Origin of the sequence: Acinetobacter sp. FDAARGOS_558 (assembly GCF_003937785.1) — a bacterium.
In the GTDB taxonomy this organism is placed as follows: Bacteria; Pseudomonadota; Gammaproteobacteria; order Pseudomonadales; family Moraxellaceae; genus Acinetobacter; species Acinetobacter baumannii.
Genome location: NZ_RKJH01000001.1, coordinates 2191520 through 2422205, shown reverse-complemented (window position 1 = coordinate 2422205; position 230686 = coordinate 2191520). Strand labels below are relative to the sequence as shown.

The following is a 230686-nucleotide window of genomic DNA, read 5'->3' as shown; positions in this document are numbered from 1 at the left end:
AGCGCTGGCTATGGTTATGGCTATAACTATGCTTATGCCTATAAGGCACAAAAAGAAGACTAATTAAAACTCTTCATAAAAACCGGATCAAATGATCCGGTTTTTTATTTGCTTTTTAAGTTTTGCCACATTAAAACTAACTAAAATATATAAAAAACCACTCGTTTTTTTTGTTAAACATTCTATGCTTAAGTCGAAGCATGCTAAGATCGAAGCAGCCTTTTAGACTCAAATGATTATTTTTGGAACCTTTTATGAGTAAAGCCTTACCCATTGCTGTCGCTGTAGTTTTAGGCGGTGCTGCACTTGTACCTGTATATTATGCAACTCAACATCCGACCACAGAAGTCGGACGTAAAGCAGACAAAAATGCTTCTCCAATTCAAAAAATCAGTTATGTTCTTGGGTATGAAGTTGCTCAACAAACTCCTCCTGAACTGGATACGAAAGCATTTGTTCAAGGGATCCATGATGCGCGCAATAAGCAGCCTAGTGCTTATACTCAAGAAGATTTAAAAGCTGCCGTTGCTGCTTATGAAAAAGAGTTACAACAAAAAATGCAGCATCAAGACAAACCTGAGCAAGCAGGTACGGCTGCTGACTCTGCAGATGCACAGTTCCTTGCAGAAAACAAAACGAAAGCTGACGTAAAAACCACTGCATCAGGTTTGCAATATATCATTACTAAAGAAGGTACTGGTAAACAGCCAACTGCTCAGTCTATTGTTAAAGTACATTATGAAGGCCGCTTAATTAATGGACAGGTTTTCGATAGTTCTTATAAGCGTGGTCAACCAGTAGAATTCCCGCTTAATCAGGTCATTCCAGGTTGGACTGAAGGTCTTCAACTCATGAAAGAAGGTGGAAAAGCGACTTTCTTCATACCATCAAATCTTGCATATGGCCCACAAGAGCTTCCTGGAATTCCAGCAAACAGTACACTGATTTTTGATGTAGAACTCATTTCAGTGAAATAATAACAATCCAGGAGAGTCGTTATACTCTCCTGTTTTTTTTTGGAAAATGACATGAAAAAAATCAGTTTGGTTATTGCAGCGTCAACGATGAGTTTATCTGTTTTTGCTGCTGCACCGATAACAAATAAAAGTCCGGCAAAAGATCAGTTTAGTTATAGTTATGGTTATTTAATGGGCCGTAATAATACTGATGCGTTAACAGATTTAAATCTTGATATTTTTTACCAAGGTTTACAAGAAGGTGCTCAAAATAAGACAGCACGCCTAACTGATGAAGAAATGGCGAAAGCAATTAATGATTATAAAAAAACATTAGAAGCTAAACAGCTAGTCGAATTTCAAAAACAAGGTCAACAAAACGCTCAGGCTGGTGCAGCTTTTCTGGCAGAAAATGCTAAAAAATCTGGTGTGATTACGACTAAATCAGGTCTGCAATATCAGGTATTAAAAGAAGGCACTGGTAAAACACCTAAAGCCACCTCTCGTGTAAAAGTAAACTATGAAGGACGTTTACTCGACGGAACTGTATTTGATAGCTCAATTGCACGTAATCATCCCGTTGATTTTCAGTTAAATCAAGTGATTGCCGGATGGACCGAAGGCTTACAAACTATGAAAGAAGGCGGTAAAACCCGTTTCTTCATTCCAGCAAAACTTGCTTATGGTGAAGTTGGTGCTGGGGATAGTATCGGTCCAAATAGTACTTTAATTTTTGATATTGAGTTGCTACAAGTTTTGCCAAAATAATTTTCGAAGATAAAAAAAGCGATCTAAATTGATCGCTTTTTTATTTTAGTGTTTTAAATCTCTCGGTCTAAAGCCTGTCAGTAATAAGCCAATTAAGTAAGCGATCACACCTATAACGCATAAACCTACTACCTCTGCAACACGAATCCATTGAGAGAGTTCACCGTTATACCAATTTAACCCGAACCAAAGCGCTGCAATCATCGCCAGGTTAGCCAAACCATATTGAAGTGCCAGTTTTTTCCAATGTGCTCCAAATCGGAAAATATTACGCTTATGCAGATAAAAATAGAGCAAACCTGCATTTACTAAAGCTGAACCAGAAGAGGCTAATGCAAGCGCCATATGCTCTGCATGCCAATTGATTAGTTTAAAAAATCCAATAAATACAACGTTTAAAATCGCATTGGCAGCAACAGACATTAAACCCACACGGACCGGTGTTTTGGTATCTTGCTGCGCATAGAAACCTGGTGCAAATACTTTAATTAACATAAAGGAAATTACACCAGCGCTCATACACTGCAATGCGAGTGCTGTCATTTGTGTATCGCGTAAATCAAACTCACCGCGTTGGAACAATGCCTGAATAATCGGTGTAGAAAGCATAAATAAAGCAATACTTGCTGGTAACCCCACCAATACAATCACTTTCGCTGCCCAATCAATCATGCTACGAAATTTCGCTTGGTCTTGTTCAGCATGACGTGCTGACAGTGAAGGCAAAATCACTGTACCAATCGCAACACCAATTAATCCTAAAGGTAGCTCAGTCATACGTTCGGCACTGTAGAGCCAAGACACTGAACCATCTTGCATGAAAGATGCCCAAATCGTATTTAGCAATAGGTTAATCTGAGTCACAGATACACCAAATAATGCTGGAAGCATTAATTTTAAAATACGTTCTACACCTTCATGTTTAAAATCAACTTTCGGTGGGATCAGTAAGTTTTTACGCCATAACTCAGGAATTTGTATAGCTAACTGTAAAATACCAGCTGCAACAACTGACCAACCTAAAGCTTTGATTGGCTCAGCCATATACGGTGTAAGCCACCAAGCCCCTGCAATCATTGCTACGTTCAGTAAAACAGGTGAAAAAGCTGGCGAGGCAAACGAGCCATAACTGTTTAAGATGCTGCTGGCAAAAGCCGTAAGCGACATAAACATTAAATATGGAATGGTCAGACGGAACATACTGACCGCTAAATCAAACTTTTCAGGGTCATTATGGAAGCCCGGCGCATACATATAGATAATTGCTGGAGCTAAAACCATAGCCACAAAAGTCAGTAAAGTCATGACTGTCAGCAAACAGCCAAATACTCGACTAATTAAGATCTGTACTTCTGCATGCGCACGACCTGTTTTATATTCGGTCAATACCGGAATAAAAGCCTGTGAAAAAGCCCCTTCGGCAAACAACCGTCGAAAGAAGTTGGGAATACGAAAAGCCACAACGAAGGTATCGAAATCTTTACCCGCACCAAACACGTTGAGCAATACGACATCTCGTACTAAGCCCAATACCCGTGACAACATCGTCATCGCACTGACAATAAAAGTCGATCGCCATAATGCCATCGTACTCACCTACAGCTATATTCGAAAGTCGCTATTGTAATGAAACTAGAAAATCTTTTCGTTGTAAAATGATGAATGAACTCAAGTTTTTTTCTGTGCTAACAACTGCCTAAAGTGCTGCCATTTAAAATAAGGTCCCGGATCGGTTTTTCGGCCCGGTGCAATGTCTGAATGCCCTGCAATATGGTTTTTAATTTCAGGATAGGCCTGACGGATAGCAGTAACAACGTCAGTTAGTACTTCATATTGTAAGTCTTCAAAAGGTAAATCATCACTTCCTTCAAGCTCAATACCAATTGAATAATCATTACATTCAACTTTGGCTAAGTAGCTTGAACGCCCTGCATGCCATGCACGATCATTAAAGTTAACAAACTGTAGGACTTCACCTGTTCGTAAAATTAACAGGTGTGTAGAGACTTGCATACCTTCAATAGTCTGAAAATAGGGATGAACGGACCAATCTAATTTATTCTGGAAAAACTGTTCAATATAGCCTCCCCCAAACTGAGAAGGCGGCAAGCTTATATTATGAACCACAATCATTTGTATTTCGGTACCAGCGGGACGCTGGTTAAAATTTGGAGAAGGTACTTGTCTCGCTCCTTTTAATTGTCCATCTATAACTTCATACGGTGTGTTTTGCTTCATTGAGATGCCAATAAATTGCCGGCCAATTGTTTTAGTTTAAAACAGTTAATTGCTTTTCAGAGTAGTCAGCATGATTGTTTATCGCGATTAATCTGATAAAACAGCTTATTTTTAAAGTCGACGGTGCTAATATATCGCAAGTTTTAGGGTCATCGACAAAATGGAAACCGTATGAGCATACCTCAGTCTTTGCTTGAACAGTCAATTCAAATCAATATTCAACAAGCATTACAAGAAGATATTGGGGACGGTGACATTACCGCCATGCTCACACCTGAAGATGAACAGGCTACCGCAACTATTATTAGCCGTGAAAATATGGTTTTAGCTGGACAGCCGTGGGTAAATGCACTCATCTCAGCGTATGACAACACTGTACAGGTGACTTGGTTAAAACAAGAAGGTGACCGTGTTGCTGCAAATGAAGCCTTTTTAAAGCTTACTGGTTCTGCACGTAGCTTACTGACTGTAGAGCGCCCTGCTTTAAACTTTATTCAAACATTATCAGCTGTGGCTACAAAAACTGCTGAATATGTTCAACATCTTGAAGGTTTAAATACAAAACTTCTCGATACACGTAAAACTTTACCGGGCTTACGTATTGCACAAAAATATGCCGTAACCGTCGGCGGCGGACAAAATCACCGCCTCGGTTTATTTGATGCATTCTTAATTAAAGAAAATCATATTATGGCAGCGGGCGGTATTGCCCAAGCGATAGCAAAAGCACATCAAATTGCGCCGGGTAAACCTGTTGAAGTCGAAGTTGAAACTTGGGATGAGCTAAACCAAGCGCTTGAAGCAGGTGCAGATATTGTCATGCTCGACAATTTTAGCCAACAACAAATGATTGATGCTGTAAAACACGTGGCGGGACGCTGTAAACTCGAAGCTTCGGGCAATATCACTATTGAAAACTTACGCGAAGTAGCAACTACTGGTGTCGACTATATTTCTATGGGCGTGTTGACTAAAGATGTCAAAGCCGTTGATTTATCAATGCGTTTTAATGCCTAAATAAAATCAGCATCATTATTAGTATTTTTTTGCGACTTGGTCATGTCTGCCGCTTGTGTTTTTTGCCATGCTGACTGAGTCGCTTGTGCCCCACTATCCCGTGGATCGGCAGCCATTAAAACAAAAGTAACTACTGCTAATAATACAATAAAACCTTGTAGCATAAATTTCCCCATCACTTTAAAAAATTAGGGTTTCAAGGTAAAAGATAAATATGACCAGGCTTAGGAGATTCTGTTACAAAAGGTAAGTCTTTGTTTTTATTATTCATCTATACGACAGCATCTTCCCACATAGTATTTTATATAAACACCCTATTCCCTTTATTTACTATCGTGATGTGGATATCTCGTTTCTCTATTCGGCCTACGCGGCAGAGTCTTACCGCTTATAATTTTTTTGCCAACAGCTCATTCTGTTACTTTGGTTTTGCCCAAAGTAACCAAAGGCATTGTCATCTGCAAAACCTGCCCATTTTCATCCTCTATCCTATTTTGTTGCAAAAATAAGATCCTTATAGATTATAGACAGGTTGCAGATGACTTTTAGCACCAGTTAATGAGGAATAAATTTCAATACCTTCATTAAGGAAAATAACCTACCAACCTAAGACTCTAAATACCCCATATATGGATCAGAAATTGAATCTTCTTGAGTTTCTATACGTCCTGCAAAACGGCGACTAAATGTCGCATCATCCGCTAATGTCACCGTAAAGTCATACCAACCACCGAATTCAGACATATCCCAAACCAGTTCTTTTTCAACACTATTGGTTTCTATCGCCCATGTCTTGTTTGGTAGATAAGCATTAGCTTTGACGTTGAGCTTGACTGTCTTATTACCATCATGACGCACTTTTAAATATAAATTCGCATCACATTCTTCTACACATACTCTAATTTCCGGTAATGCTTGAGTCTGATTAGCTTGACTCAAATTACCTTTAAACGCACGGTGAAAACCATTTGGTCCAAGTACCCATAAATCATACTGTCCATTGATAGTATTCCACACGTCATCAAGCTGTTTGCCCGCCTCAACCATATAACGGCGTGGAATTGCCGTAAGATCTAATCGGTTATAGACATGGAAAACGGCTGCCTGTTTACCCGTATTGGAGAACATCAGCTTAACCGTTTTTTGAGTGGCATCGACTTTGGCACTGGTGTGCAAAATATAAGGTAAAGCACGCGAAGGTCGAATTCCTATTTCCTGCTGAGGAAATTGTTGCTGGCTCGGAACAGAAACTTGCGGCAATAGTTCTTGAGCGACACGAATCGCATCGGCTTCGGCTTTTGTTTTCTTCCCATCTAGTTCAGCAACAGGCAAAAGATTCGGTGTTTTAAAATTAAATGCCGTTGTTAAATCACCACATACAGCACGGCGGTATGGGCTAATGTTAGGTTCTTGCACACCAAAACGTTTTTCCAAGAACTGTAAAATAGAAGTATGATCAAAGACTTGAGAATTTACCCATCCTCCACGGCTCCACGGCGAAATCACATACATTGGAACGCGTACACCTGGGCCATACACCCGTCCGTCTGTTTCGGGTTGAGATTTTGAAGTCGCTACTGCTGGATGGTTAAAGTATTCATAAGATACTTGTTGGTCCATTAAAGTGGTTTTTCCATATACAACACCGTTTATATCTTTAGAAGGTGCGCTTGGTGAAGGAACATGGTCAAAGAAACCGTCATTTTCATCGAAGTTCACCAATAAAACGGTTTGGCTCCACACTTGAGAGTTTTCAGTTAATGCATTTAATACTTCCTGAATATACCAAGCGCCTTGTACAGGACTAGATGGCCCCGGATGTTCACTGTAAGTTGCAGGTGCGACCAACCAGCTCACCTGCGGTAATTTACCTTGCGCAATATCAGCTTTAAAAGTTCCTAGAAAACCACCGTCCGGCATGGTATTGGCAATACCTTTGTAAAGTGGTTGAGGCACATCAATCTTTTCATCATATGCTGGACACATTAGTGTGTCGTTACTGACAGGTTGACCAGATTGCTCATTTGCACGGCGATATTGCTTGAAACCAGCTAAAGGGTTATCAGTAAAGTTATCCGGCATGTTTTGATAAACTTTCCATGTCACGCCAGCCTGCTGTAAACGCTCAGGATATGTCGTCCATTCATAACCTTCTGTTGATGGACCAATTCCATCAAATTCGTTGACCACACTCGCAACACCTGCGCCTGTAGGTCCATTGGTTCCCGTCCAGATAAATTTACGGTTCGGGTTAGTTCCCGCGTGCATGGCACAGTGGTAGGCATCACAAATCGTAAAAGCATTCGCTAAGGCAAATTGATATTCAACTTCTTGTTTTTTGTAGTAGCCCATCGACTGCGGTTGTTTATGCGCTACCCAATCACTCATACGCCCATTATCCCAAGCACCTTGACCATCTGACCATGAATGATTTGTACCAGTAACACGCTGAGCATTTCCTAAACGACTATCTAAGTGGTATGGCAATACTTTCTTTTTGTTGGCGTCATATTGTTCCCAAACCTTTCGGCCTTCTGTCATAGGAATGGTAAAACGGTCACCGAAGCCACGTACACCTTTTAGTGTTCCAAAATAATTATCAAATGAACGGTTTTCCTGAGTCAAAATCACAATGTGTTTAACATCTTGAATAGTTCCACTTTCAACTTTGGCGTCAATTGCTAACGCTTTTTGAATACTCAGCGGGAAACTCGCCAGAGCAGCGGTCCCAAACATTGTTTTTGTAGAATTTAAAAGAAATTCGCGACGATTCATTAGTTCTATCCTGAGTTCTTATTATGGTGCACAGTGCATTTTGCAATTACTGGTAGGCGGTGTTGTTGGCGATGAATTATCTGAGTCATTATCATCGTTACAAGCACTGAGCATGAGTGCTAAAGATGTAATTAATAAAATTGAAAGTTTTCGCATTGGTTTTTTCCAAACGGTTTAAATGCGAACTACTAATAAAGCGAAAAGGTGACAGGCAAGTGATGTTTTTATGTCGATTTGATGAAGGTATAAAAAAACGCATCCGAAGATGCGTTTTTTAGAAAACTTAAACTTACCAGCCTAAAGCTTCTTGTTGCTTTTTAATAAGCTCGGCAATTCCTTTTTCAGCCATTTCTAACATGGCATTGCTTTGAGCACGGGTAAACGGTTTGTCTTCCGCTGTACCTTGAATTTCAATAAACTCGCCTGCTTGTGTCATCACGACATTTAAGTCAGTTTGACAGTTCGAGTCTTCTTCATAGCAAAGATCAAGTAATACTTCATCTTGATACATACCTACAGAAATTGCAGCAACTAAGCCTTTAAGTGGATCTTGCTTAATTTTTTTCTGTGCAAGTAGAACATTCATCGCATCAACCAATGCTACAGCAGCACCAGTGATTGAAGCAGTACGTGTACCGCCATCAGCCTGAATGACATCACAGTCGATGGTAATGGTATTTTCACCAAGCTTTTTCAAATCAACCATCGCACGTAAGCTACGACCAATCAGGCGTTGGATTTCTTGAGTACGACCAGTTTGTTTGCCACGAGCAGCTTCACGATCACAACGTGAGTGTGTTGAGCGCGGTAACATGCCATATTCTGCTGTTACCCAGCCTTGACCTTGGCCTTTTAGAAAGCGTGGCACTGAGTTATCAATGCTTGCAGTACAAAGGACTTTGGTGTGACCAAATTCGACCAGCACAGAACCTTCAGCATAACGGGTGTAGTTTCGTGTAATTTTCACTTCACGTAATTGGTCTAATGCACGTTGGTCAATACGCATAATCCTTCCTAAATTCTCTTAAATACAAACTTGGGCATAGTATAGCAAAGGATTTTGACAGGTTGAGTTTATTCCCTACTTTCAAATGTAAGTCTGCACTTTTCAAGACTTAAAAATAAAAATAGCCCCTTTTTAGGAGCTATTTATTGGTCTATCTATTAGGCAAATTTGAATTTTGCTTTTAATTTTTCTAATGTCTGCCTCACTTTTGCAGTGGTGTGGTTTGGTAATGAGCATTTTGCTAAACGCACCCATACACTCCAGAACTGACGCATGAAATTAGCTTCATTGTAGTTAATACCGTATTCTGCACAGAGTGCCTTAATTTTCGGTGCTACTTCTTTATAGCGGTTGGCAGGCATATCTGGGAATAAATGGTGTTCGATTTGATGGCTTAAATTACCACTCATAAAATGAAGCCATTCTGTACCACTAAAATTACTTGAACCACGAATCTGACGTAAATACCACTCTGCCTTAGTTTCAGTGTCGGTATTATCCGGCTCAAACGTTTCTGCATCTTCAGTAAAGTGACCATTAAAAATTACAGCAGATGACCACAAGTTACGAATAATATTCGCAACTACATTGCCTGCAAAAACCGGTAAAAACATAGGACCAGAGATCACAGGAAAAAACACATAATCCTTTAAAACTTGGCGTGTTGCTTTTTTACGGACCTTAGCCGCATCTTCCCACACCTGTTTCCAGCTTTTGGTTTTATAAACTAATGCATCTTCAAGATGTAGATTTTGTACACCTACATACCATTCAAAGAAAAACATTAACTGTAGAGCCAGAGGAATATTAAATAGGTGACGAGGTTCCCACTTCTGTTGATCGCTTACTCGCAAAATGCCATAACCGACATCATGATCTTTACCGACAATATTGGTATAGGTGTGATGTACATAGTTGTGTGTTTCACGCCAGTCATCACCAGAGGCAATGGTATCCCAATCATAGGTATTACCATTCAGACTTGGTTCATTTAACCAGTCAAACTGACCGTGCATAACGTTATGACCAAGTTCCATGTTTTCTACAATTTTAGAAATACCCAGTAAACCTGTACCCAATAACCAGACAGGAGGAATCCAGCCACCAAACATCAACATGCCACGTGATGCGATTTCGGTATAGCGAACAAAGTTACGGACTTTGTAGATATATTTTGCATCTTGCTCACCAAGACTTTGCATAACATCTTGACGAATCTGTTCAACACGGCGGCCAAATTCTTCAATTTGCTCAGGGGTTAAATGAGCAGATTTAGAAGCCATAGAAACTTTTAATGCCATATTCATAAGGTTAATCCTCTTTAATTCTTTTTATAGATCAATCGTGACTGGGCTTAATGCCTGGCTCACGCATAGTTTAATTGGACGGTTCGGTTGGTCTTCAATTTCACCTGTTAACAGGTTTTGAGTAACTCCGCTCACTTTGGTACAACTGCATTTATTACAAACACCCATACGGCAGCCATGTTGCGGACGTAAACCTGCCTGCTCTGCACTGCTCAGTAAATTTGTTTCAGCTAAAAACTCGTGTTGCGCACGGCGGAAAATAACAGGCTGTGCTGCATGTGTACCAGTCACTTGAAGTGGTTGGAAATACTCTTGATGAAGCTGAGACTGAGCACCTTTTTGCGTATAAATTTCATTCGCCTGCTGCATCATGCTGTGGTGCCCACATATATAGGTCGCAGTCTGCGCAAAATCTGGAACCAGCTTTTGTAGTAAGCTTTCCGTTAAATGTTGTTTTTGCTCGCTGGTATTAAAAAAATGATATTGAAGCTGTGGATGCTGTTCTGCCAAAGCTTTTAATTCGGCATGAAAAATTTCTGCACGATTAAAATAAATGACATGGATTTGTTCAAGCTGCTGTTTTAAAGCTTGCTGCAAGAGTGAATAAATTGCAGTAATACCACTTCCTGAGGCAATTAAAATCGCAGGCTGCTGACCTTGATGTAAAATAAAATCACCTTGTGGCTGTGAAATCTCAACACACTCGCCTACATGTAATAGTTGAGCTGCACGAGACACCAAGCCTTGTATTTTAATACCTAAAGCGATTTCACCTTGAGTGGTTACTTCAATAATCGAATAGCTACGTTGTTGGTAAACGCCATCGATAAGTAAAGTCAGTAAAATACTTTGTCCCGCACAAACCTGTTCGAAATTAAAATTACGATTTGGTTTAAGCTTGATCAGTACCATATCGGTATGAAGCGGCTGAACAGCGGTAACTTCTGCAAGTACCCTTTTCCAAGCCCAAGTCACGTTAATTTTCTGCAAAACAAAATCAACGAAATCTTCTCGAACCCAATGTGGTTGATAGTTAAGTGTTGCGTTCATACGTTCCTCTTTTGTTTCTGGCTATTTATTTGAGTGAACACATGTTCGTATAGTGAACATATGTACACTATATTTATAAGTGTTCACTCAGTCAACACTTGTTCACTATTTTTTTTATGAAAGTTTGCTCTTTTTTGTTAGACTTTGGCTCACGGTTTAAATAGGTTTTTTTAATGTCGATACGGGATGAACGAAAACAGCAAAGTCGTCAGGCACTTCTCGATGCAGCCTTGCATCTGAGCACGTCTGGGCGTTCGTTCAGTAGTATCAGTTTGCGTGAAGTTGCACGTGAAGTGGGTTTAGTGCCAACAGCGTTCTATCGTCATTTTCAAGACATGGATGAACTCGGGAAAGAGTTGGTTGACCAAGTTGCCCTACATTTAAAAAGCGTTTTACATCAACTCGGCCAGAGTTATTTACAGCACAAGTCTGCAAAAACCCAAACCAGTATTGAGCTATTTGTACAGGCAGTGAATCATAGCCCTAAACAGTGGCAATTTATGATTGCTGAACGTTGGGGTGGTTCAGAGACGGTCCGTGCAGCCATTGCTAGAGAAATTGAATTTTTGATTGAAGATCTCACAACAGATCTGACTAAACTCGAAAATTTTAAACATATTCAAAATCCTCAAGACTTAAATGTCTTATCTACCATTTTGACCAATATGTCATTTACATGGGCAATGACGTGGCTCAACCTCGCCAAACAATATCAAGGTGAGCACCTTAAACAGCAACAAACTGCATTTATTGAAAATGCGTCTACACAAGTTCGCTTACTGTTTAGAGGTATTGCTAACTGGGAACGGTAAAACTGGCAAATGACAAAAAACAGGTTATGTGTTAATACGTAAAGAGTGAAAGAAAAAGGCGAAAATTTCGAGAAAAGTCTTTTTCTTTTTACAGGAAGTAAACTATTCGTTAGGCCAAACTGGTGTGGGAATACCTATGAATCTTGATCGTCATACACAGTTTTTGATGCGCAAAGAAAAAATTCTAAGCGTTGCAGAAAAATTGTTACTAGAAAACAATCAGGAAATTACTCTAGATGAATTAGTGGCCGAGCTAGATATTGCAAAAGGTACGCTTTATAAGCACTTTAGAAGTAAAAATGAACTTCTGCTTGAATTGATTATTCAAAATGAAAAACAAATTTTAGAAATTTCTCAAAAATATAATACTGATTTTAAAGAGTATGCACCACGATACATGCTCCACCATTTGCTCACACCGGGAAAAACGATTTTATTGCATCAACTTGAAGAAAATCTGACGATGACAGAGTCTAAGTTGAAGCATCTTTTTGAAGAGCTTTATGAAGTTCGTCAACAACGTATTCTAGCGATTAAAGACATTACAGAAAGTTATTTAAAATCATTAAATTATGATATGTCGATTCGTGACTATTTATCTTATATCTGGTCACTCACTTACGGTGCATCGTTGCTTTTAAACTCAACTTATTATCAGCGCTCGATTGGTTCTCGCCAAAAATTAATTAATTTATATATTAATCAAGCATTATCACTACCTACCCAAACCACCAATTTTGATGCGCTCAATTTTCAGATTGAAGACGAGAATTCTCAAAATTAATTGAATTATTTCGTGATTATGAAATAAATTTTATAAAAAAAGGGCTTCTTATGAAGCCCTTTTTAAAGCAATAAACTTTTATTTTGCCTTACGTTCTTTTTCAATTAAGTAATTAAGGACTTGGGTAACTTTACCATCTTCACCTTGCACCACATATTTACCATTAACGACTACTGCTGGTACGCCTGTTAATTGGTACTGTTGAGCAAGTTTATTTGACTCGGCAACTTTTGCAGTTACAGCAAATGAGTTGTAAGTGCTATTAAATTTTTGTTCAGGCACACCGTAACGAGTAAAGAATTTAGCCGCAGAAGCCTGGTCAAAAATCTGCTGACCATTCACCTGAATTGCATGGAATAATGGTAAATGCGTGCGCTTACGTACACCTAATGCCTCAGATGTATAGTAAGTACGTGCCCCTTGTTCCCATACTTTGTTCATGGCTGCTGGCGTACGCACAAAACGTACATCACTCGGAATTTGTTTTAACCACGTTTGCATATGTGGTTCAAGTTTAAAACAGTGCGGACAGCCATACCAAAAGAACTCACGAACTTCGATTTTCCCCGGTACTTCCACTTTGCCTGGATTGGCGATTACGGTGTAGTCTTTACCAGCAACAAAATCTGCTGCCATTGCACTACCCGATACGGCCATAATTGCTGCACTCAAACCACCCAAAAACAATTTTTTCATTGTTACAGCTTTTCCTCTAAGTTGTTATGCATTAGCTTATGCCCTAAATATAAAACAAATATGCTAAATTCGTTTTGCTTCTGTGAAGTTTTTTATTGGGTTTATCGCTTTTTTCCCAATAATCGCTACACTAACGGCGAACTACATCAAAAAGATAACCCAAGTTTAGAGGTGACACCATGTCGCAATTGAATGTTGATTTACAAGAAATCGCAAAATTTGAAGCACTTGCTGCCAAATGGTGGGATCAACATTCTGAATTTCGCCCACTTCATCAAATCAATCCTTTACGCTTGAACTGGATTGATGAACGTGCAGGTGGCCTTGCCGGTAAAAAAGTACTTGATGTCGGCTGTGGCGGCGGTATTTTGGCTGAAAGCATGGCACGTCGTGGAGCAGATGTACTGGGCATTGATATGGGTGAAGCGCCTTTAGCCGTAGGCCGTTTGCATGCTCAACAAGAAAATGTTCAAAATATTGAATATCGTCAAATTCCAGTTGAAGAGTTGGCGCAAGAACAAGCAGGCCAATATGATGTGGTCACTTGTATGGAAATGATGGAACATGTTCCAGACCCGGCATCCATTGTGAAAGCATGTCAGACTTTGGTTAAACCAGGTGGCCATGTGTTCTTCTCGACCATCAACCGTAACCCGAAATCTTATTTATTCGCCATTATTGGTGCTGAATATGTACTGCGCATGCTGCCAAAAGGTACGCATGATTATCACAAGTTTATTCGCCCATCTGAAATGGCACATGACATTCGTAATGCAGGCTTAACTTTAAAAGAAATGACAGGCTTGCTCTACAACCCAATTACGAAGCGTTATTGGTTAGCACCAAATGTTGATGTTAACTATATGGTTCACACAATAAAGACAGGTGCATGATGAAAGCTGTTTTATTTGATTTAGACGGCACTCTCATCGATACGGCTGCCGACTTTATTCGTATTATTCAACAAATGTGCCGTGATGCAAGACGCCCTGTTGTAGAAGCCGATCTTATTCGTACACAAGTGTCTGAAGGTGCCCGTGCCATGGTCAAATTGGTTTACCCAGAGCTGGATGTGACCAATCCAATTTTCTTGGCACATCGACAAAATTTTTTAGATTTGTATGGCAATAATATAGTTGTCGATACTGACCTGTTTGAAGGGATGTATCCACTTTTAGAAGAGTTAGAAGCTCAGCAAATTCCGTGGGGTATTGTCACCAATAAACCACGTGGTTTAAGTGAATCTCTTCTAGAAAAGTTAAACCTGACGGAACGCTGTGCGGTTTTGGTATGTCCTGAAGATGTTTCTAAAACCAAGCCAGACCCGGAACCAATGTATTTGGCTGCAAAGCAGTTAAATATCCCGGCAAATGAAATCATTTATGTGGGGGATCACCCACGTGATATCGATGCTGGCCGCAATGCTGATATGTATACCATCTTGGCAGCTTATGGCTATTTACCTATCGAACATCGGGATGATTTAAACGCTTGGCAAGCCGATTCGATTGTAAATACGGTGACAGAATTACACGAGTTGTTACGTCAAAAGCTTCCTGCTCTACAGGAAAATCAGCGTATGATAAGTTAACACAAGAGTTTTATAAGCTTTTTTAACGGTTACTTATATCAATATAAAAAGAAGGAGGTTTACCAATGAAATATTCAGAATATCAACCTCGTCCGGATCTACTCAAAGATCGAATTATTTTAATCACTGGTGCTGGTGATGGAATTGGGCGAGCTGCGGCCCTCAGTTATGCTTTACATGGTGCAACTGTCGTCTTGCATGGTAGAACCTTAAATAAACTTGAAGTAATTTATGATGAAATTGAAGGTTTAGGCGCGCCTCAGCCTGCTATTTTACCCCTCCAGCTTTCGAGTGCTTCCGATCGCGATTATGACTTTTTAGTAAGTACGCTAGAAAAACAATTTGGTCGTCTGGATGGCATTTTGCATAATGCAGGTATTTTGGGTGAGCGGGTAGAACTTGCACATTATCCAGCAGAAGTATGGGATGATGTGATGGCAGTCAATTTACGTGCACCTTTTGCTTTAACCCAAGCTTTATTACCGCTACTACAAAAGTCAGAAAACGCTTCTGTCGTATTTACCAGCTCAGGTGTAGGCCGTGAGGCACGCGCGCTCTGGGGTGCGTATTCTGTCTCGAAAGTCGCGATTGAAGCGGTGAGCAAGATTTTTGCGGCTGAGCATACTTATCCAAATATTCGCTTTAATTGTATTAACCCAGGAGCTACACGTACTGCCATGCGTGCTAAAGCTTATCCTGAAGAAGATCCGAAAACATTACCAACACCGGAGTCCATCATGCCGGCTTATCTTTATTTAATGGGTGAAGATAGCTTAACGCTCAATGGGCAAAGTATTGATGCACAGGATTAAATAATTACAGATGAAAAGCTAAAATAATTTATAGCCGATCATCACATCTGGCTTGGCTATACCTGAAAAGATATATACAAGCCTTTTTTATTATTGAGAAAAACGCTGGATTTATCCGTAATTTTAATTGAAGCATTAAATGATCTTCACAGTTTCTCTGCATTTTGCGCGTACAGTATTCAACATGAGAGACATCAGATGTAAACGAGGATGCATCATGAAAAAGTTGTTCACCATCTTAGCCCTTTGCATCACTGTACTGACCACCAGTATGGCTAGCTTTGCTGATCCTCCTTTTGACCGAGGACATGGCCCGAAAGGTCCTAAAGGCGGACCTCGTGGTGAATGGAATGATCGTGGGCATAAATTTGACCGTGACGATAATGGTGATCGTGTTCGCGATGAACGCCGTATGCGTGAGGAACGTGGCTTTGAGCGTCTGAAACAACATCGTTGGCAGCCAGGTTATGTGATGCCACAGCACTATCGTGGTAATGGTTATAAAGTCGACTATAAAGACAATAACTTACCTAAACCCGATCGTAACCAGCAGTGGTACAAAATTAACAATGACTATATTTTAGTCGACACGGACTCTAACAGTATTGTGAGTATTCGCGGTTTCTAAGATAGATAGCTCCTCACTATCGCTTAGTAGGAAAGGATGAAGCTGATCGGCTTTATCCTTTTTTTATTTTTATATCAATATGATATAAAAATTTAAATCTTCTAAATTTCTTCTTATTTCATAGAAAATTTTCACATTTATTATTCTTCGCCTTCACGATTTATCTGTAATTTTTCACTAATCTTCAATTATCGAAATTTAATAGATCATTCGAGGTTTACGATGAAAAAGATAACAACAGCAATTATTCTTTCAATGAGTGGTTTAATCGCAACAACAGCAATGGCTGCGCCTCACGACCATTATCACCACCAAGGATATGAGACAAAAACAGTCAAAGTTATCCATAAAGATGATCATGCGAATATTTGGCGTGCAGGCCAAGTTGTACCGCATCAATACCAACATCCACGTTATGTCATTGACTACCGTTCACACCAGAAATTGACTAAGCCAGGTCGTTATCAAAAATGGTATAAGGTGAACGGAAATTATGTACTCGTAAATGAGCAAAGCCATAAAATTATTAAAGTAATTCGTTAAGTTCATAAAACATCTAACACCCAAAGCTAATTTGGGTGTTTTTTTATCTAAAACATGCGACTTTGAGCTTTTTTGTTTAGAATCCTCTTTATATCTTTTTGCTGTTGATTCGAGATCGGTATGCCAACTAAGTCTTTAGAGAAATCACATAATAATACCCAGCATTATGTACATTGGTTCCGACATTCAGCACCCTACATCAATGCGCATCGTGATAAAACTTTTGTTTTAATGTTTGGCGGTGAAGCAGTCCGCGATCCTAATTTCGAACATATTATTCACGATATTGCCTTATTACATTCTCTTGGCATCCGTTTAATCTTAGTGCATGGCGCACGTCCACAAATTAATCACAACCTTAAAGAAAAAGGGATTGAAACCCCTTTTTATGATAACTGCCGTATTACTACACGCGAATCTTTAAGCTGTGTCATGAGTGCTGTAGGGTCTATTCGGTTAGAAATCGAAGCATTGTTATCTATGGGCTTAGCTAACTCTCCAATGTATGGCGCTCGAATAGATGTCGTATCAGGTAATTTCGTAACCGCTAAACCTTATGGTATTCGTGAAGGAATGGATTTTCAGCTTACAGGCGAAGTTCGTTCAATAGATACAGACGCGATTGAACGTCATCTTGATAACAATAATATTGTTTTACTTGGCCCAACGGGCTATTCAACCACAGGTGAAGTATTTAATTTAAGAGCTGAAGAAGTTGCAACCAAAACTGCGACTTATTTAAAGGCAGATAAATTAATCTTTTTAGGTGAGCAACAAGGTTTACCTAACGAAGATGGGCAATTACTGCGTGAATTAAGCCCACACCAGCTTGATTACTATATTCAACAATACCAAACCACACACCCAACTCTAACCCTACATTTGCAAGAAGCAAAAAAAGCATCTTTATCGGGTGTACATCGTGTCCATCTAATTTCTTATTCTTATGATGGTGCACTTATTGAAGAACTCTTTACGCGTGATGGTGTGGGTACCATGATTACCGATGCGCATTATGAAGAAGTTCGTATGGCGCATATTCAAGATGTCGGCGGCTTAATGAACCTATTACGCCCGTTAGAAGAAGAAGGCATTTTGGTGTATCGCTCACGTGAACGTTTAGAACAAGAAATTAACCAGTTCGCTGTCATTGAACGAGACGGTATGATTTTGGCCTGCGCTGCCCTTTATCCAATTCCGACTGAGTTTAATGAAACACGTTCAGCAGAAATTGCTTGTGTGGCAGTACACCCAAGTTATCGTAAATCAAACCGTGGCAGCCAAATTCTGCAATTTCTCGAAGAAAAGGCCAAACAACAAGGCATTCGTCAATTGTTCGTTTTAACCACCCGTACCGCACACTGGTTCTTAGAGCACGGTTTCCATCAGGTGAGTGTGGATGACTTACCAAATGCCCGTCAGGCACTTTATAACTATCAAAGAAATTCTTTAGTCTTTAAAAAATTGCTTCCCTAGACTATGCATTTTTTAAGATATTCTTATTTCAGATAAGCTTAGTCTAAAAAGTACAACCATAAAGGTAATTAATGTATGGTTGTACTTTTTTTAAATCTTTAAATTTTATTCTTTTAATAACTTTTACTTTATTTACATATACTTAAATATCTTTTTATAAATATTGTCCTGTTCAATAAATCATTTTTTTGCATAAGTTTATCGCCGAAAGTTTTTAGCTTTTTTTTGCATAAATAAAGACTGAATATTTATTTTTTACGAAATAAAAATCCCTTTAGGGTATCTGCTCATCCAATTATTTTTCTTTTTCTCTTTCGGGGAGCACAAAACCACATGGCACTTTTTAATTCCACTTCATGGGCAAAATATTCAGTCATTGCTGCCAGCCTTGCGGGAGTGATGATGCTAGGTGGTTGTGCCAAAAAAGAGGAGCACACCACGACAACTTTAAATATCGGCTATCAGAAATATGGCATCCTTCCTATTCTAAAAGCACGTGGTGACTTGGAAAAAGCACTCAAAGATCAAGGCGTACAAGTGAAATGGGTCGAGTTTCCTGCGGGACCTCAATTACTTGAAGGCCTAAATGTAGGAAGTGTTTCGTTAGGCGAAGCAGGTGAAGCACCACCTATTTTTGCTCAAGCAGCCAATCCAAATTTAGTCTATGTCGCAAATCAACCTGCTGCACCAAAAGCAGAAGCGTTATTAGTACAAAAAGATTCTCCAATCCAGTCTATTAAAGACTTAAAAGGAAAACGTGTCGCACTGAATAAAGGTTCGAATGTTCACTACCTTTTATTAAAAGTCTTAGAAGCAAATCACTTGAGCTTAAGTGATATTCAACCTGTTTATTTACCACCATCAGATGCGCGTGCAGCCTTTGAAAAAGGAGCTGTCGACGCATGGGTGATTTGGGATCCGTTCTTTGCAGCAGCTGAACATCAAATTCAGGCCCGCGTTCTGGCAACAGGTGAAAACTTGGTAAGCAATCATCAGTTCTACTTAGCTGATCGTAAATTTGCAGAAAATAATCCAAAAGTTCTGAACACGGTTGTACAAACGCTAAACCAGACAACTGAATGGGTCAGCACACACCAAGATGAGGCTGCCAAGCTACTCGAAAAACCTACGGCACTTGAGTTTGATGTACTCAAAACGTCTATTTCACGTATGGGTTTTGGAGTTCAGCCAATATCTGACAAGGTAGCTCAAGAACAACAATATGTAGCTGATGCCTTCTACGCGCAAAAGCTCATTCCCAACAAGCTCACCATTCAAGAAGCCATTTTAAAACTGAAATAAACCCAGCTTGGGCACAGCTTAAATAACGATATAAATGCTGTGCCTTGTGTTAAGGGAACAAGGATATCAATATGCAACATCAGTCATTATTTAATAAGAGTCAGTGGACCCAGTTAGTTAAGCGCTTTAGCGCGGTCGTTGTATTAGGTTTAACAATCGCAGCACCTGCTTGGGCAATTGACCCAACAGTGAAAGAACTTCGTATTGGTTTTCAAAAAAGTTCGATTAACTTCGTGATTGCCAAACAGCAAAAACTATTTGAACAAGAATTTCCAAATGCCAAAATCACTTGGAATGAGTTCCCCGCTGGCCCTCAAATTTTAGAAGCCTTAGCTGTTGGCTCACTCGATGTTGGCGTTACTGGAGACACGCCCCCGGTCTACGCTCAAGCCGCTGGCAAGCCTTTATATTACATTGCTTATGAAGCAGCCAAACCATTGGCCTCAGCAATTTTAGTTCCCAAAAACTCACAACTAAAACAGCTTAAGGACCTAAAAGGTAAACGTATTGCGCTACAAAAAGGTTCTAGCTCACATTACCTACTTGTACAGGCCGTACGTAAAGCAGGCTTAAAATGGAGCGACATTACCCCAATATGGCTCACACCTGCCGATGCTCGCGCTGCATTCCAAAAGGGTGCTGTTGATGCATGGGCAATATGGGATCCGTACTACGCTTCAGCACAACTAGAAGACCAAGCTCGTGTTCTTGCATCTGGTAAAGGCCTAAGCCCGAACTATACCTTTTACTTAGCCGCTCCAAATTTTGTTAAGCAATATCCAAAAGCTGTTCCAGGACTCATCAAGCAGATCAATCAAGCTGACAAATGGGTCCAAAGCCATCAAGCAGAAACTGCAAGTGCGATTGGCCAAAGTACAGGCCTAAAACCTGCGACCAGTGACTTATTTATTAAACGCCGTCCACGTCCATCATCGGCAGCTCCACTTAACAGCAAAGTCATTGCTGAACAACAGCAGCTTGCAGACATCTTTACTCAACAAGGCATCATCCCTAAACCAATCAGCATTAAACAAGCTGTTTGGGGTGCCAAGTAATTTCAATAGATATATAGGTAATGCACATGAAAATTTTCTGGTTTATTCCTACCCACGGTGATAGTCGCTATTTAGGTACAAGTAAAGGCGCTCGTCAGGTTGACCATGCCTATATGAAGCAAATTGCTGTGGCAGTAGATAACTTGGGTTACGAAGGAGTACTTATTCCAACAGGTCGTTCATGTGAAGATCCTTGGATTACGGCGGCTAGCCTAATCGATGCAACTCAACACCTTAAGTTTTTAGTTGCATTACGTCCAGGGGTAACAACACCAGCGTTGGCAGCTCGTATGGCTGCAACATTTGACCGCTTGTCGAATGGTCGTGTTCTACTCAACTTAGTGACAGGTGGCGATGAAGCAGAACTACGCGGTGACGGTTTATATGAAGATCACTCAACGCGTTATCAAACAGCCAATGAATACGTAAAAATCTGGCGTGAAATTTTGACGCGTTCACATACGGGTGAAGCTTTTACATTCCACGGTGAACGCTTACAAGTAGATGATGCAAAACTACTTTACCCACCTGTTCAAAAACCTTATCCACCTCTTTGGTTCGGTGGTTCTTCAGATGTAGCTGTTGAACTCGCGGCTGAGCAAGTCGACACCTACCTGACTTGGGGTGAACCACCAGCAGCCGTGAAAGAAAAGATCGAACATGTTCGTGCCAAAGCTGAGGCTAAGGGCCGTAAATTAACTTATGGCATTCGTTTGCATGTCATTGTTCGTGAAACCAATGAACAAGCATGGGCAGCAGCTAACGAGCTTATCCAGTATCTGGATGATGCAACTATTGCTGCAGCACAGAAAAAATTTGCACAAATGGACTCAGTTGGTCAGCAACGTATGGCTGCTCTACACGGCGGTAATCGAGACAAACTTGAAGTATCTCCAAATCTTTGGGCAGGTATCGGTCTAGTCCGCGGTGGTGCAGGTACAGCACTTGTCGGCGATCCTGAAACCGTTGCTGCACGTATTCAGGAATATGCGGATTTAGGTATCGATACCTTTATTTTCTCAGGCTATCCACACCTTGAAGAGTCAATCCGTTTTGCAGAGTTAGTATTCCCATTATTACCAATCGAGACCCGAGCTAAACTTGCTCAACCAAACTTAACTGGTCCATTCGGTGAAATCATTGCCAACAACTATGTTCCAGACGAGAAGAAACAAAATAGTTCCGTCAAGGAGCCTGCATGAGCAAAGATATAAATATTGTTTCACGTGGAACGAAGCAAGTCGGGCAGCATCTGCTGCCTTGGATTTTCCCGATTGTTCTATTGGTTGTTTGGCAAATTGCATCGAGTTCAGGCCTTTTAGAAAATCGTATTCTACCGGCTCCTACGGCTGTCGTTTCTGCTTTTTGGCATCTACTCATTAGCGGCGAGCTTTGGCAACACGTTAAAGTCAGTGCAGGACGAGCCTTACTCGGACTATTTATTGGTGGTGGTTTAGGTTTGCTATTGGGTCTGCTCAATGGGTCTTCACGTTTCGCCTCTACCCTGCTCGATACAACCTTGCAAATGATTCGTAACATCCCAGCATTAGCACTTATTCCACTGGTTATCTTGTGGTTCGGTATTGATGAAACAGCCAAATTATTTTTGGTGGCGGTCGGAGTCTTCTTCCCTATTTATATCAACACCTATCACGGTATCCGTTCAGTCGATCCACAATTAATTGAGATGGGTAAAAGCTATGGTCTTTCACGTTGGCAGCTTTACAAAGAAATTATTCTACCAGGTGCGATGCCCTCGATTTTAGTTGGTTTACGTTTTGCTTTAGGTCTGGTTTGGGTGTTGCTCATTGTAGCTGAGACTATTTCAGCACAAGCAGGTATTGGCTATATGACTATGAATGCACGAGAATTTTTGCAAACTGATGTGGTTCTGGTCGGTATCCTTCTTTATGCCCTATTAGGCAAATTAGCCGATGTTCTAGCGCAACTTTTGGAACGTTATTTACTACGCTGGCATGCTGGTTATCAAAAATAAAGGAGCTTAAAATATGACAAATCTGAATTTAAATATTAATCAGAATGACGTAGAGCTCATTCCAGAAAATCATCCAGAGACACAAGAACCTGTGGTAGGCGCAGAGATTCTGATTGAACAGCTTTATAAGTTTTATGGTGAAGTTAAAGTTCTTGAAGATCTTAACCTTCATATTCAACCGGGCGAATTTTTAGCTATTGTTGGACGTAGTGGCTGCGGTAAAAGTACTTTATTGCGCTTAATTGCCCAACTTGAAAAAGCCAGTTTTGGAGAAATAAAATTTAAATCTGCCCGACATTTGCGTGAAGGTATTACTAACGATGACATACGGGTTATGTTTCAAGACCCACGGTTACTGCCTTGGAGAAATATTCTTCAGAACGTTCAACTTGGGCTACCAAAATCGCAACATGCTTTGGCAGAAGAATTATTAGAGAAAGTAGGTTTAAAAGAAAAAGCGGGACAATGGCCTTCACAGCTCTCAGGTGGTCAACGACAACGTACTGCCCTAGCCCGTGCGTTATCTCATACTCCCCGTATTTTATTGTTAGATGAACCTTTGGGTGCATTAGACGCGTTAACTCGTCTTGAGATGCAAAGCTTGATTGAACGTTTATGGAAAGAGCAAGGTTTTACTGCCATTTTAGTCACACACGATGTAAGTGAAGCAGTGCAACTGGCTGACCGCATTATATTGTTAGATAAAGGTCAGATTGCTCAAAGTTTTCAAGTTAATTTGCCGCGTCCACGGAAAAAGAGCATTACTTTTGCTCAGCTTGAACAACAAGTACTCGATGCCGTCTTAGCCACTTAAGGTTGAGATGAGTAATGAGAACCATTCAACCGAAAAATGCCCAATTAACGAGCAATAAAACTGATGATTTATTGCTCTTTTTTAGGGCGAAGAATAAAAAATATTTTTAAGAATAACAATAAACTAGTGAATCTCTCTATTTTTTGCACAATAGTATATCTATTGCTCAAATAACTATCCGTTTTTTCACTAAAAAAGTGAGACACCTGTGCACAAATCAAACGATTTACCTTACAATGGGAACACTATCTTTTTAATTTATGCAGCAAATGGAACAAAAGAAGAGTACCCAAAAGCGCAATCAGCTTCTTGCTGCCGCCCTTGATGTGTTTTCACTATATGGGTTCAATGGCGCAAGTCTGGATGAAATTGCCCAACTCGCTGACATGCATAAGTCGAATATTTTCTATTACTATGAAAATAAAGAGTCTTTATATGTGGAAGTGCTGACCACAGTTTTACAAAAATGGCTAGCTCCCTTACAAACCTTAGAAGCTGAGTTAGAACCAGCCGAAGCCTTGTCTCATTATTTAATTCAAAAAATCGAACTTTCTCGTAGCCAACCAAAAGCTTCGCGACTATTTGCTTTAGAAATTATTCAAGGGGCACCGCATATTTTGCCTATATTGAAAGGACCCTTGAAAAAGCTATTTAAGCGCAAAGCTAAGGTCATTCAAACTTGGCAAGAGCAAGGAAAAATTTCACCGGATATCGACCCAGAACTTTTAATTCTCAATATTTGGGGTCTTACGCAAAATTATGCCGATTTTGCGACTCAAATGGAAATGGTAACCGGGAAAACTCTTCGTAACCGCAGTATGTTCCAGCGCTCGATTGAGCATACGGTACATATGATGCTCTACGGCGTATTACCTCGCTAAAATAAAAAAGATCGGCAAATTTGCCGATCTTTTTTTAGAAATGATTTTGATAAAGTGCTAAAAGCTTTTGTGCACCCAATAATAAGTTTTCTTCCCAATCCCAATGAGCCGTATCATCTGCTCCATCAGTAATATATTTCACCGAAATTAAACGTACACCTAACTTGTGGCAAACTTTTGCTAATGCATAACCTTCCATATCGACTACATCACAAGCGATCTTCGGCTGACCCGTTTCAAATGAGTCCCCTGTCCCACAAATTCCTTTTGGTAAATCCGCAAAATGCGTTCGGAGATGAATTTCAGCCGCCAAGTGATCATCTAACGGCGTTACCCCGACTTCAAATCCTAAAGGTGAAACGTCCATATCACGTTGTACAAAAGTTTTTATTTCTACTAAATCGTGCCGATTAAAAGATGAACTTCCTGCTGTACCTAAGTTAATTAAAGTTTTACAGCCTGTTTTTTGAATAACTTCAAACGCTTTAAAAGCAGCATTGATCTTACCAATACCACTGTAATGGACTTCGATACCTGCTTGCTCGAATAAACCTTTAGATTCGTTGGGAAGTGCCATAATTAAAGCGGTATCTGTGTTCATTCAAAAAGCTCAAATCAGAATTAACAAAATTAGACAGTAAGTATAAATCAGGTGCAAAAGCTTTTTGCACCTTTTCACCTTTACTGCATTCTTTGTTGTAAAGCCACCAAACATGGAGAGAAGAATAGCTTGCCACTGTATGCTCCGGCTAAGGTTTTCTTCATTACCACGCTCCACATCACTAATAATAAAATACTGAATGCCACAGCGACGTATTGTAAAAATACAACTTCAATCTGATGACCTAAATTAAATAAAGCCAAAATAAACACACCAAATGGGAAGGTTAAACCCCACCAACCCAAGTTAAACGGAATACCTGTCTTTGCATGACGAAGTGTTGTTAAAATCGCAAGACCAAGCCACCATAACCCAAAGCCTAAAAGTACTAGACTACCCACAACGCCCAAGGCTTGAAATACATAGGCAAACTCAGGAAAGCCAACATTTACAAATACTCTTTGTGCCTGCTCACCTAGCAATAATAGACCTAAAGCACCTGTCCCAATCGGACCTAAAGAAAGCCAGCTAGAAATCGCGACTTCTTTTTCTGGTAACTGATGCAAAGCCATACGTAACATTAAAATCGTTAAAATGGCAAATGCAGGTAAAACAGAGATTCCCCAAAGTACATAACCTGCTAACAATAAATGAAAGCCATGCACATCTGCTGGTAAATGTGCAACCAACATGCCCGCAGAACTTGCTGCGACTTCACAAGCAACTACAGGTAAAAGCCAAATTGCAGTCATGGTATGTAGCTGATGATTCTGACGGCTAAACATGCAAAATGGGATGATCCACGCAATTGCTAGTGCTAAAAAGACGTCGATGTACCACAAAGCTTGGGCGATATGAACTGCCACTTCGCCGTAAAGCCCGATTCCGAAGCTTAAAAAGCCATTTAGTATGGTTGCAAGCCCCATCGGTATAGCACCTAAAAACAAGCTCATATTTGGATGATTAAATATTTGCTTCGCTTCATGAGGGAAAAGAAACCACCGCAATAAATAGAGAACTGAAAAAACACTAAATAGAACAATATTAAATTGCCATAACAGCGTAGCCAGCATAAATAAAAATGATTTGGCAAATGGAAGCTGAATTAAAATCATACTGACCACGCCAGTACCCATAGTTGCTGTAAACCAATTTGGGGTAAAATGCCGTATAACATCTTTACTTTGATTTAATTGGTAAAAGGGTCTTTTCATCTTAAGTCTCTAATCAAAGAGTGGGTGAGGCTATAGTAGGATAAATTAATAATAAGAAAAATTGATTTATTTTTATTTAATTCATCAATTTTTTAGATATAAAAAGTATTCGTATTGAAAAATACCTGAGTAAAAACACAACAACAAGACGAATCTGTGAGATTATGGCAATATATAGCCCTTGCAAAAATAGCCATATTTTAAGTTCATGAAACTGCTTCGTCTTAATGCGTTATCGCCCAATTTCCAGTTACCACAAACAGCGGTAACTATTGGTAATTTTGATGGTGTCCATTTAGGTCACCAAGCGATGATTGCTCAACTCAAAAAAATTGCTGCAGCACAAGGCTTAAAAACATTGGTCATGATTTTTGAGCCCCAACCGCTTGAGTTCTTTAAAGGCTACGATGCCCCACCTCGTATTAATTCATTACGGGAAAAAGTTGAATATCTAGCTGAACTTGGGGTGGATTACATTGCGGTTGCCAAGTTTGACCAGCATTTCCGTAGCATGAGTGCTTCTGAGTTTGCAGATCTATTAAAAGACAAATTAAATGCTCAAGCTTTAGTTTTAGGAGATGACTTTCATTTCGGCAAAGACCGACAAGGCAATAGCGAATTTTTAAAGAATTACGGCTTTCAAGTCACAAATTTACATACGATTGAACTCGAAGGTGAACGCGTCAGTTCAACTCGTATTCGCCAAGTGCTTCAAGTGGGTAATCTCGCTTTAGCAGCCAAATTATTAGGCCGTCCGTACAGTATTACCGGTCGTGTTCAATATGGCGACCAAATTGGACGAACTTTAGATTTCCCAACGATTAATGTTCGTCTCAACCGTCATAAGCCTTGTTTAAATGGTATTTATGGCGTTGAAGTCATTTGCGAAACAACTTCGCTAACTCAAAAAGTGCTTCAGGATAATCCTGAAAAGCCCGGAATTGCCGGATATCATGAAAACAGCCTCTATGGTGCAGGTCATGTCGGTACACGTCCAGCCATTCAGCAAGAACATCCAGAGTGGAGATTAGAAGTACATTTCCCTGATGTTTCTGCTAATCTGTATGGCTTATTTATGCGGGTGACTTTTCTTCACTATCTTCATGGTGAATTGAACTACCCTTCGCTTGAAGCACTTAAGGCAGGAATTGATAATGACGTGCAGCAATTACGACAATATCGTAACGACACGACACAATTTCCTTTTTAATTCGAATTTTGATTGTAAAACATGTCGGCTCCCAAGCTGATTAAACTGGAAGACAACTTGCATGAGCGATAAGCAAACTACTGAAAATGCAGTGGACTACAAAGCCACGCTAAACCTGCCGGATACTCAATTTGCAATGAAAGCAAATTTGGCAGTACGTGAAGTGAAATGGTTAGAAGAGTGGTATACCGACAACATTTATCAGCAGATTCGTGCATCGCGTATTGGTAAGAAAAAATATATTTTGCATGATGGCCCTCCATATGCGAACGGTACAATTCACTTGGGCCATGCGGTTAACAAAGTACTTAAGGACATCATCGTAAAAAGCCGTACTTTGGCAGGTTTCGATGCGCCATATGTACCAGGTTGGGACTGTCACGGTTTGCCAATCGAACTAAAAGTTGAAGAAAAAGTAGGTAAAGTCGGTGAAAAAGTTGATGCAGCCACTTTCCGTAAACACTGCCGTGAATATGCGCTAAAGCAAATTGATTTACAGCGTACTGACTTTAAACGTCTTGGTATTTTAGGGGACTGGGATAATCCTTATCTCACCATGAACTACAAACAAGAAGCCGATATCGTTCGTGCTTTAGGTTTAATCCAAAAAAATGGCCATATCCAGCCGGGCTTAAAGCCAGTGAACTGGTGTATGGACTGTGGCTCAGCACTTGCTGAAGCTGAAGTTGAATACGAAGATAAAAAATCAGACGCAATTGACGTTGGTTTTGGCGTTGTAGATTTAAAAGACTTAAGCGCTCGTGTAAATGTAGACGTTCAAGATCCAACGGATATCGTGATTTGGACCACTACTCCTTGGACATTACCCGCGAACCAAGCAGTTGCATTGCATGCCGAAATTGAATATCAATTGGTACAAGTGACTACTGAACGTGGTAAGCAAAACTTTATTCTTGCTAAAGACTTAGTTGCTTCTGCAATTGAGCGTTACAAGCTTGAAAACCCAGTTGTTTTAGCTGACTTTACTGGTTCAGCTCTTGAGAACCTTACCCTACAACACCCTTTACTTACCGATCGTCAAGTTCCGGTTATTTTAGGTGAACACGTTATCGCAACAAGCGGTACAGGTGCTGTACACACTGCTCCTGGCCACGGTGCAGATGACTATAAAGTAGGTCTTCAATACAACCTTAAAGTTGAAAACCCAGTGGGTGGTAACGGTGTTTACTTACTAACCGCACCAATCTTTGCTGGCGAGCACATCTATAAAGCCAATCCAAAGATTATTGAAGCTTTAGGTGCTGTAGGTCGCTTATGGGCTCATCAACCGATTAAACACAGCTACCCACACTGCTGGCGTCATAAGACTCCGATTATTTTCCGTGCTACACCACAATGGTTTATCAGCATGGATCAAAAAGGTTTACGTGACGGTGCGCTTAATGCCATTGAAAACGATATCGAGTTTGTACCGAACTGGGGTAAAAACCGTATTGAATCAATGATCGAAGGCCGTCCGGACTGGTGTATCTCACGTCAACGTACTTGGGGTGTACCAATTCCTTTCTTCGTTCATAAAGATACGAACGAATTGCACCCTCGTACGCCTGAGCTCATCGAAGAAGTTGCCAAACTTATCGAGAAAGAAGGTATTGATGCATGGTTTAACCGTGATGCGAAAGACTTCATTGGTGAAGATGCTGAACAGTACAATGCTGTTCGCGATACGCTTGATGTATGGTTTGACTCTGGTACAACGCATTATGCTGTACTTGAGCAACGTGAAGAATTAGAAAGCCCTGCTGACTTATATTTAGAAGGTTCAGACCAACACCGTGGCTGGTTCCAATCTTCTTTATTAACGTCTATGGCGATTCATAACCGCGCGCCATACAAAGCCTTGTTAACACATGGTTTCACAGTGGATGAAAATGGCCGTAAATTGTCGAAATCTTTAGGCAACTATATTCCGCTTGAAGAAATCATCAAACAACTTGGTGCCGATGGTTTACGTTTATATGTAGCATCTAGCGACTATCGCTATGAAATTGCAGCATCGAAAGAAATCTTTAGCCGTGTAAGTGATAGCTACCGTCGTATTCGTAATACGCTACGCTTCTTACTTGCAAACTTAAATGGTTTCAAACCAAGTACGGATGCTCTGGCAGTAGATGATCTTATTGCTCTTGATCAATACATCTTGCAACGTGCTAATGAAGTACAACAGACTATTATCGCGGCCTATGAAGAAATGAACTTCCACGTCGTGTGTAGTGCGTTAACAAGCTTCTGCATTAATGACTTAGGTGGTTTCTATCTAGACATCATCAAAGACCGTCAATACACCACTAAGGCTGACTCACAAGCACGTCGTTCCGCACAAACAGCGCTTTACCATATCGTACAAGCATTTGTTCGCTGGATGAGCCCTATTCTAAGCTTCACAGCTCAAGAAGCGTGGCCACTTATCCCAGAACAAACTGACAAGTATGTATTTACAGCTGAATGGTATGACCTACCTGTTTCATCAAAAGCAAACTTACTTTCTGAAGCAGATTGGCAAACATTGATTAGCGTAAAATCTGCAGTAAATAAACAGATTGAATCAGCTCGTAACGCTAAACTTGTCGGTAGTAATCTTTCAGCCAAAGTTGAACTTTGGGCAAATGAATCATTACAAACAGTTTTAAACCAACTGGCTGATGAGCTCCGTTTTGTTCTTATTACTTCGCAAGTAGTAGTACATCCATTTGCTGAACAAGGTGAAGCAACTGAAATGGAAGGCTTACGTGTACAAGTATCTGCAGCTGAAGGTGAAAAATGTGCACGTTGCTGGCATGTCCTTCCGGATGTAAATACACATGCCGATCATCCTGGTTTATGTGGTCGTTGTATTGTGAACGTCACTGGTCGTGGCGAAGTGAGAAAATATGCCTAATTCACAAGCTAAAAAAGGCTTATTCCAGTTTTATCCTCACAACCTCATTTGGCTTGGACTTTCTGTCCTTGCCATTGTGTTGGATCAATGGACAAAATGGATTGCAAGTACACATCTGAACTACGCAGATCCTGTACCTGTGCTTCCATTTTTAAACTGGACACTATTACATAACTATGGTGCAGCTTTTAGCTTTTTATCTGATGCTGGAGGATGGCAACGCTATTTCTTCACATCTTTGGCAGGCTTAGTTTCAATACTTTTTGTATTTTGGTTGCTACGTATGCCTAAAAAAATGGTGGTGCTACCTGTAGCTATCGCTTTAATTTTAGGTGGAGCACTTGGTAATCTAATTGACCGTATTACTTTAGGGTATGTAGTCGATTTTATTCATGTTTATTACCAAAATCATCACTTTCCAGCTTTTAATATTGCGGACAGTGCCATTACTCTAGGTACCATTTTGCTACTCATCGATACATTCTTCCTTGAGAAGCAAAGACCTAAAAATTCGGATGCATAATATGACCGAAATTATTCAACCTAATGAAGAAATTCGTATTACTGACGGTTCTAAAGTTGACCTACACTTTTCTGTTGCTATCGAAAATGGTGTAGAAATTGATAATACACGTAGCCGTGAAGAGCCTGTTAGCTTGACTATTGGCGACGGTAACTTGTTACCAGGTTTTGAGAAAGCGCTTCTTGGCTTACGTGCAGGCGATCGACGTACAGTACATCTACCACCAGAAGATGCTTTTGGTCCGTGGAATCCTGAAAATATACAAACTTTTGATACAGTTAAATTCGAACAACGACCTATTCCTGGTCACATGATCGAGTTTGAAGATAAAGCAAAAGCAACTTTATTTGGTGTTGTGAAGTCAGTAAATGATGATATTACTGAAATTGATTTCAACCATCCTCTAGCCGGCAAAAATATTACTTTTGAAGTAGAGATATTTAAAGTGACTCCAGCTGGTCAGCAAGGCATTAAGATCATGTAAAAAAAAGCCCTCGATTGAGGGCTTTTTTATTATTTAACTTTTATTGATGACATAAGAATCCTTACAAATTCTATATTCTCACGCACCTATATAATGAATTAAGTTATAAAGATAAAAATCCTTAGGAAAAACATATGCTGGTCTATATTATCGTCGGAAGTGTTCGCGAAGGGCGCACAGCTATTAAAATTGCCAATTGGTTAGAAACAACAATACCCACATTTAATCTAAAAGATTTTCAAACAGAAGTAATTGATTTAAAAGAATGGAATCTACCCTTATTTTCAGGTTCTCACCCACCTGCTACAGGTATTTATGATCAAACTAAACAACAAGAATGGGCTGATAAAATTGCCCAAGCTGATGCATTTATCTTTATTAGCCCAGAATATAACCACGGTTATAGCCCAGCTTTAAAAAATGCACTGGACTATGTTGGTAAGGAATGGAGCGGCAAACCAGCCGCATTTATAGGTTATGGCTCAACAAATGGTTCTCGTTCTATTAGCCAAATACGCCAAGTCACTTCAAGTTTAAGTATTGTTGACCCAAATGCTGTGATCGAAATACGAGATATCTTCAAACGCAATAAAGATGAAAAGTTTGAAGCCAATGAATTTGAAGTAAAAGGACTTCAATCAATTGTTGAGAAACTACAGAAATATCATTTGTCTTAAATTGAACAAAAAGCCTCCTTTTTAAATAAAAGGGGCTTTTTAATTTTATAAACTTTTTAAATAATTCACTATGTCAGTATTACCCGCCATTTCTGCAAGCTGTAGTGCTGTATATTCGCTTTTATAAGGGACATGCACCCCTTTTTCAACTAATAGCTTCACTATCTCTAAATGATCATTCTCAGCCCCTGCTTGCAAAGCACTATACCCTTCATCATCAGTCTGATTAGGGTCTTCTCCATCTATTAATAATTGTTTTACTTGCTCTAGATCACCTAAAGATGCCCAATAAATCAGTTCTGGAAGAGAGAGTTCTTCATCATCTTCAGGTATGGGAGAGAAAGAATTAATTTTCACGGGGACACCAAAAATAAAAAAACTTCCTCATTATATCCATAGAACCGAGTAAGCATCCAAAAATGATTTGTAGTTCTATATTTAAATAATTCTCTATTGATTTCTTTCTTGCAATAAAAAAACACCCCAACCTCTTTTGAGATTGGGGTGTTTAGAATAATGAGCTGGCGATGACTTACTCTCACATGGGTAATCCCACACTACCATCAGCGCTAAGAGGTTTCACTTCTGAGTTCGGGAAGGGATCAGGTGGTTCACTCTTGCTATGGTCGCCAGCACAACTGTTTATGGATACTTGCTTAGGTCTTATTTAATGCCGAAGCGTTTTCCAAATCTGTAACAGACTGGGCTGATTGAATCTTACTTTATCTGTTCATTTTAGCTAGAGGTATAACTAAATCAAGTTGCTTTGCATGTTTATGAATCGATTGATGCTTCATATACAACTGCTTGGGTGTTGTATAGTCAAGCCTCACGAGCAATTAGTATTGGTCAGCTTCACATATCACTATGCTTCCACATCCAACCTATCAACGTCCTAGTCTCGAACGGCTCTTTAGAGGACATAAAGTCCTAGGGAAATCTTATCTTGAGGTAGGCTTCCCGCTTAGATGCTTTCAGCGGTTATCCCTTCCGAACATAGCTACCCGGCGATGCGACTGGCGTCACAACCGGTACACCAGAGGTTCGTCCACTCTGGTCCTCTCGTACTAGGAGCAGATCCTCTCAAATTTCCAGCGCCCACGGTAGATAGGGACCGAACTGTCTCACGACGTTCTAAACCCAGCTCGCGTACCTCTTTAAATGGCGAACAGCCATACCCTTGGGACCTGCTTCAGCCCCAGGATGAGATGAGCCGACATCGAGGTGCCAAACACCGCCGTCGATATGAACTCTTGGGCGGTATCAGCCTGTTATCCCAGAGTACCTTTTATCCGTTGAGCGATGGCCCTTCCATACAGAACCACCGGATCACTAAGACCTACTTTCGTACCTGCTCGACTTGTGGGTCTCGCAGTTAAGCGCGCTTTTGCCTTTATACTCTACGCGTGATTTCCGACCACGCTGAGCGCACCTTCGTACTCCTCCGTTACTCTTTAGGAGGAGACCGCCCCAGTCAAACTACCCACCAGACACGGTCCTCGTCCCGGATCACGGGACAGAGTTAGAACCTCAACATTACCAGGGTGGTATTTCAAGGACGGCTCCACTGGAACTAGCGTTCCAGCTTCAAAGCCTCCCACCTATCCTACACAAGTAAGGTCAAAGTTCAGTGTCAAGCTGCAGTAAAGGTTCACGGGGTCTTTCCGTCTAGCCGCGGGTACACTGCATCTTCACAGCGATTTCGATTTCACTGAGCCTCTGCTGGAGACAGCGCCGCCATCATTATGCCATTCGTGCAGGTCGGAACTTACCCGACAAGGAATTTCGCTACCTTAGGACCGTTATAGTTACGGCCGCCGTTTACTGGGGCTTCGATCAAGAGCTTCGCTTACGCTAACCCCATCAATTAACCTTCCAGCACCGGGCAGGCATCACACCCTATACGTCCACTTTCGTGTTTGCAGAGTGCTATGTTTTTAATAAACAGTTGCAGCGGCCTGGTTTCTGCGGCTGTCGTCAGCTCAGGAAGCGAGTTCCATCACCAACAACAGCGTACCTTCTCCCGAAGTTACGGTACCATTTTGCCTAGTTCCTTCAGCAGAGTTCTCTCAAGCGCCTTGGTCTACTCGACCTGACCACCTGTGTCGGTTTCGGGTACGATTCCTGTGTAACTGAAGCTTAGAGACTTTTCCTGGAAGCATGGCATCAACCACTTCGCTGTACAAGTACAGCTTGCTATCAGATCTCAGCATAGAGTACCCCGGATTTGCCTAAGATACATGCCTACATCCTTTCACCTGGACAACCAACGCCAGGCTGATTTAGCCTTCTCCGTCCTCTCATCGCATTACACAGAAGTAATGGAATATTAACCATTTTCCCATCGACTACGCCTTTCGGCCTCGCCTTAGGGGTCGACTCACCCAGCCCCGATTAACGTTGGACTGGAACCCTTGGTCTTTCGGCGAACGGGTTTTTCACCCGTTTTGTCGTTACTCACGTCAGCATTCGCACTTCTGATACCTCCAGCATGCTTCTCAACACACCTTCATCGGCTTACAGAACGCTCCCCTACCACGTATACAAAGTATACATCCGCAGCTTCGGCACATAGTTTTAGCCCCGTTACATCTTCCGCGCAGGCCGACTCGACTAGTGAGCTATTACGCTTTCTTTAAAGGGTGGCTGCTTCTAAGCCAACCTCCTAGCTGTCTATGCCTTCCCACATCGTTTCCCACTTAACTATGATTTTGGGGCCTTAGCTGGCGGTCTGGATTGTTTTCCTCTTGACTACGGACGTTAGCACCCGCAGTCTGTCTCCCGGATAGTACTCATAGGTATTCGGAGTTTGCATCGGTTTGGTAAGTCGGGATGACCCCCTAGCCGAAACAGTGCTCTACCCCCTATGGTATTCGTCCGAGGCGCTACCTAAATAGCTTTCGGGGAGAACCAGCTATCACCAGGCTTGATTAGCCTTTCACCCCTATCCACAAGTCATCCCCTGGCTTTTCAACGACAGTGGGTTCGGTCCTCCAGTTAGTGTTACCCAACCTTCAACCTGCTCATGGATAGATCGCCTGGTTTCGGGTCTATACCCAGCAACTAAACGCCCTATTAAGACTCGATTTCTCTACGGCTCCCCTATACGGTTAACCTCGCTACTGAATATAAGTCGCTGACCCATTATACAAAAGGTACGCAGTCACACCACGAAGGTGCTCCCACTGCTTGTATGCATGCGGTTTCAGGATCTATTTCACTCCCCTCACAGGGGTTCTTTTCGCCTTTCCCTCACGGTACTGGTTCACTATCGGTCAGTCAGGAGTATTTAGCCTTGGAGGATGGTCCCCCCATATTCAGACAAGGTTTCACGTGCCTCGCCCTACTCGTCATCATTATGTGTGCCCTTTCGTGTACGGGAATATCACCCTCTACGTTCGCACTTCCCAGAGCGTTCCACTAAAACACACATAACTTAATGGGCTGATCCCCGTTCGCTCGCCGCTACTGAGGGAATCTCAATTGATTTCTTTTCCTAAGGGTACTGAGATGTTTCACTTCCCCTCGTTCGCCTTGCAACACTATGTATTCATGTTGCAATACCTACCTTAAAGTAGGTGGGTTCCCCCATTCAGACATCTCCGGATCAAAGGATATTTGCCGCCTCCCCGGAGCTTTTCGCAGGCTATCACGTCTTTCATCGCCTCTGACTGCCAAGGCATCCACCACATGCACTTAATTACTTGACTATACAACCCCAAACAGTCGATGTTACCTACAAGTTAGTAACTTCAACATTTCAGTTTAGAGCACTGTGCACTTAAGCACCGTACAGCTTCAATCTAAATTCACATACCAAAACGCTTGATTCAGTTAATTTGCTAGTTCTCAATTCATCTAGATTAATTGCTTAACCTAAACTCTTGAGTGAACAATTTATTTCAGACTCAATTTTGCCAATCTGTTAATGAGTTAATGTGTCTTCGTCAGATCACACTAATTACCGTGATAATGAAATCACAGAAGTTAATAAACCAAGATCTCAATCTTTATTTACTAATTTCTGTAATCCGAACTTATCTTAAGTTCTGGTGGAGACTAGGAGAGTCGAACTCCTGACCTCCTGCGTGCAAAGCAGGCGCTCTACCAACTAAGCTAAGTCCCCAGCTTACATCATCAATCATGTATCTTTTATCTATAACTTCAACCAGTCAAAGTCATGGTGGGTCTGACAAGACTTGAACTTGTGACCCCACGCTTATCAAGCGTGTGCTCTAACCAACTGAGCTACAGACCCTCAGATACATCTATGAAGAACAACTTGTTGTGGATTCTTACCAATCGTCAATCTTTCGTTAAGGAGGTGATCCAGCCGCAGGTTCCCCTACGGCTACCTTGTTACGACTTCACCCCAGTCATCGGCCACACCGTGGTAACCGCCCTCTTTGCAGTTAGGCTAGCTACTTCTGGTGCAACAAACTCCCATGGTGTGACGGGCGGTGTGTACAAGGCCCGGGAACGTATTCACCGCGGCATTCTGATCCGCGATTACTAGCGATTCCGACTTCATGGAGTCGAGTTGCAGACTCCAATCCGGACTACGATCGGCTTTTTGAGATTAGCATCACATCGCTGTGTAGCAACCCTTTGTACCGACCATTGTAGCACGTGTGTAGCCCTGGCCGTAAGGGCCATGATGACTTGACGTCGTCCCCGCCTTCCTCCAGTTTGTCACTGGCAGTATCCTTAAAGTTCCCATCCGAAATGCTGGCAAGTAAGGAAAAGGGTTGCGCTCGTTGCGGGACTTAACCCAACATCTCACGACACGAGCTGACGACAGCCATGCAGCACCTGTATCTAGATTCCCGAAGGCACCAATCCATCTCTGGAAAGTTTCTAGTATGTCAAGGCCAGGTAAGGTTCTTCGCGTTGCATCGAATTAAACCACATGCTCCACCGCTTGTGCGGGCCCCCGTCAATTCATTTGAGTTTTAGTCTTGCGACCGTACTCCCCAGGCGGTCTACTTATCGCGTTAGCTGCGCCACTAAAGCCTCAAAGGCCCCAACGGCTAGTAGACATCGTTTACGGCATGGACTACCAGGGTATCTAATCCTGTTTGCTCCCCATGCTTTCGTACCTCAGCGTCAGTATTAGGCCAGATGGCTGCCTTCGCCATCGGTATTCCTCCAGATCTCTACGCATTTCACCGCTACACCTGGAATTCTACCATCCTCTCCCATACTCTAGCTCACCAGTATCGAATGCAATTCCCAAGTTAAGCTCGGGGATTTCACATCCGACTTAATAAGCCGCCTACGCACGCTTTACGCCCAGTAAATCCGATTAACGCTCGCACCCTCTGTATTACCGCGGCTGCTGGCACAGAGTTAGCCGGTGCTTATTCTGCGAGTAACGTCCACTATCCCTAGGTATTAACTAGAGTAGCCTCCTCCTCGCTTAAAGTGCTTTACAACCATAAGGCCTTCTTCACACACGCGGCATGGCTGGATCAGGGTTCCCCCCATTGTCCAATATTCCCCACTGCTGCCTCCCGTAGGAGTCTGGGCCGTGTCTCAGTCCCAGTGTGGCGGATCATCCTCTCAGACCCGCTACAGATCGTCGCCTTGGTAGGCCTTTACCCCACCAACTAGCTAATCCGACTTAGGCTCATCTATTAGCGCAAGGTCCGAAGATCCCCTGCTTTCTCCCGTAGGACGTATGCGGTATTAGCATCCCTTTCGAGATGTTGTCCCCCACTAATAGGCAGATTCCTAAGCATTACTCACCCGTCCGCCGCTAGGTCCAGTAGCAAGCTACCTTCCCCCGCTCGACTTGCATGTGTTAAGCCTGCCGCCAGCGTTCAATCTGAGCCATGATCAAACTCTTCAGTTAAAATCATTTTGCACCTTATTTATAGACAAGGTGCCAATTCTGGCTCATCAATTACTGACTTAAATTTCGCTCAAATAAACTTCGAGTAATTTAAACCAATCAATCAATGAAAATTATTTCGATTAATCAATCAGTAAAAATCCACACAAGTTGTTCTTCAATTCTCTTAATGATTTTTCTGCTCCTCATCAGAGACAGAATTCAACGCAATACAAAACCTTCATCTTAACCCTGTAAGCTAAGATATTCTCGTGTATCGCGTCGGGATGAGTGCATTATAGGGAAAAAAAACCGGTACGCAAGCACTTTTATAAATATGCGCGCTCGACCGGTTCTTTTTCAGCCAAATAAAATTTTAAAAATAATTAAATAGCTGATTTATATGGTTAATTTATTTTTGAGAATTTTTGATTTTTATATCTACTATCTTTATAGGCTGTTTTGGTACGTTTTGATGCATGCCATAGTTTGATGTAGGAGCCTGAACTATACGGTCAACTACATCTATTCCTTTGACCACTTTACCAAAAACAGCATATCCGGGATTTCCTGGTGAACGGTTAAGAAAGTTATTGTCTGCAACATTTATAAAAAACTGGCTAGTTGCTGAATCAGGATTTGAAGTACGGGCCATCGCCAAAGTACCTCGTGTATTGGCAATACCATTTCCCGCTTCGTTTTTAATAGGTGCTCGTGTTGTCTTTTCCTGCATGTTCGCAGTCATTCCGCCACCTTGAGCCATAAATCCTGGAATGACACGGTGAAAGATGGTCTCTTTATAAAAACCAGATTTTATGTAGCCTTTAAAGTTATTCACACTCATTGGTGCTTTATCATCGTATAACTCTATTTCGATGTTGCCTAAATTTGTTTGCATCTCAACTAAGGTATTCGCCCACACTGAGTGACTACTTACTCCTAAACACAACAACATCAGTAATTTTTTCATATTGCCCTACAACAACTTTATAAATAATTAACCGTTAAATCTAATCGCCTACGGCAAACAATTCTAGTGAGTATTTATTAATAGCTTTATATAGCTTTTATATTAATCCACGTTCCACGTGAAACATGGATTAATCAGCTTACTTAACTATTTTTATCCCAAAACTTTCTAAAGTTTTTACTAATTTCGATCGTATAACGTTTTGCTTTTCTAGAAATCGGAGTCAGGTTAATAAAGCCATGAGTCTGATCCGGAAATTCTTCATAATACATTTTCACGCCATTTTGTCTTAACTTATGACTATATATTTTAGCTTCATCATGTAAAACATCATGCCCCGCTGTAATCACAAAAGCGGGCGGGTTTTTCTTTAGATTGCCATAGGTAGGTGAAATTATTGGATCATCAAGTTCTACATTATGATGCGTTGCATAATATTGTGTGACATAGTCAATATCAGTATTTGTTAAGACTAGCCCTTCGTTATAAGCATAAAATGAAGGATGTCTGCTTTTGAAGTCGACTGTAGGATAAATCAATAATTGTGCCTGCGGAGCATAAGCTTTATTTACTGATCTTTGCGCCACGACAGTACTAATATTTCCGCCAGCGCTATCCCCTGCGACAGCAATTCTACTTTTTAATATTTTTAATTGTCTGCGGTTTTGATAAACCCAAGCTAATGCATCTTCACATGATTGAATTAAATGTTGTGGTGAAACTTCAGGTGCTAAAGGATAGTCGATACTGAGCACCTGTACTTTTGCATATTTTGCTAATAAGCGACAAACCTCATCATGAGTATCCAAACCACCTACAACAAAACCACCTCCATGATAGAACACGATTAAGGGCAGTTTTTTATTAGGGGCAGGATGATAATGCCTAGCAAAGATAGTCCCGCTTTGTAGGGGTAAGCGAATATCTTCTACTAACTCAATATCAGTTGGTTTTTGGCGTATGGCCTGCATTTGTGCATCGAATGCTCTTCTTGATTCAATTGGGTCTGAACCAATAAATCCCACTCTCCCCTGTTTAATTTGCACAGCCATCATGCATTTCGTAAATGAATCGAGATCTGGATATTGATAAGAGTATCCTAAAATTTTAGCGAGAGACTCTTGAGCTAGTCGAGGTAACCTATCGAGTGCTCGAGCAGCAGGACCTTGCCCCTTATCTAGCAATGTTTGAATTTTTTGATTAAATGCTGTCATGCCTGTCTCCTTGAATCCCTCTTATCCTTCATATTTTCTACAGAATTCTTTGTTGTTTGACTATATTCGCATACAACTCATGCAATCAAGATACAAAGGTAAAAACCAATCTACGCTAATCTGATTTATAGCAAATGTCATTAACAAATCTGTCGTTTAAAACAGGACTTTTTTGCCAATTATTGTTAACAGACAAAAAGAGGTACTGCTATGTCAGCAAAACTAGTTGTTACTTTGTTAGCAACCAGTCTTTTAACTGTAGGCTGTGTTGCTTATACAGATGATCCTTATTATCGCGGTGGTTATGGTTACCATGATCATGATGACGATCGTTATGACCGTAACGATGGACGTCGATATAGTGAGTGGGAACGCAAACGTTGGGAAGAGCGTAAAAGATTATATGAACAACAACGCAAAGATATTCGTGAACAGCAAAAGGACCGTCGTGAATGGGAAAAACGACATCGTGAATGGGAGAAGAAACGCTTAGAAGACCGAGATCATGATCATAGAGATTATCGTCATGATGACTAAACATACTACTTCTATATAAAAAGCCCCAAAGCAATAAGTCTCTTGGGGCTTTTTTGAGGAATATAAACTCTCTCTAATTTATAGAAAAATGAGTAGCAGCTCATTTCATATATGTATCGGCATCTTGAACATATACGTTCTATAAACTCATATCTCTTATTTTTAGCAGCAAATTACTGAGCAGTTGCAGAACCTGAAACTGAACCAGAAGCGCCAGCATCAACTTGACCTGGTTGAGCTTGACCAGAAACACCTGCATCTACACCAACACCAGCTTGTACGCCAGATGGGCTAGCACTTGTTTGAGCAGAACCAGAAGCGTTTAAACCAGCTTCTGATGCACAACCAACAGCTGTAAATGCAACACCAGCAAGTACTACAGAGATAAGACCTAATTTTTTCATGATAGCTTTCCTTTCATTACGACAAACATTTAAATGCAAAGTTCATCTTCGCGCTGCCTATAATTCACAATTTTTTTTCTCAACGTGCGTATCATTGGTTGTCTTTTGTAGTAATAGCGGTACAAATTCTGCAATTTTTTATTAAAATTACTTTCTTAAATCAACTATATTATTTTATAAATGAAACTATAGATAAGCACTTGTTTAATTTTATCAATTTTTAATTTTTTCTCTATTTGACAGATATATTCAAAATATTTCCCTTTATAGAAACGCAATACAAGTTGCGTAGATTGTTACAGAGCTTTTTGACTTTTAAAATTGATTTTTCTGTAAGAAAGCCGTGAATTGTCACGGCTTTCTTGAAAGTTAATATGGCTTAAACGCTAGATTATGGCCACTGCATTTCACCTTTTACCACTTTAGCGCCGAGCTCTAAGCTATCAACACTTTGAAGCGTTGGGTATTGCTTCTGCATGAGCTTGCTCAGCTCAGTAGCATTTTTAGTTGCTTTAGCTGCTTTTTCATAACTATTTAAATAGTTAATCGAAAAGTTAACAGCATCTAAACCTTGTGGAGCTCCCTCAACCATATGAGCAGGTACAACAATTTTAGGTTGTAGTGCTTTGATGCTTTCTAAAGATTGAATGACTTCCACACGATCTTTGGTTTTAGGTGTATCTGCCATCCATAAATGAATACCTGAAGATACCGGAATACCACCCACAACTGCTTTTGCAGAAGGAACCCATAAATAAGTAAGCTCTTTTTTACCTTTAATCTCGATTGACTCATTCTCAAGTTTTAAAGTTTTAGCAGTGTAAGCTTGAGGCACAATAATCTGGCTAGGTGCATTTGCACCCATTTGTGGCCCCCAATATTTAACTTTAAGCGCTTGAGTATCCTGAATATGCTTTACTGTTTCCGGCGTAGCAATAATCTGTACATTCGGGAAATACTGTTTAAATACATCTAAGCCGAAATAATAATCCGGGTCGCCATAGCTTACGAAAATAGTTTTTAATGTTTTACCGCTATCGAGAATATTTGCAGCAATACGCAATGCTTCAGATTTTGAGAATTGTGCATTAACCAGTAAAACTTCTTTGTCGCCTTCTATTAAGGTTGAGGTGACACCAAAGTGCTCTGGTTTAGCCAGAAAACTCTGAATTTTCAGATCTTGAGCAAGAGCTGACTGAGCCATAGTTAATGCCGTAGCAGTAGCAAGTGCGGAAGCGGTTAATTTAAATAATTTCATTAGGTATTCTCCTGTTTCATGAAGAACACTTTAAATTGCAATTTATGTAAGATAAACGCACTAATTTAAGATAAACTGTTGCATATATTGTAATAATAGCTAGACATATGGATACTTTAAAAGCCATTCAGGTCTTTGTTTCTATTGCACAACACGGTAATTTAACTAAAGCCGCAGAGCATCTTAATTATTCTCGTGCAATGGTTTCGCGTTATCTTGAGCACCTTGAACATACGTTCTCAACTCGACTATTTCAGAGAAATACCCGAAAAATATCTCTTACACCCGCAGGTGAAAAAGCCCTGCTCTACTGCGAAAATATTTTACAGCAGCAACAACTTTTACAAGAACTCGCAGCGCCTGAACAACACAACGGTACAATCCGTTTTACATGCGGATTATTTCTATTTGAACTTGGGGTTGCGGAATGTATTCGGCAATTTAAGAGACAGCACCCTCATATTCAGTTTGATGTATACCTGACTGAAAGCACGATGGATCTTATAGATGCACAAGTGGACTTGGCACTACGCATTACTCAAAAAGTCGCAGATGGTTTAATTGCACGGCCAGTTTGTCAAATTGAATCCGTTTTCTGTGCTCATCCTGATTATTTAAAACAGCACAGTCCCCTACTCCATCCTCGTCAACTCATTCAACACGAATGTATTGCACATCATAGCCAGCATCAATTCTGGACACTTTTTGATAATGAACAACAACCTCAGAACTATCCTTTAAATGTCACTTTTAAAAGTAATGATGTGAATGCACTTTACGACATGTGCTTACATGCACAGGGAGTTGCAATGTTGCCTACATTATTAGTTGAGAGAGATTTAAAAGAAAAACGCTTAAAAGCTTTATTTAAAAATTTTACGGCTCCGGAGTTAAGCTTGTCGGTCGTGTATGCTTCTAGACAACATTTACCCCGGATTACTCAAGAATTTATAGCTTTTATGATCGAAAATTTAGATTTTTACTTAAAACCGCAAAATTAAAAGCTTTAAATTGCCGTGTACGCTTGAATTTTTAGGCAATGCCCATACTTCATCCCTATTAATGAATTACAGCATATGCATGGCAGTTCAGGTTTTACACAGTAAATACTGATGCCAAAAAGGACTGTACATGTTTAAAAACCCATTTAAACGGAGATCATCAATGGCTAATGAGCAAAACGAGCAAGCTCAAGACATTCAAAATGAGCAAGTTGAGCAATCTAACGAGCAAACTCAGGCTGAAGGTGCAGAGCAAGCAAACGACGTTACCGTTGAATCTTTACAAGCGCAAATCACTAAACTAGAAGAAAATCTTAAGCTTGAAAAAGCTCGTACTGCCAATGCAGTTTACGAAGCACAAAAAAGTGTAGAGCGTATTCAGCGTGAGTCTGAGAAGCATAAAGAGACTGTGCTTGAGAAATTTGCAAAAGAATTGTTGGACTCTGTCGACAATTTAGAACGCGCAATTCAGGCAGCTGGCGATGAAGAAACGCCTGTACTTGAAGGTGTTAAGTTAACCTTAAAGTCACTTTTAACGACTCTTGAGAAATTTGGCGTTGTAGAAGCTGATACTCAAAATGGTTTCAACGCAGATTTACACCAAGCTGTTGGCATTGATCCAAATGCAAAAGCAAATGAAATCGGTACCGTTTTACAAAAAGGCTATACCTTAAATGGCCGCTTATTGCGCCCTGCTATGGTTATGGTTGGTCAATAAAATGAGCAAAAGCAAAGCATCTCTTTGCTAAAAGCCCAAGAATTTGAGAGTTTTTTGATTTTTTTTCATAAAAATGCTTGAAAAAAACCGATTGACTCTCATATCGAATAACAAGCAAAAACATTGCAACAGAATTTTAGAGGAACACACCAAATGGCAAAAATTATTGGTATTGACTTAGGTACTACCAACTCATGTGTTGCTGTACTTGAAGGCGATAAAGTAAAAGTAATCGAAAACGCAGAAGGCGCACGTACAACTCCATCGATCATTGCATATAAAGATGGCGAGATCTTAGTGGGCCAAAGCGCTAAGCGTCAGGCAGTAACAAACCCTAAAAATACATTATTCGCGATCAAGCGTTTAATTGGTCGTCGTTATGAAGATCAAGCAGTACAAAAAGACATCGGTCTTGTACCTTATAAAATCATCAAAGCAGACAACGGTGATGCTTGGGTTGAAGTAAACGATAAAAAACTAGCACCTCAACAGATCTCTGCTGAAATCTTGAAAAAGATGAAAAAAACTGCAGAAGATTATTTAGGTGAAACAGTAACTGAAGCGGTAATTACCGTTCCTGCTTACTTTAACGATGCTCAACGTCAAGCAACTAAAGATGCGGGTAAAATCGCTGGTTTAGATGTTAAACGTATCATTAACGAACCAACTGCTGCTGCACTTGCGTTCGGTATGGACAAAAAAGAAGGCGACCGTAAAGTTGCAGTTTACGACTTAGGTGGTGGTACATTCGACGTATCTATCATTGAAATCGCGGACCTTGATGGCGACCAACAAATTGAAGTGTTATCAACTAACGGTGATACTTTCCTTGGTGGTGAAGACTTCGATAACGCGTTAATTGAATACTTGGTTGAAGAATTCAAGAAAGAACAAAACGTAAACTTGAAAAACGATCCACTTGCGTTACAACGTTTGAAAGAAGCTGCTGAAAAAGCAAAAATCGAGCTTTCTTCTTCGAATGCAACTGAAATCAACCTTCCATACATCACTGCTGATGCGACTGGTCCTAAACACTTAGTGATCAACGTAACTCGTGCAAAACTTGAAGGTTTAGTTGCTGATTTAGTTGCTCGTACTATCGAACCTTGTAAGATTGCTCTTAAAGATGCTGGTCTTTCGACTTCTGACATCTCTGACGTCATCTTAGTTGGTGGTCAGTCTCGTATGCCACTTGTACAACAAAAAGTACAAGAATTCTTCGGTAGAGAGCCACGTAAAGACGTGAACCCTGACGAAGCAGTTGCAATCGGTGCTGCAATTCAAGGTGCTGTATTGTCTGGTGACAAGAACGACGTATTGCTTCTTGACGTAACACCATTAACTTTAGGTATTGAAACAATGGGTGGTGTATTAACACCAATCATTGAGAAAAACACAACGATTCCTGCGAAGAAATCACAAGTGTTCTCTACTGCTGCTGATAACCAACCAGCGGTAGATATTTCAGTTTACCAAGGTGAACGTAAGATGGCTCAACAAAACAAATTGTTGGGTAACTTCCAGTTAGGTGACATCCCACCTGCTCCACGTGGTGTGCCACAAATTGAAGTATCTTTCGATATTAACGCTGACGGTATCTTGAAAGTGTCTGCAAAAGACAAGAGCACTGGTAAAGAGCAATCGATCCAGATTAAGGCAAACTCAGGTTTATCTGATGCTGAAATCGAAGCGATGATTAAAGATGCAGAAGCAAATGCTGAAGAAGACCGTAAGTTTGAAGAACTTGCAAAAGCTCGTAACGAAGCTGATGCATTAATTTCAAGCTCAAACAAAGCTGTTAAAGATCTTGGTGACAAAGTAACTGAAGATGAAAAAACAGCGGTAAATACAGCAGTTTCTGAACTTGAAGCAGCAACAAAAGAAAATGATGTTGAAGCAATCAAAGCGAAAACTGAAGCTTTACAAAACATCTTAATGCCGATCACTCAACGTGCTTATGAACAAGCACAACAAGCTGGCGGTGCTGAAGGTTTCGATCCAAATGCATTCCAAGGTGGTGATGCTGGTCAACAAAAAGCAGACGATGGCGTTGTAGATGCTGAGTTCACTGAAGTAAAAGATGACAAAAAATAATTTGTCTCTTTAAAAAAGACCGCGCGAAAGCGCGGTTTTTTTATTATTTACAAAAAGTAACAATAATATTTTTTATATATTTCCATGAACTTAATAGGCATAATAGTCAATTATAAAAATTAACTATTTATTATTTATAGATATTTTAAAAAATTAAAATCACTGTTATGAAATCCATTAATTTTTCCATTAATGCCAAACACATGCATTTATTTATTCTCTTTCTTTAGCAATTTCACAAAACAATCGCTATCTCTGGTCATTTTTATCACTTTGACGAATAAGGATTACATCCTAACAATAAGAATTTATTTATATTTTTATTTTTGCCATGAAAAAATTTCTATGGTGGGGAATAAGTTTATACTTCAGTATAAGCTTACAGGTAGCTGCTTTTGCTCAAAACAATTTATCAAATATTTCTTTTAATCAGCCTTTAAAATATAGGATTGATTATATAGATCCACGTTTTGAATTAACGAAAGAACAATTTATTCAAATTGGTAAAGAAGCAGCTGAAATTTGGCAAAAAGAAACTGGGAAAACCTATTTTATTTATGATTCTCAAGCAGAGCTTACTATTAATTTAGTATTGGACAACCAACAAGCTACTAAAAATGAAAGAAAAAATAGTATAAATGAGCTATTAAAGCAGCAGGAAGAATGGAGAGAGAAAAATAAAGCTATTCTTTTATTTAAACAACAAATTGATCAGGAAACCTCTCTTTTGAATAAAGAAAAAGAGAATCTTAATTATAAATTCGAACAATATCAAAAAGATGTATCTCTTTTTAATCAAGGAAACTATGGGCAATTTACTCAAAGCAGTTTAAACAAACGCCAAGCTGAGTTAAGCCAGCTTTCGTTAGAATTACAAACAAAGTTTTCTCAACATAGCAATAAAATAGAAATGCTTAATAGACAAATTAAGCAAATAAATCAACAACAAAGCCTGCTTAATCAATCTATTGAGCAATTTAATTTGAGCACGACTTCTGGCTCAAAGACTTTTCATAAAGGCTTGTTTAGTCAAAACCAAATTCAGATTTATGGCTTTACTTCATTCGATGATTTGCGCCTAACACTTGCTCATGAGTTTGGACATGCATTAGGTTTAAAACATACCGATGATCCTAAATCTTTGATGTATCCTCTTTTAAGAGAGCAGGATATTCATAACTTCAAATTAACAAATTCAGATTTAGATCTATTGGCTACATTATATGGTTCAAATGACGAAAATCATTAAAACTAACTGATTAAATAAACTAAATAAAATAAAAACTATTCAATTTTTACTAAAAAATAATTTGGCATTTGGTAAAAAATAATGAGACGAAAGTCTCATTATTTTGTCGAAATTGTATATTTTTTGATTGATTTTTCATTTTATATTCTTATAATACGTTTTTTTTCAAATCTCCCCCCTTTGATTATGCGTTTAACTTCTTTGTTATTAGGCATGGCCTTTGCTTTTTCTAATTTTCAGGCTAATGCTAATCTTGCGACTCCCCTACACACCCAAGTTCAGCAAAAAAATGTTCAACATTTGACATATAAAATTGCTGAAGTTGACCCTCGTTTTGGTTTAAGTCAAGAGCAATTGATCCAGATTACACAGCAAGCTGCTGATATTTGGAAAGAAGGTACAGGTAAAAATTACTTTACTTATGACCCAAATGCAAAGTTAGAAATTCGTCTTGTATACGATGACAGCCAAAATCGTTCAGCAGAGCGTCAAAAAATCGCTTCTCAGTTCAAACAAGACCAACAACGTGTAATTGATGAGCAACAACAAATTAAACAGTTGAAGCAAAATTTAAGTCAAACTCAATCGGATCTTGAAAATAAAAAACAGATCTTAAATGAGAAATTGAAGAATTTTGATCAACAGATGATGCAGTTTAAGGAAGGAAAATTAGCACCTGAATACACTGCAAAATCACTTTCGAAAACTCAGAAAGATTTACAGAAACAGACAGTTGCTTTAAAGAAAGATATCGCTGCTTATAATCAGCAAGCTGCAGACTTAAATAAAAAGGTTACTCACTTTAACCAGATTAATGATGAATTCAATCAATCATTAAATCAGTTTAAGCAAAATGCCCAAGCTGATGTATTTAAGAAAGGTATTTATAACGGTAAACAAATCATGATCTATGAATATAGTTCTATTGATGATTTACGTTTAACAATTGCTCATGAATTAGGCCATGCACTTGGCTTAAAACATAGTGATCAACCGGGTGCTTTAATGTACTCAGTTCGAAAAGATAGCGATAAAAAAAGTAATATTTTAACTGATGCTGATCGTGATCTATTAAGCGCTTTACCTCAATAATTAGATACTGAACTCATACGATGTATCTATTTTATAAATAGATACAACGAAATTCATGTCAAAGTCATGTTATTGTGGTTATAAGAGCCGTCTAAAATAGAATGGAGATCAAGATGAGTTATTATCATATCCTGATTGAAGTAAACGATCACATTAGTACGATTGAGCAAACTCGAGATATCGAACTATTTGATATTATTGAACTTAAACCTTATCTTCATTCTATTTTATTACCTTACTTCAATGAGCAAGAAATTGAGCTTGAAGATGAAAATATTGAATATAAAGATATTTTACATCTGGAAGTTAAGCAGACATTATTGCCTATCGAGCACCTAATTGAAGAAGAACAAAAGCAGCTACCAAGTGATACAGATGTCACAATTACTGCTTATGAAATCTTTAATGACCGTGATTTAAGCCAAGATGTTACCTCAGTTATTTTTGATATATTGGAAGCAGTTAAGCTAGATCAATCTATAGTTTAGCTGTTTAATAAAAAAGGTCTGCATATGCAGACCTTTTTTATTTAATATTTTATTGCATCATTTTTCGTGCTTGTTCTTGGCGGAATGCACGTAAAATTTGTTGCCCTGCCCGTCCTGTTGGATTTAAACCTAAACGGGTTTGCTCCTGACGAATAGCAACACGGGTTTTATCGCCAATCAATCCATCAACAGCACCAATATCATAACCACGATTAATCAAAAATTGCTGAATTTCACGACGCTCTGCACGTGAAGTACCAGGATCATCAGTTGGCCAAGAGCTAACAAATGGACCTGCTCCTCTTAAGCGATCAGACAAATGTGCAATTGCAAGCCCGTAACTTTCCGCAGCGTTGTAACTATAAATAGCATCAAAATTCTTAAATACTAAAAATACTGGTCCACTTGGTCCTGCTGGAGCCATTAAACCGGCTGGCGTACTACCAGACAAAGGACCTTGTATTAGTGGCGAACCATCAATCCGTGTTACTCCTCGCGCACTCCAACTGCTTAATGGTTTTTTCGAGCGTCGTCCTTCTCCATCAATTGACATGCCTGCTGGAATTTGAACTTCAAAACCCCAAGGCATACCCGTCTGCCAACCTGCTTTATTCAAGAAATTAGCCGTTGATGCCAATGCATCTGCAGTACTCGATACTAAATCGCGTCGGCCATCTCCATCAAAATCAACCGCTAAGCGTTCATAAGTTGATGGCATAAATTGAGTATGACCAAATGCTCCTGCCCATGAACCTTTAAGTTGATCTTCGGTTAAGTCACCACGCTGTAAAATACGCATTGTGGCAAAAAACTCAGTACGGAAATAACTTTGCCGGCGCCCTTCACAACTTAAAGTCCCAAGCGCTTGTAATAAAGGATATTTTCCAGAGATATCACCAAAATTACTTTCAACGCCCCATACTGCCACAATGGTTTCCGCAGGCACACCATACACTTGAGAAGCACGATTTAAAACATCACGGTGTTGTGCAAGTTTTTGTTTTCCAAGAGCAACACGTTCTTCATCTACCAGACCAGACAAATAATCCCAAATCGGTGTCGAAAACTCTGGTTGGTAATTTAACTTATCAATCACCGAGTAATCTGGTGTTAAATTTTGCGTATAGCGATCATAAGTGCTACCTGAAACACCAGCAGCAATAGCCTGTGAACGTAAATTTGCCAAACAGCTCTGGAAATTATTATTAGGCGTATAAGTATCACTATTCGTTACTGGAACAGTCGCATTACTAGATATTGTAGAACCATTAATTACCAGCTCTGCTTGAGCCTGGGTCATCGCCAAAAATACAGACCCAACAATACAAGAAAAACGTCGCATATTATCCTAGTTCAATTTTTAAATTTAAATTTGTAAGTACCATACCATTATGGACTCAAATTTTTCAGAGAGAAATCGTAAATTTGAATTCATAATTACTTCTTTAAATTCATTTCCAGAGTTTTAAATTCAAATTTCCCCTCTATTTTTGAATTTAAAACTTTCCTCACAAGATGAATTAATTTCTAAATTCAAAATCTGCCCTCTAATTTAAATTCAAAAACTTCATTTTAAATTTAAAAATCCAAGCCCCATCCACTTGTGGATAACTTATAAAACCACACACCTAAAGCACCTTACACACTATATTCTTTATGCTTTTCATAACTCTTGTGAAGTACAAACCCTTGGCTACCCATGAATATACGTTTTAAATTTAAAAGTCAGGCGCAGTTTTGAATTCAAAATATCATTCAGACGACATATATCTTTTTAAATTCAAAACAAACACAAACTGGAGTACCGGATTTAAATTCAAACTTTAAGTATTGGGGATAACTTATTTTAAATTCAAAAACTCTCAAAGCAACTTATTTCATTTTTAAATTCAAAATTAGGACCTATATTTAAATTCAAAAGCTCAACAAAAGTTATCCACAGTGAGCAAATAACAGGATTTTAATATTTTTTTAAATTTAAAAGACAAAAAAAGCGATCCGAAGATCGCTTTTTAGAAAATTTAACTTATTTAAATGATCATATCATCTGTTAAAGCGAGTGGTTCTGGCAAAATTTTCGCTAACTGACGGCATAAATTCGTCAATTCATTACTATCCACAGGCATTAAAGTGATATGGCCTAATTTACGGCCAGCACGTTCTGACTTGTTATAAAGATGCAGATGAGCACCATTTAAGGCAAGTACATCCTCAGTTTTAGGATGTTGACCAATAATATTGATCATAACCGTTGGGCGAATAACTTCTGTTGAGCCTAATGGTAATCCTGCAACAGCTCGAATATGGTTTTCAAACTGAGAACAAACCGCGCCTTCAATTGACCAGTGGCCTGAGTTATGCACACGCGGTGCCATCTCATTTGCACACAAGCCTTGTTCTGTCACAAATAGCTCGAGAGTTAGCACACCTACATAGTTGAGATGATTTAACAAACGCGTAATGTAGTCTTGAGCAACAGGTTGTAGAGCTTCACTATTCGGTGCAGGTACGATTGAGTGCGACAAAATACCGTTGTGATGGTGGTTTTCAGCCAATGGCCAAGTCTTCACTTCACCATTTTGACCACGTACTGCAATAATCGAAACTTCGCGAGAAAATTTCACAAAACTTTCAGCCACTAAGCTTTTTGCAGGACCAAGCTCTGCCCAAGCTGTATCAATTTGGTCTTCTGAACGAAGTACAAACTGACCTTTACCGTCATACCCGCCAGTTGCAGTCTTAAGTACAATTGGTAAACCAAGCTCAGCAACAGCTTTTTTCAAGCTTTCTAGGCTATCTACAGCACGATACGGCGCAACAGGAATCGCAAGTTCATCAAACAATGCTTTTTCTGACAACCGATTTTGCGCAGTTGCTAAAGCAATACGGGGAGGGTGCAGTGTTTTAGTTTGTGTTAACACATCTACATCTGCAACAGGTGTATTTTCAAACTCAAGACTGAAAACATCAGCGCTTTCAATAAACTGCTTTAAACCTTGTTCATCTTGACTAGAAAAAACTTGGCCTAAAACACCTGCTGGACAATCTGTATTTGCTTCAAAAAAAGTACATTGAATATTTAATGGTAAAGCTGCTTGCGCCATCATACGGCCCAATTGCCCACCACCAAAAATACCGATAGTTTTATCCATTTCAGCCTCTTAAACCTGTCCCGGAATATTGTTGCTTGCAACTTTATCAGTTTGTGCAGCACGGAAATCTGCAACATTTTTTGCGATTTCAGGACGAGTTAAACCCAAGATTTGAGCAGCCATAATCGCAGCATTGGTCGCACCAGCCGGACCAATTGCCAAAGTACCTACAGCGATACCTGCTGGCATTTGTACAATTGAAAGTAATGAATCTACGCCATTTAAAATTGATGATTTAACTGGTACACCCAACACAGGTAAATCAGTTTTTGCCGCACACATACCTGGTAAATGCGCAGCTCCACCAGCGCCTGCAATAATCACTTGAATACCACGATCACGCGCAGTTTCTGCATATTCAAACAAACGGTCCGGAGTACGGTGAGCAGATACCACTTCCGCTTCAAATGGGACACCAAGTTGTTTAAGCATATTGGCAGTATGTTCAAGCGTTGCCCAATCGGACTGGGAACCCATGATAATTCCGACTAAAGGTTGGGTATCTGTTGCGACCGCGTTCATTGGCATTTCCAAAGCGTAAAAATGGTAAAAACTCGACTTGTACCAAGCCAAGCATGAGAGAAAAAGATGAGGCCAATATTATAGCTGTTTTTTCACTCACCCCAAAGCCCAAGTTTATGTGGAAAAAGCATGATTCCGATGGATTTAACAACGATCTGTCTGAAAACCCAATTTCAGATAATTTTACTGGCTTCTAAATACAAAATAGACACAACCAAACAGGCATAACATAGCCCAAACATAGTCTAGCTTGAACGGCTGCTTAAATAGCAACACCATAAATGGAACAAATACAATAAGCGTGACAACTTCTTGGGTAATTTTCATTTCACCCAAAGTCCAACCTTGGTCACTCAAGAGTCGAGTTGCCGGAATCATAAAACTATATTCGAGCAGGGCAATAGCCCAACCGAATAAAATCGCTTGCCAGAATGGTGCGTGGTGCAAAAACTTAAGATGCCCGTACCATGCAAGTGTCATAAAACAGTTAGAAATAATTAACAGAACGAAAGCTAAAACCGTTGGGCTCAAAGGCACATCCTTCATCATCACGATGATGTAAGTATTAATATGGATCGAAAATATTATAAAAGATAAAACTGTAATTCAGCTTAAATCTAAAAAATAAAGCTGTACTTTTATGAACGCCTCAAACACATAGAACAACAACGAATTTTGACTATCTTTTCCAGTTGAGCCTTGCTATCGTTGCTGGCAAATTTATCAATAATGAAAACACAGTAATTCACATTAATACTGTGTACAAAAGCAGTGGAGAAGGCGAGCAATGCATCTGCATATCTTGGGTATTTGTGGCACTTTTATGGGCTCTTTAGCACTTTTAGCTCGTGATTTAGGACATAAGGTAACAGGTTCCGATTCAAACGTTTACCCGCCAATGTCTACCCAGTTAGAAAATGCAGGTATTGAACTCATGCAGGGCTATGACCGTAGCCATTTACAGCCTCATCCGGACTTGGTTATTGTCGGCAATGCCATGAAACGTGGTATAGATGCTGTCGAATACATGCTAAATGAAGGTCTGCCATATATTTCTGGTCCACAGTTCCTTGCTGATCACGTTTTACAAGGTAAACATGTGCTTGGTGTGGCGGGTACTCATGGAAAAACAACTACGACAACCATGCTCGCTTGGGTACTTGATCAGGCGGGTTTAAACCCGGGCTTTTTAATTGGCGGTGTTCCACTTGGTTTTAGTGAAAGCGCTCGTTTAGGCGGTGGCAAATACTTTGTGGTTGAAGCCGACGAATATGACTCAGCTTTCTTCGATAAACGTTCTAAGTTTGTTCATTATCATCCAAAAACGGCGATTTTAAATAACCTTGAATTTGACCATGCCGATATTTTTGATGACCTAGCAGCGATTCAAAAGCAATTCCATCATCTGGTTCGTACTATTCCAAGTGAAGGCCGTATTATTGCGCCAATTACTGAAACACATATTGATGAAGTACTTGAAATGGGTTGCTGGACACCAGTGATTCGTACAAGTTTAGAAGCAAATGAAAAAGCGGCTTTGTCTGCCGAATTAATTTCAATTGATGGCAGCCATTTTAAAGTACTCGAAAATGGCAATGTTGTTGGCGAAGTAAAATGGAGCATGACAGGGCAGCATAGCGTAGCGAATGCATTGGCAACGATTGCAGCCGCTCAGCATGTAGGCGTTTCGCTTGAAAAGGCATGTGAAGCTTTGTCTAACTTTGGCGGTGTAAAACGCCGTATGGAGTTACTCGGCACGATCAATGGTATTGAGGTTTATGATGACTTCGCTCACCATCCCACAGCAATCGACACGACTTTAGATGGCGCACGTAAACGTTTAGGCGAACGTCGTTTATGGGCCATTATTGAGCCACGTTCAAATACCATGCGCATGGGTAGCCATAAAGATGGCTTGGCACATTCTGCACGTTTAGCAGACGAAGTGATCTGGTATCAGCCAGAAGGCCTAGATTGGGATTTACAACCTGTGATTGAAGCTGCGACTAACCATGCCCAAGTCAGCCGTTCACTTGATGAAATTATTGAACGTATTGTCAATGAAGCAGGTGAGGGTGATGCCGTTGTAATTATGTCGAATGGTGGTTTTGGTGGCTTACATCAAAAACTTATGAGCGCATTAAAAGCAAAAGCTGCTTAACTTTCGCTCCAGATGATTCAATAAAAAACGGGTTTCAAATTGAAACCCGTTTTTTAGTTTAATTATTTTTTAAACCTGTTTTGGCTCTATATTTTCCATAAATTTATTCGAGATGAATAAACGTAACGTATAGACAATACCCATCGCAAACACGCTATATCCCACGTTATTACAAATAAACGGAATACATAAAATAATGAGTGCAGTAATAGGATAAAACCATTTAGTAATTCCAGATAAGCACTGAAACTCGTAAAGTATCCATATGCAGCTGGTATAAAGCACCACACTCACCGCGACAATTACACCCATGTATAAATCAGAAATATGGGCATGGTGGGTGGTAACATCCACAGCAGCAGCAAGGGCAGCACCTACGGCAGCAACACTCACAAAAACAAAATAATGGCCATATCCCCAAACAAACGGACGTACACCTTTAACATGATGATGCTGTTCACTGCGGTCAAAGTAAGCCCACCACATTGCAAACATCAACATTAATCCGCCAATCATTAAAAAAACAGCCGAAATATTAATAGATTGAGCCGCAAGCGCATCACGAATGGCATTAAAGCTACCTACGATGGATTCCCCTAAAACGATAATAGTAAGAAGGGCATAGCGCTCTACAATATGGTGAGGATGCCACGGCGTAGGCGAATATTTTTCTGCATAGATAGGAACAAATAACTCGACCACAACCAGAAGTAAAAATAAAGGAATTGAAAGGGCATGAGCAAAGTTAGCAACAAGCCAACCAATTTGTACCAATACGATACCTACGGCATAACGATACGCCGTAATTCGCCGTTCAGGGTCATGTTTTGCGGCTCTTAGCCACTGGGTGACTAAAGCCAAACGCATAATCACATAGCCGACAATAATGATGTCAAAATCCTGACTATGGAACACATCAGGAATACCTGCGGCCATGACTAATGACCCTACAATCTGTACAAAGGTAAGACACCGATACAATGCATCGTCATTATCGTAAGCCGAAGCAAACCATGAAAAATTCATCCATGCCCACCACAGCGCAAAAAATACCATCAGATAACTTGGTAATGCATGCCATAGATGATTTTCAATAATTGCATGATGTAGCTGCTGACCCGCTGTTGCAATCGCGACCACAAAAATTAAATCGAATAATAATTCGAGGGGAGTTGCTGCTCTATGCGGCTGTTCTGGATCTCTTGGAGATAGGGGCCTCAAACTTAATTTTTTCTGTTTTTCTTGAGTAGTCATAAAATAACGTTCTCGAATAAAGTGCCAACACGTTAACACTTTAATATTAACGCCCCGAACACGCATTAAAAATTATCTAGCCTTACTGTCTATTATTTACTCACAAATAAACTATATTTCATTTTTGTGACAATTCTTTATCAAGACCTTAAGCTTAATTCTTTATCATAGCTCACGTTTTTGTTCTTGTTTGGAATATGAATGTCTTTAGAAACACTCAACCTTAGCTTATTCCATGTCATTAATGGGGCTCAGGATGCGAGTCAATTTATCATTCGTCTTGCTATCTTTTTTGCTAATGATCTCCTCTATATTCTTTTATTCATACTTACATTTTTATGGTTTTATGGCGATCAAGATTTAAAAAATAGGGTCATTAAATCTGTCTTTCTAACCTGTGTATCGCTTTTAGTCGGTTACGTTATTTCTCTGTTTTACCATCACCCAAGACCGTTTGTGATGGGTGTGGGCACCACCTTTATTGAACATGCACCAACAGCGTCTTTTCCAAGTAATCATATGCTGATTTTTAGCACCATAGCCCTGTCTTATTTGTTTGCTCAGCGCAAAATGATTGGAATTATTCTTTTATTTTTGTCATTTGTGGTGGCGTGGTCACGTATTTATTTAGGTGTGCATTTCCCTTTAGATATGTTGGGTGCTTTTATTGTCGCGTTACTGGTCAACACAGCCGGTTATTACTTCTGGAATATTTATGGTACACCTTTAACAGCATTCTTTATTCACCTTTACCAGATTATATGCAAACCGCTTTTAGACCGTGGTTTGATTAAATAACCTCTAGAGCTTTTATGTAGTAAAACCACCACATGAAGTTCAGTTGCGCAATACAAAAAAATCTGCCATTCTATGTGGACTTGGATAAGTTTTATCCAAAAAAGAATTTAGTTTGACAAGGGGAGTAGCCTCCTCCAAACATAACAGCAATGTTATGTGTCAGATATCGTCAATACACTTTTATTAAAAAGTCGGTATCTGAGCATCGTGAAATTCATGGTGTAGGCAAGACCTTGATCATGTTGATACAGATGTTTAATTCATCTGGCAACTGGTCGAGGTTTTTTTATGCCCAATTGCCGGATGTATGGAGGATTTATGGAAACAATCGGCAATTTATGGCTGTACGTAGCATTCTTTGGCATAGTCATTGTCATGCTTCTGATTGACTTCTTGGGCTTTAAGCAAAAACAAGGTCAAGATGTCTCAATTAAGCAAGCTGCTTACTGGAGCGTGGCGTGGGTAAGCGTTGCAGCCTTATTTGGTGGTGGTTTATGGCTTTACCTACAACAAACAGTTGGGGTGACCTTAGCAAACCAAAAAACCATGGAATACTTTGCAGGTTACTTACTCGAAAAGTCCCTCGCAATTGACAACGTTTTCGTCTGGTTAATGATTTTCGCAGCGTTTGCTATACCGGCTGCGCTACAACGTAAAATTTTACTCTACGGCGTATTAGGCGCAATCGTACTGCGTACCCTCTTTATTTTTATTGGTGCATGGTTCGTTCAAGAGTTTTCTTGGGTACTTTATATCTTCGGCGCGTTCTTGGTATATACAGGCTTTAAGTTCTTAAAAGGCCAAGAAGAAGAAACCAACATTGAAGATATCAAGCTTTTAAAATGGTTACGTAACCATATGCGTATTACACCGCAGCTTGAAGGTGACAAATTTTTTGTACGCCAAAACGGTTTATTGTGGGCAACGCCGTTATTTCTAGTTTTGATTTTGGTTGAAGCTTCAGACGTGATTTTCGCAGTAGACTCTATTCCTGCTATTTTCGCGGTAACTAGCGACCCGTTTATTGTTTTAACGGCGAACTTAATGGCAATTTTAGGTTTACGCGCAATGTTCTTTTTACTTGCTGGCGCTGCGACTAAATTGCATTACTTGCCATACGGCTTAGGCATTATCTTATTGTTCATTGGTGCAAAAATGTTATTGCTTGATGTATTCCACATGCCAATCTGGATCTCATTAAGCTTTATCGTCATAGTGTTAGCAATCACTGCTTACCTCTCTTTACGACACAACAAAAAGCAATTGCAGTCCTAATTCATCACAACAAGGCATCTACATGTAAGATGCCTTGTTATCTAAATCTTCAAAAGAGACTGTACTTTAAAAAAACAGGTTAATATCATATGCCAACCTAAAATTTATCTTTCCTAATCAGAAACATAATAGATAACAGCTAATCGGTATTTTATGCCGAATATATTTATTAAAATGTGTGGAGTCTCATGCGTTCTAAAAAAATTAATCTTGTCGTTGTCCCGTTATTACTCACGGCATGTAGCCATAATGATGGTCCTTTAGTACAAGACGTATATAACAACCAATATGACTGTGCTCGCGACTGGAATAATGAAACATGTAAACAAGAAAATAGCTCAAGTGGACATGGTTCTAGCTATGTTGGAAGCCACTATTTAGGGCCTGCGTATTATCAAAATAATCGGGAAGTTTCTTATCACGGAAATACCTTACATCCTTACAGCAATTTGAGTGTAGGCCGACCAGTTATCTCAAGTACGGCGAAAAGCGCGTCTTCTTCATCCCCAATACGTGGGGGGTTTGGTCGTAGTGGTTTCTCTTTCGGCGGCTAAGTCTTTAGGCATTCACTTAATATGAAAAGAAAAATATTTACTCCACGACCAGACTGGCAAGTGGAGCATCAAAATATTGGTTTTGATTATTTTAATTTACCTTCTCTCGATGGCTCAATTTACTGGTCTGAAGGGGTTGCGTATGAGTTTACTCTTAAACAGATTGAACAACTCGAAGATGCGGCAAATGAACTGCATCAGATGTGTTTATCGGTAGTAGGAGACCTCATTCAACGAGGAAACTATCCTGCTTACTTTCAAATTCCAGAAACAGCCATAAACCATATTGAACATTCATGGAAACAAAATGCTCCGATGCTGTATGGCCGCTTTGATTTCGCTTACGATGGGCGAAATATCAAAATGCTGGAATATAACGCCGACACACCGACTGGCTTACTTGAAGCTTCTGTCGCACAGTGGCTGTGGATAGAACAAGTCTCGGGCATTGCAAACCGAGACCAGTTCAATAGTATTCATGAAGACCTGATTAAACGCTGGAAGACAATTTTACCGCGTGGTAGCCATGTGCATTTTGCTGCCTGTCAGGAAGCTGGAAGGGAAGACTGGGGCAATCTCGAGTATTTGATGGATACCGCTTACCAAGCTCATCTACAAGTTTCCGAGCTTTCTATGGAGAACATAGGTTGGAACGGGCAAGATTTTGTTGATCTCCATAATCAGCCCATTCAAAACATATTTAAACTTTATCCATGGGAATGGATCTGGGAAGAAGCATTTTCTCAATATATCCACCCACAAACACAGTGGATTGAACCTTGCTGGAAAATGCTACTTTCAAATAAAGCGATTCTGGTTGAGCTTTGGAAGTGTTATCCCAATCATCCATTATTGATCGAAACCCATACCTATGACTCGCAACAAAGTTTGTCTGGCAAATGGGTGAAAAAGCCGATTTTGGCAAGGGAAGGGGCCAATATTCGGGTTTTACAAGACGGCCATGACCAAGGCGCGGCTTCTGGTAGCTTTTATTTTGATGACTATGACAAATATGGTTATGTCGTACAGAAATGGGTAGATACCCCATTATTTTCAGGACAACTACCTACTCTTGGTTTATGGATGGTTGGACATCAATGTGCAGGCATGTCTATTCGTGAAGATTGTTATGACATCATTGGTAATGACGCCCACTTTGCAGCACATTATTTTGTCGAGTAATAAGCGAATAGAGATTTAAAAAAGCACTGTTTAGGTGCTTTTTTATTGTGCCTTCGACGCAGTCAATCAGTGCATTTTAAATATATAGCGAATAATCAATGTTCGCTTTTAAAGCTAAATTAGAACAAAAATTCAAAAATATAATGATTTAACTCTATGTATTTTAAATTTTTTATTCTGGTTTACTTTCTTAAAATTCAATATTGGCAAGCTCTTTGCATCTCCTAAAAAGAAAAAAGCCTAGATTTTAGGGGCTCGTCAGAGCCCTGATTTTTTTAAGGAGTGATGCCATGAATGTGATTCCAACTTTAACTCCCCTTGCCATGCCGTGTAACAGCAGTTTTGAAGCAAAAGATTGGGAAATTTTATCGAGCCATTGGTATCCGGTTGCGCGTATTCAAGATGTCTCTACTGCACCTCAACGAGTCAAGCTACTAGACGTCAATATGGCGTTATACAAAACAGAAAGTGGCGAAATTCATCTGGTTCGAGATATTTGCCCACATCGTGGCGTGCCTTTAACCAAAGGTTGGGTCGATGGTGAGGAGATTGTTTGTCCTTATCACGGTCTACGCTATAACACTGAAGGGAAATGTACTCAAATACCAGCTCAGCCCGAACTAACTAAAATTTCTGATCGTTTTTCTCTGACCAAATTTCCGGTTGTGCAAAGATATGGCCTCATTTGGACCAGTATTCATGGTCGTGATATTGCTAAAGCCAATATTCCTGTATTAGATACATGGGATGATGCAGAGCATCAAGCGATTTTGCCACCTTTTGTGGATATTGGTGGTTCTAGTGGTCGTCAGCTTGAAGGGTTTATTGATGTCGCTCATTTTGCATGGGTGCATCACAACGCCTTTGCGAATCGTGATAATCCCATCGTCCCAAAATATCACACTGAACGTACTAACTATGGCTTAAAAACGGTCTATATCAGCAATGTCAGTAATTATCCGCATGAACTAAAACATCTCGAACCAGAAGGCTTTTTGTGGAAGCGTACCTTTGAGGTTTATCCACCATTTTCTGCCGTACTTACTGTCGATTTTCCAGAAGGTGGGATCTTAAAAATTTTAAATGCCTGTTGTCCTATCTCAAGTAATAAAACCCGTTTATTTGTTCCACTCACACGTAACTTTGACCAAACAGGTGATTTAGAAAAGGTATATGCATTTAATGCGCAAATTTTTGCCGAAGACCAAGATATGGTCGAATCACAAAAGCCAGAAGAACTGCCGCTTGATCTAATGATGGAAGCACATTTTGAAGCAGACCGTTCATCAACGACTTATCGACGGATTTTGGCTGAATGGGGACTAAGTAAACGTTATACCGTTTAAATCTTGGCTAACTGGGGTACAATCAATTGAAAAAAGTGAAAATATATAGGCTTTCCATGTCATTGATCGCAAATACCACCGTTGTGCGTGGTCGTTTTTTAGATATTCAACAAACTGTCTCTGAGCCAACTGATATTCCAAATCAAATACGTTATTTGGAAGATGGTGTATTGATTAGTGAACATGGAAAGATCAAATGGTTTGGTGCATGGGAAGACGCTCAACAGCATCTACCTGCTGGAGTTGAGATTCAACATTATCCAGAACAATTGATTGTACCCGGCTTTATTGATACCCATATTCACTTTCCGCAAACCGAAATGGTGGGAGCTTACGGCGAGCAACTTTTAAGCTGGCTTAATACTTATACTTTCCCAACTGAAATCCAGTTTCAAGACAAAACATATGCAAGCGAAATTGCCCAGTTCTTTGTTAAGGAACTCTTAAAACACGGGACAACCACGGCCCTCGTTTTCTGTACAGTTCATCCCGAGTCTGTTGATGCCTTATTTGAAGCCGCAGAGCGCGTTCAGATGCGTTTAATTGCTGGCAAGGTACTTATGGACCGTAATGCTCCGGAAGCGCTGTGTGACACGCCAGAAACGGCTTACAGCGACACTAAAGCACTCATTGAAAAATGGCATGGTAAGGGCCGTGCTCTGTATGCGATTACGCCACGATTTGCGCCGACTTCTACACCTGAGCAATTAGAAAGAGTAGGGCAGTTAAAACAAGAATTTCCGGATGTGTATGTCCATACGCATTTAAGTGAAAACAAAGATGAAATTGCTTGGGTGAAATCTTTATTTCCGGAACAAGCGGGCTATCTAGATGTTTATCAACATTATGGTCTGACTGGTAAGCGTTCTGTGTTTGCGCATTGCGTTCATTTAGAAGATGAAGAATGGCAATGTATGCATGATACACAATCGGCTATCGCATTTTGCCCAACTTCAAACCTGTTCTTAGGCAGTGGTTTATTTCCATTGAAAAAAACTTGGGAAAAACAAGTGAAAGTAGGCTTAGGGACAGATATTGGGGCTGGCACATCGTTTAGCTTACTGCAAACTGTTAACGAGGCTTATAAGGTTCAGCAGTTACAAGGTGATAAACTCTCAGCTTATGAAGCGCTTTATCATGCAACCCTAGGCGGAGCAAAAGCACTCGATTTGCAGGATCAGTTAGGCAACTTCAACGTCGGTAAAGAAGCAGACTTTGTGGTACTAAACTTAAAGCCAACAGCATTACAGGAACTTCGCCAGTCTAAATCTAAATCTGTTGAAGATTCACTGTTTGCATTATTCACTTTAGGTGATGACCGTAATATTGAAGCGACTTATATTTATGGAAACCGTGCTTATCAAAAAGAAACAGCCAAATAAAAAAGGTATTGTTAAGTTTTTGTTATTATTTGGAATATGTGCTATTGCGTTAAAGCGTGATCGACATATTCCGCAAAATGATAAAATTTCACAGCCATCAAAGGGTGCATGAAACGTCATTTTGCTTTAAAATTTTACCATTAACTCAGATTTTCGAGGTGTTGCTGGTCAACACCTTTTTTATTTTTTCTTTTATATCTTGTAGGAATCTGCCATGACTGTTGCAATGAGCATCATGATTTCAACCGAAGAAATTCAAGCAAAAGTCAAAGAGCTCGGCGAGCAAATCAATTCTCACTATGCAAATAGTGACAAAGAATTGGTTCTGATTGGTCTACTTCGTGGTTCTGTTATTTTCATGGCAGACTTATGCCGTACGATTACCAAACCACATGAACTCGACTTTATGACAGTGTCTAGCTATGGCGGCGGTACCACTTCAAGTCGAGACGTTAAAATCTTAAAAGATCTTGATGGTGAAATTCGTGGTAAAGACGTGCTTGTGGTTGAAGATATTATTGACTCAGGCAACACCTTAAGCAAAGTCGTGGAAATGTTGCAAACTCGCGAACCAAATTCAATTCAATTGTGCACATTAGTGAGTAAACCATCTCGCCGTGAAATTGATTTAGAAGTTAAATTTTTAGGTTTTGAAGTTGAAGATAAATTTATTGTTGGTTATGGCTTAGACTACGACCAGAAATATCGTCACTTACCATTTATTGGTGAGATTGGCCTATAAATTTTATAAAAATGGCACCGCAAGGTGCTATTTTTTTATATAAAGGCTGAGCTTTGAACAAAAAAGACACAAAAAGTCGCAATCTGCTACAGACAAAACAGATCACTCTACCGCACGATAGAATATGAAGCAAAATCATTAACTTCATCAAAAAAACAACTGGAGAACAAATATGTGGTCACTTATTGTTGCTATTGTGGTTGGTTTCTTCGCTGGCTTAATCGCTCGTGCTTTACACCCAGGTGATGATAAAGCAGGTTTTATTGTTACTACTTTAATTGGTATTGCAGGTTCACTTCTAGCCACTTATGGCGGTCGCTTACTTGGTCTTTATGGAGAAAATTCAGCGGCGGGCTTTATTGCTTCTGTCATTGGTGCCGTCATTATTCTCTTTATCTATAACCTAATTGCACGAAAAAGCTAAGTAGTAAATTTAATTTTAAAAAAGCACCGAAAGGTGCTTTTTTTAAGTCATTTTATAAACCTAACTCTCTCCAAACTGCCTGAATTTCTTCAGCAGAGCGCGCTCCGACGAGTTTAAATCCGTTAGCAAAAATGAGAGTAGGCGTGCCATTAAAACCTAATTTTTTCCCTAATTCCAAGTTACGGTCAATCGGGTTTGTACAGCTCGCAACCGTTGGTTTAACACCTTGCTCAATTAACTTTTTCCATGAATATGATTGATTCGGGGCACACCAAACTTGTCTAGAAACCACAATAGACTGAGGTTTTAAAGGATAGATAAAAGTGTAAATAGTGACATCTTTAAGCTTGTCGAGTTCAGGTTCAAGCTGCTTACAATAAGGGCAATTTGGATCAGAAAATACTACTAAAACATGCTGACCATTACCTTTGACTGTTTTAATGGCATCTTTTAAAGGCAACTGTTTCCAATCAATTGAGTTCTGTCCTAAAACCAGATCTTTAGTTAAGTTCTTCTGGTCTTTTAACCGAATCATAGAGCCTACAAACATGTGCTGCCCATCTTCACCAAGATAAATAATTTGCTGATCCAGATTAGCACTATATAGCCCAGGCATTTCGGTTTTCTGAATATTACTAATTTTCAAATTAGGATATTGTTTTTTAATATTTTCCCGAACAGTATCTACATTAGCGAAACTCAAACTTGTAGTTAAACTAAATAACGCTAAAATTCCTAATTTTTTAATCATAAAACCGACTCGGAGGCAGGAGAGAAGAACATTTTAATCAGTTCCGTTAGTGAAAACAGAACTGATTACCGAGTTATAACCAAACTTCTACTCAGTTACGCCAATGTTTCACGTGGAACATAAACAGGTTTTAAGGTATTAATTTCTACTGAAATATGCACAATTTCATCATGAATCGATAAAGCATCACGAATCTGGTCTGCATTTAAAGAGATATCGTCAGTTTCAAGTGCCAAAATACAAGAAAATTTACCTTTTGCAACTTTCCAGACATGAATATCTGTAATTTCCACATGTTTCGGAAATTCAGCTATTACTTCCCGAATTTCATCAACTACAGGATGGTCCATTTCAGCATCTAGAAGGGTTTTACCTGTTTCTTTCATTAAGCCAAAAGACCACTTTGCAACTAAAATAGCCCCTAAAATTCCTAAAAGTGCATCTAAAAAATCCCATCCAAAATATTTACCTGCGAAAAGCGCTACAATTGCAAAAACAGAAGTCACTGCATCTGCAACCACATGTAAAAACGCAGCTTTTTGGTTTAAATCATGGTGATGATGCCCTTGCTCGTGATGGTGATGGTGATGGTGATGGTGATGGTGATGGTGATGGTGATGGTGCCCATCATCATGAAGTAACCAGGCACAAATCAAGTTAATAACCAAACCTAAAATTGCAATTGGAATAGCTTCATTATAAAAAATTTCAACCGGGTTAAATAAACGTTGAATTGACTGAAAAGCCATAAAAATAGCCACAACCATCAACAAAATTGCGCTGCTATAGCCGGCTAAAATCTCAATTTTCCAAGTTCCAAAGCTAAAACGATGATCATTGGAATAATGACGGGCTGCACGATAGGCAAAGTAGGCTAAACCAAGGGCCAACATATGTGAACTCATATGCCAACCGTCGGCCAATAGTGCCATTGAATTGAAGAACCACCCACCAAATACTTCCAGTACCATCATGGACGCCGTTAAAATGGTTGCAATCAAAATACGTTTTTGTGCAAGTGGATTTCCTTCATCAAACTGATGTTGATGATGACGTGATACACTATAATCCTGCATAAAATTTAAACCCAATATACTCCCTACCAGTATATTAAATTGTACAAGAGAAAACAGATGAGTCACATTGGTCAGGATAAAAAAATTGTTAATCGTGTAAAACGACTAAAAGGGCAAATCAACAGCATTGAAAATGCGATAGAACAACCAGAATCTTCATGTATAGATATTTTGCAGCAAGTTGCAGCCATAAAAGGTGCAATAAACGGTTTGATGAGTGAATTAATGGAACAGCACTTACATCATCACGTACTTAAAGGCGCAGAAGTCGATCAAAATGAGCTAGATGAATTTTTAAAAGTTTTAAAAAGATACGGCTGAGAAAAGTACTGGATGACATAGCACTCTACATCATCCAGTTTTTTTATTATTTTCCGATACAGAACGAACCAAAGATTTTGCCTAATAGGTCATCGGCACTAAAGTCACCCGTAATTTCACCTAAAGCATTTTGAGCAAGACGTAGTGATTCAGCAACGAGTTCACCTGCGTTAAATATAACAAGTTGCTCACGTGCCTCTGCCAAATAGAGCTGAGTGCGCTTCATTGCGTCTAAATGACGTGTTCTCGCAATAAATGTATCTTCCTCAGGGTGAAATCCTGCATGCGCTGTAATCGCATCTACGAGGCCTTGTACGCCCATCTCTTGTTTTGCTGAAACTGTGATATGACGGAACCCTTGATAATCGCTTATTTCGGCAGATTGACCAGTTAAATCACATTTATTACCAATTAACATAAGACGACGCGGTTCAATATGTTCGGCAAAGTATTCTTGAGCCAGTTTTAAAGGATCATCGCCTTGATTTAAATCGTAGACCAATAACAACAAATCGGCCTGCTCAATTTCTTTGATTGCACGACGAATGCCTTCTTTCTCGACTACATCTCCCGTTTCACGAAGACCCGCAGTATCCGTTAAGGTGATTGGTAAACCATTTAAGCTAATTTTTTCATGTAAAACATCACGAGTTGTGCCAGCAATATCAGTCACAATTGCACGCTCAACACCAGCAAGTGCATTCAACAAGCTCGACTTACCTGCATTTGGTTTACCCGCAATAACAACCTGTAGACCTTCACGGAGTAATTGCCCTTGTCGTGCAGAGGTTTGAACAGCATGTACAGATTGTTGAACATCTTCCAACAAAGCTAAAATTTTGCCATCAGCCAAAAAATCAATTTCTTCTTCTGGAAAATCAATCGCAGCTTCTACGTGCAGACGTAAATGAATCAGTTTTTCTAAAACTGTATTAATTTTTGTTGAAAAAGCGCCTTGTAAAGAACGGACTGCCGAACGAGCCGCAGCTTGAGAGGTCGCATCAATCAAATCGGCAATTGCTTCAGCTTGTACCAAGTCCATTTTGCCATTTTCAAAAGCTCGCATGGAGAATTCCCCAGCTTTTGCAGCAATTGCCCCAAGCTCAAATAAACGGCCAAGTAAGGCATTTTGAATGACAGGACCACCGTGGCCTTGAAGTTCTACAACATCTTCACCAGTAAAAGAATGTGGATTTGGAAAGCACAAGACAATACCTTCATCCATAATACTTCCATCAGCATCATAAAACTTACGGAAACCCGCCATCCGAGCTTCAGGTAAGTTTTTTTGCGTCAGTTTTTGAGCAATATCATAGGCCTTAGGTCCCGATAAGCGAATCACGCCCACTCCACCACGCCCTGGTGGCGTTGCAATTGCGGCAATTGTGGTTTGACTATGCATATTATTCACCTAAAAACCTAAAATACAGCCAAAGAAAAATCCGCCTAAGATTACCATCTTAAGCGGATTGATTCAGCAAAAGTTCAAGGATTAAGATGCCGATTCAGCTTTACTGATACGACTTTTCTCAACGCTCTTGTTAATAAACCATTGCTGTAAGATTGTAATACTGTTGTTCACAATCCAGTACAACACAAGACCCGCAGGGAAGAACAACATAAATACCGTAAACATAATCGGCATAATGCGGAATACTTTCGCTTGCATTGGATCAGCAGGTTGCGGGTTCAACATTTGCTGAGCAAACATTGTCGCACCCATAATTAATGGCAAGATGAACCATGGGTCCATCGCAGACAAGTCTTGAATCCAGCCTAACCAAGGTGCATGACGTAATTCTACACTTTCCATGAGTACCCAGTACAAAGCAAGGAAAATCGGCATTTGTAGCAATAACGGTAAACAACCAGAAAGCGGGTTAACTTGTTCACGTTTGTAAAGCGCCATCATTTCTTGCGAGAAGCGCATACGGTCTTCACCGAATTCTTCTTTCATGCGTTGCATTTCTGGTGCAATCACACGCATTTTCGCCATAGAACGATAACTTTTTGAAGATAAAGGCCATAAAATCATCTTCACCATAATGGTAAGTAAGATAATTGACCATCCCCAGTTGCCTACAATGCTATGGAAGAATTGAAGACCTAGGAACAATAACTTCGCAATTGGCCATAACCAACCATAGTCAACAGTCTGGTTTAAACCTACCGCTAAATCTTTTAATTCAGATTGTACTTTTGGACCTGAATAAAGCTTCGCATCGACTTCCATTGAAGTACCCGCCGGAACATTAATTACTGGCGAAGTAAAGCCAATAATATTCATATGATCCGCAGACTGACGAGATTCAAGTTTAGCGACATAAGGCTGACCATTTGCTTGAGTCAGTTTAAGGTTTCCTGGAATCCATGCACTTACAAAGTAGTGCTGAACCATTGCAACCCAACCGCCTTTAGCTTCGGTATTGAGTTTTTCTTCAGAGAAATTCGCAAACTTAAGTTTGTTGTAGTGAGCATCCGGAGTACCCCATGCACCACCTAAGAACGTACCTAAAGTGAAAATACCCTGAGAAGACTTACCTGGATCTTCCGAATTATCACGTTTCAACTGTCCAAACATCTGACCTTGCCAGTTTTGTTGGCTACGGTTAACAACTTGATGTTTGACAACAATTGGATATTGACCTTGAGTAAATGTAAAAGTTTTAATAATTTCAACGCCTTCTGGTGTCTTAAACACCATAGGAACTGTTAAAACTTTCTCAGAATGTCCACTTTGATCTTGTACCCCTTTAGCATCAGCTAAAGTATATGATGTTTTTTCAACAGCATATAATGGGCGACCACCACGACTGCTATCTGGTCCATTCAAACCAATTAAGCCAGACTGAGCAACATAAGTACGCTTGGCATCATTTTCAAGCATAACAAATGGTTGATTACTGTCTTTGCTCTTGTCGTGAGAGAGTAATTCAATACGAACAATATCACCACCTTTTGGATTGATCCAAAGATGATAAAGGTCAGTTTGTACTGAAATAAGCTGTTGATTCACAGGTGCAGTTGCATCTGTGGTTTGTGACTGCGCAATATTTGCTTGTGGCACATCGGAAGCCACTGTTGCAGTTTTAGCATTTGGCAAATCAGCAGATACTTCATGTGAACTTACAGCCGCCGCTTGTTGTTGCGGTGCAGTTGCAGCATTTCCATAATCTTTTTGCCAAGCCAAAATGAGCAAATATGCGGTGACAAACATGGCCCCGAGAATTGCAAACCTGGCCCATTGTTGCATATCTATTACCCCAAATGGTTAGAGAGATTTTGCTTCATTAAACGATCACGAAAGGGTACAGCAACATGATGCGTTTGAGAATCTATTTGATGAAACGAAATAAAACGAATTGCTTTAGGCGGTACCGGATCGTATCCAGAGCCTCCCCACGGATGACAACGACAAATACGTTTAGAAGATAACCAAACGCCTTTGATTGCACCATGAGTTTGTAATGCTTCTAGCGCATATTGGGAACAAGTTGGGATATAACGACAACGGGGTCCAAGAAGCGGACTAATCGCAATTTGATACAGTCGAATGAACCAACGCAAAATACGAACCATTGGTCATCTCTTAATTCTGCGAGGTTGGGACAACTTTAGAATGTTTTTTCGCTAAGCGTTGTAATTTTTGCCAAGCAAAATCTAATTGTTGATATAGCTCAGCATTCGTAATCGTTTCTATACCAACTTTAGGCATCACAACAACATCTATGTCTGACCCAAATTTCGGCTGATGTAGACGAAAGCTCTCACGAGCAAGACGTTTTATTCGATTTCTTTCATGCGCACGACGCACTTTTTTCTTAGCAACAACAATACCCAAACGGCTGTTAGGCTGTTCGGTTAATTTTGCAAGAAATAAAAAATGGGGTTGATGCACTTTAAAAAGCGCACCATCAAATACACTTTTATAATCTGCAGCACAGCGTATACGAAGATCTGTGCTAAAACTGTAAAGTGCCATCACACCCAAGTCTGGTCAGCGTAACAGTATTAAACAGTTAAGCTATGACGACCTTTTGCACGACGACGAGCTAATACTTGACGACCAGCTTTAGTTGCCATACGAGCACGGAAACCATGAACGCGTTTACGCTTTAATTCAGATGGTTGGAAAGTACGTTTCATATCGAAACTCCCAAAAATGATCTTTCTATAAAGGTCCGCGATTTTATTGTGCAATGTTTACGCTGTCAATGAAAAACCGTGAAAGTTTTGTATTTAAGTCAAATTTTTAATTTTTTATCTTCTCTTTATATTTAGCCTATTTTTCTTATTTAAAAGTTATACACAAAGTAATTGTTTATTTTTATTAAGACTTTTAAGATATACACTTCTTATTTACATACTTATCAACAAACCTTGATGTGAAGTTGGTTTTGATTTGGTATATTTGAATTTAAATTCATATTTTTTAGTTATCCACAATTTGAATCAGTCCTATTAAATAAATTCAAATTTTAAAATTTAAATTTATTCTTATTAGTGTGGACTTTTCTTGTGGATTTCACAGTTTTAAATTTAAAAAACATATATTTGAACTGTTGATAACTCTGTTTTTATTGTCTTTATGGATTGTGGGTAAGTTTATGTGATAATTTATCCACAGGATGTGCAAAAAGTTATTCACAATTGATTTTGAATTTAAATTTATTCACAAGAGATTTCTTTTTAGGCAAAATCAAACGAAATCGTCATGACAGATGTGGATAACTTGGGTAGAATGGCGACCCCTTCTCATCAGGAAGGGTTAATCTTTAAATGATTTGAATTTAAAACGCAGACATAGGGGATACACATGCTTTGGACAGACTGCTTAACTCGCTTGCGACAAGAGCTCTCTGATAACGTCTTTGCGATGTGGATTCGCCCTTTAGTAGCTGAAGAAGTAGAGGGGATACTACGTCTCTATGCTCCTAATCCTTATTGGACGCGTTATATTCAAGAGAATCATTTAGAGTTAATTTCTATATTGGCTGAACAATTGTCAGAAGGGCGGGTGCGTCAGGTTGAAATCTTGGTAGATTCTCGTCCTGGTAGTATTTTGTCCTCTAGTGAACAGCCTGCAACAACTACAGCAGCTTTACAAACTGCCCCTATACCTCAACCTGCTAAGGTTAAAAGAGAACCGGAACCTGTTGCTAATACTGCGGTTAGTTCTAAGAGTTCAAAAAAGAAACTATTAAATCCACAATTTACTTTTTCACTATTTGTTGAAGGCCGTTCTAACCAAATGGCAGCAGAAACCTGTAGAAAAGTATTAACACAGTTAGGTGCTTCTCAACATAACCCTTTGTTTTTATATGGCCCGACAGGTCTTGGTAAGACTCACTTAATGCAAGCAGTTGGTAATGCCTTACTGCAAGCGAAGCCGAATGCAAGAGTCATGTATATGACTTCAGAAAGTTTTGTACAAGATTTTGTGAGCTCATTACAAAAAGGAAAGGTAGAAGAGTTTAAGAAAAATTGCCGTTCTTTAGACTTGTTATTAGTAGATGATATTCATCTTTTGGCAGGAAAAGAAGCAAGCCTCGTTGAATTCTTCTATACATTTAATGCCTTACTTGATGAATCCAAACAAATTATTTTAACGTCAGATCGATATCCTAAAGAATTAACAGAACTTGATCCTCGTTTGGTTTCTCGTTTTTCCTGGGGGCTATCAGTAGGTGTTGAACCACCTGATATTGAAACTCGAATCGAAATTCTGCTTAAAAAAGCTGAAAATAGTGGCGTTGATTTACCTAGAAACTGTGCGTTGTTTATTGCCCAACAAGTCGTAGCGAACGTACGTGAACTTGAGGGCGCACTGAATAAAGTTGTCGCAATTTCACGTTTTAAAGGTGCTCCAATTGACCTTGATGTCGTACGGGAATCTTTAAAAGATGTTTTAGCGATCCGTGCTCGTACAATTAGTGTAGAAAATATCCAGCGTGTAGTGAGTGAATATTTCCGAATTCCATTAAAAGAGCTGGTAGGTCCAAAGCGTACCCGAATTTATGCTCGACCACGTCAGTTGGCGATGGGGCTTGCCCGTGAATTAACGGGAGATAGTTTTCCTGAAATTGGAATGGCTTTTGGTGGGCGTGATCACAGTACAGTGATGCATGCTTGTGAAAAAGTCGTCAGTTTACGGGAAGAAGACCCAATCTTTGATGAAGATTATAAGAACTTATTACGTTTGCTTCAAAGTTAATGAAATAATAAGACGTTGTTGCAAAGTCTACGTAAGTGCAGCATAGTACACAGCTAAAAAATGAAATGTTTGCTCCAAGTTGCTAGAGGAATGAATCGTGCGTTTGAAAATCGCTAAAGAAAGTTTACTCAATGTTTTATCGCATGTGGTCGGTGCGGTAGAACGTCGTCATACCTTGAATATTCTTTCAAACGTCAAAATTCAGACTAATGCTCAAGCGCTCACTATTACGGGTTCCGATTTAGAAGTTGAACTCGTAGCGAGCACCGCTTTATCAGAAGGGGCGTGCCTTGAGGCAGGCGAGACAACTGTTCCTGCTCGTAAATTGATGGAAATTTGTAAATCTTTGCCTACAGCTGCATTGATTGATTTACAAATTACTGAAGATCAAAGATGTATTTTAAAGTCTGGTAATAGCCGTTTTGTGCTAGGTACACTACCGGCTGAAGATTATCCATTGTTAACCACTGAGAATAGCCAAGGTACGCAAGTACAGGTGACTCAACGTGAATTAAAGCGTTTATTTGAAAAAACTGCTTTTGCAATGGCTGTACAAGACGTACGTTTTTACCTCACTGGTACTTTATTAGAAATTGATGAAAATCAATTGCGTGCAGTAACAACTGATGGTCACCGTTTAGCACTTTGTGAAATTTTGGCTTCCTCTACTTCATCTCAGCTGGTACAAGCGATTGTGCCTCGTAAAGCTGTGGGAGAATTACAACGTTTACTCAGCATTGAAGATGAACAACTCACATTGCTTATTGGACGTGAATTATTAAATGTAACGATTAATACGCCAAGCCGTGATAAAGAACAAGGTGATATTACAGTTCGTTTTACAACTAAATTGATTGATGGGAAATTCCCTGATTATCGCCGTGTTATTCCACGTGGTGGTGATAAACATGTTTTGATTGGTCATGACGTATTTAAACAATCATTACAACGTGTAGCAATTTTAAGTAATGAAAAATTGCGTGGTGTTTTCCTAAACTTCAATCAGGATTCTTTACAGCTTCGTGCAAATAACCCTGAACAAGATGAAGCAATTGAAGATTTAGCGATCCAATATCAAAGTGCCCCATTAGAAATGTCATTTAATGCTCAATACCTACTCGATGTGTTGGGTGTATTAGATGGTGATGATGTAAATATGAGCATGACTGAGGCGAATCAGTCTGTATTGGTTCAAGATCCGGCTCATCCTGACCAGACCTATGTGGTTATGCCGATGCGTGTTTAATCTGGTTTAACTATATGCATCTTACGCGCTTAAATATTGAACGTGTGCGTAATTTAAAAACGGTTGCACTCCATGGGTTGCAACCGTTTAATGTCTTTTATGGCGCAAACGGTTCGGGTAAAACATCAATTTTAGAAGCGATCCATTTGCTTGCAACAGGTCGCTCATTCCGTACACATATACCCAAAAATTATATTCAATATGAAGCTGACGACGCGATTGTATTTGCTCAGTCAGCAACTGAAAAAATTGGTATGCAAAAACTCGCTTCTGGTGAGCAACTCATGAAAGTGAATGGCGATACCGTTGCAACTCAAGGTCAGCTCGCAAAGTTACTTCCTTTACAACATATTGATCCACAAAGTACGGATATTATTGATCATGGTGCCAAGCCAAGAAGACAACTTTTAGATTGGCTTATGTTCCACGTGGAACCTGAATTTTATTTTGCGTGGCAATATTACTCTCGTGTGCTAAAGCAGCGTAATACCTTACTCAAAACACGGCGTAATCTTTCATTAGCTGATTTAGAACCGTGGAACAAAATGTTGAGTAATTATGGCGAGATTTTGCACTCACAGCGTTTAAGTATTGTCGAGCAATGGAATGTTTATTTCCAAAATGACTTAAGCCAATTACTCCCTGATTTGGAGATTGAGCTGGAATATAGCCCAGGTTTTCATACAGAGCAGGGGCTTATGCAAGACTTGTTGAATCAGCATCAAAAAGACATCGAGAGACGTTATACCGAGTATGGTCCGCATCGGGCAGATTTGCGCTTAAAAACTCCATTTGGGCATGCTGATGATGTTTTATCAAGAGGTCAGAAAAAACTCTTGATTATTGCCTTAAAACTGTCACAAATTGCAATGTTGCATGCGAGTAATAAGGAAACTGTGGTATTATTAGATGATCTGACAGCAGAATTAGACTTAACCGCACAACAACGTTTAATTGAACGATTAAGCCAACTTGGTAGCCAGGTTTTTATGACAACTTTAGATCATGCATCGGTAAAAAAACATTTACATGATCTGTCTATTTCATATCAATTATTCAGTGTTGAATCCGGTCAAGTTAGTCTTGCTGCACCATAATTTTTTGATGTTACCCATCTTTGAATAAACCTATATTTGCTAGGGAGAAACCATGAGTTCAGAGTCTCAATCAGCCTCTCAAACAGAACAAACCAATGAAAAGGCTTATGATTCCTCTAGTATTAAAGTATTACGTGGATTAGATGCAGTTCGTAAACGTCCGGGTATGTATATTGGGGATACAGACGACGGTACCGGTTTACACCATATGGTGTTTGAGGTTGTCGATAATGCAATCGACGAAGCTTTAGCTGGCCACTGTGATGAAATTATTGTCACGATTCACGAAGATGAATCGGTCAGTGTTTCAGATAATGGCCGCGGTATTCCAACCGATATTCACCCTGAAGAAGGGGTTTCTGCTGCAGAAGTAATTTTAACGATTCTGCACGCAGGCGGTAAGTTTGACGATAATAGCTATAAAGTTTCAGGTGGCTTACACGGCGTAGGTGTTTCTGTTGTTAACGCACTTTCAAGTAAATTGCATTTAACGATTTACCGTGCTGGTCAAATCCATGAGCAAGAATATCATCATGGTGATCCGCAATATCCATTGCGTGTGATTGGTGAAACGGATAATACCGGAACAACTGTACGTTTTTGGCCAAGTGCAGAAACATTCAGTCAAACCATTTTTAATGTTGAAATTCTAGCACGCCGTTTACGTGAGCTTTCTTTCTTGAATGCTGGTGTACGTATCGTTTTACGTGATGAACGTATTAACCTTGAGCATGTGTATGACTATGAAGGCGGTTTATCTGAGTTTGTAAAATACATCAACGAAGGTAAAAACCATCTCAACGAAATCTTCCATTTCACAGCTGATGCTGACAACGGTATTGCTGTAGAAGTTGCATTGCAATGGAACGATAGTTACCAAGAAAATGTTCGCTGTTTCACAAACAACATTCCACAAAAAGATGGTGGTACGCACTTAGCAGGTTTCCGCGCAGCTTTAACACGTGGCTTAAACCAGTATCTTGAAAATGAAAATATTCTCAAGAAAGAAAAAGTGAATGTGACTGGTGATGATGCGCGTGAAGGTTTAACAGCGATTATTTCTGTTAAGGTTCCTGATCCAAAATTCTCGTCTCAGACAAAAGAAAAATTGGTATCAAGTGAGGTAAAACCAGCGGTAGAGCAAGCAATGAACAAAGAGTTCTCTGCTTACTTACTTGAGAATCCACAAGCTGCAAAATCAATTGCAGGCAAGATTATTGATGCTGCACGCGCACGTGATGCTGCACGTAAAGCACGTGAAATGACACGCCGTAAGAGTGCATTAGATATTGCAGGTTTGCCTGGTAAATTGGCTGACTGTCAGGAAAAAGACCCAGCGCTTTCTGAATTGTATCTTGTCGAGGGTGACTCTGCGGGTGGTAGTGCCAAACAAGGCCGTAACCGTAAAATGCAGGCTATTCTACCTTTAAAAGGTAAGATCCTGAACGTTGAGCGTGCGCGCTTTGACAAAATGATCTCTAGTCAGGAAGTGGGTACATTAATTACAGCACTTGGCTGTGGTATTGGCCGTGAAGAATATAACCCTGACAAGCTCCGTTATCATAAAATTATTATTATGACCGATGCCGATGTCGATGGTTCGCACATCCGTACATTGTTATTAACATTCTTCTTCCGTCAAATGCCGGAGTTGGTGGAACGTGGTCATATTTATATTGCACAGCCACCTTTGTATAAGCTCAAAAAAGGTAAGCAAGAGCAATATATTAAAGATAATGACGCATTAGAAACTTACTTGATTTCAAATGCGATTGATGAGCTTGCTTTACATATTAGTGCTGATGCGCCTGCAATTACAGGTGAAGCGCTGGCAAAAGTAATTCAAGACTATCAAGTTTCACAAAAGAGCTTACAACGCTTAACGTTACGTTATCCAGCAAGCTTACTGGATGCATTGCTCGAAGTCGACGCATTTAAAGCAGATCAAAACCATGATCAAGCTTATGTACAACAATGGGCAGATCAAGTACGTGAAGCTGTAGAGAAGTTGCAACCAAGCTTACGTCCGGAAATTACGCTTGAAACATTTGAACGTGAGAATGCTCAAGGCGAGAAATCTGCGCATTACTGGCCGCGTGTAACCGTATATGTTCATAACTTGCCACATGCTTACTTACTTGACGCAGGTTTATTGAATTCTGCGGAATATGCTCGTTTATTGAAGAACTCGAAGAGTTGGTTCAAGTTAATTGAAGATGGCGCATACTTACAAAAAGGTGATCGTCGTATTCAAGTCGCTAATTTCCATCAGGTATGGCAGCACATTCTGCAAGATTCACGCCGTGGAATGATGATCCAGCGCTATAAAGGTCTGGGCGAGATGAATGCTGAGCAGCTTTGGGAAACCACAATGGACCCTGAAAACCGTAATATGTTACAGGTGACTATTGATGATGCAATTGAAGCTGATCGCATGTTCTCATGCTTAATGGGCGATGATGTTGAACCACGTCGTGCCTTTATTGAAGAAAATGCATTAAATGCGGATATTGATGCTTAATTGATAGCAAGATTCTAAATCAGTCTAGGGAGAGAAGATGATGAGTCAAAAAATTCTAGCAAGTGTGCTGATTTCATGTGCGGCTTTAGTGAGTCATTCTGTATTTGCAGCAGACTTGGAAGCCGACATGAAAACTTTAGCGAAGAGCACTAAAGCCTTTGCTGAAGCAAAAGATATCGATAACGCTAAACAGCAGCTTGTGATTATGCGTCAAGCAGCATTATCTTCAAAATTATCTTTACCTCATAAGTTGGAAGGTTTACCCCCTGAAAATGTACAGGTAAAAGAGTACCAAGCGGGTTTAGATCAGTTGGTTGCTGAAATTGATCGGGTTACGGTTTTTGTTGATAAGGGACAATTGGACCAAGCCAAAACTGAAGCAATTAATCTGGTAAATATTCGTAATGAAAACCACAAAAAGTTTAGATAAAGTTACTTTAATCTAAATCAAATAAAGGGAATGTTTGATTCATTCCCTTTATTTTTGGCTATATAAATTTATTTAACCAAACTTATTAATTTTCTACAAAATCTGTAACTTGAATGAGTGCATGGCCAAATAGGTAGCCAGCCGTTAAAAGGATGCAGATCCACAAAATAGCTCCTGCCACATTGTAAATCAAAAATTTTCCATAGCTCATATTGCTTGAGCCGGCAGCGAGGGGTGCAAAAGAACGTGCGAAAGGTATAAAACGTGCTAAAAGAATAGTTTTACCACCATGTTGCAAGAAATAGCGGTTCGTTTTATTCAAATATTCTTTTTTAATAAAACGTGATTTTGCTTCAAAAATACGGTTTCCAAAATGGCGGCCAATAGAATAATTGACGATATAACCTAATGTTGCTGCAACGGTGAGCAGAGTAATCATATAACCAAGATGCATCAGTTCAACCACCGAGCACAGTGCACCTACAGTTAAAAGTAAGCTATCTCCAGGTAAAAAGAACATAAACACAAAAGCGGTTTCAGAAAAAATAATCAAAAAGAGTATGGCATAAACCCATGCACCATACTCCTGAATCAAAATAGGTAAAAATTGTTCAAAATTAGTAATAAAATCAATAAAATTCATTCAGTTTGTCTGATCCCGAATTAAATACCTACTCAAGAAGGGTAAAAACGAAGTTACAGAATTTAGTTAAATTATCTGTGTATGGCAACCCTTAAGATGTAGCTTAAGTTTTATATGTTATCAAATTTGAATCTATCTCAAAAATTTAACAGCTGAATGAAACTTTATTAGAGATCGTTCATATTTTTATAAGCTAATAAAAAATAAAAGCCAGTACAGATACTTAAATATACGAATACTGGCCAAGATATTTAGTTTTCAAATGAGGCTTCCATTTCCTCAAGTTCCATCATGAGTTCTAAGAGTTGCTCTTCATATTGTTCAAGCTTAGCTTTGAGTTCGGTTTGCTCATTCATCAGTTTAAGCAAATCGTCCTTACGATTAGCTTCATATAGTGAAGTATCTGCTAAAGCTTCTTCGATTTGAGCAAGACGTGGCTGAAGCTTTTCAATTTGAGATTCAACCTTTTCAATATTTTTACGGATTGGTCGAGTTTGTTCACGACGGCGAGCTGCTTCTTTACGCTGTGCTTCTTTATCGACTTTAGCGGGAGCTGGAGCGGCAGAAGATGAATTATTTTGTGCTACAGCAGTCTGAGCATTGATTTGTTGCTGGCGTGCTTCACGTAGCCATTTAGCATAATCCTGCAAATCACCTTCAAACTCGGTACATTTGCCACCGTGTACTAAAAGAAGCTCATCACATACACTTGCAATAAGTTGACGTTCGTGAGAAACCAGAACAACTGCACCCTCAAAATCTTGTAAGGCCATACTAAGCGCATGACGCATATCAAGGTCTAAGTGGTTCGTTGGTTCATCCAGAATTAAAACATTTGGGCGCTGCCATACAATGAGTGCTAAGGCCAAACGAGCGCGCTCACCCCCAGAGAAGCTTTCACATGGAGTATCCATGCGTTCGCCACTAAAGCCAAAACTACCTAAAAAAGAACGTAATGTTGCTTCACTAATTTGTTTATCGGCTATCCGAGCGAGTTGAAGCATTGGGCTGGCTTGACCATCTAAAGCGTCCATTTGGTGCTGTGCAAAGTAACCAATGTTAAGTAGCTCGGAAGCTTTACGTTCACCTGCCAGTAATGGTAAATCACCCACCAAGCTTTTAATCAATGTTGATTTACCCGCACCATTCATACCAAGTAGGCCAATACGGGAGTTTGGCGTAATTTGAAGTTTAATTTTTTCAGCAATTTTTTTATCGCCATAACCTATGCTCGCATTTTCTAAGGTCAGCAACGGTGAACTCATTTTGGTAGGTTCACGGAAACTAAAAGTAAACGGTGTATCTACATGAGCAGGTGCAAGTTGTTGCATGCGTTCAAGTTGCTTAATACGGCTTTGTGCCTGACGAGCTTTAGTGGCTTTAGCCTTAAAGCGATCAATGAACTTTTGTAAATGAGCACGGGCTTCTTGCTGTTTTTCAAAAGCTTGTTGTTGTTGTGCTAAACGTTCACTTCGAGTGGTCTCAAATGTGGAGTAGTTACCCGTGTAAAGAGTAAGTTCCTGATTCTCAATATGAAGAATATGGTCTGTAATTGCATCTAAGAAATCTCGGTCATGCGAGATTAAAATGAGGGTGCCCTCATAAGCTTTGAGCCAATCTTCTAACCATAAAATTGCATCCAAATCTAAGTGGTTAGTTGGCTCATCCAATAAGAGTAAGTCAGAACGACTCATCAATGTACGCGCCAAATTTAGACGCATACGCCATCCACCAGAAAAACTAGCAACGTTTAAACGTAATTGATGTTCTAGAAACCCTAAGCCAGCCATCAGCTGAGCTGCTTTAGATGGCGCAGAATAACCATGAATTTCATCAAAACGGCCATGTAATTTAGCCAAATCCGAGTCTGTTAATTGTTCTGGTTGAGCAAGTTTATTTTGAATATCCCAATATTCTTCATCACCAGAAAGGACAAAGTCGATAGCAGGCATGTCTAGGGCTTTAACTTCTTGCGCCATATGGGCCACAGTCCATACAGAAGGACGAGTAAGCGAGCCTTCATCTGCTCCTAAGCTACCGAGTAATGCTGCAAATAGTGTTGATTTACCTGCACCATTGACCCCAGTCAGACCAATCTTCCAACCTGGGTGTAATTGCATAGACGCTTTTTGAAATAGAACACGTCCACCGCGGCGTAAAGAAACTTGGTCAAATTGAATCATCTTGTCTTATCGTGGTGAGTTAGGGATGCTGTATTTTAAAGAGAACTGATCATGAAGACAAAGCTTTCGGAGTTTTAGTTTATAAATACTGAGATTGCATGGTTTCACTGATCCCGATTAAAGCTATTCGTCTGAAAATATCCAAATTTTGAGCAAGATAGGCCACATTTAGAAAAATATGGCTAAAATAAAAACAATTTAAAACTTGGTTGATAAATGAGCTACTAACTAATAAAACCAGACTAAGGAAAGTCAAATGAAAAAAAGATTGGGGATAGTAAGTGCAGTCATTTGCTGTGCTATGGGGACAACACACGCGGGGCAAAACGTATGTGTATTCGATTTATTGGGTAAATCAGGTGAATCCTACAAAATGATGGAAGAATGGGCACTTGCGGCAAAAAGTTGGCAAGCGGACATTACATTAATTCCATTTCAAGATGAAGCTCTAGTAGATCGTAGGCTGCGTGAGGGTAAATGCGATGCAGCTTATATGACTTCAATGCGAGCACGAAACTACAATAAATTTGCAGGCTCGATTGATGCAATTGGGGGAGTGACAAGTAATGCTATTGCTCAAAAGGCGATTAGTTATGTTTTGGATCAACGTAATAAACATCGCATGCTAACCACACAAAATGGAACAAACTATGAGGTGGTTGGAATTGTCCAGATTGGACTAGCATACTTATTTGTAAGAGATAGAAACCTCAACTCAATTGAGAAAGTACGTGGGACTAAGTTTGCCATTTTGCAATATGACGCAGCCCAGAAAATTATGGTTGAAAGTGTAGGTGCCCAGCCTATTCCTTCTGAGATTACCGATTTTGTGAAAAAGCTTAATAGTGGCCAAGTCGAGGCAATTGCTGCACCTGCTTATGCTTATAAACCTTTAGAAATTGGTAAGGGGATTGGAGCAAATGGAGCTATGTTTACTTTTCCTGTGGTGAACGTCACAGGGGATTTAATTGCAAGAAGTGATAAGTTTCCGGCCAATTTTGGAATGAAGTCTCGTGAATGGTTTATTAAACAGTTGCCACAGAACTTCGCAATGGTAAAACGGTTAGAAACCGGGATTCCTCCTAAAATTAAATTAAATTTTTCAGCCGAAGATAAGTTGAAATATCAGAAAATATTACGTGAAGGTCGCCTTGGCTTAACAAAACAAGGTGTATATGACGCGACAATGATGAGTGTACTCAAGCGTGCACGATGCACCATTGAACGGACAAATTTTGAATGTACGCTGACTGGAGAGTAGTTTGTTTTTTAATCACAAAAACCCTACAGATATTTCAAAGCTGAATATGGGTATGAAAATTGTGAATATAAAAAATAACTTACGGAAAATTAGCGATTTTTCATTTTAATAAATAATTTAAATCGAACAAACAATGGTTCAATGAGATAAAAATATTTGAGTAAAAGCTCTATTTTTTTCTAAAAAACATGATTAATATCTGTGTTTGAAAGGAAACTTCAAACAAAAAATCTGTTCCGTGGAAGGATGAAGAAAATGAAAAAAATCGTACTTGCTATGGCTGCCGCTTCTGTTGTTGGTTTTTCTGCTTCAGCGCAAGCAGCGAGTACCGTGTGTGTATTCGACCTCTTAGGAAAAGCAGGCGACTCATATAAAATGATGGAAGAATGGGCTCTAGCTGCAAAAGGCTGGGGTACTGAAATTAACTTAGTTCCTCGTCAGGACGAGGCTGTTGCAGATAATGATTTTAAAGCTGGTAAATGTGATGCCGTAGCAATGACAGCTATGCGTGCTCGCCAATATAACAAATTTGCCGGATCAATCGACTCGCTTGGTGGCGTTCCTAATAACCAAATTGCACAACGTGCTATTACTTATGTATTAGATGCACGTAATGCTGCAAAAATGACAACTAACCTTGGCGGTAAAAAATACGAAGTTGCTGGTATCTCTCCGTTAGGTTCAGCGTTCATTTTTGTACGTGATAAAAACATCAACTCAGTTGAAAAAGCTGCTGGTAAAAAATTCGCCGTGTTAGGTTATGACGATGCACAAAAAATTATGGTGCAGCGCGTAGGTGCTCAGGCAGTTCTTTCTGATATTTCAAACTTTGCTGCTAAATTTAATAATGGTCAGGTAGATATGGTAGGTGCGCCTGCTTATGCTTACAAACCATTAGAATTGAACAAAGGTTTGGGTGCAAACGGTGTAATGTGGAACTTCCCAGTATTACATGTAACGGCTGATTTAGTATTGCGTGCTGATAAATTCCCAGCAGGCTTTGGTCAAAAGTCTCGTGATTGGTTCGTAAAACAATTACCAAAAAGCTTTGCAATGATTAACCGTTTAGAAGCACAAATTCCAGGTAAATATAAAATGAACCTAAGTGCTGAAGACAAACTGAAATATCAAAAAATGTTACGTGATGGCCGTATGGATTTAACTAAACGCGGTATTTACGATGCAGGTATGATGTCTGTATTGAAAAAAGCACGTTGTTCTGTAGACAAAGCTAACTTTGAATGTTCAATGCCTGGTGAATAATTCATGTTGAACTTAAAAGCCTAGATTTATTCTAGGCTTTTTTGCTTTCTATAGGCTGTCAATTCAGCCATTGTGATTCATTAAAAAGACGCTAATCTAAATTGAGGATAAAACTTCATCTGGATATATGAAGATATTAGAAAATAGAACAAGGAAGTGAGTCATTAAAAGAGCTAAGGGAATTTAACTCGTTATTTTTTATTGAGCTCGGATAAACAGAATTGATCATAAAAATATCTAAATTGTGAATCTTAGATGAAATTATCTCATGAGAATCATGCCAACCAGCGTGAAATTTCTTGATGCCAAAAACAAAAAATTTACAAGGAAAGGAAAAGAATATGCGATTTTCCAAAACGCTTTTACTTGCGATGGGACTCACAACAATTTCATTTGCAGCCGAGGCCAAACAAACCATATGTGTTTTTGATTTTGTTGGTAAAAATGGCGATGTCTATGCACTCATGAAGGACTATCAGCTTGCAGCGAAAAACTGGGGAGCTGATATCGAACTAAAAGTAAACCAGAATGAAGCAGTGATTGCTGAAGACTTTAAAGCGGGCAAATGTGATGGTATTAGTGTATCAGGCATGCGTGGACGTCAATTCAACTCATTTACGGGATCATTAGATGCAATTGGTGCGATTCCAGATCTCAAACTTGCTGTTAAAGTCATGCAAGGTTTAGCAAGCCAAACCTTTAGTAAATATATGGTCAATGGCCGCTATGAGGTAGTAGGTGTTATTCCGGTAGGAGATGCTTACCTTTTAGTAAACGACCGTAGTATTAATACTGTAGCAAAAGCTGCGGGTAAAAAAATCGCCGTATTAGACTACGATGAAGCACAAAAAATCATGGTTCAGCAGGTGGGTGCTCAGGCAGTGAGTGCAGATGTGACTAACTTCGGGGCCAAATTTAACAATCATCAGGTCGATATTATTGGTGCGCCAGCAGCAGCGTTTAAACCTTTAGAGTTGCAAAAAGGCTTAGGTACAAAAGGGGCAATTGTAAACTATCCAATTTTACAGGTGACCGGAAATATTATTATTCGTCCAGACAAATTCCCAGCTGGTTTTGGTCAGAAATCTAGAGAGTGGGTGGCTGGTCAGTTACCGCGTGCTTTTACTATCTTGGGTAAAATGAAAGCGGATATTCCGCAAAAATATTGGATGGAAGTACCAGCTGCCGATAAACCGGGTTATCAAAAGCTCATGCGTGAATCACGAATTAATCTTACACAACGCGGTGTTTATGATAAACGGATGATGAAATTACTATGGCAATTCCGTTGTAAGCAAGACGCGAAAAACTTTGAATGTGGCTTACAAGATGAGAATTACAAATAATCTTGATAAAAATACTCAAGATTCGCTTTAAACTTCGAAGACAGACCCTATATTGATTATGCTATACTCAATATAGGGTCTTTTTTATTTTGAAAGGCACAGCAAAATCCGAGGAACAATCATCATGAATGCCCAAGCTCTAGTTTTGACAGATAATGCTGCCAATAAGGTACGCCAACTCCGTGATAGTGAAGGGAATGACGATCTCATGTTACGTGTATATGTAACCGGAGGCGGGTGTTCAGGGTTTTCATACGGCTTCAATTTCGCCGAAAGCGTAAATGAAGATGATGCTGAATTTGTAAATGGCGATGTAAAGATGCTGGTTGACTCGCTCAGCTATCAATATTTAGTTGGCTCAGTGGTTGATTATGTTGAAGGCCTTGAAGGTTCACGCTTTATTGTGCAGAACCCGAATGCGACAACAACCTGTGGTTGTGGTTCTTCATTCTCAATTTAAAAAGAATTTTAAATAAAAAACCTCTCATTATAGAGAGGTTTTTTATTTATAAGATTATGCTTGATCATGTATAGATTCTAAAAAGCATTGTACGAGTTCAGGTGCATTTTGATAAGGAATCCAATGAGAGGCATCCATAAAAATAGCCTTATAATTATTTTTAAAATAACCTGAATTTAACTTGGCACTTTTTTCTGTTACTGCAATATCATGCTTACCCCAAATAAAAAGAGTGGGAACGTCTATTGCTTTAAAAGGATTTTCAGGCTTTTCCCAAAAAAAGCCACGATACCAGTTTAATGCCGTAGTTAGCCTATTTTCTTTTATAAATTCAGTTTCGAATATTTCAATTTGCTGTTCGGTCATGCCAGATGATTTAAGAAATTTTCTTGCTACTTTAGGCATTTTCTTAAATAAAAGTTCGGGCAAAATAGGAAGCTGAAAAACTGCAAAATAATAAGATTTTAGTAGTTGATTGCTACTTAAGCAGGCTTTTAAAAAAGCAGCTTGATGGGGTACGGAAACTAAAGTGAGATGTTGAATATACTGTGGATACTTCATAGCTACACTAGACGCAATTACAGAACCCCAATCGTGCCCAATTAAATAAACTGGTTGACCAAGTCCCTTAATAAAAACTGCGACATCTTCAGTTAGTTCACTTAAAGCGTAATGAAAGCGGCTTTGTGGTCTAGCATTTAGACTATGACCACGTTGATGGAGCGCAAATGTTCTAAATTGATGCTGATGTAATAATTCCGAAGTCTGCTCCCAACTATGGGCAGTTTCTGGAAAGCCATGCAATAAAACCACGAGAGGGCCATCTATAGGGCCTGAATCAATGACATCGAATGTCCAAGCCCCACGTGTGTATTGATGAATACGTTTGGTCAGATCCATAAGAACATGCCTTACTTATTTTTGTTGGCATTTATCATGAATTTTTATGACCAATTTAATAACAGCATTTCGGGTCAGGAAATGTGTTATGAGGTCGAATCAGTCCAATTAAATCGAATAAGTAGTTTTATACCGCCGTGATCGTGCCTAAGATTCTAAAATCTGACGCTCCGGTTACCGCAGGTAAATTACCACTTAAACCATTCACAAAACGCATTGCTAACCATGCAAATGCTGTAGCCTCAACCCAAGTAGGGGAGAGCCCTAAAACATCAGTGGTTTGAACTGACCAATTGTGCTTACGTAAGCGCCAACGTAATTGTTCTAACAAATAAGAGTTATACGCTCCACCTCCACATACATAAACTTCACCTGTTTCCATATTAGAACGATAGATCGCTTTTTGAATGGCACGTACAGTAAGTTTCAATAAGGTAGCTTGAATATTTTCAGGTGTATCTTCTAACTCATCATAAGTTAAATCATTACGCCAATCGATTAACTGATCATCTAACCAGTCAATATTGAAATCTTCACGTCCCGTACTTTTAGGAGGTTCTTTAGAAAAATACTCATGAGCATAAAGACGGTCGAGTAAAGAGCGAATAGGATGACCATAAGCCGCCCAGTCACCATTTTCATCATATGGATGACCTGTATGGCGATGGCACCATGCATCCATCAAAATATTGGCAGGTCCAGTATCAAAACCAAAAACGCCGTCCGGATTGTTAGCTGGCAACATGCTCACATTGGCAATGCCGCCCAAATTCAAAATCACCCGATGAATGCTTGGATGTTGAAATAATGCCTGATGAAATGCAGGCACTAATGGAGCGCCTTGACCACCTGCTGCCATATCTCTACGACGGAAATCTGAAACAACCGGAATTTGAGTGATCTCAGTAATAATGTTTGGATCGCCAATTTGTAGCGTAAAACCATGCTCTGGACGATGACGAATAGTTTGTCCATGCGACCCAATCGCTTTAATTTGACTACGATCTAATTGGTGCTTTTCAATGAGAGAATTAATCCCGTGACCAATCATTTTGGCTAGAGCAACATCAGCTTTACCCATGCGGTCAATTTCATTGTCATCGGGTAAAGTTAATGCCATAAGCTCATCACGTAACTCGGGTTCGAATGGAACTGTAAGTGTGGCATGAAGCTGTAGTGGCTCAAATGAAGCCGCAACAATATCCACACCATCCATACTAGTGCCAGTCATTACGCCGATATAGATTGCGCTCATATGCAACTTCCCCTGCAAGACGCTGAAAAAATGTTAGTATATCGCACAAATTGAATAACTGATGTGTTTAGGTTTTGTGATGTCAAATTTCTTGCCCGCCGAAGAACAGCTTGCCCTCATCCAACGAGGCACGCACGAAATTATTTCAGAAGAAGATTTACTGAAAAAGCTTAAAGAGAATCGTCCTCTTAAAATTAAAGCTGGTTTTGACCCTACAGCTCCAGATTTACATTTAGGACATACGGTTCTTATTAACAAACTAAAAACGTTTCAAGATTTGGGTCATGAAGTTACTTTCTTGATTGGCGACTATACAGCCATGATTGGTGATCCAACAGGCAAAAGTGCAACTCGTCCGCCGTTATCACGCGAACAAGTTGAAGCTAACGCTAAAACTTATCAAGAACAAGTTTTCAAAATCTTAGATCCGAATAAAACAAAAGTACGTTTTAACTCAGAGTGGTTTAACCAAAAGTCTGCTGCGGATCTTATTCAGTTGGCAAGCCAGCAAACAGTATCACGTATGTTAGAGCGTGATGACTTCACTAAGCGTTATAACAATCATCAGCCAATTGCAATTCATGAGTTCTTATATCCTTTAGTTCAAGGCTATGACTCTATCGCACTTGAAGCAGACGTTGAGTTAGGTGGTACAGACCAAACCTTTAACTTACTTATGGGCCGTACATTACAAAGCCGTTATGGCCAAGAATCACAAGTATGTATCACTGTACCAATTCTAGAAGGTTTAGATGGCGTAAATAAAATGTCTAAATCTTTAGGTAACTATATTGGTGTTTTTGATGCGCCAGGTGCAATGTACCAAAAAGTATTATCAATGCCTGACTCTTTAATCGAACGTTATTTCGATTTATTAAGTTTTAAATCTCTAGATGAGATCAAAGCTTTATTAGATGAAATCGCGGCTGGTCGTAATCCACAAGAAGTAAAACGTATTCTTGCACTCGAGTTGGTTGAACGCTTCCATGATGCTGAAGCTGCTGCCAATGCTCATAAGAGTGCTGGTAACCGTATTACAGAAGGTGAGGTGCCGGCAGATACTCCTGAAGTAACTATTTCACGTGGTGAGTTTGGTGGTGAAATCTTTATTGCCACGATTCTTCGCGTAGCAGGATTAAATCCAAATGCAGCAGCTGCAAAAGATGCTGTTGCACGCGGTGCAGTAAAAGTAGACTGGAATGTAGTAGATGCAAGTTTCTCTGTAAAAGAAAACGGGACTTTTATTATTCAGTCTGGGAAAAAAGCAATTGCACGTGTAACTTTCACTGACTAAAAGTTATGTAGTGATAGAAAAGCAGGAGTAATCCTGCTTTTTTTATTTCAGAACTATAAAACCAATTAAGCGTTCCACGTGGAACCATCTAAGTATTATTAAGAATAAAATAAATTAAAAAATAAGAAGAAATATAAAGTGAGGGTAGAGTATTTGCTCTAATATTTCTTTGGATTCTTTGGATTCTTTGGATTCTTTGGAATAAAAAAGCTTATAGAGGAATAAAAACCATATAAAAGACTCCCTAACTCCAAAATGATTATATAGCTAAAGATAAAAACCAATAAAAAATAGCAAAAATGCCTAAAAAAAAGCCATATATATCACTTTTTTCGCAAAATAGTAGAAAAAAACGGCACTCAAGTGAAAAAGGGATAAATACCCCTTGCAAAGGGAATGAGATGGTCTATAATGCACATCCATCGGCGGTGATGCAGATAGAAACTTGTTGAAAAACAGTTACTTGTGATTAGATTGATTGCTTTAAGTGATGAATTTGATGGTAAGTTGGTTTGGAGAATAAGTTTTAAAAATATCGAAATTACCTGTTGACTTTTAAGAGATTAAGAGTAATATAGCCGACCTAGCTTGCTGGTGACGAACTAGTAAGAAGATCATTAAGAGAATTGAAGAACAACTTGTGTGGATTTTTACTGATTGATTAATCGAAATAATTTTCATTGATTGATTGGTTTAAATTACTCGAAGTTTATTTGAGCGAAATTTAAGTCAGTAATTGATGAGCCAGAATTGGCACCTTGTCTATAAATAAGGTGCAAAATGATTTTAACTGAAGAGTTTGATCATGGCTCAGATTGAACGCTGGCGGCAGGCTTAACACATGCAAGTCGAGCGGGGGAAGGTAGCTTGCTACTGGACCTAGCGGCGGACGGGTGAGTAATGCTTAGGAATCTGCCTATTAGTGGGGGACAACATCTCGAAAGGGATGCTAATACCGCATACGTCCTACGGGAGAAAGCAGGGGATCTTCGGACCTTGCGCTAATAGATGAGCCTAAGTCGGATTAGCTAGTTGGTGGGGTAAAGGCCTACCAAGGCGACGATCTGTAGCGGGTCTGAGAGGATGATCCGCCACACTGGGACTGAGACACGGCCCAGACTCCTACGGGAGGCAGCAGTGGGGAATATTGGACAATGGGGGAACCCTGATCCAGCCATGCCGCGTGTGTGAAGAAGGCCTTATGGTTGTAAAGCACTTTAAGCGAGGAGGAGGCTACTTTAGTTAATACCTAGAGATAGTGGACGTTACTCGCAGAATAAGCACCGGCTAACTCTGTGCCAGCAGCCGCGGTAATACAGAGGGTGCGAGCGTTAATCGGATTTACTGGGCGTAAAGCGTGCGTAGGCGGCTTATTAAGTCGGATGTGAAATCCCCGAGCTTAACTTGGGAATTGCATTCGATACTGGTGAGCTAGAGTATGGGAGAGGATGGTAGAATTCCAGGTGTAGCGGTGAAATGCGTAGAGATCTGGAGGAATACCGATGGCGAAGGCAGCCATCTGGCCTAATACTGACGCTGAGGTACGAAAGCATGGGGAGCAAACAGGATTAGATACCCTGGTAGTCCATGCCGTAAACGATGTCTACTAGCCGTTGGGGCCTTTGAGGCTTTAGTGGCGCAGCTAACGCGATAAGTAGACCGCCTGGGGAGTACGGTCGCAAGACTAAAACTCAAATGAATTGACGGGGGCCCGCACAAGCGGTGGAGCATGTGGTTTAATTCGATGCAACGCGAAGAACCTTACCTGGCCTTGACATACTAGAAACTTTCCAGAGATGGATTGGTGCCTTCGGGAATCTAGATACAGGTGCTGCATGGCTGTCGTCAGCTCGTGTCGTGAGATGTTGGGTTAAGTCCCGCAACGAGCGCAACCCTTTTCCTTACTTGCCAGCATTTCGGATGGGAACTTTAAGGATACTGCCAGTGACAAACTGGAGGAAGGCGGGGACGACGTCAAGTCATCATGGCCCTTACGGCCAGGGCTACACACGTGCTACAATGGTCGGTACAAAGGGTTGCTACACAGCGATGTGATGCTAATCTCAAAAAGCCGATCGTAGTCCGGATTGGAGTCTGCAACTCGACTCCATGAAGTCGGAATCGCTAGTAATCGCGGATCAGAATGCCGCGGTGAATACGTTCCCGGGCCTTGTACACACCGCCCGTCACACCATGGGAGTTTGTTGCACCAGAAGTAGCTAGCCTAACTGCAAAGAGGGCGGTTACCACGGTGTGGCCGATGACTGGGGTGAAGTCGTAACAAGGTAGCCGTAGGGGAACCTGCGGCTGGATCACCTCCTTAACGAAAGATTGACGATTGGTAAGAATCCACAACAAGTTGTTCTTCATAGATGTATCTGAGGGTCTGTAGCTCAGTTGGTTAGAGCACACGCTTGATAAGCGTGGGGTCACAAGTTCAAGTCTTGTCAGACCCACCATGACTTTGACTGGTTGAAGTTATAGATAAAAGATACATGATTGATGATGTAAGCTGGGGACTTAGCTTAGTTGGTAGAGCGCCTGCTTTGCACGCAGGAGGTCAGGAGTTCGACTCTCCTAGTCTCCACCAGAACTTAAGATAAGTTCGGATTACAGAAATTAGTAAATAAAGATTGAGATCTTGGTTTATTAACTTCTGTGATTTCATTATCACGGTAATTAGTGTGATCTGACGAAGACACATTAACTCATTAACAGATTGGCAAATTGAGTCTGAAATAAATTGTTCACTCAAGAGTTTAGGTTAAGCAATTAATCTAGATGAATTGAGAACTAGCAAATTAACTGAATCAAGCGTTTTGGTATGTGAATTTAGATTGAAGCTGTACGGTGCTTAAGTGCACAGTGCTCTAAACTGAAATGTTGAAGTTACTAACTTGTAGGTAACATCGACTGTTTGGGGTTGTATAGTCAAGTAATTAAGTGCATGTGGTGGATGCCTTGGCAGTCAGAGGCGATGAAAGACGTGATAGCCTGCGAAAAGCTCCGGGGAGGCGGCAAATATCCTTTGATCCGGAGATGTCTGAATGGGGGAACCCACCTACTTTAAGGTAGGTATTGCAACATGAATACATAGTGTTGCAAGGCGAACGAGGGGAAGTGAAACATCTCAGTACCCTTAGGAAAAGAAATCAATTGAGATTCCCTCAGTAGCGGCGAGCGAACGGGGATCAGCCCATTAAGTTATGTGTGTTTTAGTGGAACGCTCTGGGAAGTGCGAACGTAGAGGGTGATATTCCCGTACACGAAAGGGCACACATAATGATGACGAGTAGGGCGAGGCACGTGAAACCTTGTCTGAATATGGGGGACCATCCTCCAAGGCTAAATACTCCTGACTGACCGATAGTGAACCAGTACCGTGAGGGAAAGGCGAAAAGAACCCCTGTGAGGGGAGTGAAATAGATCCTGAAACCGCATGCATACAAGCAGTGGGAGCACCTTCGTGGTGTGACTGCGTACCTTTTGTATAATGGGTCAGCGACTTATATTCAGTAGCGAGGTTAACCGTATAGGGGAGCCGTAGAGAAATCGAGTCTTAATAGGGCGTTTAGTTGCTGGGTATAGACCCGAAACCAGGCGATCTATCCATGAGCAGGTTGAAGGTTGGGTAACACTAACTGGAGGACCGAACCCACTGTCGTTGAAAAGCCAGGGGATGACTTGTGGATAGGGGTGAAAGGCTAATCAAGCCTGGTGATAGCTGGTTCTCCCCGAAAGCTATTTAGGTAGCGCCTCGGACGAATACCATAGGGGTAGAGCACTGTTTCGGCTAGGGGGTCATCCCGACTTACCAAACCGATGCAAACTCCGAATACCTATGAGTACTATCCGGGAGACAGACTGCGGGTGCTAACGTCCGTAGTCAAGAGGAAAACAATCCAGACCGCCAGCTAAGGCCCCAAAATCATAGTTAAGTGGGAAACGATGTGGGAAGGCATAGACAGCTAGGAGGTTGGCTTAGAAGCAGCCACCCTTTAAAGAAAGCGTAATAGCTCACTAGTCGAGTCGGCCTGCGCGGAAGATGTAACGGGGCTAAAACTATGTGCCGAAGCTGCGGATGTATACTTTGTATACGTGGTAGGGGAGCGTTCTGTAAGCCGATGAAGGTGTGTTGAGAAGCATGCTGGAGGTATCAGAAGTGCGAATGCTGACGTGAGTAACGACAAAACGGGTGAAAAACCCGTTCGCCGAAAGACCAAGGGTTCCAGTCCAACGTTAATCGGGGCTGGGTGAGTCGACCCCTAAGGCGAGGCCGAAAGGCGTAGTCGATGGGAAAATGGTTAATATTCCATTACTTCTGTGTAATGCGATGAGAGGACGGAGAAGGCTAAATCAGCCTGGCGTTGGTTGTCCAGGTGAAAGGATGTAGGCATGTATCTTAGGCAAATCCGGGGTACTCTATGCTGAGATCTGATAGCAAGCTGTACTTGTACAGCGAAGTGGTTGATGCCATGCTTCCAGGAAAAGTCTCTAAGCTTCAGTTACACAGGAATCGTACCCGAAACCGACACAGGTGGTCAGGTCGAGTAGACCAAGGCGCTTGAGAGAACTCTGCTGAAGGAACTAGGCAAAATGGTACCGTAACTTCGGGAGAAGGTACGCTGTTGTTGGTGATGGAACTCGCTTCCTGAGCTGACGACAGCCGCAGAAACCAGGCCGCTGCAACTGTTTATTAAAACATAGCACTCTGCAAACACGAAAGTGGACGTATAGGGTGTGATGCCTGCCCGGTGCTGGAAGGTTAATTGATGGGGTTAGCGTAAGCGAAGCTCTTGATCGAAGCCCCAGTAAACGGCGGCCGTAACTATAACGGTCCTAAGGTAGCGAAATTCCTTGTCGGGTAAGTTCCGACCTGCACGAATGGCATAATGATGGCGGCGCTGTCTCCAGCAGAGGCTCAGTGAAATCGAAATCGCTGTGAAGATGCAGTGTACCCGCGGCTAGACGGAAAGACCCCGTGAACCTTTACTGCAGCTTGACACTGAACTTTGACCTTACTTGTGTAGGATAGGTGGGAGGCTTTGAAGCTGGAACGCTAGTTCCAGTGGAGCCGTCCTTGAAATACCACCCTGGTAATGTTGAGGTTCTAACTCTGTCCCGTGATCCGGGACGAGGACCGTGTCTGGTGGGTAGTTTGACTGGGGCGGTCTCCTCCTAAAGAGTAACGGAGGAGTACGAAGGTGCGCTCAGCGTGGTCGGAAATCACGCGTAGAGTATAAAGGCAAAAGCGCGCTTAACTGCGAGACCCACAAGTCGAGCAGGTACGAAAGTAGGTCTTAGTGATCCGGTGGTTCTGTATGGAAGGGCCATCGCTCAACGGATAAAAGGTACTCTGGGGATAACAGGCTGATACCGCCCAAGAGTTCATATCGACGGCGGTGTTTGGCACCTCGATGTCGGCTCATCTCATCCTGGGGCTGAAGCAGGTCCCAAGGGTATGGCTGTTCGCCATTTAAAGAGGTACGCGAGCTGGGTTTAGAACGTCGTGAGACAGTTCGGTCCCTATCTACCGTGGGCGCTGGAAATTTGAGAGGATCTGCTCCTAGTACGAGAGGACCAGAGTGGACGAACCTCTGGTGTACCGGTTGTGACGCCAGTCGCATCGCCGGGTAGCTATGTTCGGAAGGGATAACCGCTGAAAGCATCTAAGCGGGAAGCCTACCTCAAGATAAGATTTCCCTAGGACTTTATGTCCTCTAAAGAGCCGTTCGAGACTAGGACGTTGATAGGTTGGATGTGGAAGCATAGTGATATGTGAAGCTGACCAATACTAATTGCTCGTGAGGCTTGACTATACAACACCCAAGCAGTTGTATATGAAGCATCAATCGATTCTTAAATATGCAAGACAACTTGATTTAGTTATACCTCTAGCTAAAATGAACAAATAAAGTAAGATTCAATTCAGCCCAGTCTGTTACAGATTTGGAAAACGCTTCGGCATTAAATAAGACCCAAGCAAGTATCCATAAACAGTTGTGCTGGCGACCATAGCAAGAGTGAACCACCTGATCCCTTCCCGAACTCAGAAGTGAAACCTCTTAGCGCTGATGGTAGTGTGGGATTACCCATGTGAGAGTAAGTCATCGCCAGCTCATTATTCTAAACACCCCAAGCTCAAAAGAGGTTGGGGTGTTTTTTTATATGGGAAATCAAAATATTATGGAAGGGTTGGGTTATAAACAATAAGAAAATTATATATTTAAATAAGCAGAATAAGGGGTAAGTACCTATGATAATCTATGGTGATGTAGATTCAGGTAATTGTTATAAAATCAAATTGTTACTATCCCTATTAAATATAAATCATAGATGGATTCATGTTGATATTTTAAATAAATATACTCAAACAGCAGAGTTTCTATCTTTAAATCCTAATGGGAAAATACCTGTCTTAGTTTTAGATGATGGACGGGTTCTAAGTGAGTCTAACGCTATTCTAGCTACTTGGCTGAGGGAACGGAATTGATTCCTGCAGATCCTTATATGAAGGCAAAAATGTATCAATGGATGTTCTTTGAACAATATAGCCATGAACCATTTATTGCAGTTGCTCGTTTTATTAATAAATATCTAGGATTACCGCCAGAAAGAATAGAGGAATATCATAAATTACAACCAAAAGGCCATAAAGCTTTAGTAGGGCACGACTATCTTGTTGGAAATAAATTTACAATTGCTGATATTGCTTTATATGCATACACGCATGTAGCTGAGGAAGGCGGCTTCGATTTAAAGTTATACCCAAATATTCAAGAATGGTGTCAACGAATTCAAAAATATCCAAAATATGTGAGTATGGTTGAATAAAAAAGAACTCTTATAGAGTTCTTTTTTATATGGGGAAGATCAAAATCCTGTTTTAATTTAGAAATGTGCTTCTAAGCCCACATAAGGCCCTTTAAATTCAAATTTAAGGTCATTGTTATCGTAATCATCTAAATCGATATTGAGGATACGATAACCAGCTGTTAAGCCTAAATCGATTAATAAATTATCGGCAAACTTATACTTTGCTTCTACTAACGCATCTGTAATTTTTGCATCATCAAAGTTTGTATATGTTGCTTCACCTTTAGCGCTTAACCCTGTAAATGGAAGTTTTACTTCACCTGATAAATAAGCAATTGGATATGTCTTATCAATATCTACACGTTTACCGGTATAGGCAGTAATATCTCCATTTAGTACAGTTGCACCAAGACCTGCATCTACACTGACAATATTATCTAGTAACTCATAGTAGAGAATAAAATCACTATGATCTAAATCAACGTTATAGTTAGCTTGACCCAAAGTTTCTGATTTAGTTTGAGTATTTAAATTAACATAACGAATTTTTGCATTTGGAATAAATGGGATTGGGTGCTCAAAAGCTAATGAAAGTTGAGCACTACCTTTTCGGTCTAGATCTTGATCTTCAGGAGATTGTGAAGACATATTAGCTTTGCCGTCATAAAACCAGTAGCCAACGTCTCCTTTTACGCCTATAAAATCTGCTTGTGCGAATCCGCTAAGACCCATCCCGAGTACTAAAAAAGACAGTTTTAATATTTTCATCATCAATCCTAAAAAGAAAATCTTTGAACGCATGATATAGATATCTTTGCAGTTATGCATTGATGAAAAATGGTGAATATAAAGCTTCTATATCTTCAATTTTTAATATTCTTTTATTTAATTAATTTTAATATAAAAATTAATAACTTATAGTGAGTTGAGTTTTGGAGGTTTTAGTATAAATTTTGTGTAAGGGATCGATAATACTTTGATATTTTACTCATCTATAAATTAGTTGATATATCTACTTTATGAATGGGAATAAAATTTTAATGGTAGAAAATATCATTGAATGTAAGAAGGTAATAATATGCTTTAAAACAGGAATATTAGCTAAAAAATAACCAATCTAGATAAGAATCTCTAAAAAAACGTAAATTTTCAGACGGAAATTACAGTAAAAAGAAATAAAAACAGGTATTGTTCAGCTATATAGGGGCAAAAAATGGACAAAAATCTTTAAGGAAGAATTTTCTATTTTTGCTTGTTTGTTAAGGGAATAAAAATACTCAAAAGGTGCATTTTATTTTCTACAAACACAAAAGTATTTTTTGGTTCTTTTTTTGCATGCGGAATAACAATCAACAATAGCAGTAAAAATAAGTAATCTTTTAACATTAGGTGTTCTATGACAGATACTCGTGAAAACTGGACGTCACGATCTGGTTTTATTATTGCAGCCGTTGGTTCGGCTGTAGGCTTAGGTAATATTTGGCGCTTTCCGTACGTTGCGTATGAAAATGGCGGTGGTGCGTTTCTTATTCCCTATCTATTAGCACTCATTACTGCTGGTTTACCGTTATTATTTTTAGATTATGCGGTAGGCCATCGTAGTACTGGTTCACCTCCTAAGGCATATCGTGCCTTATTTAAAGGTGGTGAAACATTAGGGTGGTGGCAGGTTTGTGTCTGTATCATCATTGGTTTGTACTATGCAAGTGTACTTACATGGGCTGGTAGCTATGTTTACTTCTCTATTGGCCAAATGTGGGGAAGTGATCCGGAAGGTTTCTTCTTTAATACCTATTTACAGACCACAAAAGCAACCGGCTTTGATTTACAGTTTGTAGGTCATTTATTCTGGCCGATTGTTGGGATTTGGGCACTTACTCTCATCATTCTTTATGGTGGTGTGAAAAAAGGTGTGGAATTATCAAATAAGATTTTCATGCCTTTATTATTCATTCTCTTCACTATTTTAGTTATTCAATCGTTACGTTTACCAGGTGCGGTACAAGGTTTAAATGCATTCTTTACACCGAACTGGTCTGCAATGATGGATTATAAAGTTTGGTTAGCTGCCTATGGCCATACTTTCTTTTCACTCTCAGTTGGTTTCGGGATCATGGTGACCTATGCATCCTACTTAAAACCAAAAACGAATTTAACTGGTTCTGGTTTAATCGTTGGTTTTGCAAATGCATCAACAGAGATTTTAGCGGGTATTGGTATCTTCGCAGCGCTTGGCTTTATGGCACATGCCGCAGGTACTGAAGTTAAGGATGTTGTGAGTGGCGGTATCGGACTCGCATTTATTGCTTTCCCTAAAATTATTTCAAGTTTAGGTTCTGGTGCTGATCTATTCGGTCTTTTGTTCTTCTCTTCATTATTTGTTGCTGGTATTTCTTCAATGGTCAGTATTTTGGAAGTGCCTATTGCAGCAATGCAAGATAAGTTAAAGTGGGGACGTAAGAAAGCGGTAACGATTATTGGTGGTGGTAGTGCACTGGTTTCAATTATTTTATTCTCAAGTGTAAACGCAATTAAGCTCGTTGATATTGTTGATCACTTTATTAATAACATTGGGATTATTGGTGGGGCTTTATTATCAATTATTAGCGTAGCTTGGTTTAAACGTTCAGCACTTAAAGAGCTTCGCGACCATGTAAACCGTATCTCAACCATTCAATTGGGTAAAGGCTGGGACTTCACTTTAACAGTCATTACCTCTTTAATCTTATTAACAACACTCTGTATGACTGTTTTTAATTTGATCAAAAATGGCTATGATACTTATAGTATGAGCTTACAAGGTGTCTTCGGCTGGGGCAGTGTGATTTTCTGTGCAGTCGTTGCTATCGTGTTAAGTAAAATGAAAGATCGCTAGGAGGATAAAATAATGAATACTTCGGCAATCGTGATGTTAATAATTTCGATGGTATTTGTATGGGGTGGATTAGCATTATCCATCTTACATTTAACAAAGCATCCTGAAGAGTTAGATGAAGTTTTAGAAGAAGTAAAAGATCAGCATACACTTTGATATTCTGATCTAGTCAAAAAGCAGGCATAACGCCTGCTTTTTTTATGCAATTTTTTGAATTTTACAATAATAAAATCCATCACCAGATTGTGCTTCTGGCAACAGTTGTCTGCCATGAACTTGTTCAATTCCCCAATCTGCCTCGATTTTCACTTCTTTTGCATCAGCATGTTCTGTGAAGAAGTTAATCATCTGCTGTTCGTTTTCAGATTTTAAAATTGAGCAGGTGATATAAAGCAATGTACCGCCAACTTTGAGTTGCTGCCACATGTGCTCTAAGATCTGCTTTTGTAGCTCAATGGTTTGGGCTATATCACTAGATTGGCGCAATAGGCGTATGTCAGGATGACGTCGAATCACACCTGTCGCAGAACAAGGAGCATCAAGTACGATACAATCTACAGGTTGAACAGGATTCCACTTGGTTGCATCGGCTGCCAAAATTTCCGTGTGGCTTTGATCGAGTGCTAAGCGATTTAAGTTTTCAGTCACGCGGACTAAACGGCTTGGGTCCTGATCAATGGCGATGAGCTGTGCTGGTTTAAACTTTTCAAGCAAATGAGCCGTTTTACCCCCTGGGGCAGCACAAGCATCAATAACCGTTTTATTGTTTAAATCAGGCAACAAGGTGGCACATAGCTGTGCATGTTCATCTTGTACAGAGAACCAGCCTTGTTCAAAACCCGGTAACTGAGTGATTTGTACAGATTGCTCAAGGACAATACCAGCTTCGGAAAACAAACACACACGTGCCTGAATGTCTAAACTTTGTAGTTTTGCTAAATAAGCATCTCGACCAATATGACGCTGGTTCACCCGTAAAGTTAAAGGTGCGGCTTGCTTTAACGATTGGCAGAGAGCTTCTGTTTGTTCTTCCCAATCCTTTTTTAACCGTTTAAAAAGCCAACTTGGTAAGCCATGTGCTTGCTGTAAACCTTGCTGAAAGTCATCAGTTTCACGAGTTGCTCGACGCAAAATTGCATTAACAATACCACTGAGTGCAGGGAAACCAAGTTGTTTAGTCGCATCGACTGTTTCCGAGATGGCAGCGTGCGCTGCAATACGCGTGCATAAAACTTGATAAAGGCCAACGTATAGGCAGGTTTCTACTGTCTCATTGTTTAAAGGTTTGCTGAGTAAAGGCAGGCTAATTGACTTAAGTGCGAACCATTGGCGCAATGTACCTAAAACAAGTTCATGAAATAGTGCACGATCACGCTCTGCTACTTGATTCAGCTGTGTATTTAAAATACTAGCGAGCGATTGACCTTGCTGAACTTTTAGCAAGGTCTGGACGACTTGAGCGCGCAGGTTAAAACGTGATGAATTTGAAGTAGCCTGACTCATGGCAGAATCTGTCCTACGTGAAGTTTTTGAGTTTGTGCAATTTGTTGAGCATTTAATGCTTTACCACCCGGCCACTGCACACTCGTTAAACAAATAAATGTATTTTCACCGCAAGCAACATGTACGCCCTGTTTATCGATTGCAATAATTTCACCAGCTTTAGCATCTGCTTTATTTTGATTAGAAATTGTTGAATACCAAACACGCAGCGCATTATTTTCATCAAGTTGAATAAAGGCAACAGGCCATGGGTTGAATGCACGGATATTGCGGTCAACTTGAACTGCATTCATAGACCAATCAATACGAGCTTCTGATTTCACGAGTTTATGCGCATAGACTGTTAAGCTTTCGTCTTGAACTTCGCGTTCTGCTAAATATTTTTGTAGAGTTTCTTCTGACTCAAGTACCGCACAAATTGCTGTTGCACCTTGAGCTGCAAGTTTGTCATGCAACGTCGCTGATGTATCTTCGGAAGTGATTGGACAATAGGTTTTATACATCATATCGCCTGTATCTAAACCCGCCGCCATTTGCATGATGGTGATACCAGTTTCGTCGTCACCTGTTGCAATTGCACGCTGAATCGGTGCTGCACCGCGCCAGCGTGGTAATAATGAGCCATGAATATTTAAACAGCCATATTTAGGTGTATCGAGCACAGCTTGTGGAAGAATTAAGCCATATGCTGCAACTACCATGACATCAGCGCCTAAAGCAGCAAGTTCTTGTTGAGCTGCCAAGCCTTCTTCAGTTGAAGCTTTGAAGTGAAGCGGTTGATAAACAGGAATATTATGTTCCAGCGCAAGCTGTTTTACAGGAGACGGTGTTAGTTTTTGTCCACGACCTGCTTTACGGTCTGGTTGAGTATAAACCGCGATAATTTCATGGGAAGTTTTTAGTAGAGCCGCCAATGCTGTTGCAGCAAATTCGGGGGTGCCAGCAAAAATAATTTTCACAAATGCAATCCAAAAAAAGTTTAACGCTAGTATACGTGAAAAACGATTGAAGCCCTAAATCGAGGTACAAAGGAGAGCTAAAGCCATAAATAGTGAACAAAAAATTATTCAAAAATTTTTATTGATAAAAAAAGGTTATAAAAAAATAAAAAATTATTCATGTAAGTTTTGCTAAATATTGACTGAGTATTATCGTTCTTGGCTTTCCCAATATTATTTGCTTCTATAGAATGGAGAATGATCAAATTATGATGATGAGTCAATATTCCGACTGATCTAACGCTATATCAGTATCATTCAGCCAGAGTGGAAGTCATTTCACTCAAGCACAACTTGTTGGAAACACAAATGCCTGACTATCGTTCAAAAACATCGACACACGGAAGAAATATGGCTGGCGCACGTGGCTTATGGCGTGCAACAGGAATGAAAGATGAAGATTTCGGCAAACCGATTATTGCAGTGGTCAATTCATTTACCCAATTTGTTCCGGGCCACGTCCATCTGAAAGATTTAGGACAGCTTGTCGCGGCAGAAATTCAGGCAGCAGGTGGTGTTGCTAAAGAGTTCAATACAATCGCGGTGGATGACGGTATCGCAATGGGGCATGACGGCATGCTTTATTCATTACCATCACGTGATTTAATTGCGGACTCAGTTGAATATATGGTGAATGCACATTGCGCCGATGCGATGGTGTGTATTTCGAACTGTGACAAAATTACTCCGGGAATGTTGATGGCTGCGATGCGTCTAAATATTCCTGTGGTGTTTGTGTCTGGCGGACCAATGGAAGCAGGTAAGGTTAAATTCCGCGGTGATGAAAAAGCAATTGACCTTGTAGATGCTATGGTTGTTGCAGCTGATGACAGCTACACAGACGAAGAAGTTGCAGAATTTGAACGTTCAGCATGTCCAACTTGTGGTTCGTGTTCAGGTATGTTCACTGCGAACTCAATGAACTGTTTAACAGAAGCGCTAGGTTTATCGTTACCGGGCAATGGTTCTATCGTTGCAACGCATGCAAACCGTAAAAAATTATTCTTAAAAGCAGGTCAGCTTATTGTTGAATTGGCCAAACGCTACTATGAGCAAAATGATGCAAGTATTTTGCCTCGTTCAATTGCCACTAAAGCTGCTTTTAAAAATGCGATGACACTTGATATTGCCATGGGTGGTTCAACCAATACAGTTCTTCACTTGTTAGCTGCGGCAAATGAAGCTGAAGTTGATTTTACGATGGACGATATTGATGAGTTGTCACGTCGAGTACCAGTGCTTTCAAAAGTAGCACCAGCAAAACAAGACGTACATATGGAAGATGTACATCGTGCAGGCGGTATCATGGCCATTTTAGGCGAGCTTGATCGTGCGAATCTACTTGATGTATCTGTACCAACTGTACATGAGAAAACATTAAAAGATGCGTTAGATAAGTGGGATATTATCCGTACTGAAGATCCAGATGTATATGAGTTCTATCGCTCGTCTCCGGGTGGCGTTCCAACTCAAGTTGCATTCTCACAAAACCGTTACTACTCAACTTTAGATGGCGACCGTGAAAAGGGTGTGATTCGTAATGCAGAACATGCATTCTCTAAAGATGGTGGTTTAGCTGTTCTTTACGGCAACATTGCACTTGATGGATGTATTGTAAAAACTGCGGGCGTTGACGAATCTATTTTAAAATTCACAGGTTCAGCACGCGTTTTTGAGAGCCAAGATGCAGCGGTAGAAGCAATTTTAGGCAATGAAATTAAAGCTGGTGATGTGGTTGTTATTCGCTACGAAGGTCCACGTGGTGGTCCGGGCATGCAAGAAATGCTTTACCCAACCAGCTATCTTAAATCGAAAGGTTTAGGAAAAGACTGTGCGTTAGTTACAGATGGCCGTTTCTCTGGTGGTTCATCAGGTCTTTCAATTGGTCACGTTTCGCCAGAAGCTGCTGAAGGCGGTGCGATTGGTTTGGTTGAAGATGGCGATACCATCGAAATTGATATTCCAAACCGTACCATTCACTTGAATATTGATGATGCGACTTTGGCGCACCGTCGTACAGTTCAAGAAGCGAAAGGTTGGCATCCGAAGGAAGAACGTAAACGTAAGGTATCAAAAGCGTTAAAAGTTTATGCAATGCATACCACAAGTGCAGCAAAAGGAGCTGTACGCGTTCTATAAAATATTCAATTTTAATAATTGAGTAGGAAACATGCACCCATTAACACGATGAATTGTTATCATGTTAAGGGTGCATTTTTTATGTCTGGTAAAAAAAATCCGCTTGTAGAAAAAGGTGGTTTCAGATCATTCTATGGGTTTGCCATAAAATGGTGATAAAATCTTCACCTACGCAGAAACTCGCGAAATAACATGACATATTTTCTGCGCGAACTCAGGTAGTCATTTTTCCATCTCGACTACTGTTTCACCTTGCACTATGATCAAAATAACTTTTGATCTCGCTTAGGATTTATTTTTAGAGGCACTACTCATGTCACTGCTACGCCGTTGGTTTGACCCTATCCGATCGAGCTGGTTTTACCAAAAGCCTTCTCGTCAAGCGGTGTTACCCACGGAAAATGGTTTAAGTATTTATTTACGACTTGATGATGTGTATAGCTATCTGGCTGTTCAGCAATTGTCTCAGCTAGATGAAATTTTAAGTGATGAACTTAAACCTTTAAAAATTATTATTTCCCATACGGCTTCTGAACCTCCAAATAGCATGACGCATGAGGAGTGGCAGCATTATTGTTTAAATGATGCCAAAATTTTAGCAAATCAGCACCGGTTTGCTTTTGATGAGTTTCCAGAAATCCCAAGTCCAGAATCTTTAAAACAAGCCGCTGTCATATTAAAAAGAACCCCATTACAAGGTCAGAACTTCTTACATTTACTTGAAGATATCTTTCACATGCTTTGGCAACAGCAATATGGAAAATTGCGTACTCTACATGCCATGGCAGTCAAGCATCAGGTTCCTCAGCATTTTCCAGAACGTATTTTTACGGATGAACCTGTTCGAGCGGCATACTTTGAGTTTGGTGGGCGTAAATATCATGCAGTAGATGATTTATTACGTTTAACCCGTCGTTTAAAACAACAAAAGTTACTGACAGGTAATCCGATATTTTTAATTAATCATATCGAATGGCGTGAACATTTGATTAATGATGCTGAGGCGTTAAATGAAATTCAGGCTTTGCATCCTGAACTTGATGTATTTATCGCTTTAGAAGACCCGATGAGCTGGTTATTGCTTGCCTATATTAAAGAAGAGCTCGCAGACTATTATGATATTCAGCTAAAAGTTTATCCTTTGAGTTATCGGGGCCGAGACTGGTTTGACTGGAGTTTGGCAACACGTGTGTCTAAACGTACCGAGGTTGCTTTTACACCTTTTTGCCGACCTACAGAAGAAAGTACGCTTGGGATGGCAAAGCTTTTCTATAGTGTGCCGGAAAATCAGCAACTTGATACAATTTTCACTATTTTGCAGGCTGTTTGGACGAAAGGAAAAGATCTATCTTTCCAGAAGCATTTCCAACAGTTACAGCAGCAACTGGGTATTGAGCAGTTAACTGAACAGGATATACAGTCGGTTTTAGCGCAAAATGATGCACTTTGCCAAGACAAGCATCAACCTGATTTGCCGGTTTTAGAGTTGCGTATCGATGGGCAAAGCTATGTATTTAATAGCCTGTATCGGGTTTGGATGATTGAAAGTATTTTTAGCAATGTTTTAGAAGAAAAATATAAAACGGCCTCAACTTCTAATTGAGGCCTACTCCTAAAAACAAGAATAGGGCAAAGCCTGTTTTTTCCGTAGCATAACCTTGTAGGGAATCGGAGATAAACAGTGACATTTCTAGCAATTATTATGATGGTGTTTGCCTTTGCGGGCATGATTAAAGGCATGATCGGCTTAGGCTTGCCTGCGGTATCAATGGGCTTACTCACCATCGCAATGAGTCCTTTTCAGGCTGCATCTCTTTTAATTGTTCCTTCAATGGTCACCAACGTCTGGCAGCTTTTTGCTGAAGGACATGTCTGGGCTTTTATTCGCCGTTTCTGGACGTTGCTCGCAGGTATTGTGGTGGGCTCAATATGGAGTTTTCTACCTACCTTAAGTCAAAGTCATGGTCAAAGTAGTGAAATTTTATTAGGCTGCATGTTGGCCTTATATGGGCTTTATGGTCTATGCGTAAAGAAACTTCCGCATTTAGGAAAGCATGAGCGTTGGTTATCACCCATTATTGGATATATCGGCGGGGCAGTGACTGTAGCAACAGGCGTCATTATTATTCCTATCGTACCGTATTTGCAGTCTTTGCATTTAAAACGTGATGAGTTGGTACAGGCTTTAGGATTAACGTTTACGGTCTCTACCATTTGCCTTGCTGTGTTTTTACACCATAACCCGATGTCAGGGATATCACTGGACTATCATTTATCTTTCGCTGCGTTGTTGGCTGCGCTCATTGGAATGTGGATCGGTAAAAAAATCCGCTATCGACTGAATGAGCAGATTTTTCGCCGTATCTTTTTTATAGGCTTGATGTCATTAGGACTTTATATGATTTTGCATTAAGTCAATTTTTAAGGACGATGCTGCAATAAAAAGTCTGCAAACTGTTGGTAACTACTGGGCAACTGATTGAAACTTTGTGTGGCCAAAAGTAGTTTACGGTTTGCCCATGCGCCTAGCAGTTGAATTGAATGGAAATCATAGTCCGATTGTAGGCGCTGTGCAGCACGGGCAGGCATAATCGCAATTCCCACACCTTTGGCGACTACCTCTGCAATTGCGCCAAAGTTAGGTAAGCGCAACCGATACTGTATGTTAAAACCTAATAATTTGGCTTGGGTTTCAATGGACTGTTGTAAAGAGTGATGTGATTTGAGTCCAATAAAACCATAGCTTAAAGCATCTACTAAATTTAGCTCTTTGTAGTGGGCTAACTCATGTGTCACAGGGCAAATAAGTACTAATGGGTCGCTTGCAAACTCTTTAGTTTGCAAATGTCGGGTATTGAAAAAACTCGAGACTAGGCCAAGACTTGCAATCCCTTGGGTTAATGCATCTACAATTTCTGAACTTTCTGCTTCATGCAAATCGATATTCATTTCTGGATGAAGCACTAGATATTGAGGTAATAACGTAGGTAGATATTCACTTTGAGCAGATGAGTTACACCAAAGTGTTAATGCTTCTGTTGTCGGCTGTCTGAACCGCTGCATTTCGTGTTCGAGTTGATCTTTTTGAGCTAAAAGCTGACGAGCATGTTCTACAAATGCATGTCCAGCTGTAGTGAGTTCTACACCTGTGGTTTGGCGAATAAATAAGGGGGTCTCAAAATACTGTTCAAGTTTTTTTATACGTTCACTCGCTGCTTGAAGTGAAATCGCAGAACGGTCAGCGCCTTTGGTGAGGCTACCAGTCGAGACAATATGAAGAACCAGCTGTAAATCAAAAAAATCAAAACGCATGATAGGAACGTATTGAAATGCAAAAATTCATCATACTAAATCGGAATGAAAAAAGGCAGCTTGCGCTGCCTTTTAGAATTTAGGTTTTATCTTTTAAACTAAACAGCCAGTTTAAAATAATGGCTGCAAACGTTGCTGTACCAATACCACCTAAATTGAAATTACCGAACAATAATTCAAAGTTTCCAGCACCCAAAATAATGGTTACTGAAGCCACAATCAGATTTTTATTGTTAGAAAAATCGACTTTGTTTTCAATCCAGATTTTTGCACCGGCAATGGTAATTAAGCCAAATACCACAATAGATGCACCTGTTAAAACTGCGCTTGGAATGGTACTAATGACAGCGCCAAATTTTGGTGATAGACCTAAGAAAATAGCAAAGATGCCTGCAATCACAAATACAATGGTTGAGTACACACGAGTGACTGCCATCACACCAATGTTTTCACCATAAGTCGTCATCCCTGGCGCGCCAACACTACCAGAAAGTGTCGTAGCTAAACCATCAGCGACAAAGGCTTTGCCTAATTGTGGAGTTAGGTTTTCTCCAGTCATTGCACCTACTGCTTTGATATGACCTAAGTTTTCTGCTACTAAAATCAGTGCAACCGGTGCAATAATTAAAATAGCCTTGGTATCAAAAGTAGGATGTGAAAAGCTTGGAATACCGAACCACGAAGCTTGTGAGATCTGGCTAAAATCGATCGGTTTACCTAAACCTAGACCGTTTGTCGCAATCGCATAGATTACATAAGCCAAGATCAAACCTACCAATAGAAGTAGCCGCTGCAATAAGCCTCGTGTAAAAACTGCAATACTGCCCATACAAAGTACAGTAATTAAGGCCATCCACATTTCAAATGGCTGCCCTGCAACGCCTTTAATGGTAACAGGGGCAAGGTTGAGACCAATAATCATCACAATTGCGCCAGTCACCACAGGCGGCATAAGTTTTTCAATCCAGCGTGTACCCGTGAGCATGACAATAAAACCGATGAGTGCATAAAAGATACCGCACGCTACGATCCCGCCCAACGCAATAGAAAGATTTGGATTGGCCCCTGAACCTGTGATATGCCCCGTGGCTGCTGCAACAACCCCAATAAAGGCAAAACTCGATCCTAAATAACTAGGAACACGACCACCTGTAATTAAGAAGAACAGGATGGTACAGATACCTGACATTAGAATAGCAAGGTTAGGGTTAAAGCCCATGAGTAAAGGTGCTAAAACAGTTGCTCCAAACATGGCAAATGCATGCTGGACACCTAAAATAGCACTTTGAACTGGAGGGAGATATTCATTGGTAGAGACCGGTCGATGGTCAACATCACCTTGGTAAGGCTGCCATTTGGGAAACCAGTTGGACATAAAATAAGCTCATTATTCTTTAATTGGTGCAATGATACTCTTTCTTGTAAAAGCATTTAATCTCTTGTATTGAATATGAAAGTGAAAAGTAATTATTTTTTAACGATCGGTATAATTTTATAAATTCTAAATATAAGGAATTAGGTGTTTTTTTCTGATAAAAATTAATTTTATGATTTTTAAAAAAATATTCTAAAAAATGAAAAATCGGGGAAAATTTGAGAAAAACAAGGAATTTTGCAAGTAAAAAGCAGCACATCCAAGATGCACTGCTTTAAGAAAGTAGTTAGTAAAATGAGCTTAGCCTGTATTACGTAAACCAGCAGCAATTCCGGCAATACTTACCATAAGTGCATGGTCAACAGGGGTATGCTCTGCCTGACGTTCAGCAAGATAATCACGGCGGCGTTTCATGAGTTCAGCTTGTAAAAGATGCAAAGGCAGTAAATAAGGTTTACGAACTTGCATAGACTGATCCAAAACTTCATTGTCGCTTAATAGTTTTGATTCATCTTTTAACGTAAGTAAGGTTTCCACAGCATCTTTTAGACGTTGGCGTAACTGATTGCCAAGCACTTTTAAGTCTTCATCTTCAGTCAAATGAGACTCGTAGTAGAGTGCAATATTGGCATCGGCTTTAGACAATACCATTTCCAGCATATCAATGAGTGTCTGGAAATAAGGCCATTGCTGAAGCATTTCATCAAGCGTTGCTTTTTGCTGATCGGCAATCACTTCATTAATCGCCGCACCTGTACCTAACCATGCAGGTAACATCAAACGGATTTGTGTCCAAGCAAATACCCAGGGAATGGCACGTAAAGATTCGATACCGCCACTTACTTTACGTTTTGCCGGGCGTGAACCCAGCGGCAACATTTGTAATTCAAGCTCAGGAGTGACAGTCCGTAAATATTTCACAAAATGCGGGTTTTCACGCACTGTTTGACGATAAACCTTCACAGAATGATCTGTCATACGGTTCATAAGTTCACGCCACTCAGCCTTAGGCTCTGGTGGTGGTAATAATGTCGCTTCAAGCGTTGCTGCGGTATAGATTTCAAGGTTTTGCATGGCAATACCTTCTAGACCGAATTTGAAGCGGATCATTTCACCTTGTTCTGTCACACGAATTGCACCAGAGATTGAGCCCGGTGGTTGCGAAAAGAGTGCTTGTTGCGTTGGAGCACCACCACGGCTAATTGAGCCGCCACGACCGTGGAACAGAGTCAACTGTACGCCGTGTTTACGAGCAATTGCAGTCAGCTCTTCTTGAGCACGGTATTGGGCCCAGTTAGCAGACATGAAACCGGCATCTTTTGCTGAATCCGAGTAGCCGATCATAACTTCGTGTTTACCCTGAATATGCTGCTTATACCAATGCATATTGAACAACGTATTCATGGTAGTTGCTGCGCCGTCTAAGTCTTTTAAAGTCTCAAATAAAGGCACTACACGTAAAGGATGCTGAATACCGGCTTCTTTTTGCAATAACAATACAGCTAAAACATCACTTGGATATTCAGCCATAGAAATAATATAAGCCCCTAAAGACTCAGGTGGTTGGTCTGCCAAAGTACGCATGGTTGCAAATACTTCTTGTACATCTGGGTGACCAATCAAACTACCTTCTGGCTCATTAATATACTTCGGTAGTAGCGGGCGTTTGCTTTGGAGTTCCTGAATAAGGAAGTTTTGGCGCGCTTGTTCAGTCCATGACTCAAAATTACCCAGACCTAAGTATTCGGTAATTGCTGAAATGGCTTGGCGATGACGGCCTGATTCTTGGCGAATATCGAGCTTAAGCAGTTCAATACCAAAACAGTTCACACGATAGATAAAGTCGAGTAGTTGACCATTCGCGATTTCAGGCAGATTACTATCAATTAGAGAGCGATAGCACAGTAATAATGGTTGTAACAGTTCATCTTTGCTTTTAATGACATTGCTGTCATCTGCTTCTAAGCCTTGTAGGCGCTGAGCTAACCAATGACGAGTTGCTTTTAAACGCTCTCGTGTTGCACGTAAATACTCACGATAAGGCTCTGGATGAGGGCTACCAATGGCTTGAACCATTTCTTCGGAACAAGACTGAATTGATAGTTCCCAACGTAAGTTTTCGATATCTCTTAGATAGAGGTCGGCAGCTTGCCAGCGTGATAACCACAATACTTCTTGGGTAATTTGATGAGTAACGTTCGGGTTACCATCACGGTCTCCCCCCATCCAAGATGCAAAACGTACCGGAGCAATATGAAGTGGTAAGTTTTGTTGGCAATTGTCTTGAACCAGTTCATTTAGCTCACGGATAAATTTAGGAACAGCATTCCAAAGCGTTTGCTCAATTGTGGCAAAGCCCCATTTTGCTTCATCTACCGGGGTCGGGCGGTGCTGCCTGATTTCATCTGTTTGCCAAGCCGAACTAATTTGTTGTTTTAAGTTGGCAAGAGCATTTTGACGTTCACGCGGAGTAAGTTTTTGCTGATCAAGTTGTGATAGACAAGCATTGATATCGTCATATTTTTGAATCAGGGTACGACGACTCACTTCTGTTGGATGCGCCGTAAGTACCAATTCAATCTTAAGATCACAAATTTGCTGGAACAGTTTTTCCGTCGAAATATTTTTATCTTTAAACTTTTTAAATAAGTGAACAAGGGGATTCGGGGAGTTTGCATCCGGATCGAACTCTGCCTGTCTGCGGCTACGTACCACATGATATTGCTCAGCAATATTGGCAAAATTGAGGAAGTGAGAAAAAGCGCGGGTAAGAGGCAATAGCTCTTCATCGGGCAATTCTAAAAATAATTGTTCTAATTGCTTTTCGGCTTCAGCTTGACCATCACGTGCACCTTTGGCAAGAGCACGGATTTGCTCGATCTGATTAAACAGTTCTTGTCCTGCATGCTGTTTTAGGGTTTCACCTAATAAATTGCCAAGTAAGCGGACATCCTCACGCAGTGGCGCATCGATTTGCTGAACCATGCTATTTTCTCCTGTTCTTATTCTTTTCGAATATAGCGCGATTAACGAACATTCCAAGCTTTGAGCGTAAGAAAATGTGAATTTTTGCTTAAAAAATAACATTTAAATCGCTTATAACGCTTTAAAAGTCGTCATGCACCCGTTGCAAATTTTGGCAATCGGACTTTGGTTTAATGCCGATATCTGAGTAGAAATAAATCAATAGCATCCCGAATAAACCGATCTATCTCTTGAGCATTCGGTACAGGAATAATTCTAAGTAGAACCTTGTGATGGCGTACACCAAGCAATAAGGTCAAAAGCAGTTCTGTTTGATATAGCGGATCATCGGCTTGAATAAAACCTAATTGAGCAGCTTTTCGAAAAAACTCAACTAACTGATTTTGCAGACGGGTATGGGATGCATTAAAAAACTGTAGGGCGAGTGGACTTTGCTCTGCTGCAAGTTCAAATAATACATGCTCGAGTTTAAGTGCTTCGGGGGAATAAATAATCTGCAAGGCACGTGAACACACCATATAAAGTGTTTGATAAAAGTCTGCCGATGCATCTAATTCAAATGGTTTAGTGCCTAGAGTCTCTTCACAAGTTTCTGTAATGGCACAGATAAACAGGTTTGCTTTGTCTTGAAAGTGATTATAAACCGTGAGTTTAGTAACGCCTGCTTCCTGTGCAATCAGGTTCATGCTGGTACCGTGATAACCGGACTTTAAAAAAATAGCTTTAGCGGCCTGTAAGATACGAGCACGCTTTTCCAGATCTTTGGGGCGACCACTTTGATTAACTGTTTGCACGAAACCCTCTAATAAAACTATATAAAAATAAATACTTATAAGTTTTTCTTTAATTAATGTACCAGCGGGTATATTAATTAAAAAACAAACAAACTATGATGCAAATATATTGTGCCTTAAAAAACCAGTTTGAATAAGAGCGATAAGATATGAATCTGTTAAAACCTCTCATCATGAGTATGATGATTGTTTGCATGGTCACATTAACGGGGTGTAGTAAAGAGGCTCCTAAAACAGAAGAAATACCCTATGTGATGGTGACCCAGCCTTCAACCACACTTCACGAACAAAAAAGCTATGCTGGAGATGTACAGGCTCGACAACAAACTGCCTTGGCATTTCGGGTGGGTGGACAAGTTACGGCTCGCTATGTGGATGTAGGTGACCGGGTTAGAGTTGGGCAAGTATTAGCAAAACTCGATGTGGCGGATGCACAGCTACAATTAAATGCTGCCAAAGCTCAATTAGAAAACGCACAGGCAGCAGCAAAAACAGCCTCAGATGAGCTTAAACGTTTTCAACAATTATTACCCATAAATGCCGTGAGCCGTTCGCAATACGATACGGTAAAAAATCAATATGATGCGGCTCAGGCAGCATTACAACAAGCTCGTTCTAATTATGAAGTTTCTGCCAACCAGACTGGTTATAACCAACTTGTTTCTAATAAAAACGGGGTGATTACAGCGCGTAATATTGAAATTGGACAGGTGGTTGCAGCAGGGCAAGCGGCTTATCAACTGGCAATTGATGGTGAACGTGAAGTGGTCATCGGCGTACCGGAACAAGCGGTTAGCGAGATTAAAGTTGGCCAAGCGGCATGGATAACTTTGTGGTCTAAACCGAACGAACGATTTGCTGGATATGTACGCGAAGTTTCTCCAGCTGCTGACCAGTCCCGTACATTCACAGTTAAGGTGGCACTCAAAGAAGGTCAGTCTGCTATTCAGCTTGGGCAAAGTGCACGTGTATTTTTTAGTTCGACTCAAACTAATGTCATGAGTGTGCCACTTTCGAGTGTATCTGCAACAGATAACCAACCTTATGTATGGGTGGTGAATGCGAATCAGACCTTACGTAAAGTGCCTGTAACGATTGGTGCTTATGGCAGAGATAGCGTGCCGGTATTATCGGGTTTAACACCAAATGATTGGGTTGTGATTGGTGGTGTGCACTTGCTGCGCGATAAACAGAAGATTCACCCGATTGATCGTGAAAATCGTGCAGTGAAAATTCAGGGAGCCAAATAACCATGAAATTTAATCTCTCTGAATGGGCACTGAACAATAAGGGTATTGTCCTTTATTTCATGCTCTTGCTCGGCATTATTGGTGCAATTTCTTATTCAAAACTCTCACAAAGTGAAGATCCGCCATTTACCTTTAAAGTCATGGTCGTACAAACCTACTGGCCAGGGGCAACAGCCAAAGAAGTTTCTACTTTAGTTACGGACCGTATCGAAAAGGAACTGATGACCACAGGTCAGTATGACAAGATTATGGCGTATTCCCGTCCAGGCGAGTCGATGGTGACTTTTGTTGCTAAAGATTCTCTCACTTCTGCGCAGATTCCTGATGTTTGGTACAACGTTCGGAAGAAGGTCAATGACATTCGCCATGAACTCCCAAGTGGGGTGCAAGGTCCATTTTTTAATGATGAATTTGGCGATACCTTCGGTAATATTTATGTACTGACAGGCAAAGACTTTGACTATGCGCTTTTGAAAGAATATGCCGATCGTTTGCAATTACAACTACAGAGAGTCAAAGATGTAGGCAAAGTTGAGCTAATTGGGCTGCAAGATCAGAAAATCTGGATTGAAATTTCAAATACTAAAGCCGTTCAGCTCGGGATTCCTGTTTCTGCCATACAAGAAGCCCTACAAAAGCAAAATAGCATGGCAAGTGCAGGCTTTTTTGAAACTGGAACGGATCGTATTCAAATTCGAGTAAGTGGCCAACTACAAAGCGTAGATGACATTAAAAAAATGCCTTTACTGGTAGGCGATAAAACCATTCAGCTTGGTGATGTTGCTGATGTCTACCGTGGTTTTAGCCAACCTGCTCAGCCGCGTATGCGTTTTATGGGTGACAATGGTATTGGTATTGCCGTATCTATGCGTAAAGGCGGCGATATTATTGCCTTAGGTAAAAATCTGGAAACTGAATTTGCCCAACTGCAAAAAACATTACCTCTAGGTATGAAACTACAAAAAGTATCTGACCAACCGGTAGCGGTACAACGTAGTATCCATGAGTTTGTCAAAGTACTTGCTGAAGCAGTCATTATTGTCTTGTTAGTGAGCTTTTTCTCATTAGGTTTCCGGACGGGTTTAGTCGTCGCTTTTTCCATTCCTTTGGTTTTAGCAATGACTTTTGCTGGCATGAATTTATTTGATGTCGGTCTGCACAAGATTTCGCTTGGTGCCCTAATTCTAGCTTTGGGTTTGCTTGTAGATGATGCCATTATTGCGGTCGAGATGATGGCCATTAAGATGGAGCAGGGGTATAGCCGAATTAAGGCCGCCGGATTTGCATGGAAAACAACAGCATTTCCGATGTTGACGGGGACATTAATTACCGCCGCAGGCTTTTTACCTATTGCTACGGCTCAGTCCAGTACAGGTGAATACACACGCTCTATCTTTCAGGTCGTGACGATTGCTTTATTGGTGTCTTGGGTTGCCGCAGTTTTATTTGTACCTTATTTGGGTGAAAAACTACTACCTGATTTTACTAAAACAGGTCATCAAGCACCTTGGTATGTCCGTTTATGGGCAAGAATAACTAAAAAACCGCAACCGCAAACTGTGGCCATTTCACAGGACCACCATTACGATCCTTATCAATCGAGTTTCTATTTACGTTTTCGGAAAATGGTCGAGTTTTGTGTGACCTACCGTAAAACCGTGATTGCAACAACGGTGGGGATTTTTGTGCTGTCTGTACTCATGTTTAAGATGGTGCCACAGCAGTTTTTCCCGCCTTCAAACCGCGCTGAAATTTTAGTCGATTTAAAACTCGAAGAAGGCGCATCGTTAACCGCTACAGAGCAAGCGGTGAAAAAGGTTGAACAATTCCTGTCTAAACAAAAAGGCATTGATAATTATGTAGCCTATGTCGGTACAGGTTCACCACGTTTTTATTTACCTCTAGACCAGCAATTACCGCAAGCCAGCTTTGCGCAGTTTGTTGTTTTGGCTTCATCGCTTGATGATCGTGATGAAATTCGCCGTTCTTTAGAAACCCAAATTAAGCAGTTGCTCCCACAAGTCCGTACTCGCGTGTCATTACTCGAAAATGGCCCACCTGTTGGTTATCCATTGCAGTATCGTGTGTCAGGTGAAGATTTAAATCTGGTACGTAAAGAAGCACAGCAGGTTGCTAGGGTAATTAGTGAAAACCCGAATACCACCAATGTGCATTTGGATTGGGGTGAGCCAAGCAAGATTATTTCAATTCAAATTGATCAAGACCGTGCTCGACAAATGGGTGTGTCCAGCCTCGATTTAGCCAACTTCTTGAACGCCTCAATTACAGGTAGTGCGATTGAGCAATACCGTGAAAAGCGTGAGCTGATCGAAATCCGATTACGTGGTGATAAAGCTGAGCGTGTTGAAGTAGCTTCACTGGCGAGCCTTGCAGTACCAACTGCGAATGGAACAACTGTACCTTTAGCCCAGATTGCGAAAATTGAATACAAATTTGAAGATGGTCTGATTTGGCACCGTAATCGGTTACCGACAATTACTGTTCGTGCAGATATTCGTACCAATTTACAGCCAGCTACCGTTGTTGGTGAGTTAGCTGAATCAATGGACAAGTTACGCGCTGAGCTGCCAAGTGGCTACCTCATTGAAGTGGGGGGAACAGTGGAAGAGTCGGCACGCGGACAAAGTTCGGTCAATGCCGGTATGCCACTCTTTTTGGCAGTGGTCATGACATTACTCATGATTCAGCTGAAGAGTTTGTCTCGGGCAACAATTGTATTTTTGACTGCACCATTAGGCTTAATTGGCGTTGTTTTATTCTTACTTTTGTTTAATAAACCATTTGGTTTTGTTGCCATGCTAGGAACCATCGCCTTATCTGGCATGATTATGCGTAACTCACTTATTCTGATTGATCAGATTGAACAAGACAGACAGGCAGGGCATCCAACGTGGGAAGCAATTATTGATGCAACTGTACGCCGCTTCCGTCCGATCATTCTCACGGCATTAGCAGCCGTACTCGCCATGATCCCTCTTTCGCGGAGTATTTTCTTCGGTCCAATGGCTGTTGCGATTATGGGCGGACTCATTGTTGCTACCTTGCTGACATTATTTTTCTTACCTGCACTGTATGCAGCGTGGTTTAAGGTGAAAAAAACAGCATAAAATACATAAATTTTTTGTGAATAAAGGTGCGAAATATTGAAAAGTCCAATATAGTAGCACCTGTCTTTACACAAAAAATACAGGATTATTTCGCTGCATAAAAAATAGGCATAATGCAGTGAATTGAGGTGAAATACAGATGGGGCAAGACCATATCGAACAGCATCGCCGTTATATTGTAATTTCTTATGCGTTCATGTTTCTTGCATTGTTTACGGTTATTTTTGCGGCCTTTGCTTATCTGGTCGCTCGTAAAGTAGCTGTTGTGGATGATGCGGAAGTTTGGATTCATGCTCATGCGCTATGGATTATGCGCAATGGTATTCTATTCCTCCTCATGTCAGTTTTTGCTGTGGTCTGGTTTATTCCTCTCTTCTTTTTTGCATGGGATAGCAACCTTTGGGTAACGGCTTCAACAGTTGCTGGTGTAGTTTTTAGTGCTATTGCTTGGTTATTTTTATTAAATGCATGGTTAAAAGGCTTGTCTAAATATTTAAAAAATAAGGCAGTTTTTTAATATATCTGTTTTTTGAAAGTTTTCCCCTTGTAAATTCGGCTAAAGCCCCCCATTTAGTCGGCAATAGAGTATTGATAAAATTTCCGTGAGGAGCACCGCCAAACATGGCTAAACGTGATTATTATGAGGTTTTAGGCGTTTCAAAAACCGCAAGTGATGATGAGATCAAAAAAGCCTATCGTAAATTGGCGATGAAATATCATCCTGACAGAAACCCTGACAATGCCGAGGCTGAAGAAAAATTTAAAGAAGCTTCTGAAGCTTATGAGATTTTATCGGACAGCGAAAAACGCAGCATGTATGACCGTATGGGACATAATGCGTTTGAAGGCGGCTTTGGTGGCGCTGGTGGTGGCTTTGGCGGTTTCAGTGCAGAAGATATTTTTAGCCAGTTCGGTGATATCTTTGGTGGAGCGTTTGGTGGCGGCGGACGTCAGCAACGCCAACGTCGCGGTTCAGATTTACGCTATGTAATGGAACTTACCCTTGAGGAAGCTGTAAAAGGGGTTAAAAAAACAATTACCTTTACTGCTCCAGCACCATGTGATGTGTGTGATGGTAAAGGCTCTAAAAATCCAAAAGATGTAGAAACTTGTAAAACTTGTCACGGTTCAGGACAAGTGCGTATGCAGCAAGGTTTCTTCTCTGTACAACAAACTTGTGGCACATGTCGTGGCCAAGGCAAAATTATTAAAAACCCATGCCATGCATGTCATGGTTCAGGTGTAGCAGATCGTCAGCAAACATTAGAAGTGACGATTCCAGCGGGTGTGGACAATGGTGACCGCGTTCGTTTAAGTGGTAAAGGCGAGGCTATTCGTGATGGTCAAGCTGGTGACTTATACGTTGAAGTGGTTGTTCGTGAACACGAAATTTTCCAACGTGATGGTGCCGACTTATATATGGACGTACCAGTAAGCATTGCTGATGCTGCACTTGGTAAAGAAATTGAAATTCCGACTTTGGAAGGCCGAGTTAGCTTGAAGATTCCTGAGGGAACTCAAACAGGTAAATTATTCCGTTTACGTGGTAAAGGTGTGCGCCCTGTACGTAGCAGTATGGTGGGTGATTTACTTTGCCGTATCGTGGTAGAAACACCGGTTAACCTAACCTCTCGTCAACGTGAATTACTTAAAGAATTACAAGCATCTTTCGATGGTGAAGACAGTGCGTCTTCACCAAAGAAAAAATCTTTCTTTGATCGCTTATTCGATTAATGATTGATTAGATCAGAAATTAAAAAGAAGGCGGATATTGATAAAATATCCGCCTTTTTATTGCGCTGATTCATCTTATTATTTTTATTTTGCTTTAAAGAAAATGACTAGTAATTATTCTGTAGGATGAGCGACATCAATATCATCAACACTTACGTTGAGTTCACTTGATACAACTGGAGCCACTATAGCTTCGACAGTAGCTTGAGGAGCTGGTTGTATAGCTGCTTTTACTGTTTCTTCAGTTTTTTCTTCAATGATTGGATCAATATCTTCAACTTTAACCTCAGCAGTAGCATCGCTTGTTTGAGCTGTAGGTGTTGCTGCTTGAGTATTTACGTTTGTTGTAATACGTGCTTTAGATAAGCTCTCTAATGTTTCTCCGGGCTGGATTGCAGGCTCTGCAAATGCCACTGAACTTATTATCCCCATAATGGCGATTAGGCCAATAATTTTCGAATGCATGCTGAACTCCTTATAGTCATCTTTTTTTCATTCGTGGCTCAGTAGTGTGCAGATCAATTCTTTAACTTTTGTGAAAACAGATTAAATTCCGGTTCCCTTTAAAAAATATTTTTTACTTTTTATCGTGAGCAAAGAGTTTTGATATAGTAAGCCAATTACGTAAAACAGAAGATTGGGAAGGATTATGTCAGCAGCTCCACGCATTGGTATTTTGGGTGCAGGCGGCCGTATGGGTCGTACACTTATTCAGGCAGTTCAACAAGCAGGCTATCAATTGGCTGCGGCAGTAGAGCGTCCAGAAAGTAGTTTGGTCGGCACAGATGCTGGTGAACTTGCAGGAATTGGTTCAGTGGGTGTGAAGGTTTCAGGAAACTTGGCTGATGTACTTAAAGATTGCGATGTAATCATTGATTTTACTGCACCAGCTGCAACCGCCCAGCATTTAAAGCTATGTCGTGAAGCGGGCGTGGCTATGGTGATTGGCACCACAGGGATGTCTGATGAGCAAAAGGCTGAATTGGATGAAGCAGCAACGCATACACCTGTTGTATATGCTGCGAACTACTCTGTTGGCGTAAATGTATCAATCAAGTTACTTGAGCTTGCAGCAAAAGTATTTGGCGATACAGTAGATATTGAAGTGATTGAGGCTCACCACCGTCATAAAGTAGATGCACCATCTGGTACTGCATTAATGATGGGTGAAGCAATTGCGGATACTTTAGGCCGTAACTTAAAAGAAGTTGCTGTTTATGGTCGTGAAGGGCATACCGGTCCACGTGATCGTCAAACCATTGGTTTCGAAACCATCCGTGGTGGCGATATTGTAGGGGAACATACGGTCATGTTTATTGGTGAGGGTGAGCGTGTTGAAGTGACTCACAAAGCCACTAACCGTATGAACTTTGCTGCCGGTGCAGTACGAGCTGCTGCATGGGTTGTGGGCCGTGAAGCGCGTAAATATGACATGAAAGATGTTTTAGGGTTGAACGACGTACAGGTGTAAACCATCTGTACACTTCCCATATGTGGCGAGAAAAACAAGATAGAGCAGAACATGAATAAAAAACAAATTGCTTTGACCACTCTTCTTTGCTTAAGCAGCCTCTATACAGGGGCTGCCTCTACAGACAAGGCGAAACTCAGCCTAGACCGTAATCATATTAAAGTGTGGACCTATCAAAAAGCAGATAACCCAGTCTTTCAATATAAAGCGGAAACAACGTTTGATGTACCCCTTGAACGCGCTGTGGCGGTAATTTTAGATGTAGATCGTGCAGCTCAATGGGTGCCTTATATGGGCAAGGTTCAAATGCTTTCTCAGGATGAAAAGAAAGGCGAATTTACTTTATATATGGTGTTAGATTTTCCTTTTCCGCTAAAAGACCGCGATGTAGTGGTTAAAGGAAAAATGAGTAAAGCAGCCAATGGCCTAATTACTATTAAAAATACGGCAGTTAATAGTAACTATCCGATACAACCCGATGTCGTGCGCCTAACACGCTATGAAGGGGATTGGACATTCCAGAAACTTGCCAATAATAAAGTCAAAGTCACCACTAGTGGCTATGCTGATCCAGCGGGTGCAATTCCTTTAAGCTTCGTCAATATGTTTGTTCAACAGCAACCTTATCAGATGCTGCTTAAAATGAAACGGGAAGTAATGAACCCGATTTATGAGCAACCTAAGTTGCCGGAAATTTTAAAATAAATAAGCTAAAAAAAGCGCCTGATCTCAGGCGCTTTTTTATTAGTCTGAACATTGTTGTAAGGTTTGAGCGGGGCTGCTTTCTCGTTTGATTTGGAATAAAACTAATAACAAACCTAATCCCGCCAGTAAGGCACCTGCAAAAGATACTGCACTATAACCCCAACCTAAATCGAGTACTAATGCACCTGCAGCAGCGCCTACTGCATTACCTAAGTTAAACGCACCGATATTTACTGAAGAGGCAAGCCCTGGAGCTTCATGAGCGACTGACATGACACGCATTTGTAATGGCGGTACTAAAGCAAAGGTTGCTGCACCCCATATCACCAACGCAATGGCTGCTCCAATCTGGCTTTGAGCAAGGATTGGGAAAGTTACCATCATCACAATCAACAGTACCAAGAAACCAATCAGAGTTTTATTGATAGATAAGTCTGCAAAACGGCCACCTAAATGGTTACCAATCGAGAAGCCGACACCAATCAACACCAACATGAACGTAATGAAGGTTGGTGAAGCATGCGTAAACTCAGTCAAACTTGGCGCAATATAGGTGTAGAGCGTAAACATTGCACCTGCACCGAGTACGGTAGTGAGTAATGCAAGAACCACAGGGGTACGCGTTAATACTTTTAACTCGGCCTTCACGTTTGGTTTTTGGGCAACCATACCTTGCGGTAATGCTTTCCACAAAGCGAGCATAGTAATGATGCCGAGCACGGAAATCGCAAGGAAAGACATACGCCAGCCAATGTTTTGCCCAACCCATGTTGCTAAAGGCACACCACCAATATTGGCAATGGTTAAGCCCATAAACATGGTTGCCACTGCACTAGCCTGTTTATGCGCTGGTACAATACTCGCTGCCACAACAGAACCAATCCCGAAAAAGGCACCGTGGTTCAGGCTTGTAATGAGACGTGCACCTAATAAGCTCATATAATTTGGTGAAAACGCTGCAATCAGGTTACCCACTGTAAAGATCGCCATCAAAAAAATCAGTGCATTACGTCGTGCAAAACCTCCAAACCACAGGGTCATAAACGGTGCACCTAGCATTACGCCAAGTGCATAGCCTGTAATTAACATACCGGCTGTTGGAATTGAAATCCCTAAATCATTAGCGATGTTCGGAAGTAACCCCATTGGAGAAAATTCCGTGGTGCCAATGGCAAAGGCACCTATTGCCAATGCCAATAACGAGAACGCCGTATTTGATTGAGTGTTCATGAGTTTAGTCCCAAACTGGTGCCCATGGCTCTGGGCTAACTTCACGACTGTTACGGTCGAGTTCGGCAATCATTTGCATTTCAGCCGCAGTTAACTCGATATCCTGTGCTTTTAAATTACTAATCAGGTTTTCACGTTTAGTCGAAGATGGAATGACTGCAAAACCACGCTGCAATGCCCATGCCAATGCAATTTGCGCTGTCGTTGCTTTATTTGCTGCCGCAATTTCAGCTAAAACAGGATCTTGAAGCACTTTGCCGTATGCAAGCGTCATGTATGAAGTGACATCAATATTCTTCTCTTGTAAGAAATTCACAAGTTTATGGTTTTGAAGATAAGGACTCAGCTCAATCTGGTTCGTTGCAATATGCTCTACACCAATTGTGTCAATTGCTTGTTGGGTAAGTGCAATATTGAAGTTTGAAATACCAATTTGTTTGGTTAAGCCTTGTTGTTTTGCTTCAAGTAAAAGCTGCATGATTTCAGGAATTGAAACGCCTAAATCCGGTGCTGGCCAGTGAATCAAAGTTAAATCGACATGGTCAGTACGAAGCTTTTGTAAGCTCTCTTTTAAGCTTGGAATAAACTTATCTTGAGCAAAATTATCTACCCAGATTTTTGTAGTTAAAAACAAGTCCTGACGTGATACGCCACTTTCAGCAATCGCTTGACCAATTGCCGCTTCATTTTCATAGATTTGAGCAGTATCAATTGCACGATAACCGACATCTAGCGCATTTTTAACAGAATCAATCACAGCTTGTTCTTTAAGGCGGAAAGTTCCTAGACCAAAACGTGGGATATTCATGTATTCACCTGAAATTAAATAATTGTTTAACTTGAGGTGCATTTTGCTTTTTTTATTGTTGCGAAAAAATAGATGAATAAGCAAAATATCTTTGATGTTTAGTCAATAATAGAATAAACCATGAAATCAACAATTGAAGAACTTGTTGCCTTTATCACAATTGTTGATACAGGTTCATTTGTGGCAGCAGCAGAACATTTAAAGCAAACACCTTCGGGGGTGAGCCGATCTTTAACCCGTTTGGAAGCAAAGTTAGATGTGACTTTGCTAGAGCGAACAACACGTAAATTGAAACTGACTCAAGAAGGGCAACAATTTCTTATAAAGGCCCGTAAAATTTTAAATGAGCTGAATGCGGCCGAAGAAGAACTACAAAAGTCTGATCAAGGTACTGCCGGTCTTATTCGGGTTGATTCTGCCACACCGTTTGTTTTGCACGTGATTGCACCATTAATGCATAAATTCCGTGAGTGTTACCCCGATATTGAAATCGAATTAAATAGCAATGATCAGGTGATTGACTTACTTCAGCATAAAACCGATGTCGCATTTCGATTTGGGGAACTTAATGACTCTAGTCTGCACGCCAAATTGGTATGTAAGAGCCGTTTATATATTGTGGCAAGTCCTGACTATCTAGCTCTTAAGGGAACGCCAACACAACCTGAAGAACTTGAAAAGCATGATTTGATTGGCTTTACTAGACCTACTTATATCAATAGTTGGCCAATTAAAGTTGGCGATGAATATTTTTTTGCCCAATCAAAAATTAAAGCATCGAGTGGGGAGACCGTACGCCAACTGACGATTAGAGGACACGGCATTGCGCGACTATCTGAATTTGAAATTTGGAAAGATATGGAAGAAGGGCGATTGATTGCATTATTTGAAGACAAAATTGAGCATCAATATCAAAGCATCCATGCTGTGTATTATCAACAAGAGCATCTACCAAAACGAATCCGTTTATTCATTGAATTTTTGGCAGAACAGTTAAAAGATGGTTTTAAAAACGCTCTCTAAAGGTCGTATAACTATCGGTTGGAATATGAACTTCTAAAATAGGTGTCGTTTGTCCTTCTGCCGAATGTTGAGACAGAAAATAGCTTTTTTGCTGTTCTCGGCAGCTAAAATATAGTTTGGAATAGACTGAATTCACCATTACAACTTCATTTGAGCTATTTCGTTTATATTGATAATGAGAAATCGCACTGGTCTCGTCATCAGTGCGGTGCTCCATTTTGTAGTCTTGCTGGTTGGTCATTTTTAAATAACCTTCAATCAAACTTTGGCAAACCGTGTGTCTGTGCTGTTCATTTTTTGGTTGTGGTTGGCAACCTGCTAAAACAATAGTAAATAACAATATAACTTTTAATTTCATTGGCTTGCTACTCTCCGAGTTGATTTCCATAGCCTAAAGGTGTTCTATAAACCAGTACAGATACAGAAATTTTTAAAAAAGCAGCACAGAATGACTTTTCAATATCAGGTTCTTGCCAATCAATTAGCACATCGTATTTATCAAGATGAACTTAAACCTCATCAAAAGCTCATTTCCTTACGAGATTTTGCCCGTCAACAAGGTATTAGTTTAAGTACAGCAAAAAGTTGCTATGAATTGCTTGAGGCGAGGGGACTCATTTATGTAAAGCCGAAGTCAGGTTATTTTGTGGTTGCTCGTACCCCATCTAGCCCTATTCCGGATAGTCCTGATTTCTTATCTTTGCCTCGACATGTCTCAAATCTGGAGTTGCATAACCAAATTCAGGAAGCTGCCTTACAAAGTCATCTTGTACCTTTGGGATCGATTCAGTTAACGCCGCACTTTATTCCTGTAGAGGGTTTACGTCGTTCTATTCAACGTGCTTTAAAAAATTGTCAGCCTCAAGATTTTCTTTATTGTAATAAACAAGGCCATGAACAATTAAGAAAAGCACTATCCGATCATTGGCGTGAAGATGGTATTTATATCGCTCCAGAAGATATTTTTATTACCAATGGCTGTATGCCGGCTTTGTCTTTAGTGATCCAGAAGCTTACTGAAGTGGGCGATAGTATTCTTATTCCTACACCCACCTACAATGGTCATTTACAGTTATTAGCAAGTTTAAAACGACAAATTGTTGAGATTCCGGCAGATCATCGTGGCATTGATCTTGAGCGCTTAGAATCTTTAATGCAGCAAGGTTTGGCGAAGGTTTGCTTAATGACAGCCAACTACCAAAATCCTTTGGGATATTGCTTTAGCAACACAGAGAAGCAGAAGATTGCTGAATTAGCTGCAAAGTATCAGTGTTTTATTATTGAAGATGATATTTTTGGTGAATGTGGCTACAGTAGTGAGCGACCATTACCCATTCGATATTGGGACCGTGAAGGTTATGTGATTTGGTGTGGTTCAGTGTCTAAGTCTTTGTCGAGTGCGTATCGAGTAGGATGGTTTTGTTTAACGACAAAGTTAGAACATTTAAAGCTTGAACTGCTGGTAAGTAATATTGGCGTGAATACGCCCTTACAGTTAGGTCTAGCTGATTTTATTTATAGTCGGGGTTATCGAGAACATTTAGAGCAGTTAAGACCCAACTTGATGCGGCAAGTTGAAGAATACCGTAGCTGTATTTTAAGAGCCTTTGAAGGTATACCAATTGCATTAAGCCAGCCAGAAGGCGGATATGCATTATGGATACAGTTACCTAAGAGTGTAGATAGTTTAGCGCTCTATTACACTGCCCAAGCTCAAGGAATTACAGTAGTACCGGGCCATGTTTTTGGTGAGGATGAACGTTATCGGCATTTTATTCGTTTAAACGCAGGCCATGAGTTAACAGCAGATGTCCGCCAAGCAATTATGAGCTTGGCAGACTGGTCGCGACAACAGATGCAAACAGTGAGTTAGTTTTATTCTGCAAAGTCTGCTTTAAGCACAATGCGGTAGCGTGCTTGACCTGAGTGTAGACGTTCAATTGCTTCATTGAGCTGTGACATTGGAAATAGCTCAATTTGAGGCGCAATTTTTTTGCGTGCGGCAAACTTCAAAAGTTGGCGTAGAGCAGCAGGTGAACCTGTAGGTGAACCAGTTACTGATTTGGCACCATCAATGAGAGAACCTACAGAAACAGGAACAGGTTCTAGTGTAAGTCCTAAGAAGTGCAAAGAACCGTTTGGTGCTAGCGTAGAAATGAAAGCACGCCAATTTAAAGTCACATTTACGGTACTCAGCAATAAATCAAATTTACCCTTTTGAGCTTTTACCGCTTCTGTATCGCGGCTATTCACCACATGGTCGGCTCCCATTGCTTTGAGTTCTTCGGTTTTATCTGGGTTAGAACTAAAAGCCGTAATTTCACAGCCCCACGCTTTAAGGAGCTTAATGGCGATATGACCCAAACCACCAATACCAATCACACCCACGTGATGTGTTGCCTGAATTTTGTGTTTGAGTAATGGGTCAAAAACGGTAATTCCGCCGCAAAGTAAAGGGCCTGCACTTTCGGGGTCTAAATCTTCGGGAAGGGGAATGGCCCATTGCCAACCAGCACGAACCTTATCGGCAAAGCCACCCGCATGTCCCACGATTGTTGCGACATTTTCGCCCGTACAAAGAACTTGCTGACCACCAATACACTCATCACAGGCTTGGCAACTCTCAGCGGTCCAGCCAATACCGACACGTTGCCCAATTTGTAGTCCTTTGGCTTCTGAGCCTAAAGCAACAATTCGTCCAATAATTTCATGGCCTGCAACTACAGGGTACACGGTTGAGCGCCATTCATTATTTAAAACAGAAATATCAGAATGACACAAACCACAGTATTCAACTTTTACCTCAACCTGATGCGGTTGTAATTCACCTGCATCAAATTGGTATGGGACCAGTTTTTCACCTGCCTGCATTGCAGCATAAGCCTGAATCGTATTATTGCTCATCGGAAACTCCTTAAGCGGATTTGAACCGTTCTGGTGGGTTAGGAAGCTTTAAATTGACAATCGTTTTCATGGTCATTGACCATACCCACTGCCTGCATAAACGCATAGCAGGTGGTTGGACCAACAAATTTGAAACCATTTTTTTTGAGCGTTTTGGAAAGTTTTAGGCTGAGCTCAGTTTGAGCAGGAGCCTTACGATAATCTGCAACATCATTGTTTTGTGGCGCTGCATCTACAAACTGCCAAAGCCATTTAGAAACATCACCAACTTGGGCTTTAAGGGCTTGCCAAGCAATCGCATTATCACGAATAGCTTTGAGTTTGCCTAAGTGACGAATTAAGCTTGCATCGGATAGTTTTGTTTCTAAAAAGTCATCCGTAAATGCGGCAATGTCAGCAATAGGATGATTAAAAAAGTGCTGGCGGTAGCTTTCTCTTTTTTTTAGTACGGTAATCCAAGATAGACCTGCTTGTTGTCCTTCAAGACAGAGCATTTCAAATAATCGGGCTTCGTCGTGTTCTGGTTTTCCCCATTCTTCATCATGGTAAGCAATATAGAGTGGATCATCGGAACACCATCTGCAGCGTTGAGTTTTCATGATGATGCTCCTTATATTTATCTTGGTATTTTAGAGTTTGAATGGTACCCATTCATTTGGGCGAGTATCCCAATAATACAGTTCAGCTTGAGTTAAGTCTTCAAACTTTAGCCAAAAGTCTTTGCCAACTTTATCTGAAAAACCGGTACTGATCAGTAGGGCATCATCACTGATTTCCATGATCCAGCCTTGATAGCTATTGCCATTTAAAATGATCTTTTGCTGGTTGCCAGACTCGGCAAACTCTACTAAGCGATTGATCAGCGCTTCCGACATAAAATGTTCCTAGCGTAAATATGAATAAGGATTAACAGCACCACGACCTTTACCATCTAAGTAAAGACCATAATGAAGATGAGGTGAAGTATAACGTGCATTGCCCGTGTTGCCGACATAACCAATGAGGTCGCCCTTTTTGACATAGTCACCTACATTTAAGCCACGTTTATGTCCATCAAGATGAGCATAATAATGCCATGTTCCTGCCGGGCCTAAAATCCAGATGACTTTGCCACCGAGGTTATTATTACGAAGATCGGCAATGAGCCCTTCAGTTGCACTGTACACTTTGGTTCCACGTGGAGCCAAAATATCAATTCCTTCGTGGCTACGGCCCTGACTACGAGCAGCTCCCCATGTGTCTTTTAGCTCATCTCGATCGACACCTTTTACGGGAACAGGAAGCCGATTTGGAAGCTGCATACTCTTGAGTTTGCTAACTTGGGCTGGTGAAAGCGGGGCAGGTTTTTTAGGTGCACTGGCACAGGCTGCCAATAGAATAATGAGAAAACCTAGTGAGAGATGGGAAACTAAATGTCGCACAAAATACTCCCTGTCACAGCCATATCAAAATTATTTTGCTCACTATGTCATGAACGGCTTGTCGAGATCAATTTTTTCATAGCAGTTGGAACACCTTTAGCAATAGCTTGTTCTGGACTCAGCCATTGGCCTTCAAGTTCAATCGCCAGATGTTCTTTTTGATCAGGTTCCACGTGGAACACATGAGCATTAAGTAACCATGTGAAGTGAGTAAAGCTATGACTGATCTGAAAAGTTTGTGGTTGAGGTTGTAGCTTAAATTGCTGACTTAATTTCAAGCGTTCATGTTCATTTTCTAAAATAGGTAAACAAAATAAACCGCCCCATAGACCATGAGCTTGGCGTTGTTGCCAGAACCATTCATCTTCGCACTGAATAATAAGAACATCTGCCGTTTTAACAGGCGGTGTTTTTTTCGGTTTTTTAAAAGGTAATTCTTGTTCTAAACCTTGCTGGTAAGCCTGACAATGAGCTTGCATTGGGCAATATAAACAAAGAGGTTTTTTAGGCGTACAGATGGTCGCACCCAAGTCCATAATTGCTTGAGTGTAGTCATGATTGCGTTGGGTTGGACAAAGTTCTTCAGCCAGTTTCCACATTTCACGTTCGTGTTGTGGCTTGCTTAAGTCATCTTCAATAGCAAAGAAGCGAGCTAAAACGCGTTTCACGTTGCCATCCATAATCACGCCATACTGACGTAAACCTAAAGACATGAGTGCACCTGCGGTCGAGCGACCAATGCCGGGTAGTGCAATCCATTCTTCTAGGGTTTCAGGAAATTTGCCTTGCTGTGCTACAAGGCCGGCAGCTTTATGCAAATTACGGGCACGAGCGTAATAGCCAAGACCTGCCCAATAAGGAGCTACTTCATCCCAAGTTGTATGGCCTAAAGCTTCTACAGTTGGGAAGCGCTCCATAAAGCGGTCAAAATATTGCAGAACTGTTTTTACCTGAGTTTGCTGTAACATAATTTCAGAAACCCAAACTTTGTATGGATCATCTGCGACTTGCCAAGGCAAATCATGCCGACCATGTTGATCGAACCAGTTTAAGAGGGCATCAGAAAAAGAAAATTCAGGCATGAACAGCTATAGAAGAAAAGTAAGGGCTAAATTATAGCTGAAATTTAGGTGAAATTTTGTTTAAAGCAAACGAAGAAAATGGACATATGAAAACAGGGCCTACATCAAAAATGTAGTCCCTGTTCTATGGGTAAAAAGGATTAATCCTTTTGTACACCCCAACGTTGATCAAGTTTCAACGGTTGGTTTTTGTAGTATGGAATGACATGAATGTGGAAATGGTCAGAAGTCTGTCCAAACACTTCACCATCATTAAAGCCAATATGGAAACCGTCTGGCTGATGGCGAAGCTGGGTTTCATGACGGGCAATTTCAAGAAGTGTCAGTAAGCCTTGGTGCTCTTTAGACGTAATATCAAAAAACGAGCTGACATGGCGTAGTGGAGTCACTACACAGTGACCTTTAGACAACGGATTTGGGTCTGGTAAAATTACAGCAAATTCATTCTTATCAATGATGTCATATTCATCAAAATCGCAATACGGACATTTCTTGTCAGTCATTGTTGTATCCTCTCATGTTATTCCATTAAACCCCGAGTGCGGGAAATAAGACTAGGCTTTGCTCTAGCTCAACGGGAGTATATTTATTGAAGTATGGTTTAAAAAATACAGTAAAAATATTGCAAAGTCATAAACATTTAAGGGAGCAAATGCGAAAAATGCCATTTGCTCCAAATTTGCTTCTTTTATTTTAAAGTACGTTCTAATAAAGCGTACATTTTAGCAAGGCCTTGTTTCTCCGCTTCGCTGTTGTAGCCAAGGTCTACACCATTCGCTTTAGCTCTTTCATCTGCAAGCGGGTTACTAAAGCCATGTTTAGCATCTTTTAAAACCACTACCTCATGTTTAACCTCAGCAGCTTGCATCTCTTTTTCAAAATTAGCAACATCTTCTAAGGTGACCATGCTGTCTAGTTCACCATGTAGAACCAATACCTCACCTTGAATGTTGCCTTTTTGAGCAGGAGCCTTAGGAGCTAATGTACCATGGAATGTCGCAGTTGCTTTGAGGGGAGCACCTGAGCGAGCTAGATCGAGTACCACTTTGCCACCATAACAAAAACCTACCGCTGCAAGTTTTTCACTATTTACTTCCGGTTGAGCAGCCAAAGTCTGAAGACCTGCGTTGGCACGATCAGTCACCGTATCTAAATCTTCAAATGTCTGCATCATCCATTCATAAGCTTGAGCTGCAGTCGTTGTTACTTTTTTATCGCCATACATGTCAATTGCAAGTGCAGCATAACCGTGTTCAGCAAGTTCACGCGCACGTTGTTCAGTGTATTCGTTACGACCCCACCACTCAGGACCAATAATGACACCTGGTACAGGTGTTTCACTTTCTGGAGCCGCAAAGTAACCAATTAAATGGCTACCATCTGGTGCAGTATATTGAATTTCACGGGTTTTAATTGCTGTACTCATGACATTAATCCTGAAATTAAATTCGATTTAAACACGCTTGATTAAAGCATAAAAAATAAAAGCCATATAAATAACTATGTAAAAAACTACATCAAAAGAAAAGCATAGAAATATTTATGCAATAAAAAAAGAAGGAACGAGTTCCTTCTTTTTGATATGGTCATGATTAAATTAAGTTCGGCCTCGCGAAATAAAACCAATAACAGCGAGAATTACAGCTATCACTAATAAAATCACGGCAAAGTCTTTAGATAACCCTGCAACACCACCAAACCCTAATAGACTGGCAATGAGTGCAATCACTGCAAAAATTATTGCCCAACGGAACATATGCTGTCCTCCTTATTTTTCATTGTCTTTTTACTATATAGCGTGTTTTTTGCACGAAATGTGTCGTTTATGTGGTTGAAATGTATATTAAACAATCATTTTGTGATGCCAAAAATACGGCTTCTTTTCTTAAGACCAGCGTACTTCAATGCTATAATCTGATTTTGCTTGATCTATATAGCCGTTAAAATCTTATGTCTACCGAGACCTCACTTCGTCCATTGTTTTGGAAAAATTATACGCTAGAGCAACTGACTCAGGCTGAGTGGGAGGCACTGTGTGATGGGTGCGGATTGTGCTGTTTAGTCAAGCTAGAAGATGAAGATACACATGAAGTTGCGTACACCAAAGTGGCGTGCAAGTTACTTGATTGCAATACTGGACGTTGTTCTGACTACCCAAACCGTCAGCAGCAAGTACCCGACTGTTTACAACTAACACCGGAAACTTTAAAAACCATACACTGGTTGCCATCGAGCTGTGCCTATAAACGTTTGAATGAAGGCAAAAATTTACCTTCTTGGCACTATTTAAATACGGGTTCCAGACAAAGCGTAGTGAAAGCGAAAAAGTCAGTAGCAGGGCGTTGTATTCCTGAAACTGATGTACATGAAGATGATATCGAAGATTATGTGGTGCGTTGGGTGCGTTAATACGCTCCCGATGAGCATTTTTAATTACAGCGTATAATAAAGTAACATTTTTATCGTAAATTTTTTAATCATCTCCGTTATATAAAAATAAAAGCAAAAGGAGATAAAAATGATGAGACGATTAGCAGCCCCCTTATTATGTAGTAGTTTCTTCTTGTTAATGGCCTGTGGCTCTAATAATACTAATTCAAAAAATCCTGAACAAAATACAACTGCAAAAACAGAGCAGACCAGTGCTGCCAAACAAACTTATCAGGTCGAGGCAGTCGCACATTTTAATGAGCCTTGGGCGATCACCAGTTTGCCTGATCAGCGGTTATTGGTGACTGAACGGCAAGGTAAGCTAAAAATTTTTAATCCACAAAATAAACAAGTGCTAGATGTTCAGGGTGTTCCAGCGGTGAACTATGGCGGACAGGGCGGTTTAGGGGATGTTGCTCTACACCCAGACTTTGCCAAAAATCACTGGATATATCTTAGTTATGCAGCCAAAGGGCAAGGTGGGTCTGGTGCAGTGATTTCACGTGCAAAATTAGATTTATCTAATCCTAATCAGCCAAAACTCACCGATGTAAAGCAGATTTGGCAACAAGTACCTAAAGTCTCAGGACAAGGCCATTATGGGCATCGCATGCTTTTTGGTGCAGATGGTAAGCTTTGGGTCAGTTCAGGTGAGCGCCAAAAGTTTGACCCTGCCCAAAATATGAAAAGCAACTTGGGCAAAATCTTGCGTTTAAATGACGACGGTTCAGCAGCCTTAGGTAACCCTTTTTATGAGCAAGGCGGTGTCACTGCTGAAATATGGTCACTTGGACATCGTAACCCATTAGGAATGGCCTTTGACCGTAAAGGACAGCTATGGGTGGTTGAGATGGGGCCTAAAGGTGGTGATGAGCTTAATATTATTACCAAAGGCGAAAACTATGGTTATCCGATTATTTCAAATGGAGATCATTATTCAGGGCAGCCTATTCCAGATCATCACACGCGCCCAGAGTTTAAAGCACCAGAAATTGACTGGACCCCTGTAATCTCACCGTCGAGCTTAATTATTTATCGCGGACAACAATTTCCTGCATGGCAAAATAAAGCTTTAATTGGCGGGTTATCTTCAGAAGCAATTGTTGTTGTAGATTTAGAGCATAAGCCCGTAAAAGAAGTACAAAGATTAGAGATGAAGCAACGTATTCGTGGGTTACATGAAGCACAAGACGGTTCAATTTGGGTAATTGAAGATGGCCCCAATGCTCGCTTACTCAAGCTGAGTAAGAAACCCTCTTAATGCTAGGAAATACCCTGTAAATAAAGGATGTGTCTCATAGATTCAAATTGTAGATTTCTGTGAGACACAATAGACTATAGTGAAAAGACGATAAAGCTATTTGAGATGTCAGACACCCATATTCCACTTCCTGAACGCCTGCGCCCGAGAGACTTGTCTGAAATTATTGGGCAAGATCATTTGTTAGGTGAACATGCACCCTTACGTCAAATGATTGATCAGGGACATTTGCCTTCTATTATTTTTTGGGGGCCGCCAGGCGTCGGTAAAACGACAATTGCTTTGCTTTTAGCTCAGGCAATAGATCGTCCATTTGTGAGCTTATCTGCGCTGAATACGGGCGTAAAAGAATTACGTGAAGTGATTGCAGAAAGTGGTGACTTACTGACCCCTGTAGTTTTTATTGACGAAATCCATCGCTTTAATAAATCACAGCAAGATGCATTATTAGGTGCCGTAGAAAAAGGTAAAATTACCTTAATTGGTGCGACCACTGAAAACCCGTCTTTTGAAGTCAATAGTGCACTTTTATCACGCTGTCAGGTCTATACCTTAAACAGTTTAGACAGTGAGGCAATTCAGACGCTACTTAACAATGCACTCCAAAACGATAAATTTTTAAAAGAACGCTATATTCATATTGAAGAGTATGATGCTCTTTTACAGTTTGCAGCAGGTGATGCTCGTAAGGCACTCAATTTACTTGACTTAATTGCAAGTACTTTTGAGCCCGAAGTTGAAAATACCATTACCAATGCGGTTGTAGTAAAAGTCGCTCAGCAAAATATTGCGCGTTATGACAAATCGGGTGAACAGCATTACGACCTCGTTTCTGCCTTTATCAAATCGATTCGTGGTAGTGATCCGGATGCGGCTTTGTACTGGATGGCGCGGATGCTTAAAGGTGGGGAAGATCCGGTTTTTATTGCAAGACGTATGTTGATTGCCGCTTCAGAAGACATTGGAAACTCGAATCCAAATGCACTATTGCTTGCAGGTGAATGTTTCCGTTCTGTACAGGCGGTGGGAATGCCTGAGGCTCGAATTATTTTGGGTCAAACAGCAGTTTATTTAGCGACCAGTGCAAAAAGTAATAGTACTTACCTCGCGATTAATAAGGCCTTGGAACTTGCTGAGAAAACGGCAAATTTACCAGTACCTTTACACTTGAGAAATGCGCCAACCAAGCTGATGAAACAGCAAGGTTATGGAATTAATTATCTCTATCCTCATGACTACCCAGAGCACTTTGTACTGCAAGACTACTTGCCACCTGAGTTAAAGGGAACCAAACTCTATGAGTCGGCAAGAAACAAGCGTGAAGTTGAAGGTGAACGCTTACAACAACGCAGATGGCAGCAGGAACAATAGTTTATTGTTTCCTGCTATTGTTCCAATTCTTCAGTCACCTGACCATAAATCAGCAGGGTAAACACGCCTGTACCACCAATAATATTGCCAATGGTGGTTGGGATCAGGAAATTAAACAGATATTCACCAAGAGAAGCTTCTCCTTGCCAGACCAGATAGGACATTTCGGTAGAGCCAACGACCACATGGGTAAAGTCGCCTAGTCCTATCAGATAAGTCATGAAAAAGATGACTAGGAATTTATTGCTGACGGAAGGTAGCATCCAGACCAATGCAGCAATTAAAAGTCCAGACATAACCCCTTTAAGCAGATTTTGGATGGCGGAAAAAGACGCAACATGATGTGCGAGCTCATCTAGGGCTTTATCAATGTTTGGAGTAAACAGGTCGGTGGTCAGGAAGAATAAACTCGCCAAAGCTGTTCCAATGATATTGCATAGAATCACGATTCCCCATAGACGTCCTACAGCTCGTAATTTGTCTAAGGTAAAGGGCTTAAATAGGGGCACAACTGTAGTAATGGTATTTTCGGTAAAGAGTTGCATGTGTCCTAAAATAGCGATCAGGAATCCAATGGTATAACCGAAATTGGTAATTAAATCGGTCCAGATGGCATCAGTTGGGATATAAGAAGCAATAATCGCTTTAAATACAAATGAAAAACTGATGACTAGACCTGCTGCAATGCCTGAAAAGATGAGTGCGGCTGTTGGGCGATCTAACTCTTCGGCACCATCACGGCGAATAATTTCATATACTAAACGGGGCGACAGTTTCTCGTGTTCTTCAACTGCCATTTTTTCACGCCAGCTTAGGGTTTGATCGACTTTCTCTTCTTCTAGTTCATGGTCCATCGGGTTTACTCCTCACTGAATAAATATTTTATATTTATCGTTTTTTATTTATTGTTAAGGCAGTGCTCAGGATAAATCTAGAAGATTCCTACCAGCTTTATGTGTTTTTTTATAAATTGAACACTCTGGGGGTAAGCGAACTAGAACAATAATATATGAAGAAAAGAATCGACCAGACCTGAGAGAAAAGTTAAGTATAAGAAAAGATAGCAAACTCAATCAGCCTGCTATAAAAAGTGTAACGTTGAAGCTAAGCGCTTGTAGTCATGAAAATGGCAACAATAATTAAAACAAGGTATATGCTCTCAAGGTACGTATGAGTTTCATATAGTCGCCTTGGGAAGCTTCAGAAATGACAGTTTCGACTTCAGCTTGGCTCCATCCTTGCTTTAAGGCAGAGTGGCTAAAATTAGATAAAATCACTAATGGATTTTCACCAAAATGGATTGGATGATTCATTAATCTCTTTTCAGGCTTAAATAGTTCCATAGACTCATCCTATTTAAAAATTTAATTATTGTGATGCAATTTATATTTTTTTTGATTTTAGTGCCTTGTTTTGAGATTGTGCAAGTCATAATTTAATTAAATATACAAATCTGTCTACTTTTCCTAAATTCTAAGGTGCTGAAAATAAAAAAACCGAGCTGAAATGCTCGGTTTTTTATAAAGTTGAGCTGATTAGATGTCAGATAAATCTACGCCTAAACGAGCAGCAACTTCTTCATAAGCTTCAACAACACCGCCTAAGCCTTGACGGAAACGGTCTTTGTCGAGTTTTTTCTTAGTGTCTTTGTCCCATAAACGGCAACCGTCTGGAGAGAATTCGTCACCAAGTACGATACGATCATGGAAAACACCAAATTCAAGTTTGAAGTCCACCAAAATCATGTTGCCTTCAGCAAATAATGCTTTTAATACATCATTTACTTTATAAGTTAACACTTTCATTTGTTCTAACTGTTCAGCAGTCGCCCAACCTAAAGCAATCGCTTGAGATTCGTTAACCATTGGATCGCCTAGGCCATCATCTTTGTAGAACAATTCAAATGTAGGAGGAGTTAACTCTTTACCTTCTTCTACACCTAAACGACGGCATAGAGAACCTGCTGCATAGTTACGGATTACACATTCAACAGGAATCATTTGAAGTTTTTTAACAAGAACTTCAGTTGGAGAAAGCAATTTTTCAAAATGCGTTTCGATACCCGCTTCAGCAAGTTTTTCCATGATGAAGGCGTTAAAACGGTTGTTCACCTTGCCTTTACGATCTAGTTGTTCGATTTTTTCGCCATTGAACGCAGAGGCATCATCACGAAAGACTAAAATCAGATGGTCGGCATTGTCTGTTTCATATACAGATTTTGCTTTACCAGTATAGAGCAAGGTTTGTTTTAACATGAGGGAACCTTTTTTAAAAAAAATGCCTAGTAAACGACTAGGCTGGCCAATTTTGGTAAATCTGGTTTAACACTTCTGCGGCAACATCAGGGCTAGCAAAAGTGTTATCTGGATTAAATAGAGCAAGGCTATGACTAGAGCCAACACCAGTGAGCTTAAGCACATATGTATTGTCATTTACTTTAATCGTCGCTTGATTGTTACCTTGAGCGATGACGTTGTAATTTAACGTGCTTAACGTAGCTTTGGTGTATTGCCAAATCTCGGCAGTACTTCCATCAATTTTTAACAGTGGATTTTTATTACCATCTGTCACAAGTTGAGGGCGACCAAGCGCACTACCTGTTTGAGCAGATGCATCTGCTGTCGTATCAGTTTGAAGTGGTTCAGGACGTGGCAATGCAAAACGATTGCCACGCTTGTTTTCAAACTTCGGTGCGTGATCGATAGCAAGCTGGTCTACTGTTGGTGCAGGATACAAAGGTGTCGCTGGTCGTACAGTTGCATCGGCAGGGTACTCAAGTGGGGCGAGTTGCTTTGCATTTTTATAATCTAAAGAGTGATTATTGAGTGCGAAGCGACCACAGCCAGCTAAACTTAAGGCTGAAACTGCAAGGACTAAACCAAGACGTAATTGCATCATAAATTGCTCTTATTAAATAATTCCCGCATCTTTTAGGGCATTGCGGAGAGGTTCGCGATATTGCTCAGCGAGAGGAGTGAGTGGTAAACGAATACCAGTATCAATCAGTCCCATCTCATGTAGTGCCCATTTCACAGGAATTGGGTTTGATTCGCAAAATAGAATATTGTGTAAATTTGCAATCTTATTGTTAAGCGTCTTTGCTTGTTGCTCATCTTTTGCAATTGCAACCGCACATACTTCGCTCATTGCTTTAGGTGCAATGTTTGCAGTAACCGAGATATTACCGTCTGCGCCAAGAAGCATAAGTTCCCATGCAGTTTCATCGTCACCTGAGTACACAGCCATCTTGCCGTTTAAAGCATCGATTAAAGCTTTACCGCGCGGTACGTCACCTGTTGCATCTTTAATGCCGACAATATTTGGAATTTCCGCTAAACGAACAGCTGTATCGTTTGACAAATCTACACCTGTACGACCAGGTACGTTGTAAAGAATAAGCGGTAATTCAACAGCTTCAGCAATCGCTTTATAGTGTTGGTAAAGGCCTTCTTGAGTCGGCTTGTTATAGTATGGGGTTACAAGTAAAGCTGCATCTGCGCCAAGGTCTTTGGCAGCTTTAGTTAATTCGATTGCTTCACGGGTTGAGTTTGCACCAGTACCGGCAATAATTGGAATACGTTTGTTGGCTACACGAATAATTTCTTTAATAACCTGTGTGTGCTCTTCCATGCTCAATGTTGAGGCTTCGCCGGTTGTACCGACGGCTACAATACTGTTTGTACCTTGTTCTATGTGCCACTCAACCAGCTTCTCAAGACTCTTCCAATCTATACCGCCATCTTTCAACATGGGAGTGACGATTGCGACGATTGAGCCTTGAATGGTCTGTGCTTGCTGAGTCATTTTAAAAAATATCCTATTTATCCATCCGAATCTGAGGTAAGAAAAACAAAATGTGGGATGGTTGCAGTATTTTGATTGTCCAGTTCTAACAATAACAGATTGTTGAATGACAATTATGCAAATTATGACTGATCAGACGCATAAGAACAATATGCTTGACTGATAAACCCTATGTAAACTTGAGCAAAACATAGAATGCCAATTTGATCATTTCAAGTAAAAGACAGTAAAAATGAGAATATGGTGCAATTCTTCCAACCTCTACTTAACACGGTCTTTTTTATGGCAAGATAAAATGCATATTTCTCCCGAATGGGACTTAAGATGGCATGAAAATGAATAAACAACCACAAAATTCGGCTTTAGTCGTAGTTGACGTGCAAAATGGTTTTACCCCTGGTGGAAACCTAGCAGTTGCCGACGCCGATACGATTATTCCAACCATTAACCAATTGGCAGGTTGTTTTGAAAATGTAGTCCTCACTCAAGACTGGCATCCGGATAATCACATTTCTTTTGCAGCCAACCATCCGGGCAAGCAGCCATTTGAAACGATTGAACTGGATTATGGATCACAGGTGCTTTGGCCTAAGCATTGTATACAAGGCACTCATGATGCCGAATTTCATCCGGATTTAAATATCCCGACAGCTCAACTGATTATCCGAAAAGGTTTTCATGCTCATATTGATAGTTACTCGGCTTTTATGGAAGCTGACCACTCAACAATGACAGGTTTAACGGGTTACTTAAAAGAACGTGGTATTGATACGGTCTATGTGGTCGGAATTGCCACAGACTTTTGTGTCGCATGGACTGCTTTAGATGCGGTTAAGCAAGGCTTTAAAACTTTAGTGGTTGAAGATGCGTGCAAAGGTATTGATCTTAATGGTTCATTAGAACAAGCGTGGCAAACTATGCAGCAACAAGGTGTTGTTCGTATTCAATCGACTGATCTGTTGAATGAATGCTAGAGATACTGATTTTGATGCTTGGACTTTAATTGCGATTTGGTATGGATGAACAGTATGTCTGCATTACTCCGTTTTACTCAGTTTGTTCAAAAGACGTTTGCCCTATGGGTAATTATTTTTGCAGCTCTGGCGCTATGGCAGCCTGAATTTTTTGTTTGGCTGAAAGCTTATATTCCATGGATTTTGGGCATTATTATGCTTGGCATGGGAATGACCATGACCGTTGATGATTTTAAAGGGGTACTACAAAGCCCTAAAGCCGTGTTAATTGGGGTTGTTGCGCAGTTTGTCGTGATGCCGGGCTTGGCATTTATTTTATGTAAATTATTTAATTTGCCTCCTGAAATTGCGGTCGGCGTTATTTTGGTAGGTTGTTGCCCAGGAGGAACAGCTTCAAATGTCATTACCTATATGGCCAAAGGCAATGTGGCTTTATCGGTCGCCTGTACCTCGGTATCAACACTCTTGGCTCCTGTGTTAACGCCTACAATTTTCTATCTACTTGCCAGCCAATGGCTAAAGATTGACGCGGCTTCGATGTTTATTTCGATTTTGCAGGTCGTACTACTTCCGATTGTGATTGGGCTGATTTTGCGAACTTGGCTTAAACGTCAGGTTGAATCCTATATTCAAGTCATGCCATTAGTTTCAGTGATTGCAATTGTCGCGATTGTGGCAGCCATTATTGGTGGCAGTAAAGCAGCTATTTTACAGTCGGGTTTGCTCATTTTGGCGGTAGTGATATTGCATAATGGGCTTGGATATTTATTAGGTTTTACCGCAGCGCGTTTCTTTAAATTACCTTATGCGGACAGTAAGGCGATTGCTATTGAGGTGGGGATGCAAAACTCAGGCTTAGGCGTGGCGCTTGCAGCAGTGCATTTTGCGGCTTCTCCGATTACAGCGGTACCAAGTGCTATTTTCAGCCTTTGGCATAATATTTCGGGTCCTGCACTTGCGACTTATTGGGCAAGTAAACACAAACAAGAATAACTGTATAAACAACATACATGACAAAAGAAGACCAAACGGATAGTTTGGTCTTTTTATTTAAAGCACTTTTTATTTGAGCTGAATTTAAAACTGGTATGTCTTTTGCTTCGAATTGATGCACTAAAAATAACGTGAATATCAACATAAATTGCAAAGAAAAAATAAGGCATTTTTTTGATGAACCAGATTTTTAAATTATTTATTCCCATGCTCTCTAGCAATTTGATTCTAATTTTAAGTGGATTGATTGATATTGCTTATGTAGGGCATTTTAGCAATGATCATGTTGCCGCCTTATCGGTGACCTTATCTTTATATACAGTGGTTTATGTCATTGGAATGGGGATACTGCAAGGTGTGATGCTTAAGCTCTCGGAAGCTTATGGTTGCCATGACATACCACGTATTCGTCAAATTTTTATCCAAGGCGTTTGGCTGATGTTAGGTTCGGCATTGGTAAGTATTGCCTTGCTTTACTTGTTCCGTGATTTACCAAAATTATTTGGTGCATCTGAACATTTCGTTTTAATTACTAAAAACTGTATTTGGGCTTCGGTATTTATTTTACCTGCCCATTTACTGATGCGCTTATTTACAGCTTTGTCTCAGGTCACTGAAAATGCTTATAAGGTTTTATTATCAGATAGTCTTTTCTTCATTCTTAAAATTATTTTGTCTTATCTTCTGATTTATGGTGTCGCTTTATTTTCAATTCCGCCACTCGGGGCGATAGGGGCGTTGTTAGCCACTATCATTGTACGGTGGTTTATGTTGACCGTTTATTACCTGTTTTTTCTAGAGAAAAAGTACATCTTTATTGAACATCCAGAACGGTCAGTTGAAGATAGCTGGCAAAGTCTGCGTATGATTTTAAAAATAGGGATACCCACAGCGATCATGGCATTGATGGACGTTATTGCATTTTGTTCAGTTGCTATTCTGATTTTGCCTTTCGGGAGTGTGGTGTCTGCAGCCCATCAAATTGTCGCGAGCACTGGCGGTTTCATGTTTATTTTTCCTTCATCAATTGCCTCGGCTTATAGCATTTTGGTGTCAAGAACTATGGGCAGCGGCAACATGAAAGAAGCAGACAAAATTGCCAGACAAAGTATATGGGTCATTATGGCAGTGAGTGGCAGTTTATCCTTGTGTTTATGGTTGGAGAGGGGCTTAATTGTCACGTTCTATTCAGATGATTTGGCTGTACAGATTTTAGCTGCATCACTGCTCTTGATTGTCTGCATGTCTCATTTTCTCGATGGCTTAATGACGTTACTAACCTCTTTGTTGCGTTGTTGGGATGTGTCGATTTTACCCATGCTGATTTTTTTAGTCGTGGTGCTATGTTTCGGATTGGGCGGTGGGTGGTGGATGGCTCATAAAGGGCTGCACTGGGGGAGTCATTCTATATCTGCAATGGGAATTTATGGTTTCTGGAGTATAGCAGCCATAAGCTATTTAGTAGCTTGTGTATTGAGTGCCTTCTGTTTTCGTTTTAGAAAGCAATTAAGAGGTTTTTGATTAGATAGATCAACACAACCTTAAAAAGGATGTTCTGCTAACCATTCTTCAATCTCATTTTCAGAAATCACTTCAAAACCATGGCGCTGTAACAGTGCCGTGGTAATCCCAACACCCGTGATCTTCTCGCCTTGAAAAGTACCGTTATAAATTCTTTGACTACCGCAAGACGGACTATTTTCTTTTAAAACTACACAAGTTGCTTGTATTTGCCGTGCAATGTCTAAAGTACGGTAGGCGCCTTTTAAATATAGCTCAGTCACATCTAAACCAGATGAATCCAGGATTTTTGCCTTGCCATCAAGCACATCTTGACCTGTTCCTCCCACAATTTCTGCAGGTAACCTTGGAGTAGTAAAACCACCTAATAACTCCGGACAAAGTGCATGCGCTTTTTTATTTAAAAATAACTGCTTAAGTGTAGTATGTAAGCAAGAGCGGCCATCGTAGCGTACAGGCTCCCCAATTAAACAGGCACTGATTAAAAGCATGATTTTTTCCGCCCTTAGAACTTTAAAAGCCATGTGAGTGTACCCAATGATTTATAAAATATGAAATCTAAAACAAGCACAAACAAACGAAGTAATTTGATTAATAAATTACACAATTCATAATTAAATTATGTATTGCATAATTTAATTGTTTTTAGTAGCATCTGTTTTAAGGTAAATGGCCATTGGAGGTCCAACAAGGATGTTGGCCTCCATAAATCTAGGAATAACTTTAGGAAAAGACGATTTTTAAAGGTTTATTGAAAAATCTCAATCGTACTTTTAGATAAGAAAGGACAGTGTGTATGGAAAACAAACACCATATAGAAGGGAAATTAATCATCGGCTTTGCGCTCACTCAATCTTCTTTTTAGTTATTGGTTTTTTTCTCATAGGATGCGTTGGGCTAAGGCATTTTGACGGTTCAAACATACTCCCAGCAAATGCGTATTCTATAGAGAAAGGAGCTGACCAGATCAGCATGAGAAGTAAACGGATCAGGTAATTACCAGAGGGAAACTAGATGGATATTTTAGAGAACCCATTAGAATTATGCGGTTTTGCATTTATTGAGTTTGTTTCAAAAGAAAATGAATTAGATCCAATTTTTGAAACAATCGGCTTTTCAAAAGTAGCCAAGCATAAATCGAAAAAAGCGTACTTATGGCGTCAAGGAAATATCAATATTATCCTGAATTATCAGCCAGAATCTTATGCTTCATTCTTTTTTAATGAGCATGGTCCATCTGCTTGTGCGATGGGATTCAAAACTCGTGATGCAGCAAAAGCTTTTAAAAAGGCGGTTGAGCTTGGTGCAGAACCAATGTACTCAAAAGTTGGGCCAATGGAGCTTAACATTCCGGCAATTAAAGGTATTGGTGGCATGCCAATCTTCTTAGTTGACCGCGATATTTATGAAAATGACTTTGTTTTCTTTGATGATGCGCAGCGTAACCCTGAAGGTGCGGGCTTAAAAGAAATCGATCACTTAACTCATAACGTCTACAAAGGACGTATGGAGTATTGGGCAAACTTCTACGAGAAGATTTTTAACTTCCAGGAAATTCGTTATTTCGACATTAAAGGTGAATATACAGGTTTAACCTCTAAAGCATTAACTGCACCAGATGGCATGATCCGTATCCCTTTAAATGAAGACTCAGACAAGGGTAACGGTCAAATTGCAGAATTCTTAGCTGATTTTAATGGTGAAGGTATTCAGCATATCGCGTTTATTTGTGATGACTTAATTTCGACTTGGGATAAATTGAAAGGCCTTGGTCTTAAGTTTATGACACCACCGCCAAATACGTATTATGAAATGCTTGAAGAGCGTTTACCTGAACATGGTGAACCAACTGAAGAGTTAAAACAACGCGGTATTTTATTAGACGGCAGTACTAAAGATGGTCAGAAGAAGCTTTTATTACAAATCTTCTCTGAAAATATGATTGGGCCAGTCTTCTTTGAATTTATTCAACGTAAAGATGACGATGGTTTCGGTGAAGGTAACTTCAAGGCATTGTTTGAATCGATTGAACGTGACCAGATTCGCCGTGGTGTGCTCGAAGCAAAATAAGTTTTGCTTTGTCTCTAATCTAAAAAAACCAAGAGCAATGCTCTTGGTTTTTTTATGGCTATTGATTAGCGGCTTTTAATATATTGATTAATTGAATTAATCTCATTTTTAAGTGTTTCAATAATTTTACTTTGTGGGTCAACAGGTAAAAACATTTCGCTATCAAGCGCCACAATACAAAACTCAATCCCTTGGTTTGAGTTAAATACTGGCAGGCCTACTGCGTTAATACCGGTAAGTAAATCACCTTTCGCCGCAGACATTTGTTGTTGGCGGATCGTCTCTTTAAGTTCTAAAAATTCTTCCCAGTTATGTGGCGCAATGTTTAGCCCAAGTTCCTGATGTTTTTGCCACTCAGTTTCTAATAAAGGACGAACAAAATGCTCAGGAAGGTAAGAAGCAAATAAACGCCCAGCAGCAGAATTGACTAAAGGCATAATTGAGCCAACTTTGGTCACAATCGAAATTGGGTGGTTAGATTCAATCGATTGAACCACGACAGGGCCTTTGGGTGACCACTTACTAATTTGAATACCACAGCCAATTTTGCTTTGTAAGTCGTAAATTAAATGTTGTACTAACTGTAAAGTATCGCTGTGCTGAATGCAGTTTAAGCCTAAACGCCATGCTTGATCACCTAAGGCATATTGGCCATCCTCAAGCTGTTTGGCGTAATCCATGCGAATTAGGCTCACCAAGTAGCGGTGTACTTTGGCAGGATGCATCTCAAGCTTACTAGATAAGTCTTTGAGAATAATGGGTTGATTGTGCTCTAAAAGGGCATTTAGTACGGATAAGCCAACTTCAAGTGATTGAACCCCCCCAGATATTTTTTCTTCAATCATTTAAATACCCTTAATCGATTTACTTCAGCAGTTAAACAGTTTTGTTCAGAACATAAATTGGCATTGATGCGTTTTACATCATGCCTGAGCCTATAGAAAAATAGAAATCACCTTTTTCTATTAGCGAAATTCACATGTTTAATAATCCACAATTTTTACAAACATCTTCATCTTACATTTATAGCGTAAATTGATAGAGGTTTAGTAGATTTAAACAATATAAATCGGCATTGATATAGAACAGTTCATTCAAACTATTCCCATCAATGCCGACTTTTAAAATGATTGCTTTGAAAGAATTACGCGCCTAATTCTTCTTCATGCAAGAAATGAGTATGGTGTGGAGCGCGTTTGGTTTTGCTCCATTCCTCTAACATTTCAGTTTTCATTTCTTCAGTAATTTTTGCAATTTTTTCTTCAGCATGTGCATCGTTATAAGTCAGTTCTAAACGATGCCCATTTGGGTCAAAGAAATAAATTGAGTGGAAGATACCATGGTTGGTAATACCTAATACTTTAACGCCGTTGTCTTCCAAATGTTTTTTGGCAGCTAAAAGAGCATTTAAATCTTCAACTTCAAAGGCAATATGTTGCACCCATTGAGGTGTATTTTCATCACGGCCCATTTCTGGTTGGGTTGGCAATTCAAAAAATGCTAAAACGTTGCCTTGGCCTGCATCTAGGAATAAATGCATATACGGGTCAAAAGCTTTCGTTGAAGGTACATGGTCTTCTGCAAAAGCTAAGATAAAGTCCATGTTGAGCATTTTTTTATACCACTCAACAGTTTCTTTCGCATCCTTACAACGATATGCAACGTGATGTATTTTTTTAATGGCAAATGTCATGTTGAAACTCCTTTTTACTATTCCCAATCTGGTTGTTGTTCTGGCGCCGCGTTATAGAAGGCTGGGATAGACAAACAATGTTGATAAATTGATTCAATTTTTGGAAACGCCGACAAATCAATCTTGAAGCGTTTCGCGTTGTAAACCTGTGGAATCAGGCAGCAGTCGGCAATGGTTGCTTGTTGTCCAAAGCAAAATTGCCCATTTGAATCTTGAAGTTGCTGTTCGAGTGTTTGAAAGCCTTCAAGAATCCAGTGCTGATACCAGTAATTTTTTTGTTCGTCCGAAACATTTAAATCATTTTTTAAATATTTCAGCACGCGTAAGTTATTTAACGGGTGAATATCACAGGCAATCGCCTGTGCAAAAGCACGGATTTTGGCTCTTTCTTTCACATCATTTGGAAGTAATTTGGTTTCAGGATATTGTTCATCCAGATATTCCAAAATACTTAATGACTGTGACAGGGTTAAATCGCCGTCCACTAAAGTTGGTACTAAGGCACTGCGATTTAACTTTAAATAGTCTTCGCTTTGCTGCTCATTTTTAACTAAATGAACGGGTACAGTTTCATAAGCGAGACTTTTAAGGTTGAGACCAATCCGTACTCTGTAAGCTGCAGAGCTACGAAAGTAACTATACAGCTTCATAATTAGGCTCCGAAGTTTCTGCAAAATCAAAAGTTAATGCAGGAAGTACCGTATTTCGGACTTCACCAAAACCAATGCGAATACCATTTTTCTCACAGTGGCCTTTCATGATGAGTGTGTCGCCGTCTTGCAAGAAACCACGAGTTTCACCATTCGCAAGTGTTAGAGGCTTGGTGGTGTTCCAAGTCAACTCAAGCAAGCTACCATACGAATCTGGTGTAGAACCTGAAATGGTACCTGAACCCATTAAATCACCAACCTGAACGTTACAGCCTCCAATGGTGTGGTGAGTTAGCTGCTGAGCCATAGACCAATACATATATTTAAAATTAGTACGGCAGATCACATCAGGTTGTGCTGATTTCGGGCTTTGGATTTCAACACTTAAATTAATATCGTAAGTATTGGCGATATTTTCTTGTAAGTAAGCAAGTGGCTTCGGTTCTTGTTTCGGACCTTCAACTTTAAATGGCTCAAGAGCTTCAAGCGTGACGACCCAAGGAGAAATCGAACTTGCAAATGTTTTAGCGTTGAAAGGGCCAAGTGGAACATATTCCCATTGTTGGATATCACGTGCTGACCAGTCGTTTAGCAAAACCATGCCAAAAATATGATCCCATGCATCTTCAATGGGGATTGGTTGACCTAATTGAGTTGGTTTCCCCACAATAAATGCAGTCTCAAGTTCAAAATCGAGCTTGCGAGTTGCTGAGAAAACCGGACGTTCTTCATTTGGAAGTTTAATCTGACCAGAAGGGCGTACGACGTGAGTTCCGCTTACCACAACAGAGCTAGCACGGCCGTTATAACCGACAGGCAACTCGCTCCAGTTTGGAAGCAAGGCATTTTTAGGGTCGCGGAACATACAGCCTACATTGGTGGCATGTTCTTTAGAAGAATAGAAATCGGTATAACCAGATACTTGAAGTGGTAAATGCAAAGTAACACTGTCTTGCTTAACCAAAACTTCTTGGCGCAATGCTTCATTTTCTTGAAGCGTTAAATTATCAACTGAAAGAAGAGACTGTAGCGTTTTACGAACTTTAGACCAATTGGCTTTGCCCGATTCAATAAATTTATTCAGTGTAGGCTGGTTAAAGTAGGTGTCTTGATCTGAAAGTTTTAAAAGACCATGCTTTTCAAGAGCAGCGAGATCAATGACCCAATCACCGATAGCTACACCGACCTGACGCTCGCCTTCGGCTGTTCTACTAAAAATACCATAAGGCAAATTATGAATAGTGAAATCAGATTGAGGTGAAACTTCAATAAAAGAGTTTAGTTTTTGTTCCATTTTCGCTTCCTTGTCTTCATCTCGTGTCTTATACAAATAAAAGTTCGGTCTAGGGACTGAGCTACTCAATAAGTTTTAACCGTTATTTAGATCATCTTTTTACTTATGAGTTTGATAGAGACCGAGAACAACCAATTACTTCATGGTTCTTATAATACTGAATTCATCAAATTACGCAATACATAATTTAATTACACATTGCATAATAATTGTTATTTCTTGCATTTTCTGTTTTCATGCGCGGTTGTGAGAAAAGTAACGCAATTATTTTTTCATCAATCTCTATGAAAATCCGATCAATTTATGATATACGTAATTTATTGGAAAAAAATTACGTGACAAGGATGAGAATAATCATATGTCAACACAAGAGCAAGGAAACCTGAAACATGGTTTGAGTAATCGTCACATCCAGCTGATTGCGTTGGGTGGAGCGATTGGTACAGGGCTGTTTCTTGGTATATCACAATCGATTAAATTGGCAGGTCCATCGGTAATCTTGGGTTATGCGATTGCAGGATTTATTGCTTTTTTAATGATGCGCCAGCTCGGTGAAATGGTCGTAGAAGAACCTGTAAGTGGATCTTTTAGCCACTTCGCTTACAAATATTGGGGACCTTTTGCAGGCTTCATGTCAGGATGGAATTACTGGGTACTCAATGTACTTGTGTGTATGGCAGAGTTAAGTGCAATTGGTCTTTATATTCAATATTGGTGGCCGCAAATCCCAACGTGGGCATCTGCTCTAACGTTCTTTATTCTCATTAATGGTATCAATTTACTGCATGTTAAGTTTTTTGGCGAAATGGAATTTTGGTTTTCCATTGTCAAAATCTTAGCAATTTTAGCCATGATCGGTTTCGGCTCATATTTACTTGCAACCGGCACAGCAGGGCCTCAGGCCAGCATTTCTAACCTTTGGGCATTGGGTGGTTTCTTCCCATTCGGTATTGAAGGCTTGGTTATGGCAATGGCTGTGATTATTTTTGCTTTTGGCGGTATTGAGCTTTTTGGTATTACTGCTGCTGAAGCGCGTGATCCAGACAAAACTTTACCTAAAGCTGTAAACCAGATTATCTATCGTATTTTGATTTTCTATATTGCGACACTTTTTGTTTTATTCTCATTATTTCCGTGGAATCAAATGGCAGAAGGTGGCAGTCCTTTTGTGATGGTCTTTGCCTCTTTAGATAGCCAAGGTGTTGCGACATTATTAAATTTCGTTATTTTGACAGCTGCGGTTTCCGTCTATAACGGAACCAGCTATTGCAGCAGCCGTATGCTTTTAGGTCTTGCCCAACAAGGTAATGCCCCGAAAGCTCTTGCCCGTATTAATAAACGCGGTATTCCAACCAATGCGGTTCTAGTCTCTGCATTTGTGACGGTATTGTGTGTTTTACTCAATTATATTTTCCCTGAAAAAGCATTTGGTTTACTCATGATGCTGGTAGTAGCAGCGATTGTGATTAACTGGGTAGTGATTTCATGGACACATTTAAAATTCCGTAAATTCATGCAACGTCAAGGTCAAACGACTAAATTCCCAAGCTTCATGTATCCATTTAGCAACTATCTTTGCATGGCATTCATGCTTGGAATTTTAGTTGTGATGTCTTTAACGCCAGACATGCGTGTGGCAGTTATGATGATTCCAGGATGGATTTTGTGTTTGATGGTGGCTTATCAATTTAAACGCCGTAAATTAAAAGCTGAACAGCCTGTACATGCTTTAGAAGCAGATATGTAATCAGGTCGTAGTTAGAAGCTAAAGAGGACGTATAAATACGTCCTCTTTTATTTTTTAAAATTTACAACAGAAATTAAAGGATTTAATAATTGTTATATTATAACATTTCTGAAATTAAATGATTAAAGGCTTCCAGATGTTTAGGGAAGATAGAATATATTTATGAAGCGCTATTTAGGTTTACTCGTATTAACTCTGGCGGCTTGTAGTACTCAAACACCCCAGCCGACGATTACTCATCGCTCTCCCACTTTGCCTCAACCATCTAAAACTGTGGTTAAAATCAAACAACAGCCTGAAGATTATATCGTTTGGATTGCAACTGCAGATCACAGACAGTCTGTACAAGCTTATAAGCAATTTCTTAAGCAAAAAGGACTTGCCGATTTAGTTCCAGACCACGAATTATTACGTTCAGCCCGAGACTGGCAAAAATGTGGAGTTGAGCCTTACGCAGTTCCACCACGCGAGATTTGGTCCAATATTGTTCCGACGCTCAATATATTAAAAGCATTGGTTGATGATGGCGTGATTAACGATTTTGAAGTGACTTCGGTCTATCGAGCTTTAGCTTTAAACCGCTGTGCAGGTGGTGCTGATGCTTCTCGACATGTCTTTAATGCAGCACTTGATTTTAGGATTGGGCCAGAACAGCCTAGCGACTTAGACCAGTTCAATATTCAACAAACTAAAACCAAGCTTTGTCAGTTCTGGGCGACTAAAGGCCAAGCGTTTAATATGGGACTGGGTGTTTATGCTTCAGGACAAATCCATATTGATAGTCAAGGTTTTAGAGCATGGGGGCCAGACCATCACTATAGAAGCTCAATTTGTCAGGGACTATAAAAGCAACTTATTCAAAGACTAAGTGATTTGGCTTAGATAAAACTGGAATAAAAACTTGATCAATAGTTATGTTATAACATAATATTATTGTGGTTTAGAAATAGATTACGCCTGTGATCTGGCCATATTTAAATGGCCAGCCATGATCAGTTTAAATATTATTCAAAGAGATCAAGCCATGCACACTGCAATCGCCAACTCATTTGCCAAGCTTCCCGTCACTGTTTTATCGGGCTTTTTGGGTGCAGGAAAGACCACATTACTCAACCATATTTTAAATAATCGCGAAGGCCGCCGTATTGCCGTGATTGTTAATGATATGTCAGAGGTAAATATTGACGCGGCATTAGTACGCGAAGGTGGGGCAGAGCTTTCAAGAACAGATGAAAAACTGGTTGAAATGAGTAACGGCTGTATCTGTTGTACGCTACGAGAAGATTTATTGGTTGAGGTGAGACGCTTAGCCGACGAAAGGCGCTTTGACCAATTGGTGATTGAGTCAACTGGCATTTCAGAGCCATTACCTGTGGCAGAAACCTTCACCTTTGAAGATGAAGATGGAAACTCACTCAATGAGTTTGCTCGACTCGACACTATGGTTACGGTAGTCGATGCTTTTAACTTTCTTAAAGACTACAGTTCAGTTGACTCCCTACAACAACGCGGCGAATCATTAGGCGAGCAAGATGAGAGAACTGTGGTTGACCTTCTTATCGATCAGATTGAGTTTTGTGATGTGATTGTACTGAATAAAATTGATTTGATTGATCAGGCTCAGCAGGACCAGCTTATTGCCATTTTAAGAACTCTAAACCCGCGTGCCCGAATTGAAATTGCTCAATTTGGAAAGGTCGCTTTAGACAAAATCTTAAATACACAGCTATTCGATTTTGATGAAGCTGCCCAAGCACCGGGCTGGTTAAAAGAGTTACGCGGCGAGCATACACCTGAAACTGAAGAGTATGGCATTAGTAGCTTTGTTTACCGTGCCCGCCGACCTTTCCATCCAGAACGTTTTTATGATTTGGTACAGGCTGAATGGCCGGGAGTCGTGCGTTCCAAAGGCTTTTTCTGGTTGGCTGCCGAACCGACATTGGCTTATTCATGGTCACAAGCGGGAGCAATGGCTCGACACGGTTTAGCTGGTTATTGGTGGGCAGCCGTTGCGGAAGAAGACTGGCCGAGTAACCTAGCCAGCATTGAACAAATTAAGAAAAATTGGGATGACCGCACAGGTGATGCGCGTCAGGAGCTGGTTTTAATTGGTATGCAAATGGATGAGCAAGCTTTAATACAACGCTTAGATAGCTGCTTGTTAAGCGATGAAGAAATGGCTTTAGGTCCGCAAGTTTGGCAGAGCTGGTCTAATCCTTTTAAGCAAGATGATGAAACGATGTTGATTGCTTAATAAAAAAGCCCCTATTTTCAAGGGGCTTATTTTTTATGATTTATCTTTAATCAAAACCTTTCGAATGTAGCTGTTAAGTGGTGTGGAATAATATTTTTCAATTGCTGCGCTAATGATGAAAGTTAGAATCAGATAGCCAATTAAAAGCATAATTTTGATGCTAGAGTCGGTTTGAGCCGGAACAAAAGCAACTTTCATAAGGCCCAGCACAACCAGATGAAACAAATAAGTTTCGTAACTTCTTTGCCCCAACCAGACCATCACTTTGGTAAATAGATTATGTGCTTGTGTTTCGGAAGGATGTTGGAAACACAGAATGAGTAAACCTGTGGCAAGAGCAAATAAGCTAATACCCCATGTACTGACTTCTTTAATGGGCGCATATAAATATAGAGCGGTCATACTCAAAATAATTAGCCATGAAAGAGGTTTTTTATAGGTCCAATTTGGTTGATATTTATGAGAAAAAATCGCCGTTAAACAGCCCACCGCTATACCATCAAAACTTGAAAAATAATGATATAAATAAGCGCCGCTTTCTTCTCCAAAATGGAGAGACCTAAAATAAGGCCCATATAAAATCACTCCAACAAGTACAGCAATAAAGACTTTATTACTACGGGTGAGTAGACACAATAATGGAAAAACAAAGTAAAAAACTTCTTCTACAGAGAGCGACCACAACACGCCCAAAGCGTAGTTTACCCAACCAAATTTAATAATCAGGATATTCATCCAGAAGGTTAAGGCTGCAAATATGGTTAAAGGATAAGAGACCTCAATGCCATTCGGTGCTTGGTTCATAAAGGGTTTTAAGTCAAATGAACCAAGTATGCTTACACCTAAAATGAGTAATACCAGACACGGTAAAATACGCGCTGCTCGTCGGATATAAAAATGCTTGAGGTTAATTGCAGAAAATTGTTTGTCTCGTTTTAAAGTGTGATGGGTAATTAAAAAACCCGAAATCACAAAAAACATGGTGACGCCATAATTTCCGTTTCTTGCGATGACAGTGCTAAATGCTTCACCTAAGAAATCAAAACCTAACCATGTATCTTTAAGTTTATAGGGAATATTAAAATGATGTAAAAGAACCAAAAGGATAGAAATTCCTCGAAGAATATCTATTTTATAATTACGCATTCGATGTGCTTCCAGTTTTATTAATATACTGTGTGGCAGAAGAATACTATCGATCAGTTATTTTAAATAAAAATTTTAAGCATCATTTCGTAAACCAGAAAAAATGATATTTTTGTTTTCTAGGATGGGGTACTGGCTTAGCAGAAATAACTATTAAATAAATATTGATAAAGCCTTTATATATTTGAATTTCTCTACATAAAACTTTAAATTAGCTCTTGTCGAGCTATGTTTATTTTTTAAACTTTTTAAAATATATTTAATTCATAAATTAACATGTTGTATGTGGTTGTATATACATAGCATGTCAACTAAAATACCTTTTTGCCTGCTGCCTTTTTGAGTATTTGTTATGCCCAGAACATCAAAACAAGAACATACTGAGCTTTCGATTGAAGCTGATAGTCCAGTTCCTTTATATCAGCGCGTAAAACAGCTGATTTCACAAAAGATTTATGAAGGCTCTTGGGCTGTAAATAAAAAAATTCCTTCGGAAAGTGAACTCGTTAATCAACTCGGCTGTAGCCGTATGACGGTAAACCGTGCGCTACGCGAGTTAACAACAGAAGGCTTACTTGTTCGAATTCAGGGTGTTGGTTCTTTCGTTGCTGAAGGGCAAGGCCGAACTGCACTTTTTCAAATTAATAATATTGCCGATGAGATTATTGCACGAAACCATAAGCACCACGCTGAAGTTTTAGTCTTAGAACAAGTTTATGCAAATGCAGAGCAAAGCGTGTTAATGCAGACTCGCGAAGGGCAAAAATTATTTCACTCGATTATTGTGCATTATGAAAATGATGTACCTGTTCAGGTCGAAGATCGTTTAGTTGATGCAGCACTGATTCCAGATTATTTAGAACAAGATTTTAAAACCATTACCCCAAATGCTTACCTCATGGCAAAAGCACCCGTGACAGAAGGTGAACACATTGTTGAGGCCGTTTTAGCATCGCCTCAAGAGTGTAAGTGGTTAAAGATTACTAAAGCTGAACCGTGTTTACTCATCCGCCGTCGCACATGGTCAAACAAACAACTCATTTCAAGTGCACGATTGATTTATCCGGGCAGTCGCTATTATCTCGAAGGGAAATTTAATCCATGATTGAATTGATCAGGGCCGATCAATATACAAAAATGCTTTGGAAAAATGGTGCAGGCTTTACTTTAGAAATTGCTCGAAGCCAAGGTGAAGCCGACTTTGAGTGGCGCATTTCGATGGCAGATGTAACAACTTCTGGGCCATTTTCGTTATTTCCCAATAAACAACGCATTATTAGCGTACTTGATGGGCAGGGCATGGTACTGCATGTCGATGACCTTCCTGCCAAAACGCTGAAACAGGGCGATATTTTTGCTTTTCATGGTGAAAGTCAGGTCCAAAGTGAACTGGTAGACGGTGCAATTCGGGATTTAAATTTAATTTATGATCCTGCAAAGTTTCATGCCCGTTTTCAGTGGTTGAATGAGGCAGCGGAGCAGGCATTTATAAGCTCGGCAGACCTGATTTTTATTTTTAATCAGGGTGGTGAAACGGAAGTGAACGTTGATGAGCATTCCGTTCAGCTTGCTGCTCATGAGACGCTAAAAATTGAGAAAAATGCTAGTATCACATCAATCAATTTTCCAAAAAAACAGCACAAAAGTTGCTATGTCATTGAGCTAATTCAACGTTAAAAAGACATCATTTACTGATTAAAAAGCACATGTCTTGTTAGAAGATATGTGCTTTTTTTATGTCGGATATAAAAATAAATTAATTTAATTCATAAGTTTATTCAACTTTTTAAAAAAAATACGAGCAAGCCTCTTCACGCCGAAAAATATTTGTGTAGTATATAGATGTATATACAAGTTAATACATTACTATACAAATGCAGAAACAAGTGATGTTCTGCTGATGTAAGCTCAAAGGAAGGAGTCCGACTGTGACAACAACGACAACAAAATTTCGTGATGTAGAAATTCGTGCACCACGCGGCACTGAATTAACGGCTAAGAGTTGGTTAACTGAAGCCCCATTGCGTATGTTGATGAATAACCTTGATCCGGACGTTGCAGAAAACCCGAAAGAATTGGTGGTATACGGTGGTATTGGCCGTGCAGCACGAAACTGGGAATGTTTCGACAAAATTGTAGATACGCTAAAAAATCTTGAAACTGACGAAACTTTATTAGTTCAATCAGGCAAACCAGTAGGTGTATTTAAAACTCATAAAGATGCGCCACGCGTTTTAATTGCAAACTCAAACCTTGTACCACACTGGGCGAACTGGGAACACTTTAACGAATTAGACGCTAAAGCTTTGGCAATGTACGGTCAAATGACAGCGGGTTCGTGGATCTACATTGGTAGCCAAGGTATTGTACAAGGTACTTATGAAACTTTCGTTGAGGCAGGTCGCCAACATTACAATGGTGATTTAAAAGGTCGTTGGGTTCTTACTGCCGGTTTAGGTGGTATGGGTGGCGCTCAGCCTTTAGCTGCAACACTTGCAGGTGCATGTTCTTTAAACATTGAATGCCAACAAGCAAGTATCGATTTCCGTTTACGTACCCGTTATGTAGACGAACAAGCAACTGATTTAGACGACGCTTTAGCGCGTATTGATCGTTATACAAAGGAAGGTAAAGCAATTTCAATTGCACTTCATGGTAATGCTGCTGAAATTTTACCTGAGCTTGTACGCCGTGGTGTACGTCCAGACATGGTGACTGACCAAACAAGTGCACACGATCCACTTAATGGCTACTTACCAGTAGGCTGGACTTGGGATGAATACCGTGAACGCGCGAAAAAAGAACCGGAAGCTGTTGTAAAAGCTGCAAAACAGTCGATGGCAAAACACGTACAAGCCATGCTTGATTTCCAAAAAATGGGTGTTCCAACATTTGACTATGGTAATAACATCCGTCAAATGGCGAAAGAAGAAGGCGTAGCAAACGCTTTTGATTTCCCGGGCTTCGTACCTGCATACATCCGTCCGTTGTTCTGTCGCGGTATTGGTCCATTCCGTTGGGCAGCGCTTTCTGGTGACCCAGAAGATATTTATAAAACAGATGCCAAAGTTAAAGAGTTAATTCCTGATGATGAGCATTTACATCACTGGTTAGACATGGCTCGTGAACGTATTAGCTTCCAAGGCTTACCAGCGCGTATTTGCTGGGTAGGTTTAGGCTTACGTGCAAAACTTGGTTTGGCATTTAACGAAATGGTTCGTAGCGGTGAATTGTCTGCACCGATCGTGATTGGTCGTGACCACTTAGACTCAGGTTCGGTTGCAAGTCCTAACCGTGAAACTGAAGCAATGCAAGACGGATCAGATGCAGTATCAGACTGGCCTTTATTAAATGCATTGTTAAATACAGCAGGCGGCGCAACCTGGGTGTCTCTACATCATGGAGGCGGTGTAGGTATGGGCTTCTCTCAACACTCAGGCGTTGTGATTGTGTGTGACGGTACAGATGAAGCTGCTGCACGTATTGCTCGCGTACTAACCAATGACCCTGCAACAGGTGTTATGCGTCATGCCGATGCAGGTTATGAAATTGCGATTAACTGTGCCAAAGAGCAAGGCCTACACTTGCCAATGATCACGCAATAAAAATACATGGAAGAACTGGCGGTGCTTTTTGCAATTGTGAAAAGCACCGTCTCAGCAGAATATAGTGCAAAAAATTAGGAAGCCAACATGGAATTACTGATCCAACCGGGAAAACTGACCTTAGCCGATTTACGTCAAGCTTACCTCAACCCAATTAAAGTTAAATTAGATGAAAGTGCTTCATCTGCAATTAATGCAAGCGTGGCTTGTGTAGAGCAAATTGTAAATGAAGGACGTACAGCTTACGGTATTAATACAGGTTTTGGCTTACTTGCTTCAACTAAAATTGCGCCTGAAGATTTAGAAAAATTACAGCGTTCATTAGTTCTTTCGCATGCCGCAGGTGTAGGCGAAGCACTTGATGATGCAATGGTTCGTTTAATTATTCTATTGAAAGCAAATAGCTTGGCACGTGGTTTCTCTGGTATTCGTCGTAAAGTCATTGATGCTTTGTTGGCCTTAATTAATGCTGAAGTTTACCCACACATTCCACTTAAAGGTTCAGTAGGGGCTTCTGGTGACTTGGCACCCCTTGCACACATGTCTTTGGTTTTACTTGGTGAAAGTAAGGCACGTTATAAAGGTGAATGGTTACCAGCAGTTGAAGCTTTAAAAATTGCAGGTTTGGAACCAATTTCTTTAGCGGCTAAAGAAGGTTTGGCACTTTTAAATGGTACGCAGGTTTCGACAGCTTACGCTTTACGTGGCTTATTTGAAGCAGAAGATTTATTTGCTGCCGCGACAGTTTGTGGTGGCTTAAGTGTTGAAGCAATGCTTGGTTCACGTGCACCTTTCGATGCGCGTATTCACGAAGTACGCGGCCAACGTGGTCAAATTGATGTGGCTGCGGCTTATCGCGATTTATTGACTGATTCGAGTGAAATTTCTCGTTCACATGAAGAATGTGGCAAAGTTCAAGACCCATATTCTTTACGTTGCCAACCACAGGTGATGGGTGCATGTTTAACTCAAATCCGTCAGGCTGCTGAAGTATTAGAAATTGAAGCAAATGCTGTATCTGATAACCCACTTGTGTTTGCTGAACAAGGTGACGTGATTTCTGGTGGTAACTTCCATGCAGAACCTGTTGCAATGGCGGCCGACAATTTAGCATTGGCAATTGCAGAAATTGGTTCACTATCTGAACGTCGTATTTCAATGATGATGGACCGTCATATGTCACAGCTTCCACCGTTCTTGGTGGCAAATGGTGGTGTTAACTCGGGCTTTATGATTGCTCAGGTAACCGCTGCTGCTCTTGCGAGTGACAACAAAGCGCATGCACATCCTGCAAGTGTGGATAGCTTACCGACTTCAGCCAACCAAGAAGACCATGTATCGATGGCTCCAAATGCTGGTAAACGTCTTTGGTATATGGCTGATAACGTCCGCGGCATTTTAGCTGTTGAATGGTTAGGCGCTTGTCAGGGTCTAGACTTCCGTGAAGGTTTAAAAAGCTCGCCTAAACTTGAACAAGCTCGTAAAATCTTGCGCGACCAAGTTCCTTACTACAGTGAAGACCGTTTCTTTGCTCCTGATATCGAACAGGCTAGTGAATTGCTTGCGAGTGGTTGCCTAAACGAGTTACTCATTCCAAAACTACTCCCTAGTTTATCTGAAGTGTGATTGATAAAACGGTCACATGGAGTGGCCGAATCCAACTAAATTTCCTCAAGGATTGGAGATTATAATGTCACAAAACTCCACACTACAGCGGGGCTTAAACACCCGCCACATTCGTTTCTTGGCATTGGGCTCAGCAATTGGAACTGGGCTTTTCTATGGTTCGGCAACTGCTATTAAAATGGCAGGGCCTTCAGTATTACTTGCGTACATCGTTGCAGGGATTGCAATTTATATTGTGATGCGCGCACTGGGTGAAATGGCAGTCCATAACCCTGTCTCGGGCTCATTTAGCCACTATGCTTCTCAGTACATTGGTCCTTTGGCCGGCTTTACGACGGGCTGGACTTATGTTTTTGAGATGGTGATTGTTGCAATTGCCGATGTCACTGCGTTTGGTATTTATATGGGGTTCTGGTATCCCGATGTCCCACGGTGGATCTGGATTTTGTCTCTCATCATGTTCTTGGGCGCGATTAACCTCATTCATGTGAAAGTCTTTGGTGAACTCGAATTTTGGCTCTCAATTGTCAAGGTGAGTGCCATTGTTGCCATGATTTTAGGTGGCTTAGGTTTGATGTTCTATGGCTTCCATGCTGACCATAGCAGTGTAGTGCCGGGGATTCAAAACTTATGGATCTATGAAGGCTTTATGCCACATGGCATTGCAGGCTTGGTTGCATGTTTATCTGTAGTGGTATTTGCTTTCGGTGGTATCGAAATTATTGGTATTACAGCAGGTGAATCACAAGACCCGAAAACTACTTTACCTAAAGCAATTAATGCTGTTCCGGTACGTATTTTACTTTTCTATGTACTAACCATCTTTGTACTCATGTCGATTTTCCCATGGAACCAGATTGGTAGCCAAGGCAGCCCGTTTGTACAAATTTTTGAAAACTTAGGCATTAAATCTGCTGCAAATATTTTAAATATTGTGGTGGTAACTGCTGCAATTTCGGCAATTAACAGTGATGTGTTTGGTGCAGGCCGTATGTTGTACGGTATGGCAAATCGTGGTCAAGCACCTCGAATTTTCCAAAAATTATCGCGTAATGGCGTGCCTTGGATGACTGTTGTGGTTATGGCTGGCGTACTGTTAATTGGCGTCGTGCTGAACTACCTGATTCCTGAAAATGTGTTTGTCATCATTGCATCAATTGCAACGTTTGCAACTGTTTGGGTATGGCTCATGATCTTGCTTTCGCAAGTTGCAATGCGCCGTAAGTTATCTACTGCTGAAATTAAAGCACTTGATTTCCCTGTATGGGGTTGGCCATATGCACCTGCATTTGCGATTGGTTTTATGGTGTTCATTTTAGTGATGATGGGGTACTTCCCAGACTCGCGTCCTGCAATTTATGTGGGAATCACTTGGCTTGCTCTCTTAACGATTGCTTATCGAATTTGGGTCAAGCCAGAGCAGAGCTTGGGAAAGGAAAATAATCCTATCCAGCAAAATGTTGAGATAGAAAGCTAACAAATGAACTGCCCAATGGTTGAACTATTGGGCAGTTTTGAGGAAGGGCTAATGAAAAAACTTTGGCAAAATTGCCACATTGCGACCATGCAAAATGGGCAATATTCCTACATTGAAGATGCTGCAATCGTCACAGAAGGGCATCTCATCCACTGGATTGGAAAACAACAACAACTTCCTGCCGACACTTATTCCGAAACAGTTGACTTAAATGGCGCTTGGGTAACTCCGGGGTTCATCGACTGTCATACGCATAGCGTATTTGGTGGTAACCGTAGTGTTGAGTTTGAAAAACGCTTACAAGGTGTGAGCTATGCTGAAATTGCAGCAAGCGGTGGCGGCATTGCCAGTACAGTGCGTGCAACTCGAGAAGCCAGCGAAGAACAATTACTGAACTCAGCCCTTAAGCGTATTCGCTGCATGCAACAAGACGGTGTCACCACCATCGAGATTAAGTCTGGCTACGGACTCAACTACGAAAACGAGCGCAAGATGCTGCGTGTGATCCGTCAAATTGGTGAAAAATTACCGATGACGGTAAAAAGTACGTGTTTAGCTGCACATGCTTTACCACCAGAGTACAAAGACCAAAGCGACGCTTATATCGAGCATATCTGTACAGAAATGCTGCCTAAACTCCATGCTGAAGGTTTAGTCGATGCTGTTGATGCTTTCTGTGAGCATTTAGCATTTTCGCCAGCTCAGGTTGAACGTGTTTTTAAAACGGCACAATCATTGGGGCTACCCGTTAAACTTCATGCCGAACAGCTTTCATCGCTCGGTGGCTCAAGCTTAGCAGCACGTTATCATGCTTTGTCGGCTGACCATTTAGAGTACATGACCGAAGATGATGTCAAAGCCATGGCAGAGTCGGGTACGGTTGCTGTGTTACTACCGGGTGCCTTTTATTTATTGCGTGAAACACAATACCCACCGATTGAAAGCCTCATTAAATATGGCGTGCGTATTGCGCTGTCGAGTGATTTAAATCCGGGTACATCTCCAGCACTTTCTTTACGTTTAATGCTGAATATGGGCAGTACGTTATTCCGTTTAACGCCTGAGCAAGCATTAGCAGGTGTCACTATTCATGCTGCACAAGCGCTTGGTTTAGAGCAAACACACGGTAGTTTGGAGCAGGGTAAAGTCGCTGACTTTGTCGCTTGGGATATTGAGCATCCATCTGAAATTGTTTACTGGCTGGGCGGAGATTTGCCTAAGCGAGTCGTTCAGCATGGACAAGAAGTTATTTTTTAAACGGTGTCACATGAATCACACATTTAAATGGCAAGGCCGACATGATGGCGAGGGTGAGGCACATCAACGTATTCACCATATAGTGAACACCACCCAACATGCTGAATTTGCCCTGATTGGTTTTAGCTCTGATGAAGGCGTAAAACGTAATAAAGGCCGAGTTGGTGCTGCCGACGCACCAGATGCGATTCGTACCCAACTGGCTAACTTACCAATTCATCGTCCAGTCAGTATTGTCGACTTAGGGACGGTGACCTGTGAATATGGCAATTTAGAGCAAGCACAAAGCGAATTAGCTGAACAAGTCGCCAATAGCCTAGAACATGGTTTAAAACCTGTTGTATTGGGCGGTGGACATGAAGTTGCATTTGGTAGCTTTAGCGGTCTGTTCCAATATGTACAAGCCCACGCGCCAGATAAAAAAATCGGCATTATTAATTTCGATGCCCATTTTGATTTGCGTGAAGCAGAGCATGCCACCTCTGGAACACCTTTTTTACAGGCAGCTCGACTTTCAGAACAGCATCAAAAACAATTTAATTATTTATGTATTGGGGTCGCCAACCATGCCAATACTAAAATTTTATTTGATACTGCCGATGCGCTGAATTGTTCATATTTACGTGATCATGAGGTTAATATTTTTAACCTGAACAACGTGCTTGCAGCGGTTAATGCTTTTATTGAAAAAGTAGACTATTTGTACGTTACGATTGATCTAGATGTATTCGCGGCTGCGGTTGCACCGGGAGTCAGTGCACCTGCTGTAAAAGGAATTGATTTAGCGACTTTTGAAGCAATTTTTAAGCATATTCAAGAGACTGGAAAAATCAAACTTCTAGATATTGCTGAGTGCAATCCAAAATTTGATTTAGATAATCGAACAGCAAAACTGGCTGCCTATATTGTTTATCAATATTTGTTTTCTTGAGGAACAATTTTTAATGTAGAAATGAAAAGTGCACTGAGATCGCTCATGTGCGCTTTTTTTTTGACTTTCTGGTAAATTAAAGTCAGATACGGAATATAGATAGCAACTATAATTAATTTAATTAAAAAGAAAATTAATTTATAAAATCATTTAGTTAAAAAAATACTCGATTTTTACACTATTTTATATGCTGCTTGGCACGTAATTTGTTTTGTCTTTATTTTAAACTTCGTTAAATATGTTTGGATAATTAAATGAAAAACAGAACCTTACATTTTGCTTGTATCAGTGTTTTATTTTGGATGTCTCATTCTTCTAATGCTGCAACCCCCGAAATAAATACAAATACTAACGAAAAATCACAATCTAAACAAAAGAGTGATATCTCTGTTCGGGTGAAAGCTTTAAACCAACTTTTGCAAGAACAGTGGGAATATACTTTGAAAAATAGTCCTGAAACTGCAACCGTTTTAGGAGATTTACGCTATAACGATCGATGGACCGAGTTTTCAAAAACTCAGATCGAGAAAGATAAAAAAACTACGCAAAATTTTTTAAAACGTTTCGAAGCAATTGATAGCACTGGGTTTTCAGCAACTGATCAATTAAATAAAGATTTAATGATTTATCAGTTGAAAGAAACACTTAAAAATTATGATTTGAAATTGTATGAGATGCCTTTTAATCAAATGTGGGGGCTACATTTACAATTTCCGGGATTTATTAGTTCGATTCCATTTGATAATGCTAAGCAATATCAAGACTATATTTCTCGTTTAAAACAAATTCCTCTTATTCTTGAGCAAGGTATTCAGTTAGCGAAACAAGGACAAAAAGATGGCTTGATGCCACCCAAATATTTAATTGAAAAGGTGGCAAAGCAGATTAATAGCATTGCAGCTCCCGCAGGAAAGGACAGTGTTTTTGCTTCTCCATTAAAGCAATTTCCAAACAACATTTCAAAAGCAGAACAAGAGCGTTTAAGCCGTGAAATACTACAGGCCATAGATCAGAATGTTCGGCCTGCTTATCAAAAACTCGGGACGTTTATTCAGAAAGATTACTTACCCTATGGACGACAACACGAAGGTATATGGAGCTTGCCAAACGGTGACGAGCTCTATCGCTTTTATGTAGAAAATAATACGACAACCTCTGAAAGCCCTGAAAATATTCATCAGCTCGGGTTAAAAGAAGTTGCTCGTATAGAAGCGGAAATGCTGAAAATTGCCAAAGCACAAGGTTTCAATGACTTAAAAAGTTTCCAACAATCCTTAAAAACAAATCCCGCTGTTTTCCCAAAATCTCGTGAAGAAATTTTAGAGATTTATCGCGGGTATATTGCCCAAATGCAACCGGAGTTGCCGAAGCTGTTTGGTTTGTTACCAAAAAATAAAGTTGAAGTTTTGCCTGTAGAGCAATATCGAGAAAAAGAAGCGGCAGGTGCGGAGTATCACCAAGGCACGCCTGATGGTTTACGTCCCGGACAAGTATATGTAAATACTGGCGACTTCTCTGAACGTTCCAAAATATCAATGGAAGCAACCGCTTACCATGAGGCAATTCCCGGCCACCATATGCAGATTGATATTGCCCAAAACCTGCCAAATTTGCCGATGTTCCGAAAGCAACCCAACCATACTGCCTATATCGAAGGATGGGCACTTTACGCAGAGCAATTGGGTAAAGACGTTGGTTTCTATAAAGACCCGCTTTCAGACTATGGAAGACTATCGAGTGAGTTGTTCCGTGCTTGTCGTCTAGTGGTTGACACTGGTGTGCATTATAAAAAGTGGACGCGGCAGCAAATGATTGATTTTATGCGTGAACACTCTGCTTTAGATGAACCTGATATTCAGGCAGAGGCCGACCGCTATATTGCTATTCCTGCCCAAGCATTAGCATATAAGATGGGACAACTGAAAATTTTAGAGCTACGAGAGCTAGCCAAACAGGAGCTTGGAGAGCGTTTTGATATCAAAGCATTCCATGACATGGTTTTAAATGCAGGAACCTTGCCTTTAAATATACTCGATGCCCGTATTAAAAATTGGATAAAGGAACAAAAAGCGGCAGCTTAAAACAAAATTCGAAATTTAGGTCAGGTCCTCGTTGGGCCTGATTTAAAAACCGATAGAAAACAGAATATAATAATAAAAAATATATTTTCGAAACTAGAAATGGAAAAAAACCTAAAAGAATATCAGGCTATTATTTTTGATTTAGATGGCACCTTAGCCGACTCCTTTCATTTTTTTCTAAGCGTTTTAAATCAACTTTCCGCAAAGTATAAGTTTAAATCGGTAAACCTTCATGAAGTCGATTACTACAAACAACTTACGCCTAGAGAAATTATGAAAGAGATGAACGTTTCTCGGTGGAAACTGCCTTGGATTGCGAAAGACTTTATTCGGTTAATGAAAGAAAGAGATGAAGAAATTCATTTGTTTGAGGGTATGCGGGACCACTTAATTGAACTGCATAAGCGGGGTTATACGCTCGCAATTATTACTTCAAACTCTAAAGAAAACTGTCAAAATGTACTGGGTAAAGAACTCTGTGAGCTTTTTAGCCATATTGATGGTGGCTCGTCTATATTTGGCAAAGCTAAGCGAATAAAGCGTGTTCTCAACATTTTGGATGTAAGTAAAAACCAAGCAATTTATGTCGGCGACCAAACCACGGATGGCGAAGCTGCACATGAAGCAGGTATTGATTTTGCTGCGGTAGGTTGGGGTTATACATCGGCCGAAAAATTAAAAACCATTCAGCCCAAAGTCGTGCTCACAGACTTGGCAACCATGAAAGAATTTTTCTAAATACATGAAATACAGGATAATGCATGAATAACAATAACAGCCCGATTGGAATGATTGACTCTGGTTTAGGCGGGTTGTCTCTCTTTAAGCATATTCGGGAGGCGCTACCGAATGAAGATATTATCTATTTCGCCGACTCGAAATATGTCCCTTATGGAGACAGAGAAAGCGACTGGATTGTTTCACGAACCACGCATTTAATTTCAAACCTAGTTGCTCAAGGTAAATGCAAAGCGATCGTGATTGCTTGTAACACCATGACGGCTGTTGCGGTTGAAACGATTAGAGCGCAAATTAATGTGCCACTTATTGCGATAGAACCAGCGGTAAAACCCGCTGTGGCAATGACTGTGAGCAAGCATATTGCGGTTTTGGCAACTGCCACCACGGTGAAGGGCAAAAATTTAAAAAGTTTAATTGAAACGTATGCGCAAGATATTAAAGTGTCTTTAGTGCCGTGTATTGGCTTAGCCGAAAAAATTGAAACGGGCAAAGCACATACCGCCGAAGTTAAAGATTATTTAAAAAATATTTTGGCGCCGTTGGTCGAGCAAAAAGTCGATACGATTATTTTAGGATGCACACACTATCCATTTGTTTCAGATACGATTCAGGAAATTGTAGGCCGTGATATTCAAATTATTGAGCCTTCGGAAGCTGTGACAGCGCAATTAATACGGCAGCTCAATCAATATCATTTAAGTTCTGAAAGTCCAAATGAGGGGAATCATATTATTTGGACCAGTTCAGACCCGTTGGAAGTTGCGGATGTTACTTTTTCTTTGTTATCTGAGAAATTGTCTGTAAAAGCTGTAGAGCTATAAAAAGCCCAATAGGCAATTAATGCATATCGGGCTTAATCAATCAATTATTAAAGCAGGTGATGCCTTAATAATGATCTTTTTTGAATTACTCTACAGTTACTGACTTCGCCAAGTTACGTGGCTGGTCAACGTCTGTACCACGTAATACAGCAACGTGATAAGACAATAACTGAACTGGTACGCTATAAATGATTGGTGCAAGCCATTCGTTTACTGCTGGAATATGAACGACATGTTGACGGTCTTTTTCAACTACACCACTATTTTCATCAGCGAAAACGAATAATTCACCGCCACGCGCCTGAACTTCTTCCATATTTGACTTAAGCTTATCAAGCATTTCGTCATTTGGTGCAAGAATCACGATTGGCATTTCATTATCTACAAGTGCCAATGGGCCGTGTTTCAACTCACCAGCTGCATAGCCTTCTGCATGAATATATGAAATTTCTTTAAGCTTTAAAGCGCCTTCCAATGCGATTGGATAATGTGTGCCACGGCCCAAGAATAAACAGTGCTGCTTTTCAACGAACAATTCTGACAAGCGCAAAATTTCTGGATCATTTTTAAGTGTATCAAGAATCACTTTCGGGCTATGCCACAATTCACGAGCAAGCTCTTCAATCATCACATTGCTAATACGCTGTTTCACTTGACCAATTTTCAAGATTAACAACATTAATGCAGCAAGCTGAGTCGTGAACGCTTTAGTTGATGCAACACCAATTTCTGGGCCTGCAAGCGTCAATAAGTGGTGATCAGTTTCACGCACCATTGAAGAAGTTGCGACGTTACAGATCGTTAAAGTCTGAATATCGATATTATTTGCTTTAGCACGTTTTTGAGTTTCACGTAGTGCAGCTAAGGTATCCGCTGTTTCGCCTGATTGTGAAATACAGATGTAAAGTGTATTTTCCACAATCACTGGTGAGCGATAACGGAATTCACTCGCAATCTCAACTTGGCAAGGCACACCAATCAATTGCTCAAACCAATATTTAGCGATCATTCCTGAGTGATAACTTGTACCACACGCAATAATTTGAACACTTTGAAGTTTACTGAAATCTGCATCAGCATCTTTCAAGAAATCATCACGTAAATTGTTGCCATCAAGCGCTTGAGAAATTGTTTGTTTGATTGCTTCAGGCTGCTCATAAATTTCTTTGAGCATGTAGTGTTTATATTCACCTTTTGAAGCACTGCTTACAGTTGCATCAAGTTCTTTAACTGGACGTTCAACACGTTCACCTTTTACAAATACTTCAATTGAAGTACGAGTAAGACGAGCAATATCGCCTTCCTCTAAGTAAATAAAACGGTTCGTTACTGGTAAAAGGGCCAATTGGTCTGAACTGATAAAGTTCTCGCCAATACCCACGCCAATTACAAGTGGTGAACCTTCACGTACAGTAATGAGTTCATCTGGGTAATCGCTGTGAATAATACCTAACGCATAGGCACCTTTAAGCTGAGGAACTACAGATTCTACTGCTTCAAGTAAACTATCAGTATTTTTTAGAGCTTCTGCAACTAAATGGGCTACCACTTCAGTATCTGTTTGAGAAGTAAATACATATCCTAAAGCTTGAAGGTCATCTTTAAGCTCTTGATAGTTCTCGATAATACCGTTGTGAACGACTGCTACCTTGCCTGACATGTGCGGGTGAGCATTATTTTCGGTCGGTTTACCGTGTGTTGCCCAACGGGTATGAGCAATACCGATTGTCCCCGTGAGTTGTTGATCAGCAACGGCATCTTCAAGATTGATTACCTTACCAACACGACGCTCACGTAAAATCTGTTGCTTATTCAGTAAAGCAACACCAGCCGAATCATAACCACGATATTCAAGACGTTTTAAACCTTCAATTAAAATCTCGGTTACACAACGTTCTGCAACGCCTCCGACGATACCACACATATTTCAATCCTCTTATTTTTTAAGCTTTTGGGGACGTTGATAATTTGCTTTAGAAATTTGTTGAGCACGCTCAAAGGAGAGACTTTGTTCAGCCACATCTTTCGTAATCACAGAACCCGCACCGACTGTTGCTCCATTACCAATAGTCACAGGCGCAACCAGCGAGCTATTAGAACCGATAAAAACTGCGTCGCCAATAGTGGTTTTGTGTTTATTTGCACCATCATAATTGCAGGTGATTGTACCTGCCCCAATATTTGATTCAGCACCGATCTCGGCATCACCTAAATAGGTGAAATGGTTAGCTTTACTGCCTAGACCGATCGTTGTATTTTTGACTTCAACAAAGTTGCCGATATGTACTTCGTTTGCCAATTTAGCACCTGGACGTAAGCGTGCGAATGGACCAATTTGGGTATTTTCCCCAACAACTGCTCCATCGAAAACGCTGTACGCTTGGACTTTGGTTCCTGCTGCAATGGTTGTATTTTTTAAGATACAGCCAGCACCGATTTCGACAAAGTCACCGAGTTCACAGTCGCCTTCAATAATGACATTCACATCAATACGAACATCATGACCAACTTTTACTGTACCACGTAAATCAAAACGTGCAGGATCAGCAAAAGTTACGCCTTGCTGCATAAGTTCTTTTGCTTGTTGCTTCTGAAATTCACGCTCAAGTGCTGCAAGTTGCAGGCGGTCATTTACACCTTCAACTTCAAATGCGAGTTCTGGTTGAATTGAGGCGATTTCTAGACCATCAGCAACAGCCATCGCAACGATATCAGTTAAATAGTATTCGCCTTGTGCATTTTCATTTGAAAGCTTAGGCAACCACTCATGCAGTTTTGCATTGCTGACACAGTAAATACCTGTGTTGATTTCTTGAATTTGACGCTGAGCTTCGGTTGCGTCTTTATGTTCAACAATTGCTTGGATTTTACCGTCTTGGCGGACAATACGGCCATAACCTGTTGGGTTATCGACATGTAAAGTAATCATGCCAATACCGGTTTTATTTGATGCTTCAATCAGTTGTTCAAGCGTTGTTTGACGGACTAAAGGAACATCACCGTATAAAATTAATGAAATGCCGTCTTTAGGAAGTACCGGTAAAGTCATCTGTACAGCATGACCGGTCCCTAACTGTTCTGCTTGTTCAACCCACTGAATATTTTCTTGTGCGAATGTCTTTTTTACGTGATCGCCACCATGTCCATAAATGGTAATGATGTTTTCTGCTAGTAGTTGTTTTGCTGTTTTAATAACATGTCCTAGTAGCGGGCGACCAGCTAAAGGTTGTAGTACTTTAGGGAGCTGAGAACGCATTCGCGTTCCTTTGCCTGCAGCAAGAATAATGACAGTAGTTGACATGAATAACTCGAATGATTTAACTCAAATGGATAATAATTAGTGTACAAAGAGCAGCCCATACACCGGCAATAATATCGTCAAGCATAATACCAAAACCACCGTGTACTTGGCGATCAATGACGCGTATAGGCCAAGGTTTCCAAACATCGAAAATTCGAAATAATATAAATCCTGTAATTACCCAAATCCAATTTATTTGTTGTAAATAGAGCAGGGGAATAAAGGTAATAGATTGACCTGCAAATTCATCCCACACAATTCGACCATCATCGTGTACGTTAATTACTTTTGCAGTTTGACCGCAAATATAAATACCCACCACTGACATGATGAGAATAGCGATTAAACTTAAAGTAAATCCAAGAGATAACCAGATGGGAACAAAAAGTAAGGCGAAAGCAGAGCCAAAAGTACCAGGTGCTTTAGGAGCAAGACCAGATCCAAAACCAACCCCACAGAAAACGATGCAGCGGTTGAACCAAGACATGTCTTTAAAATGAATCGGCGGTTTATGCAAAGTGTTGGTATCCATGAATTTGCAATGGGTAATCTGAACCCAAATGCTCAAAAGTTAGTTTTGTTTGCTCAACGATCTGTCCGATCATTGTAATCTTAACGTCTAGTTGTTTTTGCAAAAGTTTTTCATAATTTTGCGGTGTTATTGTAAAACATAATTCGTAGTCATCACCACCTGCCAAAGCATATTGCCAACGTTGTTGTTCTTCTAGTTGTTGCAGTACAGGATCAACAGGTAATTTTTCCAGGATGAGTCGTGCTCCAACCTTGGACGCTTTTAAAATATGTCCTAAATCTTGAGCTAAACCATCTGACACATCGATCATGCTAGAGGCGAGCCCTTTTAGCTCTTCTCCAAGCTTACAACGTGGCGTCGGATAGTCCAGTCTTTGTTGTAGGGAATGTCCTAAATGCTGAAGCCCATAAGCAGCATCACCAATCTGCCCACTTACACAAACATAATCACCGACCTTAGCGCCTGAACGTAATACAGCTTTTCCTGTTTCAATCCAGCCCATAGCTGTGACGGTAATGGTAAGGTGCGGACCTTGAGTGGTATCTCCGCCAATTAAGGCAACTCCAAATTGATTACAACAGTCATAGATTCCCTGACTAAATCCTTCAAGCCACTCATGGTCAACTTGAGGCAAGCTGATCGCAAGTAAAATACTATGTGGTTTGGCACCCATTGCAGCAATATCAGACAGATTTACGGCAACACTTTTCCAGCCAATCGCATGGGGCGAGGTTTCAAGAGGGAAGTGACGTCCAGCAACAAGTGTATCGGCACAGATCACCAGTTGTTGATTTGGAGAGGGAGTAATTAAGGCTGAGTCATCACCAATACCAAGCGCAACGTCAGGATGTGACTGACGATTAAAGTATTGATCAATAATTGAGAACTCAGCCATAGAACATCAAGCCTATTATTTTGCTTGTTGTTTTTCTGCGCTACGCAGTGTCGAACTTAAACGGTCTAATACACCATTGATGTATTTATGACTGTCTGCTCCGCCAAAATGCTTCGCAAGTTCGATTGCTTCATCAAGTACCACTCGATATGGAATTTCTAGATGATCACGTAACTCGTAAGCACCTAAACGCAAGGTTGCGAGCTCTACACCATCTAGCGCGTCAATTTCACGGTCAAGTACCGGAATAAGTAACGCATCAAGGTCTTCGTGCTGAGCGATAACTTGAGTAAGTAGTTCGTGATAATAGTTCAAGTCTACCTTGTGCATTGCATTTTCAGCACGTGTACGCGCTTCAATTTCATGTACAGGGTTGTGACTCATTTGCCACTCATAAATACCTTGTACAGCAAAACGACGTGCTTTACGTTTTGCTGCATAAGCGGCTTGCAGTGTTTGAGACATGCTTTAAATTGCCTTTAATAAATTAACCATTTCAATTGCAGTTAAAGCAGCTTCGCTACCTTTGTTTCCTGCTTTTGTACCTGAGCGTTCGATTGCTTGCTCGATGCTGTCAGTAGTTAATACACCATTGATAACAGGCAAGCTGCTTTCTAACGCAACTACACCTAAACCTTTCGCACATTCACCAGCAACAAAGTCAAAGTGAGGTGTGCTACCACGAATGACTGCACCGAGTGCAATGATGGCATCAAACTGGTTTGATGTAGCTAATTTTTTAGCAACGATCGGTAGTTCCCATGCGCCTGGAGCGTGAATAACAGTAATGTTATCTTCATTTACGCCATGACGTTTTAACGTGTCGATCGCGCCTTCTAATAAGTGTTCAACAACAAAACTGTTGAAACGACCCACTAAAATCGCATAACGTCCTTCGCTTGCGAGATGTAATAAACCTTCAATACGGCGAATTGCCATAGCAACCTCGATTATTTCGTTGTGATTTGATCAGCAGTGACATATTCCACTACTTCTAAATTAAAGCCAGATAAGGCATTGAAACGCAATGGTGAGCTAAGAAGCTTCATTTTTTCAACACCTAAATCACGCAAAATTTGAGCACCAACACCAATCGTTTGATATTGATGTGAAAGTGCTGCATTGGATTTCACCGGTTTTGGCTTAGTTAAATCATCCAACGCTGGTCCCAAGTCTTGCAAATGATCTTGTCCGATCCAGACTAAAACGCCGCGGTCACTTGCTGCAATCGTTTGTAGCGCACGGTCTAGATTCCAAGCCGGTTCACCGTCAGCTTTATTTAGCTTAAGCAAATCGCGGACAGGACTAAAACCATGTACACGTACCGTTGTAACGCCTTCTTTTGGCTCACCTTTGACTAAAGCCAAGTGAATGTCAGGGTTACCTATCTCACGATAGCGATAGAGCTCAAATGAACCATATTCTGTTTGAATCGTTCTTTGATCCAAACGTTCTACAGTTTGCTCATTGGTCATACGGTAGTGGATTAGGTCGGCAATTGTACCAATTTTTAGGCCATGCTTCTCAGCAAAAATTTCTAAATCTGCGCGGCGTGCCATTGTGCCATCTTCTTTGATGATTTCACAAATGACAGATGCAGGCTCAAGACCTGCCAGTCGTGCTAAATCACAACCTGCCTCGGTATGACCTGCACGGTGTAATACACCACCTGGCTGTGCCATGAGTGGGAAAATATGGCCCGGTTGTACAATATCGGTTGGTTTGGCATGTGCTGCCACAGCAGCTTGAATCGTGTGAGCACGTTCTGCTGCCGAAATACCTGTAGTAATACCTTCAGCTGCTTCGATAGATAACGTAAAGTTAGTACCATGCTGGGCACCGTTCTGGTCAACCATCAGCGGGAGGTTTAATTGTTTACAACGTTCACGGCTTAAAGTTAAGCAAACTAAACCGCGTGCATGTGTAATCATGAAGTTAATATCTTCAGGGCGTACATGCGTTGCTGCGATGACAAGGTCACCTTCATTTTCACGGTCTTCGTCATCCATTAAGATGACCATTTTGCCTGCACGAATATCGGCGACAAGTTCTTCAACACGACTCAGCGGCATTCGCTTTCACCTTTTTTTGTCGTAAGACAATTTCTATTGAATAAATTTCGCATAGTTTACGCTGTTTATAGAATTTTGCCTATGATTCTGATTTATCCAAATTTACGACTCAACATCATAGAACCAGATTTATTTAGATAAATAAATCATAAGGAAATAAAATTATTTAAAATAAATACCATAAATTTAGATAAAAAAACCTAGCCGATGGCTAGGTTTAAATGCGCACAATAAATTTTTAAGATGCTGCACTACTCGGGCTGTCATTTTGAGGAATTGATTTTTTACCCATCAAAATTTCAGTTCGAATATTTTGTGCAAGCTCTGCACATTCAGCATTCATACCATTGATCATAAATGCATGACGAGTCATGACATTACTTGGGTTAGGCATTGCAACAAGCTGATAGCTGTCTTGAATTGCTTTAAGCTGTTCATTATCAAGGTAGAGTGCAGATTCTTTCGCATGAAGATGTTGCGCTAAACGTTGAGCAGCTTCTTTGGCATCAATTTGCATTGCTTCTACGGCATTACACACGGCACTGCGAGTTTGTAGTGCAAAGCGTTTATCTTCACGGTAACGCTTATATAAAACGTCTGAAAGCAATTGGAAAACCGTACCTACCATAAGTAGACACTCTACAGCGTGTGGATGTGAAGTCGAAATGGCAAGTGTTGCGCCCTCTGCATGAAACTCGTCTACGACATCAATATCAGTCGCTTTCAAATGATAATGCTTCGTACATAGCTCAACACTCTTGTTTAAAAAGAGCTGACAAAGTTTAAAGTACGGTACAGAAACAGACTGGTTAACACTACTTAATAACTGTTTAGGGTCATAAAATTGAATATTAAGTGCCAAGGTATTTTGGTCTGTAGACTCTAAGCTTTTTTCTGGTTGCGAGCGAACAATTGGTTTAGCTTTAGCTTGCTGCTGAGCTTGAGCAACCAAGGTCACTGTATTTTGTTTTTCAAGCGCGAGAGCTTGAGTTAACTCTTGAATTTCATGTTTTAAACGATTTTCTTCGTTAATACGGGCTAAGTATTCGCTACGTGTTGGGCGAGCAATGGCACGGTAAGCCAGCCATAATAAAACATGTAAGAACAGTGAGGCTAAAATCGCAAGCCATTGGGTACGAAGAATTTCCCCAATACTTGGTTGAATTAGTGTGATTTCAATAGAACCGACTTTTTTCTCGTTTTGAAGCGCATCACGAACAAAAATTTCACCTTGGCGAGTTTTTGACATGCCGCTTGTTGCCAAAACTTGTTTATTGGCGTCAAGAATACGGATAGATGCCACACTTGGATTGGTCGCATAGCGATTGGCAATCAGAGCTAAAGAGACCGTATTGGCAGGTTCAAGCTCAGATAAGCTGTCTGCAACGAGTTGACTGGTCATGAGCTGACCTTGGCTCGCACGGTTTTCATTGAGCTGGTGTGTCGTTGCAATCACCAATAAAAAGGTATGCAATGCAAAACTAATGATCAGTAGGCTAGCAAATAGCCCTTGTCTAGGCGCAATCAAGTTAAACTTCCAAGGCAATTATATTGAAATTCGATTATGATTCTTACAATAGTTGTCACTCAGACTAGAGTCAATTCATGCGAGAAATCATTCTTATATCCTTTTTAGGACCGGACCAACCAAACCAGTTTACCCGATTAATGCAAGTACTATCCGTACATTCATTGCAAATACTGGATGTAGGTCAGGCTGTTATTCATAATCAACTGACATTGGGCATTGTGGTCGCCTCTGAAAATGAAACTGCGACCGCGTTGGCAATGAAAGAGATTTTGATTTTAGCACATGATATTGGCTTAACAGTGCGCTTTAAACCTATCTCGGGCGCAGAATACGATCAATGGGTCAGCGAAGGTGGACGAACTCGTTATATCGTCACGGCTTTAGCACCGGAACTCACTGCTGCACATTTACAAGCCGTTACACAAATTGTGTCTAGCCAAGGCTTTAACATTGAAACTGTAACTCGTTTATCTGGCCGTGTAGATCTTGAAAAAGATAGCACATTGCCTCGCCGTGCTTGTGTACAGTTTGGTTTAAGCAGTGGTCCGACTTTAGATGCTCAAGCTATGCGTGCAGCTTGTTTGCTTCTTTCAAGCGAATTAAATATTGATGTAGCTGTTCAGGAAGATAACGCTTATCGACGTAACCGCCGTTTAGTCTGCTTCGATATGGATTCAACTTTAATTGAACAAGAAGTAATTGATGAATTGGCGCTTGAAGCAGGGGTGGGCGAGCAAGTTGCTGAAATTACTGAAAGAGCGATGCAAGGTGAGTTGGACTTCCAGCAAAGTTTCCGTGCGCGGGTTGCTTTACTCAAAGGTCTTGATGCGTCAGTTTTACCTAAAATTGCCGAGCGATTGACAATCACCGAAGGTGCCGAGCGCCTCATTTCGACTTTAAAAGCCCTTGGATATAAAACGGCAATTTTATCTGGTGGCTTCCAATATTTTGCTGAATATTTACAAGCTAAATTAGGTATTGATGAAGTTCACGCTAACGTTTTAGATGTACAAGATGGCGTTGTGACTGGTGAAGTAAAAGGTGTAATTGTTGATGGTGCCCGTAAAGCGGAGTTGCTGCGTGAGCTGGCGAACAAACTCGGTATTTCACTAGAGCAAGCGATGGCTGTTGGCGATGGCGCAAATGATTTACCGATGCTTGCGATTGCAGGACTTGGCGTAGCATATCGTGCTAAACCACTGGTGCGTCAAAATGCAAATCAGGCGATTTCAAGCGTTGGTCTGGATGGAGTACTGTATTTACTCGGTATGCATGATAAAGATTTAAGCCGTGCTTAAATAATAGTGAACAATCATTAAGCGCTGCTCAAGAGTAGCGCTTTTTTTATGCAGAATAGTCATAAAAACAAGCAAGTTATGACAAAATTATGCACAGAAAAAAGGCAATAAAAAAAACTGAAAAAAACTTATTTTGAGGCAAAAAAACGGCATAGTTTTTTGTAATGACACGCCAGAATTGATGCCATATAGGAAGTAGAACTTTTTTAAATTTGCAAAAATGTAATGACAAAAGAATGTTGCGACAAAGTATGTCGCATCGACAAATAACAGGTCTTTTTTTCTAAAAAAAAACATCCATAATGCTTTCTAAGCTTCAACACAAATCATGAATTAAAGTTGTTTTTGGAATGAGGTCTGGTGTTCAGACCGAATGTTTTTAGACGTTTTCATTAAGACGGAGGTTTCTATGGTAACAGCGAATTTTGCCGCTATCGCCGGACTCAGCTTAATTGCTGTCGCGCTTGTTGCTGTGTTCTTTTCTCCTTACCGTCGTTGGCTTGGTTTTATGCTTGCAGGGATGTTTTTTTGGGGGCTATTGGAAGTGGTCCGTTTTGGAGTTCAAGTCACTTTTGAAATGCCAGTCACATATAGTTATTTAACTGCACTAAGTCTAGCGATGGTAATGGTTACATTTGTTTTATTACGTGAGGATAAACAGGCACAGAAGGCTTTGGCAAATCGCCAATATATAGAACATACGCCAGTATATGAAGATGATCAGCAGCAATGTTCTAGCCGATAATTCAATTGTTATCTAACGGTAAAAAGGTATGCACAGCATGCCTTTTTTATTTACGAAAACATGATTTTTATTATACAAAGCATTTATTAAAAAATAGCCAGTTATGCTACGATAGACTGGTCTGTTGACGTTTCATATATAGATTGCGTTGCCAATTAGAATATCATCAGTCGATGCACGAAACAGGCAATGGTGAGTCCTTGCTGAGTTTTGCCCCAAGGTTTTCATAAAAATACAATAGGCGTGAATGTTCATGAAACTTTCTTCTATACCTGTAGTCAAGTTACCACTTGTTGATGTCAGTACAGACCCGTTAGATTTATTGGTAGCAGGTTTGGCGCTGCGTATGAAACAGTTGGCACGTACAAGTCCTAAGTTTATTGAGCTGGTGCATGACCGCGCATTCCGCATTCAAATTGGTACTGATTTAGGTGTGGCTCGCCAAATTATTATTAATCATGGTCACATCGATACAGTTGCTGGATCACCTGAAAAAGCTGACTTTATTTTGCAGTTTGCAGATAGCGAACAAGGCGTAAAAACTTTACTCAAAGGTGACCCAACAGCATTTATGACGGGTATGCAAGACGGCAGCATTAAAATGGAAGGTGATTTCAGCTTGCTCGTTTGGTTTAACCAAGCAGCTAAATTGATTCCACCAAAATTACCAAAACCAGTAAAAGATAAAGTACGTCAAGCACGTGCTTTTATTAAAGAAAAAACTGGTCGTTAAGATCTAACAAAAAACTCCCGATTGGGAGTTTTTTTATATCTATGCTTCAACTTCCAGATTGAAAGTGACTGGTCCATCATTAATCAAATGAACTTTCATGTCCGCAGCAAAAATACCTGTTTGAACATTTTCAAACTGTGAACGAGTATATTCTACCAACTGTTCATATAGTGCTTTTGCGTCGCTAGGTGGCATGGCCGGACCAAAGTCTGGACGTAGTCCTTTTTGCGTTTGAGCCATTAAAGTGAACTGTGAAACAAGCAGGATTCCGCCATTCGCCTGAGATACATTCCAGCCCATTTTGCCTTGCTCATCATCAAAAATACGATATTTCAAAATCTTGTCGATGAGCTTTTGTCCGGTGGCGAGCGTGTCGTCTCGACCGATCCCTAAAAAAACCAATAAGCCATGCTGGATTTCACCGGTCGTTTCACCGTCTACTACTACTTTAGCTTCAAGAACTCGTTGTATTAAAGCGCGCATTGTTAGAGAAAGTTTCTGCAATTAATTGAATGGATGCAGTTTAGCAGAAATTAAATTAAATGATTTTTAAAAGGAAATTTCATGGAACTGCAACAATGGTATAAAAGCTCGCAATTCATCTAGAAAAATATGCTTTAATGCTAAGAAGCAAGCGAATAATCATTGACTATGTCTCCAATTATCCATTCTTTACTTGATACAGACTTGTACAAATTTACGATGCTACAAGTGGTTCTGCATAAATTCCCGCAAACACATAGCGTCTATCATTTTCGTTGCAGAAATTTAGAAGATACGGTCTATCCATTAGTGGATATTTTGGATGACTTAAACGAGCAACTCGACCATTTATGTAATCTCAAATATAAAGAAGACGAACTACAATATTTAAGAAAATTACGATTTATTAAAAGCGACTTTGTCGATTATTTAGAATTATTTCAACTCAAACGCCGTTTTATTCATGCGAGTATAGATGAAGAAGGTCGATTAGACATCCGTATTGAAGGGCCAATGGTTCAGGCCATGATGTTTGAGATTTTTGTTTTAGCCATTGTAAATGAATTATATTTTAGCCGGATTAAAACAGATGAAGTCTGGGCTGAAGGCGAGCGTCGTTTACAAGCAAAACTTGAATTAATTCAGCAATACGAAAAAGCTCAACAACCGAATGATCCACCATTTTTAGTTTCTGATTTTGGTACCCGCCGTCGTTATAGTTTTGAATGGCAAAAACATGTAGTTGCTGCATTTCATAACACTGTGCCAAATGTGTTCCGTGGTACAAGTAACGTCTTGCTTGCCAAAGAGTTAAATATTACGCCAATTGGAACCATGGCCCACGAATTCCTACAAGCGTTTCAGGCGCTTGATGTTCGCTTACGTGACTTTCAAAAAGCTGCTTTAGAAACGTGGGTTCAAGAATATCGCGGAGACTTAGGAATTGCTTTAACTGATGTTGTGGGTATGGACGCTTTCCTCAGAGATTTTGACTTGTATTTTGCCAAATTATTTGATGGCTTACGTCATGACAGTGGTGATCCGTATGAGTGGGGTGATAAAGCGTATGCACACTATCGTAAATTAAAAATTGATACCAAAACCAAAATGTTGACCTTTAGTGATGGCCTTAATTTGCCAAAGGCTTGGGAACTACATCAATATTTCAAAGACCGTTTTCAGGTGAGTTTCGGTATTGGTACTAATTTGACCAATGACATGGGCCAAACACCGCTCAATATTGTATTGAAACTGGTTGAGTGTAATGGCCAGTCTGTTGCTAAAATTTCGGACAGCCCTGGCAAAACCATGACTGATAACGATACATTCTTGGCCTATTTACGTCAGGTTTTCCAAATCGAAGAGCTGGATGAAGCAATTTAATTACAATAGAGCTTAAGCGCTTGGCAGCCACTTAAGACTTGAGAATTTTAATATCTGATTTTCTGCTAAACACTAGCAGAAAATCAGAGTTTGATAGATATAAGCTTATGCTAAGATGAAATTAAGCTGGTATAAAAAGTAACCATGACGATGACACTCCCTGATTTTAAACTTGATTTATTAATAGAAGCAGAAGAGTTAGTGCCTTATTTAGGCAATGAATATATCCGTATTGTTGATTTGAGCCGTGCATCAGTTTATGAGCAGCTCCATGTTCCGCATGCTATTCACTTACAGCCTAAATGGTTAGTTGCTCAACATGAAGAAGCAACAGGTGTTTTACCGGATGAAGCAGGTTTACAAGCGTTAATTGAAAAATTGAATATTTCACCAAATCACCACGTGGTGGTCTATGATGATGAAGGTGGAGCATGGGCAGGGCGTTTAATCTGGAATCTCCATTGCTTAGGTTTTACCCGTACAAGTTTAATTAATGGCGGAATTCATGCATGGCTTGGTGCAGGTTTACCCACCACAGCCGAGGTTGAAGAACTTCCTCGAGTTGATAACTTAATTCAGATCGATTTATCACATGCTGCTCAGTTCCGAGTGAACTATGAAGAACTACGCAAACAAGTTGAGCAAGAAAGTGTGCAATTGTGGGATTGCCGGACGAGTGATGAATATAGTGGCGTCCGTTTAGCAGCGCGACGCGGTGGTCACATTCCAAATGCCCTCCATTTTGAATGGAGTACTGCACTTAATCGTCAAAATCATCTAAAATTGCATCCGCTTGAACGCACGCGGCAGCGTCTTGAACAACTTGGGTTCGATTTAAAGCAACCTGTAGTCGTATACTGCCAGTCACATCACCGTTCTGGTTTGGCTTATATTCTGGCTAGACTTTTAGGTTGGGAAGCAAAAGCCTATGATGGTGCGTGGAGTGAATGGGGCAATCGCCTCGATAGTCCTATCATTACTGGAGAATCGCCGTCTTGAGTTTTACATCTCGCTTAAAAAAAGAATTATTTATTAAGGCACAAAATCTTGTTCCTCAGCATCAGTTAAGTCGTGTAGTGGGTAAAGTTGCTGCAAGTGAAAATCCAATTTTAAAAGCTGCTGTTATTCATGCATTTAAAACCAAATACGGCATTGATTTATCAATTGCTGAACAAGGCAATGCACTGAAATATAAATCTTTTAATGATTTCTTTACCCGTGCCTTGAAAGATGGCGTACGTTTAGTTGATGAAAATCCGGATAGTATTGTTTCACCAGCGGATGGCGCGATTTCTCAAATTGGTAAAATCACTGCGGGCGAAGTATTTCAAGCAAAAGGCCAAAGTTTCTCTGTAGAAAAGTTAATTGGCGATCCACAACTTGCTCAGCCTTTCCAAGAAGGTGAGTTTGCAACGGTTTATCTTTCTCCACGTGATTATCACCGTGTTCATATGCCATTTTCAGGTACATTAACTGAAACGTTATATGTACCGGGTGAGTTATTTTCAGTAAATCAGGTGACTGCTGAAAATGTACCGGGATTATTTGCCCGTAATGAGCGTATGGTTTGTTTGTTTGATACTGAGCTTGGTCGTATGGCCGTTGTTTTGGTCGGCGCTATGATTGTGGCAGGTATTGAAACTGTGGCAACAGGTAAAGTAAAACCATCGGGTCGTATTGAATTACAGCATCATGAGTTGAAGTTAGAGAAAGGTGCTGAGCTTGGACGTTTTTATTTAGGTTCTACTGCAATTATTTTATTTGAAAAAGATAAAATCGAGTGGGAAAAACGTTATAAAGCCGAGTCCGTTGTTGTCATGGGCGAACGTATGGGCCATACGCTTTAACCCATCCATAGAAAATAAAAAAGAGAGCTTTTGCTCTCTTTTTTATTTTCTATGGATTGGCATTTCTAAGCTTAAAGTCTAGATTTAGTGGGAATAGTCATCTATGTTGGTATGTGAGTTCTTTCATTTGCCTCTTGTTAGGTTCTTTATATGCAATAGGGGGCATATTTTTTATAAAACTAATTTGAAATGATGATTAGAAAGTAGAGGAGTAATCCCTTGATTAGAAAAAGTAATTCTTTATTAAAAATTTTATTTAGCAGTATTTGGTTGATATCTGGTTCTGCTATGGCTGCTCCAATTACAGATTTGAGTAAGCAAATTGTGAGTGAAAAACCGGGCTCAATACTTTCTATAGCGCAACAAGATGTGACGGATTTATTTCTGCATGCAGATCAGCGCTTATTAGTAAATTATCGTAGTCGAGGTGTGAATAACGAGCCTATCGTTGCCTCAGCGTTTATTTTATTACCGAAAGGAACACCACCAAAAAATGGCTGGCCCGTACTAGCTTGGGCGCATGGTACAACAGGAGTAGCCGATACTTGTGCACCTTCGGGTGATTATGCCGGTGGACCAGTTCATTCATATCAGGAAGTTGCTTCAAAAGCGTTAGATGGTTGGCTTGCACGAGGCTATGCAGTAGTCGCACCTGATTATCAAGGTCTGGGTACTTTAGGTGCACATCCTTATATGAATGCAAAGAGCCAATTGCATACAGTAGTAGATGCAGTGCGGGCGTTACATATGCTTAAGCCAAAAGATTTTAATAAACAGTGGTTGGTGATGGGGCATAGCCAAGGCGGTGCTGCTGCTATTACCGTGGCGGCTTATGGTCAAAAAGATGCTCCCGAACTAGATTTAAAAGGGGCAATTGCTCTTGCGCCAGGTGGCTATCAATATGAAGGCATTGCAGAATATGTGTTGAGTCATCCAAACCCAGAACCAAGTGTGGCAGCATTTTTCCCGATTGTATTATTGGGAGCGCAAGCAGCAGAGCCAAGTATTATTCCTGAGAATTTAGTCAGTCCAGAAATGGGCAATGTGCTGACTCAAGCACGTAGCCGCTGTTTATCTGAACTTCAATCTGATTTGAAGAAATCTCCTTCTAGCATATTTCGACCTAATGCAGATTTAAAACCTCTTTTATCTTATTTAAAACAGCAGTCTATTGAAAATATGGTGCCGACTGTACCGTTAATGATTGTTCAGGGTTCTAAAGATCATTTAGTTGACCCTAGAGGAACATATGCTTATTACCAACAGCTATGTAAATCAAAAAAACCAACAATTTATCAAACTATTGATGGTGGAGATCATCGCGATGCACTACGTCAGAGTCATACTTTTGCCACTGACTTTTTAAATGTCATAGAGAAAAATCAGACAAAATCGTATTGCTCAAATCTTAAGTAAATTGGTTTAAATGCTACAAGAAAGCCGACTTTTCATAAGTCGGCTTTTTATATTTGAAGAAAGATGATTTTAAGTCATGTTATAGAGTCTTTCTTTTGGAAACACTGCGGTAAAGGTTGATCCTTCATTTTCTTTAGATTGCACGTCTAAATAGGCGCCGTGTTGCATGAGTACGTGTTTTACAATCGCCAAGCCTAAACCTGTTCCACCGGTTTGACGACTACGGTCGCTGTCTACACGGTAGAAGCGTTCAGTCAGACGCGGCAAATGTTTAGGGTTAATGCCGATACCGGTATCTTGTACACTAAAGTAAGCATGCTCACCGTCATCGTGCCAACCAATGGTAATGGTTCCGCCTTTTGGTGTGTACTTAATGGCATTAGTAATTAAATTACTAAATGCGCTGGCAATTTCCATGTCTGAACCGATGAGGTCACAGTGGCTATCAATATGTAAATTGAGTGTATGCCCATAATCGGCATTGTAGGCCTGAGCATCATCAAATAATTGATTCATTAAGCTCGGCATTTCAATAATCTGATTTTTTGCGATTTTCTTATTATTTTCTAAATTTGATAACAGTAGTAAATCATTAACCAACGCATTCATACGTTTGGTTTGAGATTGCATCTGGTCAAATGCACGTTTCCAGCGCGGGTTAATATCTTCTTGGTCGGTAAATGTTTCGATATAACCACTGAGCACGGTTAATGGTGTACGTAGTTCATGCGAAATATTATCGACAAAGTCTTTACGCATTTGCTCAAGATTATGCATACGCGTTACATCGTATGCTACAAGTAAGCGACTTTCCCCACCAAATCGTGTGAGCTTAACCTGTACATAACGGTCATCATCAAGATTTGAATGGAGCTTAATCCCATCAGGTGCCTGATCAATATTGTTAAAATATTCAATAAAAGTTGGCTGGCGCAAAATGGTTAATAAGTTGCGACCACGGTCAAGTGGACTAATTCCTAGTAAACGCTCTGCGGCTGGGTTCCACCATTCAATTTGATGTTGATCATCAATCAAGACTACCGCTTCGGCAAGTGCAACTAATGAAGATTGAGCGCGGTCAATAAGTCCTACCATTTCCGCTTGAACAATACGTTCTTGGCGCTGGGCACGGTAAACGTTAAATAATAATGCCCCCCAAATTCCGTTGAGGTTCGGAGGGACATCGTATGGATTATTGGCAATCCAGTCATTGACCAAATATAAAGAACGCAACTGAAGTGTAAAAAACACCACAAAGGCAATAAAAATACAGCTCCAGAAATACCCAATTCCTAAACCGACTAAACCTGCAATAATCAGGAAAAATAATAAAAGTCGTAAATCTTGTTTAGCAAACGTCCATAAACTACTGTAGCGGGAAAGCTTTTGTTCACGTACCTGTTCGGGGACGGGGTAGGGTTCATACATAAATTTTGGTTAACCTGCGGCTAAATCTGCACGTGTTGAGAAACGATAACCTGTACCACGTACAGTCTGAACAAATCGGTCTACACCAAAAGGTTCTAAGACTTTACGCAAACGACGGATATGCACATCGATAGTACGATCTTCGATGTATACATTACCGCCCCACACCTGATCGAGCAACTGGGCACGTGTATAGGCACGTTCCGGATGGGTCATAAAAAATGCAAGCAGACGGTATTCTGTTGGTCCCATATCTAAAATACTGTTACCAAAGCTTACGCGTTGGCTTACAGGATCAAGAATTAAACCATTGGCATCAATTGTTTTTTCACCGCTTAATGCATTTGCACGGCGTAAAACAGCTTTAATACGAGAAACCAATTCACGGGTTGAAAATGGTTTGGTCATATAGTCATCTGCACCAGCATCCAGACCTTGTACTTTGTGGTCTTCTTCACCGCGAGCGGTCAACATAATGACTGGAATTTCTGCTAAGTTTTCATCACGTTTTAAACGGCGACATAAGTCGACCCCACTTACGCCCCCGGGTAACATCCAATCGAGCAAGATAAGCGCCGGACGTTGGTCGACGATAATTTGATGAGCCTGTTTGGCATCTTCTGCCTGTAAACACTGAAAGCCTGCCATGTCCAAAGAGGTATGGATCATTTCGCGGATAGGAAGCTCATCATCGACAATTAAAATATAGTCATCTTTCACAGCGTAATACCTTGTAGATTTTAACGGTGAACCGTTTTGTAGTTATGACAGGCTTATTACAAAGATTAATTATGACAATTTCATTGCAGAAAAGTCTATAAAATCGAATTTAGCAATAATTTGTGACAAAAATACGGCAAGCGCATGACCAAATGATGACAGGTAGGTATAAATTTTCTTAAAACCATTCAGTGTGTTACAAGCTTATCTCAAACGAGGTTTTTAAAATAAAAACAGTGTCAAAAAACTTTAATATTATTTTGAAACTTTCGCGAGCAAAGCTAAAAAAACGATACGGCAGGCCGCTAAAACTTGCTCTAGAGACTGCTTAAACCCGCCCATCACCCATCGAACGGCAATTTGTGTCACGTATCCATTTAAACCAGTAGCGATTAATGAGAGCTCATTTTCGTTATGCTGGATTTGCGGCATGGTGAGCATCACAAAAGCTTGAATCATACGATCAAACTGGGCGAGAGTTTCCTGAATGGTGGCCTGATTATGTAATTCTTGGACCAAAATTGCATCGACATACACAATACGAGCCAAACGAGGGTCGTCTTTTAAAGTACTCAGTAGAGCACGTAAACCAGCATCGACCATTTGCTCAGGGTCTGGAGCCGCTTTAATGACGGCTTGCATCAAGTTTTGCTGTAATTCTTCAATCATTTTTAAAAAGATGGTTTGGAATAAATCTTCACTCTTTTTAAATGATTCATAAAAATAACGTTCGGTGAGTTTTGCTTCTTGGCAGACATCTTTTACCGTCACGGAAAAAAAGCCAAGGGTTCCATAAGTTGCAATACCGGCTTCAATGAGTTTTTCGCGGCGTGCCTCTTTGCGCTCAGACAGAGATAACCCTTTGAACTGACGTTCTTTACTCACAGTTTTTGTTTTCTTTTTACTGGTTGAGTCGTTTGTCGCCATAAATAAATGGTTTCCTAATTTATCGGTTTTTCGGCAAATATGAGCCCTATGATAAAGCCGTCAGCAGAATTGTGCCAATCTATCTGAAATTACAGTGTACTATATTGACAATGTATATTGTCAAAATTATATTGAAAGAGTCTAAATTGCACATGCAATGAACCAGTTGTGCAAATCGAAAAACAAAGGATGGACAATGAAAAATTTTAAAAACAAAGTCGCTGCAATTACGGGTGCGGGTTCTGGCATTGGGCAACAATTAGCAATTCTTCTGGCAAAGCAGGGCTGCCATCTTTCATTAAGTGACATTAATGAAAAGGGCTTAGAGAAAACTGTTGAGCTATTAAAACCGTACAGTAACATTACTGTAACAACCAAGAAGTTAGATGTTTCTGACCGCGAGGCAGTAAAGCAGTGGGCACAGGAAACTGTTCAAGATCATGGCTGTGTTAACCTGATTTTTAACAATGCGGGTGTAGCTTTAGGCTCAACTGTAGAAGGTGCAACTTACGAAGATTTAGAGTGGATTGTGGGAATTAACTTCTGGGGCGTGGTTTACGGTACTAAAGAATTCTTACCGTTCATTAAGCAAACACAAGATGGCCATATTATTAATATTTCCAGCTTATTTGGTTTAACGGCTCAACCGACACAGTCTGGCTATAATGCAACTAAATTTGCGGTACGTGGTTTTACTGAGTCATTGCGTCAAGAGTTAGATATTGAAAAATGCGGCGTAAGTTCGCTATGTGTACATCCGGGCGGTATTCGTACTAATATTGCTAAAGCTGCAAAAATGAGTGATAGCTTGAGTAGCTTGGGTATGGACCCAACTAAATCGATTCAAAACTTTGACAAGTTATTGCGTACCCCACCAGAGGAAGCAGCTCGTCAAATTTTAGATGCAGTTTTGAAAAATAAACGCCGTTTACTCATCGGTAGCGATGCAAAAATTCTGGATGCATTCCAGCGTTTATTCCCAACGGGATATCAACGTGCTTCAACCATTGTAACCAAATGGATGAAATAAGGTTTAAAAGAAAAAAGCCATCAATTGATGGCTTTTTTTATAAGGTTTAATGCATTCTAAATAAGAACTTTGATCTTCTTTTTCTTCCAGATAAATTGATAATACAAGCCTTGAATAATACATAAACTGACAAATGCCAAGGCATAGGCGACCCAAATGCCTTTAAGCCCCCACATCGAACTAAACCAGTAAGCACATGGCATTTCAATAAATAAAATGGCAGAGATGTTAATCAGCATTGGTACGGTTACAGTCCCACTGGCACGCATAATTGATGCAAAAATGGCACCTGCACCAAAGAATAAAATTGCCCAAAGTACAATAAATAAAAGCTGTTGCCCTAACACCACCACAGTTGGATCTGTGATGAATAAAGCCATCAAATATTTTGAAAATAGATAGCCGAGTGCAATTAAGGTACCTGTAAATAAAAAGTTCATTCCCAAAGCGGTGCGTGTAACACGTGCGAGTAGGTCCGACTTACCAGCACCAATCGCTTGTGCTGCAAAGATTGAGGCCGCGATGGAGATCGAAATCGCTGGAAACTGAATATAGTTGAGTACCTGATTCACGGCACCATAGGCCGCTGTGGCATGAGCTCCGAAACGGTTCACTAAACCCACAATGACTAAACCGGCCATTGAAGTGGTAATCATTTGAATACCGGTTGGAACACCTAGGCGTAAAATGATTTTACTTAATTCCGAATTATGACGAATATGTTGCAAAAGCTGACGGTTCGGCCGAAGTGGATGCTTTTTCTTGTTTAGATAAATCGCAAGAAAAATGAGAATAGCTACATAGCCAGTAATGGTCGCAATTGCCGGAGCAATAATTCCTAGAGCGGGTAAACCAAAATAACCTTTAAGCAATATCGGGGTAATGACCAAACCAATCACACTGGTTAAAGCCAGTGCAAGTAAAGGAGTAGTACTGTCTCCTACACCGCGTAAAATTGAGGTATAGATAATATAAACAAAGAGAAGAGGACTACCTGCCAACATCCATTGCACATAAGGCAAAGAGAGGTGCATCACCTTCGGATCCGTACCTAAAAGTTCTAAAATATCATGGGCAAAAAACACACCAATGATTGCGGTAATGATACCGCCAATGATGGTCATAAATAGGGTAGAACCCACCACACTTTGAACTTTTTCAATATTCTGCGCGCCCCATGCCTGCCCTACTAAAACAGTAGTACCCGTTGAAATGCCGATAATAAACGCAAGCAGTAAAAACAAAATGGGGAAAAAAACCGAGACGGCAGCAATCGCATCGACCCCCATCATTTGTCCAACAAAGATGGTGTTAATGGTACCGGACAGGTTTTGCAAGATATTGGTTGCAATCAGGGGCAATAAGAAAACAAAAAATGTTTTCCAAAGATTTTGCTGATGAATTAAAGACTGTCTTGGTGGCATGTATTCTCCATCGCCCATCTCTTTGATGAGCGGGTCGGATATTCAACTTAGCATAGTTGTGTGGAATTTCTTGTAGTATTTTTACTATGCTAAGTGACTAAATTTATTAACATTGATTCAGAATTTCTCCTGCTTTTTGCAGTGTTTCATCATTTTTTGCAAAGCAGAAACGAATCAAGCGTAAAGACTCTGGGGCTTGTTGGTAAAACACCGAAACAGGAATAGCCACAATCTTATGTTGCTCAGCAAGAAACTGGCACATTTCCACATCGTTTAAGTCAGGTCTAATCTGGCTGTAATCAAGGTTTTGGAAATAAGTTCCTTGCGATGGTTTAAGCAAAAAACGGCTATTGTGAATCGCCTGATTAAATCGGTCTCGTTTAGTCTGATAAAACTGTGAAAGTTCCTGAATATGTTCTGGGTGTTGCTGCATATATTGCGCAAGCGCAATCTGACAAGGTGTTGTGCCACAGAAATTAACATATTGATAAATCTGGCGGAACAAACGCATTAAATCAGGTGAAGCAACACAGTAACCGGTTTTCCAACCTGTGACATGGAAGGTTTTTCCAAAAGAACCAATCACAAAACTACGTTCTCTGAGCTCAGGGAAATGCAACGCGCTAAAGTGTTGCTGACCATCAAAAACTAAGTGTTCGTAGACTTCATCAGATAAAACTACAATATTTTTATCCTGAATTAGTGCGATCAGTTCTAACCAGTCTTGTTTGGACCAGATTGTACCTGTTGGATTGTGGGGAGTATTTACCACAATCATACGGGTTTTATCGTTAATTCGATCTTTAACTTGTTGCCAGTTCACCTTAAAGTCAGGTGCTTGCAAGGCAATATGTACCGCTTTACCACCTGCTAACTCGACAGAAGGTCCATAGCTGTCATAACTCGGGTCAAAAATAATGACTTCATCACCTGTGTTGATACAAGCTTGTATGGCACAGAAAATTGCTATAGTTGCACCGGGCGTAATCGTGATTTGAGTTACAGGATCAAGTTGAAGCTGGTCACGCTGTTGAAATTGTAAAGCGAGCTGTTCACGCAGTGCGAGAATGCCATCACCAGGTGGGTACTGATTGTGTCCAGCCAAAGTTGCCTGAGATAGGGCTTCGAGCAAAGCAGGGGGTGCAGGAAAATCCGGGAAACCCTGTGAAAGGTTAAGTGCACCCAAGCGCTGTGCCATTGCCGTCATCGTACTAAAAATAGTCACCCCTTGTGCGGGCAATTTGGACTGAAGCTGTAGCATATTGTTCTCTTAAGGAAATTATTAACGTTATAAAATTGATTCAATCGCTGCTCGTATTACACCTAGAGTTAAGCCGATAAATGCACCTACCACAACGCCATTCACACGAATCATGTGTAAGTCGCCACCGACTTCGTTTTCAATTTTTCCAATCATTTCACGTGAGTCCCACTCATGAATGCGCTCACTCACATAGCGTATGATTTTATGGCTATATTGGTCCGTAAAGTTCATGGCAAGTCCTGTCATTTCTTTGTTGAGAACTTCACGTACTTTTACATTTTGGACAAGGTTTTCACCCAACTGCTGAATGGCAGCTCTGAGGTTCATTGCAATACCAGAGTCTTCTTTCATTAAATCTTCTTTAATGGCATCACATAAAATAGTGACAGCACCACTAATGAAATTTAGGACCTGAGGACTATCTAGCAGCGCATCTTTGCCACTATTTAGACGTTGGCTGGCAATACTCTCAGGGTTTGCTAACTCCAGCATGAGCGAGTGGGCAATAGTTTCAATTTCCTGTCGCCATGGGTGTTCATGGTCAGCCAGCATTGATTCTACTTTTTCAACCAGTGAATCAATGGTGCGCTGCTGAACATCAATACCGATCCAGCTTGCACCTTTTGCAAGAGACCAGACCCCCAGCGCTTTAAACATTTTTCTTGTCAATTCGCGAGTTTTATCCGGATTTTGTACCACCCACTCATGCGCGATATCGAGACCACGTTGCAGTACATCTTGGTGGAAATCATTTTCTAATACTGCACGCAGCATTTCACTCGCAAGTTTATTGACTTGAGTGTTACGCACCCATTGCACACTGTTGTTTTGCACGAAATTGGCAATTTGTTCTTGGCTAACAAATTCAAAAACTTTAGGTACAGTTTGCTGAATAAGTTGTACCACTTGCGTATTGTTTTGTGGACTGGCAAGCCATTGACCAATGGCAAGACTTAAATCGGTTTTTTCTAGGCTTCGTTCGACCACCTGAGGCGACAGGAAGTTTTCCTGCACAAATCGACCCATTGATTCGGCAATACGTGCCTTATTACGTGGAATAATTTCAGTATGATCACGTAAAAACTTAGGGATGGGAAGCTTACCAAATGGGTTTCGAAACAGAACGGTAATCGCATACCAATCTGCTAGTCCACCCACTACACCAGCTTCCGCACCTAGCATTAAAATATGAATTAAGTCTGTGTACTCTGGCAGAAAGCGATTGGCGATCAATAACCCAATCCACAGCACCACCACAATAATAAGTGCCATCGTAGCGAAATATTTGCTGCGCTTCAGATTGGGTGCATGGTGTACTTCTTCTGCCATATTCATACGGTCATCCTATTCATTTTTGTTTTACTGGCGGCTCAGGTGGCGGCAACAATTCTCCTGTCGGGCTTAAACCATATTTTTGTCCGATAGATTTGAGAATTAACGTTGCATCAAAGGCATCTTGAGGAGCCTGCTTTTGATCCCGATAACATTCAATAGTATACGACACTTGAACAGGGTCGATATTGACCACTTGTGGGAAATCATAGAACGGATCATGCCAGAAACCCGGATAGCGGCGGTAGTAACCATACGGGTAAAAGCTTGGTGCAGATGGATAAACTACAGCTTGACGCGGTGGCTTTTGGCTTTGATTACTTGGGTCGTTCAGCACTTTAAAAAAGCGGAAACCTTTTTGTACTGTAGTCTGTGCTGACTTCACCAAAGTGATTTCTTCGGCTGCTCCATAGCTCATGTTTGGATCAGCCTGAAAGCTGATTCGAAACGTTTTAGCATTTAACGGATAGGCCGAAAACTGGCCAAGCTGATCGAAAGTTTTTGGTTTGCTGGGTACAGTTGAACAAGCACTTAAAGTTATGGCAGTGCCTAAGGCTAAACAAAGAGAGAGATATTTCATGGTGAACTCCCAGCTGAGCATAAAAGAATGGATGCGTCAGCATTAAAAATAGAGAAGTCTTAAAAACTACTGTTCGGTTCTAATAAAAATTCGGTTTCCTCTGGTGTTGAGACACGTCCAAGGATGGTATTACGATGAGGATAACGTCCAAAGCGATCTATAATCACTTTATGTTTTTTCTCAAAGCTTAAATTAATTTCATTGCCGAGGCGTTGAAATAATTTTAAAGCAAACTCATGAATTAGCTTCGATTCACTATGCATAAATGGCATGTACAAAAACGAGCGCTGTTCTGGGTTAAGTTGTGCATCGAGTTGCAAACTAATTGCTTCTTGTGACAAGGCTAAAGCAAGTCCGTCATAAGCAAAAGATTCGGGTTGATCACGATAAATGTTGCGAGAAAACTGATCTAGCACAATAATCTCTGCAAGACGACCTTCTGGTGTTTTCCGCCAAGACCAAAGTTCTGCTCGAGTTGCCTGTCGATGAACGTCTGCAAATTGATCACGAATTTTTGCGTCAAAATCCTCACTTTTTGCAAACCAGAGTGAACGGTGTTCAGGTGAAAACCAGAAGTTTAAAATGTCTTGATCGTTCATGATATTGACAACTCTTTAGCAATTATTCTTCAATAAAATCACAATTCTTTCGTGTCTTAAATAACAAGATTGTGATAAAAATTGCCAAACTGAAATGATGTGATCATATCAATAGCCGTATCATGTCACGATTTTGTATATAGTGATCTTTTATAAGCGAGCAAATGCATGAGTCAACCCACTACACCATCTCAATCAGTTATTCCTGCTTGGGTGGATTCGTCGCTACTACAAGGCATGTTACGTGGAATAGAACGTGAAAGCCTACGTATGCAAAGTAATGGGTTCTTATCACAAGAGTTACATCCAAAGGCATTAGGTTCAGCTTTAACACATCCGAAAATCACCACAGATTATTCTGAAGCGTTGATGGAGTTTATTACTTCACCACAGCCAACCATTGGTGATGCCTTGCATGAGCTCACCGATATTCATGCGGTTGTGCACCGTCATTTAGAAAATGGTGAAAAGCTCTGGCCGTTGTCTATGCCATGTATGCTAGATGACAATGAAGAACGTATTCGTCTAGCTCAATATGGCACTTCTAATATTGGCCGTTTCAAGACGCTTTATCGCCGTGGTTTGGGTATTCGTTATGGTCGTCGTATGCAGACGATTTCGGGCGTACACTATAATTTATCTTTTCCAGATTCGCTTTTTACTGCCTTGCAGGCACATGAAACTGACGAAAAATTAAAAGCACTTAGTCTGCAAGATTATCGTAGTCATCGCTATTTTGGACTTATCCGTAACTTTATTCGTTTAACGCCACTGGTTATGTTTTTGGTGGGAGCGAGTCCATCGGTTTGCCGTTGTTTTCTGACGGGTCATGAACATCATTTGTTGCCTTTAATCAAAGGGTCATATTATTTACCGTATGCTACAGCTCTGCGTATGGGACGTTTAGGCTACCAAAACTCGGCACAAAAAAGTTTAGGCATTCACTATAACAACTTAACTGGTTATCTGGACGGTTTACAAAAAGCAGTACATTCTCCATACCCGCCATTTAGCCGTTTAGGGTTAAATGATGCCTCTGGTGAACCATTGCAAATTAATGATCATGTTTTACAAATCGAGAATGAATATTACAGTCTCGTGCGTCCAAAACAAGTTCCTCAAGCGGGTGAAACACCGTCTCAAGCCTTGAAAAATCGAGGGGTGGGTTATGTTGAACTTCGTGCAGTGGACGTAAATCCATATTCGGCAATTGGCGTCAATGAAACAACAGCAGGTTTCCTTGAGGCATTAGCGCTTTATTGTTTATTAAGCGATAGTCCTGAACTGTTATGCCCTGAGCAAGATTTGATTGAGAAAAACCAGACAGAAGTGGTTAACCGTGGTCGAGCACCAAACGCAACCATTACTGATTTAAACGGGTCTTATCATATTGAAGATTGGGCACGTCAGCATATTTCTAAAATGCAGGATTGTGCTCGCTTACTCGATCAGACCTATGCCACAGATCTATACAGCTCGGCTTTGGCTGTGATGCAAGAACGTATTGATGAAGTAGATGAAACATTATCTGCTCATGTGATTGATGACACATTAAAGCATGGTGGAACCTGGAGCTTTGGTAGTCATATGGCACAGTTACATGCTGAAACTTATGAAAAGCATGAGATTAGTGCAGAGACTTTGCAATATTTTGAACAATTGGCTGTGCAATCTTTACAGCAGCAAGAACAACTTGAGCAAGATAATCAGATCAGTTTTGATCAATATCTTGAACAATATAGATAAAAATGAGGTTTTACATGCGATTAAGTTACCGTTTGGTGAGTGGACTGCTTGTTCTGGCAAGCATTGTCGGCATGTCTTTTGCGTTGTATTTGGAACATGTAAAAGGGTTGGAGCCATGTCCGCTCTGTATTTTTCAACGTGTTGGCTTAATGGCAATGGGTTTTGTGGCTCTTATTGCGTTTTTGCATAACCCGGTTTCCAATGCGATTAAACGCTTTTATGCATTTTTGGCAGGTGTTGCAATTTTATGGTCAGTGGGAGTGGCGGGCCGACATGTTTGGCTACAGCATTTACCACCAGATCAAGTACCAAGCTGTGGTCCGGGTTTAAATTACCTCATTGATGCTTTACCAATGAAAACCGTTTTACAAGAAGTACTTTCTGGCTCAGGTGAGTGTGCGGCAATTGACTGGACTTTTTTAGGTCAGTCTTTACCAGTTTGGTCATTGGCCTATTTCCTTTTACTATTATTGGTTTGTTTATGGCAGTTATTCCGTTTTTATCCAGTGTTTAAGACGGCTAAAAAGTAAGTTTAAAGTAATTAAAAAAGGCTCAACTTAAGTTGGGCTTTTTTTATAACTTTCGAATAAGTGAAAATATAAAAAAATTGATAGAAATAACGCATAATTTTGTAGACAGATAGTTCTGTTTTTTATAAAGTGCAGCCGTTTATATATCCTTATGATTATAAAAAATGCTTTTTAATATATTTAGTGTCTTGGAAAAAATAGGGCTAAATGCTCAGAAACGTGCTATTCACGTACAATTTTCTAATGAACTACTCAATCATCAAGTATTCTTACAACGTATAGAAGGCCAACATCAGCTAAATGGCGGCCTAATGGCAGAATTGATCTGCCTTTCAACCAATGCCCAAATTGCACTGAAGCAATTTATTGGTGTTCAAGTCGCTGTTGATCAGGTTACTGATTCGGGGCAATTGTTCCGAACTACAGGTATTGTGACTGAGGCCAGTTATGGACAAAGTGATGGCGCTTTAACGCTTTATAAGCTGACTATAGAAGATGCGACAAATTTATGGCACAAACGCCGTAATAGTCGTGTTTTTATGAATAAAAGTATCGTAGAAATTACCGAAGTTCTATTTAAAGAATGGCAAGAAAAAAGTCCACTGTTTGCTGCGAGTTTAAGTCTTGATTTGGGTGGGTTAAGTCAAAACTATGATATTCGTCCGTTCACTATGCAGCATAATGAGTCTGACTATGACTTTCTCACACGTTTGTGGCGAAGTGAGGGTGTTAGTTGGCTCATTGATGAATCAGAGCTTTTTGTCCCTCATTTTACTGCACCAATACAAGCTCAAAAACTAAGATTAATTGATGACAATAACCAATACCAAGCTTTAGCGCGTCGTAGTATTCGCTATCACAGAAGTAACGCAACCGAATATCAAGATAGTATTACAGGCTTTGTTGCAGTGCGAAGTCTGCAACCGACTGCCGTACATGTACAGCGTTGGCAGCCCGATGCGTTAGCACAAGAAGAGGGTAATGGTTCAGTTGTTACTACCCATACACACTCAGATAACTTTGATTCGGCCACTTTAAGTCTTGAGCAAGCATGGCACGTAAGCCCCGCCTGGATGCAAGATTTAAAAGGGGAAGATCAGGCAACCGCTTCAAGCAGTAGCCAATTAGAAAAATTAAATCAGCACTTCACCGACATGCATGCGAGTCGGGCCAAATACTTTAAAGCCTACAGTAGTGTGCGCGATACCCAAGTCGGCTATTGGTTTAATTTAAGAGAGCACCCTGAAATTGATCAGCATGAAGGAGCAGATCAAGAGTTCCTAATCATTGCCAAAAATTTCTATAACCAAAATAACTTACCTAAAGATTTACATCAGCAAGTTAGCCAGTTATTAACCCAAAGTCGTTGGGATCAACATGGTTACGATGATATCGAACGTCAAAGTAATGAGCTGACCTTAATACGCCGTCAAATCAAAACGGCGCCTGAATACAATCCGGAACAGCATCGACCAATTGCTTACCCACAAAGAGCGAAAGTCGTGGGACCTGAGGGAGAAACTATTCATGTCGATGAATGGGGACGCATTAAAGTACGTTTTCTATTTACTCGTAGTGATGATCATGGCCATGATGGTGGCGCAGGTAGTAATGACAATGATACCGACTCGGCTTGGGTGAGTGTACTGACTCCTTGGGCAGGAGAAGGTTATGGTGCACGTTTCTTACCACGTATTGGTGAAGTGGTGGTCATTGACTTCTTTGATGGCAATATCGACCGTCCATTTGTGACGGGTCGAATCCATGAAGCACAGCGTTCGCCAACTAAATTCGATGTAAAAGGGCAGCTTCCTGATACTAAAAAGCTAAGTGGCATACGCAGTCAGGAGGTTAATGGCAGCGGGTTTAATCAATTACGCTTTGATGACACAACTGGGCAAATTAGTACCCAACTACAAAGTAGTCATGCGGCAACACAGTTGAATTTAGGTAATTTAAGCCATCCTAAAGAACAAGCGACAAGCCAAGGCCGTGGTGAAGGCTTTGAGCTTAGAACAGACGCTTGGGGAGCTGTGCGGGCGGGTAAAGGCATGCTCATTAGTACCTATGCACAAGAGCAAGCGATTGCAGACCATTTAGAGGCCGCACAAGCACAATCCTTACTTTCACAAGGCTATGAAAGCATGAAAATGCTCAGTGAAGTTGCAGCCAAGCAACAAACTGATGCTTTGAATGTAATTAATCGCTTACCCAAATTCATCCAGTCTCTTGAGCTAAAAACTACAGGACAAGCATTAAATAGTACGGTGAATCTATTTAAAGAAGGAATTAATAACGATCCTATCCATGCCCTAAAAGACTGCGGTGGCTTTATTCAAGACATTGGTGCACTAGGGGGAAATACAAAAGGCGTTGTAGATGAATTTAATTCTTTCTTTAGCGATGCTAAAGATGCGGTAGAAAATTTAAAAGCATTTATCGAAAACGTTGAAGAACATGGCCCTGATATTGTTAAAGGAAAACTCGCAAGTATTAAAGACCGAATTCATAAAAATCCATTTGAAAGTATTCAAGAGGTCGGGAAAGTCTTAGCAAATGTCGAGACTAAAGACTTTGATTTGATGAGTACGTGTGGAACTTTTAGTAAAGGCAGTAAATTGGAAGTATCACCTTCTAAAGCATTGAGTTCTTTACAAGGCTTTATGGAAGGTTATACCCAAGGTTTAGAAAGCAGTTCCGATACTCAACAACAAGAGCAAGGCAAGATCTTCAGACAAGCCCTTATGTTGTTAGCATCGCCAAATGGTATTGCTTTGACGACGCCTGAAAATATTATTTTGCAAGCTTCGCAAGATATTGCCGAAAGTGCCAGCGGTTCAATTAATTTAAGCGCACAAAAAAATATTATTGGGCATGCACAAGACAAAATTAGTTTGTTTGCTGCGCAAAAGGGTTTGCGTGCTTATGCAGCGAAAGGAAAGCTCGAACTACAAGCACAAGACGATGCTATTGAAGCAATTGCGAAGAAGGTGATTAAGCTTATTTCTACTGAAGAAAAAATCGAACTTACCAGTCCAAAAGAAATTGTATTAACAGCAGGTGGGTCACAGCTCAAAATTAATGCCAATGGGGTATTTTCAACAACAGGTGGTAAGTTTGAAAGTAAAGCTGGGCAGCATTTGTTTATGAGTGGAGCAACAGTAAATGCTGAGTTACCAAAAATGCCTGAGAGTGGAATATTTAGTCGAAGATTTGATTTTAGTGATATTTTCAATTTAGAAAAATTGAAAGAGGAAATTAGATTTAAAGTTATCAATAAAACAAAGAATACGGAATATATTGGGATGTTAGATGAAATGGGCCGAACACCAAGAATATTTAGTGATTCATCAGATACTATTGAAATTCAATTTATTAGCAATAATGAGAATAAAAGTATTATACCAACGAAGGAATTAAATGAAGATATTTATAATCATGATACGGGGGATTTTGTAGATGATGGAATTCAGAGCCAGCTTGCAGAAGCACTAGATGATGAATATAAAGATGATCTAGAAGATGATTTTAATAAATTTGGAGTATAAAAGATGAAACGCAGTTTAACATTGCTACTGAGCACATTTATCTCAATACAAGCTTTTGCTGAAGAAAATGCTTGTGAAAAAATTTGGGATAGTTTCAAAAATAAAAATGAAAGTATCAAAATTGATAAAGTTAATGTCCCCTGTAAACAAATTTGGGAAGATAGCAATAAAGCAAAGCTTGTAAAGACTATTGGCTTAAACCCAAAAGATGCTCAATGGATGTCAACAGGGGAATGCCAAGTTATTGAAGTAAATAAAAATAAATACCAAGTTTATTATGCTTATCTAAAAAATGATCATAGTGATATAAATATCATTAATGACACTAATGGTAATTATTTTTCATATTATAGAAATTTAGGTCGCTATGATATGTTTGAAGATAAGTTTTATCCAACAAAAAAAGCTAATAAAAATGGTGTGGAATTAAGCTGCCCTGGATTGGGGAATTTTGAGAAAATGAAACCTATTTTAAGTTCATATATCAATAATAAAAAAATTGATATTAAACGATTTAGTTTTGAGGACTTAAATAAATGAAAAATGGTAAATCTATAAATCAAAAATCATATCCGTTAACGCGTTATGGATTTATTTGTGCTGTTTCAAGAATGGAATCTTCATCAGATTTAAGTTTACCCTTAACGGCACCGGTAAACATTAGAGCAAGCCAAAATAAAAATTCTCGGGGTTATATTGGTTTTTTTCAGTTTGGGGAAGCTGCACTGATTGATCTTGGTTATTATAAGCATTGGAATGATAATTCTGATAAAACCAAAGCAAACGATTGGACCGGGAGTTGGGTTGGACATAATGGTGTTAATTCTTTATCAGATTTTTTGAAATCCCCTGCTAAGCAAATTCAGATCATTGGAGAATGGATAGATCTTCTTTGCAAACGATTAAGAAATAGAAGTTTCAATGAATACTATGGGAAAATAATAAATGGAATTGAAATTACTGAATCAGGTGCTATTGCAGGTGCTCATTTAGTTGGGGAAGGAGGATTAGGTTCTTTTTTAGGTATATCAGGTTTTAAAGGAAATTATAAAGAAGTAGATGGAAATAATGTTCACATTAGTAGATATATTGAGATGTTTAACCATTATGACTTAGAAAGCTGTTGTAGTAGAAAAATATATATAATATTAAAAAACCAAATAGGACAAATAGCAAAAAATAAAAAAGTAACTATTGAATCTGAATATAGTGGTAAGTTTAAACAATCTAAGTTTATTGTAAGTGCTGAGTCAGATGAGCAAGGATTATTACCTGTTATTATTAGACATCCAGGCAGTAAAATTATAATTAAAGTAGATGGCAAACAATCTGCTGTCATCACACAAGCCTCTGATAAAAAACAATCTATTGAATTAAGTGTAAGTGAAGATATTAAAATTCAATCTGTCTTACAAAAACCTGCTGAACCAGAGCCAAAACAAGAAAAAGTTGTTGTGGTGGAACAGAAAACTGTTGATTTGAAGAAAGATGAGGTGAAAACGAATGCTCCTAAAGATATAAAATTTGATATAGCGATAATTGAAAGTGACACAAATAGAAAAATAACGAATATGAGGTTTTTTATAAGATATAAAGGTAAGATCAAAGAGCATACTTCTGATAGTTCAGGAATAAAAACTGGTATAATTGCAGAAGAGGGGGAAAATTTAGATATATTGGTAAATGGAAGTAAAGGTTATCAAAAACTAAAAACAATATCTATAACTAAAGGAATGGAAAATAGCTGTATATCAGTCCCATTAGGACTAGTCAGTGTAAAATTGAAGATACATGATAGTAAAGGTAAAATTTTAAAAAATAATAAGTTTTTTGTTTCATATAGAGGTAGAGAAATAGAAAAAATAACGGATAGTAATGGCTTTATTCAATTAAAAATGTTGAATGCATTTGTTTATAAATTGCTTCTTTCAAATAAGAAACCTATTTTGACATTAAGAAATGATCCAAGTATTTCCGTAATCAATGTTAACTTAAATTCTGCAGCTACAACAATACAGATGCCTCGAGTAGCTTCAAATCCCCCAAGTAAGACAGTGCCAGCAAAAACAAAACCAGCGAAAGAAACGTCATCTAAGAGAGAAGAGAGCTTTGTTGATTACTTAATTGATTTTATTCCTTCATTAGGAAAAACAGAGAATGTTCATACAGAAAAAAATGGTAATCCTTTAACCAAACAGTATGGTAGTGATGTCGTTTTTACTATTAAAACAATCAATAAAGAGACAGGTAAGGAAGAAAATCTAGCTTATTCAATTAAGTATAATGGTGCAAAAAGAACACATTATACTGGACAAGATGGGATTGGATTAAAAAAACATCGGGGTGAAGAGGGAAAGAAAATTGAAATTGTTGTAGATGTTGATAGTAAAGAACAAGTACTTTATACCGCTATATTGAAGAATCCTATGCCGGTTATTGAAATAAGAATGGATAAGCCAAAAGATGATGACTCATATTTATTCCCTTTAAAGGCACGGACAAATTCATATAAAAATGGATTTGCTCGATTTGGTTCTAATCGTAGTGGTGGAAAACGTAAACACGCAGGTTGTGATCTGTATGCACCAACAGGAACTGAAATTAGAGCGATGGCTGATGGAAAAGTCCGTGTAGTAAAAGGTTTTTATTCTGGTACTGATGTAATTGAAATTGTACATAAAAAACATATTATACGCTATGGCGAGGTTCTGGCAGGAAAGTCCTTAGTAAAAGTTGGAGATGATGTAAAACGCGGGCAAACTATTGGCTATGTCGGTAAACTCACAGTACAAGTTCCAAGTATGATGTTACATTTGGAGATGTATTCTAATCCTAAAGATACTAGTCCATTAACAGTTCGTGGCAATAATGCCTATCAACGACGCTCTGATCTAATAGATCCTACTACTTTTTTAGATAATTCAACATTATGAGATTGGTAATGAATAAAATTTTAATAGCGCTAAGTTTTTTATTTTTGACGGCTTGCAATGATTTTAACAAACTGGAAAAAGAATCTAATGCATCTATTGAACATCAAAATGAATCAAATTCAGTTATAAAGTCACAGTTAAGTAACTCTAATGACTCACTAATAAAAGAAACTACTGTTTCTCAAGTAAAAGATAAAAAAATAGAAAATTCAAAACCGCAAATGGATGCTCAGGATAAAATTACTTGTATGGGTAAAACCTTAAATGATTGGTATACTTTTGATGAAAAGTTAGAACAACCAAAATGTAAGAAATTAAACGGTTATAAACTCAAGAATTATCAATGCTCTGTTGAGAAAAATGTATTCGATTTAAATTCTGATGCTATTAGAATTACTATGAAAGATACTAGAGTATTTGCATTCCATTCTCTTGAACAATGTCAAGAAGCTGTTGAAATGTGGGAAGCGAATGGTATTTAGAATTTGAAAAAATTGATTAGAGTCATGAATCATTATATTTATTTGGAAAATATAAAATTATTTCTTTAAAAGTAGTTTTAATGAATATCTAATATATTTCTGTAATTCTAGATTTTGATAAGATTTTTATCTAACTTGTTGTAAAGATACGTTAAGAGTCAAATTAACCGGTAGATAGCTTATAAATATATAAAATCACTTTTATAGGCACTTTTATTGCTAAAAGTGCCTATATTATCTTTGATTAATTATTTATTAGACAGCTTCTATAAACAATATCAATATTATAACTTTTAAAACCAATTTAATATTTTTAAATTGTTGATTTTAATATTTTTAATTTTGTTATTATCGCCGTTAATTAAATAGGGCAGTTTAGCGCCAATCAAAATAGGTAAGTCATCATCAATATCATCACTGTATGTTGCAAACCAAGGTTCTTTGATATCAAGTTTATTCAATCTTTTTACTTTTTCTTCAGCCCTAAAATTTATTCCACTTACCCATCCTCCTACTTTATCTTATAAAGGAGTACAATGATTTGTACATCTAGGTTAATAGACTCGAGCAAAACATTCGCTAACTTTTCTGCTGTAGCCATGGCAATAAACACAATTCTTCCGTTGTCTAAGTGATCTTTTACTTCAGTTATACCTTGCTCAAAATAATATAATGAGTCAGAAGAAGTGTCTTTGATATTCTTAGAGCAATTTTTAAAGTTATATTCTAATTCTTCTTCATTCAAGCTATACGTTACAATCCATAAATATAATCAGCCACCTTTAGATTTATATTTTTTTAAATTTCATAAGAGATAAAGCAATGAGCGTAACAATGAGTGCAGCGATAAATCTAAAAATATTAGATTTCAATTTATCTGTTAACCATGTCCTTGTAGATTCACCTGGTAGTAATATCTTATCCAAGACAAAACAACAATTTCTTTCATATATTTCTTTAGAGTTGGTAATAGTAATAAGAATTAATTTTCAAAAGAGTATTTTAATAGCTGATTTATAAAATTATTAAATATTTTATTGTATTGTAATTTGGTTATAATAGTTTGACTTGATTGTTTATAAATTAATTAAATGAAAATTTTTTGTTTTTTATTATTGCTAGTTCTTTCTACTAACACATTTGCAAATGCAGATAAGTGGTATGGTACTTATCATTATTATAGTTCTGAAGAACTACCAGGTGGAAATGTTGCGACGATAGAATCTGTTTTAACATTAACACCCAAAAAGTGTGAGTATTCTGTTGCTGGCTTTCAAGTTGATAAATCTTATATATGCAAAGTGAAAGAGAAAAATAACGAACTATATTTATTTAAAGTTCAAAGTGGTGAAAAGTTAGGAAAAGTAGTCTATAAGAAAGGAAAATATTATCTTTATTCCGATGAAGTTTTAGATATCAAAGATAATCTATTTTATAAAGATAAATAATTGATATAGAGCTATTTTTAAAATAATTTAGACGTAAAAAAAGCCCAACATAAGTTGGGCTTTTTTTACGTCTCTACAATTCCTTCTAAATCTTCGAGCGTATAGTTCGGCATATCAATAATATGGGTTTGAATACCGTCTTGCACATAATCATTCACATGAGGATATAACCATCGAGTAATCTGTTCGGCAACACTTGAGTGATACTGAATTTCAAAGTGATTTAAGCCATAAAACACCGCTTTATGTGAATCTGGAACTTTAAGCTGAAAACGTGGATTAGGATGTTCACCTAGTGCGCTTTTTACACTCACTAAGTAATCGCCAATCACGGTAAGCGCTTTATTACGCACCTTTTCAAACTCGAGTGTTCCTGCCACTAAAAAGGTATTGATATGGGAAGGTAGAGGAGCCGGAGCACGGTTGTCATCCATCATACCAATACGGGCATCCATGTATTCCCAGTCATCATCTCGAACACTACCATGGCGTAGGTCTAAAATCCCATTACTACGGATGTTAACCAGCTGACCAATTAGGCCAACAAATGGAAAAGCGCCTAGCCGATCTTGTAACGCAAATCCAAAACGCTCAAGCACTGCACCGTGGTGGGGAGATCCAATACAGACGAGGTTTTCGACCATATGAATCCATTGGTACATATTTTGTTTACCATAAAACAGTGCGCTACGGGAAACCAGTCCACCCATGCTATGACCAATTAAATCAATGCTGGTAATTCTTGGATTACGCTGTACTAAATCTTCTAATAAATTTGAGAAACTGCGGCCATTGGCTGAAATACGGCGGCCTGTATTGTAATTTAAATACAGCATCGTGTTGTGATCACGCTGTGCTAACAGACGCTCACCAATCCCGCCATAATGTGCATTTGACCAAGTAAGATGGTTCATGCACAAACCATGAACCAAAATTACAATACGGCCTGCAAGTTCGCCTTGTTGGATTGCACCGTAGTGGTCGTATAGAACCATTGGCAAGGCGAGGGGACTATGTTGTTTAAGTAGATAGTCTCCGAAAATACCATTTAACACTCCTACTAAAAAATGAAGGGTTGGTGTTAATGGCTTCTCATGAAGGGTTGGAAATTTTTCAATAATACGACGTAACCCTGGTGCTAAAAAACAACTACCATATTTTTGTAAGGCACCATAAGAAAACTGATATGCCTTTTGGACAGAGGGCCGTTTTTGGAAATTTTTAGCATTTTGGGCACTAATACCAAAAGCATTTTTTAATACTTCAATATTAATGACTTGTATTAATTCATGTACACCATTTAAGCTGGTACTGAACAGTTGAGCTAAACCTTCTAGTACGTCGGCCTGACTAGGTGGCGTACGATCCCATTTACAATAAGTTTCATGTAACGGTGTTAAGCTCGGCATATCTTTTCCCCATTTACGTTATAACCGACGTTTTAAGCTGTACTTTTTATGAACGGCAGCTAACGTTTCCATCTTAGTAGTTTAAATAACACATGTTTTTAAAATACTGATGAATGGTAAGTTGAGTGGTTTTTCTTGTCTGACAATAGTGTTTTTATATACAAACTGAGAACAAAAATGTGAGTTTATTCTCAATTTAGAGGGAAAATATATGAATATTATCTACCTCCATGGCTTTAATAGTAGCTCTTCTTCAATTAAAGGGCTCAGCCTTAAGCAGTATTGTAGCGAATTGGGCATAAATGTGCATTTGCCAGATTTAAATAGATCTCCGGAACAGGTAGTAGCACAGGTTTCAGAGCTGATTGAGTCTTTACAAGAGGTGGCTTTAGTCGGCAGTAGTCTTGGTGGTTTTTTTGCGACATATTTTGTCGCGAAATATAATATTCCAGCTGTACTGATTAACCCTGCTATGCAACCATGGAAGCTGTTTGATGAGTTATTTCAAGTTGAAAGCATGCCTTATAAGGTGAACGATCAATGGTCAATTGATCATGTTCAGTTACGACAGTTAGAACAACTGGAACTGAAACAGCCTGAAAATGCTGACAAAATACTCGTCTTGTTGCAACAAGGCGACGAAATTTTGGATTATCGTCAAGCACAACGCTATTATAGTGCTGTAACACCATCCTCATTGATTTTGACGGATGCTCATGGCAATCATGCCATGGAAGATTTTGAAGAAAAATTACCCTTAGTGATCGAATTCTTTGCGCACACCATCAAATAAGGAAAACGTACAACGTGACACAATATACGGCTCAATCGCTTGAAGTTCTTTCCGGTTTAGACCCTGTTCGTCGTCGCCCGGGGATGTATACCGATACTTCTCGTCCTAACCATTTAGCCCAAGAAGTTATTGATAATGCTGTCGATGAAGCCTTAGCCGGTCATGCCGACAAAATCTGTGTCACGGTTTATAAAGATGGTTCATTGTCAGTTGAAGATAATGGCCGTGGTATGCCAGTCGATATTCACCCTGAATATGGCCAAAGTGGTATCGAAATCATTTTAACCAAGCTGCATGCTGGCGGTAAGTTTAGTACTGATAACTATCAGTTTTCAGGTGGTTTACATGGTGTGGGGATTTCGGTTGTAAATGCTTTATCAACTCGTGTTGAGGTAGAAGTTCAGCGTCAGGGTAATTTATACCAGATGGCCTTTGAGCAAGGTGAACCCGTTGCTCCTTTAGCGGTATTAGAAGGTAAAGCACCTAAACGTGCGACAGGAACTACTGTACGTTTCTGGCCTGAAGCTAAATATTTTGATAGCCCAAAATTTGCTTTAAAAGCACTCAAACATAATTTAAAAGCCAAAGCTGTTCTAGCTGCTGGTTTAAAAATCACTTATATCGATCAAATTAATGATGAAAAAATCGAATGGCAATTTGAAAATGGTCTTGTCGATTATTTGATGGATGAATTGCAAGACCGCGAAATTTTGCCAAACCCTGCATTTGTAAGCAGTGGGCAAGCAGACCGTGCGGCATGTGAATTTGCGATTTGCTGGAATGTTGAAGGTGGTGAACAGGTTCAAGAAAGTTATGTCAACCTGATTCCAACTGCACAAGGTGGTACTCATGTGAACGGTTTGCGTTCGGGGGTGACCGAAGCGCTACGTGAATTCTGTGAGTTACGTAATTTATTACCACGTAATCTTAAACTTTCGGCTGAAGATGTTTGGGATGGCGTGAACTATATTTTATCGCTTAAGTTCCAAGAACCACAGTTCTCTGGTCAAACCAAAGAGCGTCTTTCGAGTCGTGAAGCTGCCAATATTGTTTTAAATATTGCTAAAGATGCGTTTGCGCTCTGGCTCAACCAGCATGCTGAAATTGCCATGCAACTTGCTGAAATGGCGATTTCTAAAGCAGGGCGACGTTTAAAAGCTGCAAAAAAAGTTGAGCGTAAAAAGATTGTTTCTGGCCCGGCTTTACCGGGTAAGCTGGCAGACTGCGTGGGCCAAACACGTGAAGAAAGTGAACTCTTTATTGTGGAGGGTGACTCTGCGGGCGGTAGTGCCAAGCAGGCGCGTGATAAGAACTTTCAAGCCATCATGCCAATTCGTGGAAAAATCTTAAATACATGGGAAGTTTCTTCAGATGAAGTACTTGCTTCTCAGGAAGTTCACGACATTGCGATTGCAATTGGTGTAGACCCAGGTAGTGATGATTTATCTGAATTACGTTACGGCAAAATCTGTATTTTGGCCGATGCCGACTCGGATGGTTTACACATTGCGACTTTGCTTTGCGCTTTATTCGTTAAACATTTTCCAGCATTGGTTGAAGAAGGGCATTTATTTGTAGCAATGCCACCATTGTTCCGTATCGACATTGGTAAAGATGTTCATTACGCGCTAGATGATGAAGAGCTTGAAACCATTTTGAAAAATGTTAAAGGCAATAAGAACCCGCAAATTACCCGATTCAAAGGGTTGGGCGAGATGAATGCAATTCAACTACGTGAAACAACAATGGATCCGAACACCCGTCGTTTGGTGCAACTCGATCTAGATGATGCACATTTAACGGCAGGTTTACTCGACAAGCTCCTTGCAAAAAAACGTGCAGCAGACCGTAAGCAATGGCTTGAGCAGAAGGGTAACTTAGCTGATATTACGGTTTAAAAATAAATGAAAAAATCCCCGCTCAATTGGCGGGGATTTTTTTATTTAAACCTAAATTGTTGGAAATCACCACAACGGGTTCTACTATTAAATTAAAAAATAGACAGATCTGTCTATTTTAATTTAGACAGTAATTTTTATAGCTTCTGGAAATTGAAAAACATCACAATTTGCACCGCCTCCAATTCGATCCACTACTGCAAAATCACTCGGCGCTTCAAAGGTAAGCAAAGGATGATGCCAAGTACCTGCCCGATAATTGATACTTTGCTTGCCATCCGAAACAAAAGCACATAGTTTTGAAATATCAGGAGTATTTTCGTCTAAAGCAGGGGCCACAATAATTAAAAATTTTTGTTGCTGTAATGGAATGAATGCTTGAGAGCCTTTCGGATGGCGCTCTAGCATTGAAATTTCCATAGGTAACACACTGGCCTTAATATTTCGGAATATACTGATTCCTGCCTTTGCTTCGCCCTCAATTTCAGTTTCAACGAGCGCATGGTAGCGCTCGGTGTGTGCATCATTAATATGAAAAAAATCATGCCCGTCACAACAAATGACTTCTCCGAAGGGCTGAAAGTTCTCAATGGTTAAAGGCTGAATTTGAATATTCTTCATGATCATGACTTGGCAATTTTTCCCCATAAACGCACACGACTAATACCACCATCCGGAATCATATTAATACGGATATGCGAGACTTTTTCATGCTTTAAAATCTCATTCACATATTCATGAATATGGTCCATTTGCATAGGTTGGGCTTCAAGTAAGTAAGACCAAAACATACTTTGTGGAATCAGCTGTGCATCGGTTGCATTTTCAAGGTAGACCGCCTGAATAGAAACTTCAGCAGGAAAGTTGCCTTTAAAGTGCGCCGTATCAATTTCAATTTTTTCAATTTTTCCGCTTTTACCCAATGCAAGAATACACCAGTCATAACCTGGTGCGCGGCGGCGTTTGGTTTCCCACCCATCTCCCATGTTGACGCCACGGCCTGGGTTAATCAAATTACGTGGATGTCCAAAGTGCGCATCGCTATAAGCAATTACACGACCGCCATTTTCTAAGGCCAATAAATCGAGAGTCTGCTCGTGGTCGGTCACCTGAATATGAACGTCACCATAAACGCGTAAACGGGCAACACCACCATCTGGGAAAATATTGAGGCGTATATGCGTGAAAATTGCATCATTATTGACCATAAAAATATGATGTTGACTCGGCCCTAGCTCGGTATTTTCTAAAATACTCTGCCACGTTACCCCAGTAAGGTCACCATTTGGTGCATAACATGCCTCTAATGATGCAGATGCAGGATAATTTCCTGTAAAAAACGTGGTATCGATATCAAGTGCACTGATTTTTCCACTCACACCTAGTTTCACAATACACCAGTCATAGCCTGCATGTCGCTTACGGCGGGTCTCCCAACCGTCCATCCATTTGCCATGATCATCAAATTTATCTTCAACAAAAATAGGTGCTTCAAATTGCAGCATACGCTTTGCTTCTGCAAAGAAATCATCTGAACACTCAATCACTTGTGCACCAATTCGGGCATCTGCCAAATTTGTTTTAGTATTCAAAATTTCAGGAAGTTCAAAAGCTGGAGCGTGCAATGTTGCCATAATGGAGTATCCGTATTTCTTGTTAAAAACATGATTTTTCATTTAAAACTGCACTCACACTGAGCGTGTTGAGATGAGTTTTATACATAAATATATAAGCATGGTGCATGCCAGTTTTGTGGAAAAGCTAAATAAATTTTGAACGATGGCATGTTTTTAGCATAAGCATCCTATAGGTGAATATCTATAGGAGCGTGTTATGAATGTGGTGATTATTGGTGCGGGAATGGGAGGTCTAACCACAGGCATTGCATTAAAGAAATTTGGTCACCAAGTTCGTATTTTTGAGCAAACCGAAAAGATTCTTCCGGTCGGCGCCGCAATTTCGCTGTGGTCAAATGGTGTGAAATGTTTAAATTATCTGGGATTAACTGAGAAAATCGCCAAACTTGGTGGACAAATGGATGACTTGGCCTATGTAGATGGTTTAACTGGAGATGTGATGACACAATTCAGTTTACGGCCATTAATTGAAGAAGTAGGACAACGTCCTTATCCGGTTGCACGTGCCGATTTACAAAATATGTTAATGGATGAGTTTGGTCGAGATCAGATTTATTTAGGCAAAAAAATGGTAGGCCTTGAAGATAAAGCTGATTTTGTCGAGGTTCATTTTGCAGATGGCAGCTTAACGCAGGCTGATTTACTCATAGGGGCAGATGGTACGCATTCAATGACTCGGGCCTATGTGTTAGGTCAGCAGGTACAACGTCGCTATGCAGGTTATGTGAACTGGAATGGTCTGGTTGAAATATCCGAAGATTTAGCGCCAGCTCAGCAATGGACGACTTATGTAGGAGAGGGCAAGCGCGCGTCTCTGATGCCAGTTGCGGATGGACGTTTTTATTTCTTTTTAGATGTACCTTTACCAGCAGGGTTAGAGAATAATCGGGATGAATATAAAAAACTTTTAAAACAATATTTTGCTGATTGGTGTCAACCAGTGCAGCAGCTTATTGAGCGCTTAGATCCGCAAAAAACCAATCGGGTAGAAATCCATGATATTGAACCGTTCACACAGTTTTATAAAGGTCGTGTGGTGATTTTGGGGGATGCTGCACATAGCACGACACCTGATATTGGGCAAGGCGGTTGCCAAGCTATGGAAGACGCGATTTATTTAGCGCGGTCTTTGCAAATTAACACTTTGGGTCTAGAAGATGCTTTACGCCGCTATCAAAACAAGCGTAATGAACGTGCCAATGAATTGGTGCTTCGTGCGCGTAAACGCTGTGACGTAACGCATATGAAAGATGAAACGGTCACGCAGGCATGGTATGCAGAACTACGCCGTGAACAAGGCGGACATATTATGCAGGGGATTATTAGCAATATTGTGGGTAATCCACTCGATTAAAAACAAAAACAGCAAGGATTTTCCTTGCTGTTTTATCTTCTAAATAAAAATTTTAGAAGTGGTATTTAACCAAAGCACTGACGTTATTTTCGTCTCGACCTTGAAGGCCAAATTTATTATTCCACACTGAGTGCTCGATACCGAGGTATAAACGTGTATCAGGAGAAATGTGTTTACCCACATTCCATTTCCATTGAGTGGTCCAGTTCAACTCGCTCGCATGGTCGCCTTCAGCGGTTGACCAGTCTAGGAAACCATCTACCAAGAAATCTTCAGATGCGATTTTAAATGGAATGCCATAAACGAATGTCATTTGATAATCGTCGTCAGTGTTCTCATTATTCGCACGGTAGAAGTTTAAATTCGCATACTGGAAATATGGGATATCTAAATCAACTGCAAAACCATACAAGAAGTTGTCAAAGTTATTGCCGTTTTCGCTATTACTTTCCCAAGTGGTACTAATGAGTACATCTTTAATTGGGCCGTACGCCAGTTTTTTGCCAGACACTTCGCCTAAGCTTAAACGTGGTGATAACTCAAAATAAGTACTCTTATGGTCATTTTCGCCACGCATGCGGTCCATAAAGAAAAAAACATCAGCATATTTAACTTTTGCTGCATATTCCAAAGTAATGGTGGTTTCTTTGTCATCTACAACTTCATAGTTTTCACCATAAAGTCCAGTCACGCTAAAATCTTGCCAGATTGGTTTTGCCTGAACCATGGCAGTTGCAGATAACAAGGCACAAGTCGCCGCAAGTTGCTTTAATTGCATTTAAATGATCTCCCCCCAAATAAAGCACGCTAAGGATACAGGGTCTTAAGCAAAAATGAAGCCAAATTTGATCAACGGTTAAAAAAAAGCCCACCGAAGTGGGGCGCTAAAAAACTAACTCATTAATGTGTATTTCGTGTGTTTATTGTTTGGCGTAAATGAGGGGTACGCGAGCTGCGAAATGAAGGTAAGTGATTAAATAACAAATTCAATAAGATAGCAAAGATACAAGTCGAACTAATACCCGAATGGAACAAAGTTTGTACCCAAACTGGGAAATGAGCATAAAATTCATGGTTAATAATTGGAATCATCCCAGCTGATAAAGCAGTTGCTACAATAATCAAATTTTTCTGATCGTTATAATCAATTTTTGCCAAAGTGCGAATTCCACTTGCTGCAACCGACCCAAATAAGACCAAACCCGCACCACCAAGTACTGGCATAGGAATTGCCGCAATAAGGCGGCCCATAACAGGTAATAGACCTAAAATAATCAGAATGACTCCGCCTGCTGCCACGACAAAGCGGCTTTTGATGCCTGTAATTGCCACCAGTCCAACATTTTGGGCAAAAGCACTTTGCATGAATGAACCAAAGATAGGAGCAATAGCGCTTGAAAACATATCTGCACGTACACCGTTGGCGATACGTTTTGAATCGACTTGGGTTCCTACAATATCTCCGACAGCAATAATATCGGCTGTAGTTTCCGTCATAATCACCAAAGTAACGATTAGCATCGATAAAATTGCACTTAGCTCGAAAGTCGGTAAACCAAATGCAAATAAGTGCGGAAATTGCAGCCATGCGCCTGAGCTGACCTGACTAAAATCTCCAAAACCCATAAAGTAGGCGAGGGTAGTACCAGCAACAATAGCCAACAAAATTGATAAACGGCGAATACTTGCCTGTGGCAGCATATTTAGAATAATCACAATGCCTAAGGTCAGCAAAGCTAAAGAGATATTCTCGACGCTACCCCAATCAGGTGCTTTGTTGTTGCCACCCATCATCCAGCGAATCGCAACGGGTAACAAAGATAGACCAATAATCGTGATGACACATCCCGTCACAACAGGTGGGAAAAAACGAATAATTTTTGAAAAGTAAGGCGCAAGGCATAGTCCAATTAAAGATGCGGCAATAACCGCGCCGTAGACAGCAGGTAAACCACCGCCTGTAGTGATAATAGCAACCATGGTTGCCACACCAGCAAAAGACACACCTTGCACCAGAGGTAATTTTGCCCCTAGATATTTGGTTCCGATGGTTTGTATGAGAGTTGCCAACCCGCCTACAAATAGGGCCGCTGCAATAAGCATTCCGACTTGTGCTGCGCTTAAGCCAGCTGCCGTTCCAATAATCAGTGGCGGGGCTACAATGCCCCCATACATGGTGAGCACATGCTGTAAGCCGTAAGCAAAACTTTTGGAAATTCCTAAATATTCATGCTCTGGAGAAATCGCATTCTTTTGCTGATGATTCATATTTTTCTCCTATTTATATTTGAGTTAGCTGCCGCGATAAGTGGAATAAGCAAACGGACTAATAAGTAATGGAATGTGGTAATGCTGATTGGTGTCTTCTATGAAAAATTGAATACAAACACGGGGGAAAAAAGTTTTGATTTGCTGTGATGAAAAATAAGGGGTAACTTCAAATTCAAGTTGATAAGCACCTTTACCTAAGTTTTTTATTCCAAAATCACTCACTCGCCCATCTTGGTTGGTAATTGCAGTCGCTATCAGTTCATGAGTGGCTGCATGAAACAACTTCACTTCGACCTGTGCCGCCGGTTTACCTAAATTCGTATCTAAAATATGAGTGCTGATCATGCTTGTACTTCCTGAGATAGACGTAATAGAGCAATTGCAGCGAGTTGCTCATGTACAATTGTTTTTTCAATAGCTAAGTTGTTTTGAAGTCGTTGATGGAGTTTTTTTAAAATCTCGTCGCTACTGAGGCCTGCGGCTTTAATTAGAAAAATAAAACCAAACTTCTGCTCATACTCGATATTACCTTGCAGCAGGGCTTGTTGTGTTTGTTCATCTAAGGAAATGCCAGCTTGTTCTTGGGCTGAAAAATTTTGCTCTTTTGCATTGAGCTGTTTTTTTGCCTGTCTTTCACCAATTTTTGGATGGGTGGCTAATGCGGCCTGAATCTCTTGCCATGACCATGTGTGGCTTAATTGTTCTGCATATCCTAAAAGTACTGATGTTGATGAGTAGGGACGTTCTGAAATAATTTTTTCGGCCCATACAGGAATATGGACGCAGTTGTTTAACAGAGTCTTGAGTTGGTCGGGTGGGGCTTGATTAAACTCGGCTAAAAACACTGTTATTCCTAAACTCGTTATCGCGATATAGAGTTTTAGCAATAACAGTGCCAAGAGTGATTTGAGATTTGCTTAAGAATTTGGAAAATTAATAATCAATTATTGATTTATGTGATTTTTATACCAATATTCTGCAATATCCTGACGGCGACATACCCAAACACGATCATGCATTTCAATATAGTCCAAGAATCTTTGTAATGCTTTAAAACGACCCGGACGCCCTAAAATACGGCAGTGCATTCCAATTGACATCATTTTTGGTGCAGTTTCTCCCTCGGCATACAACACATCAAAACTATCTTTTAAATATTGAAAAAACTGTTCTGAGCTATTAAATCCACCTGGTGAGCAGAACTTCATGTCGTTACATTCCAAAGTATAAGGAATAATCAGATGAGGTCGTGATGCACCCGTCGTATCGGTAAGTGTGGTCCAAAAAGGCAGGTCATCACCATAGTAATCAGAGTCGTATTGAATTTGTGGGAACTCTGCAAGCAACTGACGCGTATTGGGGCTATCACGTCCGGTGTACCAACCTATGGTTTTATTTCCAAACAAGTTTTCTAAAACAGATAAAGCTTGTTCCATATGCTGTTTTTCGACTTCAAGATCTGTCTCTTGATAATGAAGCCAGCGATAGCCATGAGAAACCACATCGTAATCGGCCTGTTTAATTGCCTCTACAATATAAGGGTTGCGAACAAGCGCCATTGCTACTCCAAAAATGGTCATGGGGAGCTTGCGCCGTTGAAACTCATTATGAATGCGCCAAAAACCAGCACGTGAACCATATTCGTACATAGAGTCCATCGACATATGTTTGGCTGGGTAACTTGCAGCGCCAATAATCTCGGATAAAAACTGCTCTGAACCTTCGTCGCCGTGTTCAATATGTTTTTCGCCACCTTCTTCATAATTCAGCACAAATTGCACGCCAACCTTAGCATTATTAGGCCATTTCACCTCTGGAGGCTGTCCGTGATAACCGATTAAATCACGTGAATAAGGAGACTTTTGAATCTGCTCAATAAGTTCTGCCCCAGATAGATAAGATTCGGACACAATTGCTCTCCTTTTGTTCAATTTTTCATAAAAATTTAAAAAATCAGCTTGCATATTTTTATAGATGGACTGATATTGAAGGTATGAAGATCTTCAAAATAAATTAAAAGCAGTACGTTTAAGTCAGGAGATAACAAACCATTACACCATCAAAATGTACAATTGAAGTCAGTTCATGCATGCTTAAAACATGCCAACATAAAAAAGTTTTGCATAGAAAAGATCCACAGTAAGAAAGAGAGGATGGTATTTATGAATATTGAAATCCGCACAGATAAAAACATCCATAATAGTGAACGTTTAATTACTTATGTACGTGCAGAACTTACTCAAGAATTCCAACGTCATAGCGAACGTATTACACATTTCTCGGTTCATTTTAGTGATGAAAATGGGGACAAAGGTGGAGACAAAGATATCCACTGTATGATCGAAGCACGTCCTTCTGGCTTAAAACCAGTTGCAGTGCACCATAAAGCAGGAAATATTGACGCTTCAATTCATGGCGCGATTGAAAAGCTAAAACGTAGCCTTGAACATACCTTTGAGAAAAAAGAACACCCGAGAGGTGGTCAACCAGAATTCATTGATGATGAAGTTTAAAAAACACTAAAAAGCCCTTCGGGGCTTTTTTTATGAAGATGTAAAAAGACCAATAAAAACTCTTCACAACTTTAGGTTTGCAATGCAATAGCGTTGACCTCTAAAATCTTCAGTAGAGATTAGGCATAATAGCGCTAATATATTTTTGAGAGATGGTCATGTTAACCACCCAACAGCAGGCTTTAATTAAAGCCATAGAAGAATTAGAACTCGCGCAAGTACAAAAATTACTTGCTGAGGGTCTTGATCCGAATTTCATTGATCCGGAACAAGGACCGCCAGTGTCCATTATTTGTGATGGAATTTTTAAATGGTGGGAAGACGTCTCTGAAGCGTATGAAGCGGGGACTCCATTATCACAAGAAGAAAAACAGCAAGCCCTGCAAGTTTATCTCGATATTCTTGAAGCCCTCATTCAGGCAAAGGCAAATGTCCATCTTTGGGATGCAGAAGAGTTTTATGGTCCACTATGGGATGCAGCAAGTTCGGCATGTGCACCAGCAGTTCAGCGCTTGCTAGATGAAAAAGTTGATCCAAACACACGTGATGAAGAAGGACTCACCATTTTATCTTCAATCAGTCAGTTGTTCTTTGATTGTGATTTTGATGAAATAGATTGGTCAGAAGCGCTTCAAGAAGAGCGTGAAACACTAGAGTTATTGCGCCGTCACGGAGCAAAAATGTCAAAAGAATTAACTACTTGATTGGATAATAGAATGAGAACATTTCAAATTTTAACTTTTGCTCTGACCACCGTTGCTGCAGGAAGTACTTTTGCCGCAGAGTTCTCGTTTGATCGTCCGGGTTCAGGCTTTGGAACAGGCATTACGCCAGTTGGTAAATTAGCATGGGAACAAGGTTTACCAAGTGCAACCTATACAGAGACAACTGTTGATGGCGTTAAAGAAAAAACAGTTACTGTAAATGAGGATATGTTATTCCGTACAGGTTTAGCTGATGGTTTGGAATTACAATTAGGCTGGCAAGGTCCGGCATGGACTCAAACTAAACGTGCGGGTAAAAAAACGGATAACTCAGGTTTTGGCGATGTAAGCATCGGCTTAAAAAAAGCGATTGATTTAAATGATGAAAATTTAACAATGGCTGTATTGGCTGAAGCTGTTATCGCAACAGGTAATGATGAGTTTACTGCCCATGACGATATATATAGTTTAAGTTCAGCAGTAGCTTATAAATATAATGATTTGTTGGATACTTCTATTACCATGCGTTATGAAGTACAAAACAGTAACTGGGCAGTGACTGCAATTCCAACCATCAATTATAAGATTGCGGGCAAACTTTCAGGATATTCTGAATTTGTTTATCGTAAAGCTGAAAGCCAAGACTACCAATATGGTTTAGGAACAGGTTTAGTTTACGCAGTAAATAACCGCACTCAACTTGATGCAAATATTGGTGTGGACTTAGAAGGTCAAGATAAGAGCTACAAAGGTGGCTTAGGCATGGCATTCTTATTCTGATCAGACTAACTTGAACTCATTATTATTGATGAAAAAGCTTATTTCTCAGGGAATTATTTATTTTCTAGTAGCCGCTACTTTTGTATTGAGTCAGTTTGTCTTTGCAGAAGATAAGTTATTGTCACCCGAACAGGCTTTTTCATTTTCGGTTGAATCGCCACAATCGCATACCGCAAAGTTATCGTGGCAGATTCAGCCGAATTATTATTTGTATCAGCATAAATTTACCGTACAACAGGGCAATCAGCCTTTAACTTTAAATTTGCCTAAAGCGGTTTCTCAATATGATGAGAACTATGGCCAAAGCCAAGTTTATTACCATCAAGTCAACTTCCAGATTAAAACCAAGCCTTCAGAGCACTACACAGTAACTTGGCAAGGCTGTGCCAAAGACCGTATTTGTTATCCTCCACAAACTATTGAGTTTCAAACTGACGCAGATGGTCTGGTCGGTCTGCAAAATCAGGCAGGTGCAGCACCAAAACGCTTATTAGATTTGGCAAATACACAAGCATCAAGCTCTACGGAGTCTTTAGAGAATCAGAGTTCAGCTACTCAAGCTGAAGGAGCTGCTCCAGAGATTGCCCAAGATCAGGTTTGGTCAGCAAAGTTAATTGAACACTCGCTTTGGTATGGTGTTTTATTATTTTTAGGTTTAGGCATGCTGCTTGCATTTACGCCATGCTCTTTACCAATGCTGCCTATTTTAACTTCATTAATTATCCGAGATCACAAAGGTTTAAAAGCTTGGACGATTGCACTTACTTTTGTGTGTAGTATGGCATTGGTCTATGCAGGTCTAGGCTTGATTGCTTCTTCAGCGGGTTTAAATTTCCAACGCTGGCTACAACAGCCTGCTACTCTTATTGCGTTTAGTTTGCTGTTTATTGTCTTTGCTCTGAACTTATTTGGTTTGTTTGAGCTTCGTTTACCTCAGACATGGTTAAATCGTCTTGATCGTATTCAGTCTATGCAACAAGGCGGCACTTTAGTTGGTGCAGGCGTTATGGGCGTGGTTTCTGCGCTTTTAGTGGGTCCTTGCATGACTGCGCCTTTGGCTGGAACTTTATTATTTATTTCTCAAACCCAGAACCAATGGCAAGGTGCTTTGCTTTTATTCTGTCTCGGTTTTGGCATGGGAATACCTTTACTCATCGCGAGTGTTTTAGGTGCAAAGTTCTTACCTAAAGCGGGCGACTGGATGCATCAGATTAAAGTGATTTTTGCTTTTCTGATGTTGGGGTTAAGCCTTTATTTCATTCGCCCTTTATTGCCAGATTGGGGCATGCAAGTGCTTAGTTTTGTACTTGGGCTAGCTTTTATTATCTATGCGCTGTATCAGTTCTTTTGGAAAAAAGGGCAGTTACAGTGGCTTTATGCGCTCCTACTTTTATTGGTAACGCCATTTGTGGTTTATAACCAGTATCAACATATTCAAAATCGTAGTTTGCAAAATTCTGAGCATATGGCTGAGTGGCATGTGGCGACCACGGCAGCAGACTTTCAAAAGATTATAGCAGCAGCTCCTACTGATCGGGCTATTGTTGTTGATGTCTATGCCGATTGGTGTGTGGCTTGTCAGCCTATTGAACATCGTATTTTAAAAGCACCTGAGGTTCAGGCGGCTCTTGCGCCTTACTATCTCATTAAGCTTGATTTGAGTCATTATGACCAATCACATGAAGCTCTACTCAAACAATGGAATATTCTTGGGCCTCCTACGTATCTCTTTTTAAACAAGCAACAGCAAGAAATTCGTTCTTTACGTTTAACAGGCGCATTTAGTCAGCAAGAGCTTTTACAACAGCTGGCGAGCTTATCAAAAGCTAAAGATTCAAATTGATTTGATCTGAGGTAGTTGGTGAAAAGTGCGTACTTGATTACGCCCAGAGGCCTTTACCGCATAGAGCGCTTGATCGGCTTGTCTAATCACAAGATAGGGGTCATTTGCAAATGTGGAACTGCTGATGCCAAAGCTGGCACTTACATGAATTTGGATATTTTGATTATTGAAGATAGTCAATTCTTGTAAAGCTTGCCGGCAACGTTCAGCAATTTTTTCTGCTTGAATAATATCGGTATGAGGAAGTAATAAAATAAATTCTTCTCCACCAAAACGTCCAATAATATCTTCATTACGTAAGTTTTCAGAAAGACACTGAGCAATTTCAATCAAAACCTGATCACCTTGGTGATGTCCGTATATATCATTAATTTTTTTAAAATGATCGATATCAAGAAGTATCACGGCATAATCAAATTGCTGTTCATGAAGTGCTTCAAGATGGGTGTTTAAGCTTCGTCTATTTAAGACATTAGTTAATGGGTCGATTTGGCTTAAACGTTGAATATAGGTTTCTCGTTGACGCCATTGGGTCAGCAATATTTCAAATAAAATAAAACACGCCACTAAAATGGGCATAATAAAAAACAGCATACTTCCTAGCCAAAATGGATTGGTTTGGGCATGCCGCATCGCTGTAAAATTAAATAGGGGAGCATATGAAATAACTCCCGTCATACTTAAATATGTACATACCGCTAGAATAATAGTTGCAGGTATAAAAGCGCTATAAACAATTTTTCTTTCAAATAAAACTAAACCTACGCCAATAGTGCCTACGTAACCCACCATTGTGGCAGGGCTGATACTACCAATTAAATATCCATCGTGGCACAACATCAGCATAAAGGCTTGTACACTAATTAAAGGCACAATTTTTTGCGCCCAAGCTTGGTCTTTGTAGCGATAACAAGGAATAATGAGTACAGCTAATAAAAATAAGGTCAGTAAATTCAGCCAGATTTGTGATTCAACTAAAGATAGGTTTGCCCATTGCCAAACAGTAGGAGTAATTAAAATATAGCCTTTCCATAAAATCCAACTAAAATTCATTGCGCAGGCGAGGGTAAGCATTAATGCGCTTTTTTGTAATGGGGTCCAGTTAATAATGTGATTATGATGGATGAAATCGAGAATCACCTGTTTTATTTTATTTATAGGACGAGTGATTAAACGAATTTTCATAATAATAAAGGAACTCCTAAATAGAGATGTCTCTTCGTCAGATCATCCTAAAGAGGGAGAGTTTGAAGGATTCATAACCTAAACATACCATGATTCATAAATTAAACCTCATGATTTGGATTGTGAAAAATAAGAAGAAGTGACAAATTTTAAATTTGTCACTTCTTCATTTTGATTACGTCTTATCAAGTTCATGAGCAAACTCAGCAATATCCGCCATCGCCTGTTTTGCTTCTTCGAACCAAGCATTAAACATTTGGAAGTTATGCCACATGCCTGTGTAAAGTTTAAAGTGTACTTTGATACCTGCTTCTTCAGCTTTCTCTCTAAAACGTTTGGCATCGTCTAATAAAATTTCTTTTGAACCAACCTGAACTAATGTTGGCGGTAAACCCTCTAAGTTGTCGAAAATAGGTGAAACACGCGGGTCATCTGCCGCAATATGATTGCCAATATAATGCTGAATACCTATTTGCAGAGCTTCAAGAGAAAGCAAGGCATCATGTTTTTGGTTAAATCTTAAAGACTCACTGGTTAGGGTTAAATCTAGAAAAGGTGACATTAAAATCAGGCCACTTGGCATAAGTTCGGGTTGTTCTTTTAAACGTAAGCAAAGTGCCAAAGCCAAATTAGCTCCACAAGAGTCACCAGATAAAATAATATCTTTAGGCTGGATACCTTGAACTAATAACGATTGATAGACATCATATAAGGCCTCAGTCGCCTCAGGATATGGATGCTCGGGTGCAAGTGGATAGTCCACATGAATAATTTGCATTTGGGTACGAGCAGCCAAATCTGTCATGAACGCATGATGTGTTTTTAAACTTCCTAAAAAAAAGGCGCCGCCGTGAATATGAAAAATAAGCTGGGTCGCTGAATCTTGAGCTTTAATTTCTTCACCCTTAATGCCAGCAAGTCGGATTGGTCGAACGGTTACATTTTTTTGTTTTGGAAATGCTCGGCAAAGTTGTTCAAGCATAGGGCGCAGAGCAGTTGGAGGTAAATTCAACTGACTTGGTTTGCGAATTGCTGTTTTAAGAAATGTTTCTGTGAAATAATATTTTAAAACATTAGGTATATTCATATAGTATCCGCTTATGTTAATTACTTGTTTCCCTATAAATTTTATTTTTCAAGGTTACAAGGTTACACGAAACAGTCACATTCAAAAATTGCAATATCGTTGCGAGTTTTGAATACTGAAGTCTTGGAAGACCCAAGGATATTACAAAAATGAAAAAGATTGCTTTAGCTTTAGGACTTGTTGGTATGGCTGCATTTGCCAATGCGGCTGACCCACTAAACGGAACGGTATGGAAAACGATTGATGACCAAACCAATAAGCCCAAAGCCGTAGTAAAGTTTACGGAACAGAAGGATGGAACCTTAACTGCAACCATTCAAAACATTTTGACACCAGGTGAAGAAAACGTTTGTACAAAATGTGAAGGTCCGTATAAAAACAAACCGCTTAAAGGTGTGACCATTGTACATAATCTAAAAAATGTAGGTGGTAACAGTTATGAAAACGGTACAATTTTAGACCCGAAATCTGGCAAAACTTACAAATTAAAAGGTGAGTTGGCTGAGGGCGGTAAGAAACTTAAATTACGTGGTTATATTGGCGTTTCAGCATTGGGCCGTAACCAAACTTGGATTCGTGCGAACTAAAAGCTTAAATAAAAAAACGAGCCAGTGGGCTCGTTTTTTTATGCGCTTAAGTTTTGATAGGCCGTTTCGTCAAAGCCTACCAGAAACCCTTTAGGGGTTTGTAGAACTGGTCGCTTAATTAAGCTTGGCTGAGCAATTAGCGCCTCAATAAGATGATCTTCACTGCTTAAAGCACGCGTTTGTTCTTCTTCAGATAGTTTTTTCCACGTAGTACCTTTCTTGTTGAGCACCGTATCTTGTCCAATTTCTTTTAGCCAGATTTTTAGGGTATCAGCATCGATCCCTTGTTTTTTATAATCGTGAAATTCGTAGCTCAAACCTTTTGCTTGTAAAGCATCAAATGCTTTTTTCATCGAGTTACAGTTTTTAATACCATAAATTTTTAACATTTTATCGGACCATGTCAAAAAGAAAGAACATACAGCCTAACCCAAAATGCATTTGAGCACTACTTTATACAGATACTTTTAAAACAAATGAAAAATAATGATTAAAACAATAAAGAATGTCATGTTATTGTCATAAGACAAGGTAATAATGAGCTTAATAAGAATAAATTAAAAACTAAAAGAACGTAGCGCAAAAAATAAGAGATAGAAAAGAGAAAACCCGCATTTAATCATCCTGATCATGCGGGTCTCATTTCAACGTCCATTGTCACATCCTTGCAAATAAACTTATCTTAAGTTTATTTTATCTTCCTACGGCGTCCTATCCTTTTGCGTCATCCTGACTGCTTCCCTGTGCCGTGGGGCTATAATGCCGTTAAACATGTGTAAGAAAAATACTCAAAAGCGACATGTGTTGTAAGCAAAAACGACAATGTAAGTGAACATGTGTTCACTTATTCTTGAATTTTATAGTCGATAATAACTGGAGCATGGTCACTAAACCATTGATCTTTATAGACCCATGCATTTACAGTGCGCGCTTTCCAGTCTGGTGAACATGCGTGGTAGTCAATACGCCAACCTACATTTTTCGCACGCGCTTGTCCGCGATTTGACCACCATGAATACAATTCCGCTTCTGTTCTTACAACACGGAAGGTGTCTACATAGCCAAGTTCATCATAAATGTGGTCAAGCCAAGCACGCTCATGTGGTAAACAGCCAGACGACTTTTGGTTGCCAGACCAGTTTTTAATATCAATTCGTTTATGAACGATGTTGTAATCGCCACAAATAATGATGGACTTATTCTCATCACGCCATTGTTTCAAGATTTTGGCGTATTCACCTAAAAATAAATCTTTACGTGCTTGCGCTTCTTCACCACTTGAGCCTGAAGGTAAGTATAATGATGCAATATGTACGGGATGTGACAAACCTAAATCGAATTCGGCAGAAATGAAGCGGCCTTGACTATCGGCCAATTCAAACCCTAAACCATCTTTAATAGAGACAAAGGGTAAGCGGCTATAAATTGCAGTACCTGCGTAGCCTGCACGCTCTGCTGGAAAGAGATGGGTATGCCATCCCTCGGGTCTAAATTTCTCAGTCCATTGTTCATGGGTAATGCGGCTTTCCTGCATGCATACGACATCGGCATCTGATTGTTCTAACCATTCAAGTAAGCCTTTCGTCACTGAAGAACGTAAGCCATTTACGTTAATGGAAACGACTCGAAGAATTTTTACATCACTTGGATACTGATCCTTTGGTATCATGCGAAAATTTAACCTCAATTGTGAATTTGGAGCACCTCATGACAACGCCTGTGTCATTTCACCCGCAAGCATTTATCGAACTCGCATTATCACGCGGTGTGCTTAAATTTGGTGAGTTTACTTTAAAATCTGGACGCGTGAGTCCTTATTTTTTTAATGCAGGCCTACTCAACGATGGTGAAGCTTTATCTCTTTTAGCACAAGGCTATGCCGATAAATTAACACAATGTGAAAATGTTGATGTGATTTTTGGACCAGCTTACAAAGGTATTCCGTTTGTAGCTGCGACTGCTGTAGCTTTGTCGCAAACACATAACAAGAGCGTGCCATGGGGCTTTAACCGTAAAGAAGCGAAAGATCATGGCGAAGGTGGTGTTTTAGTCGGTGCTGCGGTTGAAGGTAAAAAAGTCTGGATCATTGATGACGTGATTACCGCAGGCACAGCGATTCGCGAAGTGGTAACGATTTTGAAAAATGCCGGTGCAACTATTGCGGGTGTGTTGGTTGCGCTAGATCGTCAAGAACGTGGTCAAGGTGAGCTTTCTGCAATTCAAGAAGTTCAAAAAGAATTAGAAATACCTGTACATGCTCTTATTACCATGAAGGACTTAATGGATTATTTAGAAGCAAAAGGCGAAAAAGAAGCGCTAGCTAATATGCAAGCTTATCGTGAAAAATACGGTATCTAAGCTTTAGATGTAAGAAAAAAGGAAGCAAGGCTTCCTTTTTTTATAATTTAATCAAATTATTGAATTAGCTAAATAATAGACGGGGCGTAAAAAATCATAGAAATCCGTTTCAGTGCACTGAACTCTAGAGCGAATCAATCTAATATATTGATAATGAATGTGAAATTTAGGTATTTTATATAAACTGTATTATGATGATGCTGGGTTCTCTTAATCATAAACCAGCAATTCATTTAAATAGTAGCTTTAAAATCAAAGCTATTAAGCTTTCGAAAGCTTATTTTTAAGATAAAATATAGCTACTCCTGAATATGGTCTCTTTTTACCCTCTGCGTCTATGTTACTCCATTTGCCCAATAAACTCTGTAATTCACTTTTTGGTACTGTTCCTTTGTACTTAGATAATTGAGTAGTGACAGCTTTTAAAACAGCTTGTCTATTATTTTGTATACGACTATGATTTAAATTTAAAATTATATTTAACTCTTTATTTAATAATTCATTATTTTGAACATATATTTCGCCGGAATTAGTATATCTAATATAAGATTCAACGAGTTGACTCCTGCTAGCTGGATCAATCGTTATTTGTTTATTGCCCTTAGATGAGTCGCAATGCAATTGATCTTGAGTTGTTCCCAGACATACTGCAAACATATTAGTAAAATCAAGTTGACGTTGAGAGTAAGTATCCTGACATTGCCAATGTTCTATTTTAGTTGTTGAACGATCATTATATATACGTTGCATACAATATGCACAAAGGTACCCTTGTGAAATTACTAATGCTTCCCGTATATCGCTTTTAACTGTTGTGAATAAAGGGCCATCATATTTAGCATCAGGTTGATAGCGATAAATAGTTAAACTGGATGGCTCATGAAGTCTAGTAATATTTAACATTTTATTATTTCATCATAAGAATTAAGCTTTTAGCTTCTATTAGTTCTGGAATTTCACCATTTAATTCTGATTGAAGCTCTTCTATTTTATTCTCAGCTTCTACAAGATTTTCTTGATCAATAAGCTTAAATATGTGATCTATCTTCTTTTTAATATCTTGATTACGACCGTTACCCCCCATTAACTCCTCTACTATTTCACTTGAGGTTAACCCATATGACTGTTCGGGAATAGTAACTTTAATTTCTCTAGTGTCTTGAAGAGTAAGAATTCTTAAATGTTTACTTTCTACTTCACCAAGAATTTGAGGAGAATGTGTAGAAACTATAAATTGAATATTAGGAAAACATTTTCTTAACACCCCAATTATTTTTTGTTGCCATTTAGGATGTAAATGCAGCTCGACTTCATCAATAATTATAATACCTTGCCCCATTAAAGGGTTATCGGAGCTATCATTTAACAATATTAATCTACGAGCTATATCTCCTATCATTCCAAGAAATACTCTTTGACCATCTGATAATTGATGTAAAAATAAACTATCATCTTTTAGAACCATTCTAACTTTATCTTTTCCATCATCATTATTTACTAACTCTAATCGAATAAAATCTTGATAAATTTGACGATATACTGAGTTTATAATTTCTAATAATTTATTTGTGTTATGGTTAAATTGCTGTGAAGTTTGATCTTCAAAAGATTTTTTTAATTTGAGATACATAGGGTGTAAAGGACTAGAACTATTGTTAGCTCCTCCTAGCTCTAATGCCTTAAGATCATGTAATAGGTATTCCTGCTGCTCAGAAAGAATACCTTCTGACATTTTTAAAATCTGAATTAACCATTCTAAGAAAATATTAAAGTTACTAACCTTATTTAATGATTCTTCATACCCATCAACTTTATTAAATACTAAATCTGAACTTAGATTTTTTTTTGATGATAATCTATCAATACCATAAAATGCGAAGAGAGGGAAATTAGTATCTCTATATTCATTTAAATCTCTAATTTTTTGCCCTATCTCTCTATAATTAGTTAATTCACTTTTTAATGGAATTGTTGAAGTATCTTTTACTCGGGCAATTCTACCTCTAACAGTATTTTTACTTCCTATATTAAAAGCACAATCAATATATGCCCCATTATTATTATCACTTGATTTATTATTGATTTCGTCTGGCGATATTGTTCCACCAGATGCATTATCTTTACGAATGCTGGCTGCTATCCACATGATGTGTTTTCTGATAGCATTTAAAATACTGGTTTTTCCAACTCCATTGTTCCCAATAATAATAGTTAACTCTTTATCAAAATTTATTTTTAAATTTGTAATAATTTTATAATTACTAATTTCCATATTGGATAAAAATAAATCTTTTTCATATAATTTAATAGCTAAATTAAAAAATTTTTCAGCTTCAGATTCATTTTTATGAAATTTATTTAAACCTTGATGATAATTCATAAATAATTGATATGCAGAATCAAATTGCTGATCATATGCATTAGATACTAAGTGAGTTAACATGTTTTCCATTTAGAGCTCCATAGATCTAATGAGGTTAATAGTCTCATCAGAATATTTAGATTTCAATCGAGATAAAAAGTCAGGCTCGATATGCTGTATAAAACTGAAATACCCCTTTAAATATGTAAGCTCATTAATTTCTATAGAGCCAAAAATAAATTTGTGTATCAAATGCTTAATATATCTTTTCTTTTTCCTGCTTAATGAAATTTTACCTTCATTAGTTATGGTAATTCCTGTTACGTGTCTGTTATGTTTTTTTGAAGAAAAAGCTGTTTTTAAATGATTGATTTCTAAACTTCCACCATATAAATCCATTAAAATTTTAGAAACTATTAATGGTAAATCAAATAGGATATTAGCGTATTCAGTAGAAAAAGTTAAATCATCAGCATAACGGGTATAAGAAATATTTTTTTTATGGCAGATCTCGCTTAGTGCAATATCAAATTTATACATACAAAAATTTGATATTAATGGTGAACTTGGGGCTCCAATACTTAAGACAAGATTTTTTTGATATTTTGAAGGTTTCCAAAATATTAAGTTAGTTAATATTTCTTTATCTAAGTCATTAATTTTATTTTGGTTTTTGCTTTCTTCCCAGCAATTCCAAAATATATTTGGAGTAATAGAATTGAAAAAATTGGCGAAATCCATTTTTAAAAAGTATCTATTTTTACAATGTATGAGAGCATTGTCTTTTATGCTTTTCCCCTTTATATACGCTAAAGAAGTTTCATGCACGGGTAAAATTGGAGAAAATATAGACACCAAATGACGTTGATATTCTTTTAGTTCAGCCGTTGGTTGGGCAATTGTTCTAGTACCAGAACTTCTTTTAGGAATTTGATAAACTTTATATTTCCTTGGTGAACTCTTAATAAATTCTTGTAGTTCGTGTTGAGGAATACTAAATTTCTCCTCTAAACTTTTCAATATGTTTAAATTTTTCATATTAAATCTAGCCAATAAAAATTCAGGAAAGCTAAGCTTTCCTGAATTATACTCTTTACTAATGAGCAGAAGTTTTAATAGTTTGCGAAGATATGAGCGAAGTAGTAAAACTTCTGATTCACAAAAACATCAATAAGTTGGAGTCTGGCTATACACCCGACTAGACTGTTACGTCCTAAAACTAAAGAGCTTTTAGATAGTAGTTTAATAATAAGAAAATAACAACACACTTCAATTAGCAATTTAACGTAAAATCTCTTCTTAGCAATTTCAAAACTACAATATTCATCTAAATTATCTGCTATTTAATATAAGGGGTTATTATGCGAATTGTTTGATTTTAGTTATTTAAAATCAATTATTTATATATTTGTACACCCTAAAACAGCAAAAAGCCGACTTGCAACATGTCGGCTGATTTTTTAAGCGGTTTTATGAATTCTTGTCAATAAGGCGATCTATTCTAAATCTTTTACATCCCACTTCTTACACTCCAATGCCATGCTCAACTTGTCTTGTTGACCTTATTTAGTCATCACCAAAGGCGAAAAAGAAGCGCTAGCAAATATGCAAGCTTACCGTGAAAAATATGGTATCTAAAAACAAAAAGGCATACCTCTAAAATAGGGGTATGCCTTTTTAATATTTACTTAAAACTGATAATTCAAACGCAATAACACATTACGTGGTGTGCCTGGCATGCTGTCTGAACGCCAGTACTCTTTATTGGTTAAGTTATTTACCGCAAGTGTGACATTCCAAGGGTCGGCACTGTAGCCAATTGCTGCATCGATACGGTTAAAGCCTTCCATTTTTACTTGATTATTAATATTTGGATAATAAGAACCCACATAGGTCACGCCCACTTCGGTATACCACTGCTCGGTTGGTAAATAACGAACAAATAAATTACCTGTGTTCTTAGAAGTGTTTGCTAAATAGTTGCCTTCACGTTCAGGATTTTGCTTGTCTTCTTTTACTTTTGCATCGGTATAGCCATACCCACCGCGAACAAAGACATTATCAAGTACACGGCCAATAAAACTAAATTCGAGACCACGAGATTGATGTTGACCAGCAGTTGCCCATACCTCTGGTTCACTGTCAGGGTTTGGTTTATAGCGAATATTATTTTTACGAATATCAAAGACAGAAAATTGAGTATTTAACCGATTATCTAACCATTCACTTTTTACCCCAACTTCATATTGCTCGTTATATTGAGGCTCTTTATCCATTTTCGCGACATCGGTACTTCCAGTAACTTGGTTGACACCCATTTGTCCACCAAACGGTGCGAAGCTTTTAGAGTAAGACGTATAAAAGCTATGTTCAGGAACTGGTTGCCATACCAAGCCAACATATGGGCTAAAAGTACTGTCTTTTACATTACGATGTTCATTCTTAATTTTGTTAGTAGTTGAAAAGTCGAAGTAATCGTAGCGGAGTCCCATCATAAGTTTAAGTTGGTCATTTAGACCAATTAAATCTTGCATAAATACGCCGTAAGTTGTGCCTTCATTATAGTTATGCTGACTAATCTTTAATGGGCCATTGCCACGACTGTACTCTCGTTCACCAGTGATTGGATTAACGTAACCATAAATAGCTGACCCATTTTGAGTTTTATTGGCTAGACGTGGTTCTCGTTGTTCATAAGTCCAGTCTGTACCGACCATAATTTGGTGTTCAAGCTGGCCTGTCTTGAACTTTCCTTTAATATCGAATGTATTGGTTGTGGTCTTGTTGCTGGTTTGTTGCCAGTAGTAAATTTGATCGATGTAACCTTTTTTTGTACACGCCTCATTCTTTGAGTTTTTTCCATCTAAACCACAATAAGTTCCAAAATAAAAGTGGTCAAAGTTCTGTTCTGCTTGTCGGTAACTCGCCGCCCAGTGGAAGTTCCAATCAGGCGCATATTCATAATTCACATCAGTACGAACGACTTGCAAAATATCATCCACATAATCACCGTCTTGAGCAAATCCCATTTTAATTGAAGTTCCCGCAGGCAAGTTGTTACGTGTTGGTCCACGGTCAGGAACTCGACCTAATTTGTCATAGGTATATTGTGTGGTCCAAGTCAGTTTTCCATCGTCATTTTTATAGGTAAAGCTTGGGGAAAACATCTCAATCTTATTTTCAATACCAGAGCGGAAGCTGCCTGCCTCGCCATATTCTCCAGTCAAACGCACTGCTAAATTGTCATTAAGTACTTGGTTGATGTCAGCGGTTGTTCCGTAGTTATCGTATGAACCCGCATATGCGCCAACTGAACTTTTAGAGTCAAAATTGGCGAATTTACTCACCATATTTACAACCCCGCCGCCAGCACTACGGCCATATAAAACCGAAGCAGGGCCTTTTAAAATTTCTATACGTTCGATATTGGCTGTACTGCGGCGTACTTGTCCGCTTTCACGTATGCCATCACGGTAAATATCGCCTGTGTCGGCACCAAAACCACGAATCGTGATCCCATCGCCGCGCATATCGTAACTGGTTGATACCCCTGGTGTACCTTGCAGCATGACGCTTAAGTCATTCGAGCCATAAATTTTATATTTCTGAACATCAATGGTATCAACGGTTTGAGGGATATCTTTTTTATCTAAACCATTACGAGTGACATTGGCCTTGTCATAATCGATATAGCTTTTAATCGGGTCGAGCTCACTCATGGCCTCGATTTTTATAGTTGGCATGGTGGCTGCGGCTTTTGATGAGGAGTCAATCAATTCCTCAGCATTAGCACCTTGAATATTTAAAATCATTAAACTGAGTAAGCTGAGCGGGAATGAACCCTTAATTTGGGGAGATGATATAGAAATTCTTAACATAAAAATAAAATCAATTAACAAAAATAAAAGTATAAATGATAATTATAATCATTTAATTGTTTAGAATAAAAGAACTATTAACTTAAAAAATGGCATATTTATTTTTTATTAACTGATTTTTAGGAAGTTAATTAGCAAATTAAAGGACTTATTGAGTTGACTCATTAGTTTTTCTTGTTAATTAGGTTTTAGAGGGGGCTTTTTATTGATAAAAATGCCCCCTCTAAAATCACGCATTATTTTTGAGAACATCTAAAATATCCATTTCTGGATCATAATTTTCATCAATTGTTTTGCAAATCGCTTGGCCTACAATAACTTGAGATCCATTAAAAGTCATAGTAGGTGCTTCATAGAGCTCCCAACCATGATTAAGTGCTTTAGTCACTCGTGCACAAAAAGCAGAGTCATCAGGTCCGGTTAAATAGCGATAAAGTTTCATCTTTAGCCTTTAAAAATAATATTTTATGGGAGTAGTTTAACTGAATTTACCTTAATTCAAGATAAAGAAATAACGGATAAGGTTTTACTAAAATTAAGAAAAACGAGTGAAAAATCTCAGCTATACTCATGCTAATTTAAATTTTAAGAAGAGCTTGAGCATGCGTGTACTTGTCGTCATGGATCCGATTGAAACCGTAAATCTGAAAAAGGATTCAACCATGGCAATGTTGTGGGCGGCGAGCCGTCGTGGACATGAGTTAGGTTATGCATTACAACAAGATTTATATATCGATCAAGGTAAGGCTTACGGTCTCATCTCTCCGTTAAAAGTTTTCGAAGATTACAACCATTATTATGAGTTAGGCGAAAAGAAAAAAGAATCAATCGCGGCTTATGATGTTGTCCTCATGCGTAAAGATCCGCCTTTTGACATGAACTTTGTCTACACAACTTACGTGCTTGAACAAGCTGAGCGTGAAGGTTCATGGATTATTAATAAGCCCCAATCACTGCGTGACTGCAATGAAAAATTGTTTGCTACGCAATTTCCTGAATTACAGGTGCCAACACTTGTAACATCGCAGCAGAGTTTGATTCGCGAATTTATTACTGAGCACGGTGATGTGATCGTTAAGCCACTTGATGGTATGGGTGGTATGGGTATTTTCCGTTTATACCAAGACGGTGTAAATATTGGTTCTACCTTAGAAATGCTTACGGAATTAGGCACCCGCCCAATTATGGCTCAGCGTTATATTCCTGAAATTGTAGAAGGGGATAAACGAATTTTAATGGTAAATGGCGAGCCTATTCCTTACTGTCTGGCACGTATTCCGCAAAATGGTGAAGTACGCGGTAACTTGGCAGCTGGTGGCTTAGGTCAAGCGCGTCCACTCACAGAAAATGACAAACTCATTGCTGCTAAAGTTGGTCCTTTCTTACGTGAAAAAGGTTTGGTATTTGTAGGTCTTGATGTAATTGGAAATTATGTCACTGAAATTAATGTGACAAGCCCAACCTGTATTCGTGAAATTGATGCGCAATTTGGTACATCAATTGCCGATGACCTATTTGATGTATTAGAAGCCGGTCGTCCAGCATAAGGGTCTAGTTTGGGTGGTTTCCTAAGCTTATTATTGGAAATCACCCGAAAATATATGAATTAATAAAATCACAATATGAAATACGCTAGCGCTTTGTAGGCATATTTTCAAAAAAGCACATCTTTCTGTTATAAACGAGTGAAATTCGCTTTTCGTTAATGAAGCTTTAGGATTAAAATAAACGGCTACAAAAATAGATGACAATTTCCATTGTTTTTTGAGTTGAAGAATTAGACCGTGACCGATTCACAGCAAAGCAAACCTAAACATGTCATGATGATGGCTGCCGGCACTGGTGGACATGTTTTTCCAGCCCTCGCCGTAGCCAAACAACTTCAACAACAAGGTTGTCAAGTTTCATGGTTAGCCACGCCAACAGGTATGGAAAATCGTTTATTAAAAGATCAAAATATTCCAATTTATCAAATTGATATTCAAGGTGTGCGTGGAAACGGAGTGATCCGTAAACTTGCTGCACCTTTTAAAATTTTAAAAGCAACTTTTAGTGCAATGCGCTATATGAAACAGCTTAAAGTGGATGCTGTTGCAGGCTTTGGGGGATATGTGGCAGGCCCGGGTGGGCTAGCAGCGCGTTTATTAGGTATTCCTGTTCTCATCCATGAGCAAAATGCGGTTGCAGGATTTACCAATGCACAGTTATCCCGTGTTGCTAAAGTGGTATGTGAAGCGTTTCCAAATACATTTCCTGCTAGCGAAAAAGTAGTGACAACCGGCAATCCGGTACGTCGTGAAATCACTGATATCTTAAGTCCAAAGTGGCGCTATGATGAACGCGAGCAAGCGGGTAAGCCGTTAAATATTTTAATTGTGGGCGGCTCTTTAGGTGCAAAAGCACTGAATGAACGCTTACCTCCGGCATTAAAACAACTTGAAGTTCCACTGAATATTTTCCATCAATGTGGTCAGCAACAGGTTGAAGCAACTCAAGCTTTGTACGCAGATGCGCCAGCAAATTTGACCGTACAGGTTTTGCCGTTTATTGAAGATATGGCGAAAGCTTATAGCGAAGCAGACCTGATTATTTGCCGTGCTGGTGCTTTAACTGTGACAGAAGTAGCAACAGCTGGTGTTGCAGCAGTTTTTGTACCGCTTCCTATTGCGGTGGATGACCACCAAACTGCAAATGCCAAATTTCTGGCCGATGTCGGTGCTGCAAAAATTTGCCAGCAATCGACTATGACACCAGAAGTTTTAAATCAATTGTTTACTACGCTGATGAATCGCCAATTACTTACAGAAATGGCAGTGAAAGCGCGTCAACATGCCCAACCAAATGCAACTCAGCATGTGGTTGATCTTATCCAAAAAATGTAATCGGATTTACTATGTCTCCAACAACAGCTGCGAACCAAGCAAAAAAACTGATTAAAGTGCCTGAAATGCGCCGTATCAAACACATTCATTTTGTGGGAATTGGCGGTGCAGGTATGTGTGGTATTGCTGAGGTGTTAGCTAACCAAGGATATAAAATTTCCGGTTCAGATATTAAGGCATCAAAAACCACACAACAATTAGAAGAAAATGGCATTAAGGTCTATATCGGACACGAAGCAGAAAATATTAAAAATGCAAATGTGCTTGTCGTGTCAACAGCAATTGACCCGGAAAATCCGGAAGTTAAAGCTGCCATTGAACAACGTATTCCGATTGTACGTCGTGCAGAAATGCTCGGTGAACTTATGCGTTACCGTCATGGTATTGCTGTGGCAGGTACACATGGTAAAACTACAACCACAAGTCTTTTGACGACAATGTTGGCGGAAGAAAACCTCGACCCAACTTATGTGATCGGTGGTTTACTTAACAGTACAGGCGTAAATGCAGCACTGGGTGAAAGCCGCTTTATTGTTGCTGAAGCTGACGAATCGGATGCATCTTTCCTTTATTTACAGCCAATGGCAGCGATTGTAACCAACATTGATGCTGACCATATGGATACTTATGAAGGCAGTTTCGATAAATTAAAAGATACCTTCGTACAGTTCCTTCATAACTTACCATTCTACGGCTTGGCTGTGGTTTGTGGCGATGATGCGAACATCCGCGAGATTTTGCCACGTGTAGGCCGTCCGGTTATTACTTATGGTTTTAATGAAGATAATGACATCCGTGCTATCGATGTAGAGCAAGATGGTATGCGTTCGCACTTTACTGTTTTACGTAAAGGACGTGAGCCGTTACGTCTAACTATTAATCAACCGGGTTTACATAACGTTTTAAATGCTTTGGCTGCAATTGGTGTTGCAACTGATGAAGGCGTTTCGGATGAAGCAATTAGCCGTGCATTAAAAGGTTTTAGTGGTGTTGGACGTCGCTTCCAAGTACAAGGTGAATTTGAACTTGGTGAAGGGAATGTAAAATTAGTCGATGACTATGGGCATCATCCTAAAGAAGTGGAAGCTACGATTAAAGCTGCTCGTCAGAGCCATCCTGATCGTCGTTTAGTTATGCTTTTCCAACCACACCGTTACTCTCGTACACGTGATTGTTTTGATGACTTTATTGAAGTTTTATCTCAAGTCGACCAATTATTATTACTAGAAGTTTATCCGGCTGGGGAAAAACCAATTGTTGGCGCAGATAGCCGTACTTTGGCGCGTAGTATTCGCTTGCGTGGTCAGGTTGAACCGATTTTGATTGATCCGGTTGAAGGTAATTTGCAAAACATCATGCAAAATGTGTTACAACCAAATGACTTGTTATTAACGCAAGGTGCAGGTAACGTGGGAGCAATTTCAGTAGAACTTGCACAGCACCATTTGTATGTGAAATAAACAAAAAGTATTGAATTATCGGGTTAAGGATTTAAACGTGTCAAATGCTACAAAATTCGGCAAAGTTGCCGTGTTACTTGGTGGGAAATCGGCTGAGCGTGCTGTGTCTTTAGATAGTGGTCAGGCAGTTTT

Annotated in this window: 205 protein-coding genes, 4 tRNA genes, 6 rRNA genes and 4 pseudogenes (2 of these 219 cut by a window edge); 118 read left to right on the top strand and 101 right to left on the bottom strand. The window is 39.9% G+C overall.

Annotated elements, in window-relative coordinates; genetic code table 11:
• From EGT34_RS11685 to EGT34_RS11675, 3 genes are all read left to right on the top strand, one after another.
• On the top strand, positions 1–63 hold the 3' end of the coding sequence (locus tag EGT34_RS11685) for a polysaccharide biosynthesis tyrosine autokinase (RefSeq protein ID WP_031975052.1). Its footprint begins 2124 nt before the window's first position; only the last 63 of its 2187 coding nucleotides appear in the window; the start codon falls outside the window, past its left edge; the stop codon is at positions 61–63.
• 191 nt (positions 64–254) lie between these two features.
• Positions 255–977 (top strand): FKBP-type peptidyl-prolyl cis-trans isomerase, encoded by a 723-nt coding sequence (locus tag EGT34_RS11680; protein WP_000030394.1) that lies wholly within the window; start codon positions 255–257, stop codon positions 975–977.
• A gap of 51 nt (positions 978–1028) precedes the next feature.
• A complete protein-coding gene (locus EGT34_RS11675) occupies positions 1029–1724 on the top strand; it encodes an FKBP-type peptidyl-prolyl cis-trans isomerase (RefSeq protein WP_000724220.1) in 696 nt (231 codons plus the stop codon).
• A 45-nt stretch (positions 1725–1769) separates the two neighbouring features.
• On the opposite strand, the gene murJ is transcribed toward EGT34_RS11675, so the two are convergent.
• Together murJ and ampD are read right to left on the bottom strand one after the other, a co-directional pair.
• Positions 1770–3320 carry a murein biosynthesis integral membrane protein MurJ gene (murJ, locus tag EGT34_RS11670; protein ID WP_014465999.1) on the bottom strand — a complete coding sequence of 517 codons (1551 nt, stop codon included), beginning with the start codon at positions 3318–3320 and terminating at the stop codon, positions 1770–1772.
• A gap of 72 nt (positions 3321–3392) precedes the next feature.
• Positions 3393–3962, bottom strand: a complete 570-nt coding sequence (ampD, locus tag EGT34_RS11665; RefSeq protein ID WP_031975053.1) for a 1,6-anhydro-N-acetylmuramyl-L-alanine amidase AmpD — start codon at positions 3960–3962, stop codon at positions 3393–3395.
• Between the two features lie 171 nt (positions 3963–4133).
• On the opposite strand from ampD, the gene nadC reads away from it, so the two are divergent.
• Positions 4134–4979 carry a carboxylating nicotinate-nucleotide diphosphorylase gene (gene nadC, locus EGT34_RS11660; protein ID WP_002062462.1) on the top strand — a complete coding sequence of 282 codons (846 nt, stop codon included), beginning with the start codon at positions 4134–4136 and terminating at the stop codon, positions 4977–4979.
• Here nadC and EGT34_RS11655 read toward each other — a convergent pair.
• The gene (locus tag EGT34_RS11655; protein ID WP_000938939.1) at positions 4976–5143 is read right to left on the bottom strand and encodes a hypothetical protein; all 168 of its coding nucleotides are present in this window, start codon (positions 5141–5143) and stop codon (positions 4976–4978) included. The genes nadC and EGT34_RS11655 overlap by 4 nt on opposite strands.
• Positions 5144–5585: 442 nt before the next feature.
• On the bottom strand, positions 5586–7754 hold the full coding sequence (locus EGT34_RS11650; protein WP_024437465.1) for a phosphocholine-specific phospholipase C: 2169 nt from the start codon (positions 7752–7754) through the stop codon (positions 5586–5588).
• 40 nt (positions 7755–7794) lie between these two features.
• Between EGT34_RS11650 and EGT34_RS21030 the strand changes: the two genes are divergently transcribed.
• Positions 7795–7932 carry a hypothetical protein gene (locus tag EGT34_RS21030; RefSeq protein ID WP_001176440.1) on the top strand — a complete coding sequence of 46 codons (138 nt, stop codon included), beginning with the start codon at positions 7795–7797 and terminating at the stop codon, positions 7930–7932.
• A gap of 111 nt (positions 7933–8043) precedes the next feature.
• On the opposite strand, the gene rph is transcribed toward EGT34_RS21030, so the two are convergent.
• The 3 genes from rph to EGT34_RS11635 form a co-directional block, all read right to left on the bottom strand.
• Positions 8044–8760: a ribonuclease PH gene (rph, locus tag EGT34_RS11645; RefSeq protein WP_001217232.1), complete on the bottom strand. Its 717-nt coding sequence runs from the start codon at positions 8758–8760 to the stop codon at positions 8044–8046.
• Between the two features lie 158 nt (positions 8761–8918).
• Entirely contained in the window at positions 8919–10061 is a 1143-nt protein-coding gene (locus EGT34_RS11640) for a fatty acid desaturase family protein (RefSeq protein ID WP_086242009.1), read from the bottom strand.
• 30 nt (positions 10062–10091) lie between these two features.
• Positions 10092–11117, bottom strand: a complete 1026-nt coding sequence (locus tag EGT34_RS11635) for a ferredoxin reductase (RefSeq protein WP_000994564.1) — start codon at positions 11115–11117, stop codon at positions 10092–10094.
• A 173-nt stretch (positions 11118–11290) separates the two neighbouring features.
• Here EGT34_RS11635 and EGT34_RS11630 point away from each other — a divergent pair, with 173 nt between their 5' ends.
• Entirely contained in the window at positions 11291–11929 is a 639-nt protein-coding gene (locus EGT34_RS11630; protein ID WP_000027528.1) for a TetR family transcriptional regulator, read from the top strand.
• 136 nt (positions 11930–12065) lie between these two features.
• Positions 12066–12713, top strand: coding sequence for a TetR/AcrR family transcriptional regulator (locus EGT34_RS11625; protein ID WP_001047027.1), 648 nt, complete (start codon positions 12066–12068; stop codon positions 12711–12713).
• 78 nt (positions 12714–12791) lie between these two features.
• Here EGT34_RS11625 and EGT34_RS11620 read toward each other — a convergent pair whose 3' ends face one another.
• On the bottom strand, positions 12792–13409 hold the full coding sequence (locus tag EGT34_RS11620) for a thiol:disulfide interchange protein DsbA/DsbL (RefSeq protein WP_031975057.1): 618 nt from the start codon (positions 13407–13409) through the stop codon (positions 12792–12794).
• Positions 13410–13588: 179 nt separating this feature from the next.
• On the opposite strand from EGT34_RS11620, the gene ubiG reads away from it, so the two are divergent.
• The 12 genes from ubiG (at position 13589) to EGT34_RS11560 (ending at position 24507) form a co-directional block, all read left to right on the top strand.
• A complete protein-coding gene (ubiG, locus tag EGT34_RS11615; protein WP_000080760.1) occupies positions 13589–14302 on the top strand; it encodes a bifunctional 2-polyprenyl-6-hydroxyphenol methylase/3-demethylubiquinol 3-O-methyltransferase UbiG in 714 nt (237 codons plus the stop codon).
• Positions 14299–15000 (top strand): HAD family hydrolase, encoded by a 702-nt coding sequence (locus EGT34_RS11610; protein ID WP_000973871.1) that lies wholly within the window; start codon positions 14299–14301, stop codon positions 14998–15000. The genes ubiG and EGT34_RS11610 overlap by 4 nt, the downstream gene beginning before the upstream one ends.
• 65 nt (positions 15001–15065) lie before the next feature.
• On the top strand, positions 15066–15812 hold the full coding sequence (locus EGT34_RS11605) for a YciK family oxidoreductase (RefSeq protein WP_000877608.1): 747 nt from the start codon (positions 15066–15068) through the stop codon (positions 15810–15812).
• Between the two features lie 217 nt (positions 15813–16029).
• A complete protein-coding gene (locus tag EGT34_RS11600; RefSeq protein ID WP_000732887.1) occupies positions 16030–16440 on the top strand; it encodes an RcnB family protein in 411 nt (136 codons plus the stop codon).
• A gap of 222 nt (positions 16441–16662) precedes the next feature.
• Positions 16663–16983: an RcnB family protein gene (locus tag EGT34_RS11595; protein WP_000724538.1), complete on the top strand. Its 321-nt coding sequence runs from the start codon at positions 16663–16665 to the stop codon at positions 16981–16983.
• A 120-nt stretch (positions 16984–17103) separates the two neighbouring features.
• A complete protein-coding gene (gene argA / locus EGT34_RS11590) occupies positions 17104–18459 on the top strand; it encodes an amino-acid N-acetyltransferase (protein WP_001142457.1) in 1356 nt (451 codons plus the stop codon).
• 333 nt (positions 18460–18792) lie between these two features.
• Entirely contained in the window at positions 18793–19761 is a 969-nt protein-coding gene (locus EGT34_RS11585) for a sulfonate ABC transporter substrate-binding protein (protein WP_001173275.1), read from the top strand.
• Between the two features lie 71 nt (positions 19762–19832).
• Positions 19833–20816, top strand: coding sequence for a sulfonate ABC transporter substrate-binding protein (locus EGT34_RS11580; RefSeq protein WP_001164682.1), 984 nt, complete (start codon positions 19833–19835; stop codon positions 20814–20816).
• Positions 20817–20842: 26 nt separating this feature from the next.
• Positions 20843–22018 (top strand): FMNH2-dependent alkanesulfonate monooxygenase, encoded by a 1176-nt coding sequence (gene ssuD, locus EGT34_RS11575; RefSeq protein WP_000689552.1) that lies wholly within the window; start codon positions 20843–20845, stop codon positions 22016–22018.
• A complete protein-coding gene (ssuC, locus tag EGT34_RS11570; RefSeq protein WP_000031020.1) occupies positions 22015–22812 on the top strand; it encodes an aliphatic sulfonate ABC transporter permease SsuC in 798 nt (265 codons plus the stop codon). Before ssuD ends, ssuC begins: the two co-directional genes overlap by 4 nt.
• A 13-nt stretch (positions 22813–22825) precedes the next feature.
• Positions 22826–23626, top strand: a complete 801-nt coding sequence (locus EGT34_RS11565) for an ABC transporter ATP-binding protein (protein WP_000183288.1) — start codon at positions 22826–22828, stop codon at positions 23624–23626.
• A 260-nt stretch (positions 23627–23886) separates the two neighbouring features.
• Positions 23887–24507 (top strand): TetR/AcrR family transcriptional regulator, encoded by a 621-nt coding sequence (locus tag EGT34_RS11560; RefSeq protein WP_024437464.1) that lies wholly within the window; start codon positions 23887–23889, stop codon positions 24505–24507.
• Positions 24508–24541: 34 nt separating this feature from the next.
• Here the strand turns inward: EGT34_RS11560 and EGT34_RS11555 are convergent, their stop codons facing one another.
• Positions 24542–25108 (bottom strand): 5'-nucleosidase, encoded by a 567-nt coding sequence (locus EGT34_RS11555; protein WP_001090746.1) that lies wholly within the window; start codon positions 25106–25108, stop codon positions 24542–24544.
• 80 nt (positions 25109–25188) lie between these two features.
• Complete coding sequence (locus EGT34_RS11550) at positions 25189–26322, bottom strand: TDT family transporter (protein ID WP_000828358.1); 1134 nt, start codon at positions 26320–26322, stop codon at positions 25189–25191.
• 208 nt (positions 26323–26530) lie between these two features.
• Here EGT34_RS11550 and ribF point away from each other — a divergent pair, with 208 nt between their 5' ends.
• From ribF to EGT34_RS11525, 5 genes are all read left to right on the top strand, one after another.
• Positions 26531–27532, top strand: a complete 1002-nt coding sequence (ribF, locus tag EGT34_RS11545; RefSeq protein WP_000771825.1) for a bifunctional riboflavin kinase/FAD synthetase — start codon at positions 26531–26533, stop codon at positions 27530–27532.
• A gap of 61 nt (positions 27533–27593) precedes the next feature.
• Positions 27594–30431: an isoleucine--tRNA ligase gene (ileS, locus tag EGT34_RS11540; protein ID WP_024437463.1), complete on the top strand. Its 2838-nt coding sequence runs from the start codon at positions 27594–27596 to the stop codon at positions 30429–30431.
• Positions 30424–30954, top strand: coding sequence for a signal peptidase II (gene lspA / locus EGT34_RS11535; protein ID WP_001133879.1), 531 nt, complete (start codon positions 30424–30426; stop codon positions 30952–30954). Before ileS ends, lspA begins: the two co-directional genes overlap by 8 nt.
• 1 nt (position 30955) lies before the next feature.
• Positions 30956–31438, top strand: coding sequence for an FKBP-type peptidyl-prolyl cis-trans isomerase (locus tag EGT34_RS11530; RefSeq protein WP_000136002.1), 483 nt, complete (start codon positions 30956–30958; stop codon positions 31436–31438).
• Positions 31439–31572: 134 nt separating this feature from the next.
• The gene (locus EGT34_RS11525) at positions 31573–32115 is read left to right on the top strand and encodes an NADPH-dependent FMN reductase (RefSeq protein WP_024437462.1); all 543 of its coding nucleotides are present in this window, start codon (positions 31573–31575) and stop codon (positions 32113–32115) included.
• A 45-nt stretch (positions 32116–32160) separates the two neighbouring features.
• On the opposite strand, the pseudogene EGT34_RS11520 reads toward EGT34_RS11525, so the two are convergent.
• The 8 genes and pseudogenes from EGT34_RS11520 to EGT34_RS11485 all read right to left on the bottom strand — a co-directional run bounded on the left by EGT34_RS11520 (position 32161) and on the right by EGT34_RS11485 (position 40132).
• A pseudogene (locus tag EGT34_RS11520) lies at positions 32161–32512 on the bottom strand (ankyrin repeat domain-containing protein).
• A gap of 122 nt (positions 32513–32634) precedes the next feature.
• Positions 32635–32749: ribosomal RNA gene (gene rrf / locus EGT34_RS11515) — 5S ribosomal RNA — on the bottom strand.
• Between the two features lie 184 nt (positions 32750–32933).
• A 23S ribosomal RNA gene (locus EGT34_RS11510) occupies positions 32934–35825 on the bottom strand.
• Positions 35826–36165: 340 nt separating this feature from the next.
• Positions 36166–36241, bottom strand: a tRNA-Ala gene (locus EGT34_RS11505).
• Positions 36242–36296: 55 nt separating this feature from the next.
• Positions 36297–36373: transfer RNA gene (locus tag EGT34_RS11500), tRNA-Ile, on the bottom strand.
• Between the two features lie 59 nt (positions 36374–36432).
• Positions 36433–37969, bottom strand: a 16S ribosomal RNA gene (locus EGT34_RS11495).
• A gap of 391 nt (positions 37970–38360) precedes the next feature.
• The gene (locus EGT34_RS11490) at positions 38361–38918 is read right to left on the bottom strand and encodes a peptidylprolyl isomerase (RefSeq protein WP_002020154.1); all 558 of its coding nucleotides are present in this window, start codon (positions 38916–38918) and stop codon (positions 38361–38363) included.
• 143 nt (positions 38919–39061) lie between these two features.
• Positions 39062–40132, bottom strand: coding sequence for an alpha/beta hydrolase (locus EGT34_RS11485; RefSeq protein ID WP_000123590.1), 1071 nt, complete (start codon positions 40130–40132; stop codon positions 39062–39064).
• A 210-nt stretch (positions 40133–40342) separates the two neighbouring features.
• Between EGT34_RS11485 and EGT34_RS11480 the strand changes: the two genes are divergently transcribed.
• Positions 40343–40669 carry a hypothetical protein gene (locus EGT34_RS11480; protein ID WP_001274778.1) on the top strand — a complete coding sequence of 109 codons (327 nt, stop codon included), beginning with the start codon at positions 40343–40345 and terminating at the stop codon, positions 40667–40669.
• A gap of 173 nt (positions 40670–40842) precedes the next feature.
• Here the strand turns inward: EGT34_RS11480 and EGT34_RS11475 are convergent, their stop codons facing one another.
• Positions 40843–41073 (bottom strand): hypothetical protein, encoded by a 231-nt coding sequence (locus tag EGT34_RS11475; RefSeq protein ID WP_000733015.1) that lies wholly within the window; start codon positions 41071–41073, stop codon positions 40843–40845.
• A gap of 391 nt (positions 41074–41464) precedes the next feature.
• Positions 41465–42331, bottom strand: a complete 867-nt coding sequence (locus tag EGT34_RS11470; protein WP_000765244.1) for an MBL fold metallo-hydrolase — start codon at positions 42329–42331, stop codon at positions 41465–41467.
• Positions 42332–42438: 107 nt separating this feature from the next.
• Here EGT34_RS11470 and EGT34_RS11465 point away from each other — a divergent pair.
• The 6 genes and pseudogenes from EGT34_RS11465 to EGT34_RS11440 all read left to right on the top strand — a co-directional run bounded on the left by EGT34_RS11465 (position 42439) and on the right by EGT34_RS11440 (position 48973).
• A pseudogene (locus tag EGT34_RS11465) lies at positions 42439–43367 on the top strand (LysR family transcriptional regulator).
• 128 nt (positions 43368–43495) lie between these two features.
• A complete protein-coding gene (gene grpE, locus EGT34_RS11460) occupies positions 43496–44050 on the top strand; it encodes a nucleotide exchange factor GrpE (RefSeq protein WP_001262786.1) in 555 nt (184 codons plus the stop codon).
• A 153-nt stretch (positions 44051–44203) separates the two neighbouring features.
• On the top strand, positions 44204–46144 hold the full coding sequence (gene dnaK, locus EGT34_RS11455) for a molecular chaperone DnaK (RefSeq protein WP_001062605.1): 1941 nt from the start codon (positions 44204–44206) through the stop codon (positions 46142–46144).
• 331 nt (positions 46145–46475) lie between these two features.
• Positions 46476–47393: a matrixin family metalloprotease gene (locus tag EGT34_RS11450; RefSeq protein WP_024437380.1), complete on the top strand. Its 918-nt coding sequence runs from the start codon at positions 46476–46478 to the stop codon at positions 47391–47393.
• 81 nt (positions 47394–47474) lie between these two features.
• Positions 47475–48485 carry a M57 family metalloprotease gene (locus EGT34_RS11445; RefSeq protein ID WP_001253214.1) on the top strand — a complete coding sequence of 337 codons (1011 nt, stop codon included), beginning with the start codon at positions 47475–47477 and terminating at the stop codon, positions 48483–48485.
• 101 nt (positions 48486–48586) lie between these two features.
• Positions 48587–48973: a hypothetical protein gene (locus EGT34_RS11440; protein WP_001985173.1), complete on the top strand. Its 387-nt coding sequence runs from the start codon at positions 48587–48589 to the stop codon at positions 48971–48973.
• Positions 48974–49022: 49 nt separating this feature from the next.
• On the opposite strand, the gene EGT34_RS11435 is transcribed toward EGT34_RS11440, so the two are convergent.
• From EGT34_RS11435 to EGT34_RS11415, 4 genes are all read right to left on the bottom strand, one after another.
• Positions 49023–50315, bottom strand: coding sequence for a lytic murein transglycosylase (locus EGT34_RS11435; RefSeq protein ID WP_001252439.1), 1293 nt, complete (start codon positions 50313–50315; stop codon positions 49023–49025).
• A 688-nt stretch (positions 50316–51003) separates the two neighbouring features.
• The gene (locus EGT34_RS11430) at positions 51004–52125 is read right to left on the bottom strand and encodes a 5-(carboxyamino)imidazole ribonucleotide synthase (protein ID WP_024437379.1); all 1122 of its coding nucleotides are present in this window, start codon (positions 52123–52125) and stop codon (positions 51004–51006) included.
• 9 nt (positions 52126–52134) lie between these two features.
• Positions 52135–52647: a 5-(carboxyamino)imidazole ribonucleotide mutase gene (purE, locus tag EGT34_RS11425; protein WP_000994663.1), complete on the bottom strand. Its 513-nt coding sequence runs from the start codon at positions 52645–52647 to the stop codon at positions 52135–52137.
• Between the two features lie 183 nt (positions 52648–52830).
• Positions 52831–53193, bottom strand: coding sequence for a DMT family protein (locus EGT34_RS11415; protein ID WP_085943970.1), 363 nt, complete (start codon positions 53191–53193; stop codon positions 52831–52833).
• 241 nt (positions 53194–53434) lie between these two features.
• Here EGT34_RS11415 and mpl point away from each other — a divergent pair, with 241 nt between their 5' ends.
• On the top strand, positions 53435–54808 hold the full coding sequence (gene mpl / locus EGT34_RS11410; protein WP_000550105.1) for a UDP-N-acetylmuramate:L-alanyl-gamma-D-glutamyl-meso-diaminopimelate ligase: 1374 nt from the start codon (positions 53435–53437) through the stop codon (positions 54806–54808).
• 69 nt (positions 54809–54877) lie between these two features.
• Here mpl and EGT34_RS11405 read toward each other — a convergent pair whose 3' ends face one another.
• Entirely contained in the window at positions 54878–56128 is a 1251-nt protein-coding gene (locus EGT34_RS11405; RefSeq protein WP_001266014.1) for a low temperature requirement protein A, read from the bottom strand.
• A gap of 135 nt (positions 56129–56263) precedes the next feature.
• On the opposite strand from EGT34_RS11405, the gene EGT34_RS11400 reads away from it, so the two are divergent.
• The 8 genes from EGT34_RS11400 (at position 56264) to EGT34_RS11365 (ending at position 63765) form a co-directional block, all read left to right on the top strand.
• On the top strand, positions 56264–56860 hold the full coding sequence (locus tag EGT34_RS11400) for an undecaprenyl-diphosphatase (protein ID WP_000051337.1): 597 nt from the start codon (positions 56264–56266) through the stop codon (positions 56858–56860).
• A gap of 318 nt (positions 56861–57178) precedes the next feature.
• On the top strand, positions 57179–58135 hold the full coding sequence (locus tag EGT34_RS11395) for a TerC family protein (RefSeq protein WP_000447698.1): 957 nt from the start codon (positions 57179–57181) through the stop codon (positions 58133–58135).
• A gap of 188 nt (positions 58136–58323) precedes the next feature.
• Positions 58324–58689 carry a hypothetical protein gene (locus EGT34_RS11390; RefSeq protein WP_001256723.1) on the top strand — a complete coding sequence of 122 codons (366 nt, stop codon included), beginning with the start codon at positions 58324–58326 and terminating at the stop codon, positions 58687–58689.
• Between the two features lie 21 nt (positions 58690–58710).
• Positions 58711–59871 (top strand): glutathionylspermidine synthase family protein, encoded by a 1161-nt coding sequence (locus EGT34_RS11385; protein ID WP_000823194.1) that lies wholly within the window; start codon positions 58711–58713, stop codon positions 59869–59871.
• Positions 59872–60161: 290 nt separating this feature from the next.
• A complete protein-coding gene (locus EGT34_RS11380) occupies positions 60162–61217 on the top strand; it encodes a Rieske 2Fe-2S domain-containing protein (RefSeq protein WP_001100889.1) in 1056 nt (351 codons plus the stop codon).
• A gap of 56 nt (positions 61218–61273) precedes the next feature.
• Positions 61274–62599 (top strand): guanine deaminase, encoded by a 1326-nt coding sequence (guaD, locus tag EGT34_RS11375; RefSeq protein WP_000052276.1) that lies wholly within the window; start codon positions 61274–61276, stop codon positions 62597–62599.
• A 214-nt stretch (positions 62600–62813) separates the two neighbouring features.
• Entirely contained in the window at positions 62814–63341 is a 528-nt protein-coding gene (gene hpt / locus EGT34_RS11370; protein WP_000214980.1) for a hypoxanthine phosphoribosyltransferase, read from the top strand.
• Positions 63342–63513: 172 nt separating this feature from the next.
• Positions 63514–63765 (top strand): GlsB/YeaQ/YmgE family stress response membrane protein, encoded by a 252-nt coding sequence (locus tag EGT34_RS11365; protein ID WP_000269732.1) that lies wholly within the window; start codon positions 63514–63516, stop codon positions 63763–63765.
• A 52-nt stretch (positions 63766–63817) separates the two neighbouring features.
• Here the strand turns inward: EGT34_RS11365 and EGT34_RS11360 are convergent, their stop codons facing one another.
• Both EGT34_RS11360 and dmeF read right to left on the bottom strand, forming a co-directional pair.
• A complete protein-coding gene (locus EGT34_RS11360) occupies positions 63818–64516 on the bottom strand; it encodes a DsbC family protein (protein ID WP_000592164.1) in 699 nt (232 codons plus the stop codon).
• Positions 64517–64611: 95 nt separating this feature from the next.
• Positions 64612–65592 carry a CDF family Co(II)/Ni(II) efflux transporter DmeF gene (dmeF, locus tag EGT34_RS11355; protein ID WP_039263210.1) on the bottom strand — a complete coding sequence of 327 codons (981 nt, stop codon included), beginning with the start codon at positions 65590–65592 and terminating at the stop codon, positions 64612–64614.
• A gap of 57 nt (positions 65593–65649) precedes the next feature.
• Here dmeF and EGT34_RS11350 point away from each other — a divergent pair, with 57 nt between their 5' ends.
• Positions 65650–65913 carry a metal/formaldehyde-sensitive transcriptional repressor gene (locus EGT34_RS11350; RefSeq protein WP_000018128.1) on the top strand — a complete coding sequence of 88 codons (264 nt, stop codon included), beginning with the start codon at positions 65650–65652 and terminating at the stop codon, positions 65911–65913.
• Positions 65914–65959: 46 nt separating this feature from the next.
• Here EGT34_RS11350 and mnmE read toward each other — a convergent pair whose 3' ends face one another.
• The 5 genes from mnmE to rpmH all read right to left on the bottom strand — a co-directional run bounded on the left by mnmE (position 65960) and on the right by rpmH (position 70059).
• Positions 65960–67315 (bottom strand): tRNA uridine-5-carboxymethylaminomethyl(34) synthesis GTPase MnmE, encoded by a 1356-nt coding sequence (gene mnmE, locus EGT34_RS11345; protein WP_024437377.1) that lies wholly within the window; start codon positions 67313–67315, stop codon positions 65960–65962.
• Between the two features lie 90 nt (positions 67316–67405).
• A complete protein-coding gene (yidC, locus tag EGT34_RS11340) occupies positions 67406–69166 on the bottom strand; it encodes a membrane protein insertase YidC (RefSeq protein WP_001188089.1) in 1761 nt (586 codons plus the stop codon).
• A gap of 5 nt (positions 69167–69171) precedes the next feature.
• Positions 69172–69492: a membrane protein insertion efficiency factor YidD gene (yidD, locus tag EGT34_RS11335; protein WP_000251652.1), complete on the bottom strand. Its 321-nt coding sequence runs from the start codon at positions 69490–69492 to the stop codon at positions 69172–69174.
• A 10-nt stretch (positions 69493–69502) separates the two neighbouring features.
• The gene (gene rnpA / locus EGT34_RS11330; RefSeq protein ID WP_001240377.1) at positions 69503–69895 is read right to left on the bottom strand and encodes a ribonuclease P protein component; all 393 of its coding nucleotides are present in this window, start codon (positions 69893–69895) and stop codon (positions 69503–69505) included.
• 29 nt (positions 69896–69924) lie between these two features.
• Positions 69925–70059, bottom strand: coding sequence for a 50S ribosomal protein L34 (gene rpmH, locus EGT34_RS11325; protein ID WP_000831329.1), 135 nt, complete (start codon positions 70057–70059; stop codon positions 69925–69927).
• 670 nt (positions 70060–70729) lie between these two features.
• Between rpmH and dnaA the strand changes: the two genes are divergently transcribed.
• The 5 genes from dnaA to cybC all read left to right on the top strand — a co-directional run bounded on the left by dnaA (position 70730) and on the right by cybC (position 77421).
• On the top strand, positions 70730–72127 hold the full coding sequence (dnaA, locus tag EGT34_RS11320; protein ID WP_000964768.1) for a chromosomal replication initiator protein DnaA: 1398 nt from the start codon (positions 70730–70732) through the stop codon (positions 72125–72127).
• Between the two features lie 97 nt (positions 72128–72224).
• Positions 72225–73373: a DNA polymerase III subunit beta gene (dnaN, locus tag EGT34_RS11315; RefSeq protein WP_001237350.1), complete on the top strand. Its 1149-nt coding sequence runs from the start codon at positions 72225–72227 to the stop codon at positions 73371–73373.
• 14 nt (positions 73374–73387) lie between these two features.
• On the top strand, positions 73388–74470 hold the full coding sequence (gene recF / locus EGT34_RS11310) for a DNA replication/repair protein RecF (protein WP_000550811.1): 1083 nt from the start codon (positions 73388–73390) through the stop codon (positions 74468–74470).
• A 52-nt stretch (positions 74471–74522) separates the two neighbouring features.
• A complete protein-coding gene (gene gyrB / locus EGT34_RS11305) occupies positions 74523–76991 on the top strand; it encodes a DNA topoisomerase (ATP-hydrolyzing) subunit B (RefSeq protein WP_000093726.1) in 2469 nt (822 codons plus the stop codon).
• A gap of 37 nt (positions 76992–77028) precedes the next feature.
• Positions 77029–77421 (top strand): cytochrome b562, encoded by a 393-nt coding sequence (gene cybC, locus EGT34_RS11300; protein WP_000987638.1) that lies wholly within the window; start codon positions 77029–77031, stop codon positions 77419–77421.
• A gap of 85 nt (positions 77422–77506) precedes the next feature.
• Here the strand turns inward: cybC and EGT34_RS11295 are convergent, their stop codons facing one another.
• Together EGT34_RS11295 and EGT34_RS11290 are read right to left on the bottom strand one after the other, a co-directional pair.
• Entirely contained in the window at positions 77507–78064 is a 558-nt protein-coding gene (locus tag EGT34_RS11295) for a VTT domain-containing protein (protein ID WP_001009202.1), read from the bottom strand.
• A 251-nt stretch (positions 78065–78315) separates the two neighbouring features.
• Entirely contained in the window at positions 78316–80247 is a 1932-nt protein-coding gene (locus EGT34_RS11290; protein WP_000613987.1) for an ATP-binding cassette domain-containing protein, read from the bottom strand.
• 256 nt (positions 80248–80503) lie between these two features.
• Here EGT34_RS11290 and EGT34_RS11285 point away from each other — a divergent pair, with 256 nt between their 5' ends.
• The 4 genes from EGT34_RS11285 (at position 80504) to erpA (ending at position 84577) form a co-directional block, all read left to right on the top strand.
• Positions 80504–81508 carry a putative solute-binding protein gene (locus EGT34_RS11285; protein WP_024437376.1) on the top strand — a complete coding sequence of 335 codons (1005 nt, stop codon included), beginning with the start codon at positions 80504–80506 and terminating at the stop codon, positions 81506–81508.
• A 255-nt stretch (positions 81509–81763) separates the two neighbouring features.
• Positions 81764–82771 carry a putative solute-binding protein gene (locus EGT34_RS11280; RefSeq protein WP_000724999.1) on the top strand — a complete coding sequence of 336 codons (1008 nt, stop codon included), beginning with the start codon at positions 81764–81766 and terminating at the stop codon, positions 82769–82771.
• 341 nt (positions 82772–83112) lie between these two features.
• A complete protein-coding gene (locus EGT34_RS11275; RefSeq protein ID WP_001212536.1) occupies positions 83113–84117 on the top strand; it encodes a putative solute-binding protein in 1005 nt (334 codons plus the stop codon).
• A gap of 124 nt (positions 84118–84241) precedes the next feature.
• Complete coding sequence (erpA, locus tag EGT34_RS11270) at positions 84242–84577, top strand: iron-sulfur cluster insertion protein ErpA (RefSeq protein ID WP_000993572.1); 336 nt, start codon at positions 84242–84244, stop codon at positions 84575–84577.
• Positions 84578–84631: 54 nt separating this feature from the next.
• Here erpA and EGT34_RS11265 read toward each other — a convergent pair whose 3' ends face one another.
• Positions 84632–85477: an alpha/beta fold hydrolase gene (locus tag EGT34_RS11265; protein ID WP_000366400.1), complete on the bottom strand. Its 846-nt coding sequence runs from the start codon at positions 85475–85477 to the stop codon at positions 84632–84634.
• Between the two features lie 127 nt (positions 85478–85604).
• Entirely contained in the window at positions 85605–86732 is a 1128-nt protein-coding gene (locus tag EGT34_RS11260) for an anhydro-N-acetylmuramic acid kinase (protein WP_001274589.1), read from the bottom strand.
• Positions 86733–86793: 61 nt separating this feature from the next.
• Between EGT34_RS11260 and tyrS the strand changes: the two genes are divergently transcribed.
• The 7 genes and pseudogenes from tyrS to EGT34_RS11220 all read left to right on the top strand — a co-directional run bounded on the left by tyrS (position 86794) and on the right by EGT34_RS11220 (position 94860).
• Positions 86794–88026 (top strand): tyrosine--tRNA ligase, encoded by a 1233-nt coding sequence (gene tyrS / locus EGT34_RS11255; RefSeq protein ID WP_000335558.1) that lies wholly within the window; start codon positions 86794–86796, stop codon positions 88024–88026.
• A gap of 787 nt (positions 88027–88813) precedes the next feature.
• Positions 88814–90349: ribosomal RNA gene (locus EGT34_RS11245) — 16S ribosomal RNA — on the top strand.
• Between the two features lie 59 nt (positions 90350–90408).
• Positions 90409–90485 (top strand) — tRNA-Ile (locus EGT34_RS11240).
• A 55-nt stretch (positions 90486–90540) separates the two neighbouring features.
• Positions 90541–90616, top strand: a tRNA-Ala gene (locus tag EGT34_RS11235).
• 339 nt (positions 90617–90955) lie between these two features.
• Positions 90956–93845, top strand: a 23S ribosomal RNA gene (locus EGT34_RS11230).
• Positions 93846–94030: 185 nt separating this feature from the next.
• A 5S ribosomal RNA gene (rrf, locus tag EGT34_RS11225) occupies positions 94031–94145 on the top strand.
• 137 nt (positions 94146–94282) lie between these two features.
• Positions 94283–94860 (top strand): annotated as a pseudogene (locus EGT34_RS11220) (glutathione S-transferase family protein).
• Between the two features lie 57 nt (positions 94861–94917).
• Here EGT34_RS11220 and EGT34_RS11215 read toward each other — a convergent pair.
• Entirely contained in the window at positions 94918–95610 is a 693-nt protein-coding gene (locus EGT34_RS11215; protein ID WP_000698069.1) for a TIGR04219 family outer membrane beta-barrel protein, read from the bottom strand.
• 628 nt (positions 95611–96238) lie between these two features.
• On the opposite strand from EGT34_RS11215, the gene EGT34_RS11210 reads away from it, so the two are divergent.
• Both EGT34_RS11210 and EGT34_RS11205 read left to right on the top strand, forming a co-directional pair.
• A complete protein-coding gene (locus tag EGT34_RS11210) occupies positions 96239–97717 on the top strand; it encodes a sodium-dependent transporter (protein WP_000132725.1) in 1479 nt (492 codons plus the stop codon).
• 12 nt (positions 97718–97729) lie between these two features.
• On the top strand, positions 97730–97873 hold the full coding sequence (locus EGT34_RS11205) for a methionine/alanine import family NSS transporter small subunit (protein ID WP_001097630.1): 144 nt from the start codon (positions 97730–97732) through the stop codon (positions 97871–97873).
• A 42-nt stretch (positions 97874–97915) separates the two neighbouring features.
• On the opposite strand, the gene rsmB is transcribed toward EGT34_RS11205, so the two are convergent.
• On the bottom strand, positions 97916–99220 hold the full coding sequence (rsmB, locus tag EGT34_RS11200; protein ID WP_000076006.1) for a 16S rRNA (cytosine(967)-C(5))-methyltransferase RsmB: 1305 nt from the start codon (positions 99218–99220) through the stop codon (positions 97916–97918).
• Positions 99217–100179, bottom strand: coding sequence for a methionyl-tRNA formyltransferase (gene fmt, locus EGT34_RS11195; protein ID WP_000691201.1), 963 nt, complete (start codon positions 100177–100179; stop codon positions 99217–99219). The genes rsmB and fmt overlap by 4 nt, the downstream gene beginning before the upstream one ends.
• A gap of 348 nt (positions 100180–100527) precedes the next feature.
• Between fmt and ilvD the strand changes: the two genes are divergently transcribed.
• From ilvD to EGT34_RS11180, 3 genes are all read left to right on the top strand, one after another.
• Positions 100528–102357, top strand: a complete 1830-nt coding sequence (gene ilvD, locus EGT34_RS11190; RefSeq protein ID WP_001113593.1) for a dihydroxy-acid dehydratase — start codon at positions 100528–100530, stop codon at positions 102355–102357.
• A gap of 313 nt (positions 102358–102670) precedes the next feature.
• The gene (locus EGT34_RS11185) at positions 102671–103960 is read left to right on the top strand and encodes a hypothetical protein (protein WP_000055250.1); all 1290 of its coding nucleotides are present in this window, start codon (positions 102671–102673) and stop codon (positions 103958–103960) included.
• Positions 103961–104038: 78 nt separating this feature from the next.
• Positions 104039–104770 carry a sulfite exporter TauE/SafE family protein gene (locus EGT34_RS11180; protein ID WP_000143319.1) on the top strand — a complete coding sequence of 244 codons (732 nt, stop codon included), beginning with the start codon at positions 104039–104041 and terminating at the stop codon, positions 104768–104770.
• Positions 104771–104778: 8 nt separating this feature from the next.
• On the opposite strand, the gene EGT34_RS11175 is transcribed toward EGT34_RS11180, so the two are convergent.
• The 4 genes from EGT34_RS11175 to EGT34_RS11160 all read right to left on the bottom strand — a co-directional run bounded on the left by EGT34_RS11175 (position 104779) and on the right by EGT34_RS11160 (position 110823).
• Positions 104779–105669: a LysR family transcriptional regulator gene (locus tag EGT34_RS11175; RefSeq protein ID WP_001209840.1), complete on the bottom strand. Its 891-nt coding sequence runs from the start codon at positions 105667–105669 to the stop codon at positions 104779–104781.
• A 79-nt stretch (positions 105670–105748) separates the two neighbouring features.
• The gene (locus tag EGT34_RS11170) at positions 105749–107044 is read right to left on the bottom strand and encodes a solute carrier family 23 protein (protein WP_002057504.1); all 1296 of its coding nucleotides are present in this window, start codon (positions 107042–107044) and stop codon (positions 105749–105751) included.
• 300 nt (positions 107045–107344) lie between these two features.
• The gene (gene ppc / locus EGT34_RS11165) at positions 107345–110029 is read right to left on the bottom strand and encodes a phosphoenolpyruvate carboxylase (RefSeq protein ID WP_000250585.1); all 2685 of its coding nucleotides are present in this window, start codon (positions 110027–110029) and stop codon (positions 107345–107347) included.
• 170 nt (positions 110030–110199) lie between these two features.
• Positions 110200–110823, bottom strand: coding sequence for a TetR/AcrR family transcriptional regulator (locus EGT34_RS11160; RefSeq protein ID WP_001195327.1), 624 nt, complete (start codon positions 110821–110823; stop codon positions 110200–110202).
• A 149-nt stretch (positions 110824–110972) separates the two neighbouring features.
• Between EGT34_RS11160 and EGT34_RS11155 the strand changes: the two genes are divergently transcribed.
• The 4 genes from EGT34_RS11155 (at position 110973) to dnaJ (ending at position 116935) form a co-directional block, all read left to right on the top strand.
• Positions 110973–112073: an efflux RND transporter periplasmic adaptor subunit gene (locus EGT34_RS11155; RefSeq protein WP_001050652.1), complete on the top strand. Its 1101-nt coding sequence runs from the start codon at positions 110973–110975 to the stop codon at positions 112071–112073.
• A 2-nt stretch (positions 112074–112075) separates the two neighbouring features.
• The gene (locus EGT34_RS11150) at positions 112076–115201 is read left to right on the top strand and encodes an efflux RND transporter permease subunit (protein ID WP_000671288.1); all 3126 of its coding nucleotides are present in this window, start codon (positions 112076–112078) and stop codon (positions 115199–115201) included.
• 139 nt (positions 115202–115340) lie between these two features.
• Complete coding sequence (locus EGT34_RS11145) at positions 115341–115718, top strand: hypothetical protein (protein WP_000529425.1); 378 nt, start codon at positions 115341–115343, stop codon at positions 115716–115718.
• A gap of 104 nt (positions 115719–115822) precedes the next feature.
• A complete protein-coding gene (gene dnaJ / locus EGT34_RS11140; protein ID WP_001119029.1) occupies positions 115823–116935 on the top strand; it encodes a molecular chaperone DnaJ in 1113 nt (370 codons plus the stop codon).
• A gap of 114 nt (positions 116936–117049) precedes the next feature.
• Here dnaJ and EGT34_RS11135 read toward each other — a convergent pair whose 3' ends face one another.
• Complete coding sequence (locus tag EGT34_RS11135) at positions 117050–117400, bottom strand: hypothetical protein (protein ID WP_000555690.1); 351 nt, start codon at positions 117398–117400, stop codon at positions 117050–117052.
• 184 nt (positions 117401–117584) lie between these two features.
• On the opposite strand from EGT34_RS11135, the gene dapB reads away from it, so the two are divergent.
• Entirely contained in the window at positions 117585–118406 is an 822-nt protein-coding gene (gene dapB, locus EGT34_RS11130; RefSeq protein ID WP_001271385.1) for a 4-hydroxy-tetrahydrodipicolinate reductase, read from the top strand.
• A gap of 51 nt (positions 118407–118457) precedes the next feature.
• A complete protein-coding gene (locus tag EGT34_RS11125; RefSeq protein ID WP_001036017.1) occupies positions 118458–119111 on the top strand; it encodes an START domain-containing protein in 654 nt (217 codons plus the stop codon).
• A 39-nt stretch (positions 119112–119150) separates the two neighbouring features.
• Here EGT34_RS11125 and EGT34_RS11120 read toward each other — a convergent pair whose 3' ends face one another.
• Both EGT34_RS11120 and dkgB read right to left on the bottom strand, forming a co-directional pair.
• On the bottom strand, positions 119151–120341 hold the full coding sequence (locus EGT34_RS11120) for an MFS transporter (RefSeq protein WP_001097146.1): 1191 nt from the start codon (positions 120339–120341) through the stop codon (positions 119151–119153).
• A 4-nt stretch (positions 120342–120345) separates the two neighbouring features.
• Positions 120346–121149, bottom strand: coding sequence for a 2,5-didehydrogluconate reductase DkgB (gene dkgB, locus EGT34_RS11115; RefSeq protein WP_001025224.1), 804 nt, complete (start codon positions 121147–121149; stop codon positions 120346–120348).
• A 120-nt stretch (positions 121150–121269) separates the two neighbouring features.
• Here dkgB and EGT34_RS11110 point away from each other — a divergent pair, with 120 nt between their 5' ends.
• Positions 121270–122172: a LysR family transcriptional regulator gene (locus EGT34_RS11110; protein ID WP_000843075.1), complete on the top strand. Its 903-nt coding sequence runs from the start codon at positions 121270–121272 to the stop codon at positions 122170–122172.
• On the opposite strand, the gene EGT34_RS11105 is transcribed toward EGT34_RS11110, so the two are convergent.
• A complete protein-coding gene (locus EGT34_RS11105) occupies positions 122156–122530 on the bottom strand; it encodes a hypothetical protein (protein ID WP_000770092.1) in 375 nt (124 codons plus the stop codon). The two genes, EGT34_RS11110 and EGT34_RS11105, sit on opposite strands and share 17 nt — an antisense overlap.
• A gap of 90 nt (positions 122531–122620) precedes the next feature.
• Between EGT34_RS11105 and EGT34_RS11095 the strand changes: the two genes are divergently transcribed.
• A complete protein-coding gene (locus tag EGT34_RS11095; protein WP_000143941.1) occupies positions 122621–124045 on the top strand; it encodes a PLP-dependent aminotransferase family protein in 1425 nt (474 codons plus the stop codon).
• 2 nt (positions 124046–124047) lie between these two features.
• Here the strand turns inward: EGT34_RS11095 and ahr are convergent, their stop codons facing one another.
• The 8 genes from ahr to EGT34_RS11055 all read right to left on the bottom strand — a co-directional run bounded on the left by ahr (position 124048) and on the right by EGT34_RS11055 (position 129335).
• On the bottom strand, positions 124048–125076 hold the full coding sequence (ahr, locus tag EGT34_RS11090; protein ID WP_000069845.1) for an NADPH-dependent aldehyde reductase Ahr: 1029 nt from the start codon (positions 125074–125076) through the stop codon (positions 124048–124050).
• A 38-nt stretch (positions 125077–125114) separates the two neighbouring features.
• Entirely contained in the window at positions 125115–125675 is a 561-nt protein-coding gene (locus EGT34_RS11085) for a DNA-3-methyladenine glycosylase I (protein ID WP_000857031.1), read from the bottom strand.
• A 30-nt stretch (positions 125676–125705) separates the two neighbouring features.
• Entirely contained in the window at positions 125706–125951 is a 246-nt protein-coding gene (locus EGT34_RS11080) for a hypothetical protein (protein WP_001287365.1), read from the bottom strand.
• Positions 125952–125960: 9 nt separating this feature from the next.
• Positions 125961–126497 (bottom strand): M23 family metallopeptidase, encoded by a 537-nt coding sequence (locus EGT34_RS11075; RefSeq protein WP_001216279.1) that lies wholly within the window; start codon positions 126495–126497, stop codon positions 125961–125963.
• 47 nt (positions 126498–126544) lie between these two features.
• Positions 126545–127579, bottom strand: coding sequence for an A/G-specific adenine glycosylase (gene mutY, locus EGT34_RS11070; protein ID WP_001113867.1), 1035 nt, complete (start codon positions 127577–127579; stop codon positions 126545–126547).
• Between the two features lie 140 nt (positions 127580–127719).
• A complete protein-coding gene (locus EGT34_RS11065; RefSeq protein WP_000130110.1) occupies positions 127720–128082 on the bottom strand; it encodes an HIT family protein in 363 nt (120 codons plus the stop codon).
• A 185-nt stretch (positions 128083–128267) separates the two neighbouring features.
• Positions 128268–129005 carry a dienelactone hydrolase family protein gene (locus EGT34_RS11060; protein WP_000100767.1) on the bottom strand — a complete coding sequence of 246 codons (738 nt, stop codon included), beginning with the start codon at positions 129003–129005 and terminating at the stop codon, positions 128268–128270.
• Positions 129006–129176: 171 nt separating this feature from the next.
• Positions 129177–129335 carry a DUF1328 domain-containing protein gene (locus tag EGT34_RS11055; RefSeq protein ID WP_000490267.1) on the bottom strand — a complete coding sequence of 53 codons (159 nt, stop codon included), beginning with the start codon at positions 129333–129335 and terminating at the stop codon, positions 129177–129179.
• A 194-nt stretch (positions 129336–129529) separates the two neighbouring features.
• Here EGT34_RS11055 and EGT34_RS11050 point away from each other — a divergent pair, with 194 nt between their 5' ends.
• The 3 genes from EGT34_RS11050 to EGT34_RS11040 all read left to right on the top strand — a co-directional run bounded on the left by EGT34_RS11050 (position 129530) and on the right by EGT34_RS11040 (position 132641).
• A complete protein-coding gene (locus EGT34_RS11050; RefSeq protein ID WP_000102817.1) occupies positions 129530–129988 on the top strand; it encodes a YcgN family cysteine cluster protein in 459 nt (152 codons plus the stop codon).
• 109 nt (positions 129989–130097) lie between these two features.
• Positions 130098–131270, top strand: a complete 1173-nt coding sequence (locus tag EGT34_RS11045; protein WP_024437647.1) for a PQQ-dependent sugar dehydrogenase — start codon at positions 130098–130100, stop codon at positions 131268–131270.
• A 105-nt stretch (positions 131271–131375) separates the two neighbouring features.
• Entirely contained in the window at positions 131376–132641 is a 1266-nt protein-coding gene (locus EGT34_RS11040) for a replication-associated recombination protein A (RefSeq protein ID WP_001285409.1), read from the top strand.
• A 14-nt stretch (positions 132642–132655) separates the two neighbouring features.
• On the opposite strand, the gene EGT34_RS11035 is transcribed toward EGT34_RS11040, so the two are convergent.
• From EGT34_RS11035 to dapA, 5 genes are all read right to left on the bottom strand, one after another.
• A complete protein-coding gene (locus EGT34_RS11035) occupies positions 132656–133495 on the bottom strand; it encodes a formate/nitrite transporter family protein (protein ID WP_000349492.1) in 840 nt (279 codons plus the stop codon).
• Between the two features lie 285 nt (positions 133496–133780).
• Complete coding sequence (locus EGT34_RS11030; RefSeq protein ID WP_000418560.1) at positions 133781–133984, bottom strand: hypothetical protein; 204 nt, start codon at positions 133982–133984, stop codon at positions 133781–133783.
• 192 nt (positions 133985–134176) lie between these two features.
• Positions 134177–134896, bottom strand: a complete 720-nt coding sequence (gene purC / locus EGT34_RS11025) for a phosphoribosylaminoimidazolesuccinocarboxamide synthase (RefSeq protein WP_000917863.1) — start codon at positions 134894–134896, stop codon at positions 134177–134179.
• A gap of 37 nt (positions 134897–134933) precedes the next feature.
• Positions 134934–135536: a hypothetical protein gene (locus tag EGT34_RS11020; RefSeq protein WP_001177091.1), complete on the bottom strand. Its 603-nt coding sequence runs from the start codon at positions 135534–135536 to the stop codon at positions 134934–134936.
• Between the two features lie 15 nt (positions 135537–135551).
• Positions 135552–136445, bottom strand: a complete 894-nt coding sequence (gene dapA, locus EGT34_RS11015) for a 4-hydroxy-tetrahydrodipicolinate synthase (protein ID WP_000193598.1) — start codon at positions 136443–136445, stop codon at positions 135552–135554.
• 329 nt (positions 136446–136774) lie between these two features.
• Here dapA and pncA point away from each other — a divergent pair, with 329 nt between their 5' ends.
• From pncA to EGT34_RS11000, 3 genes are all read left to right on the top strand, one after another.
• Positions 136775–137419, top strand: a complete 645-nt coding sequence (pncA, locus tag EGT34_RS11010; protein ID WP_024437648.1) for a bifunctional nicotinamidase/pyrazinamidase — start codon at positions 136775–136777, stop codon at positions 137417–137419.
• Between the two features lie 54 nt (positions 137420–137473).
• Positions 137474–138412, top strand: a complete 939-nt coding sequence (locus EGT34_RS11005; RefSeq protein ID WP_005130522.1) for a bile acid:sodium symporter family protein — start codon at positions 137474–137476, stop codon at positions 138410–138412.
• 177 nt (positions 138413–138589) lie between these two features.
• Positions 138590–139933 carry an MATE family efflux transporter gene (locus EGT34_RS11000; protein ID WP_024437649.1) on the top strand — a complete coding sequence of 448 codons (1344 nt, stop codon included), beginning with the start codon at positions 138590–138592 and terminating at the stop codon, positions 139931–139933.
• Positions 139934–139953: 20 nt separating this feature from the next.
• Here EGT34_RS11000 and EGT34_RS10995 read toward each other — a convergent pair whose 3' ends face one another.
• The gene (locus EGT34_RS10995; protein ID WP_000924615.1) at positions 139954–140424 is read right to left on the bottom strand and encodes a DUF523 domain-containing protein; all 471 of its coding nucleotides are present in this window, start codon (positions 140422–140424) and stop codon (positions 139954–139956) included.
• A 523-nt stretch (positions 140425–140947) separates the two neighbouring features.
• Between EGT34_RS10995 and hppD the strand changes: the two genes are divergently transcribed.
• Positions 140948–142003: a 4-hydroxyphenylpyruvate dioxygenase gene (gene hppD / locus EGT34_RS10990; RefSeq protein ID WP_000353163.1), complete on the top strand. Its 1056-nt coding sequence runs from the start codon at positions 140948–140950 to the stop codon at positions 142001–142003.
• A 65-nt stretch (positions 142004–142068) separates the two neighbouring features.
• Here hppD and EGT34_RS10985 read toward each other — a convergent pair whose 3' ends face one another.
• From EGT34_RS10985 to fahA, 4 genes are all read right to left on the bottom strand, one after another.
• A complete protein-coding gene (locus EGT34_RS10985) occupies positions 142069–142848 on the bottom strand; it encodes an IclR family transcriptional regulator (RefSeq protein WP_000568800.1) in 780 nt (259 codons plus the stop codon).
• A gap of 299 nt (positions 142849–143147) precedes the next feature.
• The gene (locus EGT34_RS10980; protein WP_000141645.1) at positions 143148–143696 is read right to left on the bottom strand and encodes a VOC family protein; all 549 of its coding nucleotides are present in this window, start codon (positions 143694–143696) and stop codon (positions 143148–143150) included.
• A gap of 17 nt (positions 143697–143713) precedes the next feature.
• Positions 143714–144346, bottom strand: a complete 633-nt coding sequence (gene maiA / locus EGT34_RS10975; protein ID WP_000781240.1) for a maleylacetoacetate isomerase — start codon at positions 144344–144346, stop codon at positions 143714–143716.
• Positions 144333–145640: a fumarylacetoacetase gene (gene fahA, locus EGT34_RS10970; protein WP_000435857.1), complete on the bottom strand. Its 1308-nt coding sequence runs from the start codon at positions 145638–145640 to the stop codon at positions 144333–144335. Before fahA ends, maiA begins: the two co-directional genes overlap by 14 nt.
• Positions 145641–145998: 358 nt before the next feature.
• Here fahA and EGT34_RS10965 point away from each other — a divergent pair, with 358 nt between their 5' ends.
• The 3 genes from EGT34_RS10965 (at position 145999) to zigA (ending at position 149641) form a co-directional block, all read left to right on the top strand.
• Positions 145999–147387, top strand: a complete 1389-nt coding sequence (locus EGT34_RS10965; RefSeq protein WP_000107090.1) for an amino acid permease — start codon at positions 145999–146001, stop codon at positions 147385–147387.
• Between the two features lie 162 nt (positions 147388–147549).
• On the top strand, positions 147550–148233 hold the full coding sequence (locus tag EGT34_RS10960) for a D-Ala-D-Ala carboxypeptidase family metallohydrolase (RefSeq protein ID WP_000833253.1): 684 nt from the start codon (positions 147550–147552) through the stop codon (positions 148231–148233).
• A gap of 142 nt (positions 148234–148375) precedes the next feature.
• Positions 148376–149641, top strand: a complete 1266-nt coding sequence (zigA, locus tag EGT34_RS10955) for a zinc metallochaperone GTPase ZigA (protein WP_000624549.1) — start codon at positions 148376–148378, stop codon at positions 149639–149641.
• Between the two features lie 33 nt (positions 149642–149674).
• On the opposite strand, the gene EGT34_RS10950 is transcribed toward zigA, so the two are convergent.
• The gene (locus tag EGT34_RS10950; protein ID WP_001246961.1) at positions 149675–150787 is read right to left on the bottom strand and encodes an acyltransferase family protein; all 1113 of its coding nucleotides are present in this window, start codon (positions 150785–150787) and stop codon (positions 149675–149677) included.
• Positions 150788–151139: 352 nt separating this feature from the next.
• On the opposite strand from EGT34_RS10950, the gene hutC reads away from it, so the two are divergent.
• From hutC to murI, 10 genes are all read left to right on the top strand, one after another.
• Positions 151140–151892, top strand: a complete 753-nt coding sequence (gene hutC, locus EGT34_RS10945) for a histidine utilization repressor (protein ID WP_001138321.1) — start codon at positions 151140–151142, stop codon at positions 151890–151892.
• Entirely contained in the window at positions 151889–152464 is a 576-nt protein-coding gene (locus EGT34_RS10940) for a HutD family protein (RefSeq protein ID WP_000571155.1), read from the top strand. The genes hutC and EGT34_RS10940 overlap by 4 nt, the downstream gene beginning before the upstream one ends.
• 251 nt (positions 152465–152715) lie before the next feature.
• The gene (hutU, locus tag EGT34_RS10935; protein WP_000214181.1) at positions 152716–154392 is read left to right on the top strand and encodes a urocanate hydratase; all 1677 of its coding nucleotides are present in this window, start codon (positions 152716–152718) and stop codon (positions 154390–154392) included.
• Positions 154393–154479: 87 nt separating this feature from the next.
• Positions 154480–156018, top strand: coding sequence for a histidine ammonia-lyase (hutH, locus tag EGT34_RS10930; RefSeq protein ID WP_024437650.1), 1539 nt, complete (start codon positions 154480–154482; stop codon positions 156016–156018).
• Between the two features lie 64 nt (positions 156019–156082).
• Positions 156083–157495: an amino acid permease gene (locus EGT34_RS10925; RefSeq protein WP_000081465.1), complete on the top strand. Its 1413-nt coding sequence runs from the start codon at positions 156083–156085 to the stop codon at positions 157493–157495.
• 51 nt (positions 157496–157546) lie between these two features.
• On the top strand, positions 157547–158752 hold the full coding sequence (hutI, locus tag EGT34_RS10920) for an imidazolonepropionase (RefSeq protein WP_024437651.1): 1206 nt from the start codon (positions 157547–157549) through the stop codon (positions 158750–158752).
• A gap of 10 nt (positions 158753–158762) precedes the next feature.
• Positions 158763–159683 (top strand): formimidoylglutamase, encoded by a 921-nt coding sequence (gene hutG, locus EGT34_RS10915; protein WP_001016882.1) that lies wholly within the window; start codon positions 158763–158765, stop codon positions 159681–159683.
• 254 nt (positions 159684–159937) lie between these two features.
• A complete protein-coding gene (locus tag EGT34_RS10910) occupies positions 159938–161764 on the top strand; it encodes a DUF885 domain-containing protein (protein WP_000797619.1) in 1827 nt (608 codons plus the stop codon).
• Between the two features lie 99 nt (positions 161765–161863).
• Positions 161864–162502 carry an HAD family hydrolase gene (locus EGT34_RS10905; RefSeq protein WP_000414388.1) on the top strand — a complete coding sequence of 213 codons (639 nt, stop codon included), beginning with the start codon at positions 161864–161866 and terminating at the stop codon, positions 162500–162502.
• A gap of 23 nt (positions 162503–162525) precedes the next feature.
• A complete protein-coding gene (gene murI / locus EGT34_RS10900; protein WP_001063772.1) occupies positions 162526–163326 on the top strand; it encodes a glutamate racemase in 801 nt (266 codons plus the stop codon).
• An 85-nt stretch (positions 163327–163411) separates the two neighbouring features.
• Here the strand turns inward: murI and glmS are convergent, their stop codons facing one another.
• The 8 genes from glmS to EGT34_RS10860 form a co-directional block, all read right to left on the bottom strand.
• Entirely contained in the window at positions 163412–165250 is a 1839-nt protein-coding gene (gene glmS / locus EGT34_RS10895) for a glutamine--fructose-6-phosphate transaminase (isomerizing) (protein ID WP_000334175.1), read from the bottom strand.
• Between the two features lie 12 nt (positions 165251–165262).
• The gene (glmU, locus tag EGT34_RS10890; RefSeq protein WP_000108581.1) at positions 165263–166627 is read right to left on the bottom strand and encodes a bifunctional UDP-N-acetylglucosamine diphosphorylase/glucosamine-1-phosphate N-acetyltransferase GlmU; all 1365 of its coding nucleotides are present in this window, start codon (positions 166625–166627) and stop codon (positions 165263–165265) included.
• Positions 166628–166643: 16 nt separating this feature from the next.
• Positions 166644–167159, bottom strand: a complete 516-nt coding sequence (locus tag EGT34_RS10885) for a phosphatidylglycerophosphatase A (RefSeq protein ID WP_000380675.1) — start codon at positions 167157–167159, stop codon at positions 166644–166646.
• The gene (gene thiL / locus EGT34_RS10880) at positions 167137–168054 is read right to left on the bottom strand and encodes a thiamine-phosphate kinase (RefSeq protein ID WP_000807411.1); all 918 of its coding nucleotides are present in this window, start codon (positions 168052–168054) and stop codon (positions 167137–167139) included. The genes EGT34_RS10885 and thiL overlap by 23 nt, the downstream gene beginning before the upstream one ends.
• A 15-nt stretch (positions 168055–168069) precedes the next feature.
• A complete protein-coding gene (nusB, locus tag EGT34_RS10875; protein WP_000084188.1) occupies positions 168070–168519 on the bottom strand; it encodes a transcription antitermination factor NusB in 450 nt (149 codons plus the stop codon).
• A 3-nt stretch (positions 168520–168522) separates the two neighbouring features.
• On the bottom strand, positions 168523–168993 hold the full coding sequence (gene ribE, locus EGT34_RS10870) for a 6,7-dimethyl-8-ribityllumazine synthase (RefSeq protein WP_001007829.1): 471 nt from the start codon (positions 168991–168993) through the stop codon (positions 168523–168525).
• Positions 168994–169004: 11 nt separating this feature from the next.
• Positions 169005–170126: a bifunctional 3,4-dihydroxy-2-butanone-4-phosphate synthase/GTP cyclohydrolase II gene (gene ribBA / locus EGT34_RS10865; protein WP_001131392.1), complete on the bottom strand. Its 1122-nt coding sequence runs from the start codon at positions 170124–170126 to the stop codon at positions 169005–169007.
• A 238-nt stretch (positions 170127–170364) separates the two neighbouring features.
• On the bottom strand, positions 170365–171672 hold the full coding sequence (locus EGT34_RS10860; RefSeq protein WP_086242004.1) for a hypothetical protein: 1308 nt from the start codon (positions 171670–171672) through the stop codon (positions 170365–170367).
• Between the two features lie 59 nt (positions 171673–171731).
• Here EGT34_RS10860 and serB point away from each other — a divergent pair, with 59 nt between their 5' ends.
• From serB to EGT34_RS10840, 3 genes are all read left to right on the top strand, one after another.
• Positions 171732–172955, top strand: coding sequence for a phosphoserine phosphatase SerB (gene serB / locus EGT34_RS10855; protein WP_001206799.1), 1224 nt, complete (start codon positions 171732–171734; stop codon positions 172953–172955).
• Positions 172956–173364: 409 nt separating this feature from the next.
• On the top strand, positions 173365–173700 hold the full coding sequence (gene aciT, locus EGT34_RS10845; protein ID WP_000255593.1) for a ciprofloxacin tolerance protein AciT: 336 nt from the start codon (positions 173365–173367) through the stop codon (positions 173698–173700).
• A 253-nt stretch (positions 173701–173953) separates the two neighbouring features.
• Entirely contained in the window at positions 173954–174433 is a 480-nt protein-coding gene (locus EGT34_RS10840) for a hypothetical protein (RefSeq protein ID WP_000778126.1), read from the top strand.
• Positions 174434–174472: 39 nt separating this feature from the next.
• Here the strand turns inward: EGT34_RS10840 and dtd are convergent, their stop codons facing one another.
• Entirely contained in the window at positions 174473–174916 is a 444-nt protein-coding gene (gene dtd, locus EGT34_RS10835) for a D-aminoacyl-tRNA deacylase (protein ID WP_001202025.1), read from the bottom strand.
• A 168-nt stretch (positions 174917–175084) separates the two neighbouring features.
• On the opposite strand from dtd, the gene pncB reads away from it, so the two are divergent.
• From pncB to EGT34_RS10815, 4 genes are all read left to right on the top strand, one after another.
• Complete coding sequence (pncB, locus tag EGT34_RS10830) at positions 175085–176299, top strand: nicotinate phosphoribosyltransferase (RefSeq protein WP_000074557.1); 1215 nt, start codon at positions 175085–175087, stop codon at positions 176297–176299.
• A gap of 150 nt (positions 176300–176449) precedes the next feature.
• Positions 176450–177298, top strand: a complete 849-nt coding sequence (locus EGT34_RS10825; protein WP_000174475.1) for a sulfurtransferase — start codon at positions 176450–176452, stop codon at positions 177296–177298.
• A complete protein-coding gene (gene asd / locus EGT34_RS10820) occupies positions 177295–178146 on the top strand; it encodes an archaetidylserine decarboxylase (RefSeq protein ID WP_000011220.1) in 852 nt (283 codons plus the stop codon). Before EGT34_RS10825 ends, asd begins: the two co-directional genes overlap by 4 nt.
• Before the next feature lie 219 nt (positions 178147–178365).
• A complete protein-coding gene (locus EGT34_RS10815; protein ID WP_000619900.1) occupies positions 178366–179562 on the top strand; it encodes an alpha/beta fold hydrolase in 1197 nt (398 codons plus the stop codon).
• A gap of 69 nt (positions 179563–179631) precedes the next feature.
• Here the strand turns inward: EGT34_RS10815 and phoR are convergent, their stop codons facing one another.
• The 3 genes from phoR to EGT34_RS10800 form a co-directional block, all read right to left on the bottom strand.
• Positions 179632–180990, bottom strand: a complete 1359-nt coding sequence (gene phoR / locus EGT34_RS10810; RefSeq protein ID WP_000273191.1) for a phosphate regulon sensor histidine kinase PhoR — start codon at positions 180988–180990, stop codon at positions 179632–179634.
• 9 nt (positions 180991–180999) lie between these two features.
• Complete coding sequence (phoB, locus tag EGT34_RS10805) at positions 181000–181710, bottom strand: phosphate regulon transcriptional regulator PhoB (RefSeq protein WP_000650776.1); 711 nt, start codon at positions 181708–181710, stop codon at positions 181000–181002.
• Positions 181711–181965: 255 nt separating this feature from the next.
• Positions 181966–182637 carry a TetR/AcrR family transcriptional regulator gene (locus EGT34_RS10800; protein WP_000224581.1) on the bottom strand — a complete coding sequence of 224 codons (672 nt, stop codon included), beginning with the start codon at positions 182635–182637 and terminating at the stop codon, positions 181966–181968.
• A 196-nt stretch (positions 182638–182833) separates the two neighbouring features.
• On the opposite strand from EGT34_RS10800, the gene EGT34_RS10795 reads away from it, so the two are divergent.
• Positions 182834–183667, top strand: a complete 834-nt coding sequence (locus EGT34_RS10795) for an SDR family NAD(P)-dependent oxidoreductase (protein ID WP_000787753.1) — start codon at positions 182834–182836, stop codon at positions 183665–183667.
• A gap of 56 nt (positions 183668–183723) precedes the next feature.
• Here EGT34_RS10795 and EGT34_RS10790 read toward each other — a convergent pair whose 3' ends face one another.
• From EGT34_RS10790 to EGT34_RS10770, 5 genes are all read right to left on the bottom strand, one after another.
• The gene (locus tag EGT34_RS10790; RefSeq protein ID WP_001135116.1) at positions 183724–185091 is read right to left on the bottom strand and encodes an MATE family efflux transporter; all 1368 of its coding nucleotides are present in this window, start codon (positions 185089–185091) and stop codon (positions 183724–183726) included.
• Between the two features lie 106 nt (positions 185092–185197).
• The gene (locus tag EGT34_RS10785) at positions 185198–186352 is read right to left on the bottom strand and encodes a pyridoxal phosphate-dependent aminotransferase (protein ID WP_000939862.1); all 1155 of its coding nucleotides are present in this window, start codon (positions 186350–186352) and stop codon (positions 185198–185200) included.
• 27 nt (positions 186353–186379) lie between these two features.
• Positions 186380–187690 carry a DUF445 domain-containing protein gene (locus EGT34_RS10780; protein WP_001055481.1) on the bottom strand — a complete coding sequence of 437 codons (1311 nt, stop codon included), beginning with the start codon at positions 187688–187690 and terminating at the stop codon, positions 186380–186382.
• Positions 187691–187703: 13 nt separating this feature from the next.
• On the bottom strand, positions 187704–188267 hold the full coding sequence (locus EGT34_RS10775) for a CC0125/CC1285 family lipoprotein (protein WP_000876369.1): 564 nt from the start codon (positions 188265–188267) through the stop codon (positions 187704–187706).
• Positions 188268–188326: 59 nt separating this feature from the next.
• Complete coding sequence (locus EGT34_RS10770) at positions 188327–188866, bottom strand: DUF924 family protein (RefSeq protein WP_000999588.1); 540 nt, start codon at positions 188864–188866, stop codon at positions 188327–188329.
• Positions 188867–189034: 168 nt separating this feature from the next.
• Between EGT34_RS10770 and gshA the strand changes: the two genes are divergently transcribed.
• The 6 genes from gshA (at position 189035) to EGT34_RS10740 (ending at position 198105) form a co-directional block, all read left to right on the top strand.
• On the top strand, positions 189035–190612 hold the full coding sequence (gene gshA / locus EGT34_RS10765; protein WP_000082287.1) for a glutamate--cysteine ligase: 1578 nt from the start codon (positions 189035–189037) through the stop codon (positions 190610–190612).
• Positions 190613–190626: 14 nt separating this feature from the next.
• Positions 190627–191142 (top strand): disulfide bond formation protein B, encoded by a 516-nt coding sequence (locus EGT34_RS10760; RefSeq protein WP_001240040.1) that lies wholly within the window; start codon positions 190627–190629, stop codon positions 191140–191142.
• A gap of 164 nt (positions 191143–191306) precedes the next feature.
• Positions 191307–194690, top strand: a complete 3384-nt coding sequence (locus EGT34_RS10755; protein WP_000898334.1) for a type VI secretion system Vgr family protein — start codon at positions 191307–191309, stop codon at positions 194688–194690.
• 3 nt (positions 194691–194693) lie between these two features.
• Positions 194694–195230 carry a hypothetical protein gene (locus EGT34_RS10750; RefSeq protein ID WP_000830813.1) on the top strand — a complete coding sequence of 179 codons (537 nt, stop codon included), beginning with the start codon at positions 194694–194696 and terminating at the stop codon, positions 195228–195230.
• On the top strand, positions 195227–197623 hold the full coding sequence (locus EGT34_RS10745) for a M23 family metallopeptidase (protein ID WP_000788403.1): 2397 nt from the start codon (positions 195227–195229) through the stop codon (positions 197621–197623). Before EGT34_RS10750 ends, EGT34_RS10745 begins: the two co-directional genes overlap by 4 nt.
• Before the next feature lie 8 nt (positions 197624–197631).
• Entirely contained in the window at positions 197632–198105 is a 474-nt protein-coding gene (locus EGT34_RS10740; protein WP_001033666.1) for a hypothetical protein, read from the top strand.
• Positions 198106–198398: 293 nt separating this feature from the next.
• Here the strand turns inward: EGT34_RS10740 and EGT34_RS21250 are convergent.
• A pseudogene (locus EGT34_RS21250) lies at positions 198399–199054 on the bottom strand (haloacid dehalogenase-like hydrolase).
• A gap of 142 nt (positions 199055–199196) precedes the next feature.
• Between EGT34_RS21250 and EGT34_RS10725 the strand changes: the two are divergent.
• Positions 199197–199553 carry a DUF5991 domain-containing protein gene (locus tag EGT34_RS10725; protein WP_000687989.1) on the top strand — a complete coding sequence of 119 codons (357 nt, stop codon included), beginning with the start codon at positions 199197–199199 and terminating at the stop codon, positions 199551–199553.
• 65 nt (positions 199554–199618) lie between these two features.
• Here the strand turns inward: EGT34_RS10725 and EGT34_RS10720 are convergent, their stop codons facing one another.
• Positions 199619–200962 carry an alpha/beta fold hydrolase gene (locus EGT34_RS10720; protein ID WP_001139636.1) on the bottom strand — a complete coding sequence of 448 codons (1344 nt, stop codon included), beginning with the start codon at positions 200960–200962 and terminating at the stop codon, positions 199619–199621.
• Positions 200963–201173: 211 nt separating this feature from the next.
• On the opposite strand from EGT34_RS10720, the gene EGT34_RS10715 reads away from it, so the two are divergent.
• Positions 201174–201755, top strand: coding sequence for a YqiA/YcfP family alpha/beta fold hydrolase (locus tag EGT34_RS10715; RefSeq protein ID WP_001021727.1), 582 nt, complete (start codon positions 201174–201176; stop codon positions 201753–201755).
• A gap of 14 nt (positions 201756–201769) precedes the next feature.
• The gene (parE, locus tag EGT34_RS10710) at positions 201770–203653 is read left to right on the top strand and encodes a DNA topoisomerase IV subunit B (protein ID WP_000195970.1); all 1884 of its coding nucleotides are present in this window, start codon (positions 201770–201772) and stop codon (positions 203651–203653) included.
• Between the two features lie 123 nt (positions 203654–203776).
• Here the strand turns inward: parE and EGT34_RS10705 are convergent, their stop codons facing one another.
• Complete coding sequence (locus EGT34_RS10705) at positions 203777–204280, bottom strand: ureidoglycolate lyase (protein WP_000605500.1); 504 nt, start codon at positions 204278–204280, stop codon at positions 203777–203779.
• Complete coding sequence (gene alc / locus EGT34_RS10700) at positions 204277–205287, bottom strand: allantoicase (protein WP_000212412.1); 1011 nt, start codon at positions 205285–205287, stop codon at positions 204277–204279. Before alc ends, EGT34_RS10705 begins: the two co-directional genes overlap by 4 nt.
• A 199-nt stretch (positions 205288–205486) precedes the next feature.
• On the opposite strand from alc, the gene hpxO reads away from it, so the two are divergent.
• Positions 205487–206644 (top strand): FAD-dependent urate hydroxylase HpxO, encoded by a 1158-nt coding sequence (gene hpxO / locus EGT34_RS10695; protein WP_001103533.1) that lies wholly within the window; start codon positions 205487–205489, stop codon positions 206642–206644.
• A gap of 52 nt (positions 206645–206696) precedes the next feature.
• On the opposite strand, the gene EGT34_RS10690 is transcribed toward hpxO, so the two are convergent.
• The 5 genes from EGT34_RS10690 to puuE form a co-directional block, all read right to left on the bottom strand.
• Complete coding sequence (locus tag EGT34_RS10690; protein ID WP_001176279.1) at positions 206697–207422, bottom strand: outer membrane protein OmpK; 726 nt, start codon at positions 207420–207422, stop codon at positions 206697–206699.
• A 122-nt stretch (positions 207423–207544) separates the two neighbouring features.
• Entirely contained in the window at positions 207545–208912 is a 1368-nt protein-coding gene (locus EGT34_RS10685) for a nucleobase:cation symporter-2 family protein (RefSeq protein WP_001016456.1), read from the bottom strand.
• Positions 208913–208936: 24 nt separating this feature from the next.
• Complete coding sequence (gene uraH, locus EGT34_RS10680) at positions 208937–209260, bottom strand: hydroxyisourate hydrolase (RefSeq protein WP_000626020.1); 324 nt, start codon at positions 209258–209260, stop codon at positions 208937–208939.
• On the bottom strand, positions 209257–209760 hold the full coding sequence (gene uraD, locus EGT34_RS10675; RefSeq protein WP_000477669.1) for a 2-oxo-4-hydroxy-4-carboxy-5-ureidoimidazoline decarboxylase: 504 nt from the start codon (positions 209758–209760) through the stop codon (positions 209257–209259). Before uraD ends, uraH begins: the two co-directional genes overlap by 4 nt.
• A 99-nt stretch (positions 209761–209859) precedes the next feature.
• A complete protein-coding gene (puuE, locus tag EGT34_RS10670) occupies positions 209860–210825 on the bottom strand; it encodes an allantoinase PuuE (RefSeq protein ID WP_000004723.1) in 966 nt (321 codons plus the stop codon).
• A 252-nt stretch (positions 210826–211077) separates the two neighbouring features.
• Between puuE and EGT34_RS10665 the strand changes: the two genes are divergently transcribed.
• The 4 genes from EGT34_RS10665 to dsbD all read left to right on the top strand — a co-directional run bounded on the left by EGT34_RS10665 (position 211078) and on the right by dsbD (position 214755).
• Positions 211078–211428 (top strand): HPF/RaiA family ribosome-associated protein, encoded by a 351-nt coding sequence (locus EGT34_RS10665; RefSeq protein ID WP_001019316.1) that lies wholly within the window; start codon positions 211078–211080, stop codon positions 211426–211428.
• 158 nt (positions 211429–211586) lie between these two features.
• On the top strand, positions 211587–212132 hold the full coding sequence (locus EGT34_RS10660; RefSeq protein ID WP_000958427.1) for an ankyrin repeat domain-containing protein: 546 nt from the start codon (positions 211587–211589) through the stop codon (positions 212130–212132).
• Between the two features lie 12 nt (positions 212133–212144).
• The gene (locus EGT34_RS10655; RefSeq protein ID WP_001258761.1) at positions 212145–212912 is read left to right on the top strand and encodes a transporter; all 768 of its coding nucleotides are present in this window, start codon (positions 212145–212147) and stop codon (positions 212910–212912) included.
• Between the two features lie 28 nt (positions 212913–212940).
• The gene (gene dsbD / locus EGT34_RS10650; protein WP_000733826.1) at positions 212941–214755 is read left to right on the top strand and encodes a protein-disulfide reductase DsbD; all 1815 of its coding nucleotides are present in this window, start codon (positions 212941–212943) and stop codon (positions 214753–214755) included.
• Here dsbD and EGT34_RS10645 read toward each other — a convergent pair.
• Positions 214747–215940, bottom strand: coding sequence for a GGDEF domain-containing protein (locus tag EGT34_RS10645; protein ID WP_000702293.1), 1194 nt, complete (start codon positions 215938–215940; stop codon positions 214747–214749). The genes dsbD and EGT34_RS10645 overlap by 9 nt on opposite strands.
• A gap of 175 nt (positions 215941–216115) precedes the next feature.
• Entirely contained in the window at positions 216116–217027 is a 912-nt protein-coding gene (locus EGT34_RS10640; protein WP_001025108.1) for an alpha/beta hydrolase, read from the bottom strand.
• 149 nt (positions 217028–217176) lie between these two features.
• Here EGT34_RS10640 and EGT34_RS10635 point away from each other — a divergent pair, with 149 nt between their 5' ends.
• Positions 217177–217614 carry a DUF2147 domain-containing protein gene (locus EGT34_RS10635; protein ID WP_000717017.1) on the top strand — a complete coding sequence of 146 codons (438 nt, stop codon included), beginning with the start codon at positions 217177–217179 and terminating at the stop codon, positions 217612–217614.
• Positions 217615–217652: 38 nt separating this feature from the next.
• Here the strand turns inward: EGT34_RS10635 and EGT34_RS10630 are convergent, their stop codons facing one another.
• Together EGT34_RS10630 and EGT34_RS10625 are read right to left on the bottom strand one after the other, a co-directional pair.
• Positions 217653–218003, bottom strand: coding sequence for an arsenate reductase (locus EGT34_RS10630; protein ID WP_000913164.1), 351 nt, complete (start codon positions 218001–218003; stop codon positions 217653–217655).
• 455 nt (positions 218004–218458) lie between these two features.
• Entirely contained in the window at positions 218459–219283 is an 825-nt protein-coding gene (locus tag EGT34_RS10625) for an exodeoxyribonuclease III (RefSeq protein WP_000612365.1), read from the bottom strand.
• 38 nt (positions 219284–219321) lie between these two features.
• Here EGT34_RS10625 and pyrE point away from each other — a divergent pair, with 38 nt between their 5' ends.
• Positions 219322–219972 (top strand): orotate phosphoribosyltransferase, encoded by a 651-nt coding sequence (pyrE, locus tag EGT34_RS10620; RefSeq protein WP_000211303.1) that lies wholly within the window; start codon positions 219322–219324, stop codon positions 219970–219972.
• 261 nt (positions 219973–220233) lie between these two features.
• Here pyrE and EGT34_RS10615 read toward each other — a convergent pair whose 3' ends face one another.
• The 5 genes from EGT34_RS10615 to EGT34_RS10595 form a co-directional block, all read right to left on the bottom strand.
• Positions 220234–220875: a hypothetical protein gene (locus tag EGT34_RS10615; protein ID WP_000932316.1), complete on the bottom strand. Its 642-nt coding sequence runs from the start codon at positions 220873–220875 to the stop codon at positions 220234–220236.
• Between the two features lie 4 nt (positions 220876–220879).
• Positions 220880–222424, bottom strand: coding sequence for an AAA family ATPase (locus EGT34_RS10610; RefSeq protein WP_000429584.1), 1545 nt, complete (start codon positions 222422–222424; stop codon positions 220880–220882).
• Positions 222425–223372, bottom strand: coding sequence for a retron St85 family RNA-directed DNA polymerase (locus tag EGT34_RS10605; RefSeq protein WP_000793434.1), 948 nt, complete (start codon positions 223370–223372; stop codon positions 222425–222427).
• A gap of 650 nt (positions 223373–224022) precedes the next feature.
• Positions 224023–226212: a TonB-dependent receptor gene (locus tag EGT34_RS10600; RefSeq protein WP_031972185.1), complete on the bottom strand. Its 2190-nt coding sequence runs from the start codon at positions 226210–226212 to the stop codon at positions 224023–224025.
• A 229-nt stretch (positions 226213–226441) separates the two neighbouring features.
• Positions 226442–226654 carry a DUF1737 domain-containing protein gene (locus EGT34_RS10595; RefSeq protein WP_000781166.1) on the bottom strand — a complete coding sequence of 71 codons (213 nt, stop codon included), beginning with the start codon at positions 226652–226654 and terminating at the stop codon, positions 226442–226444.
• Positions 226655–226814: 160 nt separating this feature from the next.
• Here EGT34_RS10595 and gshB point away from each other — a divergent pair, with 160 nt between their 5' ends.
• From gshB to EGT34_RS10575, 4 genes are all read left to right on the top strand, one after another.
• A complete protein-coding gene (gshB, locus tag EGT34_RS10590) occupies positions 226815–227759 on the top strand; it encodes a glutathione synthase (protein ID WP_001265491.1) in 945 nt (314 codons plus the stop codon).
• A 237-nt stretch (positions 227760–227996) separates the two neighbouring features.
• The gene (murG, locus tag EGT34_RS10585) at positions 227997–229094 is read left to right on the top strand and encodes an undecaprenyldiphospho-muramoylpentapeptide beta-N-acetylglucosaminyltransferase (protein ID WP_000132435.1); all 1098 of its coding nucleotides are present in this window, start codon (positions 227997–227999) and stop codon (positions 229092–229094) included.
• An 11-nt stretch (positions 229095–229105) separates the two neighbouring features.
• On the top strand, positions 229106–230554 hold the full coding sequence (gene murC / locus EGT34_RS10580) for a UDP-N-acetylmuramate--L-alanine ligase (RefSeq protein WP_000075472.1): 1449 nt from the start codon (positions 229106–229108) through the stop codon (positions 230552–230554).
• 37 nt (positions 230555–230591) lie between these two features.
• A protein-coding gene (locus EGT34_RS10575; protein ID WP_000063661.1) for a D-alanine--D-alanine ligase crosses the window boundary here: on the top strand, positions 230592–230686 show its 5' end (the start). It continues 832 nt past the right edge of the window; the window shows 95 of its 927 coding nt (coding positions 1–95); it begins with the start codon at positions 230592–230594; the stop codon falls past the right edge of the window.

Coding starts and splice junctions, on each gene's coding strand:
- EGT34_RS10825 (WP_000174475.1), top strand. CDS start 176,450: ATGACACTCCCTGATTTTAAACTTGATTTATTAATAGAAGCAGAAGAG.
- EGT34_RS11585 (WP_001173275.1), top strand. CDS start 18,793: ATGGCACTTTTTAATTCCACTTCATGGGCAAAATATTCAGTCATTGCT.
- cybC (WP_000987638.1), top strand. CDS start 77,029: ATGATGAGTCAAAAAATTCTAGCAAGTGTGCTGATTTCATGTGCGGCT.
- EGT34_RS11405 (WP_001266014.1), bottom strand. CDS start 56,128: ATGCGTGTTCGGGGCGTTAATATTAAAGTGTTAACGTGTTGGCACTTT.
- EGT34_RS11205 (WP_001097630.1), top strand. CDS start 97,730: ATGAATACTTCGGCAATCGTGATGTTAATAATTTCGATGGTATTTGTA.
- EGT34_RS11555 (WP_001090746.1), bottom strand. CDS start 25,108: ATGAACACAGATACCGCTTTAATTATGGCACTTCCCAACGAATCTAAA.
- EGT34_RS11035 (WP_000349492.1), bottom strand. CDS start 133,495: ATGGACCATGAACTAGAAGAAGAGAAAGTCGATCAAACCCTAAGCTGG.
- murC (WP_000075472.1), top strand. CDS start 229,106: ATGTCTCCAACAACAGCTGCGAACCAAGCAAAAAAACTGATTAAAGTG.
- EGT34_RS10705 (WP_000605500.1), bottom strand. CDS start 204,280: ATGATCATGAAGAATATTCAAATTCAGCCTTTAACCATTGAGAACTTT.
- EGT34_RS11565 (WP_000183288.1), top strand. CDS start 22,826: ATGACAAATCTGAATTTAAATATTAATCAGAATGACGTAGAGCTCATT.
- EGT34_RS11135 (WP_000555690.1), bottom strand. CDS start 117,400: ATGCATTCGAAAATTATTGGCCTAATCGCCATTATGGGGATAATAAGT.
- EGT34_RS10615 (WP_000932316.1), bottom strand. CDS start 220,875: ATGTTAAATATTACTAGACTTCATGAGCCATCCAGTTTAACTATTTAT.
- EGT34_RS10715 (WP_001021727.1), top strand. CDS start 201,174: ATGAATATTATCTACCTCCATGGCTTTAATAGTAGCTCTTCTTCAATT.
- EGT34_RS10745 (WP_000788403.1), top strand. CDS start 195,227: ATGAAAAATGGTAAATCTATAAATCAAAAATCATATCCGTTAACGCGT.
- EGT34_RS11580 (WP_001164682.1), top strand. CDS start 19,833: ATGCAACATCAGTCATTATTTAATAAGAGTCAGTGGACCCAGTTAGTT.
- EGT34_RS11350 (WP_000018128.1), top strand. CDS start 65,650: ATGAGTCACATTGGTCAGGATAAAAAAATTGTTAATCGTGTAAAACGA.
- EGT34_RS11105 (WP_000770092.1), bottom strand. CDS start 122,530: ATGAAATTAAAAGTTATATTGTTATTTACTATTGTTTTAGCAGGTTGC.
- dsbD (WP_000733826.1), top strand. CDS start 212,941: ATGAAAAAGCTTATTTCTCAGGGAATTATTTATTTTCTAGTAGCCGCT.
- hpxO (WP_001103533.1), top strand. CDS start 205,487: ATGAATGTGGTGATTATTGGTGCGGGAATGGGAGGTCTAACCACAGGC.
- nadC (WP_002062462.1), top strand. CDS start 4,134: ATGAGCATACCTCAGTCTTTGCTTGAACAGTCAATTCAAATCAATATT.
- EGT34_RS10625 (WP_000612365.1), bottom strand. CDS start 219,283: ATGATACCAAAGGATCAGTATCCAAGTGATGTAAAAATTCTTCGAGTC.
- rnpA (WP_001240377.1), bottom strand. CDS start 69,895: ATGGCACTTTACAGTTTTAGCACAGATCTTCGTATACGCTGTGCTGCA.
- EGT34_RS10885 (WP_000380675.1), bottom strand. CDS start 167,159: ATGGATACCAACACTTTGCATAAACCGCCGATTCATTTTAAAGACATG.
- EGT34_RS11525 (WP_024437462.1), top strand. CDS start 31,573: ATGCTGGTCTATATTATCGTCGGAAGTGTTCGCGAAGGGCGCACAGCT.
- EGT34_RS11415 (WP_085943970.1), bottom strand. CDS start 53,193: ATGAAGGATGTGCCTTTGAGCCCAACGGTTTTAGCTTTCGTTCTGTTA.
- EGT34_RS11155 (WP_001050652.1), top strand. CDS start 110,973: ATGAATCTGTTAAAACCTCTCATCATGAGTATGATGATTGTTTGCATG.
- EGT34_RS11595 (WP_000724538.1), top strand. CDS start 16,663: ATGAAAAAGATAACAACAGCAATTATTCTTTCAATGAGTGGTTTAATC.
- EGT34_RS11395 (WP_000447698.1), top strand. CDS start 57,179: ATGGAAACAATCGGCAATTTATGGCTGTACGTAGCATTCTTTGGCATA.
- EGT34_RS11365 (WP_000269732.1), top strand. CDS start 63,514: ATGTGGTCACTTATTGTTGCTATTGTGGTTGGTTTCTTCGCTGGCTTA.
- ssuD (WP_000689552.1), top strand. CDS start 20,843: ATGAAAATTTTCTGGTTTATTCCTACCCACGGTGATAGTCGCTATTTA.
- EGT34_RS11390 (WP_001256723.1), top strand. CDS start 58,324: ATGCGTTCTAAAAAAATTAATCTTGTCGTTGTCCCGTTATTACTCACG.
- EGT34_RS10790 (WP_001135116.1), bottom strand. CDS start 185,091: ATGCCACCAAGACAGTCTTTAATTCATCAGCAAAATCTTTGGAAAACA.
- EGT34_RS11175 (WP_001209840.1), bottom strand. CDS start 105,669: ATGCGTTTTGATTTTTTTGATTTACAGCTGGTTCTTCATATTGTCTCG.
- EGT34_RS10640 (WP_001025108.1), bottom strand. CDS start 217,027: ATGAATATACCTAATGTTTTAAAATATTATTTCACAGAAACATTTCTT.
- dkgB (WP_001025224.1), bottom strand. CDS start 121,149: ATGAATATCCCACGTTTTGGTCTAGGAACTTTCCGCCTTAAAGAACAA.
- dnaJ (WP_001119029.1), top strand. CDS start 115,823: ATGGCTAAACGTGATTATTATGAGGTTTTAGGCGTTTCAAAAACCGCA.
- EGT34_RS11635 (WP_000994564.1), bottom strand. CDS start 11,117: ATGAACGCAACACTTAACTATCAACCACATTGGGTTCGAGAAGATTTC.
- hpt (WP_000214980.1), top strand. CDS start 62,814: ATGACTGTTGCAATGAGCATCATGATTTCAACCGAAGAAATTCAAGCA.
- EGT34_RS11020 (WP_001177091.1), bottom strand. CDS start 135,536: ATGCAATTACGTCTTGGTTTAGTCCTTGCAGTTTCAGCCTTAAGTTTA.
- ribBA (WP_001131392.1), bottom strand. CDS start 170,126: ATGCCGCTGAGTCGTGTTGAAGAACTTGTCGCCGATATTCGTGCAGGC.
- hutG (WP_001016882.1), top strand. CDS start 158,763: ATGAATCACACATTTAAATGGCAAGGCCGACATGATGGCGAGGGTGAG.
- EGT34_RS10965 (WP_000107090.1), top strand. CDS start 145,999: ATGTCAACACAAGAGCAAGGAAACCTGAAACATGGTTTGAGTAATCGT.
- zigA (WP_000624549.1), top strand. CDS start 148,376: ATGATCAGTTTAAATATTATTCAAAGAGATCAAGCCATGCACACTGCA.
- fahA (WP_000435857.1), bottom strand. CDS start 145,640: ATGGAACAAAAACTAAACTCTTTTATTGAAGTTTCACCTCAATCTGAT.
- glmU (WP_000108581.1), bottom strand. CDS start 166,627: ATGTCAACTACTGTCATTATTCTTGCTGCAGGCAAAGGAACGCGAATG.
- EGT34_RS11445 (WP_001253214.1), top strand. CDS start 47,475: ATGAGACGAAAGTCTCATTATTTTGTCGAAATTGTATATTTTTTGATT.
- EGT34_RS11640 (WP_086242009.1), bottom strand. CDS start 10,061: ATGGCATTAAAAGTTTCTATGGCTTCTAAATCTGCTCATTTAACCCCT.
- EGT34_RS11055 (WP_000490267.1), bottom strand. CDS start 129,335: ATGTTCCGTTGGGCAATAATTTTTGCAGTGATTGCACTCATTGCCAGT.
- EGT34_RS11045 (WP_024437647.1), top strand. CDS start 130,098: ATGATGAGACGATTAGCAGCCCCCTTATTATGTAGTAGTTTCTTCTTG.
- gyrB (WP_000093726.1), top strand. CDS start 74,523: ATGAGTTCAGAGTCTCAATCAGCCTCTCAAACAGAACAAACCAATGAA.
- EGT34_RS10760 (WP_001240040.1), top strand. CDS start 190,627: ATGCGATTAAGTTACCGTTTGGTGAGTGGACTGCTTGTTCTGGCAAGC.
- EGT34_RS11280 (WP_000724999.1), top strand. CDS start 81,764: ATGAAAAAAATCGTACTTGCTATGGCTGCCGCTTCTGTTGTTGGTTTT.
- EGT34_RS11275 (WP_001212536.1), top strand. CDS start 83,113: ATGCGATTTTCCAAAACGCTTTTACTTGCGATGGGACTCACAACAATT.
- EGT34_RS10630 (WP_000913164.1), bottom strand. CDS start 218,003: ATGTTAAAAATTTATGGTATTAAAAACTGTAACTCGATGAAAAAAGCA.
- EGT34_RS11285 (WP_024437376.1), top strand. CDS start 80,504: ATGAAAAAAAGATTGGGGATAGTAAGTGCAGTCATTTGCTGTGCTATG.
- EGT34_RS11475 (WP_000733015.1), bottom strand. CDS start 41,073: ATGAAAAAATTAGGTCTTATCTCTGTAGTACTTGCTGGTGTTGCATTT.
- EGT34_RS10635 (WP_000717017.1), top strand. CDS start 217,177: ATGAAAAAGATTGCTTTAGCTTTAGGACTTGTTGGTATGGCTGCATTT.
- EGT34_RS11260 (WP_001274589.1), bottom strand. CDS start 86,732: ATGAGCGCAATCTATATCGGCGTAATGACTGGCACTAGTATGGATGGT.
- rph (WP_001217232.1), bottom strand. CDS start 8,760: ATGCGTATTGACCAACGTGCATTAGACCAATTACGTGAAGTGAAAATT.
- EGT34_RS11610 (WP_000973871.1), top strand. CDS start 14,299: ATGATGAAAGCTGTTTTATTTGATTTAGACGGCACTCTCATCGATACG.
- EGT34_RS10960 (WP_000833253.1), top strand. CDS start 147,550: ATGAAGCGCTATTTAGGTTTACTCGTATTAACTCTGGCGGCTTGTAGT.
- rsmB (WP_000076006.1), bottom strand. CDS start 99,220: ATGAGTCAGGCTACTTCAAATTCATCACGTTTTAACCTGCGCGCTCAA.
- dapB (WP_001271385.1), top strand. CDS start 117,585: ATGTCAGCAGCTCCACGCATTGGTATTTTGGGTGCAGGCGGCCGTATG.
- EGT34_RS11605 (WP_000877608.1), top strand. CDS start 15,066: ATGAAATATTCAGAATATCAACCTCGTCCGGATCTACTCAAAGATCGA.
- EGT34_RS10840 (WP_000778126.1), top strand. CDS start 173,954: ATGAAACTTTCTTCTATACCTGTAGTCAAGTTACCACTTGTTGATGTC.
- ppc (WP_000250585.1), bottom strand. CDS start 110,029: ATGGTTCAGCAAATCGATGCGCCACTGCGTGAGGATGTCCGCTTACTT.
- lspA (WP_001133879.1), top strand. CDS start 30,424: ATGCCTAATTCACAAGCTAAAAAAGGCTTATTCCAGTTTTATCCTCAC.
- purE (WP_000994663.1), bottom strand. CDS start 52,647: ATGAACGCGGTCGCAACAGATACCCAACCTTTAGTCGGAATTATCATG.
- EGT34_RS10795 (WP_000787753.1), top strand. CDS start 182,834: ATGAAAAATTTTAAAAACAAAGTCGCTGCAATTACGGGTGCGGGTTCT.
- maiA (WP_000781240.1), bottom strand. CDS start 144,346: ATGAAGCTGTATAGTTACTTTCGTAGCTCTGCAGCTTACAGAGTACGG.
- grpE (WP_001262786.1), top strand. CDS start 43,496: ATGGCTAATGAGCAAAACGAGCAAGCTCAAGACATTCAAAATGAGCAA.
- EGT34_RS11210 (WP_000132725.1), top strand. CDS start 96,239: ATGACAGATACTCGTGAAAACTGGACGTCACGATCTGGTTTTATTATT.
- serB (WP_001206799.1), top strand. CDS start 171,732: ATGCGAGAAATCATTCTTATATCCTTTTTAGGACCGGACCAACCAAAC.
- ribF (WP_000771825.1), top strand. CDS start 26,531: ATGAAACTGCTTCGTCTTAATGCGTTATCGCCCAATTTCCAGTTACCA.
- gshA (WP_000082287.1), top strand. CDS start 189,035: ATGAGTCAACCCACTACACCATCTCAATCAGTTATTCCTGCTTGGGTG.
- EGT34_RS10775 (WP_000876369.1), bottom strand. CDS start 188,267: ATGAAATATCTCTCTCTTTGTTTAGCCTTAGGCACTGCCATAACTTTA.
- EGT34_RS10610 (WP_000429584.1), bottom strand. CDS start 222,424: ATGGAAAACATGTTAACTCACTTAGTATCTAATGCATATGATCAGCAA.
- EGT34_RS10950 (WP_001246961.1), bottom strand. CDS start 150,787: ATGCGTAATTATAAAATAGATATTCTTCGAGGAATTTCTATCCTTTTG.
- purC (WP_000917863.1), bottom strand. CDS start 134,896: ATGTTAAAACAAACCTTGCTCTATACTGGTAAAGCAAAATCTGTATAT.
- EGT34_RS10595 (WP_000781166.1), bottom strand. CDS start 226,654: ATGAAACTTTATCGCTATTTAACCGGACCTGATGACTCTGCTTTTTGT.
- recF (WP_000550811.1), top strand. CDS start 73,388: ATGCATCTTACGCGCTTAAATATTGAACGTGTGCGTAATTTAAAAACG.
- EGT34_RS11490 (WP_002020154.1), bottom strand. CDS start 38,918: ATGAAAAAATTACTGATGTTGTTGTGTTTAGGAGTAAGTAGTCACTCA.
- erpA (WP_000993572.1), top strand. CDS start 84,242: ATGAATGCCCAAGCTCTAGTTTTGACAGATAATGCTGCCAATAAGGTA.
- EGT34_RS11185 (WP_000055250.1), top strand. CDS start 102,671: ATGTCACTGCTACGCCGTTGGTTTGACCCTATCCGATCGAGCTGGTTT.
- EGT34_RS11000 (WP_024437649.1), top strand. CDS start 138,590: ATGAACCAGATTTTTAAATTATTTATTCCCATGCTCTCTAGCAATTTG.
- EGT34_RS10645 (WP_000702293.1), bottom strand. CDS start 215,940: ATGAAAATTCGTTTAATCACTCGTCCTATAAATAAAATAAAACAGGTG.
- rpmH (WP_000831329.1), bottom strand. CDS start 70,059: ATGAAACGTACTTTCCAACCATCTGAATTAAAGCGTAAACGCGTTCAT.
- EGT34_RS11435 (WP_001252439.1), bottom strand. CDS start 50,315: ATGCGACGTTTTTCTTGTATTGTTGGGTCTGTATTTTTGGCGATGACC.
- EGT34_RS11120 (WP_001097146.1), bottom strand. CDS start 120,341: ATGAACACTCAATCAAATACGGCGTTCTCGTTATTGGCATTGGCAATA.
- dmeF (WP_039263210.1), bottom strand. CDS start 65,592: ATGCAGGATTATAGTGTATCACGTCATCATCAACATCAGTTTGATGAA.
- EGT34_RS10750 (WP_000830813.1), top strand. CDS start 194,694: ATGAAACGCAGTTTAACATTGCTACTGAGCACATTTATCTCAATACAA.
- EGT34_RS11290 (WP_000613987.1), bottom strand. CDS start 80,247: ATGATTCAATTTGACCAAGTTTCTTTACGCCGCGGTGGACGTGTTCTA.
- EGT34_RS11485 (WP_000123590.1), bottom strand. CDS start 40,132: ATGACAGCATTTAATCAAAAAATTCAAACATTGCTAGATAAGGGGCAA.
- pncB (WP_000074557.1), top strand. CDS start 175,085: ATGTCTCCAATTATCCATTCTTTACTTGATACAGACTTGTACAAATTT.
- EGT34_RS11480 (WP_001274778.1), top strand. CDS start 40,343: ATGTCAGCAAAACTAGTTGTTACTTTGTTAGCAACCAGTCTTTTAACT.
- EGT34_RS10600 (WP_031972185.1), bottom strand. CDS start 226,212: ATGTTAAGAATTTCTATATCATCTCCCCAAATTAAGGGTTCATTCCCG.
- uraH (WP_000626020.1), bottom strand. CDS start 209,260: ATGATCAGCACTCATATTTTAGATACGAATTTAGGTAAACCGGCGGCA.
- EGT34_RS10905 (WP_000414388.1), top strand. CDS start 161,864: ATGGAAAAAAACCTAAAAGAATATCAGGCTATTATTTTTGATTTAGAT.
- hutC (WP_001138321.1), top strand. CDS start 151,140: ATGCCCAGAACATCAAAACAAGAACATACTGAGCTTTCGATTGAAGCT.
- ileS (WP_024437463.1), top strand. CDS start 27,594: ATGAGCGATAAGCAAACTACTGAAAATGCAGTGGACTACAAAGCCACG.
- nusB (WP_000084188.1), bottom strand. CDS start 168,519: ATGTCTCAAACACTGCAAGCCGCTTATGCAGCAAAACGTAAAGCACGT.
- EGT34_RS11110 (WP_000843075.1), top strand. CDS start 121,270: ATGAAATCAACAATTGAAGAACTTGTTGCCTTTATCACAATTGTTGAT.
- EGT34_RS11675 (WP_000724220.1), top strand. CDS start 1,029: ATGAAAAAAATCAGTTTGGTTATTGCAGCGTCAACGATGAGTTTATCT.
- EGT34_RS11295 (WP_001009202.1), bottom strand. CDS start 78,064: ATGAATTTTATTGATTTTATTACTAATTTTGAACAATTTTTACCTATT.
- thiL (WP_000807411.1), bottom strand. CDS start 168,054: ATGGCTGAGTTCTCAATTATTGATCAATACTTTAATCGTCAGTCACAT.
- EGT34_RS11170 (WP_002057504.1), bottom strand. CDS start 107,044: ATGTCCAACTGGTTTCCCAAATGGCAGCCTTACCAAGGTGATGTTGAC.
- EGT34_RS10725 (WP_000687989.1), top strand. CDS start 199,197: ATGAAAATTTTTTGTTTTTTATTATTGCTAGTTCTTTCTACTAACACA.
- ubiG (WP_000080760.1), top strand. CDS start 13,589: ATGTCGCAATTGAATGTTGATTTACAAGAAATCGCAAAATTTGAAGCA.
- EGT34_RS11530 (WP_000136002.1), top strand. CDS start 30,956: ATGACCGAAATTATTCAACCTAATGAAGAAATTCGTATTACTGACGGT.
- EGT34_RS10780 (WP_001055481.1), bottom strand. CDS start 187,690: ATGAATATGGCAGAAGAAGTACACCATGCACCCAATCTGAAGCGCAGC.
- argA (WP_001142457.1), top strand. CDS start 17,104: ATGCCAACTAAGTCTTTAGAGAAATCACATAATAATACCCAGCATTAT.
- EGT34_RS11470 (WP_000765244.1), bottom strand. CDS start 42,331: ATGAAATTATTTAAATTAACCGCTTCCGCACTTGCTACTGCTACGGCA.
- EGT34_RS10800 (WP_000224581.1), bottom strand. CDS start 182,637: ATGGCGACAAACGACTCAACCAGTAAAAAGAAAACAAAAACTGTGAGT.
- EGT34_RS11150 (WP_000671288.1), top strand. CDS start 112,076: ATGAAATTTAATCTCTCTGAATGGGCACTGAACAATAAGGGTATTGTC.
- EGT34_RS11560 (WP_024437464.1), top strand. CDS start 23,887: ATGCAGCAAATGGAACAAAAGAAGAGTACCCAAAAGCGCAATCAGCTT.
- EGT34_RS11360 (WP_000592164.1), bottom strand. CDS start 64,516: ATGATTAAAAAATTAGGAATTTTAGCGTTATTTAGTTTAACTACAAGT.
- EGT34_RS10985 (WP_000568800.1), bottom strand. CDS start 142,848: ATGATTGAAGAAAAAATATCTGGGGGGGTTCAATCACTTGAAGTTGGC.
- EGT34_RS11030 (WP_000418560.1), bottom strand. CDS start 133,984: ATGGAACTATTTAAGCCTGAAAAGAGATTAATGAATCATCCAATCCAT.
- EGT34_RS11125 (WP_001036017.1), top strand. CDS start 118,458: ATGAATAAAAAACAAATTGCTTTGACCACTCTTCTTTGCTTAAGCAGC.
- EGT34_RS11060 (WP_000100767.1), bottom strand. CDS start 129,005: ATGAGTACAGCAATTAAAACCCGTGAAATTCAATATACTGCACCAGAT.
- EGT34_RS11650 (WP_024437465.1), bottom strand. CDS start 7,754: ATGAATCGTCGCGAATTTCTTTTAAATTCTACAAAAACAATGTTTGGG.
- mnmE (WP_024437377.1), bottom strand. CDS start 67,315: ATGCATAGTCAAACCACAATTGCCGCAATTGCAACGCCACCAGGGCGT.
- yidD (WP_000251652.1), bottom strand. CDS start 69,492: ATGGTTCGTATTTTGCGTTGGTTCATTCGACTGTATCAAATTGCGATT.
- EGT34_RS10685 (WP_001016456.1), bottom strand. CDS start 208,912: ATGAATCATCAGCAAAAGAATGCGATTTCTCCAGAGCATGAATATTTA.
- phoR (WP_000273191.1), bottom strand. CDS start 180,990: ATGTATGAACCCTACCCCGTCCCCGAACAGGTACGTGAACAAAAGCTT.
- EGT34_RS11655 (WP_000938939.1), bottom strand. CDS start 5,143: ATGCTACAAGGTTTTATTGTATTATTAGCAGTAGTTACTTTTGTTTTA.
- EGT34_RS10910 (WP_000797619.1), top strand. CDS start 159,938: ATGAAAAACAGAACCTTACATTTTGCTTGTATCAGTGTTTTATTTTGG.
- EGT34_RS10690 (WP_001176279.1), bottom strand. CDS start 207,422: ATGCAATTAAAGCAACTTGCGGCGACTTGTGCCTTGTTATCTGCAACT.
- EGT34_RS11040 (WP_001285409.1), top strand. CDS start 131,376: ATGTCAGACACCCATATTCCACTTCCTGAACGCCTGCGCCCGAGAGAC.
- ilvD (WP_001113593.1), top strand. CDS start 100,528: ATGCCTGACTATCGTTCAAAAACATCGACACACGGAAGAAATATGGCT.
- EGT34_RS10770 (WP_000999588.1), bottom strand. CDS start 188,866: ATGAACGATCAAGACATTTTAAACTTCTGGTTTTCACCTGAACACCGT.
- EGT34_RS11385 (WP_000823194.1), top strand. CDS start 58,711: ATGAAAAGAAAAATATTTACTCCACGACCAGACTGGCAAGTGGAGCAT.
- ahr (WP_000069845.1), bottom strand. CDS start 125,076: ATGAGCAATAATACGATTCAGGCTTATGCTGCAATGCAGGCAGGTGAA.
- EGT34_RS11630 (WP_000027528.1), top strand. CDS start 11,291: ATGTCGATACGGGATGAACGAAAACAGCAAAGTCGTCAGGCACTTCTC.
- pyrE (WP_000211303.1), top strand. CDS start 219,322: ATGACAACGCCTGTGTCATTTCACCCGCAAGCATTTATCGAACTCGCA.
- EGT34_RS10940 (WP_000571155.1), top strand. CDS start 151,889: ATGATTGAATTGATCAGGGCCGATCAATATACAAAAATGCTTTGGAAA.
- EGT34_RS11145 (WP_000529425.1), top strand. CDS start 115,341: ATGGGGCAAGACCATATCGAACAGCATCGCCGTTATATTGTAATTTCT.
- ssuC (WP_000031020.1), top strand. CDS start 22,015: ATGAGCAAAGATATAAATATTGTTTCACGTGGAACGAAGCAAGTCGGG.
- dnaA (WP_000964768.1), top strand. CDS start 70,730: ATGCTTTGGACAGACTGCTTAACTCGCTTGCGACAAGAGCTCTCTGAT.
- glmS (WP_000334175.1), bottom strand. CDS start 165,250: ATGTGTGGTATCGTCGGAGGCGTTGCAGAACGTTGTGTAACCGAGATT.
- EGT34_RS11620 (WP_031975057.1), bottom strand. CDS start 13,409: ATGAAAAAATTGTTTTTGGGTGGTTTGAGTGCAGCAATTATGGCCGTA.
- EGT34_RS11005 (WP_005130522.1), top strand. CDS start 137,474: ATGTCTGCATTACTCCGTTTTACTCAGTTTGTTCAAAAGACGTTTGCC.
- dnaK (WP_001062605.1), top strand. CDS start 44,204: ATGGCAAAAATTATTGGTATTGACTTAGGTACTACCAACTCATGTGTT.
- EGT34_RS11430 (WP_024437379.1), bottom strand. CDS start 52,125: ATGGATAAAACTATCGGTATTTTTGGTGGTGGGCAATTGGGCCGTATG.
- EGT34_RS10925 (WP_000081465.1), top strand. CDS start 156,083: ATGTCACAAAACTCCACACTACAGCGGGGCTTAAACACCCGCCACATT.
- EGT34_RS10755 (WP_000898334.1), top strand. CDS start 191,307: ATGCTTTTTAATATATTTAGTGTCTTGGAAAAAATAGGGCTAAATGCT.
- EGT34_RS11265 (WP_000366400.1), bottom strand. CDS start 85,477: ATGGATCTGACCAAACGTATTCATCAATACACACGTGGGGCTTGGACA.
- yidC (WP_001188089.1), bottom strand. CDS start 69,166: ATGCAACAATGGGCCAGGTTTGCAATTCTCGGGGCCATGTTTGTCACC.
- EGT34_RS11080 (WP_001287365.1), bottom strand. CDS start 125,951: ATGTCGGAAGCGCTGATCAATCGCTTAGTAGAGTTTGCCGAGTCTGGC.
- hutH (WP_024437650.1), top strand. CDS start 154,480: ATGGAATTACTGATCCAACCGGGAAAACTGACCTTAGCCGATTTACGT.
- pncA (WP_024437648.1), top strand. CDS start 136,775: ATGAAAATGAATAAACAACCACAAAATTCGGCTTTAGTCGTAGTTGAC.
- dtd (WP_001202025.1), bottom strand. CDS start 174,916: ATGCGCGCTTTAATACAACGAGTTCTTGAAGCTAAAGTAGTAGTAGAC.
- hutI (WP_024437651.1), top strand. CDS start 157,547: ATGAAAAAACTTTGGCAAAATTGCCACATTGCGACCATGCAAAATGGG.
- EGT34_RS10660 (WP_000958427.1), top strand. CDS start 211,587: ATGTTAACCACCCAACAGCAGGCTTTAATTAAAGCCATAGAAGAATTA.
- EGT34_RS11680 (WP_000030394.1), top strand. CDS start 255: ATGAGTAAAGCCTTACCCATTGCTGTCGCTGTAGTTTTAGGCGGTGCT.
- EGT34_RS11095 (WP_000143941.1), top strand. CDS start 122,621: ATGACTTTTCAATATCAGGTTCTTGCCAATCAATTAGCACATCGTATT.
- EGT34_RS11550 (WP_000828358.1), bottom strand. CDS start 26,322: ATGAAAAGACCCTTTTACCAATTAAATCAAAGTAAAGATGTTATACGG.
- EGT34_RS10980 (WP_000141645.1), bottom strand. CDS start 143,696: ATGACATTTGCCATTAAAAAAATACATCACGTTGCATATCGTTGTAAG.
- mutY (WP_001113867.1), bottom strand. CDS start 127,579: ATGCCTGAATTTTCTTTTTCTGATGCCCTCTTAAACTGGTTCGATCAA.
- EGT34_RS11050 (WP_000102817.1), top strand. CDS start 129,530: ATGTCTACCGAGACCTCACTTCGTCCATTGTTTTGGAAAAATTATACG.
- EGT34_RS10665 (WP_001019316.1), top strand. CDS start 211,078: ATGAATATTGAAATCCGCACAGATAAAAACATCCATAATAGTGAACGT.
- EGT34_RS10605 (WP_000793434.1), bottom strand. CDS start 223,372: ATGAAAAATTTAAACATATTGAAAAGTTTAGAGGAGAAATTTAGTATT.
- EGT34_RS11600 (WP_000732887.1), top strand. CDS start 16,030: ATGAAAAAGTTGTTCACCATCTTAGCCCTTTGCATCACTGTACTGACC.
- EGT34_RS10720 (WP_001139636.1), bottom strand. CDS start 200,962: ATGCCGAGCTTAACACCGTTACATGAAACTTATTGTAAATGGGATCGT.
- EGT34_RS11440 (WP_001985173.1), top strand. CDS start 48,587: ATGGAGATCAAGATGAGTTATTATCATATCCTGATTGAAGTAAACGAT.
- EGT34_RS11625 (WP_001047027.1), top strand. CDS start 12,066: ATGAATCTTGATCGTCATACACAGTTTTTGATGCGCAAAGAAAAAATT.
- aciT (WP_000255593.1), top strand. CDS start 173,365: ATGGTAACAGCGAATTTTGCCGCTATCGCCGGACTCAGCTTAATTGCT.
- EGT34_RS10655 (WP_001258761.1), top strand. CDS start 212,145: ATGAGAACATTTCAAATTTTAACTTTTGCTCTGACCACCGTTGCTGCA.
- EGT34_RS11400 (WP_000051337.1), top strand. CDS start 56,264: ATGTCTTTAGAAACACTCAACCTTAGCTTATTCCATGTCATTAATGGG.
- ampD (WP_031975053.1), bottom strand. CDS start 3,962: ATGAAGCAAAACACACCGTATGAAGTTATAGATGGACAATTAAAAGGA.
- EGT34_RS11085 (WP_000857031.1), bottom strand. CDS start 125,675: ATGAAAACTCAACGCTGCAGATGGTGTTCCGATGATCCACTCTATATT.
- EGT34_RS11065 (WP_000130110.1), bottom strand. CDS start 128,082: ATGACTGACAAGAAATGTCCGTATTGCGATTTTGATGAATATGACATC.
- EGT34_RS11450 (WP_024437380.1), top strand. CDS start 46,476: ATGAAAAAATTTCTATGGTGGGGAATAAGTTTATACTTCAGTATAAGC.
- EGT34_RS11215 (WP_000698069.1), bottom strand. CDS start 95,610: ATGAAAATATTAAAACTGTCTTTTTTAGTACTCGGGATGGGTCTTAGC.
- guaD (WP_000052276.1), top strand. CDS start 61,274: ATGTCATTGATCGCAAATACCACCGTTGTGCGTGGTCGTTTTTTAGAT.
- hppD (WP_000353163.1), top strand. CDS start 140,948: ATGGATATTTTAGAGAACCCATTAGAATTATGCGGTTTTGCATTTATT.
- EGT34_RS10995 (WP_000924615.1), bottom strand. CDS start 140,424: ATGCTTTTAATCAGTGCCTGTTTAATTGGGGAGCCTGTACGCTACGAT.
- EGT34_RS10785 (WP_000939862.1), bottom strand. CDS start 186,352: ATGCTACAGCTTCAGTCCAAATTGCCCGCACAAGGGGTGACTATTTTT.
- ribE (WP_001007829.1), bottom strand. CDS start 168,993: ATGGCAATTCGCCGTATTGAAGGTTTATTACATCTCGCAAGCGAAGGA.
- mpl (WP_000550105.1), top strand. CDS start 53,435: ATGCATCTGCATATCTTGGGTATTTGTGGCACTTTTATGGGCTCTTTA.
- EGT34_RS10740 (WP_001033666.1), top strand. CDS start 197,632: ATGAATAAAATTTTAATAGCGCTAAGTTTTTTATTTTTGACGGCTTGC.
- tyrS (WP_000335558.1), top strand. CDS start 86,794: ATGTGTTTAGGTTTTGTGATGTCAAATTTCTTGCCCGCCGAAGAACAG.
- gshB (WP_001265491.1), top strand. CDS start 226,815: ATGCGTGTACTTGTCGTCATGGATCCGATTGAAACCGTAAATCTGAAA.
- alc (WP_000212412.1), bottom strand. CDS start 205,287: ATGGCAACATTGCACGCTCCAGCTTTTGAACTTCCTGAAATTTTGAAT.
- murI (WP_001063772.1), top strand. CDS start 162,526: ATGAATAACAATAACAGCCCGATTGGAATGATTGACTCTGGTTTAGGC.
- dapA (WP_000193598.1), bottom strand. CDS start 136,445: ATGACTCAGCAAGCACAGACCATTCAAGGCTCAATCGTCGCAATCGTC.
- EGT34_RS11380 (WP_001100889.1), top strand. CDS start 60,162: ATGAATGTGATTCCAACTTTAACTCCCCTTGCCATGCCGTGTAACAGC.